The sequence below is a fragment of the Pseudomonas sp. RT6P73 genome (genome assembly GCF_054897715.1).
The window spans coordinates 4857501-5088186 of sequence record NZ_JBUBUV010000002.1 but is presented as its reverse complement, the minus strand read 5'-3'; the positions used below and the strand labels follow the sequence as shown (position 1 = coordinate 5088186).

At 59.6% G+C, this 230686-nt stretch carries 189 protein-coding genes, 2 tRNA genes and 2 pseudogenes (1 of these 193 running past the window's edge); 94 read left to right on the top strand and 99 right to left on the bottom strand.

The window, feature by feature from the left end:
• The 10 genes and pseudogenes from ACYZT6_RS23605 to ACYZT6_RS23560 form a co-directional block, all read left to right on the top strand.
• Positions 1-192 carry the final stretch of a DUF1249 domain-containing protein gene (locus tag ACYZT6_RS23605; protein ID WP_462028839.1) on the top strand. The gene continues 261 nt to the left of window position 1, outside the view, so only the last 192 of its 453 coding nucleotides appear in the window; the start codon falls outside the window, past its left edge; it ends in the stop codon at positions 190-192.
• Between the two features lie 258 nt (positions 193-450).
• On the top strand, positions 451-1266 hold the full coding sequence (cpdA, locus tag ACYZT6_RS23600) for a 3',5'-cyclic-AMP phosphodiesterase (protein ID WP_462028838.1): 816 nt from the start codon (positions 451-453) through the stop codon (positions 1264-1266).
• Between the two features lie 933 nt (positions 1267-2199).
• A pseudogene (locus tag ACYZT6_RS23595) lies at positions 2200-2418 on the top strand (DUF6124 family protein); the annotation flags it as partial.
• 147 nt (positions 2419-2565) lie between these two features.
• The gene (locus ACYZT6_RS23590) at positions 2566-3174 is read left to right on the top strand and encodes a YqiA/YcfP family alpha/beta fold hydrolase (protein WP_462028837.1); all 609 of its coding nucleotides are present in this window, start codon (positions 2566-2568) and stop codon (positions 3172-3174) included.
• A gap of 42 nt (positions 3175-3216) precedes the next feature.
• Positions 3217-5121 (top strand): DNA topoisomerase IV subunit B, encoded by a 1905-nt coding sequence (gene parE / locus ACYZT6_RS23585; RefSeq protein ID WP_462028836.1) that lies wholly within the window; start codon positions 3217-3219, stop codon positions 5119-5121.
• Positions 5121-6110, top strand: a complete 990-nt coding sequence (locus tag ACYZT6_RS23580) for an esterase-like activity of phytase family protein (RefSeq protein ID WP_462028835.1) — start codon at positions 5121-5123, stop codon at positions 6108-6110. Before parE ends, ACYZT6_RS23580 begins: the two co-directional genes overlap by 1 nt.
• On the top strand, positions 6107-6631 hold the full coding sequence (locus ACYZT6_RS23575) for a retropepsin-like aspartic protease family protein (protein WP_462028834.1): 525 nt from the start codon (positions 6107-6109) through the stop codon (positions 6629-6631). Before ACYZT6_RS23580 ends, ACYZT6_RS23575 begins: the two co-directional genes overlap by 4 nt.
• Positions 6632-6638: 7 nt before the next feature.
• Entirely contained in the window at positions 6639-8906 is a 2268-nt protein-coding gene (parC, locus tag ACYZT6_RS23570) for a DNA topoisomerase IV subunit A (RefSeq protein WP_462028833.1), read from the top strand.
• A 176-nt stretch (positions 8907-9082) separates the two neighbouring features.
• Positions 9083-9796: a PqiC family protein gene (locus ACYZT6_RS23565; protein ID WP_462028832.1), complete on the top strand. Its 714-nt coding sequence runs from the start codon at positions 9083-9085 to the stop codon at positions 9794-9796.
• A 117-nt stretch (positions 9797-9913) separates the two neighbouring features.
• A complete protein-coding gene (locus ACYZT6_RS23560) occupies positions 9914-11245 on the top strand; it encodes an IS4 family transposase (protein ID WP_462027655.1) in 1332 nt (443 codons plus the stop codon).
• A 254-nt stretch (positions 11246-11499) separates the two neighbouring features.
• Here the strand turns inward: ACYZT6_RS23560 and ACYZT6_RS23555 are convergent, their stop codons facing one another.
• The gene (locus ACYZT6_RS23555) at positions 11500-13032 is read right to left on the bottom strand and encodes an AhpA/YtjB family protein (protein WP_462028831.1); all 1533 of its coding nucleotides are present in this window, start codon (positions 13030-13032) and stop codon (positions 11500-11502) included.
• Between the two features lie 135 nt (positions 13033-13167).
• Between ACYZT6_RS23555 and serB the strand changes: the two genes are divergently transcribed.
• A complete protein-coding gene (gene serB, locus ACYZT6_RS23550) occupies positions 13168-14382 on the top strand; it encodes a phosphoserine phosphatase SerB (protein ID WP_461978890.1) in 1215 nt (404 codons plus the stop codon).
• A gap of 153 nt (positions 14383-14535) precedes the next feature.
• On the opposite strand, the gene ACYZT6_RS23545 is transcribed toward serB, so the two are convergent.
• Entirely contained in the window at positions 14536-16314 is a 1779-nt protein-coding gene (locus ACYZT6_RS23545; protein ID WP_462028830.1) for a molecular chaperone, read from the bottom strand.
• A gap of 196 nt (positions 16315-16510) precedes the next feature.
• Between ACYZT6_RS23545 and ACYZT6_RS23540 the strand changes: the two genes are divergently transcribed.
• Positions 16511-16912: a lectin OAA family protein gene (locus ACYZT6_RS23540; protein ID WP_462028829.1), complete on the top strand. Its 402-nt coding sequence runs from the start codon at positions 16511-16513 to the stop codon at positions 16910-16912.
• Positions 16913-16969: 57 nt separating this feature from the next.
• On the opposite strand, the gene asd is transcribed toward ACYZT6_RS23540, so the two are convergent.
• The 3 genes from asd to ACYZT6_RS23525 are packed head-to-tail and all read right to left on the bottom strand — an operon-like array spanning position 16970 to position 20246.
• Positions 16970-17830, bottom strand: coding sequence for an archaetidylserine decarboxylase (gene asd / locus ACYZT6_RS23535; RefSeq protein ID WP_462028828.1), 861 nt, complete (start codon positions 17828-17830; stop codon positions 16970-16972).
• Between the two features lie 18 nt (positions 17831-17848).
• The gene (locus ACYZT6_RS23530; RefSeq protein WP_462028827.1) at positions 17849-18664 is read right to left on the bottom strand and encodes a rhodanese-like domain-containing protein; all 816 of its coding nucleotides are present in this window, start codon (positions 18662-18664) and stop codon (positions 17849-17851) included.
• A 43-nt stretch (positions 18665-18707) separates the two neighbouring features.
• On the bottom strand, positions 18708-20246 hold the full coding sequence (locus ACYZT6_RS23525; RefSeq protein ID WP_462028826.1) for an HDOD domain-containing protein: 1539 nt from the start codon (positions 20244-20246) through the stop codon (positions 18708-18710).
• Positions 20247-20412: 166 nt separating this feature from the next.
• Between ACYZT6_RS23525 and motA the strand changes: the two genes are divergently transcribed.
• Positions 20413-21264: a flagellar motor stator protein MotA gene (gene motA, locus ACYZT6_RS23520; RefSeq protein WP_461978900.1), complete on the top strand. Its 852-nt coding sequence runs from the start codon at positions 20413-20415 to the stop codon at positions 21262-21264.
• A gap of 3 nt (positions 21265-21267) precedes the next feature.
• Entirely contained in the window at positions 21268-22296 is a 1029-nt protein-coding gene (gene motB / locus ACYZT6_RS23515; RefSeq protein ID WP_462028825.1) for a flagellar motor protein MotB, read from the top strand.
• Positions 22297-22338: 42 nt separating this feature from the next.
• Here motB and ACYZT6_RS23510 read toward each other — a convergent pair whose 3' ends face one another.
• The 4 genes from ACYZT6_RS23510 to rsgA all read right to left on the bottom strand — a co-directional run bounded on the left by ACYZT6_RS23510 (position 22339) and on the right by rsgA (position 25438).
• Positions 22339-22824 carry a toll/interleukin-1 receptor domain-containing protein gene (locus ACYZT6_RS23510; RefSeq protein ID WP_462028824.1) on the bottom strand — a complete coding sequence of 162 codons (486 nt, stop codon included), beginning with the start codon at positions 22822-22824 and terminating at the stop codon, positions 22339-22341.
• A complete protein-coding gene (locus ACYZT6_RS23505; RefSeq protein ID WP_462028823.1) occupies positions 22824-23783 on the bottom strand; it encodes a caspase family protein in 960 nt (319 codons plus the stop codon). Before ACYZT6_RS23505 ends, ACYZT6_RS23510 begins: the two co-directional genes overlap by 1 nt.
• 3 nt (positions 23784-23786) lie before the next feature.
• Complete coding sequence (locus tag ACYZT6_RS23500; protein ID WP_461956887.1) at positions 23787-24194, bottom strand: TIR domain-containing protein; 408 nt, start codon at positions 24192-24194, stop codon at positions 23787-23789.
• A gap of 212 nt (positions 24195-24406) precedes the next feature.
• Complete coding sequence (gene rsgA, locus ACYZT6_RS23495; protein WP_010464204.1) at positions 24407-25438, bottom strand: small ribosomal subunit biogenesis GTPase RsgA; 1032 nt, start codon at positions 25436-25438, stop codon at positions 24407-24409.
• A gap of 107 nt (positions 25439-25545) precedes the next feature.
• On the opposite strand from rsgA, the gene orn reads away from it, so the two are divergent.
• The 3 genes from orn to ACYZT6_RS23480 all read left to right on the top strand — a co-directional run bounded on the left by orn (position 25546) and on the right by ACYZT6_RS23480 (position 28128).
• Positions 25546-26088: an oligoribonuclease gene (orn, locus tag ACYZT6_RS23490; RefSeq protein ID WP_056746367.1), complete on the top strand. Its 543-nt coding sequence runs from the start codon at positions 25546-25548 to the stop codon at positions 26086-26088.
• A gap of 212 nt (positions 26089-26300) precedes the next feature.
• Complete coding sequence (locus ACYZT6_RS23485; protein WP_007945604.1) at positions 26301-26912, top strand: trimeric intracellular cation channel family protein; 612 nt, start codon at positions 26301-26303, stop codon at positions 26910-26912.
• A gap of 166 nt (positions 26913-27078) precedes the next feature.
• Positions 27079-28128: a Fic family protein gene (locus tag ACYZT6_RS23480; protein ID WP_461956890.1), complete on the top strand. Its 1050-nt coding sequence runs from the start codon at positions 27079-27081 to the stop codon at positions 28126-28128.
• A gap of 8 nt (positions 28129-28136) precedes the next feature.
• Here ACYZT6_RS23480 and queG read toward each other — a convergent pair whose 3' ends face one another.
• Positions 28137-29213 (bottom strand): tRNA epoxyqueuosine(34) reductase QueG, encoded by a 1077-nt coding sequence (gene queG, locus ACYZT6_RS23475; RefSeq protein WP_462028822.1) that lies wholly within the window; start codon positions 29211-29213, stop codon positions 28137-28139.
• Between the two features lie 63 nt (positions 29214-29276).
• Between queG and ACYZT6_RS23470 the strand changes: the two genes are divergently transcribed.
• The 12 genes from ACYZT6_RS23470 (at position 29277) to ACYZT6_RS23415 (ending at position 44282) form a co-directional block, all read left to right on the top strand.
• Positions 29277-30776: an NAD(P)H-hydrate dehydratase gene (locus ACYZT6_RS23470; RefSeq protein WP_462028821.1), complete on the top strand. Its 1500-nt coding sequence runs from the start codon at positions 29277-29279 to the stop codon at positions 30774-30776.
• Positions 30764-31234: a tRNA (adenosine(37)-N6)-threonylcarbamoyltransferase complex ATPase subunit type 1 TsaE gene (tsaE, locus tag ACYZT6_RS23465; RefSeq protein WP_304818512.1), complete on the top strand. Its 471-nt coding sequence runs from the start codon at positions 30764-30766 to the stop codon at positions 31232-31234. The genes ACYZT6_RS23470 and tsaE overlap by 13 nt, the downstream gene beginning before the upstream one ends.
• Complete coding sequence (locus tag ACYZT6_RS23460) at positions 31235-32662, top strand: N-acetylmuramoyl-L-alanine amidase (protein ID WP_462028820.1); 1428 nt, start codon at positions 31235-31237, stop codon at positions 32660-32662.
• Positions 32659-34569: a DNA mismatch repair endonuclease MutL gene (gene mutL / locus ACYZT6_RS23455; RefSeq protein ID WP_462028819.1), complete on the top strand. Its 1911-nt coding sequence runs from the start codon at positions 32659-32661 to the stop codon at positions 34567-34569. Before ACYZT6_RS23460 ends, mutL begins: the two co-directional genes overlap by 4 nt.
• On the top strand, positions 34569-35540 hold the full coding sequence (gene miaA / locus ACYZT6_RS23450) for a tRNA (adenosine(37)-N6)-dimethylallyltransferase MiaA (RefSeq protein ID WP_462028818.1): 972 nt from the start codon (positions 34569-34571) through the stop codon (positions 35538-35540). Before mutL ends, miaA begins: the two co-directional genes overlap by 1 nt.
• A gap of 94 nt (positions 35541-35634) precedes the next feature.
• Entirely contained in the window at positions 35635-35895 is a 261-nt protein-coding gene (gene hfq, locus ACYZT6_RS23445; protein WP_007902656.1) for an RNA chaperone Hfq, read from the top strand.
• A 12-nt stretch (positions 35896-35907) separates the two neighbouring features.
• On the top strand, positions 35908-37209 hold the full coding sequence (hflX, locus tag ACYZT6_RS23440) for a ribosome rescue GTPase HflX (RefSeq protein ID WP_461983867.1): 1302 nt from the start codon (positions 35908-35910) through the stop codon (positions 37207-37209).
• 96 nt (positions 37210-37305) lie between these two features.
• Positions 37306-38478 (top strand): FtsH protease activity modulator HflK, encoded by a 1173-nt coding sequence (hflK, locus tag ACYZT6_RS23435; protein ID WP_462028817.1) that lies wholly within the window; start codon positions 37306-37308, stop codon positions 38476-38478.
• On the top strand, positions 38478-39347 hold the full coding sequence (gene hflC, locus ACYZT6_RS23430; protein WP_131058813.1) for a protease modulator HflC: 870 nt from the start codon (positions 38478-38480) through the stop codon (positions 39345-39347). Before hflK ends, hflC begins: the two co-directional genes overlap by 1 nt.
• Positions 39348-39662: 315 nt before the next feature.
• Positions 39663-40850, top strand: coding sequence for an ATP phosphoribosyltransferase regulatory subunit (locus ACYZT6_RS23425; protein WP_462028816.1), 1188 nt, complete (start codon positions 39663-39665; stop codon positions 40848-40850).
• A gap of 54 nt (positions 40851-40904) precedes the next feature.
• A complete protein-coding gene (locus tag ACYZT6_RS23420) occupies positions 40905-42197 on the top strand; it encodes an adenylosuccinate synthase (protein ID WP_462028815.1) in 1293 nt (430 codons plus the stop codon).
• A gap of 150 nt (positions 42198-42347) precedes the next feature.
• Complete coding sequence (locus tag ACYZT6_RS23415; RefSeq protein ID WP_462028814.1) at positions 42348-44282, top strand: methyl-accepting chemotaxis protein; 1935 nt, start codon at positions 42348-42350, stop codon at positions 44280-44282.
• Between the two features lie 123 nt (positions 44283-44405).
• Here the strand turns inward: ACYZT6_RS23415 and ACYZT6_RS23410 are convergent, their stop codons facing one another.
• The 4 genes from ACYZT6_RS23410 to ACYZT6_RS23395 form a co-directional block, all read right to left on the bottom strand.
• The gene (locus ACYZT6_RS23410) at positions 44406-45971 is read right to left on the bottom strand and encodes an ABC transporter permease (RefSeq protein ID WP_462028813.1); all 1566 of its coding nucleotides are present in this window, start codon (positions 45969-45971) and stop codon (positions 44406-44408) included.
• A complete protein-coding gene (locus tag ACYZT6_RS23405; protein ID WP_462028812.1) occupies positions 45971-46981 on the bottom strand; it encodes an iron ABC transporter substrate-binding protein in 1011 nt (336 codons plus the stop codon). Before ACYZT6_RS23405 ends, ACYZT6_RS23410 begins: the two co-directional genes overlap by 1 nt.
• Before the next feature lie 358 nt (positions 46982-47339).
• Positions 47340-47426 (bottom strand) — tRNA-Leu (locus tag ACYZT6_RS23400).
• A gap of 166 nt (positions 47427-47592) precedes the next feature.
• Positions 47593-47679, bottom strand: a tRNA-Leu gene (locus ACYZT6_RS23395).
• A gap of 226 nt (positions 47680-47905) precedes the next feature.
• Between ACYZT6_RS23395 and rnr the strand changes: the two genes are divergently transcribed.
• The 7 genes from rnr (at position 47906) to dnaB (ending at position 55192) form a co-directional block, all read left to right on the top strand.
• On the top strand, positions 47906-50536 hold the full coding sequence (rnr, locus tag ACYZT6_RS23390; protein WP_462028811.1) for a ribonuclease R: 2631 nt from the start codon (positions 47906-47908) through the stop codon (positions 50534-50536).
• Entirely contained in the window at positions 50533-51300 is a 768-nt protein-coding gene (rlmB, locus tag ACYZT6_RS23385) for a 23S rRNA (guanosine(2251)-2'-O)-methyltransferase RlmB (protein ID WP_462028810.1), read from the top strand. The genes rnr and rlmB overlap by 4 nt, the downstream gene beginning before the upstream one ends.
• Before the next feature lie 298 nt (positions 51301-51598).
• Positions 51599-52021, top strand: coding sequence for a 30S ribosomal protein S6 (gene rpsF / locus ACYZT6_RS23380; RefSeq protein ID WP_003217491.1), 423 nt, complete (start codon positions 51599-51601; stop codon positions 52019-52021).
• 28 nt (positions 52022-52049) lie between these two features.
• Positions 52050-52280, top strand: a complete 231-nt coding sequence (gene rpsR / locus ACYZT6_RS23375; RefSeq protein ID WP_002551829.1) for a 30S ribosomal protein S18 — start codon at positions 52050-52052, stop codon at positions 52278-52280.
• A 36-nt stretch (positions 52281-52316) separates the two neighbouring features.
• On the top strand, positions 52317-53210 hold the full coding sequence (locus tag ACYZT6_RS23370; protein ID WP_131058821.1) for a YybS family protein: 894 nt from the start codon (positions 52317-52319) through the stop codon (positions 53208-53210).
• A 19-nt stretch (positions 53211-53229) separates the two neighbouring features.
• Positions 53230-53676, top strand: a complete 447-nt coding sequence (gene rplI, locus ACYZT6_RS23365) for a 50S ribosomal protein L9 (protein WP_003197251.1) — start codon at positions 53230-53232, stop codon at positions 53674-53676.
• Positions 53677-53797: 121 nt separating this feature from the next.
• Positions 53798-55192, top strand: coding sequence for a replicative DNA helicase (dnaB, locus tag ACYZT6_RS23360; RefSeq protein WP_462028809.1), 1395 nt, complete (start codon positions 53798-53800; stop codon positions 55190-55192).
• 61 nt (positions 55193-55253) lie between these two features.
• On the opposite strand, the gene ACYZT6_RS23355 is transcribed toward dnaB, so the two are convergent.
• Positions 55254-59015, bottom strand: coding sequence for an NEL-type E3 ubiquitin ligase domain-containing protein (locus ACYZT6_RS23355; protein ID WP_462028808.1), 3762 nt, complete (start codon positions 59013-59015; stop codon positions 55254-55256).
• Positions 59016-59243: 228 nt separating this feature from the next.
• Between ACYZT6_RS23355 and ACYZT6_RS23350 the strand changes: the two genes are divergently transcribed.
• From ACYZT6_RS23350 to ACYZT6_RS23335, 4 genes are all read left to right on the top strand, one after another.
• Positions 59244-61547, top strand: a complete 2304-nt coding sequence (locus ACYZT6_RS23350; RefSeq protein WP_462028807.1) for a YgiQ family radical SAM protein — start codon at positions 59244-59246, stop codon at positions 61545-61547.
• Between the two features lie 407 nt (positions 61548-61954).
• The gene (locus tag ACYZT6_RS23345) at positions 61955-65230 is read left to right on the top strand and encodes a transglutaminase family protein (RefSeq protein WP_462028806.1); all 3276 of its coding nucleotides are present in this window, start codon (positions 61955-61957) and stop codon (positions 65228-65230) included.
• An 88-nt stretch (positions 65231-65318) separates the two neighbouring features.
• Positions 65319-67805, top strand: coding sequence for a circularly permuted type 2 ATP-grasp protein (locus ACYZT6_RS23340; protein WP_462028805.1), 2487 nt, complete (start codon positions 65319-65321; stop codon positions 67803-67805).
• A complete protein-coding gene (locus ACYZT6_RS23335) occupies positions 67805-68695 on the top strand; it encodes a transglutaminase family protein (RefSeq protein WP_462028804.1) in 891 nt (296 codons plus the stop codon). The genes ACYZT6_RS23340 and ACYZT6_RS23335 overlap by 1 nt, the downstream gene beginning before the upstream one ends.
• Before the next feature lie 236 nt (positions 68696-68931).
• Here ACYZT6_RS23335 and ACYZT6_RS23330 read toward each other — a convergent pair whose 3' ends face one another.
• The gene (locus ACYZT6_RS23330; RefSeq protein ID WP_007947526.1) at positions 68932-69120 is read right to left on the bottom strand and encodes a hypothetical protein; all 189 of its coding nucleotides are present in this window, start codon (positions 69118-69120) and stop codon (positions 68932-68934) included.
• Positions 69121-69188: 68 nt separating this feature from the next.
• On the bottom strand, positions 69189-69776 hold the full coding sequence (locus tag ACYZT6_RS23325) for an LOG family protein (RefSeq protein ID WP_253435602.1): 588 nt from the start codon (positions 69774-69776) through the stop codon (positions 69189-69191).
• Between the two features lie 343 nt (positions 69777-70119).
• Between ACYZT6_RS23325 and azu the strand changes: the two genes are divergently transcribed.
• Both azu and ACYZT6_RS23315 read left to right on the top strand, forming a co-directional pair.
• Complete coding sequence (gene azu, locus ACYZT6_RS23320; RefSeq protein WP_461978961.1) at positions 70120-70566, top strand: azurin; 447 nt, start codon at positions 70120-70122, stop codon at positions 70564-70566.
• Positions 70567-70805: 239 nt separating this feature from the next.
• Positions 70806-71990: a hypothetical protein gene (locus tag ACYZT6_RS23315; protein WP_462028803.1), complete on the top strand. Its 1185-nt coding sequence runs from the start codon at positions 70806-70808 to the stop codon at positions 71988-71990.
• A gap of 82 nt (positions 71991-72072) precedes the next feature.
• Here ACYZT6_RS23315 and nadE read toward each other — a convergent pair whose 3' ends face one another.
• The 3 genes from nadE to ACYZT6_RS23300 all read right to left on the bottom strand — a co-directional run bounded on the left by nadE (position 72073) and on the right by ACYZT6_RS23300 (position 75281).
• The gene (gene nadE, locus ACYZT6_RS23310) at positions 72073-72900 is read right to left on the bottom strand and encodes an ammonia-dependent NAD(+) synthetase (protein WP_462028802.1); all 828 of its coding nucleotides are present in this window, start codon (positions 72898-72900) and stop codon (positions 72073-72075) included.
• A 4-nt stretch (positions 72901-72904) separates the two neighbouring features.
• Entirely contained in the window at positions 72905-74140 is a 1236-nt protein-coding gene (gene pncB, locus ACYZT6_RS23305; protein ID WP_462028801.1) for a nicotinate phosphoribosyltransferase, read from the bottom strand.
• 235 nt (positions 74141-74375) lie between these two features.
• Positions 74376-75281, bottom strand: a complete 906-nt coding sequence (locus ACYZT6_RS23300) for a LysR family transcriptional regulator (RefSeq protein WP_438660606.1) — start codon at positions 75279-75281, stop codon at positions 74376-74378.
• 175 nt (positions 75282-75456) lie between these two features.
• Here ACYZT6_RS23300 and amaB point away from each other — a divergent pair, with 175 nt between their 5' ends.
• From amaB to ACYZT6_RS23265, 7 genes are all read left to right on the top strand, one after another.
• A complete protein-coding gene (amaB, locus tag ACYZT6_RS23295) occupies positions 75457-76947 on the top strand; it encodes an L-piperidine-6-carboxylate dehydrogenase (protein ID WP_462028800.1) in 1491 nt (496 codons plus the stop codon).
• A gap of 161 nt (positions 76948-77108) precedes the next feature.
• On the top strand, positions 77109-78392 hold the full coding sequence (amaA, locus tag ACYZT6_RS23290) for an L-pipecolate oxidase (protein WP_462028799.1): 1284 nt from the start codon (positions 77109-77111) through the stop codon (positions 78390-78392).
• A gap of 365 nt (positions 78393-78757) precedes the next feature.
• The gene (locus tag ACYZT6_RS23285) at positions 78758-79891 is read left to right on the top strand and encodes an ABC transporter substrate-binding protein (protein WP_462028798.1); all 1134 of its coding nucleotides are present in this window, start codon (positions 78758-78760) and stop codon (positions 79889-79891) included.
• Between the two features lie 268 nt (positions 79892-80159).
• Positions 80160-81074 carry an ABC transporter permease subunit gene (locus ACYZT6_RS23280; RefSeq protein ID WP_010464150.1) on the top strand — a complete coding sequence of 305 codons (915 nt, stop codon included), beginning with the start codon at positions 80160-80162 and terminating at the stop codon, positions 81072-81074.
• A 3-nt stretch (positions 81075-81077) separates the two neighbouring features.
• Complete coding sequence (livM, locus tag ACYZT6_RS23275) at positions 81078-82361, top strand: high-affinity branched-chain amino acid ABC transporter permease LivM (protein WP_131058839.1); 1284 nt, start codon at positions 81078-81080, stop codon at positions 82359-82361.
• Positions 82358-83233, top strand: coding sequence for an ABC transporter ATP-binding protein (locus tag ACYZT6_RS23270; protein WP_462028797.1), 876 nt, complete (start codon positions 82358-82360; stop codon positions 83231-83233). The genes livM and ACYZT6_RS23270 overlap by 4 nt, the downstream gene beginning before the upstream one ends.
• Entirely contained in the window at positions 83230-83946 is a 717-nt protein-coding gene (locus ACYZT6_RS23265; protein ID WP_462028796.1) for an ABC transporter ATP-binding protein, read from the top strand. The genes ACYZT6_RS23270 and ACYZT6_RS23265 overlap by 4 nt, the downstream gene beginning before the upstream one ends.
• A gap of 68 nt (positions 83947-84014) precedes the next feature.
• Here the strand turns inward: ACYZT6_RS23265 and ACYZT6_RS23260 are convergent, their stop codons facing one another.
• From ACYZT6_RS23260 to ACYZT6_RS23245, 4 genes are read right to left on the bottom strand one after another with little or no spacing between them, the layout of a single operon-like run.
• Positions 84015-84344 carry a hypothetical protein gene (locus ACYZT6_RS23260; protein ID WP_462028795.1) on the bottom strand — a complete coding sequence of 110 codons (330 nt, stop codon included), beginning with the start codon at positions 84342-84344 and terminating at the stop codon, positions 84015-84017.
• Positions 84344-85300 (bottom strand): nucleotide kinase domain-containing protein, encoded by a 957-nt coding sequence (locus ACYZT6_RS23255; RefSeq protein WP_462028794.1) that lies wholly within the window; start codon positions 85298-85300, stop codon positions 84344-84346. The genes ACYZT6_RS23260 and ACYZT6_RS23255 overlap by 1 nt, the downstream gene beginning before the upstream one ends.
• 28 nt (positions 85301-85328) lie before the next feature.
• The gene (locus ACYZT6_RS23250; RefSeq protein WP_462028793.1) at positions 85329-86030 is read right to left on the bottom strand and encodes a dCTP deaminase domain-containing protein; all 702 of its coding nucleotides are present in this window, start codon (positions 86028-86030) and stop codon (positions 85329-85331) included.
• Position 86031: 1 nt separating this feature from the next.
• The gene (locus tag ACYZT6_RS23245; protein WP_462028792.1) at positions 86032-86634 is read right to left on the bottom strand and encodes a hypothetical protein; all 603 of its coding nucleotides are present in this window, start codon (positions 86632-86634) and stop codon (positions 86032-86034) included.
• A gap of 343 nt (positions 86635-86977) precedes the next feature.
• Between ACYZT6_RS23245 and ACYZT6_RS23240 the strand changes: the two genes are divergently transcribed.
• Positions 86978-87238, top strand: a complete 261-nt coding sequence (locus ACYZT6_RS23240; RefSeq protein WP_462028791.1) for a hypothetical protein — start codon at positions 86978-86980, stop codon at positions 87236-87238.
• A 284-nt stretch (positions 87239-87522) separates the two neighbouring features.
• On the top strand, positions 87523-88290 hold the full coding sequence (locus tag ACYZT6_RS23235) for an SDR family oxidoreductase (RefSeq protein ID WP_109627729.1): 768 nt from the start codon (positions 87523-87525) through the stop codon (positions 88288-88290).
• A 118-nt stretch (positions 88291-88408) separates the two neighbouring features.
• Here the strand turns inward: ACYZT6_RS23235 and ACYZT6_RS23230 are convergent, their stop codons facing one another.
• The 7 genes from ACYZT6_RS23230 to ACYZT6_RS23200 form a co-directional block, all read right to left on the bottom strand.
• Positions 88409-89536, bottom strand: coding sequence for an AGE family epimerase/isomerase (locus ACYZT6_RS23230; protein ID WP_462028790.1), 1128 nt, complete (start codon positions 89534-89536; stop codon positions 88409-88411).
• A 168-nt stretch (positions 89537-89704) separates the two neighbouring features.
• On the bottom strand, positions 89705-90277 hold the full coding sequence (locus ACYZT6_RS23225; RefSeq protein WP_461983898.1) for a HupE/UreJ family protein: 573 nt from the start codon (positions 90275-90277) through the stop codon (positions 89705-89707).
• A gap of 29 nt (positions 90278-90306) precedes the next feature.
• On the bottom strand, positions 90307-90921 hold the full coding sequence (ureG, locus tag ACYZT6_RS23220; protein WP_059405780.1) for an urease accessory protein UreG: 615 nt from the start codon (positions 90919-90921) through the stop codon (positions 90307-90309).
• A 23-nt stretch (positions 90922-90944) separates the two neighbouring features.
• Positions 90945-91619, bottom strand: coding sequence for an urease accessory protein UreF (locus ACYZT6_RS23215; protein WP_462028789.1), 675 nt, complete (start codon positions 91617-91619; stop codon positions 90945-90947).
• Positions 91616-92116 carry an urease accessory protein UreE gene (gene ureE / locus ACYZT6_RS23210; protein WP_462028788.1) on the bottom strand — a complete coding sequence of 167 codons (501 nt, stop codon included), beginning with the start codon at positions 92114-92116 and terminating at the stop codon, positions 91616-91618. Before ureE ends, ACYZT6_RS23215 begins: the two co-directional genes overlap by 4 nt.
• 270 nt (positions 92117-92386) lie before the next feature.
• A complete protein-coding gene (locus ACYZT6_RS23205) occupies positions 92387-93019 on the bottom strand; it encodes a TetR family transcriptional regulator (protein ID WP_010464134.1) in 633 nt (210 codons plus the stop codon).
• A gap of 173 nt (positions 93020-93192) precedes the next feature.
• A complete protein-coding gene (locus tag ACYZT6_RS23200; protein WP_462028787.1) occupies positions 93193-93618 on the bottom strand; it encodes a hypothetical protein in 426 nt (141 codons plus the stop codon).
• Positions 93619-94003: 385 nt separating this feature from the next.
• On the opposite strand from ACYZT6_RS23200, the gene ACYZT6_RS23195 reads away from it, so the two are divergent.
• Positions 94004-96079 carry an AsmA family protein gene (locus ACYZT6_RS23195; RefSeq protein ID WP_462028786.1) on the top strand — a complete coding sequence of 692 codons (2076 nt, stop codon included), beginning with the start codon at positions 94004-94006 and terminating at the stop codon, positions 96077-96079.
• A gap of 105 nt (positions 96080-96184) precedes the next feature.
• On the opposite strand, the gene ACYZT6_RS23190 is transcribed toward ACYZT6_RS23195, so the two are convergent.
• Both ACYZT6_RS23190 and ACYZT6_RS23185 read right to left on the bottom strand, forming a co-directional pair.
• Positions 96185-96715 (bottom strand): ferritin-like domain-containing protein, encoded by a 531-nt coding sequence (locus ACYZT6_RS23190; protein WP_462028785.1) that lies wholly within the window; start codon positions 96713-96715, stop codon positions 96185-96187.
• A 128-nt stretch (positions 96716-96843) separates the two neighbouring features.
• A complete protein-coding gene (locus ACYZT6_RS23185) occupies positions 96844-97746 on the bottom strand; it encodes a LysR substrate-binding domain-containing protein (protein WP_462028784.1) in 903 nt (300 codons plus the stop codon).
• A 123-nt stretch (positions 97747-97869) separates the two neighbouring features.
• On the opposite strand from ACYZT6_RS23185, the gene ACYZT6_RS23180 reads away from it, so the two are divergent.
• The 3 genes from ACYZT6_RS23180 to ACYZT6_RS23170 all read left to right on the top strand — a co-directional run bounded on the left by ACYZT6_RS23180 (position 97870) and on the right by ACYZT6_RS23170 (position 99813).
• The gene (locus ACYZT6_RS23180; protein ID WP_462028783.1) at positions 97870-98508 is read left to right on the top strand and encodes an FMN-dependent NADH-azoreductase; all 639 of its coding nucleotides are present in this window, start codon (positions 97870-97872) and stop codon (positions 98506-98508) included.
• Positions 98509-98814 carry a DMT family transporter gene (locus ACYZT6_RS23175; protein ID WP_462028782.1) on the top strand — a complete coding sequence of 102 codons (306 nt, stop codon included), beginning with the start codon at positions 98509-98511 and terminating at the stop codon, positions 98812-98814.
• 108 nt (positions 98815-98922) lie between these two features.
• Positions 98923-99813, top strand: coding sequence for an alpha/beta fold hydrolase (locus ACYZT6_RS23170; protein ID WP_462028781.1), 891 nt, complete (start codon positions 98923-98925; stop codon positions 99811-99813).
• Positions 99814-99939: 126 nt separating this feature from the next.
• Here ACYZT6_RS23170 and ACYZT6_RS23165 read toward each other — a convergent pair whose 3' ends face one another.
• Positions 99940-100827: a DMT family transporter gene (locus ACYZT6_RS23165; RefSeq protein ID WP_462028780.1), complete on the bottom strand. Its 888-nt coding sequence runs from the start codon at positions 100825-100827 to the stop codon at positions 99940-99942.
• A 98-nt stretch (positions 100828-100925) separates the two neighbouring features.
• On the opposite strand from ACYZT6_RS23165, the gene ACYZT6_RS23160 reads away from it, so the two are divergent.
• From ACYZT6_RS23160 to ACYZT6_RS23145, 4 genes are all read left to right on the top strand, one after another.
• Positions 100926-101708: an AraC family transcriptional regulator gene (locus ACYZT6_RS23160; RefSeq protein ID WP_462028779.1), complete on the top strand. Its 783-nt coding sequence runs from the start codon at positions 100926-100928 to the stop codon at positions 101706-101708.
• Positions 101709-101955: 247 nt separating this feature from the next.
• Positions 101956-105039: a hypothetical protein gene (locus ACYZT6_RS23155; RefSeq protein WP_462028778.1), complete on the top strand. Its 3084-nt coding sequence runs from the start codon at positions 101956-101958 to the stop codon at positions 105037-105039.
• 98 nt (positions 105040-105137) lie between these two features.
• A complete protein-coding gene (locus ACYZT6_RS23150; RefSeq protein ID WP_462028777.1) occupies positions 105138-105443 on the top strand; it encodes a PsiF family protein in 306 nt (101 codons plus the stop codon).
• A 247-nt stretch (positions 105444-105690) separates the two neighbouring features.
• Entirely contained in the window at positions 105691-106704 is a 1014-nt protein-coding gene (locus ACYZT6_RS23145) for an AI-2E family transporter (RefSeq protein WP_282376737.1), read from the top strand.
• A 123-nt stretch (positions 106705-106827) separates the two neighbouring features.
• Here ACYZT6_RS23145 and ACYZT6_RS23140 read toward each other — a convergent pair whose 3' ends face one another.
• On the bottom strand, positions 106828-108102 hold the full coding sequence (locus tag ACYZT6_RS23140) for an Hsp70 family protein (protein WP_462028776.1): 1275 nt from the start codon (positions 108100-108102) through the stop codon (positions 106828-106830).
• A gap of 297 nt (positions 108103-108399) precedes the next feature.
• On the opposite strand from ACYZT6_RS23140, the gene ACYZT6_RS23135 reads away from it, so the two are divergent.
• Together ACYZT6_RS23135 and ACYZT6_RS23130 are read left to right on the top strand one after the other, a co-directional pair.
• Entirely contained in the window at positions 108400-109350 is a 951-nt protein-coding gene (locus ACYZT6_RS23135) for a DnaJ C-terminal domain-containing protein (protein ID WP_462028775.1), read from the top strand.
• A gap of 23 nt (positions 109351-109373) precedes the next feature.
• The gene (locus ACYZT6_RS23130; protein WP_462028774.1) at positions 109374-109679 is read left to right on the top strand and encodes a chaperone modulator CbpM; all 306 of its coding nucleotides are present in this window, start codon (positions 109374-109376) and stop codon (positions 109677-109679) included.
• A gap of 157 nt (positions 109680-109836) precedes the next feature.
• Here ACYZT6_RS23130 and ACYZT6_RS23125 read toward each other — a convergent pair whose 3' ends face one another.
• Entirely contained in the window at positions 109837-110964 is a 1128-nt protein-coding gene (locus ACYZT6_RS23125) for a sensor histidine kinase (RefSeq protein WP_462028773.1), read from the bottom strand.
• 236 nt (positions 110965-111200) lie between these two features.
• On the opposite strand from ACYZT6_RS23125, the gene ACYZT6_RS23120 reads away from it, so the two are divergent.
• The gene (locus ACYZT6_RS23120; RefSeq protein ID WP_462028772.1) at positions 111201-116489 is read left to right on the top strand and encodes an NEL-type E3 ubiquitin ligase domain-containing protein; all 5289 of its coding nucleotides are present in this window, start codon (positions 111201-111203) and stop codon (positions 116487-116489) included.
• 77 nt (positions 116490-116566) lie between these two features.
• On the opposite strand, the gene ureC is transcribed toward ACYZT6_RS23120, so the two are convergent.
• From ureC to urtA, 11 genes are all read right to left on the bottom strand, one after another.
• Positions 116567-118267, bottom strand: coding sequence for an urease subunit alpha (gene ureC / locus ACYZT6_RS23115; protein WP_462028771.1), 1701 nt, complete (start codon positions 118265-118267; stop codon positions 116567-116569).
• Between the two features lie 141 nt (positions 118268-118408).
• The gene (locus ACYZT6_RS23110) at positions 118409-118714 is read right to left on the bottom strand and encodes an urease subunit beta (protein WP_008146494.1); all 306 of its coding nucleotides are present in this window, start codon (positions 118712-118714) and stop codon (positions 118409-118411) included.
• Positions 118714-119247: a GNAT family N-acetyltransferase gene (locus ACYZT6_RS23105; protein ID WP_462028770.1), complete on the bottom strand. Its 534-nt coding sequence runs from the start codon at positions 119245-119247 to the stop codon at positions 118714-118716. Before ACYZT6_RS23105 ends, ACYZT6_RS23110 begins: the two co-directional genes overlap by 1 nt.
• A 6-nt stretch (positions 119248-119253) precedes the next feature.
• Positions 119254-119787, bottom strand: a complete 534-nt coding sequence (locus ACYZT6_RS23100) for a GNAT family N-acetyltransferase (RefSeq protein ID WP_462028769.1) — start codon at positions 119785-119787, stop codon at positions 119254-119256.
• A 9-nt stretch (positions 119788-119796) separates the two neighbouring features.
• Positions 119797-120099 (bottom strand): urease subunit gamma, encoded by a 303-nt coding sequence (gene ureA, locus ACYZT6_RS23095; RefSeq protein ID WP_177062639.1) that lies wholly within the window; start codon positions 120097-120099, stop codon positions 119797-119799.
• Between the two features lie 138 nt (positions 120100-120237).
• Entirely contained in the window at positions 120238-121077 is an 840-nt protein-coding gene (locus ACYZT6_RS23090; protein WP_462028768.1) for an urease accessory protein UreD, read from the bottom strand.
• 30 nt (positions 121078-121107) lie between these two features.
• Positions 121108-121806 (bottom strand): urea ABC transporter ATP-binding subunit UrtE, encoded by a 699-nt coding sequence (gene urtE / locus ACYZT6_RS23085; protein WP_462028767.1) that lies wholly within the window; start codon positions 121804-121806, stop codon positions 121108-121110.
• A gap of 140 nt (positions 121807-121946) precedes the next feature.
• Positions 121947-122819 carry an urea ABC transporter ATP-binding protein UrtD gene (urtD, locus tag ACYZT6_RS23080; protein ID WP_462028766.1) on the bottom strand — a complete coding sequence of 291 codons (873 nt, stop codon included), beginning with the start codon at positions 122817-122819 and terminating at the stop codon, positions 121947-121949.
• A complete protein-coding gene (gene urtC / locus ACYZT6_RS23075; RefSeq protein ID WP_462028765.1) occupies positions 122816-123895 on the bottom strand; it encodes an urea ABC transporter permease subunit UrtC in 1080 nt (359 codons plus the stop codon). Before urtC ends, urtD begins: the two co-directional genes overlap by 4 nt.
• Entirely contained in the window at positions 123895-125397 is a 1503-nt protein-coding gene (gene urtB, locus ACYZT6_RS23070; RefSeq protein ID WP_462028764.1) for an urea ABC transporter permease subunit UrtB, read from the bottom strand. The genes urtC and urtB overlap by 1 nt, the downstream gene beginning before the upstream one ends.
• Positions 125398-125617: 220 nt before the next feature.
• Positions 125618-126883, bottom strand: a complete 1266-nt coding sequence (urtA, locus tag ACYZT6_RS23065) for an urea ABC transporter substrate-binding protein (RefSeq protein ID WP_461979036.1) — start codon at positions 126881-126883, stop codon at positions 125618-125620.
• A 266-nt stretch (positions 126884-127149) separates the two neighbouring features.
• On the opposite strand from urtA, the gene ACYZT6_RS23060 reads away from it, so the two are divergent.
• Together ACYZT6_RS23060 and ACYZT6_RS23055 are read left to right on the top strand one after the other, a co-directional pair.
• A complete protein-coding gene (locus ACYZT6_RS23060) occupies positions 127150-131739 on the top strand; it encodes a hypothetical protein (protein WP_462030004.1) in 4590 nt (1529 codons plus the stop codon).
• Between the two features lie 217 nt (positions 131740-131956).
• Positions 131957-135295: a hypothetical protein gene (locus ACYZT6_RS23055; protein ID WP_462028763.1), complete on the top strand. Its 3339-nt coding sequence runs from the start codon at positions 131957-131959 to the stop codon at positions 135293-135295.
• A 32-nt stretch (positions 135296-135327) separates the two neighbouring features.
• Here the strand turns inward: ACYZT6_RS23055 and ACYZT6_RS23050 are convergent, their stop codons facing one another.
• From ACYZT6_RS23050 to cbiE, 13 genes are all read right to left on the bottom strand, one after another.
• A complete protein-coding gene (locus ACYZT6_RS23050; RefSeq protein ID WP_462028762.1) occupies positions 135328-136338 on the bottom strand; it encodes a FecCD family ABC transporter permease in 1011 nt (336 codons plus the stop codon).
• Positions 136335-137282, bottom strand: a complete 948-nt coding sequence (locus ACYZT6_RS23045) for an ABC transporter substrate-binding protein (RefSeq protein ID WP_462028761.1) — start codon at positions 137280-137282, stop codon at positions 136335-136337. Before ACYZT6_RS23045 ends, ACYZT6_RS23050 begins: the two co-directional genes overlap by 4 nt.
• Complete coding sequence (locus tag ACYZT6_RS23040) at positions 137279-138067, bottom strand: ABC transporter ATP-binding protein (RefSeq protein ID WP_462028760.1); 789 nt, start codon at positions 138065-138067, stop codon at positions 137279-137281. The genes ACYZT6_RS23045 and ACYZT6_RS23040 overlap by 4 nt, the downstream gene beginning before the upstream one ends.
• A 139-nt stretch (positions 138068-138206) precedes the next feature.
• Positions 138207-140327 (bottom strand): TonB-dependent receptor, encoded by a 2121-nt coding sequence (locus ACYZT6_RS23035; RefSeq protein WP_462028759.1) that lies wholly within the window; start codon positions 140325-140327, stop codon positions 138207-138209.
• 149 nt (positions 140328-140476) lie between these two features.
• Positions 140477-141856 carry a PepSY-associated TM helix domain-containing protein gene (locus tag ACYZT6_RS23030; protein ID WP_462028758.1) on the bottom strand — a complete coding sequence of 460 codons (1380 nt, stop codon included), beginning with the start codon at positions 141854-141856 and terminating at the stop codon, positions 140477-140479.
• A gap of 154 nt (positions 141857-142010) precedes the next feature.
• The gene (locus ACYZT6_RS23025; protein WP_462028757.1) at positions 142011-144128 is read right to left on the bottom strand and encodes a TonB-dependent copper receptor; all 2118 of its coding nucleotides are present in this window, start codon (positions 144126-144128) and stop codon (positions 142011-142013) included.
• Between the two features lie 264 nt (positions 144129-144392).
• Positions 144393-144842 carry a DUF2946 domain-containing protein gene (locus tag ACYZT6_RS23020; RefSeq protein WP_462028756.1) on the bottom strand — a complete coding sequence of 150 codons (450 nt, stop codon included), beginning with the start codon at positions 144840-144842 and terminating at the stop codon, positions 144393-144395.
• Positions 144843-144862: 20 nt separating this feature from the next.
• Complete coding sequence (locus tag ACYZT6_RS23015) at positions 144863-145342, bottom strand: copper chaperone PCu(A)C (RefSeq protein ID WP_462028755.1); 480 nt, start codon at positions 145340-145342, stop codon at positions 144863-144865.
• A gap of 48 nt (positions 145343-145390) precedes the next feature.
• Positions 145391-145789 carry a DUF2946 domain-containing protein gene (locus tag ACYZT6_RS23010; RefSeq protein WP_462028754.1) on the bottom strand — a complete coding sequence of 133 codons (399 nt, stop codon included), beginning with the start codon at positions 145787-145789 and terminating at the stop codon, positions 145391-145393.
• A gap of 98 nt (positions 145790-145887) precedes the next feature.
• Positions 145888-146178, bottom strand: coding sequence for an addiction module antidote protein (locus ACYZT6_RS23005; protein WP_109627766.1), 291 nt, complete (start codon positions 146176-146178; stop codon positions 145888-145890).
• A 263-nt stretch (positions 146179-146441) separates the two neighbouring features.
• Positions 146442-147170, bottom strand: a complete 729-nt coding sequence (locus tag ACYZT6_RS23000; RefSeq protein WP_462028753.1) for a cobalt-precorrin-6A reductase — start codon at positions 147168-147170, stop codon at positions 146442-146444.
• Entirely contained in the window at positions 147167-148264 is a 1098-nt protein-coding gene (locus tag ACYZT6_RS22995; RefSeq protein WP_462028752.1) for a cobalt-precorrin-5B (C(1))-methyltransferase, read from the bottom strand. Before ACYZT6_RS22995 ends, ACYZT6_RS23000 begins: the two co-directional genes overlap by 4 nt.
• Entirely contained in the window at positions 148257-149468 is a 1212-nt protein-coding gene (gene cbiE, locus ACYZT6_RS22990; RefSeq protein WP_462028751.1) for a precorrin-6y C5,15-methyltransferase (decarboxylating) subunit CbiE, read from the bottom strand. Before cbiE ends, ACYZT6_RS22995 begins: the two co-directional genes overlap by 8 nt.
• Positions 149469-149718: 250 nt before the next feature.
• Between cbiE and ACYZT6_RS22985 the strand changes: the two genes are divergently transcribed.
• The 6 genes from ACYZT6_RS22985 (at position 149719) to ACYZT6_RS22960 (ending at position 162298) form a co-directional block, all read left to right on the top strand.
• Positions 149719-150372 carry a hypothetical protein gene (locus tag ACYZT6_RS22985; protein WP_462028750.1) on the top strand — a complete coding sequence of 218 codons (654 nt, stop codon included), beginning with the start codon at positions 149719-149721 and terminating at the stop codon, positions 150370-150372.
• Positions 150373-150525: 153 nt separating this feature from the next.
• Positions 150526-151833, top strand: a complete 1308-nt coding sequence (gene cobG / locus ACYZT6_RS22980) for a precorrin-3B synthase (protein ID WP_462028749.1) — start codon at positions 150526-150528, stop codon at positions 151831-151833.
• Positions 151826-152452 (top strand): precorrin-8X methylmutase, encoded by a 627-nt coding sequence (locus ACYZT6_RS22975; protein ID WP_131058887.1) that lies wholly within the window; start codon positions 151826-151828, stop codon positions 152450-152452. The genes cobG and ACYZT6_RS22975 overlap by 8 nt, the downstream gene beginning before the upstream one ends.
• Positions 152452-153183, top strand: a complete 732-nt coding sequence (locus tag ACYZT6_RS22970) for a precorrin-2 C(20)-methyltransferase (protein ID WP_462030003.1) — start codon at positions 152452-152454, stop codon at positions 153181-153183. The genes ACYZT6_RS22975 and ACYZT6_RS22970 overlap by 1 nt, the downstream gene beginning before the upstream one ends.
• A complete protein-coding gene (gene cobJ / locus ACYZT6_RS22965; RefSeq protein ID WP_462028748.1) occupies positions 153183-154883 on the top strand; it encodes a precorrin-3B C(17)-methyltransferase in 1701 nt (566 codons plus the stop codon). The genes ACYZT6_RS22970 and cobJ overlap by 1 nt, the downstream gene beginning before the upstream one ends.
• Positions 154884-155368: 485 nt before the next feature.
• Positions 155369-162298 (top strand): TcdA/TcdB pore-forming domain-containing protein, encoded by a 6930-nt coding sequence (locus ACYZT6_RS22960; RefSeq protein WP_462030002.1) that lies wholly within the window; start codon positions 155369-155371, stop codon positions 162296-162298.
• A 20-nt stretch (positions 162299-162318) separates the two neighbouring features.
• On the opposite strand, the gene ACYZT6_RS22955 is transcribed toward ACYZT6_RS22960, so the two are convergent.
• Positions 162319-162915: a MarC family protein gene (locus ACYZT6_RS22955; protein WP_007937197.1), complete on the bottom strand. Its 597-nt coding sequence runs from the start codon at positions 162913-162915 to the stop codon at positions 162319-162321.
• Positions 162916-163169: 254 nt separating this feature from the next.
• On the opposite strand from ACYZT6_RS22955, the gene ACYZT6_RS22950 reads away from it, so the two are divergent.
• On the top strand, positions 163170-163958 hold the full coding sequence (locus ACYZT6_RS22950; RefSeq protein ID WP_462028747.1) for a hypothetical protein: 789 nt from the start codon (positions 163170-163172) through the stop codon (positions 163956-163958).
• Positions 163959-164016: 58 nt separating this feature from the next.
• Positions 164017-164754: a hypothetical protein gene (locus ACYZT6_RS22945; RefSeq protein ID WP_462028746.1), complete on the top strand. Its 738-nt coding sequence runs from the start codon at positions 164017-164019 to the stop codon at positions 164752-164754.
• Here ACYZT6_RS22945 and ACYZT6_RS22940 read toward each other — a convergent pair.
• The 13 genes from ACYZT6_RS22940 to gcbA all read right to left on the bottom strand — a co-directional run bounded on the left by ACYZT6_RS22940 (position 164742) and on the right by gcbA (position 182720).
• Positions 164742-167519, bottom strand: coding sequence for a hybrid sensor histidine kinase/response regulator (locus ACYZT6_RS22940; protein WP_462028745.1), 2778 nt, complete (start codon positions 167517-167519; stop codon positions 164742-164744). The genes ACYZT6_RS22945 and ACYZT6_RS22940 overlap by 13 nt on opposite strands.
• 99 nt (positions 167520-167618) lie before the next feature.
• A complete protein-coding gene (gene purD, locus ACYZT6_RS22935) occupies positions 167619-168914 on the bottom strand; it encodes a phosphoribosylamine--glycine ligase (RefSeq protein WP_462028744.1) in 1296 nt (431 codons plus the stop codon).
• A gap of 172 nt (positions 168915-169086) precedes the next feature.
• Positions 169087-170694, bottom strand: a complete 1608-nt coding sequence (gene purH / locus ACYZT6_RS22930; RefSeq protein WP_462028743.1) for a bifunctional phosphoribosylaminoimidazolecarboxamide formyltransferase/IMP cyclohydrolase — start codon at positions 170692-170694, stop codon at positions 169087-169089.
• 81 nt (positions 170695-170775) lie between these two features.
• Positions 170776-171096, bottom strand: coding sequence for a DNA-binding transcriptional regulator Fis (gene fis / locus ACYZT6_RS22925; protein ID WP_007945216.1), 321 nt, complete (start codon positions 171094-171096; stop codon positions 170776-170778).
• The gene (dusB, locus tag ACYZT6_RS22920; protein WP_462028742.1) at positions 171093-172103 is read right to left on the bottom strand and encodes a tRNA dihydrouridine synthase DusB; all 1011 of its coding nucleotides are present in this window, start codon (positions 172101-172103) and stop codon (positions 171093-171095) included. Before dusB ends, fis begins: the two co-directional genes overlap by 4 nt.
• A 185-nt stretch (positions 172104-172288) precedes the next feature.
• Entirely contained in the window at positions 172289-173506 is a 1218-nt protein-coding gene (locus ACYZT6_RS22915; protein ID WP_462028741.1) for a DUF3426 domain-containing protein, read from the bottom strand.
• Between the two features lie 30 nt (positions 173507-173536).
• Positions 173537-174415 carry a 50S ribosomal protein L11 methyltransferase gene (prmA, locus tag ACYZT6_RS22910; RefSeq protein ID WP_462028740.1) on the bottom strand — a complete coding sequence of 293 codons (879 nt, stop codon included), beginning with the start codon at positions 174413-174415 and terminating at the stop codon, positions 173537-173539.
• A gap of 265 nt (positions 174416-174680) precedes the next feature.
• Complete coding sequence (gene accC, locus ACYZT6_RS22905) at positions 174681-176039, bottom strand: acetyl-CoA carboxylase biotin carboxylase subunit (RefSeq protein WP_131058899.1); 1359 nt, start codon at positions 176037-176039, stop codon at positions 174681-174683.
• A 17-nt stretch (positions 176040-176056) separates the two neighbouring features.
• Positions 176057-176518 carry an acetyl-CoA carboxylase biotin carboxyl carrier protein gene (gene accB / locus ACYZT6_RS22900; RefSeq protein ID WP_054044024.1) on the bottom strand — a complete coding sequence of 154 codons (462 nt, stop codon included), beginning with the start codon at positions 176516-176518 and terminating at the stop codon, positions 176057-176059.
• 24 nt (positions 176519-176542) lie between these two features.
• Positions 176543-176998, bottom strand: coding sequence for a type II 3-dehydroquinate dehydratase (aroQ, locus tag ACYZT6_RS22895; RefSeq protein ID WP_007947649.1), 456 nt, complete (start codon positions 176996-176998; stop codon positions 176543-176545).
• 131 nt (positions 176999-177129) lie between these two features.
• Positions 177130-178881 (bottom strand): protein-disulfide reductase DsbD, encoded by a 1752-nt coding sequence (locus ACYZT6_RS22890; RefSeq protein ID WP_462028739.1) that lies wholly within the window; start codon positions 178879-178881, stop codon positions 177130-177132.
• Positions 178882-179050: 169 nt separating this feature from the next.
• Positions 179051-179914, bottom strand: coding sequence for a methyl-accepting chemotaxis protein (locus ACYZT6_RS22885; protein WP_462030001.1), 864 nt, complete (start codon positions 179912-179914; stop codon positions 179051-179053).
• 1135 nt (positions 179915-181049) lie between these two features.
• Positions 181050-182720 carry a diguanylate cyclase GcbA gene (gene gcbA / locus ACYZT6_RS22880; protein WP_462028738.1) on the bottom strand — a complete coding sequence of 557 codons (1671 nt, stop codon included), beginning with the start codon at positions 182718-182720 and terminating at the stop codon, positions 181050-181052.
• A gap of 409 nt (positions 182721-183129) precedes the next feature.
• Between gcbA and ACYZT6_RS22875 the strand changes: the two genes are divergently transcribed.
• From ACYZT6_RS22875 to ACYZT6_RS22850, 6 genes are all read left to right on the top strand, one after another.
• Positions 183130-184197: a DUF2333 family protein gene (locus tag ACYZT6_RS22875; protein ID WP_462028737.1), complete on the top strand. Its 1068-nt coding sequence runs from the start codon at positions 183130-183132 to the stop codon at positions 184195-184197.
• Positions 184198-184200: 3 nt separating this feature from the next.
• Positions 184201-184758, top strand: coding sequence for an NUDIX hydrolase (locus ACYZT6_RS22870; protein WP_462028736.1), 558 nt, complete (start codon positions 184201-184203; stop codon positions 184756-184758).
• Positions 184759-185050: 292 nt separating this feature from the next.
• Positions 185051-185422: a translation initiation factor Sui1 gene (locus ACYZT6_RS22865; RefSeq protein WP_462028735.1), complete on the top strand. Its 372-nt coding sequence runs from the start codon at positions 185051-185053 to the stop codon at positions 185420-185422.
• Between the two features lie 223 nt (positions 185423-185645).
• Positions 185646-187559 carry an arginine decarboxylase gene (gene speA, locus ACYZT6_RS22860; RefSeq protein WP_462028734.1) on the top strand — a complete coding sequence of 638 codons (1914 nt, stop codon included), beginning with the start codon at positions 185646-185648 and terminating at the stop codon, positions 187557-187559.
• A 233-nt stretch (positions 187560-187792) separates the two neighbouring features.
• Positions 187793-189115 (top strand): type VI secretion system Vgr family protein, encoded by a 1323-nt coding sequence (locus tag ACYZT6_RS22855; RefSeq protein ID WP_462028733.1) that lies wholly within the window; start codon positions 187793-187795, stop codon positions 189113-189115.
• Entirely contained in the window at positions 189112-189909 is a 798-nt protein-coding gene (locus ACYZT6_RS22850) for a DUF4123 domain-containing protein (protein WP_462028732.1), read from the top strand. Before ACYZT6_RS22855 ends, ACYZT6_RS22850 begins: the two co-directional genes overlap by 4 nt.
• Before the next feature lie 47 nt (positions 189910-189956).
• Here the strand turns inward: ACYZT6_RS22850 and ACYZT6_RS22845 are convergent, their stop codons facing one another.
• Positions 189957-191306 (bottom strand): MATE family efflux transporter, encoded by a 1350-nt coding sequence (locus tag ACYZT6_RS22845; RefSeq protein ID WP_462028731.1) that lies wholly within the window; start codon positions 191304-191306, stop codon positions 189957-189959.
• Positions 191307-191542: 236 nt separating this feature from the next.
• The gene (locus tag ACYZT6_RS22840; RefSeq protein WP_462028730.1) at positions 191543-191836 is read right to left on the bottom strand and encodes a hypothetical protein; all 294 of its coding nucleotides are present in this window, start codon (positions 191834-191836) and stop codon (positions 191543-191545) included.
• Between the two features lie 304 nt (positions 191837-192140).
• On the opposite strand from ACYZT6_RS22840, the gene ACYZT6_RS22835 reads away from it, so the two are divergent.
• The 4 genes from ACYZT6_RS22835 to ACYZT6_RS22820 are packed head-to-tail and all read left to right on the top strand — an operon-like array spanning position 192141 to position 194434.
• Entirely contained in the window at positions 192141-192443 is a 303-nt protein-coding gene (locus tag ACYZT6_RS22835; RefSeq protein ID WP_462028729.1) for a MazG-like family protein, read from the top strand.
• On the top strand, positions 192443-193192 hold the full coding sequence (locus ACYZT6_RS22830; protein WP_461957064.1) for a methyltransferase domain-containing protein: 750 nt from the start codon (positions 192443-192445) through the stop codon (positions 193190-193192). The genes ACYZT6_RS22835 and ACYZT6_RS22830 overlap by 1 nt, the downstream gene beginning before the upstream one ends.
• A gap of 12 nt (positions 193193-193204) precedes the next feature.
• Positions 193205-193822 carry a DUF4136 domain-containing protein gene (locus ACYZT6_RS22825; RefSeq protein WP_462028728.1) on the top strand — a complete coding sequence of 206 codons (618 nt, stop codon included), beginning with the start codon at positions 193205-193207 and terminating at the stop codon, positions 193820-193822.
• A gap of 54 nt (positions 193823-193876) precedes the next feature.
• Positions 193877-194434: a DUF4136 domain-containing protein gene (locus ACYZT6_RS22820; RefSeq protein WP_462028727.1), complete on the top strand. Its 558-nt coding sequence runs from the start codon at positions 193877-193879 to the stop codon at positions 194432-194434.
• Positions 194435-194639: 205 nt separating this feature from the next.
• On the opposite strand, the gene ACYZT6_RS22815 is transcribed toward ACYZT6_RS22820, so the two are convergent.
• Positions 194640-195494 carry a MaoC family dehydratase gene (locus ACYZT6_RS22815; protein ID WP_462028726.1) on the bottom strand — a complete coding sequence of 285 codons (855 nt, stop codon included), beginning with the start codon at positions 195492-195494 and terminating at the stop codon, positions 194640-194642.
• A 2-nt stretch (positions 195495-195496) separates the two neighbouring features.
• The gene (locus ACYZT6_RS22810; RefSeq protein ID WP_462028725.1) at positions 195497-196849 is read right to left on the bottom strand and encodes a 3-oxoacyl-ACP reductase; all 1353 of its coding nucleotides are present in this window, start codon (positions 196847-196849) and stop codon (positions 195497-195499) included.
• A gap of 244 nt (positions 196850-197093) precedes the next feature.
• Here ACYZT6_RS22810 and ACYZT6_RS22805 point away from each other — a divergent pair, with 244 nt between their 5' ends.
• Complete coding sequence (locus ACYZT6_RS22805) at positions 197094-198371, top strand: acetyl-CoA C-acetyltransferase (protein ID WP_462028724.1); 1278 nt, start codon at positions 197094-197096, stop codon at positions 198369-198371.
• On the opposite strand, the gene ACYZT6_RS22800 is transcribed toward ACYZT6_RS22805, so the two are convergent.
• Positions 198358-199386: a bile acid:sodium symporter family protein gene (locus tag ACYZT6_RS22800; RefSeq protein ID WP_462028723.1), complete on the bottom strand. Its 1029-nt coding sequence runs from the start codon at positions 199384-199386 to the stop codon at positions 198358-198360. The two genes, ACYZT6_RS22805 and ACYZT6_RS22800, sit on opposite strands and share 14 nt — an antisense overlap.
• 84 nt (positions 199387-199470) lie before the next feature.
• Between ACYZT6_RS22800 and ACYZT6_RS22795 the strand changes: the two genes are divergently transcribed.
• A complete protein-coding gene (locus tag ACYZT6_RS22795) occupies positions 199471-200262 on the top strand; it encodes an AraC family transcriptional regulator (protein WP_462028722.1) in 792 nt (263 codons plus the stop codon).
• Positions 200263-200454: 192 nt separating this feature from the next.
• Here ACYZT6_RS22795 and ACYZT6_RS22790 read toward each other — a convergent pair whose 3' ends face one another.
• Both ACYZT6_RS22790 and ACYZT6_RS22785 read right to left on the bottom strand, forming a co-directional pair.
• On the bottom strand, positions 200455-201183 hold the full coding sequence (locus ACYZT6_RS22790; RefSeq protein ID WP_370654461.1) for a methyl-accepting chemotaxis protein: 729 nt from the start codon (positions 201181-201183) through the stop codon (positions 200455-200457).
• 129 nt (positions 201184-201312) lie between these two features.
• Positions 201313-202401 (bottom strand): annotated as a pseudogene (locus ACYZT6_RS22785) (cache domain-containing protein); the annotation flags it as partial.
• 447 nt (positions 202402-202848) lie between these two features.
• Here ACYZT6_RS22785 and ACYZT6_RS22780 point away from each other — a divergent pair.
• Entirely contained in the window at positions 202849-203742 is an 894-nt protein-coding gene (locus tag ACYZT6_RS22780; protein WP_462028721.1) for a PA4780 family RIO1-like protein kinase, read from the top strand.
• A gap of 211 nt (positions 203743-203953) precedes the next feature.
• Here ACYZT6_RS22780 and cueR read toward each other — a convergent pair whose 3' ends face one another.
• From cueR to ACYZT6_RS22765, 3 genes are all read right to left on the bottom strand, one after another.
• Positions 203954-204367 (bottom strand): Cu(I)-responsive transcriptional regulator, encoded by a 414-nt coding sequence (gene cueR / locus ACYZT6_RS22775; RefSeq protein ID WP_462028720.1) that lies wholly within the window; start codon positions 204365-204367, stop codon positions 203954-203956.
• Entirely contained in the window at positions 204339-206756 is a 2418-nt protein-coding gene (locus tag ACYZT6_RS22770) for a heavy metal translocating P-type ATPase (protein WP_462028719.1), read from the bottom strand. The genes cueR and ACYZT6_RS22770 overlap by 29 nt, the downstream gene beginning before the upstream one ends.
• A 196-nt stretch (positions 206757-206952) precedes the next feature.
• Complete coding sequence (locus ACYZT6_RS22765) at positions 206953-207336, bottom strand: hypothetical protein (protein WP_462028718.1); 384 nt, start codon at positions 207334-207336, stop codon at positions 206953-206955.
• A gap of 148 nt (positions 207337-207484) precedes the next feature.
• Between ACYZT6_RS22765 and ACYZT6_RS22760 the strand changes: the two genes are divergently transcribed.
• Together ACYZT6_RS22760 and ACYZT6_RS22755 are read left to right on the top strand one after the other, a co-directional pair.
• Positions 207485-207682 (top strand): cation transporter, encoded by a 198-nt coding sequence (locus tag ACYZT6_RS22760; protein WP_462028717.1) that lies wholly within the window; start codon positions 207485-207487, stop codon positions 207680-207682.
• A 220-nt stretch (positions 207683-207902) separates the two neighbouring features.
• Positions 207903-209099, top strand: a complete 1197-nt coding sequence (locus ACYZT6_RS22755; protein ID WP_462028716.1) for a multidrug effflux MFS transporter — start codon at positions 207903-207905, stop codon at positions 209097-209099.
• 8 nt (positions 209100-209107) lie between these two features.
• Here ACYZT6_RS22755 and ACYZT6_RS22750 read toward each other — a convergent pair whose 3' ends face one another.
• From ACYZT6_RS22750 to ACYZT6_RS22740, 3 genes are all read right to left on the bottom strand, one after another.
• Positions 209108-209278 (bottom strand): hypothetical protein, encoded by a 171-nt coding sequence (locus ACYZT6_RS22750; protein WP_462028715.1) that lies wholly within the window; start codon positions 209276-209278, stop codon positions 209108-209110.
• Positions 209279-209428: 150 nt separating this feature from the next.
• Positions 209429-210442, bottom strand: coding sequence for a zinc-binding alcohol dehydrogenase family protein (locus ACYZT6_RS22745; protein ID WP_462028714.1), 1014 nt, complete (start codon positions 210440-210442; stop codon positions 209429-209431).
• Between the two features lie 32 nt (positions 210443-210474).
• On the bottom strand, positions 210475-210768 hold the full coding sequence (locus ACYZT6_RS22740) for a putative quinol monooxygenase (RefSeq protein ID WP_438659709.1): 294 nt from the start codon (positions 210766-210768) through the stop codon (positions 210475-210477).
• A gap of 117 nt (positions 210769-210885) precedes the next feature.
• Here ACYZT6_RS22740 and ACYZT6_RS22735 point away from each other — a divergent pair, with 117 nt between their 5' ends.
• Together ACYZT6_RS22735 and ACYZT6_RS22730 are read left to right on the top strand one after the other, a co-directional pair.
• On the top strand, positions 210886-211815 hold the full coding sequence (locus tag ACYZT6_RS22735) for a LysR family transcriptional regulator (RefSeq protein WP_462028713.1): 930 nt from the start codon (positions 210886-210888) through the stop codon (positions 211813-211815).
• Between the two features lie 317 nt (positions 211816-212132).
• Entirely contained in the window at positions 212133-212867 is a 735-nt protein-coding gene (locus tag ACYZT6_RS22730) for an ArsR/SmtB family transcription factor (RefSeq protein WP_010463793.1), read from the top strand.
• 151 nt (positions 212868-213018) lie between these two features.
• Here the strand turns inward: ACYZT6_RS22730 and ACYZT6_RS22725 are convergent, their stop codons facing one another.
• From ACYZT6_RS22725 to ACYZT6_RS22715, 3 genes are all read right to left on the bottom strand, one after another.
• Complete coding sequence (locus ACYZT6_RS22725; RefSeq protein WP_462028712.1) at positions 213019-213972, bottom strand: adenosine deaminase; 954 nt, start codon at positions 213970-213972, stop codon at positions 213019-213021.
• 82 nt (positions 213973-214054) lie between these two features.
• Positions 214055-215020 carry a 2-oxoglutarate and iron-dependent oxygenase domain-containing protein gene (locus ACYZT6_RS22720; RefSeq protein WP_462028711.1) on the bottom strand — a complete coding sequence of 322 codons (966 nt, stop codon included), beginning with the start codon at positions 215018-215020 and terminating at the stop codon, positions 214055-214057.
• Between the two features lie 176 nt (positions 215021-215196).
• Complete coding sequence (locus tag ACYZT6_RS22715) at positions 215197-216279, bottom strand: BMP family ABC transporter substrate-binding protein (protein ID WP_462028710.1); 1083 nt, start codon at positions 216277-216279, stop codon at positions 215197-215199.
• Positions 216280-216577: 298 nt separating this feature from the next.
• Between ACYZT6_RS22715 and ACYZT6_RS22710 the strand changes: the two genes are divergently transcribed.
• Positions 216578-217666 (top strand): calcium:cation antiporter, encoded by a 1089-nt coding sequence (locus tag ACYZT6_RS22710; protein ID WP_462028709.1) that lies wholly within the window; start codon positions 216578-216580, stop codon positions 217664-217666.
• A gap of 98 nt (positions 217667-217764) precedes the next feature.
• Here the strand turns inward: ACYZT6_RS22710 and ACYZT6_RS22705 are convergent, their stop codons facing one another.
• The 3 genes from ACYZT6_RS22705 to ACYZT6_RS22695 all read right to left on the bottom strand — a co-directional run bounded on the left by ACYZT6_RS22705 (position 217765) and on the right by ACYZT6_RS22695 (position 220430).
• Positions 217765-219123: an 8-oxoguanine deaminase gene (locus ACYZT6_RS22705; RefSeq protein WP_462028708.1), complete on the bottom strand. Its 1359-nt coding sequence runs from the start codon at positions 219121-219123 to the stop codon at positions 217765-217767.
• A gap of 244 nt (positions 219124-219367) precedes the next feature.
• Complete coding sequence (locus tag ACYZT6_RS22700; RefSeq protein ID WP_462028707.1) at positions 219368-220054, bottom strand: SDR family oxidoreductase; 687 nt, start codon at positions 220052-220054, stop codon at positions 219368-219370.
• Between the two features lie 25 nt (positions 220055-220079).
• Positions 220080-220430, bottom strand: a complete 351-nt coding sequence (locus tag ACYZT6_RS22695) for a MerR family transcriptional regulator (RefSeq protein WP_462030000.1) — start codon at positions 220428-220430, stop codon at positions 220080-220082.
• 83 nt (positions 220431-220513) lie between these two features.
• Between ACYZT6_RS22695 and ACYZT6_RS22690 the strand changes: the two genes are divergently transcribed.
• On the top strand, positions 220514-220945 hold the full coding sequence (locus ACYZT6_RS22690; RefSeq protein WP_462028706.1) for a hypothetical protein: 432 nt from the start codon (positions 220514-220516) through the stop codon (positions 220943-220945).
• Between the two features lie 66 nt (positions 220946-221011).
• On the opposite strand, the gene ACYZT6_RS22685 is transcribed toward ACYZT6_RS22690, so the two are convergent.
• Genes ACYZT6_RS22685 through ACYZT6_RS22675 form a run of 3 tightly spaced genes read right to left on the bottom strand, consistent with a single transcriptional unit; the run spans position 221012 to position 224621 of the window.
• Positions 221012-221938, bottom strand: a complete 927-nt coding sequence (locus tag ACYZT6_RS22685; RefSeq protein WP_462028705.1) for an ABC transporter permease — start codon at positions 221936-221938, stop codon at positions 221012-221014.
• Entirely contained in the window at positions 221938-223044 is a 1107-nt protein-coding gene (locus tag ACYZT6_RS22680) for an ABC transporter permease (protein ID WP_462028704.1), read from the bottom strand. Before ACYZT6_RS22680 ends, ACYZT6_RS22685 begins: the two co-directional genes overlap by 1 nt.
• Positions 223045-223055: 11 nt before the next feature.
• Entirely contained in the window at positions 223056-224621 is a 1566-nt protein-coding gene (locus tag ACYZT6_RS22675; protein WP_462028703.1) for an ABC transporter ATP-binding protein, read from the bottom strand.
• 30 nt (positions 224622-224651) lie between these two features.
• Between ACYZT6_RS22675 and ACYZT6_RS22670 the strand changes: the two genes are divergently transcribed.
• Positions 224652-224927: a hypothetical protein gene (locus ACYZT6_RS22670; RefSeq protein WP_462028702.1), complete on the top strand. Its 276-nt coding sequence runs from the start codon at positions 224652-224654 to the stop codon at positions 224925-224927.
• Positions 224928-225153: 226 nt separating this feature from the next.
• Here ACYZT6_RS22670 and ACYZT6_RS22665 read toward each other — a convergent pair whose 3' ends face one another.
• The 3 genes from ACYZT6_RS22665 to ACYZT6_RS22655 all read right to left on the bottom strand — a co-directional run bounded on the left by ACYZT6_RS22665 (position 225154) and on the right by ACYZT6_RS22655 (position 227553).
• On the bottom strand, positions 225154-225735 hold the full coding sequence (locus tag ACYZT6_RS22665) for an IMPACT family protein (protein WP_462028701.1): 582 nt from the start codon (positions 225733-225735) through the stop codon (positions 225154-225156).
• A gap of 7 nt (positions 225736-225742) precedes the next feature.
• A complete protein-coding gene (locus ACYZT6_RS22660) occupies positions 225743-226393 on the bottom strand; it encodes a TetR/AcrR family transcriptional regulator (RefSeq protein ID WP_414909360.1) in 651 nt (216 codons plus the stop codon).
• A 239-nt stretch (positions 226394-226632) separates the two neighbouring features.
• The gene (locus tag ACYZT6_RS22655) at positions 226633-227553 is read right to left on the bottom strand and encodes a LysR family transcriptional regulator (protein ID WP_462028700.1); all 921 of its coding nucleotides are present in this window, start codon (positions 227551-227553) and stop codon (positions 226633-226635) included.
• Between the two features lie 124 nt (positions 227554-227677).
• Here ACYZT6_RS22655 and aptA point away from each other — a divergent pair, with 124 nt between their 5' ends.
• The gene (gene aptA, locus ACYZT6_RS22650; protein ID WP_208670133.1) at positions 227678-229027 is read left to right on the top strand and encodes an omega-aminotransferase AptA; all 1350 of its coding nucleotides are present in this window, start codon (positions 227678-227680) and stop codon (positions 229025-229027) included.
• Positions 229028-229104: 77 nt separating this feature from the next.
• The gene (locus tag ACYZT6_RS22645; RefSeq protein WP_461979247.1) at positions 229105-230598 is read left to right on the top strand and encodes a CoA-acylating methylmalonate-semialdehyde dehydrogenase; all 1494 of its coding nucleotides are present in this window, start codon (positions 229105-229107) and stop codon (positions 230596-230598) included.
• Positions 230599-230686 lie beyond the last annotated feature (88 nt).

Here is a 230686-nt window from a genome sequence, read left to right as displayed (position 1 = left end):
GTGCAGGTCTATCACGATGCGTGCATGGCCGAAGTGGTCAGCGCCGAACATGCGCGACGCTTTCGCGGCGTCTATCCTTACCCGAATGCCTCAATGCATCAGCCGGACGAAAAAGCCCAGTTGAATATGTTCCTGGGTGAGTGGCTGAGCCATTGTCTGGCCTGCGGACATGAGTACGCCGTCGTTCGCTGAGTGCCCTGACTTACAAATATGCTCATTTTTGGCGGTGTCTATTGCCGTCAGGCTGCGTTGCCGCTCCTCGCCATAGCCAGCTATGACTCGTCGCGGCGCCTTGCCTGACAACAATCGCCACTCGCCAAAAAAGGAGCATATTTGCAAGTCAGGGCACTAGATGTGAACTGCGTCAGGTTCGCAGGTTTCCCCTTTTGATCGTCCCCCAGCATAATTGCGGCACTCATCCAATCCCGTGATTCAGCCTGGGAGAACGCCTTGCCGAGCGTATCCACATTGACCACCGCCGATTCGGCGTTGCTGGTGCAACTGTCCGACAGTCATCTGTTTGCCGAAGCGGACGGGACGTTGCTGGGCATGAATACCCGGGACAGCCTGCAAAAGGTCATTGAGCTGGTGCGCCTTCAGCAGCCGCAGATTGATCTGATCGTTGCCAGCGGTGATTTGTCTCAGGACGGGACGCTGGAGTCTTATCAGCTGTTTCGCGATTTGACCCGACAGCTTGATGCGCCGGCGCGCTGGATTCCTGGCAATCATGATGAACCGCGAATCATGGCCGAGGCGGCTGTGCATAGCGCGTTGCTGGAGCCGGTGGTGGATGTTGGTAACTGGCGGGTCACTTTGCTGGATTCGGCGGTGCCGGGGTCGGTGCCGGGGTATTTGCAGGATGAGCAGTTGCAATTGTTGGCTCGTTCGCTGAGTGAGGCGCCGGAGCGGCATCATTTGGTGTGTTTTCACCATCATCCGGTGTCGATTGGTTGTGCGTGGATGGAGCCGATCGGGTTGCGTAATCCTGAGGCGTTGTTTGCGGTGCTGGATCGCTTTCCGCAGGTGCGTGCGGTGTTGTGGGGGCATGTGCATCAGGAGATTGATCAGGATCGCAATGGGGTGCGGTTGATTGCTTCGCCTTCGACTTGTATTCAGTTTGAGCCGGGGAGTGATGATTTCAAGGTGGGGGAGCAGGCGCCGGGGTATCGGTGGTTGCGGTTGTTGCCTGATGGTCAACTGGAAACCGGTGTGGGACGCGTCACTGGGTTCGACTTTCAGGTCGACTACGGCTCCAACGGTTATTGACGGTTGCGATCTTGGCGGCCTGCGGGCCGACCAGGCTCTTGCTGACTGAGTACATATCCATTTCTGCGGTAACGGCCGCCTATGGTTCCGCCCTTACGGCGTGTCACTTTGGCAAACGCCCCAAAGTAACCAAAGGTCTCGCCCCAAGCGTCCGGCCCCTCGCTTAGGCTCGGCGTTCCTTCGCTCCGGTATTCATCCGGGGACACTGCCCTCCGGTCTGCTTCGCGACGACCTACATGCAGCGTGTTCGACTGCGTCGAACGGCGCTGCGCGCCACTCCCCGGATGAACACCTCCACTCAGCCTCCCGAAAGGGGCGGGTGGATCAAGATCAAGAGCTGCAGGCGAGCTAACGCTCGGCCTATTGAGTGGTGAAAAGCATGTACGCCGGGCCCTTGTAGGAGCGAGGCTTGCCCGCGAAGGCGGCCTGACAGCCGACCAAGATCTTGCGGATGTACAAAATTCCACTGTGGGAGCTGGCCTGCCAGCGATGGCGGCCTGACAGCCGACCTGCATTTTGCGGATGTACCCCGTTTCCTGTAGGAGCGAGGCTTGCCCGCGAAGGCGGCCTCACCGGCGACGCTGTTTAATGGTCAGCAAAAATTTCAGAACCTTCCCACGAAGTTTTCAGGTTGCCCGTCAGACGCGGCTTCTCTAGCCTTTTGCGTGTCGCTGACACATTCAGCGATCGGGCTTCGCGGCCCTATGAACTGAGGCATAATCGCCGCGCTTTTCAGCAGCACTTTCGGGTGTCTGTCGTTTTGTGTCATGGCGGCTGTGCGTGGGATACCTTCGGGTATGCCGATGCTCAGTTCTCGGTCCGCGAACCCGCGTACAGCTGCCACCCTTACATTGCATCGCGGCAATTGGGGGTGGCTCCATATCAATGAACTGAGGTGTCACCATGTTCAAACCAACCCCCAATCCCCCCACCCGCAAACCCAGCACGATGTACATGATCGTCCCTGAAATGGACACGGAAAGCCTGTTAGCCCATTCCTGTGAGTCCCTGGCGTCGGCGAGTGTCATGGCCAGCGATTTTGCGGCACGCCTGCATGGGCCGGACCGGCATACAGCGATGGCGATTCAACAGATAGTCATGCTGGCCGAACTGGCGGTGAATCGGGCGCTGGATAATGTCGATCCAGCATAATTTTTTCAGATAGACCGCGCTATCGTTCATCGGGAGCAAGCTCGCTCCCGATGACGCCCGTTCGTGAAACCTGATTCCTGCCTATATCCCCGATCCCCCCGACTCCCTGTAAACTGCGCCTCTTTACCCGACGCACAGGGAGTTCAAATGTCCGGTTCGATCCTTTATATCCACGGTTTCAACAGCGCGCCTGCGTCGAAAAAGGCCACGCAGTTGGTGCAAGTGATGGAGCGGCTGGGTTTGAGCGATCAATTGCGCGTCCCGGCCCTGCATCACCATCCGCGCGAAGCCATCGGTCAGCTAAACAAGGCGATTGAAGAGCTGGGGCGGCCACTGCTGGTCGGCAGCTCACTCGGCGGCTACTATGCGAATCACCTGGCCGAGCGCCATGGCCTCAAGGCCCTGTTGATCAATCCTGCCGTCAGTCCGCACCGGATGTTCGACGGGTATCTGGGGACACAGAAAAACCTGTATACCGATGAGGCCTGGGAATTGACCCACGACCACGTGACGGCCCTGGCCGAGCTGGAAGTGCCGGCGCCCCGGGATCCGCAGCGGTATCAGGTGTGGTTGCAGACCGGCGACGAAACGCTGGACTATCGCCTCGCCCAGCAGTATTACCGCGCCTGTGCCTTGCGCATCCAGGCCGGCGGCGACCATAGTTTCCAGGGTTTTGCCGCGCAACTTCCGGCGTTGCTCAGTTTTGCCGGCATCGGCGCAGATTTGTATCAGGCGATCGATTTCACAGCACTGTGATCTTTCGCCTCTATTTAATAGAACATTTGACGACGAGACCCCATGGCCACTCCCAGCGCTAGCTCTTATAACGCAGACGCCATCGAAGTCCTCTCGGGCCTCGACCCGGTGCGCAAACGCCCCGGCATGTACACCGACACCAGTCGGCCGAACCACCTCGCCCAGGAAGTCATCGACAACAGCGTCGACGAAGCCTTGGCCGGGCACGCGACGTCGGTGCAGGTCATCCTGCACGCCGATCACTCCCTGGAAGTCAGCGATGACGGCCGTGGCATGCCGGTGGACATTCACCCGGAAGAGGGCGTTTCCGGGGTCGAGTTGATCCTCACCAAGCTTCATGCGGGTGGCAAGTTTTCCAACAAGAACTACCAGTTCTCCGGCGGTCTGCACGGGGTGGGTATTTCCGTGGTCAACGCCTTGTCGACCGAAGTCCGGGTGCGCGTGAAGCGTGACGGCAACGAATACCAGATGATTTTCGGTGACGGTTACAAGAAAACCGATCTGGAAGTGATCGGCACCGTCGGCAAGCGCAACACCGGCACCAGCGTGTTCTTCGCGCCGGATCCGAAATACTTCGATTCACCGAAATTCTCCATCAGCCGCCTCAAACACGTGCTCAAGGCCAAGGCCGTTCTGTGCCCGGGGCTGCTGGTCAGTTTTGAAGACAAGGCCACCGGCGAGAAAGTCGAATGGCATTACGAAGACGGCCTGCGCTCCTACCTGGTGGACGCGGTCAACGGCTTCGAGCGTCTGCCGGACGAGCCGTTCTGCGGCAGCCTGGCCGGTAACAAGGAAGCGGTCGACTGGGCGCTGCTGTGGTTGCCGGAAGGTGGCGACAGCGTTCAGGAAAGCTATGTCAACCTGATCCCGACGGCGCAGGGCGGTACGCACGTCAACGGTCTGCGTCAGGGCTTGCTCGATGCGATGCGCGAGTTCTGCGAATTCCGCAGCCTGCTGCCGCGCGGTGTGAAGCTGGCGCCGGAAGACGTCTGGGAGCGCATCGCTTTCGTGCTGTCGATGAAGATGCAGGAACCGCAATTTTCCGGCCAGACCAAAGAACGCCTGTCGTCCCGTGAAGCGGCGGCTTTCGTTTCCGGTGTGGTCAAGGATGCGTTCAGCCTGTGGCTCAACGCTCACCCGGAAACCGGCATGCTGCTGGCGGAACTGGCGATCAACAACGCCGGCCGTCGTCTCAAGGCCAGCAAGAAGGTCGAGCGCAAGCGCATCACGGCGGGGCCGGCACTGCCGGGCAAGCTTGCCGACTGCGCCGGGCAAGACCCGATGCGTTCCGAGCTGTTTCTGGTGGAAGGTGATTCCGCTGGCGGTTCGGCCAAACAAGCGCGGGACAAAGAGTTCCAGGCGATCTTGCCGTTGCGCGGCAAGATTCTGAACACCTGGGAAGTCGACGGCGGCGAAGTGCTGGCCAGCCAGGAAGTGCACAACATCGCCGTGGCCATCGGTGTCGATCCGGGCTCGGCGGACATCGCCCAGCTGCGCTACGGCAAGATCTGCATCCTCGCCGACGCCGACTCCGACGGTCTGCACATCGCCACCTTGCTCTGCGCCTTGTTCGTCCAGCATTTCCGCCCGTTGGTGGATGCCGGTCACGTCTACGTCGCGATGCCGCCGTTGTACCGCATTGACCTGGGCAAAGAGATTTACTACGCCCTCGATGACGCCGAGCGCGATGGCATTCTCGATCGTCTGGTGGCCGAGAAAAAACGCGGCAAGCCGCAGGTCACCCGATTCAAAGGCCTGGGTGAAATGAACCCGCCGCAGCTGCGCGAAACCACCATGGACCCGAACACTCGGCGTCTGGTGCAGCTGACGCTGGAAGATTACGACGCAACCGCAGAAATGATGGACATGCTGCTGGCGAAGAAACGCGCCGGCGATCGCAAGTCCTGGCTGGAATCCAAAGGCAACCTCGCCGAGGTTCTTGGCTGATGCGGGTCGGCTTTGCCCTGGCGTGTGCGTTACTTCTGACCTCCGTTTCGGCGTTTGCCGAACCGGCACCGGAGTTGCGTCTGTTGTCCGAACATCCCGTCGATGGCATGCGTGGCGGCAACCTGTCGGGGCTGGCCCAGTGTGGCAAGGACCTGTGGACGATCTCCGATCGCGACGATGATCAGATCTACCGCCTCGATACCCGCGACACGGTCTGGCAGGCCGAAACCGTGGGCATCGGCGTCCCTGCGGTGCCGGACAGCGATTTGCCATGGGGGCTGCGTTCGCGGGCCTGGGTCGCATCGTTTGTACGGGGCGGGGACCTGGATTTTGAAGGCATCACGTGCGATAGCGTCGGTAATCGCTACATCGTCAGCGAGTCCCATGCAGCGGTCCTGCAAGTGCCGCCCGTTGGGCCTTCGTCCTGGCTGAAGATCTCGCCGATGCTGGTGCGCGAAGCGCGGGCCAGCGGCATGTTGTTGCAATTCAATGCGCTGTTCGAGGGGCTGGCGATCAACCCGGCTGGCGATCAATTGTGGCTCGCCGCCGAGCGTCAAAGCCGTGGCTTGCTGCTGATCAAGCGTAAACAGACGGTCTGGGACTGCGACGGTGGTTGCGTGTTGCTGAGCGAGGCGGGTAAAGAAATGCAGCCGGCGCAGTTTCCACGGGCCAAAGCGGTGACTCGGGACTTTGCCGACCTATCGCTGTTCAACGGCAAGCTGTTTACCCTTGAACGCAACGCTTACAAGATCTGCCGCCGTGACCCGGTGACGGCCAAGGTCGAGCGCTGCTGGTCGTTTGCCGATGGAGCCTTGCAGGAACACCGACGCTATCAAAATCCGTTTGGTCTGACCGAAGCATTGATTGTCGACGCCGAGGGTGCCTGGGTCGGCACCGACAACAATAACGATGCCCGCGCCGATGGCGAGGTTCGCCCGGTGGTCTGGCGCTTCGCCGCGCCTGAAGGTGGCTGGAGTGCCACGCCTTGAGCCAGCAAACCCCGGGAAAGCGCGCCGGTCGGGTGTTTATGGTGTTGGCCTGGTGCGCGGCGCTGTTTCTGGCAACACGGTTTTTCGGCCAATGGGAGGAGCGTCAGCAAAATCCCAATGTGGTCGTCAGCTCGGAGCAGGGCGAAGGGTTTATTGAGGTGAAACTGGCCAGCAATACCCAGGGGCACTTCGTCGCCAGCGGCCAGATCAACGGCCAGCCGGTTGATTTCATGCTGGATACCGGGGCGACCGATGTGGCGATTCCGGCGGAAATGGCAGAACGGTTGAAACTGGAAAAAGGCTTCGGGGTGACCCTGAGCACGGCCAATGGTCGCACCGAGGGTTATCGAACCCGCGTCGACCGGCTGCAACTGGGCGACATTGTGCTGCGTGACGTGCGCGCCATCGTCGTGCCAGGCCTGGATGGCAAGCAAGTGCTGCTCGGTATGAGCGCGCTGAACAAACTTGAATTTACCCAGCGCGGTGGCACCATGCTGCTGCGCCAGACAACGAACCGATGAGGCCCGCATGAGCGACTCCCTTGATCTCAGCCTGGACGGTGTAGAACGCCGGTCACTGGCTGACTTCACCGAAAATGCCTACCTCAACTACTCCATGTACGTGATCATGGACCGTGCCTTGCCGCATATCGGCGACGGCCTGAAACCGGTACAGCGGCGCATCATCTATGCGATGAGCGAGTTGGGGCTGGACGCCGATTCCAAGCACAAGAAATCGGCGCGTACCGTCGGTGACGTGCTCGGTAAATTCCACCCGCACGGCGATTCGGCCTGCTACGAAGCCATGGTCCTGATGGCCCAGCCGTTCAGTTACCGCTACACACTGGTCGACGGCCAGGGTAACTGGGGTGCGCCGGATGATCCCAAGTCCTTCGCCGCCATGCGTTACACCGAGGCGCGGCTGTCGCGTTATTCCGAAGTGCTGCTCAGCGAACTGGGCCAGGGCACCGCGGACTGGGGCCCGAACTTCGACGGTACGCTCGACGAGCCGCTGGTGTTGCCGGCACGTTTGCCGAACATCCTGCTCAACGGCACCACCGGCATCGCCGTGGGCATGGCCACCGACGTGCCGCCGCACAACCTGCGCGAAGTCGCGACGGCGTGCGTGCGTTTGCTCGATGAGCCCAAAGCCAAGGTCGAACAGCTCTGCGAGCACATCCAGGGCCCGGATTACCCGACCGAAGCGGAAATCATCACGCCCCGCGCCGATCTGCTGAAAATGTACGAAACCGGGAAGGGTTCGGTGCGGATGCGCGCCGTGTACCACATCGAAGACGGCGACATCATCGTCACCGCGCTGCCGCATCAGGTGTCCGGTGCCAAGGTGCTGGAGCAGATCGCGGCGATGATGCAGGCCAAGCCGTCCAAGGCCCCGCAGATCGCTGACCTGCGCGACGAATCCGACCACGAAAACCCGTGCCGGATCGTGATCATTCCGGGCGCTCGGAAAAACTTTGACCACGACGCGCTGATGCAGCACCTGTTCGCCAGCACTGAGCTGGAGTCGAGCTACCGGGTCAACATCAACATCATCGGCCTGGACGGCAAGCCGCAGCTGAAAAACCTGCGAGCGTTGCTGGTCGAGTGGCTGGAGTTCCGCGTCAACACCGTGCGGCGGCGTCTGCAATTTCGCCTGGACAAGGTCGAGCGTCGCCTGCACCTGTTGGACGGTTTGTTGATCGCCTACCTCAACCTGGATGAAGTGATTCACATCATCCGTACCGAGGAACACCCGAAAGCCGCACTGATCGCGCGTTTTGCCCTGAGCGAAATCCAGGCCGACTACATCCTCGACACCCGTTTGCGTCAGTTGGCGCGACTGGAAGAAATGAAGCTGCGTGCCGAGCAGGATGAACTGCTCAAGGAACAGGCCAAGCTGCAAGCCCTGCTGGGCAGCGAAGCCAAGCTGAAAAAACTGGTGCGCACCGAGCTGATCAAGGACGCTGAAACCTACGGCGATGACCGTCGCTCGCCAATCGTCGAGCGCACCGAAGCCAAGGCCCTGACCGAGCATGATCTGCTGCCGAACGAGAAAGTGACCGTCGTGCTGTCGGAAAAAGGCTGGGTTCGTTCTGCCAAGGGGCATGAGATCGACGCCACCGGCCTTTCCTACAAGGCCGGGGATGGTTTCAAGGCGTTGGCTCCGGGTCGTTCAAACCAGTTTGCGGTGTTTATCGATTCCACCGGTCGCAGCTATTCGGTGCCTTCGCACACCTTGCCATCGGCCCGAGGCCAAGGCGAACCGCTGACCGGCCGTCTGACGCCGCCGCCAGGGGCGACCTTCGAATGCGTGCTGATGCCGGAAGACGATTCGCTGTACGTGATCGCCTCCGACGCCGGCTACGGCTTCGTGGTCAAGGGTGAAGACCTGCAAGCCAAGAACAAGGCCGGCAAGGCGTTGTTGAGCTTGCCGAACAACTCGAAGGTCATTCTTCCGCGCCCGGTGACGGATCGCGAGAACAATTGGCTGGCCTCGGTGACCACCGAAGGTCGCCTGCTGATCTTCAAGATCAGTGATCTGCCACAATTAGGTAAGGGCAAAGGCAACAAGATCATCGGGATCAACGGTGAGCGTGTTGCCAGCCGCGAAGAATATGTCACAGACATCGCCGTACTGCCGGATGGCGCCACGTTGGTGCTGCAGGCCGGAAAACGTACGTTGTCGCTGAAAGCGGACGACCTCGAACACTACAAAGGTGAGCGCGGGCGTCGTGGTAACAAACTGCCACGTGGCTTCCAGCGGGTTGATGCGCTGCTCGTCGAAAACCTCAATTAAGCGTCCTAGAGGCCTCGATCTACGATTTAACGCGTAGATCGACGCATTGGCGCTGGAGTCGGAACGCATATTCACGGATGATATGGCCTTTCAAGCGCCGGCGTGGCCGAGCGTTCTTCATATTTATTGAGTATTTTCACTGTGGTTAGCCTTGTGGCAACCACCTGGATGGGACGATGACTGCTCTGCGCCTTCCTTTTATTTTGATGCTCGCCGGCGTTCTTGGCCTGGCGGGTTGCAGCGTTCACCAACCGGTGTCGCTGTATCAGCTGGACAGCGGAAGTCCGGCCCAGCCTGCGCAAAGCGCGGGCATGGCGGTTTTGTTGGGCCCGGTAACGGTTGCGGATTACCTGCAACGCGAGACTTTGTTGCAACGACAACCCGATGGCAGCCTGCAGGCATCGCTTGACGGTCGTTGGGCGGGTAGCTTGTCATCCGACATCGATCAGCTATTGCTGCGTCAGGTAGCCGGTCATCTGGACAGCCAGCGCGTTGTGCTGGCGCCCGCGACCGCCGGCTTCACGCCGGATGTTCAGGTGCTGATGACGATTACTCGCCTGGACTCGGGCGAATCGCAGCCAGCGATCCTGGATGCGCAATGGCGTCTGATCGACCGTCGTGGCCAGGTTCGCGATAACCGCATCATTCACCTGCAGGAGCAGCACGCAGGCGGCACGGCGGCTCAGGTTCAGGCACAGGGTGTGTTGTTGCAACGTTTGGCCGAGCAGTTGTCGGTAGCGCTCAAGCCGCTGGCTAACCAGCCACCCATCGCTGAAGCCCCGAAGAAACCTGCACCGAAGCCTGTTGCACCCGCGGCAGAGCAAGAGAAGCAGCCGAAGATCCCGATGGCTTCGCCGATCCGCACCGATATGGAAGTGTTCAGGTTCTAGGCCTGGATTGATTCAACAAAAAGCCCGCAGAGAAGCTAATGCTGTTCACTTAAGTATTTGAGTCCAAGCCGGGCTTATCCGAAAATCCGATGCCAGACCTCTGGCATCGGATTTTTTATGTCTGTTCAACAAGATCTGCTCGACTTCGGCGACCTTTTCAACTTCTGCGACCTGAGCACCTTCACCCAAAACATTCCCATCGAGTGGGTAGCGTCTGCGCTGGATCTTTCCAGTCAGGCGACCATTCGCCGACGTCGCCTGCCCGCTGACCAAGTGCTCTGGTTGGTACTCGGCATGGCCTTGTTTCGTGACGAGCCGGTTCATGAGGTGGCCAGACGTTTGAACATCTGCGCTCAAGGCCTGGCCACCGACCACTTGTTGGTCCGCAGTGGTGTGACCGAGGCGCGCAAGCGACTCGGTGCCGATCCTGTTGAGTGGTTATTCCGCAAGACCGGGACCCAATGGGGCGCGGAGCGCTATGACGATGATACCTGGCATGATCTGCAGGTATTCGCGGTGGACGGTGCACTTTTGCGTACTCCGGATACGCCCGAGCTTCGAGATCACTTCGGGTCGGGAAACACTCCAAGCGACCGCCAGACGCCGTTTCCGATGCTGCGCTTGGTGGCCCTGATGAATGTGCGTTCGCACGTGATCATGGATGCTCAATTGAGCCCTTATCGACGCAGTGAAATGCGCTTGGCCGACGAATTTTTGCAGCAGATACCCGACCACTCGGTGACGCTGTTCGACAAAGGTTTTTGGGGTGCCGAGCTGCTGTCGAGCCTGAGCGGAGCAGGCATCAACCGTCATTGGTTGATCCCGGCAAAAAAAGGACTGGTCTGCGAGGAAGTGGCCCGTTACAGCCAGCACGACAGGTTAGTGCGTATGAAAGTCTCACCGCAGGCCAGAAAGCGAAACCCGGTTCTTCCAACGCACTGGGAAGTACGCGAAGTCAGTTATGAAATCAAAGGCAAGGTGAAGACCGTCATGACGTCGTTGCCGGCCAAGACCTACAACACTCAAGCCGTTGCCAAACTTTACCAAGAGCGTTGGGAAATCGAATTGGGCTTCAGGGACATCAAGAGTTCGATGCAACAGAACGCAATGACCTTGCGCAGCAAAAAAGTCGAGCTGATCTATCAGGAAGTGTGGGGGCTATTGCTGGCTTATAACGTGATTCGTCGAGAGGCCAGTCAGGCGGCGGTGGCGTTTGGCCGACCACCCTCGGACATCCGTTTCAAACCCGTTTGTCAGTACATCGCCGTGCAACTGATCGTGATGGCGGCGGCTAATCCGATTTCAGCCACAGGAAGACGCTTGGCTGAGTTGAGAGCAGGGATAGGAGGATTGTTTCTGGATCACCGCCCAAGGCCTTCGAGACCAAGGACGGTGAAAATTTCGAAAACCCGATTTCCAGTGGACCGTAAGGCTGCTCCGCTTAAGTGAACAGCATTACGCAGAGAAGCGGGCTTTGTTGTTTCTGCAGGGGCCTGTAGCAGCTGTCGAGCCTGCGAGGCTGCGTTCGAGGACGAAGTACTCGCAAGTCCTGTGAGTGCGGTCTATTCGAATGCACCCATTGCCCCTTACGACTGCTGCGCAGTCGAACGCAGCCTCGCAGGCTCGGCAGCTGCTACATGGAACCAACAGAAAGCCCGCAGGCGATCACTCATCTGCGGGCTCCTTTGCAGTAGGGCTAACGCTTACGCCCGGCGCTCATGCATCCGCGCCAGTTGCCGCTCCAGCATCGACGGATAAGGCTCCATCAACCGCTCCACACAGCAAGCACCCTCAGGGCTGGCAATCGGCCGGATCCGTGCACGCTGGCGGATCAGCGCGTCGTCACTGATCTTGCGCTCCACCAGCAGCAGATTGCGGCTGTGTTGCGACAAGGCCAGGGCATCCTGAGCGGCTTCGGTCAGCAGCAGGTCGATCTGGCTCAGACCGAACAACTCGTCGCCCAGGGTCAGGCCCAGCTGCAATTGCAGGGTGATGCCGCTGTCCGCGACTTCGATCTGCAATTGATGGCCCAGCGCTCGCAACAGCTCGCCGCAGCAGATCGCGTTGGTCAGGTAGTCGTCGCCGCTGTCTTCGGTGTGGAACACCATCAGTGTGCTGCCATCGTTCAGGCTATGAATTTCGCCTTCATAGAGCGAAGCGGCCTGGTCGAGGCAATCGCGATAGCGTTTAAGCAATTCTTCCAGACGTGTGCGAGGCAGACGACGCAGCTGATCCTGAGCGCCCAGTTGCACGGCCAGGACAGCGCTGTGCTGTGGCACGTTAGAGACCACCGGTTTTACTACCGGTCTAGGTGCAACGTCGGCCGATTCATCACGCAAGTCGGCAAATGCATCGTCGTCATCGTCGTCTTCAACGGTGCTGACACTGCGCCGTGGCGCAGGCTTGAGGCTGGCGACAGGCTTGCTTTCATCGAAACTCGGATCACGCAGGTTGCGCACTTCGAAGGTCGGCTCGTTATCGTCGGCGTCTTCGTATTCGCTGTCGTCGTATTCCGGCTCAGGCACGGCTTCCGGTTCGGCCGGCTCCGGCGCGAAATTGGCGTGCAGCTGACGGGCCAGGTCGCCGATTTCGTCCTGACGCTCGGTGGCCGGGGTGTATTCGTCGATATTGCGCAACCACACGCGCAGTTGCAGCAACGGCGTGGAGATGTGCCGACCCAGGCGCAGGCTCAAGGCCAGGGACAGGGCCAGCAGAATCGCACTCAAAATGCCCATGCTTTGCAGGCTGATGGTCATCGGCTGCTGGAATTGATCCATGTCCAGGCTGATGCGCAGTTGCCCGGCGGTCACGTCCTGGAACGTGATTTTGCTCTGGTACATGCCCTCGGCTTCGCCCAGCAGGCTGTGCTTGGGACGCTGACCGGCTTCGGCGAGGATGCGGTTATCCACGCTGTAGATGGCGGCGTGGGCCACCAACTTGTTTTTGGTCAGGTTGTTGAGCAGCACGTTGAGGCTGAGGATGTCGTTGGACACCAACAGCTCCGTGGCGGAGGTGGCGGTCTGCGTGGTCAGGCTTTCGCCCAGCGCATCGGCCTGCTCGTGCATGGCCTGCTTGAACTGCAAACCCATCACACAGGCATAGATCACCAGGGCCAGAGCGACCAGGATCACGTTATGGCTGGCAATGCGCAATGCAATCGGTACACGGCGGTGGCGCAGTGCACGGAAGATCAGCAGAAAGAAGTTATCGGTTTTTACTGGCGTGGGCCGGTTCACTTGAGCTCGGCTCTTTTGTCCGTGAAGTTGACGCGCAGTATAGCGACAGGCCCTAGACCGGCAAAGCGCTGACGGTGCCCGATGGTCACTGAAAGTGGGTAGAATGCGGTTTTTTTCCACTTGCGGGGGTGCGCCTTGCGCGAAATCGTCCTGATAAACATCACGGGAGTCGACCGTCCGGGTCTGACTGCGGCCATTACCGGCGTTCTGGCCCAGGGTGGTGTGAACATTCTCGACATCGGTCAGGCGGTGATCCACGACACCCTGTCGTTCGGCATCCTGGTCGAAATTCCAGGTACCGAGCAAGGCAAGTCGGTGCTCAAGGACATCCTGTTCAAGGGGTACGAGCTCGATCAGCAGGTGCGTTTTACGCCGGTGTCCGAAGAGGATTACCAGCAGTGGGTCGGCAACCAGGGCAAAAAGCGCCACATCGTCACGCTATTGACCCGCAAAGTGACCGCCGGGCAATTGCAGGCCGTGAGCTCCATCACCGCCAAATATGGCTTGAACATCGATCACATTGATCGCTTGTCCGGGCGTATGCCGCTGGACACCCCGGCCGACAAGGGCAAAGGCTGCATCGAGTTTTCCGTGCGTGGCGAAGCGGCTGACCCGCAAGCGCTGCGGGCCGAATTTCTCAGCGTCGCCCAGGAACTGAACGTTGACATCGCCTTCCAGGAAGATTCGCTGTTCCGCCGTAACCGCCGTCTTGCGGTGTTTGACATGGACTCGACGCTGATCGAGGCCGAAGTCATCGACGAACTGGCCAAGGCCGCGGGCGTGGGCGATCAGGTGTCGGAAATCACCGAGCGAGCGATGGCCGGTGAACTGGATTTCCGTGCGAGCTTCAAGGAGCGCCTGGCCTTGCTCAAGGGGCTGGACGTCAGCGTGCTGGACTCGATCGGTGCTTCGTTGCGTTTGACCGAAGGTGCCGAAACCCTGTTCGCCGAACTCAAGCGTCTGGGCTACAAGACGGCGATTCTGTCGGGCGGCTTCACCTACTTCGCCAAGCAATTGCAGGCCAAGTTGGGCATCGACTACGTATTTGCCAACGAACTGGAAGTGGTCGACGGCAAGGTTACCGGCGTGGCGGTTGAGCCGATTGTTGATGCACAGCGCAAGGCAGATCTGCTGAAGGAGCTGGCGCATAAGGAAGGTTTGCGTCTGGAACAGACCATCGCGGTCGGCGACGGTGCCAACGATTTGCCGATGCTGGCGATTGCCGGTCTGGGCGTGGCGTTCCGGGCCAAACCGCTGGTGAAGCAGTCGGCGAAGCAGGCGATTTCCACCCTTGGGCTGGATGGCGTGTTGTATCTGCTGGGCTTCCGGGATCGTGATGGGCAGCTCTGAAATCTGGCTGGGCCCTTGTGGCGAGGGGGCTTGCCCCCGTTCGGCTGCGCAGCAGTCGTAAAATCAGATAACTCGGTCTGTCTGAGGGACTCAGGGGGCCGCTTCGCAGCCCAACGGGGGCAAGCCCCCTCGCCACAGGGATCTGCTTTTCCCTCAAAGCGACTTCCATAACGAATCAAAATCCTCCTCAACGCCGCTCCCCGCGGCGTTGTCGTGTCTGCTCGCTTCCAGCGAGCGATAAGCAAACTGATTAAAACTGTTGGTGCTCGCCACCCGCCGATCCAGCCCGGCGCGCCGTTCCTGGCCGTTGGTGTTGATCAGCACTTTGCTGCCTTCCTGGAAGGGCAGTCGCGGGGCGAGCACAGTGGCGGGCAGATCGATGGCGCTGATTTCCGGCAGCAACAGGCCGCGTAAATATTGACTGTGGTCGTCCCGCGTTCGTACCAGTTGCAACCCGCATGGCTCGGCGTAAGGCGCGACCTGTTCGATCCCCATCTGCGTACCGCCGCCACGCACCTGACGAATCCAGCGCACCACCGCAATACTCCAGCCCTGATTGGCCGAGTCCTGAATCCCGACCATCTCGCCAGCCTGCAACTCGGCGGGCACCGCGTTGGGCCATGCCAGGCAATAACCGCCGGGGCTGTGATTGATGACCGGCAAGGCGTACGTCGGAAAATGCCGATTGCTATCAGCCGCCTCGTGGCCGTCGTCGTTCTGAAGGTGCGGGTATTCGATTTCTTCGTAGGGCAGCAAGGCATCGGCGCTGCCGTGGGGAGCTGCGTCGAACGCCTGGTTCCACTGGTCCTTTCCTTGGCTCGCCGGGGATGTTGCCGAAAACTGCGCAAGCCGGGTGCCGGGGTTTTTCAGAATATCGCTGAACGAACGTTGCCCGCCCAGGTAGAAGTGCAACGCGCTCATGCCCACGCACAGGGTCAACGTGCCTTGGCCAACGGTGCGCTGGAAGCTGCGCTCGGCCGCCTGGCCCCATGCGGCGTGCAGGTGTTGCAGCGTATCCAGGCTGAGCCCGGTCGGTACGGGCAGCGGCGGTGTGCCGATAGTGCCTTGCAAATGCGCTTCGATGGCGGCGACCAGTGGCTGCGGATCAATCCCCAGCAAACTGGCCTGCTGCTCAGCCCTGAACTTCGAGCGATAGCGCGGCCCGGTATCGAGATTCGGCGCGACGGCAAACAATCCATCTGCGGGTTGGCCGGGTTGCAACTTGATCCATTGGCTCCAGGGCTCCAGCACCTCGGCGAGCCGGGCGATCTGGTTCTGGCGCAGTTGATTGCAGCGTGCGGCGCCCAGCAACAGGGCAACGACATAGGTTTGCTCAATGCTCAGGGTTTTCGTCTGGCTGGCCAGTTCATCGCGCAGGTTCAGGTGCTGGAGCTTGTGCGCGCAGGCGATCCGATACAGCTGATGCAGCTCCAGCCACAGGCCTTCCGGTACCGGGCAATACAGTTGAGTAGAGCGAATCAGCGGGCCGTTCAAACAATGGATCGCCCGCTGCAACGCTTGGGTCAACAGTGATGCTCGATCCTTGCTGAAGCGCGGGGTGATGCGCACGACGATCTGTTTGTAGCCAATCGCCAAGTGACTTTGCAGTGCTTGGCAAAGGTTGGCGATCTTGCGCGAACGCTCGTCGAGCACAATCGCTTGATGCAGGAAATGCCGTTCCAGGTGTTTGCAGACGTAATACACCTCGGGTCGCAACAGTTCGAGCAGTTGCAGGCGATTGTCGCTGGGGGTGAGCAGCTGGTTGAGTTCGCTCAAGCCTTGATAGAGCAGGCGGGCGGTTTCGCCGATGTTGGCTTTGGGCAGGTTGGCGATCCAGCGCTTGAGGTCGCGTGGCGTCGGTTCACAGATCGACAGGCGCAACTGCGTCGGGATCGGTGCGCGTAGCATCAGGTGGGGACTGGTCTCATTCATGCCGTGGAAAACTCCAACCGGGAAATGGGCGTGAATGACCTGACTGTAGCACCTACGGATGTCTACCGTTTGTCTGTCAGCCGAGTGCCGCTCGGGTGTACTACTAATCTGACACACGTGCGACTGGATACGCACAGTCGTACGGCCTGCTGCCTACGCAGGGCAGGTCTCTTGTAACTTCAAGGAGATGAGGTTCATGTCTAAATACGTAGTGGCAAATCAATGGGGCGGTAGTTCGGCACCCTGGCATCCGGGCGGAGACTGGGTGTTAGGCGCGCGGGATAACCAGAACGTGGTCGCGATCGAGATCAAATCGGGCGATGGCGGGAAGAGCTTCACCGGCACCATGACTTACGCGGGTGAAGGTCCCATTGGCTTCAAGGCTCAACGCACGGGCCAGAACCAGTACAACGTGGAAAATCAGTGGGGCGGCAACGACGCTCCATGGCATCCGGGTGGCAAATGGGTCATCGGCGGCCGTGATAATCAGAACGTTGTCGCGTTGAGCGTCACCTCCAATGACGGAGGGAAAAACCTCAGTGGCACCAATACCTACGCCAACGAAGGGCCGATCGGCTTTCGTGGACAGATAGAGTAACGGCGCTACCGAAATGTCCGCCCCTTCGAAGACGTTCGACGGGGCGGATTAGCCAAATCAGGCGTTTGGCAGGCCCATACCCTGGCCCATCTGTACCGGTGAACCGGCCGCCAGTTCTTCAGCCCACTTCACTTGATCCGGCCCGAACAGCACGACTGCGGTCGAACCCAGCTTGAAGCGACCCAGTTCCGCACCTTTTTCCAGATGGATCGGCGCACGGGCGGCTTCGTCGTAGCGGAAGGTTTTCAGCTCGCGTTTCGGCGGCGTCACCAGCCCGGCCCAAACGGTTTCAATCGAGGCCACGATCATCGCGCCCACCAGCACCACGGCCATCGGCCCGCGCTCGGTGTCGAAAATGCACGCCACACGCTCGTTGCGGGCGAACAGTTCCGGCACGTTTTCGGCGGTGGTCTGGTTGACCGAGAAAATCCGGCCCGGGATGTAGACCATCTCACGCAGGGTGCCAGCCAGTGGCATGTGCACGCGGTGGTAGTCTTTCGGCGAGAGGTAAATCGTCGCGAAATCGCCACCCATGAACGGCGCAGCATTCGCGGCATCACCGCCCAGCAATTCCAGCACGCTGAAGCTGTGACCCTTGGCCTGGAACACGCGGCCGTGTTCGATCGGGCCGAGTTGGCTGACCGCGCCGTCGGCCGGGCTGAGAATCGCGCCAGGGGCTTCATCGAGCGGGCGAGCGCCGTCTTTCAGTGCGCGAGTGAAGAACGCGTTGAAGTGCTCGTAAGCGGTCAGGTCTTCGACCAGCGCCTGGGACATGTCCACCTGATAACGCTTGGCGAACCAGGCGGTAAAGGCGTTCTTGAACCAGCGCACGCGGCATTCGGCAATGCAGCCGGCCAGTCGCGAGAGCAAGTGGTGAGGCAGCAGGTATTGGCTGAGGATAAACAAACGCTTATTCATTAACTGTCCTTAAAAACCTTAAATCTCAACGGGCGTATCGGGGTGGTTGCCCCATTCGCCCCAGGAGCCGGCGTAGCCTTTGACCCGCGGATAACCGAGGGATTTGGCCACTAGATAGGTGAAGCCAGAGCGATGGTGAGTCTGGCAGTGGGTAATGACTTCTTTGTCTTTGGTGATGCCGAGTTGTTCGAGGATCTGCGGCATGTCCGTGCGGATGCGCAAGTTGCGCGACTTATCCATGCCGGCCGTCCATTCGAAATTTACCGCGCCGGGAATGTGCCCAGCCTTGGCTGCCAGCACTTTTTCACCGGAGTACTCCAGCGGACCGCGCGCATCCCAGACCGCAAGGTCGGCGGCGCCGAGACGGCTTTGCAGGTATTCGCGGGTGGCGGTCGGTTCGTCGTGCAGGGTCAACGCAACCGGGCCGCCAACGTGGGCCGGGATCTGAATCGACATGGGCATGCCTTCAGCCAGCCAGGCCGTCAGACCACCGTCTATATAGTGGTAGTTGCGGTGGCCGATGACATCAAGCAGCCAGATAAAACGCCCGGCCCAGCCGCCGCCTTCGTCGTCATACACCACGTAGACCGCATCGGGGTTGTGTCCCAACTCACCGAACAACGCTTCGAGCGCCGCTTGCGGCGGCATCAGTCCCGGCGCAGGCGCCTGACCGAGTTGCGTCCGTTTGGGGTCGACAAAGCGCGCGCCGGGAATATGCCCTTCGGCATAGCGGGCGCTGCTGGTCAGGTCCACCAGAATCAGTTCGCGGGACTCAAGGCGAGGGAGCAAGTCGCTCGGCTCGATGACCAGCGCCAAGCCAGAGAAGTCAGACATGTGAGGTCTCCAGAGCACAAAGGGGAGGATTGTAGCGCAGCATTCATTGACCGCGCTGGCTAAAGCTATGGAGTGCCTTTTCAATGCACTGCGCCGTTTTACCGAAAGCTTGCACGGTGATTTCCGAAAACGGCCCGCCGCCCTGATCCGCGACAACAACCATGATCACCCGACCATTATTGACCAGTGAGCGCAGCAGCAAGTGTTCGCCGCGAAACTGCGCGCGCAGGCTGGCAGGTAACAAGGCCGAGAACTGGGCGTTGTTGGCCGGGGTCAATCGCACTTGCGCCTGTTGCGAGAGCAGACGTTGCAGCACGGTGCTCTGGCTGACTGCCAGGTTCAAGCCCGCAGCATCCTTCGCCAGTCCGGCGGTTTGATGCGCCCGCAAATTGGCGTGCGTACGGTCGGCCATCAAAATCATCACCCGACGCATGCCGCACGCGACCAGCGCGTCTCGTGCAGAGGTGGTCAAGTGCATCGCATTGGTGAAGCGGCTAGGCTCGACCAGCAATTCGGCACATTGTTTACGCCAGGCCGTCAGGTCTTCGGTAGTCGGCGCGGGCGCCGGCAGCAAACCCGCGTGAATACGGTTAATGCCCGATGGCCAGATCAGCGCAACTGCAGGGTGCCAAAGGTCCGGCATGGCGTGCTGGTGCGCGCTGTTGACGGCCTGTTGATGCAATTGCTGCTGCACTTCGCTCATCGGCATTTGCAGGTAAAGGCTGGTCAGGTATTGCCAGCGTTCGCTGTGCGGACTGTCCCAGGCCTTTTGCGCCGACAGTGCCAGGCCATTGGCCAACAGCACGGTATTGGCCGGTTGGTTGAGCCAGCGGCGCAGGGTCGGGTCGTCATCAAGGCGGTTTTGCTGGCGCAAAGGGTGCTCGCTGTCGCGGGCAATGCGCAGGACTTTGACCAGTTCTCGCTGCTCGTTGAGCAGCAGCCGATAACCTTGCTGTACCCAGATCGGCAGACGCCAGATGTCCACCAGGGCCTGACAGATGTCCAGCAAGCGAACGCCGAACAATTGCTTTTCGACTTTGCGTGCTGACTCGCCTTTATGGATCACCCGCAGTTCCCACTCTTCGAGCAACTGCGGATGAGTCAACGCCATCGGCCACAGCGGCGAAAGAAACAGCAGGCTGCCCCAGTGGATGTCCTGCCAGAGCCGCGCCAGGCGTCCGGCGAAAAAGCCGTTGGCCTGTTGGGTCGCATGCTGGCTGATCAACTGCAGTTGACGCAACGCCACGGGAATCTGTAATTGGGGTTCGGCAGGCAACCGGGCGAGCAATTCTTCGGTGCGTTTCAGCCCGAGACGATTGATCGCCACCTCAAGGTTTTCAGCAGGCGTGGTCATGCTGCCGTGCGTGTGGCGATTGGCTTCGCGAATCACGCTCAAGGCCAGGGCCGGGCTGTCCTGCAACAGTTCGGCGATGTCGCGAAGCGAGCTGCGTTTATCGGCGAGGGCCTTGCAGACGCGGTCGTGACTGTCTTGCGGAACCGGCAGGCGCACGCCATCGAGAAGCTTGACCCAGCCTTCAAGCGTGGTTGGTTTTGGGGTTGGGATGTTCGTTTCGTTAGCCATGGTTGGACGTGATCATCGTCTGCATTACCTATGCCCACAGAGGGCTAAATTAGCTTTTCGCTTGAACGGGCTATAGTCTGGCGCAGTTTTGCCGATAAGTAGAAGAAGAGATTTTTTAACTTCCGAATATGACCTTGAACCCGACTCAGTAAGTGCTCTCCTACCTATGGCTAAATTAATCGGCATCATCGTCGTATTCGCGAGCGTGCTCGGCGGATACGTGCTCTCCCACGGCAAGATTGCCGCCCTGATCCAGCCTTTCGAGGTGTTGATTATCGGGGGCGCGGCCCTCGGTGCATTCCTGCAGGCCAACCCTGGTCATATGTTCAAACACGTTCTCAAGAAATCCTTGGGAATGTTCAGCTCGCGTTTCAACCACACGTTCTATCTGGAAGTGCTGGGGCTGATTTACGAGATCCTCAACAAGAGCCGCCGCGAAGGCATGATGGCCATCGAAGGCGACATCGAAGATGCCGCCGCGAGCCCGATTTTCGCCAAGTACCCGGCCGTTCTGAAAGATGACCGCATGACCGCGTACATCTGCGATTACCTGCGCATCATGTCCTCCGGCAACATGGCTCCACACGAGCTTGAAGGACTGTTCGACATGGAGCTGACCAGCCTCAAAGAAGACCTGGACCACCCGTCCCACGCAGTGAACGGCATCGCCGACGCCATGCCCGGTTTCGGTATCGTCGCGGCCGTGTTGGGTATCGTGGTGACCATGGCTTCCCTGGGTGAAAGCGATCAGAAAATGATCGGCGTACATGTGGGCGCGGCACTGGTGGGTACCTTCTTCGGTATTCTCGCCGCCTACGGTTTCTTTGGCCCGCTGGCCCATGCCCTGGCCCACGAAGCCAAGGAAGAACTGAACGTCTACGAGGCCATCAAGGCCTCGCTGGTGGCTTCGGCATCCGGTATGCCGCCATCGCTGGCGGTGGAATTCGGCCGCAAGGTTCTGTACCCGGCGCACCGTCCTAGCTTCGCTGAGCTGGAACAAGCGGTTCGCGGTCGCTAAGTCATGGAAAATAACCAGCCGATAATCATCAAGCGCGTAAAAAAATACGCGGGCGGGCATCACGGGGGCTCCTGGAAAATCGCCTTCGCTGACTTCGCGACGGCGATGATGGCGTTCTTCCTGGTGCTGTGGCTGCTGTCCACCGCCACACCGGAACAGAAGATTGCCATCGCCGGTTACTTCAAGGACCCGGTCGGTTTTTCCGAAAGCGGCACGCCGTACATCATCGATCTGGGCGGTTCCCCGACCCTGGCGCCGGAGAACACCCTCAACCCCGAGGTGAAGTCTCAGCCGCAGCCCGACCGCGTCACCGTCGACACCGAACAGGTCGAAGGCATGGCCGAGCAGGTCGAGAAGGAACGTCTGGAACTGTTGCTGCAAGAGTTGCAGAACAAGGTCGATGAAAATCCGCAGCTGCAAAAATTCAAGGACCAGATCCTGTTCGAGATCACTCAGGACGGCTTGCGCATCCAGATCATGGACGCGGAAAACCGGCCGATGTTCGACTCAGGCTCAGCGCGTCTGAAACCGTATTTCGAAGACATCCTGCTGGCCATGGCCGACACCATCAAAGCGGTGCCGAACAAGATCAGCATCAGCGGCCACACCGATGCCAAGCCGTATTCGGGCACCGGCGATTTCGGCAACTGGGAACTCTCGGCCAATCGTGCCAACGCCGCTCGCCGTGCGCTGGTCGCCGGCAGTTATCCGGATCAGCAAGTGGCGCGGGTGGTCGGTTACGCCTCGTCGGCGCTGTTCGACCGCGATAACCCGTTCAACCCGGTCAACCGCCGGATCGACATTGTGGTGCTGACTAAAAAAGCTCAGCGCGCCATTGAAGGTTCGCAAGGTGCTGAACCGGCTCCGGCTCCAGCGCAAGGGCAGGGTGGCCCGGGCGAAGTGCCGACCACGCCAGTCGATCCGAACGCATTGCCGGCGGATAAACAACCGCTGCCGGCCCATGAGCTACGCGAGCGTCTGAATATCTTCGAAGACCCTGCACCGAAACCGGCGGAACCGCCGAAGCAGTGACCCACAAAAAAGCCGACAGCGATGTCGGCTTTTTTGTGCCTGTCAGAAGCCGCGACGAATGCGGTTCTTAAGCTGGTCGTGAAATAGGTCGGCATCACTCTTGTAGGTGCCGCGAACGGATTCGCTGAAGGACTCCATTCCTATTGAACGTTTGGACATGGACTCTTTGCGGTAGGCATCGATGAAAAAGCTGAGGTCGACATCGTTGCTCAGTTTTGGCCATTTATCGAGGTACAGCGGCAGCTCGCTGGTTCCGATCTTGTAGGAGCAGATCCTTCGATCACTGATGGTCGCTTCGCCGATTTCGAACGGCACCCACCAGGACATGGCAGTCTCCTGCGAGACCACCGCCAGCAAGTGCGTGCATTCGGTAATGTTGCGGGTGATGACGGTGGTGATGTCGTCGGTTTGCTGGGATTCAGTGTCCAGCACATCGAGATAGGTTTTGATGTTCGCCTGTTTCAGGCGCGCATTGATGACCATTGCCTGGGCGCCATCGGTGTGGCGGTAGCTGATAAACACTGGCATCAGAAATGTCCCTTGATCGCGAGTTCGCGGTAATAGGCGCCGAGGGCGGTGAGGCGGCAACCGGTAGAGTTCAGGGCGGCGTAATACATGTGCTCGGCGTCCACCGGTTCGATCAGGCTGTGTCGGTTGCACTTTTGCAGCTGGGCGAAGACTTCGCCGTGGTCCGGGATGAACGATGTTTCGGTGGGTTCATAGCTAGGGTCAAGTGCGAACACCGATTCTGCCTCGGCGAACCAGTCGGGGAGCTTGCGCAGTATTTCCTTGGGGATCAGTGGCGAGACCTCACGCAATGAAATGAACTGCGACACATTGGTCTTGAATACCGGCCGCTGTTCCCAGGCATCGAGCGCGTTGTCGACGAAGGAATAAAGGCTGCCGGGGGTGATTTTCCCCAGAATATTGGCGGCGCCACCGTGCAATGCCTGAAGCAGCAGCCCGGTGAAGACGCCGTGACCTGAACCTTCCATTGCCGGTTGTTCTTTTTTACAGGCCGTGAGAATGGTCATGCCCTCGCCGATCACGCTGCTTTCGCTCCGCAAGGCCCGCATTTCCCCGGCTGCACCGCCCTGACAGCAATCGAGAATGATGACTTTGTTTTTGATTTTCGTCGCTTTGGTGGCCCAGTTCAGAATGTCACTGAGCCGGATCCCGTCCTTGGCCGACTTGTAGTCCTGGGGCAGCAGCATGCCTTCGTCGGTATCGGTGTCGAAATTGCCGTGGCCGGCGAAATACAACAGGGCCACATCACTGTCCCCGGAAAACAAATCCTGGATATGGCCTTCGAGTACCTCGCGGCCCAGGTAACCTTCGGCTGAGGTCAGCACGATATTCTTGAAATTCGGGTCCCCGTCGGCGTCGGTTTTCAGCACCGAGGCCATGGCCATCGCGTCGTTGTTGCAGCCACTCAATTGGGAAACATGGCTGTAGTTGTTGATCCCGATGAACAATCCCTTGCGCATGGTTCAACCCGCCGCGTGAGTGCGAATGGCACTGATGATGCTGTTGGTGTTCCAGGCGCACTCAGCATGTGCTGCCCGGCGCACAACGGTAGAAATCCGCTCCGCACCAAAGGGTTTGACCGCAATGATCACCTTGCCCATGCGCCGGGCGATCTCGATTTCCTTGTTGATCCACTTGCTGTACGTCGAATACATGCCCGCCATGATCAATACCGCCGAGCAGGGCCTGATCTTGTTTTCGATGGCTTCTTCCAGTTGTTTGTCGGTCTGGGCACCGATGATCGGGTTATGCGGAGGTACGGAGAAATTCTTGAAGGTGAACGTTGGATGCGCGGTCAGCAGTCTCACCAGATTGTCGTGGGCATCGGAGTAGTTCCACGAGTGGCTGATGAATAAATGATAGGTTTGCATGGATATCCCTCGGTATCGCCGGAATGCGAAGAGGGCTTGAATGTATGCACTTGGATGGCCGCAACAAGGCCTGTCCGGTTAAAGAGACGGGTCCTTCAAGCAGGCACGCAAATGCCCTACAGAGGTGTCTGACGTTTAATCGGTGGGGGGATTTGCAGGGCGCAACGAACAACCCGCCGCTCCGTCTGCATCGGAGCGGCTGGAGTGTCTGTTTAGTAGCTGGTTTCGGGCAGGCTGGCGATAATCGAGCGGTAGCTGTTCATCCGTTGCTGTTGCACGCGGCCTTCTTCCAGGGCCTTGAGCAGGGCGCAACCCGGCTCGCGGTCATGTTTGCAGTCGCGAAAACGGCAGGTGCCGATCAAGTCGTTGAACTCGATGAAGCCGGCTTCGACGTCGGCGCGGCTGACGTGGCCCAGGCCGAATTCGCGGATACCCGGGGAGTCGATCAACTCACCGCCACCGGGAAAGTGGAATAACCGCGCGGTCGTGGTGGTGTGGGTGCCCTGGCCGGACAACTCGGACAGCGGACCGACACGGGCTTCGACTTCCGGCAACAGGCTGTTGACCAGCGAGGACTTGCCGACGCCGGACTGGCCGACGAATACGCTGATGCGTCCGTCCAGCTGCTTCTGCAGTTGCTCCATGCCGTTGCCGTGGTGCGCCGACACTTCCAGCACCGGGTAACCCAGCGTGCGGTAAACCGCCAGCAAGGCATTCAATGCCGGAGCGTTTTGCTCGTCGATCAGGTCGAACTTGTTGAGCAGCAGCAGCGGACGAATACCTGCGTGCTCGGCTGCAACCAGGTAACGGTCGATCAGGTTCGCGTGAGGCTCGGGCAGCGGGGCGAAGACGATGACAATCATGTCGACGTTGGCGGCTACAGGCTTGAGCTGGCCACGGCTGTCCGGACGACAGAGTTCGGTTTTACGCGGCAGTTGCGCCACGATCACACCGATGCCCTGGTTGCCGGCACGCCAGACCACCTGATCGCCGGTCACCAGCGCAGGCAGGTTGGCGCGCAAGTGACAGCGGAACACTTCACCGGCCAGTTCGCCCTCAAGCGCTTCGACTTCGACCTGCACACCGAAGTGCGCGATCACCAGACCGGTCTGTTCCGGACCCAGGTCGCCACCCTCAAGTGCCTCGACAGCCGAGGACTCGCGTTTGGCGGCGCGGGCAGCGCGTTCGCCCTGAATCTTTTCGATGCGCCAGTTTTGACGACGATTGAGTTGGCGTTTGGCCATGGGTGTTCCGTATCAAGAATGCAGCGATTAGGTAAAACGGCCGCGAGTTTAGCACGCCCGGACGCCGCCCTAGGCTAAACTGCGCAGCATTGCCTAGGAGCCGACACATGCAAAACCCGCAGAATCTGATCTGGATCGACCTGGAAATGACTGGTCTGAACCCTGATACCGACGTCATCATCGAGATGGCCACCATCGTCACCGACAGTGACCTGAACACCTTGGCCGAAGGGCCGGTGATCGCCATCCATCACAGCGACGAGATCCTCGCCGGCATGGACGAGTGGAACACCCGTCAACATGGCGGCTCGGGCCTGACCCAGCGGGTTCGCGACAGCCGCATCAGCATGGCCGAAGCCGAAGCCGAGACCATCGCCTTCCTGGAACAATGGGTGCCGAAGGGCAAGTCGCCGATCTGTGGCAACAGCATCTGCCAGGACCGTCGCTTCCTTTATACCCACATGAAATCCCTGGAAAGCTTCTTCCACTACCGCAACCTCGACGTGTCGACGCTTAAAGAGCTGGCCGCACGCTGGGCGCCGGACGTGCGCGACAGCTTCAAGAAGGGCAGCACCCACCTGGCCCTGGACGACATCCGCGAATCCATCGCCGAGCTGCAGCACTACCGCAAGCATTTCATCAAGTTCTAAATCTGGAATACGGACTGTAGGAGCCGGCTTGCTGGCGATGGGGCCCTTGAGTACGCCATCGCCAGCAAGCCAGCTCCTACGGGATCTGCGTTGTGACCGTAGGAGCGAGGCTTGCCCGCGAAGCAGACGACTGGGTCTTCCTAAGTGATCGCCCTCTTTTGGTGCCGCACCGAAATGGCTAGACTGCGCGCCTTTCTGCAAGGACCGCCACCATGTTGCTGATGCTTTACCTGATCGCCATCACCGCCGAAGCCATGACCGGTGCCCTGTCCGCCGGCCGTCGCGGGATGGACTGGTTTGGTGTGGTGCTGATTGCGTGCATCACGGCCCTCGGCGGCGGGTCGGTGCGTGATGTGCTGCTCGGTCACTATCCGCTGACTTGGGTCAAACACCCGGAATACCTGGTGCTGACCTCGATCGCGGCCATGTTCACCGTCTTCGCTGCACGCTGGATGCGCCACCTGCGCTCGCTGTTTCTGGTGCTTGACGCCGTGGGGCTGGTGGCATTCACCCTGATCGGCTGCATGACCGCCCTGGAAATGGGCCACGGCATGCTGGTGGCGTCGGTCAGCGGCGTGATCACCGGGGTTTTCGGCGGCATTCTGCGCGACATCTTCTGCAACGACATCCCGCTGATCTTCCGCCGCGAGCTCTACGCCAGCGTCTCGTTCGCCGCGGCGTGGTGCTACATGCTGTGCATCTACCTGCAATTACCCGGTGAGCAGGCGATTCTGATCACGCTGTTTGGTGGCTTCCTGCTGCGGTTGCTGGCGATTCGTTTCCACTGGGAAATGCCGAAGTTTGTTTATAACGACGAAGCTTGATTTCAGTGGGTGCATGGACGGATAGGGGGATCTTCGAAATATCCTGTCGAGGAAGTCTCTTAGGTTGCTCGGAGAAAATAGGGTAAAAAGCTCCTAAATAGGGTAGTTAGCTATTTAGTTACCCTATTTAGCTTTGAATTACCCTATTTGGCAGGTAAAAACATAAATGCGATCCCTCACTCCCGAATTTCTCGCAACGCTTCGCTACGACGGACTGCAGGTCGCGACGTTGCGGGCTCTCGGGGAGTACCGGGGCAAGCAACAATTGTTCGTTTCCCAGTCCCCAGAAATTCTCCAGGACCTAAAGCAGCTTGCAGTCATCGAGTCTACAGAGTCATCGAACCGATTGGAGGGAGTGGTTGTTTCGCCAAGTCGTTTGAAGTCGTTGATTATCAAAAATGCCGACCCGAAAAGTCGCTCCGAGCAAGAAGTCGCGGGGTACCGCGATGCGCTTTCTCTTATCCATGAAGCGGCAGAGGGGATGCCATTCTCCGAGGGCGTCATTCGGCAGTTGCACGGCATGCTTTATCGCTATTTACCGCAGGATGGCGGGGAGTGGAAAGCAACGAACAATGACATCATCGAGCGCCATCCGGACGGTAGTTCACGCATCCGCTTTCAACCGGTTGCGGCACATCTGACACCCATTGTAATGGTCGATATGGTCATGCAGTACCGAAAAGCATTGGATCAAAATCTGGCAGACCCGCTCGTATTGGTCCCGCTGAGTATTCTCGACTTTCTCTGCATCCACCCCTTCTCAGATGGCAACGGGCGCGTGGCTCGACTGCTTACCTTATTGTTGCTTTACCAGTTTGATTATCGCGTGGGCCGTTTCATAAGCCTTGAGCGGATCTTCGAGGAGTCAAAGGAAAGCTATTACGAAACACTTGAGGTCAGCTCTCAAGGTTGGCATGAAGGCAGACACGATGTTCAGCCATGGCTCAACTATTTCTGGGGTGCGCTACTTCGCGCTTACAAGGAGTTTGAGGAGCGTGTCGGTAAGATCGATAAGCGCCATGGAGGCAAAAGCGATCGAGTTCGAGTTGAAGCGTTGAAGCGCTCCCTACCGTTTTCCATTACTGAGCTTGAAGAAGCTTGCCCGGGCGTGAGTCGTGACACTGTACGTATGGTTTTGCGTTCATTGAAAGCCGAAGGGTTAATTGAGTCGACAGGGAAGGGGCGCAGTGCCAAGTGGATAAACTTGCATCGCTAAAGGCGAGTTTAGTGGCTGCCAGCGCGCTGCTCATGTTGCTTCAACGCCCACTCGACGTGCTCACGCACCAACTCCGACGGATAGTCTCTCCGCGCCTTAAGCGCTTCCAGCACCGGAATACTCGACGGCGCGTTCCCCAGCCCTACCGCGAGGTTTCGCAGCCAGCGCTCGTAACCCGCGCGGCGCAGCGGTGAACCTTCAGTGCTGCTGAGGAACTTGTCCTCATCCCACATGAACAGTTCGGCCAGTTCGGCATTGTCCAGATTGTGCCGTGGCTTGAAGTCGCTTTCGCCGGACGGGCGGGCGAAGCGGTTCCATGGGCAGACGATCTGGCAGTCGTCGCAACCGAACACCCGATTGCCAATCAGTGGCCGCAAGTCTTCGGGGATCGCGCTTTTCAGTTCGATGGTCAGGTAGGAAATGCAACGCCGGGCGTCCAGCACATACGGACCGACGAAGGCGTTGGTCGGGCAAATGTCCAGGCACGCGGTGCAGCGGCCGCAATGTTCGGTGCTGTGAGGTGGGTCCACGGGCAGCGGCAGATCAACAAAGAGTTCGCTGAGGAAGAAATAGCTGCCGGCCTTGCGGTTCAACACCAGGGTGTTTTTGCCGATCCAGCCCAGGCCGGCCTTCTCTGCAATGGCCTTTTCCAGCACCGGCGCGCTGTCGACGAAGGCGCGGTAGCCGAACGGCCCGATGACTGCCTGAATTTTTTCTGCCAGTTGTTGCACGCGTTTACGGATCAATTTGTGGTAATCGCGGCCCAAGGCATAACGCGATACGTAGGCTTTTTCCGGTTGGGCCAGCAACTGCGCCATTTGGGTGTCGCCGGGCAGGTAGTCCATGCGCAGGGAAACCACGCGCAAAGTGCCGGGGACGAGTTCTTCCGGGTGTGAGCGTTTGCTGCCGTGGGCGCCCATGTATTCCATTTCGCCGTGGTAGCCGGCCGCCAGCCAGCGCTCTAGGTGCTGCTCATGCTCGGCCAGGTCCAGGCCGCTGATGCCGACTTGCTGAAAGCCCAGCTCGCGGCCCCAGTCCTTGATGGATTGGGCGAGGGCGGGCAGGTCTATGGTAATAGCGGGCATGAGGCGAGAGAAACCGGAGCTGAGGTGCGTATAATTCTGCCAGACATCGGAGCCCGAAGACGCATGCCGCACACTAAAGATGATTTACCCGACGCGCTGTACAGCGCCGCGCACGTGCGAGCCCTCGATGCCAACCTGATCGCGGCCGGTACGCCGGGCTTCGAATTGATGCAGCGCGCAGCGCGGGCGACTTGGCGTGCGCTGGTCCGCCAGTGGCCGTCGGCGAATGAATTGAGCGTGGTGGCCGGTCACGGCAATAACGCTGGCGACGGTTATCTGGTGGCAGTGCTGGCCCGGCGTGCCGGTTGGCATGTGCGGGTGTTGGCGGCCGGTGATCCTCAGTGTTTGCAGGGGGATGCGGCACTTGCCCATGCCGAGGCGGTGTCCGAAGGCGTCGCGGTTCAAACCTTCACGATGCAGACCGAGTTGCGCGGTATCGTGCTGGATGCCTTGCTCGGCACCGGTTTGACGGGGGAGGTACGAGAGCCCTACGCCAGCGTGATCGCAGCGATCAATGCCAGTGGCCTGCCGGTGGCGGCGGTGGATATCCCTTCGGGTTTGTGCGCCGATACAGGGCGCTTGCTCGGCACGGCTGTTCGTGCTGATCTGACAGTGACCTTCATTGGCTTGAAGTTGGGTTTGTTCACGGGCGACGCTGCGGATGTGGTCGGTGAGCTGGTTTTCAACGATCTGCAAGCTTGCGCCGAGTCGTTTAACGGCGTTGCCGTTAATGCACGTCGCCTGACGGCCGGCAACTTGCCGCGGCTGGCGGGCCGCGCGCCAACTGCCCATAAAGGCAAATTCGGCCATGTATTGCTGATTGGCGGTGATCGGGGTTTTGGCGGCGCCATTCTGCTGAGCGCACAAAGTGCCCTGCGCAGTGGTGCGGGCATGGTGTCCGTAGCCACGCGCAGCGAACATGTGCCGGCGGCGTTGGCGAGAATTCCTGAAGCGATGGTGTTGGGGACGTCGTCGGCCAATCAACTGATGGAACTGCTTCAAAAGGTTTCCGTGCTGGTGGTCGGCCCGGGCCTGGGTCAGGCTTCCTGGGGTCGCAGTCTGTTATCGGCGGCAGCCAATGCGCCATTGCCGCAAGTCTGGGACGCCGATGCGCTGAATTTGCTGGCTTCAAGGCACGTGAGCTTGCCCAGGGACTGCGTGATCACGCCGCATCCGGGTGAAGCAGCGCGGTTGCTGGGGATAAGCACTGCCGAGGTTCAGGCTGATCGCCCGGCCGCCGCTCACGCGCTGAGCAAAAAATATACAGCTATTGTGATTCTCAAGGGCGCCGGCAGTCTCATCGCCAGCCCCGATGGGCGCCTGTCGTTGTGTCATCAGGGCCATCCGGCCATGGCCACCGCGGGTTTGGGTGATGTGCTGGCCGGTCTGGTCGGCGCGTTGCTGGCCCAGGGCATGGACGCGTTCGACGCGGCCTGCCTGGCGGTCTGGCTGCACGCCAATGCCGGCGCGCAAGAAGGTAAATCGGGCCGCGGGCTGGCGGCCAGTGATCTGATCCCAGCCATTCGTCAGTTGTTGGAGGAGCAAGCACCGTGTCTGAAGTAACCCTGTACCTGGCCGATGAAGAGGCGATGACCGCATTTGGCGCACGTATCGCACAAACCACCCAAGGGCACGGTCTTATTTTTCTTGAAGGTGATCTGGGGGCGGGGAAAACCACGCTGTCGCGGGGCATCATCCGTGGTCTGGGGCATGTCGGGGCGGTAAAGAGTCCGACGTTTACCTTGGTCGAGCCCTATGAGATCGGTGATATTCGGGCCTTCCATTTCGACCTGTATCGACTGGTCGATCCGGAAGAACTGGAGTACCTGGGCATCCGCGATTACTTCGAAGACGACGCGTTGTGCCTGATCGAATGGCCCCAGAAGGGTGCAGGCTTTTTGCCAAAGCCCGACCTGACCATTACCATTAGCCCGCAAGACAGCGGGCGTTCGCTGAAAATTTTGTCCCAAGGCTCGCGCGGCGAGTCCTGGTGTGCCGCTTTGGCATTGGAAACCAATTAAATGATGGGGTCAGGTATGCGCTTTCGCGCGATGGTAGCTGCCGTAGGGACGTTGTTTTTGGCGGTGACCGTCGACGCTGTGGCCGAGACGAAGGTCAACAGCGTTCGCCTGTGGCGAGCACCGGACAACACTCGGCTGGTGTTCGACTTGTCCGGGCCGGTGCAACACAGCGTGTTTACCCTGACCGCACCGGATCGGCTGGTGATCGACATCAATGGCGCTACCCTTGGTGCGCCGTTGAACGTCAACAGCGCCAATAGCCCGATCACTGCCATGCGCTCGGCCCAACGCACGCCGACCGATCTGCGGGTGGTCATCGACCTGAAAAAAGCCGTCACGCCGAAAAGCTTCACCCTGGCGCCGAACGCCCAGTACGGCAACCGTCTGGTGGTCGATCTGTTCGATAACGCCGCCGATGCCGCGCCAATACCGGCGCCGACCAACGTCGCGACAGTGGCGCCGGTGCCGGTCACCCCGATCGATCCCCCGGTCAAACTGCCGCCCGCGCCGGCCGGCAAGCGTGACATCATCGTCGTGATCGACGCTGGTCACGGCGGCGAAGACCCGGGTGCCTCGGGCTCTCGCGGTCAGCGTGAAAAAGACGTGGTGCTGGCCATCGCCCGCGAGCTGCAACGCCAGGTCAACGGCATGAAAGGCTTCCGCGCCGAACTGACCCGTACCGGCGACTACTTCATTCCGTTGCGCGGCCGTACCGAAATCGCCCGCAAAAAAGGCGCCGACCTGTTCGTGTCGATCCACGCCGATGCCGCGCCTTCGGCTGCTGCGTTCGGTGCATCGGTGTTCGCCCTGTCTGATCGCGGCGCCACATCGGAGACCGCCCGTTGGCTGGCCGACAGCGAAAACCGTTCCGACTTGATCGGCGGTGCCGGCAACGTCAGCCTCGACGACAAGGACCGAATGCTTGCTGGCGTGCTCCTTGATTTGTCGATGACCGCGTCCTTGACGTCCAGCCTGAACGTTGGCCAAAAAGTCTTGAGTAACATCGGGCGCGTCACGCCACTGCACAAACAGCGTGTGGAACAGGCCGGGTTCATGGTGCTGAAGTCGCCGGACATTCCATCGATCCTGGTGGAAACCGGGTTCATCTCCAATGCCAACGAAGCGTCCAAGCTGGCCGCAGCGAACCACCAGCAGGCGCTCGCCCGCTCGATCAGCAGCGGCGTGCGCCAGTTCTTCCAGCAAAACCCGCCGCCAGGCACCTACATCGCCTGGCTGCGTGATTCCGGCAAAATCGCCCAAGGCCCACGTGACCACCGGGTGAATCCGGGCGAGACGCTGGCGATGATTGCCGTGCGTTATCAGGTGTCTCCGGCCACCTTGCGCAGTGCCAATAACCTGCAAAGCGACGAGCTGAAAATCGGTCAGACCCTGACCATTCCCGGCACTGAACTGGCGTCCAAAGAATGAACCAGGTGCTGACCAATACGGCTCGCATCGAGCTGCTCAGCCCGCGACTGGCGAACCAGATTGCCGCCGGTGAGGTGGTTGAACGCCCGGCCTCGGTGATCAAGGAGTTGTTGGAAAATAGCCTCGACTCCGGCGCCAGGCGCATTGATGTCGATGTGGAACAGGGCGGCGTCAAGCTGCTGCGGGTGCGCGACGACGGCAGCGGCATTTCCGCCGATGACCTGCCGCTGGCCCTGGCGCGACACGCCACCAGCAAGATCCGCAACCTGGAAGATCTTGAGCAGGTCATGAGCCTAGGATTTCGCGGTGAAGCCCTCGCCTCGATCAGCTCCGTGGCGCGCCTGACCCTGACATCCCGCACCAAGGAGGCCGATCAGGCCTGGCAGGTCGAGACCGAAGGCCGGGACATGGCGCCTCGGGTTCAACCTGCGGCCCATCCGGTGGGCACTTCGGTGGAAGTCCGCGACCTGTTCTTCAACACTCCGGCGCGGCGCAAATTCCTCAAGACCGAAAAAACCGAATTCGATCACCTGCAAGAAGTGATCAAGCGTCTGGCGTTGGCGCGTTTCGACGTGGCGTTCCACTTGCGTCACAACGGCAAAACCATCCTCAGCCTGCACGAAGCCCATGACGACGCGGCCCGCGCGCGGCGAGTGGCAGCCATTTGCGGCTCGGGTTTCCTCGAGCAGGCGATGCCGATCGAAATCGAACGCAATGGCCTGCATCTGTGGGGTTGGGTCGGGTTGCCGACGTTCAACCGTAGCCAGGCGGACTTGCAGTATTTCTTTGTGAACGGCCGTGCCGTGCGCGACAAACTGGTGGCACACGCGGTGCGCCAGGCGTATCGCGACGTGCTGTTCAACGGTCGGCACCCGACGTTCGTGCTGTTTTTCGAGGTCGATCCGGCCGGTGTCGACGTCAACGTGCACCCGACCAAGCACGAAGTGCGCTTCCGTGACGGGCGCATGGTTCACGATTTCCTCTACGGCACCTTGCACCGCGCCTTGGGCGATGTGCGACCGGATGATCATCTGGCGGCGCCGGTGGCGACGGCGATTGTTCGCCCGTCCGGTATCGATGCCGGCGAGTTCGGTCCACAGGGCGAAATGCGCCTGGCGGCCAATGCGTTGCTGGAACAGCCGCAGGCTCAACCGTCGTTCAACACGCCGGCAGGCTCGGGTGCAGGCGCCGGTTATCAGTATCAGTACACGCCGCGTCCTCAGTCCGGCGTGCCGGCGGCTGAGGCTCAGGCTGCGTACAAGGAGTTTTTTGCGCCGCTGCCAGAAGCTAACGCTGCTGCACTTCCGGCCGGGCAAGACGATATTCCACCGCTGGGTTACGCCTTGGCGCAACTCAAAGGCATCTACATTCTTTCGGAAAACGCTCAGGGCCTGGTGCTGGTCGACATGCATGCCGCCCACGAGCGGATCATGTACGAACGCTTGAAGATCGCCATGGCCAGCGAAGGCCTGAGTGGCCAGCCGCTGTTGGTTCCGGAATCTTTGGCGGTGAGCGAGCGCGAAGGCGATTGCGCCGAAGAGAACGTCGCATGGTTCCAGCGTCTGGGCTTTGAATTGCAGCGTCTGGGCCCGGAAACACTGGCGATCCGGCAAATTCCGGCCTTACTCAAGCAGGCGGAAGCCAACCGCTTGGTCAGTGATGTGCTGGCCGATCTGATGGAATACGGCACCAGCGACCGCATTCAGGCACACCTCAATGAACTGCTCGGCACAATGGCCTGTCACGGCGCGATTCGGGCGAATCGGCGTCTGGCGCTGCCAGAAATGAACGGTCTGCTGCGGGACATGGAAAACACCGAGCGCAGCGGTCAATGCAACCATGGCCGACCGACCTGGACCCAACTGGGCCTGGACGATCTGGACAAACTGTTCTTGCGCGGTCGCTGATGAGCCAGCTCCCTCCTGCGATTTTCCTGATGGGCCCGACCGCAGCGGGCAAGACTGACCTGGCCATCGAGCTGACCAAGGTCCTGCCTTGCGAGCTGATCAGTGTCGATTCGGCGCTGGTCTATCGCGGCATGGACATCGGCACCGCCAAGCCTTCGAAAGAGATTCTGGCCGAGTTTCCGCACCGGTTGATCGATATTCTGGACCCGGCCGAGAGCTATTCGGCCGCCGATTTCCGTCGTGATGCGCTTGAGGCGATGGCCGAGATCACTTCGCGAGGCAAAATTCCGCTGCTTGTAGGCGGCACGATGCTCTACTACAAGGCTTTGGTCGAAGGACTGGCAGAAATGCCGGCGGCCGATCCCGAGGTTCGTGCGCAGATTGAAGAAGAGGCTGCACGCCTTGGCTGGCAAGCCCTGCACGAACAGTTGGCGGTGATCGATCCGGTTTCTGCGGCGCGGATTCATCCGAACGATCCGCAGCGACTTAGTCGAGCGCTGGAAGTTTATCGCGTCAGCGGTCAGAGCATGACCGAGCTGCGACTGAGACAAAGTGCGCAAAGTACTGAAGCAGCCGCTTCGGGACTGCAACAATTGCCCTATACTGTCGCGAACTTGGCCATTGCTCCGGCAAATCGCCAGGTACTGCACGAGCGAATTAAACAAAGATTCACAGTTATGTTGGAACAGGGATTCATTGACGAGGTCGTAGCCCTGCGTAAGCGAAGTGACCTGCATTCAGGGTTGCCGTCTATACGTGCGGTAGGCTACCGACAAGTCTGGGACTACCTGGATGGCAAGCTGACACAAGCCGAGATGCAGGAGCGTGGAATCATTGCCACGCGCCAATTGGCAAAGCGTCAGTTCACCTGGCTGCGCAGTTGGGCTGATTTACACTGGCTGGACAGCCTGGATTGCGACAATCTGCCGCGCGCCTTGAAATACCTGGGGACCATCTCCATATTGAGCTGAGTCCTTGCAATTGCCGTCTATCCTTGGGGGTGTGACGGCCACAAGCCATCTGTTTACCTATTTTTTATATTGAATCCTTAAAGGAGTGCGGCACATGTCAAAAGGGCATTCGCTACAAGACCCTTACTTGAATACTTTACGTAAAGAGAAAGTTGGGGTGTCCATCTACCTGGTCAACGGGATCAAACTGCAAGGCACGATCGAGTCTTTCGACCAGTTCGTTATCCTGCTGAAGAACACCGTCAGCCAGATGGTTTATAAACACGCTATCTCTACAGTGGTGCCGGTTCGTCCAATTCGTCTGCCTAGCGCAACCGAATCCGAAGCAGGTGACGCTGAGCCAGGTAACGCCTGATAGGAGTCTCCTTTGTTCTTTGAGCGCCACGGTGGTGGTGAGCGAGTGATCCTCGTTCACTTGGATGGACAGGACCCTGAGGCGCGCGAAGATCCGCAGGAGTTTCAGGAGTTGGCTAATTCGGCCGGCGCCGAGACCGTTGCGTTTTTTAACGTGCCGCGTCATCGGCCAACCGCCAAATTCCTGATTGGCAGCGGCAAGGTCGAGGAACTACGCGACCTGGTCCATGCCGAAGAGGCCGATCTGGTGATCTTCAATCACATCCTCACGCCCAGTCAGGAACGTAACCTCGAACGTGTTTTCGAGTGTCGCGTGATCGACCGCACCGGTCTGATTCTCGATATTTTCGCCCAACGTGCCCGTACCCATGAAGGCAAGCTCCAGGTCGAACTGGCCCAGCTTGACCACATGAGCACCCGGCTGGTTCGTGGCTGGACTCACCTTGAGCGTCAAGGTGGCGGTATCGGCATGCGTGGCCCGGGTGAAACCCAGCTGGAAACCGACCGCCGTTTGCTGCGGGTTCGCCTGCGGCAGATCAAGGGCCGGCTGGAGAAAGTGCGCAGTCAGCGCGAACAGTCCCGACGCGGCCGCTCGCGTGCTGACATTCCTACCGTGTCCCTGGTGGGGTATACCAACGCCGGTAAATCCACGCTCTTCAATAACGTGACGAAATCCGACGTGTACGCGGCTGACCAGCTGTTTGCCACGCTGGACCCGACCCTGCGCCGTCTGGAACTGGACGACCTGGGGCCGATTGTCCTGGCCGACACCGTGGGTTTCATCCGCCACTTGCCCCACAAACTGGTCGAGGCATTTCGGTCTACCCTCGAAGAGTCGAGCAACTCCGACCTGCTGTTGCACGTGATTGATGCAGCCGAACCGGATCGCATGTTGCAGATCGAGCAGGTGATGGTGGTGCTGGGCGAGATCGGTGCCCAGGACTTGCCGATCCTCGAGGTCTATAACAAACTCGATTTGCTTGAAGGCGTTGAGCCACAAATCCAGCGCGACGAAAACGGCAAACCTCAGCGGGTCTGGTTGTCGGCGCGTGATGGCAGCGGTCTGGAATTGCTTGAGCAAGCCATTGCCGAGTTGCTGGGCGGTGATTTGTTTATCGGTACCTTGCGCTTGCCTCAGCGTTTTGCGCGACTGCGTGCACAGTTTTTCGAACTGGGCGTGGTACAGAAAGAAGAACACGACGAAGAAGGTGTCAGCTTGCTGGCCGTTAGATTGCCGCGCTCGGAGCTCAATCGACTGGTCAGCCGTGAAGGCGTTGTGCCGACGGAGTTTATCGAGCAACACACTTTGCAATAAAAGCCTGAGAAAGCGGTTGTGCCGCGGTGACAGGCATTCTGTAGCATTGGTCGGCGCGCCGTGGGTGCGTCTTTGCTTTATCAGATGGAGAGCGCTATGGCTTGGAATGAGCCGGGTGGCAACTCGAATAATCAGGATCCTTGGGGTGGCAAGCGCCGCAATAACGGCGACCGCAAGGGACCTCCGGATCTCGACGAGGCCTTCCGAAAGCTGCAGGAAAGCCTGAACGGGTTGTTCGGTGGTGGTAAGAAACGTGGTGATGACGGCGGTGGTTCGGGCAAGAGTGGCGGCTTCGGCGGCATTCTTGGCATCGGCCTTGTCGTGCTGGCAGCTGTTTGGCTGTACAGCGCGGTCTACGTAGTCGACGAGCAGGAGCAAGCCGTTGTGCTGCGCTTCGGCAAGTACTACGAAACCGTCGGCCCGGGCCTGAACATCTATTTTCCGCCGCTTGATCGCAAGTACCTGGAAAACGTCACGCGTGAGCGTGCCTATACCAAGCAGGGTCAAATGCTGACTGAAGACGAGAACATCGTCGAAGTGCCGCTGACCGTGCAGTACAAGATCAGCAACCTGCAGGACTTCGTCCTGAGCGTCGACCAGCCGGAAATCAGCCTGCAGCACGCGACCGAAAGTGCCTTGCGCCATGTGGTGGGTTCCACCGCGATGGACCAGGTGCTGACCGAAGGTCGTGAGTTGATGGCCAGCGAGATCAAGGAGCGTCTGCAACGCTTCATGGATACCTATCGCACCGGTATCACCGTGACTCAGGTCAACGTACAGAGCGCAGCGGCACCGCGTGAAGTGCAGGAAGCCTTCGATGACGTGATCCGTGCCCGAGAAGACGAGCAGCGTTCGCGCAACCAGGCTGAAACCTACGCCAACGGCGTTGTGCCGGAAGCCCGTGGTCAGGCCCAGCGCATCATCGAAGATGCCAACGGTTACCGCGACGAAACCGTCTCGCGCGCCAAGGGTGAGGCCGATCGCTTCACCAAGCTGGTGAGCGAGTACCGCAAGGCACCTGAAGTGACCCGTGAGCGTCTGTACCTGGACACCATGCAGGAAGTCTTCAGCAATACCAGCAAGGTTCTCGTGACCGGCAACAAGAATGGCCAGAGCAATCTGCTGTACTTGCCGCTGGACAAGATGGTCGAAAGTGGTCGCAACACCAGCGCTCCGGTGACCGGTGCGGCAGCCACCGGCAATGAAGCGAATGCGCGTGCAGCCGCTGATCTGCAGCAACAGCAAGCACGTACCAGGGAGAGTCGCTGATGAGCAATAAATCGCTGATCGCCCTTATTGTCGGCGTCGTCGTGGCCATCGCTGCCTGGAACTGCTTCTACATCGTGGCTCAGACCGAGCGTGCGGTGCTGCTGCAGTTCGGTCGCGTGGTCCAGGCTGATGTCCAGCCGGGCCTGCACGTGAAAGTGCCTTACGTTAACCAGGTGCGCAAATTCGACGCACGCCTGATGACGCTGGATGCACCGACGCAACGCTTCCTGACGCTGGAAAAGAAAGCCGTCATGGTCGATGCCTACGCCAAGTGGCGCGTGAAGGACGCTGAGCGTTATTACACCGCGACTTCCGGCCTCAAGCAGATTGCCGACGAGCGTCTTTCCCGTCGTCTGGAATCGGGCCTGCGTGACCAGTTCGGTAAGCGCACGCTGCACGAAGTGGTGTCCGGTGAGCGCGATGCGCTGATGACCGATATCACGGCTTCGCTGAACAAGATGGCGGAGAAAGAGCTGGGCATCGAAGTGGTCGATGTTCGGGTCAAGGCCATCGATCTGCCGAAAGAAGTGAACCGCAGTGTGTTCGAGCGTATGAGCTCCGAGCGTGAGCGTGAAGCTCGCGAGCACCGCGCCAAGGGTAACGAGCTGGCAGAAGGCATCCGTGCCGACGCCGATCGTCAACGCCGCGTGCTGCTGGCTGAAGCCTATCGTGAATCCGAAGAGGTTCGCGGTGACGGTGATGCCCAGGCCGCTGCGATCTACTCCAAGGCCTACGGCCAGGATCAGGAGTTCTACGGTTTCTACCGTAGCCTGCGTGCCTACCGTGAAAGCTTCGCGAACAAATCCGACGTCATGGTCCTGGACCCAAGCAGTGACTTCTTCCGTTACCTGGAAAAAGCCAAGCCTTGATACGGCGTTGACCTGAATCATCCCCCGCCTGGCGGCTAAAGCCTCGGGCGGGGTGATCCTTTGGGAAAACGTGTGTATGATGCGGCAGCCGGGAAATTCCCGGCTTTTTTGCGTCTGCACGTTTGATTGCGGTTTTTAAGCGGGCGCCCGAGTTGAATGACTCGACAGGTTTTTCGAGGAAAGTGGTTGGCGAAGCCGGTTTCAGGCTTTTCGCCACGTTGTTTATGCGCGTGGTTTGCACATGAACCGACCATTTTCTGCTTCACTCAAGGCTCGCCCAACGGCTGGCCGCCCGGATCATAGGGGAATGGCGTAATGGCAACGGTAGACCGCTGGCTGCTGCCAGATGGCATCGAAGAAGTACTGCCACCAGAGGCGGCGCGCATCGAAGTAGCGCGTCGTCAGGTGTTGGATCTGTTCCAGAGCTGGGGTTACGAGTTTGTCGTGACTCCCCATATCGAGTACCTGGAATCCCTGCTGACCGGCGCGGGCTCGGACCTCGATCTGCGTACCTTCAAGGTCATCGACCCGCAATCGGGCCGGCAGATGGGCTTTCGTGCCGACATCACGCCGCAAGTGGCGCGCATCGATGCGCACACCCTGCGTCGCGAAGGTCCGAGCCGTCTGTGCTATGCCGGCAGCGTGCTGCATGCCCAGCCACGTGCCTTGTCGTCCTCGCGCAGCCCGATCCAACTGGGCGCCGAGTTGTACGGCGATGCGAGCCCGAGCAGCGACGTGGAAGTCATCAGCCTGATGCTGGCCATGCTGCAACTGGCCGATGTACCGGATGTGCACATGGACCTCGGTCATGTCGGCATCTACCGCGGCCTGGCCCGTGCGGCCGGTTTGTCCGGTGAAGTTGAACAGCAGTTGTTCGATGCGTTGCAACGCAAGGCGATCGACGAGGTCATTACCTTGACCGAAGGCTTGCCTGCCGATCTGTCGGGCATGCTGCGAGCGTTGGTCGATTTGTGTGGCGGTCGTGAAGTATTGGGCGCTGCCCGCGAGCGCCTGGCGCAAGCACCGGCACCTGTTCTGGCGGCGCTGGACGATTTGCTGGCGATTGCCGAGCGTCTGTCCACGCGTTTTCCGGATTTACCGCTTTACTTCGATCTGGGCGAGTTGCGCGGCTACCACTACCACACCGGTGTAGTGTTCGCGGTGTTTGTACCGGGCGTTGGCCAGTCCATTGCTCAGGGCGGTCGTTACGACGACATCGGCGCCGACTTTGGTCGCGCGCGTCCGGCAACAGGCTTCTCTACCGATTTGAAAACCCTGGTGACCCTGGGGCGTGCTGAGATCGAGCTACCGTCTGGCGGTATCTGGATGCCTGACAGTACGGATGCGGCACTCTGGCAGCAGGTTTGTCAGTTGCGCAGTGAGGGTCAGCGTGTCGTTCAGGCGTTGCCTGGACAACCTTTGGCCGCCGCCCGTGAAGCGGACTGCGACCGGCAATTGATTCAGCAGAACGGGCTTTGGCAAGTATCGCCACTGGCTTCTTGAGTTTTCCCGCCGGCCGCGGCCGGCACCAAGTTTGCGCGAATGAGGACAAGTGTTATGGGTAAGAATGTCGTAGTCCTGGGCACCCAATGGGGTGATGAGGGCAAAGGCAAGATCGTTGATCTGCTGACCGAACATGCTGCCGCCGTAGTGCGCTACCAAGGTGGCCACAACGCTGGTCACACCTTGGTGATCGATGGCGAAAAAACCGTCTTGCACCTGATCCCGTCGGGCGTGCTGCGCGAAGGCGTGCAGTGCCTGATCGGCAACGGCGTGGTGGTTGCACCCGACGCTCTGCTGCGGGAAATCATCAAGCTGGAAGAGAAAGGCGTACCGGTGCGTGAGCGCCTGCGTATCAGCCCGTCCTGCCCGCTGATCCTGTCCTACCACGTAGCGCTGGACCAGGCCCGTGAAAAGGCCCGTGGCGAGCTGAAGATCGGTACTACCGGTCGCGGCATCGGCCCGGCTTACGAAGACAAGGTTGCACGTCGCGGTCTGCGCATCGGTGACCTGTTCCACCGTGAGCGTTTCGCCGCCAAGCTGGGCGAGTTGCTGGATTACCACAACTTCGTTCTGGTCAATTACTACAAAGAGCCGGCAATCGACTTCCAGAAGACTCTGGACGAGTGCATGGAATACGCCGAGCTGCTGAAGCCGATGATGCTCGACGTCACCGCCGAGCTGCACGAGCTGCGCCGCGCTGGCAAAGACATCATGTTCGAAGGCGCCCAAGGCTCCTTGCTGGACATCGACCACGGTACCTACCCGTACGTCACCAGCTCCAACACCACCGCGGGCGGCATTGCCACCGGTTCGGGGTTTGGCCCGATGTACCTGGATTACATCCTCGGCATCACCAAGGCTTACACCACTCGCGTCGGTTCGGGTCCGTTCCCGACTGAGCTGTTCGACGACGTTGGCGCCTTCCTGGCCAAGCGTGGCCACGAGTTCGGTGCTACCACCGGCCGTGCCCGTCGTTGCGGCTGGTTCGATGCCGTCATCCTGCGTCGCGCTATCGACGTCAACAGCATCTCGGGCCTGTGCCTGACCAAGCTGGACGTGCTGGACGGTCTGGAAACCATCAACATCTGTGTGGGCTACAAGAACAAGGATGGTGCAGTGATTGACGCACCGACTGACGCCGACAGCTATATCGGCCTGGAGCCGGTGTACGAAGAGATGCCAGGCTGGACCGAATCCACCGTCGGCGCCAAGACGCTGGAAGAGCTGCCGCAAGCTGCTCGCAACTACATCAAACGCGTTGAAGAGTTGGTCGGTGCGCCGATTGACATTATTTCGACGGGCCCGGACCGCAACGAAACCATCGTTTTGCGTCACCCGTTCGCTTAATAAGTCGTTGATGTAAAAAGCAAAGGGTCCTTAATTGGACCCTTTGTCGTTTCTGCCTGCCGGACGGCATGACCTTTGCTGTGATGTTGAATAAAAGCATCGCTTCCAGCGCGCCATCAATTTAATGGCGCCAAAGCAGAGGGATTCCAAGTGTCGGCCGTTCTCTCATTGTTACAAAGCCGTTTGTTGCGGCCTGTGTTCGTTACCCTTGGTATCGCCCTTTTGGTGCAGGTGCTGGTGGCTGTCGCCCTGACTCGGAGCACGGTGACTGCGCTTGAGGCTGATCTCGGCATGCGCCTGGGTGCCGACAGTCAAAAACTGTCTGCTGAACTTGAGCAGGCGGGGCGTGAAGTCACGTCGAGCCTGGACAATCTCTCCACCAGCACCCGTCAGCGACTCACCGCCGGCCTGTCTACGCGATTGAAAGACGAGCAGGTGCAACTGCGTGCAACGTTGGAGAAGGATCTGAAAGATTCGGCCAACGACATGGCGCAACTGCTGGCCTCCGTCGCGCCCCGCGCCATGTGGGACAGCGACGTTCCAACCCTGTCGGAATTCGCCCGCCGGGCCCAGCGCAATCCCAACGTGTTGTTCGTGGTGTATGACGACGCGACGGGTCAGCACCTGACGCGTTACCTCAACCGCGAAAACCCGATCAACAAGGCATTGCTGGAGAAAGGCCAGGGTGAGCGAGCGCTGGACAAGGTGCTGGATGCGGCGAAGAACGATCCGTCGGTCTACTACCTCGAAGCCTCGATCAACCCCAATGGCGTGGAAATCGGCAAGGTCTTGATGGGCGTTTCGACCGCTTCGGTGGAAACCGATCTGGCAGCCCTGGATAAACGTTTTGCGGCGCTGATCGCCAGTGGTGATCAGCTGGTCGGTGACAGTCTCAAGGGCGCAGCTGCAGACAGCGCCACGGCAATGCGTGCACGTCTGACGTCCGCGCAGGCCACGGCGTCGGAAATGAAAGCCAACACCACCAGCACCGTTCAGGAAGCGGCGGCGACGTTGCGCTGGCGCATCGGGATGTTCCTGGCGCTGGTCGGTTGCGGTGTGCTGCTGTTGCTCGCTGTTGTGTTGGGCCGTCGAGTGGTCAATCGCTTGAAAATGCTCATCGCCGCGATGGATGACCTGGCGGCGGGCGAGGGTGACCTGACCAAGCGTGTGCAAATCAACAGCAAAGACGAAATCGGCGACATGGCCGCGGCGGTCAACCGCTTTGTGGATAAGTTGCAGCCGATCGTGCGCGAGGCGGGCGATGTGGCTCAGCGCACCGGCGTGGAAATCGGCGCCATGACCCTGCGCAATGCTGGAGCCGATAAAGCGGCGGGCATGCAGCGCGATGAAGTGGCCGAGAGTCTGCGCGCGTTATCGCAGATGGCGGATGAAGCGCAGTCAGAAAGCCACGCCATGCAGGCAGCTTTGCAGCAGGTGGTGGACATTCGTTCGGCCACCGATGAGAACACCCGGACCTCGGCAAAAGTCGGCAGCCTGATCGAGGCGTTGGCCGGGCAGGTCGATACCGGGTCGAAAGTCATCGAGCGGCTGGCGCAGCAGAGTGAGCAGATTGAAGTGGTTCTGACGGTGATTCACGGGATCGCCGAACAAACCAACCTGCTGGCACTGAATGCCGCCATCGAAGCGGCGCGTGCCGGCGAGACCGGTCGTGGCTTTGCGGTGGTGGCGGACGAAGTCCGGGCATTGGCGAGCAAGACCCAGAGCTCCACCGGCGACATCCAGGCTCACATCGTGGCCTTGCAGCAAGGTGCGCGTGAGGCGGTGGCAGCGATTGGCCAGGCCGGGCGCCAGGCCAATGAAGGTTTGCTGGTGTTGCGTGATAGCGCAAGGTTGCAGCAATCGGTGCAGGCATCGGTCGAGCAGGTTCATGCGGCGATTGGTCTGGCGACGCAGGCAGCGGCCCACCAGGCGCAAGGCGCGCAAGCGGTGCGGGGTCGGGTTGAGACCATTCATGCACAAGCTGAGAAAGCGGCTCAGGCGGTGGTGGAAACCACGGCCAGCGGCAAGGTACTGGATGGGTTGGCGGCGCAGTTGAAGGCGAGCCTGGGGCAGTTCAGGGCTTAGGATTTGTATTGGCTGGTCTGACGCCATCGCGGGCAAGCCCGCTCCCACAGTGATTTCTGTCGAGCACACATTGTGTGTTCACTGGAGAACATTGTGGGAGCGGGCTTGCCCGCGATAGCGGCTTCAGCGACTCAGATACATCCGTGTCGTGAGTAGATAAACCGGCAACCCCGACACCAATATCAACAACGCCGCATAAGGCGCCGCCGCCGCAAACTCCACATTCGCGGTATGCGCCCAAACCTCAGTCGCCAACGTATTGAGCCCGGTCGGACTCAGCAGCAGCGTCGCCGTCAGTTCCTTCATCGCATCCAGAAACACCAGCGCGAACGCCGCACCCAGCGCCGGGAAGATGATCGGCAGCGTCACCCGACAAAACGCACTGAAAGACGATGCCCCCAGCGTGCGTGCCGCCTCTTCCAGTTGCGGTGCCGCCTTGTTCAGCGCCGTGCGAATCGGCGCCTGAGCCAGCGGCAGAAACAGCAACGCATAAGCGATCAGCAGCAACGCCGAAGTCTGGTACAGCGCCGGCACGTAGTGCAGGGCGAAATACACCAGCGTCAGCGCAATCACCAGGCCTGGCAGTGCATGCAGCAGATACGGCAAGCGCTCGGCCCAGATCGCCAGTCGGCCTTTATGACGCACCACCAGCAACCCCACCGGCACCGCCAGCACCAGGCACAGCGCAGCGCCACCCAGCGACAGCGCCAGTGATGACAGCAGCGCCTCGCTGATCGCCGCCACCGGGAATGCCGCTGACGAACCCACCGCCAGCCAGTACGCCAACATCCCCAACGGAATACCGCTGCCGATGATCGCCAGTGCCAGGCAGTAAACCTGTCCAGCGACCGTCCACGGTCCCAATCGAACCTGTTCCGCACGCCGAGCAGCGCCTTGGCCGGTGCGCACGTGCCGACCTTTGCCGCGTACTCGCAGCTCAAGCCACAACAGCACCAGGCATAGCGCCAGAAGCACCGCCGACAGCATCGCCGCGTTGGCGTTGCTGAATTCCAGTTCGAATTGCTGATAGATCGCCGTGGTGAAGGTTTGCAGGCCGATGATCGACAGGGCGCCGAATTCCACCAGCATATGCAGCGCGATCAGCAGCGAGCCGGCGAGCAATGACGGCCAGAGCAGCGGCAGGGTGATTTTGAAAAACACGCCCCAGCGGTTCTGCCCGAGTGTCCGTGCGGACTCTTCCAGGGACGGATCGAGATTGCGCAAGGTCGCCGCGACTGGCAGAAAAATCAGCGGGTATTTCGACAGGGTCATCACCAGGATCGCCCCGCCCAAGCCTTCGAAATGCGCGCTCAGGGACACCCAGGTAAAACTGCTGACAAACGCCGGCACGGCGAACGGCAAACACAAAATCACGCCCCATAACCGCCGTCCCGGCAGATTGCTGCGTTCCAGCAGCCACGCCAGCGACAAACCGATCACGCCGCAAGCAACCGTCACGCCGACCATCAGCGCCAACGTATTGCGCAGCAGCCCGAACACATATGGCCGCCACAGCAGATGCAGCGCCTCGGCCCAACCGGCCTGCCAGGTCTTGAGCCCGACATACACCAGCGGCAAAAGGCTGAGCACCACCAACAGCAAAACCGGCAGCAGCAGCCAGATTGACGGCCGCTTGCGCCGTGGTACGTAACCCCCGCGCGAGGCGGGGGCGGATAACGAAGCGCTCATCAGTTCAAGCCAACGTCACGTTCCAGGTCCAGGGCTTCTTCGGCGTTGCCGAGGTCGGCCGGGGTGACTTTCGGTGCCTCGAGTTCGCTGAATGGCTTGAGGCCGCGATCGGATTCCATGCCTTTGTGCAGCGGGTATTCGGCGGTGGTCTGGGTGATCACGCGCTGACCTTCTTCGCTGGCCATGTAGGCGAGGAACTGCTGCGCTTCTTTTGGATGTTTGCTGGATTTCAGCACGGCGGCGCTGGAAACGGTGATCAGCCCGCCGACGTCGCCGCCGGTGAAGTAATGCAGTTTCGAATCGAGTTGGCCTTTTTCGCGCTGCAAGGCGAACCAGTAGTAGTTGTTCACCAGCACGGTGGCGACTTCGCCGTTCTCCACGGCCTTCAGTGCAACCATGTTGTTGCTGTAAGTCTTGCCGAACGCGCGCAGGCCGGTCAGCCATTCTTCGGCCGCGTCCATGCCGTGTACTTTGATGATTGCCACGGCCTGTTCCTGGAACGCGCCGCTGGTAGGCACGAAGCCGACCTTGCCTTGCCATTTCGGATCGGAGAATTCCATGAGCGACTTGGGCAGGTCTTTTTCATCGATCAGTTTCGGGTTGTAGGCGACTACGCGGACTCGAGCGGTGATACCGATCCAGGTGCCATTGCCGGCGACGTAGTCTTTTGGCAAAACAGCAAGGGTGGCGGCATCGGTCTGGGCCAGCAGGCCTTGTTCGCCGAGCTTGTTCAGCGGTGGCGATTCTTCGGTGTAGATCACATCGGCAGGGGAGCGGTCGCCTTCTTCAACGACCTGGCTGGCGAGCTGGTTACTGCTGCCTTTGCGCACATTGACGTGAATGCCGGTCTTGGCTTCGAAGTCTTTGGCGATGGCATCGCCGACTTCCTTGTGTTGGCCGTTGTAGAGGGTCAGGGAAACTGGGTCAGCAGCCTGGGTGAGGGGAGTGGCGAGTGCCAGGCCGAGCAGGGTGAAGGTCAGGCCGCGGCGCAGGGTATTTCTGAACATCATTCGCAGGGTTCCTCACTGTCGCATTGCAAAAACTTGAAACAATGATAAACGATATTGTTTCTCATGTGCGCCTTGCGGGGCTGGGAAGTGTCCGCTAGAGCGGCTGGCGCAGGCACTTGTAGCAGCTGGCGAAGCCTGCGTTCGGCTGCGAAGCAGTCGTGAAATCATGCGATGCGGTTTATCAGAAAGACCCTGCGCTCAGGTTTTACGACTGCTGCGCAGCCGAACGCAGGCTTCGCCAGCTGCTACAAATCGCGTGATTCAGATGTAGGCAGATTGGTTTTTCAAACGCCAGAAACGCAAAAACCCGCTTTCGCGGGTTTCTGTGAAATTCAAGATCGTGACCTTGAATTTGAATTGGTGCCCAGAAGAAGACTCGAACTTCCACGACCTTGCGGTCACCAGCACCTGAAGCTGGCGTGTCTACCAATTTCACCATCTGGGCATAATCTTCAGCGTTGCCGCTGTTGATGTGGCGCACTATACGGAGAGCGTTTTAATCTGTAAACCCCTGATTTAGATTTAATAAATCAGATGTATAGAATGCAAAAAACCCGCTTTCGCGGGTTTTTGTGTGAGCCTTGAAATTGATCTAATCTCAAGCTCTGAATTGGTGCCCAGAAGAAGACTCGAACTTCCACGACCTTGCGGTCACCAGCACCTGAAGCTGGCGTGTCTACCAATTTCACCATCTGGGCAGTATCGGCAACGCTAGTGCGTCGTCGATGGCGCGCACTATACGGAGCGTCTTTTTAACTGTAAACCCCCGACATCAAAAAAACCTGGAAAATTTTACCAACGGCATTTAAATCAGCTTTGCGCTGTCGATATAAGGCTTTAGATGGGCTCTCACAGCCTGAAATTTCCCGTTTCATTACGCCTATGCCAAACTAACCCGCATATAGACAAGGTGAAAACTCTCTAATGGCCGATTGGCAGTCCCTCGATCCCGAGGCCGCTCGTGAAGCGGAAAAATATGATAACCCTATCCCTAGCCGCGAACTGATCCTTCAGCATCTTGCTGATCGGGGTTCGCCTGCTAACCGCGAGCAGCTGGTGGAAGAGTTTGGTCTGACCACAGAAGACCAGATCGAAGCCCTGCGCCGCCGTCTGCGCGCCATGGAGCGCGATGCTCAACTCATCTATACCCGTCGCGGCACGTATGCGCCGGTGGATAAGCTTGACCTGATCCTGGGCCGCATCAGCGGTCACCGTGACGGCTTCGGCTTCCTGGTCCCGGATGACGGCAGCGACGACCTGTTCATGAGCCCGGCGCAAATGCGTCTGGTGTTCGATGGCGACCGTGCCTTGGCCCGTGTTTCCGGCCTGGACCGTCGTGGTCGCCGCGAAGGCATGATCGTCGAAGTGGTCTCCCGTGCCCACGAGACTATCGTCGGCCGCTACTTCGAAGAGGGCGGTATCGGCTTCGTGGTCGCGGACAACCCGAAGATCCAGCAGGAAGTGCTGGTCACCCCGGGTCGCAACGCCAATGCCAAGGTCGGTCAGTTCGTCGAAGTGAAGATCACTCACTGGCCAACGCCACGCTTCCAGCCGCAAGGCGACGTGGTCGAAGTCGTGGGCAACTACATGGCGCCAGGCATGGAAATCGATGTCGCCCTCCGCGCGTACGATATCCCGCACGTCTGGCCTGAAGCGGTCTTGAAAGAAGCCGCCAAGCTCAAGCCTGAAGTCGAAGAGAAAGACAAAGAGAAGCGCATCGACCTGCGTCACCTGCCGTTCGTGACCATTGACGGTGAAGACGCGCGCGATTTCGATGACGCCGTTTACTGTGAAGCCAAACCGGGCAAGCTGCGCCTGTTCTCCGGCGGCTGGAAGTTGTACGTGGCGATCGCCGACGTCTCCAGCTACGTGAAAATCGGTTCGGCCCTGGACAACGAGTCCCAGGTTCGCGGCAACTCCGTTTACTTCCCGGAGCGCGTAGTGCCGATGCTGCCGGAGCAGCTGTCCAACGGGCTGTGCTCGCTGAACCCGCACGTCGATCGCCTGGCCATGGTCTGCGAGATGACTATCTCGAAAACCGGCGAGATGACTGATTACTGCTTCTACGAAGCGGTGATTCATTCCCATGCGCGCCTGACCTACAACAAGGTCAGCTCGATGCTGGAGACGCCGAAACTCACCGAGGCGCGTCAGCTTCGCGGCGAGTACAACGATGTTCTGCCGCACCTGAAGCAGCTCTACGCGCTGTACAAGGTTCTGCTGGGCGCTCGTCACGTACGTGGCGCGATCGATTTCGAAACGCAGGAAACCCGGATCATCTTCGGCACCGAGCGCAAGATTGCCGAGATCCGTCCGACCGTTCGCAACGATGCACACAAGCTGATCGAAGAATGCATGCTGGCGGCCAACGTGGCCACGGCTGAATTCCTGAAAAAGCACGAAATTCCTGCGCTGTATCGGGTTCACAACGGCCCGCCGCCGGAGCGTCTGGAAAAACTGCGCGCCTTCCTCGGCGAGCTCGGTCTGTCCCTGCACAAAGGCAAGGACGGCCCGTCGCCGAAGGATTACCAGGCCTTGCTGGCCAGCATCAAGGACCGTCCGGATTTCCATCTGATCCAGACCGTTATGCTGCGCTCGTTGAGCCAGGCGGTGTACAGCGCCGATAACCAGGGCCACTTCGGCCTGAATTACGAAGCCTATACCCACTTCACCTCGCCGATCCGCCGCTACCCGGACTTGCTCACGCACCGGGCGATCCGCAGCGTCATCCATTCCAAGCAGGACACGCCGCACGTTCGCCGTGCCGGCGCGATGACCATTCCGAAAGCGCGCATCTATCCGTACGACGAAGCGGCGCTGGAACAGCTCGGCGAGCAATGCTCGATGAGCGAGCGCCGTGCCGACGAAGCGACCCGCGACGTGGTGAACTGGCTCAAGTGCGAGTTCATGAAAGACCGCGTGGGCGAATCGTTCCCGGGTGTGATTACCGCCGTGACTGGTTTCGGCCTGTTTGTCGAGCTGACTGACATCTACGTCGAAGGCCTGGTGCACGTCACCGCGCTGCCGGGCGATTACTACCACTTCGATCCTGTGCACCACCGCCTCGCCGGTGAGCGTACCGGTCGCAGCTTCCGCCTTGGCGACACCGTTGAAGTGCGCGTGATGCGCGTTGACCTCGACGAACGCAAGATCGACTTCGAGATGGCGGAAAAAACCATCAGTGCGCCGATCGGACGCAAGAAGCGCGGGACTGAAAAGGCTGAACCAGCCGCCAAGACGGCTGCTAAAACCGCTGCAGAGCCGGCACCGGCGAAAACCGGTCGTCGTCCTGCCAAGGAAAAGGCTGTCGAAGCCTATCGCCCAAGCGATGCTGCGGCGAAAAATGCCGAACTGCGTAAAAGCCGTGAATTGAAGCAGGCGTTGCTGTCTGAAGCGAAAAGCGGCGGTAAAGCGGCGTCTGGGGGAAAGACCGGACGGTCGGCGCCTGACAAGGCCCCCGGCAGCAAGCCAAGCAAACACCGTAAAGGCCCGCCGAAAGCGGGTTCGGCTCCAGCCAAAAGCGGCGGGGCACGTAAACCTAAGGCCAAGTCATGAGTCAGTTGGAAAAGATCTACGGCGTGCACGCGGTAGAAGCGTTGCTGCGTCACCACCCGAAACGCGTCAAGCAGATCTGGCTGGCTGAAGGCCGCAGTGAGCCGCGTGTACAGGCGCTGATCGCGCTGGCGAATGAAAATCGCGTGCCCGTCGGCAACGCCGAGCGTCGTGAACTCGATGCCTGGGTGGACGGTGTGCACCAGGGCGTGGTCGCGGACGTGAGTCCGAGCCAGGTCTGGGGCGAGGCGATGCTCGACGAGTTGCTGGATCGCTCCGAAGGTGCACCGTTGCTGCTGGTGCTCGACGGCGTGACCGATCCGCACAACCTCGGCGCTTGCCTGCGTTCGGCCGATGCGGCCGGCGCGCTGGCGGTGATCGTGCCGAAGGACAAGTCTGCGACCTTGACCCCGACAGTGCGTAAAGTTGCCTGCGGTGCAGCGGAAGTGATTCCGTTGGTCGCCGTGACCAACCTGGCGCGCACCCTGGAAAAACTCAAGCAGCGCGGTTTGTGGGTTGTCGGTACGGCGGGCGAGGCCGAGCAGAGTCTGTATCAGCAAGACATGACCGGCCCGACCATCCTGATCATGGGCGCCGAAGGCAGCGGCATGCGTCGCCTGACCCGCGATCTTTGCGACTACCTGGTACACCTGCCGATGACCGGCAGCGTCAGCAGTCTCAACGTTTCCGTGGCGACTGGAGTGTGCCTGTTCGAGGCGCAGCGCCAGCGCAGCGTAAAAGCCGCCGGGGCCGCCAAGAAGTCCTGACTCATCGCGGCAGCCTTGCTTCTGTAGGAGCGAGGCTCGCCCGCGAAGAACGATAACGCGGTATTCCTGAAAGATCGCGCAGCTCCGATCGCGGGCAAGCCTCGCTCCTACAGGGATGATGCGGTGGTTGTTCAAATAATCACCAATTGCCTTGCACCTCTCCTGTCCCTTCTCTACAATTGCGCCCCTTGCTGTGACGGCAGGCACGCATGTGTCTATCGCAAGCAAGTCCATAAGTGTCATTCACTCCTTGTCTGACCGCTTTTTAGCGGCAGGCTACAACCCGTAAGGAGCATTCATGCGTCATTACGAAATCATCTTTTTGGTCCACCCGGATCAAAGCGAGCAAGTCGGCGGCATGGTAGAGCGTTACACCAAGCTGATCGAAGAAGACGGCGGCAAAATCCACCGTCTGGAAGATTGGGGCCGTCGTCAACTGGCCTACGCAATCAACAATGTTCACAAGGCTCACTACGTGATGCTGAACGTTGAGTGCACTGGCAAGGCCCTGGCCGAGCTGGAAGACAACTTCCGCTACAACGATGCAGTGATCCGTAACCTGGTCATCCGTCGCGAAGAAGCCGTTACCGGCCAATCCGAGATGCTCAAGGCTGAAGAAAACCGCAGTGAGCGCCGTGAGCGTCGCGACCGTCCTGAGCACGAAGGCGCTGAAAGCGCTGATAGTGATGACAGCGACAACAGCGATAACGCTGACGAGTAATCCACGGACCTTTTAAGGAGCCTATCAAATGGCACGTTTCTTCCGTCGTCGTAAATTCTGCCGCTTCACCGCTGAAGACGTGAAAGAGATCGATTACAAAGATCTCAACACTCTGAAAGCTTATGTATCCGAGACCGGCAAAATCGTTCCAAGCCGTATCACCGGTACCAAAGCACGTTATCAGCGTCAGCTGGCCACCGCTATCAAGCGCGCCCGCTTCCTGGCCCTGCTGGCCTACACCGACAGCCACGGCCGCTGAGACCGGGCAGTCGACGCGTAGCAAAGGATTGAATGCATGCGAGCCATAGCTGAGTTCATCATGCGCGGCCGTATGCAGGCCACTCTGGTAGTGGCTGGATGCGCTGCATTGCCGTTGTTGTATTGGTTGGGTGCTGCCGCTGGATGCTTTGTGCTCCTGCGGCGCGGATTGAAGGACGCCATTGGCGTACTTGCTCTGGGACTGCTGCCAGCGTTGATCTGGTGGTTTTACTCCGATGACCCACGCGCACTTCTGGTGCTGCTGGGGTCTTGGAGCCTTGCGTTGGTTTTGCGCGCAAGCGAGTCCTGGAACCGCGTGCTGCTGGTCAGCATAGCGATGGGAGTGGTGTTTGCAGTGGTGCTGGGGACAGTTTTTGCTCCCCAAATCGAGATGCTGGCGCAGGCTTTGATAAAAGTCATGCCGTCGCTACTCGGTGATGTCTACCAGAAGTTGTCGGTAGACGAGCAAGCGCATTTTGCGTCCCTGATTGCACCGGTCCTGACCGGCCTGATTGCGGCCTTGTTGCAAATCGTCAGTGTGCTGAGCCTGATTGTCGGGCGCTACTGGCAGGCGTTGTTGTACAACCCGGGTGGTTTTGGTCGCGAGTTTCGCGCCATCCGATTCCCGCTTTTACCAGCGATGTTGCTGCTGGCGTTCATGCTTCTGGGACCGAACATCGGTCCACAGATGGCCATGTTGACGCCGTTGTGCAGCGTACCGCTGGTGTTCGCCGGGCTGGCCCTGATTCACGGGCTGGTGGCGCAAAAGCGACTGGCCAGGTTCTGGCTGGTGGGGTTGTACGTCACGCTGTTGCTGTTCATGCAGCTGATCTATCCGTTGCTGGTGGTCTTGGCCATCGTCGACAGCCTGATTGATTTTCGCGGTCGTTCGGCGCCGAAAGACGCCGATAGCGCGAACGGTGAAGGTTAAAAGTTAAGAGGATTTTCACATGCAACTGATCCTTCTGGAAAAAGTCACCAACCTGGGCAACCTGGGTGACAAAGTAAACGTTAAGGCTGGTTACGGTCGTAACTACCTGCTGCCTTACGGCAAAGCTACCGCTGCGACCGCTGCCAACCTGGCTGCGTTCGAAGAGCGTCGCGCTGAGCTGGAAAAAGCCGCAGCAGACCGTAAGACTTCGGCTGAAAGCCGTGCCGCCCAACTGGCTGAGCTGGAAGTGACTATCACTGCCACCGCTGGTGACGAAGGCAAGCTGTTCGGTTCGATCGGTACTCACGACATCGCTGATGCACTGACCGCCTCTGGCGTTGAAGTTGCAAAAAGCGAAGTTCGTCTGCCGAACGGCACCATCCGCAACGTAGGCGAATTCGACGTAGCCGTGCACCTGCACGCCGAAGTTGAAGCCACCGTACGCGTTGTCGTGGTAGCAGCTTAAGCAGCACTTGATCGACTGGCGGCTTGTCCGTCAGACGGTTAACATCGGGCACGATCCTGTTTACAGGTCGTGCCCTTTGTCTTTCTGAACCCCCTGCTTTTCCTAATTAAACCAAGTGGCCATGAACGAAATCTCCGCTCCCGAGCAATACGATCTGCAAACCGCTTCCCTGAAGGTGCCTCCGCATTCCATCGAGGCCGAACAGGCCGTGCTCGGTGGTTTGATGCTGGACAACAACGCCTGGGAACGCGTACTGGATCAAGTGTCGGACGGCGATTTCTATCGACATGACCACCGCTTGATCTTCCGCGCGATCGCCAAGCTCGCCGACCAGAACTCCCCCATTGACGTCGTGACCCTTGCCGAGCAATTGGACAAGGAAGGTCAGACGTCGCAAGTCGGTGGCCTCGGTTACCTGGGTGAGTTGGCGAAAAACACGCCGTCCGTCGCCAACATCAAGGCGTATGCGCAGATCGTCCGCGCGCGGGCGACGTTGCGGCAGCTTATCGGCATCGCCACCGAGATTGCCGACAGCGCTTTCAACCCGGAAGGCCGCACGGCTGAAGAGATCCTCGACGAAGCCGAGCGGCAGATCTTTCAGATCGCCGAGGCCCGGCCCAAAACCGGCGGCCCGGTGAGCGTGAACGACCTGCTGACCAAGGCCATCGACCGCATCGACACCTTGTTCAACACCGACAACGCCATCACTGGCCTGTCCACCGGCTACACCGACCTCGACGGGATGACCAGCGGCCTGCAGCCGTCCGACCTGATCATCGTCGCCGGCCGTCCATCCATGGGTAAAACCACCTTTGCGATGAACCTGGTGGAAAACGCCGTGTTGCGCAGCGACAAGTGCGTACTGGTTTACTCGCTGGAGATGCCAGGCGAATCGCTGATCATGCGTATGTTGTCGTCCCTCGGTCGTATCGACCAGACCAAGGTCCGTGCCGGTCGCCTGGAAGACGACGATTGGCCGCGCCTGACCTCGGCGGTCAACCTGCTCAACGATCGCAAGCTGTTCATCGACGACACGGCGGGCATCAGCCCTTCGGAAATGCGCGCGCGGACCCGGCGTCTGGTGCGTGAGCACGGCGATGTCGGCCTGATCATGATCGACTACCTGCAGTTGATGCAGATCCCGGGTTCGGGCGGCGACAACCGGACCAACGAGATTTCCGAGATCTCCCGTTCCTTGAAAGCCCTGGCCAAGGAATTCAACTGCCCTGTGGTGGCGTTGTCTCAGCTCAACCGCTCCCTGGAGCAGAGACCGAACAAACGCCCGATCAACTCCGACCTCCGGGAGTCCGGAGCGATCGAGCAGGATGCTGACGTGATCATGTTCGTGTACCGGGACGAGGTGTACCACCCGGAAACCGAGCACAAAGGCATCGCCGAGATCATCATTGGCAAGCAGCGGAACGGCCCGATCGGTACGTCGCGACTGGCGTTCATCGGCAAGTACACTCGCTTCGAAAACCTCGCGCCAGGCAGCTACAACTTCGACGACGAGTAATGCTCGCCGGGGTTGTCAGTCAGCAGCCCCTGGTCCTTTCATGATCAATCAGCCCGGGCCGTTACTTATCGGTATCCGGGTTGCTGTCCGGGGCTTGCCCGGCCAGCGGATGTTCGGCCAGTTCCTGGCGGGTCAGCGACTGAATCAACGTGGCCTCTTCAATCCCAAGCTGTGCCTGCAAATCATTGGTTTGCGCCTGGTAAGCGGCCTTTGTTATCTCTTCGGCGACAAAACTGTCGTGCAAAGCGTCAAGCCGTTCCTGATAAGGCCTGCTCTGCGCTTCGAATTGCGGGCGGTACTTGTTGGTCACGTAGTCCTGCCAGAAATCCCTCGACACCAGCGCTTGAAACTCTTCCGGTGAATTATCCAGCGCCAGAACTTTTTCACAGGCTGTATCCAGCATTGCCTGGGTGACCTTGCCCATGTGGGTGAAAACGACCCGCTCAGGTTGCCCAGGCAACTGCAATCGATCCTTGAGACCGTGGCGATAGGCGAGTCTTATCTCCACTTCTTCCTTCAGACGATCGCGGTGAGCGTACTTCTCTATTTCCGGAACCTGGGGATCGTTGATCACGGCTTCGCTGCGCTGGATGTCAGCCGATGCAATCTTGTCCACTTCATGCAGTCGCATCAGTCCTCTGGACAGTTTCGATAACTGCAGGCCGTGTGTCTGATCAAGGGCCTGACTACGGGCCCTGAAAATCATCACCCTGACTTCAAGATTACCGAAGGAGAACGCTGCTCGATCGCAGCAGGCGGGCTCACCGGCACGATCAAAAAGCTCGTTGCGCAGGCTTTCGGATTCCGGGCTGTTTTCGGTGATGCTGTCGATCACCTCCCAAACCCTTCGCTGAAGGTCGGCCCGGCCGGCGCCAAGCGGTTCCAGGCGATCGAGACGCTCCAGCATCGAGAAGAGGCCATCCGCGCCATGTTGCTCGCGCAGCATATGCCATTGCGTTCTTCTGACTGCAAGCTGGTCCTGGGATAAACCTGCGGCCCAGGCCTGAAACGGCTCGTCGACCCGTGGTCTGGACGGAGCATTGAACAATTGACCGCTGATCGAAAGGACCAGGCCTTGCGGAACGCCGATTTCGGTCAGGCCGGCCTCAGCCAATCGAAAGCCATAAACTCTTACACGCTCAACGGTCTCGTCCGACAATGGATTGTTGTGCAGATTCGTTCCATCAGTCATGCGTGCAGTCCGCACCAGATGCTCGTCAGGAGGCGCGAGAATAGAATCCGGGATCGTTGTGATTTGATTGTTACCCAGTTGGACGTAGTCCAGCAACGGTTGTGCCCCTACCCCTGGCGGCCAGTTATCAATGCCTGTATTGGACATGTCGAGCGTACGCAAATCGGTTATCAGGCTGAAATCTGGTGATATGCCGATCTGATTATTGGCCAGTGACAAAAGCCGGAGTGTCACTCGCCCGGACAGCGTCCGGGCCGTTTCCGAACTCAGGAGAATCTGGTTCCTGGATAGATCGAGACGCGTCAGGCCGTGCATCTCTCCCAGAGCCGGGGGCAGCTCTCTGAGGCGATTGTTCGACATGGACAGCCAGCGCAGATGGCGGTATCGGGTAAGGAAGCCTTCTGGAGAGGTGCTCAGGTTCATGTTGTCCAGCTTGAGCGAGCCGACATGGCTGAAGTCTGCATCAAGATCCGGCAGGCTCGGCAAGGTCAAACCGCTGAGGTCAAGTTCCAGGCCGATCGGGCTCCCGTCAGCAGCTGAGTGCATCTGCGGTGTTTCCTGTCTCCAGCAGCGCAGGATGCGATTGCGGGCTGTGTATCGGTCGTCTCGAGTCGTCGCATTTATCTGTATTTGATCTGCCCGAACGTATTGCTGGCGGGCACCACCTCCCGAAAAAGACCAAGCGTCCAGTTGGTCATTGAGCGTCGCGAATTCCTGCTCCAGCCTGAGCAGTTCGGTCGGCGCCCCATCGCCTAGGCCACTGATGAATCCATTGGCGTCTTCAATGCTTTTCGTCGGATACAGGCGCAGGAACCGTTCCGCGCTCGGGATTTCCGGGGCCGGGGGCGGGACGTGCGAATCAGGGATGGAAGCGGGCATTTCCTGGCGCTGTAAGCGCAAGTCGACATCAAGCTGATCCAGATAGCCCGGTGGAAACTCGTTGCCGTCCAGCATTGTGACGCGATGGGGCCGCACGCTCGTTTCGGATTGATCCGCCGGTGAGGTCAGGAATTGCGCAGGCACTTCGCGTAATCGGTTGAAACGCAAATCGAGGGTTTGCAGAGGGGAGGTGCTTTGCAGGCCCGGCCACAGCTCGATCCCCGTCGTATGCAAAACCAGTGTTCTTAATTGAGGCATCGCACTGAAATCGGGTGTCCTGCCCAATGGGTTTTGCGCCAGATCGATATTCTGAAGTTGATTAAGCGCGCTCAGCCTGGCTGCGCCGTGTTCATCCAGGACGATTTGGTTGCCGCGCAGATTCAGTGACGTCAGGTGGTTCATTCCACCAACGGCATCGGGAAATTTCCCCAGTGTGGTACCAGTAATCTTCAAGCTTTCCAGGCCAGAGAAATTGGCAAGAAATGTATCGGCCGTCGCGGACCAGGTGATCGAGCTGATATCGAGGTTTCGCACATGACTGAAATCCGCTGACAGTGCCGGTAGCGTTCCGTTCCCGGACGGCAGCTTCAGCTTTTCACCCGTCTCCCTGCGCCAGCAACGCCTGATATCCAGAGCGACGCGCTCTGCCCAGCCCTGCGCAGATCCGGACGCGGAGGGATGATCGTTTGTCCGGGTCCAATCCTGCAGCCCTCTCTTGAGTGATGTGTACTCGGTTTCCCGACGCGACAAACCGCCTGCGACATCGTCTCCCAGCGACCGGATAAAGGCTGCAATCTGTTCATCACCGAAGGAAGGGAACAGTTTGCGTGCGCGATATTGCGGGTTGCTCAGCCGGTTGGCTGCCGCGGCAAGCAGGTCACCCATTCGCCGGTGGAAGGGCAGGTCTCGCTCGCCCTGGCGCATTCCGCCTGCGCCAGCCAGAAGGGTTCCGATCCAACCGTTCTGCGCGTTGAAAACAATAGGTTCCGACCTTCCCGGCCGCGTTGCGACATAAATATTGTTGTCGTCCAGGGCGACGGGATCCTCTGACCGGACGATGCGCATCACGCTGGTTTGTGGTGAGGATGCATCCAGATCATGCAGGACCTGAAAGGCGCAGTTGCGGATGACTGCATAGAGTTTGCCGTCGCGTCGAAACAGACCGTCGAGGCCGGGCTCGACGCCGGTGAAGTCCAGAGTCGTGCGGAAGGTCTCCAGGCGGGTGTCGCTCAACGAGTAGGTCGTCGGTGTGAAGTCATCCAGCGGATACCAGAGTTTGCTCTCAGGATCGTGCACAAGCACGGGTCCGGAAGGGGTCCTCTCGCTGGGCAGTCTGGCCCGGTACAGTCCGGTTTCCGGATCCTGCCCGATCAGCACGATGCCGCCGCCAGACACATCGGCATATCGGCGCCCCTTGAATGTCCTGAAACCCTGGGCGTCGGCATCTGGCAATCGGGCGGCAGCGGTGATCCGGTAATGCTCGAGCGAGTGTTGTACGGGCGTGGATGCGGGGGCTGCGGCGAGCGTCAGCTCGCTGACCGTGACTGAGAGTGCCGGTGTGATTGCGTCAAGGTCCGCTCCGGCCGGGGTTCTGCCAGCCGCCATGGGATTGCGCGCACGAATCGCGGTTGGCGAGGCAGAGTCGATTTGGCGCGGTGTGTCGGGCTGCGACGTGAGTTCTTTTGATGGCGGTGTGGGACGTAGGTGGATATCGACTGAGGCTGTACCTCTGGAGGGAGGTCTTGGTGACATAGTGTTTCATCCTTGAAGAGTTTTCTGGCCATCGCCTTCAAATGAAGGGCGGAATGGCATTGGGCGTCATTGCCGGTTTTGCGTCTGAATCCTGAAATGCGAAGTGGTGGGTTCGGTTTGTGCCATGGGCACCGGATCGGAGAGAAACCGACCACGGTCGTCGGAATTGGTCAAAATTTGTGCTATATTCCGCGCCCGCGATTTTCCATCTCAACACCGGTCGTCGACATGCAAGCAGCCAAGCCGTTATTTGACTATCCAAAATATTGGGCCGAATGTTTCGGGCCCGCGCCATTCCTGCCGATGAGCAGGGAGGAGATGGATCAGCTTGGCTGGGATTCCTGCGACATCATCATTGTCACCGGTGATGCGTACGTCGATCACCCGTCTTTCGGTATGGCAATCATCGGCCGGCTGCTGGAGTCGCAAGGCTTTCGCGTCGGGATCATTGCCCAGCCAAACTGGCAGTCCAAAGACGACTTCATGAAGCTCGGCGAGCCGAACCTGTTTTTCGGCGTCGCGGCCGGCAACATGGATTCGATGATCAACCGCTACACCGCCGACAAGAAAATCCGTTCCGACGACGCCTACACCCCCGGTGGCATGGCGGGCAAACGTCCGGACCGCGCGAGCCTGGTTTACAGCCAGCGCTGCAAGGAAGCCTACAAGGACGTGCCAATCGTGCTCGGTGGCATCGAAGCTTCCCTGCGCCGCATCGCCCACTACGATTACTGGCAGGACCGGGTGCGCAACTCGATCCTGATCGACGCCTGCGCCGACATCCTGCTCTACGGCAACGCCGAGCGTGCGATCGTCGAAGTTGCCCAGCGTCTGTCCTACGGTCACAAGATCGAAGACATCACCGATGTGCGCGGCACGGCGTTTATCCGTCGCGATACGCCGAAAGACTGGTACGAAGTCGATTCCACGCGTATCGACCGTCCGGGCAAGGTCGACAAGATCATCAACCCGTACGTCAACACCCAGGACACCCAGGCCTGCGCCATCGAGCAGGAAAAGGGGCCGGTTGAAGACCCGAGCGAAGCCAAGGTCGTGCAGATTCTGGCCAGCCCGAAAATGACCCGCGACAAGACCGTGATTCGCCTGCCGTCGGTTGAAAAGGTCCGTGGCGATGCGGTGCTTTACGCTCACGCCAACCGCGTGCTTCACCTGGAAACCAACCCGGGCAACGCACGTGCGCTGGTACAGAAGCACGGCGAAGTTGACGTCTGGTTCAACCCGCCGCCGATTCCGATGACCACCGAAGAAATGGACTACGTGTTCGGCATGCCTTACGCACGAGTCCCGCACCCGGCGTACGGCAAGGAAAAGATCCCGGCCTACGACATGATCCGTTTCTCGGTGAACATCATGCGGGGCTGCTTCGGCGGCTGCACGTTCTGCTCGATCACCGAGCACGAAGGCCGGATCATCCAGAACCGTTCCGAAGAGTCGATCATTCGCGAAATCGAAGAGATCCGCGACAAGGTGCCAGGCTTTACCGGCGTCATTTCCGACCTCGGCGGCCCGACCGCGAACATGTACCGCATTGCCTGCAAGACCCCGGAAATCGAATCCGCGTGCCGCAAGCCGTCGTGCGTGTTCCCCGGCATCTGCCCGAATCTGAACACCGATCACTCGTCGCTGATCCAGCTGTATCGCAGCGCCCGTGCGTTGCCGGGTGTGAAGAAGATCCTGATCGCGTCCGGCCTGCGTTACGACCTCGCGGTCGAGTCGCCGGAATACGTCAAGGAGCTGGTGACGCACCACGTCGGTGGTTACCTGAAGATCGCCCCGGAACACACCGAGGAAGGTCCGCTCAACCAGATGATGAAACCGGGCATCGGCAGCTATGACAAGTTCAAGCGCATGTTCGAGAAGTACACCAAGGAAGCCGGGAAAGAGCAGTACCTGATTCCGTACTTCATCGCCGCCCACCCGGGCACCACCGACGAAGACATGATGAACCTGGCCCTTTGGCTCAAGGGCAACGGCTTCCGTGCCGACCAGGTGCAGGCGTTCTACCCGTCGCCGATGGCCACGGCCACCGCGATGTACCACTCGGGCAAGAACCCGCTGCGCAAGGTCACTTACAAGAGCGACGGCGTGACTATCGTCAAGAGCGAAGAGCAGCGTCGTCTACACAAGGCATTCTTGCGTTATCACGACCCGAAAGGCTGGCCGATGCTGCGTGAAGCGCTGACCCGCATGGGCCGCGCCGACCTGATCGGGCCGGGCAAGAACCAGTTGATCCCGCTGCACCAGCCGGCGACCGACAGCTACCAGAGTGCCCGTCGCAAGAACTCGACGCCGGTCGGCAGCCATAAAGTGGCGGGTGAGAAGACCACCAAGATCCTGACCCAGCACACCGGTCTGCCACCGCGCGCCAGCGATGGCGGAAATCCGTGGGACAAGCGTGAACAGGCCAAGGCGGCGGCGTTTGCCCGCAACCAGCAGGCGGCCAAGGAGCGCAAGGATGCGGCCAAAGGTAAAGGGCCAAAGCCTGCGCGTAAGCCGGTTGTGCCGCGCTAAGCCTCGCTTGAACTGACAGAACGCCAACCTTCGGGTTGGCGTTTTGCGTTGTGGATGTCGGGAAATGATCGTTCCCACGCGGGAGTGGAACGAGAGGCTGTGTTGGGGCATCTGGCCTCTTCGCGGGCAAGCCTCGCTCCTACAGGTCATGTGTCGCTAACGGAATCGTGATTCGACACAAAACCTGTAGGAGCGAGGCTTGCCCGCGAAGAGGCCGGTACAGCTGCAGCAATCCTGGCTGACAGCCCCCTCCGCAACATTTGCGTGCAACTCCTCCCAACCAATTTCCCGCATCGCCCGATTTTGGTGCTGTACTGCCTCAAGCAACCGAAGAAAGCGCCAGCGCCGCTGGATGGCATAAGTCTTGCGCGCTTTCCAATACGCTTAAGGCTCGCAGGAGGCACGCCGTGTCGATTCATGTCGCATTGCACCACGTCACGCATTACCGCTACGACCGCGCCGTCGAGCTCGGTCCGCAGATCGTTCGCCTGCGCCCGGCCGCCCACAGTCGCACGCGGATTCTGTCCTATGCGCTGAAAGTTTCCCCCGAGCAGCATTTCATCAACTGGCAGCAAGACCCCCAGGGCAATTACCTGGCGCGGTTGGTGTTCCCGGATAAAACCGATGAGCTGCGGATCGAGGTCGATTTGCTGGCGGAGATGGCGGTCTTCAATCCGTTCGACTTTTTCCTCGAGCCCTACGCGGAAAAGATCCCGTTCGACTACGCCGCGGATGAACGCAAGGAACTGGCGCCGTATCTGGAAACCTTGCCCCTGACGCCGACGTTCAAGGCCTATCTGGACGGCATCGACCGCACACCCCTGCCGAGCGTGGATTTTCTGGTGGCGCTCAATCAGCGCCTGAGCGAAGACATCGGCTACCTGATCCGCATGGAGCCGGGGGTGCAAACGCCCGAGCACACCCTTGAACAGGCTTCCGGTTCCTGCCGCGACTCGGCGTGGTTGCTGGTGCAACTGCTGCGCAACCTCGGGCTGGCGGCGCGTTTCGTCTCCGGCTACCTGATTCAACTCACCGCCGACGTCAAAAGCCTCGACGGCCCCTCGGGCACGGAAGTGGACTTCACCGACCTGCACGCCTGGTGCGAGGTCTATTTGCCCGGTGCCGGCTGGATCGGCCTGGACGCGACCTCGGGGCTGTTTGCCGGCGAAGGACACATTCCGTTGGCGTGCAGTCCCGATCCGGGCTCTGCGGCACCGATCAGTGGCTTGGTGGAACCGTGCGAGTGCGAATTCACCCACGAAATGTCCGTGGAGCGGATCTGGGAAGCGCCGCGGGTCACCAAGCCCTACACCGAAGACCAGTGGCTGGCGATCCAGGCGCTGGGCCGGCAGATCGATGCCGACCTGCTGGAAGGCGACGTGCGCCTGACCATGGGCGGCGAGCCGACCTTCGTTTCCATCGATGACCCGGACGGCGCCGAGTGGAACACCGCCGCGCTCGGGCCGGACAAGCGTCGGTTATCCGCTGAGCTGTTCCAGCGCATGCGCAAACGCTACGCGCCCAAAGGCCTGGTGCATTTCGGTCAGGGCAAGTGGTACCCCGGCGAGCAACTGCCACGCTGGTCGCTCAATTGCTACTGGCGCCGCGATGGCGTACCGATCTGGCACAACAGCGCACTGATCGCCGATGAGCAAGAAGACTACGGCGCCGACGGCGAGCTGGCCGGGCGTTTTCTGTCGAGCGTCGCCGAACGCCTGAAAATTCCGACACGCTTTGTGTTCCCAGCCTACGAAGACAATTTCTATTACCTCTGGCGCGAAGGCACGTTGCCGCAGAACGTCAGCGCCGAAGACTCACGTCTCGAGGAGCCGTTGGAGCGGGAGCGCCTGCGTAAAGTCTTCAGCCAGGGGCTGGACAAGGTGATCGGCCAGGTCCTGCCGCTGGCGCGTACCGCCAAGGGTGATCAATGGCAAAGCGGTCGCTGGTATCTGCGTGACGAGCATTGTCGACTGGTGCCGGGGGATTCGCCGCTGGGTTATCGCTTGCCGCTGGCTTCGCAGCCCTGGGTGAAAGCGGCCGAGTACCCGTTTATCTACCCGAACGACCCGAATCAGGAATTCCCTGCGCTTCCAGACACTCAACAGCTGAACAGTCCGGGAACGCCGGCCGAAGCGGTCGAGCGGGATCTGGAGGTCGATGAATCCGCCGATTGGCTGACCCGCACTGCGTTCTGCGCCGAGGCTCGGGAAGGCCGGTTGTACTTGTTCATGCCGCCGCTGGAACGGGTCGAGGATTATCTGGAGTTGGTTGCCGCGATCGAGGCCACGGCCCAGGAACTGCATTGCCCGGTGTTGCTGGAAGGCTATGAGCCGCCGAGTGATCCGCGTCTTAGCAACTTCCGCATCACCCCGGATCCGGGCGTGATCGAGGTCAACGTGCAGCCGTCCGCCACGTGGGATGAGCTGGTCGAACGCACCGAGTTTCTGTACGAAGAAGCACGCCAGACCCGACTGACCACCGAGAAATTCATGATTGACGGCCGGCACACCGGCACGGGTGGCGGCAACCATTTCGTCCTGGGTGGCGCGACACCGGCTGACTCACCGTTTCTGCGCCGTCCCGATCTGCTGCGCAGCCTGATCAGTTACTGGCATAACCATCCGTCCTTGTCCTACCTGTTTTCCGGATTGTTCATCGGCCCGACATCCCAGGCGCCGCGTGTTGATGAGGCGCGCAACGATGCGTTGTACGAACTGGAAATCGCCTTCGCGCAAATGCCTTCACCCGGTGAAGAATGCGCGCCATGGCTGGTCGACCGGTTGCTGCGCAACTTGCTGATCGACGTGACTGGCAACACGCACCGCGCGGAATTCTGCATCGACAAGCTCTACTCGCCCGATGGCGCGACCGGGCGACTTGGATTGCTCGAGTTGCGCGCCTTTGAAATGCCGCCGCATGCACGCATGAGTCTGGCGCAGCAGTTGTTGCTGCGGGCGCTGGTGGCGCGGTTCTGGCGCGAGCCTTATGCGCCGCCGAAACTGGCGCGCTGGGGCACAGAGCTGCATGACCGATTCCTGCTGCCGCACTTTATCGAACAGGATTTCGCGGATGTGATCGTCGATCTCAATGCCGCCGGCTATCCCGTGCGGGCGGAGTGGTTTGCCGCGCACCTGGAATTTCGCTTTCCCAAGGTCGGCGATTACGCGGTCAGCGGTATCGAACTGGAGGTGCGTCAGGCGCTGGAGCCTTGGCATGTGCTGGGTGAAGAGGGCGCGGTCGGCGGCACGGTGCGCTACGTGGATTCGTCCCTGGAGCGCCTGCAGGTCAAGCTCACCGGCCTGGCGCCGCAGCGTTATTTGCTGACGTGTAATGGCGTTCCAGTGCCTTTGCAGCCCACCGGACGGGTCGGCGAGTTCGTCGCTGGCGTGCGCTTCCGTGCCTGGCAACCGGCCAACTGCCTGCAACCGACCATTGCGGTCCACGCACCACTGGTGTTCGACCTGCTCGACACCTGGATGCAACGATCGCTGGGTGGCTGTCAGTACCACGTTGCCCATCCGGGCGGGCGCAACTACGACAGTTTGCCGGTGAATGCCAATGAGGCCGAGAGCCGGCGGATGGCGCGTTTCTTCCGCATCGGACACAGCCCGGGGAAATTTTCTGTACCGATTCTGGAAATCAACGACGAGCTGCCGATGACGCTCGATTTGCGACGTTTCTAAACCGTACGCGACGCTCGGATTTTTCGTATATCCGAGTGTCATGAGCCTGCGATAGTCTGACCGTTCTTTGCTGTCTGCCGAGCTTTCCATGCCTGACCTGCTTGACCGCTACCCGCTGACGGCGGGCACTTATCACGAACTGCTCGACGACAGCGGCGCCGTGCGCCCGCACTGGCGCCGGTTGTTCGACCAATTGCAACGCAGCACGCCAGCGCAATTGGTGCAGCGTCAGGCACTGTTGACCCGGCAGATCCAGGAAAACGGCGTGACCTACAACGTCTACGCCGACCCCAAGGGGGCCGATCGGCCGTGGGAACTCGACCTGCTGCCGCATGTGATTGCCGCGGATGAGTGGCAGCAGTTATCGGCCGGGATCGCCCAGCGGGCCCGGCTGTTGAACGCCGTGCTGGCTGACCTTTACGGCCCGCAGCGCTTGATTTCCGAAGGGCTGTTGCCGGCTGAACTGGTGTTCGGTCACAACAATTTCCTCTGGCCCTGTCAGGGCATTTCGCCGCCGGACGGGGCCTTTCTGCATTTGTATGCCGTCGATCTGGCGCGTACGCCAGACGGTCGCTGGTGGGTGACGGCGGATCGGACTCAAGCGCCATCCGGTGCCGGTTATGCGCTGGAAAACCGCACCATCGTGTCCCGGGCCTTCCCCGAGTTGTACCGCGACCTGAAGGTGCAGCACCTGGCCGGATTCTTCCGCACGCTTCAGGAAACCCTCGCCCGTCAGGCGCCAAGTGATGAGGACGTACCGCTGATCGTGCTGCTGACGCCGGGGCGTTTCAACGAAAGCTATTTCGAACATTTGTACTTGGCGCGCCAGCTCGGTTATCCACTGGTGGAAGGCGGCGACCTCACGGTGCGCGATGCCACGGTGTACCTGAAAACCCTCAGTGGCCTGCGTCGGGTTCACGCGATCATGCGTCGGCTCGACGATGACTTTTGTGATCCGCTGGAGCTGCGGACCGATTCGGCCCTCGGCGTGCCGGGCTTGCTCGAAGCCGTGCGGCAGGGGCGGGTGCTGGTGGCCAACGCCCTCGGCAGCGGTGTGCTGGAATCGCCGGGGCTGCTGGGCTTTCTGCCGAAGATCAATCAATTCCTGTTCGGTGAAGAACTGATCCTTCCGTCCATAGCGACGTGGTGGTGTGGCGAAGCGCCGGTGCTGGCCCAGGCGCTGGAGAAACTGCCCGAGTTGCTGATCAAACCAGCCTTCCCGTCGCAAAGCTTCGCCCCCGTGTTTGGCCGCGATCTGAGTGAAAAACAGCGCCAGGTCCTGGCTGAACGCATGCAGGCACGGCCATACACCTATGTCGCGCAAGAATTGGCGCAATTGTCCCAGGCGCCGATCTGGCAGGCCGAGGACGGTCAGTTGCAACCGCGAGCCATCGGTATGCGTGTGTATGCGGTGGCCAGTCGCGACGGCTATCGAGTGCTGCCAGGCGGCTTGACCCGGGTTGCCGCCGAAGCGGATGCCGAAGTGGTGTCGATGCAGCGCGGCGGTGCGAGCAAGGACACTTGGGTATTGGGGGATCGTCCTCCCAGCGGCGAGCAATGGAAAACCCAGCGCACGATCGGTGTGCATGACCTGGTTCGACGAGATCCATACCTGCCGTCGCGAGTGGTGGAAAACCTGTTCTGGTTTGGCCGCTATTGCGAGCGGTGTGATGACAGCGCGCGACTGCTGCGGATCATGCTGGCGCGCTATGTCGATGGCGATGATCCGCAGGCCCTGGAAGCGGCGGTTGATCTGGGGGAACGCCTGAATCTGTTGCCAGACGAAGGCGAGTTGCCCGAGCGACTGTTGGCCGCGCTACTGGGCGATGATTGGCCCTTCAGTCTGCGCTCCAACCTGCAGCGTTTGCAGTGGGCTGCCTCGCAAGTACGCGGCAAGCTTTCGCGGGAAAACTGGCAGGCGCTGGTGGAATTGCAACGCGAAGCCATGGAGCTGGAGACCGAAGAGCCGGATTTCGGCGAGTTGATGGATTTCCTCAACCGGTTGGTGATGTCCCTGGCGGCGCTGTCCGGTTTTGCCTTGGACGACATGACCCGGGATGAAGGCTGGCGTTTTCTGATGATTGGCCGGCGGATCGAGCGACTGCAATTTCTCAGCGCCAGCCTGGCGGCGTTTCTGCGCGGTGCTGGTGCCTTCGATCAGGCCGGGCTGGAGTGGTTGCTGGAGTTGGGCAACAGCAGCATCACCTACCGTTCGCGGTATCTGGCGGTGGCGCAGTTGATTCCGGTACTCGATCTTTTGCTGCTCGACGAGCAAAACCCTCACGCAGTGCTGTTCCAGTTGAAACTGGTGACCCGCACACTGAAACGCTTGAACGACGATTTTGGTGCGCCTCGCGAAGCGGGTCTGCCGCAACTGGTGGAGCGCTTGGCGCGCTTCGATCTGGGGTGTCTGGAGAATTCGCTGTTTGGCGAAGTCAGCGTTCGTGCCGCCATCAACGGTCTGGCCGATTTGCTGCAAGAGATCGCCGATGCCAGCGGGCAAGTGTCGGATCGTCTGGCCTTGCGCCATTTCGCCCATGTCGATGATGTCAGCCAGCGCACGGTGTCCGTCTGATGAGCGCCCATTACCAGATTCTCCACGACACCCATTATCACTACGACAGCCCGGTGTCCCTGGCCCAGCAACTCGCGCACTTGTGGCCACGGGCCTGTGCCTGGCAGCGCTGCACTGAGCAGCAATTGCAGATCAGCCCCGAACCGACCTCGCGCCGCGATGAGCTGGATGTGTTTGGCAATCCGCTCACTAGGTTGGCGTTTGAGCGGCCGCACGATGAATTGCTGGTCAATGCGCGGCTCACTGTCGAGGTGCTGGCCCGGCCAACGCTGGATTTCAATCAATCCCCCGCGTGGGAAGAAACCCGCAACGCGCTGACCTACAGCAGCCAGCCGCTTTCCCCTGAGTTGCTGGAAGCGTGCCGTTACCGGTTCGAATCGCCCTACGTGCATTTGAAACGCAACTTTGTCGAGTTTTCTGAAAGCTGTTTTCCATCGGGGCGGCCGTTGTTGCTGGGCGTCCAGGCATTGATGGAGAAGATTTTCAGCGAGTTCACTTTCGATGCCGAGGCCACCCAGGTGGCGACGCCGCTGGTGGAGGTGCTGGAACGTCGGCGCGGGGTTTGTCAGGACTTCGCTCACCTGATGCTCGCTTGCGTGCGCTCCCGTGGACTGGCGGCGCGTTATATCAGCGGCTACCTGCTGACCCAGCCACCACCCGGCCAGCCGCGACTGATCGGCGCCGATGCCTCGCATGCCTGGGTTTCAGTGTTTTGCCCGGTGCTGGGGTGGGTCGATTTCGATCCGACCAACAATGTGCAACCGGCGCTGGAACACATCACCCTGGCCTGGGGCCGGGATTTCTCCGATGTTTCGCCGTTGCGTGGGGTGATTCTGGGGGGCGGTAGCCACGACCCTGAAGTCCGCGTCACCGTGATGCCACTGGACTAACAAACATCCACTGTAGGAGCGAGCCTGCTCGCGAAAGCGGTCTGTCAGTCGACATCAATGTTGAATGGCACACCGCAATCGTCGGAACGCCGCCCGGAGCAGGCTCGCTCCCACAGGGAAATGTGCAGTTCTTTCGGGATGGGTATTTCAGAGGGGACTGTGAGGGTCAGCAACGTCGCTGCTGACCCTGGACACAGATCCGGTGGGCCTGATCAGATCATCGGGCCCTGAGGGTCTCAGGCGTCGGGCGCCTGATCTTTCGGTGCTTCGGTTTCGTCTGTAGCCACTTCGCCTTCGGCATCCGGGTTCAGTGCTGCTGCTTCTTCTTCAGCTGTAGCTTTCTTGCGCTGAAGCTTTTCCTCTTTCTTCTGCTCCTTGGCCAAGTCTCTCTGACGTTTGGCGAAGGAATAATTAGGTTTAGCCATGGGCGATCCTCTGGGGTCGAAGGTGAGGTTGAGCGGCGCATATTCTGCCCTGTATCGGTGCCGAGCCGTTAGCTGGGTTTTTGCTCTGTCCATTTGGGCACCACTGTCGGCTGCCAAGCGTCCAGGGCATCGATCAGGGTTTGCGGCGATTCGCTCACTTGCAGCATGTCACGGTGCGCTTCGCGAACGAAGCCTTCGCCGACGATATGATCAAGAAAACCGGTCAATTTGCTGTAGAAACCGTTCACTTCCAGCAGACCGAGCGGTTTGCCGTGGTAGCCGAGCTGGCCCCAGGTCCAGACTTCGAACAGTTCTTCCAGGGTGCCCAGGCCGCCGGGCAGCGCGATGAATGCGTCGCTGAGCTCGGCCATCCGCGCCTTGCGCGCATGCATGCCGTCGACCACTTCCAGGCGTGTCAGGCCGCTGTGGCCGATTTCCTTGTCTTTGAGGCTTTGCGGGATGATCCCGATCACTTCGCCGCCGGCCGCCAGTGCCGCATCCGCGACGATGCCCATCAGCCCGACGGCGCCGCCGCCATAGACCAGGGTCAGCTTACGCTCGGCCAGCGCTCGCCCCAGGGCGACAGCCGCTTCACGATAAGCCGGGTTGGTGCCGGTACTGGCACCGCAAAATACACAAACGGACGCTAAAGACATGCCTTACTCCATGGTCAGGATGGCCACAGAGTAAAGGCAGGCGCGCGGCGCTCCAAGGTCTAAACTTCGCGTTCAGGTGTTTCAAAGGTGCCGCTGGCGCCACAGGCATAAGCGGCGAGCAAACTGCGTAACAGGCTATTAAAGGACATGACAGGCGCTCCAGATGAGGGATGACGCCCTGATGATAGGGCCGGGCCAGACGTGTGGCTGGTAGATTGTTTCGATAGGTGTCATAGCCCGAAAGTTGTATACAATTTTTGATTCAGGTCATAGGAACTTGCGAAGTTTTCAGGCAGTCTTCTGTCCATTCGCACTTTTGTTAACCCTGCCTTGGAGATTCACCATGTTTGCCAAACTTGTTGCGGTATCCCTGCTGACACTGGCCAGCAGCCAACTGATGGCTGCCGAATGCAAGGTCACTGTCGACTCCACCGATCAAATGTCCTTCAATACCAAGGCCATCGAAATCGACAAAAGCTGCAAGACGTTCACCGTTGAACTGACTCACTCCGGCAGCTTGCCGAAAAACGTCATGGGCCATAACTGGGTGCTGAGCAAAGAAGCTGACATGCAGCCGATCGCCACCGCGGGCCTGGCCGCTGGCATCGACAAGCAATACTTGCCGGAAGGTGATGCTCGCGTCATCGCCCACACCAAAATCATTGGTGCCAAGGAAACCGACTCGGTGACCTTCGACGTGTCGAAGCTCGATGCCAACGAGAAATACGGCTTCTTCTGCTCGTTCCCTGGCCACATCTCGATGATGAAAGGCACTGTGACGCTGAAGTAACGCTTTCGGCATCAACGAAAAACGCCGCTGCGAGGCTCCTCGCAGCGGCGTTTTTTGTCTGGGCAAAACCTTTCTTGTCATTCGTTCTTCCAACACCTTCTCTCCCAGGTGAGTGAACCGTTGGTCGGCTAACGCCCTCTACCTGTTATTTCTGACAGTAGACGGCAGTTGGGGCGGGATGTCTGATGGACTCGATGTCGCACATTGGCGTGCGATGCCTGAGGAAAAAAGGAGTTTTCATGAATGATTTAACCCTCAATTTCCAGAATAAAAAGGCAGATCTGCAGCTTCCCGGCCGACAGCGTCCACGCTTCGCCCCTGTTATCAGTTCCGTAAGAACCTCGTCAGGTGTAACCGTTCAAAATGGCGGCGGTACCACCGAGACTTCTTTGAGTCTCGTAGGCGTGGGGCCAATCAACACAAAGGTGCAAATTTTTGACGGCTCCGTTTTGTTGCAAGCCGTCAATGCTGACGGTACAGGTCACTGGAGCGCTCTGCTACAAGATCTGCAAGTTGGTACCCATGCATTCTCGGCAGTCAGTGTCGATAATCAACACTCGCCGCTGTGGATCGTTCACGTAGAAGCAGCAATCAGGCCCGAAATCGGTCACGTAACAGATTCAAAGCATCAAATGATCGAAGACGGAGGAATCACTACCGATAGGTCTTTGCGTCTTTACGGGAAGGCTGACCCTAAAAATAAAATTGTGGAGCTGTTTGACCTTGGCTGCATGAAAGCTTACGCAGTCTTGAACGAAAACGGTGATTGGGAAGTTCAACTTGATGATGTGGAGTATGGCCACCACGCGTATCAAATGGTGACGCCTGACGGTCAAGTGTCTGGTATATGGACAGTAATCGTAAATGCCACTGTCATTGAGTCCGTCAGCGATTCCAAGGGCAATATCCCGCACTTCGGCTCAACCACCGAGACATCACTGTCTTTCGTCGGAAGTGCCAAGGGAGATCAAAAGTTAAGCTTGTACGATAGCGGTGAACTGAAGGCGACCGTCAACGTGGTTAATAATCACTGGAGTGCACGGCTTGACGGATTGAGCGTCGGCCCCCACGAGTTCGAAGCAATTTCCGAAGATGAAAGTCGGTCGAAATCACGAGTCATTTTCGTGATAGCGGAGACCCCCAGCATTGTTTCTGTAAAAGATTCCGCGGGGAAGCCGTTGGGTAATGGCGATAGCACGAGCGAGTCCAGTGTGACGCTGGATGGGCATGCGGCTCCAAATGAAGAGGGGCGGCTTGTTGACTACAACGGAACGCTTCAGCACTTTGTGACTAATCAGTACGGCCATTGGAGTGTTCAAGTAGAAGGCCTAGCGGTGGCTGTTCATACATTCAGAGTGGTCATGACCGGTGGTTTAACGTCTACTCCATGGATTGTCCGGGTTATCGAACCGACAAAGAAATAGGCCTAACTATTTTTAAAGCTCGCTAAAGAAAAAGCGCGCTGAAGATAAACTCTTCAGCGCGCTTTCTTGTTTCATTCAGAGCTCAGGGCGCAAACGGCATCACCCGCTTGTGATGCGTCTTCTTATACGTATCACAAATAATCTTGAACGCTTCCTCCCGCACCGACTCACCATGCAGGAACGCGTCGATCTCGGCGTAGGTCACGCCGTGGGACGCTTCGTCCGGTTTGCCTGGCGACAGGTCTTCAAGGTCGGCCGTGGGGATTTTTTCCACTAGCGATTCCGGTGCGCCGAAACTGCGGGCGATGTCTCGAACCTGATTCTTCACCAGGCCGCTCAACGGGGCCAGGTCGCAGGCGCCATCACCGAACTTGGTGAAGAAGCCCATCACCGCTTCCGCCGCATGGTCGGTACCGATCACCAGGCCCTGTGCGGCGCCAGCGATGGTGTATTGGGCGACCATGCGCATCCGCGCCTTGGTGTTGCCGAGCACGAAATCCACCGAGACCGCGTGCTTGCCTTCGAAGGCCGCCACTTCATTGGCCAGGGATTTCACTGCCGGGCCGATGTTCACGGTATGACGTTCGTCCGGGGCGATGAAATCCACTGAGGCCTGAGCGTCGTGTTCATCGAACTGGGTTTCGTACGGCAGACGCACGGCGATGAACTTGTAGGATTTGTCACTGGTTTGCTCACGCAGTTCACGCATGGCGCGCTGTGCCAGCAGGCCGGCGGTCAGGGAATCGACGCCGCCGCTGATGCCGAGTACCAGGGTCTTGAGCCCGGAATTGACCAGGCAATCCTGAATGAAGCTGATGCGCCGGGCGACTTCGGCCTCGAGGGCGGCATGGTCGGCGAACGGCGGTTGAACGTTGAGCTGCTCAGCAATCTCACGCTGTACGGCTTGCATGAATTCACTCCTTGCTAGTGGTGCCAGATGTGCTGGAAAGGGCGGCAGGTACTTTGAAAACGTGTCGCAAATAGGCGACGAAATTCGGGTCTTTGCAGTGAGTCTTGCCAGGCTCATCGGAAATCTTTGCTACGGGCTGACCGTTGCAGGCCGCCATTTTAAGCACGATGCTCATCGGTTCGACACCCGGAATATCGCACGTCAGGTTAGTCCCGATACCGAAACTGACATTGATCCGACCGCGCAACGCCCGGAATATTTCCAGGGACTTGGGCAGTGTCAGGCTGTCGGAGAACACCAGCGTCTTGCTCATCGGGTCGATGCCGAGCTTGTGGTAGTGAGCAATGGCCTTTTCCGCCCAGATCACCGGGTCGCCGGAATCGTGGCGCAAACCGTCAAACAGCTTGGCGAAATACAGGTCGAAATCGTTGAGGAAGGCGTCGGTGGTGATGCAGTCGGTGAGGGCGATCCCCAGCAGGCCGCGGTACTCGCGGACCCAGCAATCGAGTGCGGCGATCTGGCTGTCGATCAGCCTCGGGCCGAGTTGCTGGTGCGCCATGATCCATTCGTGGGCCATGGTGCCCAAAGGCTTCATGTCCAGCTCCCGTGACAGATGCACGTTGCTGGTGCCGACGAAACGCCCGGGGAAATCATGCTTGAGCACGTTCACCACTTCTTCCTGTACACGGTACGAGAAGCGACGGCGCGTGCCGAAATCGGCTACCTGCAATTCGGATAATTCGTCCGCACTGGCGTTGGCGGTGAGCCAGTCGAACTTGCGGTAGAGCTGCTCGCGGGCCTGTTCCAGAACTATTTCGCGATAGCGATAGCGGTTGCGCACTTCGCTGACGATGGACAGCAGCGGCACTTCAAACAGGATCACATGCAGCCATGGCCCTCGCAGACGTATGAACAGCTCGCCGTTTTCAATGCCGGTGTGGACGTAGCGCAGGTTGAAGCGGAACAGTCCGAGAAAACGCAGGAAGTCCGGCTTCATGAAGCTGATGCGCTCCATGAAACTCAACTGGTCGGCGCTCAGGCTCAGCTCGGCCAGGCGCTCGATCTGGAAACGGATCTCCGCCAGGTATGGGCGCAAATCCTCACTGTCACGGCAACGAAACTCCCATTCGACGTCCACGTTCGGGTAGTTGTGCAGCACTGCCTGCATCATCGTCAGTTTGTAGAAGTCAGTGTCGAGCAGGTTCTGCACGATGCGATCGCCAAACACGCTCTCGCTCATATAGGGGGTCTCCAGGCTGGCCGCGGCCCGTGGCGGCGACGTTTCAGCTGATCAATGAATGGGGCTAGTGGCGCATATCAGAGGCAGTTATTGCCAGTGATTTTTTAGACGGTGCATATCCTTGTGGCGAGGGAGCTTGCTCCCGCTGGTGTGCGAAGCGCCCCCAATACAGGACTGCTGCGCAGCCCAACGGGAGCAAGCTCCCTCGCCACAAGGATTAGCCGGGGCTTCAAATCTACGGTGCATCCGGGCTATCAATCTGCTCCAGCATCCATTTCACAAAATCCCGCACCTTGGGCACTTCCGCCGAATGTTCGGGATACGCCAGGTAATAGGCATCGGTGCTGGGCATCGCGTGCTGCCAGGGTATGACCAGTTTGCCGTCGGCCAATTCCTCTTCCACCAGGAAGCGCGGCAACAATGCCACGCCGCAGCCGACCTGGGCTGCGCGGATGCACATGTAAAAGGTTTCGAAGCGCGGGCCGTGGTAGCTGTGTTCGGTGTGGTAACCCTGACTGTCGAACCAGTCGTGCCAGGCCTGGGGCCGTGAGGCGTTTTGCAGCAGGACGAGGTCGGTGAGTTGCGTAGGATCGGTGAATGGCGTGTCCGGCAGGCTGCCGGGGGCGCAAACCGGTACCAGCTCTTCGCCGAACAGCTTCAGGCATTCGGTGCCGGGCCGCGAGCCTTGGCCGAAGTAGAACGCCAGGTCGCTGCGACCTTGCAGCAAGTCATCGGCTTCCTGCTCGCTGCACAGGTCCAGATGGATCGAGGGATGGCGCAGGCGCCAACCTTTCAAGCGTGGCACCAGCCAGCGCGCGCCAAAGGTCGGCGGCGTTGAAACCCGCAAGACTTCGGTCTCGCCGCCGTAGGAACGCAGGTAGTGGGTCGACATCTCGACCTGCGTGAGGATTTTTCGTACCTCCACCAGGTACAAATCACCGGCCGGGGTCATTTGCAGGCGTCGGCGCACCCGGCGAAACAGCAGGTGCTGCAACAACTCTTCAAGTTGCGCGACCTGTTTGCTGACGGCGCTCTGGGTCAGGTTCAGCTCTTCGGCGGCCCGGGTGAAGCTCAAATGCCGGGTGACGGCCTCGAAACACTGCAGTGCAGTGATCGACGGCAGGTAGCGTTTATTCAGCATGGACGGTCCTTTTTCTTGTTTCTTTTACTGCCAGCAATTCAAAGCATGAATAAACGGAATGATATCTCTCTTAAAGGTCGTTTGTTGGGTAACCTCCGGGGAGCTAAAACTACAGGTCTGATCAGTCGTGAATATCCGGCTGCACGTTTTCTGTTTTTTGCTTGAGGAGTGACCCATGGTTGCCGCATTGCTTGATCGTCTTGGTGTGAACCCGGCCCTGTACCAGAACGGCAAAGTGCCGGTGCATTCGCCGATCGATGGCAGCCAGATTGCCACCGTGAACTGGGAAGGCGCCGCTGAAGTCGAGCAGCACATCAGTCGTGCAGATCATGCGTTCGAATTGTGGCGCAAGGTCCCGGCCCCGCGCCGTGGCGAACTGGTGCGCCAACTGGGCGACATCCTGCGCGAATACAAGGCTGATCTCGGCGAACTGGTTTCCTGGGAAGCCGGCAAGATCACTCAGGAAGGCCTGGGTGAAGTTCAGGAAATGATCGACATCTGCGATTTCGCCGTCGGCCTGTCCCGTCAGCTGTACGGTTTGACCATCGCTTCCGAGCGTCCTGGCCACCACATGCGTGAAACCTGGCACCCGCTGGGCGTCGTCGGTGTGATCAGTGCGTTCAACTTCCCGGTGGCGGTCTGGGCCTGGAATACCGCGCTGGCGCTGGTCTGTGGCAACCCGGTGATCTGGAAACCGTCCGAGAAAACCCCGCTGACCGCACTGGCCTGCCAGGCACTGTTTGACCGCGTTTTGAAGAACTTCAGCGACGCACCTCCACACCTGAGCCAAGTGATCATTGGCGGCCGCGATGCCGGTGAAGCTCTGGTCGATGACCCGCGTGTCGCGCTGATCAGTGCCACCGGCAGCACCCGCATGGGCCGTGAAGTGGCGCCGAAAATCGCCGCACGTTTTGCCCGCAGCATTCTGGAACTGGGCGGTAACAACGCCATGATCCTCGCCCCAAGCGCCGACCTTGACATGGCCGTTCGCGCCATCCTGTTCAGCGCCGTCGGCACCGCCGGCCAGCGTTGCACCACCCTGCGTCGTCTGATCGCCCATGAATCGGTGAAGGAAGAAGTCGTCACCCGCCTCAAGGCTGCCTACTCCAAGGTCCGCATTGGCAATCCGCTCGAGGGCAACCTGATTGGGCCGCTGATCGACAAACACAGCTTCGAAAACATGCAGGACGCACTGGAACAAGCCTTGAGCGAAGGCGGCCGGGTGTTCGGCGGCAAGCGTCAGCTGGAAGACAAATTCCCGAATGCCTACTACGTTTCGCCGGCCATCGTTGAAATGCCGGAGCAAAGCGATGTGGTCTGCAACGAAACTTTCGCGCCGATCCTCTACGTAGTCGGTTACAAGGACTTCGACGAAGCCCTGCGCTTGAACAACTCGGTGCCACAAGGCCTGTCCTCATGCATCTTCACCACCGACGTGCGTGAAGCCGAGCAGTTCATGTCGGCGGTGGGCAGCGACTGCGGCATCGCCAACGTCAACATCGGCCCGAGCGGCGCGGAAATCGGCGGCGCGTTTGGCGGTGAGAAAGAAACCGGCGGTGGTCGTGAATCGGGCTCCGATGCATGGCGCGGCTACATGCGTCGTCAGACCAACACCGTGAACTATTCGCTGGAGTTGCCGTTGGCTCAGGGCATCACCTTTGACTGAGTAAATCTTATGAACCCATGAAGATCACTGTGGGAGCGGGCTTGCCCGCGATAGCAATCTGTCAGTCAATTTAGATGTTGAATGTGCTGACGCTATCGCGGGCAAGCCCGCTCCCACAGGAATGGTGTGTGGATTGGTTAGGTTTCTGTTGGAGTCTGGCAATGCCGTTACGCGAAGAGTGTCTGTGGGAAAAACTGACGCCGCAAAGGCCTGACAATGCCGCGCTCAAGGGCGAAGTATCGGTCGACGTTTGCGTCATCGGCGCCGGCTTCACCGGTCTGTCGGCGGCGGTGCATTTGCTGGAAAAAGGTAAAACGGTCTGCGTGCTGGAAGCCCATCGCGCCGGTCACGGCGGTTCGGGGCGCAACGTCGGGCTGGTCAACGCCGGGATGTGGATTCCACCGGACGAGATCGAAGCCGGGTTCGGTCAAGCGGTCGGCAGTCAGCTAAATCGCATGCTGGGTGCAGCGCCATCCCTGGTGTTCAGCCTGGTCGACAAATACAACATCGATTGCCAGTTGCGCCGCGAAGGCACGCTGCACATGGCGCACAACGCCCGTGGCGAAGCCGATCTGCGCAGTCGTGAAGAACAATGGAAACGTCGTGGCGCGCCGGTCGAGCTGCTGACCGGACAAGCCTGCGAGCAAGCGACGGGCACCAAAAAGATCGCTGCCGCGTTGCTCGACAAGCGTGCTGGCACAATCAACCCGATGGCTTACACCACGGGGTTGGCCAACGCGGCCATCAGCCTCGGCGGTCAGCTGTTCGATCATTCTCCGGTCACCCGACTCGAACGTCAGGGCCAACGCTGGTCGGTACAAACCGCTCAGGGTTCGGTGCTCGCCGAGCAAGTGGTCATCGCCTCCAACGCGTACACCGAAGGTGACTGGACCGAGCTGCGGCGCAATTTCTTTCCCGGTTATTACTATCAGGTGGCTTCGGTCCCACTGACTGAAGACGCCGCTCAGCAAATTCTGCCCGGCGGCCAGGGTTCCTGGGACACTCGCCAGGTACTCAGCAGTATCCGTCGCGATAAAGACGGTCGCTTGTTACTTGGCAGTCTCGGCAATGGCAATCAGAAACCGGCCTGGTTCCTCAAGGCCTGGGCTGATCGGGTTCAGCAGCACTATTTCCCTTACCTCAAACCCGTGGAATGGGAATGCACCTGGACCGGTTGCATTGCGTTTACCCCCGACCACTTGATGCGATTATTCGAACCGGCGCCCGGTTTAGTGGCAGTCACCGGTTATAACGGCCGGGGCGTGACGACAGGGACGGTGGTCGGCAAAGCCTTCGCCGATTATCTGTGTAACGGAAATCCTCAGGCACTGCCGATCCCGTTCGCCCCCATGCAGCCACTGGCGGGGGTGGGTTTGCGCAGTTGTCTGTACGAGGCCGGGTTCTCGCTGTATCACGCAGGCCAGTGCTTGCGGATCGTTATTTGATTGTTGAAATTTGTTGCTGGAAGCGGCGCTTTTTCGCGCAGCGACTAGCCTGTAAAAGGTGCGGGTTGTAGCAGTACCGCACCAGCAGTGTGCACTTCGGTGACGCACGTTGTTACAGGCTGGTTGCACGTCGTTTGGCGCCGCGGTTGCAATGATGGCGCGTGCGGGTTGCGCCTTTAAAAATAAATGGTTTCACCTTCCGCGGTTTAGACGGTTGCACGCCCAATGAAAATGGGATCGAAACAGTCGAAATAACAATAAAGCAGCGACTTTTCTCAGAATAAAAAACCGATGGCACGGCACTTGCTCTGAGCATTCAGAGAAGTCGAAGTGCCAACTAAAAAAAAACCTTGGAGCACCACCTCATGTCCCAGACGTTTTACAAGAAAGGCTTTCTGGCCCTCGCAGTGGCAACTGCGTTGGGTGTTTCTGCGTTTGCACAGGCTGATGTGAAAATCGGTGTGGCGGGTCCGATGACAGGTGCCAACGCGGCATTTGGCGAGCAGTACATGAAGGGTGCACAGGCTGCAGCCGACGCGGTCAACGCGGCGGGCGGCGTCAACGGGGAAAAAATCGTACTGGTGAAGGGCGATGACGCCTGCGAACCGAAACAGGCTGTGACGGTCGCCAAGGACCTGACCAACCAGAAAGTCGCCGGCGTGGTCGGTCACTTCTGCTCCTCGTCGACCATCCCGGCCTCCGAGATCTACGACGAAGCGGGCATCATTGCAATCACCCCAGGTTCCACCAACCCGGCGGTTACCGAACGCGGCCTGAGTGCCATGTTCCGTATGTGCGGGCGTGACGATCAGCAAGGTATCGTGGCCGGCGACTACATCGTCGACGTGCTCAAGGGCAAAAAAGTTGTCGTCCTGCACGACAAGGACACCTACGGTCAGGGCCTGGCGGATGCAACCAAGGCCCAGCTGGAAAAACGCGGCGTGAAGCCGGTGCTGTATGAAGGCCTGACTCGTGGCGAGAAAGACTTCAGCACCATCGTCACCAAAATCCGCGGCGCTGGCGCCGACGTCGTCTACTTCGGCGGTCTGCACCCGGAAGCCGGTCCTCTGGTTCGTCAACTGCGTGAGCAAGGTCTCAAAGACGTCAAGTTCATGTCCGATGACGGCATCGTGACCGACGAACTGGTGACCACCGCTGGCGGCCCGCAATTCGTAGACGGCGTGCTGATGACCTTCGGCGCCGACCCGCGCATGCTGCCAGACAGCAAGACCGTGGTAGACGCGTTCCGCAAGGCCGGTACTGAGCCTGAGGGCTACACCCTGTACGCCTACGCTTCGGTTCAGACCCTGGCCGCAGCCTTCAACGGCGCCAAGTCTAACAAGGGCGAAGAAGCGGCTGCGTGGCTGAAGAAAAACCCGGTTAAAACCGTGATGGGCGAGAAAACCTGGGACTCCAAAGGCGACCTGAAAGTCTCCGACTACGTGGTTTACCAGTGGGACAAGGACGGCAAATACCACCAGCTGGAAAAACAGAAGTGATATGAACGTGTGAACGGCCTGTGGCGAGGGAGCTTGCTCCCGTTGGACTGCGTAGCAGTCCTGTTTTTGGGGTCGCTTCGCGGCCCAGCGGGAGCAAGCTCCCTCGCCACAAAGATTGTGTTCACCGTTAGTTAGCTGACTGGTATCCGCCAGAAGGCCCGTCTGTCTTTTCTCGTAGAGCTGCACACAACCGAGTTGCGCCGGCGGCTGAACCCCGGTCCGTCGCACCCGGCTTCTGTGCAGTCTCTCAAATGCGTGAGATTGCGTTATGGATGGTATTTTCCTGCAGCAACTGGTCAACGGCCTGACCCTCGGGTCGGTCTATGGCCTGATCGCCATCGGCTACACAATGGTCTATGGCATCATCGGCATGATCAACTTCGCCCACGGCGAGGTTTACATGATTTCCGCTTACCTCGCGGCAATCAGTCTGGCTCTGCTGGCATACTTCGGTATTGAATCCTTCCCGCTGCTGATGCTCGGCACCTTGATCTTCACCATCGTGGTCACGGCGGTGTATGGCTGGGTCATTGAGCGCGTCGCCTATAAACCCCTGCGCAACTCCACCCGACTGGCACCGCTGATCAGCGCCATCGGGATTTCGCTGATCCTGCAAAACTATGCCCAGATCGCCCAAGGCGCCAAGCAACAAGGTGTTCCGACCTTGCTGACAGGAGCCTGGCGCGTCGAAATCGGCACCGGCTTCGTGCAGTTGACCTACACCAAGGTGTTTATCCTGATTGCCGCCTTCGCCGGCATGGCCCTGCTGACCTACATCATCAAATACACCAAGCTCGGCCGCATGTGCCGCGCCACCCAGCAAGACCGCAAGATGGCCTCGATCCTGGGGATCAACACCGACCGCGTGATTTCCTACGTGTTCATCATCGGTGCAGCGATGGCGGCCCTGGCCGGCGTGCTGATCACCATGAACTACGGCACGTTCGACTTCTATGCCGGCTTCATCATCGGTATCAAGGCGTTCACCGCCGCGGTGCTTGGTGGTATTGGTTCGCTGCCTGGCGCGATGCTCGGCGGGATCATTCTCGGGATCTCCGAGTCGCTGTTCTCAGGTTTGGTCAACTCGGACTACAAAGACGTTTTCAGCTTCTCGCTGCTCGTTCTCGTTCTGGTCTTTCGGCCCCAAGGCCTGCTCGGCCGTCCTCTTGTGTCGAAGGTGTAAGCGATGTCTTCAACCACTAAAAAAACCATTGATCTCAAAAGAAGCCTGGTTGACGCGATTCTTGCCGGCCTTGTCGCCCTGATTGTGTTCGGCCCGATTGTCGGCGTGGTCCTCGACGGCTACGGCTTCAATCTGGAAACGACCCGGGTGGCATGGATTGTCGCCATCGTCATGGCGGGTCGATTTGCTCTGAGCCTGTTCCTGCAAACGCCCAAGGGCCTGAAAATTCTTGAAGGCTTTGAAAGCACCGGCTCCGGGGTTCATGTACTGCCACCTGATTACAAATCCCGGTTGCGCTGGATCATCCCGCTGGTGATCGTCGTTGCCGTGGTGTTCCCGTTTTTCTCCAACTCCTACCTGCTGGGCGTGGTTATCCTGGGGCTGATCTACGTATTGCTGGGCCTGGGCCTGAATATCGTGGTTGGCCTGGCCGGCCTGCTCGACCTGGGTTATGTGGCGTTCTACGCCATCGGTGCCTACGGCCTGGCGCTGGGGTATCAATACCTCGGACTGGGTTTCTGGACGGTGCTGCCGCTGGCGGCGATCACCGCGGGCCTTGCCGGTTGCATCCTCGGGTTCCCGGTTTTGCGTCTGCACGGTGACTACCTGGCGATCGTGACCCTGGGTTTCGGCGAAATCATTCGCTTGATCCTTAACAACTGGCTGTCCCTGACCGGCGGCCCGAATGGCATGGCGGCTCCGTTGCCGACTTTCTTCGGCCTCGAGTTCGGCAAGCGCGCGAAGGAGGGGGGTGTCCCGTTCCATGAGTTCTTCGGCATCGCCTATAACCCGGACGTGAAGTATTACTTCATCTACGCGGTGTTGTTCCTGGTGGTGCTGGCCGTGCTGTACATCAAGCATCGCCTGGTCAAGATGCCGGTCGGCCGCGCCTGGGAGGCCTTGCGTGAAGACGAGATCGCCTGCCGCTCCATGGGCCTGAACCACGTACTGGTCAAGCTCTCGGCGTTCACCATCGGTGCATCGACTGCCGGTTTGGCCGGGGTGTTCTTCGCCACCTATCAAGGCTTCGTCAACCCGACCTCGTTCACTTTTTTCGAATCGGCACTGATCCTCGCCATCGTGGTACTTGGCGGGATGGGCTCGACCATCGGTGTAGTGATTGCAGCGTTCGTGCTGACCGTGGCACCGGAACTGCTGCGTGGCTTCGCGGAATACCGTGTGCTGCTGTTCGGCATCCTGATGGTGTTGATGATGATCTGGCGACCGCGCGGCTTGATTCGGATCAGCCGTACCGGTGTGACCCCGCGTAAAGGAGTAGCGCCATGAGCGAAGTCGTACTCTCGGTCGAGAAGCTGATGATGCACTTCGGCGGCATCAAGGCGTTGAGCGATGTCAGCCTCAAGGTGCATCGCAACTCGATCTTCGCCCTGATCGGCCCCAACGGCGCCGGCAAGACAACCGTGTTCAACTGCCTGACCGGTTTCTACAAGGCCTCCGGCGGCAAGATCGAACTCAATACACGTGGCCAGCGCACCGATGTCATCCAGCTGCTGGGCGAATCGTTCAAAGCCACGGATTTCGTTTCGCCGAAAAGCTTCATCACCCGGCTCCGCTACAAGATGTTCGGCGGCACCCACCTGGTGAACCGTGCCGGACTGGCGCGGACATTCCAGAACATTCGCCTGTTCAAGGAAATGTCGGTGCTGGAAAACTTGCTGGTGGCCCAGCACATGTGGGTCAACCGCAACATGTTGGCTGGCATCCTCAACACCAAGGGTTACCGCAAGGCCGAAAGCGATGCGCTGGACCACGCCTTCTACTGGCTGGAAGTCGTGGACCTGGTGGACTGCGCCAACCGTCTGGCCGGTGAACTGTCCTACGGCCAACAGCGCCGTCTGGAAATCGCCCGGGCGATGTGCACCCGACCGCAGATCATCTGCCTCGACGAACCGGCTGCCGGCCTCAACCCTCAGGAAACCGAAGCGCTGAGCGCGATGATCCGTCTGCTGCGCGACGAGCACGATCTGACCGTGGTGCTGATCGAACACGACATGGGCATGGTAATGAGCATTTCCGACCACATCGTGGTGCTGGACCACGGCATCGTCATCGCCGAGGGCGGACCTGATGCGATTCGCAACGACCCGAAAGTGATTGCGGCCTACCTGGGCGCTGATGAAGAGGAAGTGGTGCTATGAGCCAACCCATCCTCGAACTCAAGGATCTGGATGTGTTTTACGGGCCGATCCAGGCCCTGAAAAAAGTCTCGCTGCATATCAATGAAGGCGAAACCGTCAGCCTGATCGGCTCCAACGGCGCCGGTAAATCGACCCTGCTGATGTCGATCTTCGGCCAGCCGCGAGCGGCGGACGGGCAGATCATCTATCAGGGCGTGGACATCACCCACAAGTCGTCGCACTACATTGCGTCCAACGGCATTGCTCAGTCGCCTGAAGGCCGACGGGTGTTCCCCGACATGACCGTCGAGGAAAACCTGCTGATGGGCACCATCCCTATCGGTGACAAGTACGCCAAGGAAGACATGCAGCGCATGTTCGCGCTATTTCCGCGACTCGAAGAACGACGTACTCAGCGGGCCATGACCATGTCTGGCGGCGAACAGCAAATGCTCGCCATCGCCCGTGCGTTGATGAGTCGGCCCAAGTTGTTGTTGCTCGATGAACCGAGCCTGGGGCTGGCGCCGATCGTGGTGAAACAGATCTTCGCGACCCTGCGGGAGCTGGCAAGTACCGGCATGACCATCTTCCTGGTCGAGCAAAACGCCAACCACGCCCTCAAGCTGTCGGACCGGGCGTACGTGATGGTCAACGGTGAGATCCGCCTCACCGGCACCGGCAAGGAGCTGCTGGTGAACGAGGAGGTGCGTAACGCTTATCTCGGCGGGCACTAAGCTAATGGCCGTCTAATTATTGACGGCCATCACCTATTGTTTAATAGGCATCTCCCCGTTTTAGGTACTCATGGCTGTTCGTTTATCCATTTTATGAAATAAATAGTCAGCCATGAAACTAAGAATAGGGGGGCAACAATAAGGCTTAGCTTGACGATATGCATGAACTGATCGAATAGAGTAATTGAGCTTATAATGTACTCGATGCACTCTTTTTTAATAGTGTAGCTATTTTCAGTTGCGTTTTGAAACTCTGGAATAATAAAACAATCTTTGGCCTTGTTTTTTTGAGGGAGCGTGCAATAAATTATTAAACTAGATAAAAAGAAGTAGAGGGCAGACCAACCAATTTTGCGTTTTTCTTTTTTTGTTAAATTTCTTTCAAAGTAAATGTTCATTAAAATTCTTCTCTAAATTCTGGGATTTTCCATTTGGGGGGGAAGGTATAGTTTATTGGGGCGTGATTAGGTTTATATTTTTGCTTAATTCTGGCGCCTGCCTTGCTTAGATCTGGGCGCTTCACTCGTAAATACTTATCCAGTTCGCAAAATAGATTCTGACAGTCAATAAGTTGAAGCTTTCTGTTAGGGAGATATTTGAAATCTAGTTCAAGGCGCTGAAACTCTTGCTCCTGAATTTCCATCGTATGCTTAATTATGCTTTCGTAATCTTTCTTGTTCGCTAGAGGGTAGCTTTTATTTATTCCTCTTTCTGCTCCCGGTCCAGCAACTACAAATTGGCTCTCGTCTGCTTCGCTATGATGACTGTATGCAATATCGATTGAGTACTGATAGGCAAGAAACTTTCCAATCGACGGGGTGTCAAGCAGCCTTTGGTATATTCCTGAGAGATGTTGTTCATCCCAAATAGACTTGTGAAGCTCTCGCTGAATCATGCTGCTAAGCATGACAAGGTTGTTCATGTGTTTAGACGTGTTGCCATACTCGGCCTTACCAGATGGCATTATGTACGCGGCAGAGTAGATTTTACTATTTTGAGACTTTAGTTCGTCGAGTAGTAACCCATATTTGACTGGTGAGAAGTTCTCAATGGAAACCTCTCCTAATCTTTTTAAGAAGTATTCCCATGTTTCAATTCTGTTGAATAGTTTGAAGAGAATAATACGAAAAAATGTATTTTCGGGGGTGTGATGCTCGTTGTAAATTACATTTTTTATCAGGTACTGTGAAGTGCGATCTAGAACTCTATAGCAGTTGGTGAATTTATATTCGGCAAGGATTTTATCCTCAGTCCTTTCTATTGCTAGCCTAGAAAGGAAAGCCGATTGCCTCGCGTGAGCAAAATACCAGTAATTGTCATAGGCATTACTTTTTGTGAGGCTTAGAACGTCCATGAACTGCGATCCATAATTGTTGGTCGTTTTAACCAAAAAAGCTGTTAAAGAATTTTATAACGTGATCTTTTATTGCGAAGCCAAGTATTGCTGTAAATACTGCAAAGATAACTGTCGAGTATCTCGCGATTATTTTACTTTCGAGAGTTAAAAGTTCTTTTTTTAAGTCGTCAATTTCTTGCTTCAACTTAAAGGGAGAAAAAACTTCTCCGGTCATATCTGAAATTTTGTCGCTGTTCAGTTTTTTTATTGGCTTTGACTTTGGCTTTGCGTAAGCAGAAGTTGCACTGTTGTCAAGATCGGCATACCAGATAAGAGCAAAAGGTTTTCCTCTTTCAAGAACTATGTCAGTGGGGCCGGCATTATATACGGAGAAGGTTAGTTGTCCCGCCCAGCCAGGGTCAACATGAAATCCAGATACATTGATTAAACCTTTGAATTTGTATTTCGCCTTAAATGATATTAATGCGAGCGCATTATCTGGAACATATATAGTTTCTGCAGTGAGTAAAAGAGCAAACTGACCTTTGGGGATGATAAATTGTGGTTTTTTTTCATCCAATATCTGTTTTACATTTGGATCTTTTTCACTGCTAGGAGTTATATAAACTTCATTGCCAACAGTTAGGGAAATGGCAGCGCAGTCGACATCAATTCCAACTGTATTGCCTTCAGCGTTTTCTACTAAGTCCTTAAGTCGCGCATGCAGCTTGTCTCCACTCCAAAACATTTCAATACCCTGTTTTATAATTGCCTAATCTATTGAAAAATATATTGTTTTTCTCTACTGCGTATAGTCTTTCGCTAATAGGGTGTTCAATGTTTTCGATCTTCAAGTGGCAAGCTAGCGCTAGCAAGGTTCTAAATGCAGTTGCAAGCGAGGATAAAAGAGATTCTTTGAAGGGGTAGGCTTCCAAATGATCAAGCGACTCAACGGCTTTACACATTTTACCAGTAAGGCTATTTATTTTTATTGCCATGGCGATGATTGGTTCGTAGCCATGAAACTCCTCGACTTGCAGTATGTAGGATGCAAGCGAGTCTATATTTTTAAGCTCTCTTTCACTTTCGCTAATTGATATTTCACTTAAAAGTTTGTTGAAGATATTTGTCGAGGATGTAACTATTATTAACGAGTCGATTGTGGATTTTTTTAAGTCGTCGATGTTGTTCTCTAGTGCAGACAATGTTAACTGTGCGCTGTATTTTGATAGGTGTAAAACCATGTGTGTAATTCGCTGTTGAACATTTAAGATCCATATCTCTTTATGATATTTTTCATCATGTTGTAGTTGTTTCCACTGAAGTTCTTCTAGCTGGCTGAGAAGTGACATGGTCATTTCCTATAAGTTAGTTCTAAGTCGAGATTCCTAAACCGATATCTCAATTCTAGTATCAATCAAATAAAAATGAAAAAATTATACCTAATAGGATCAAGGAGAGCTATCCATATGCTGGATAATGGCAGCACGTTTTCAGCTTGAGAAGGTTGAAAGTTTTGATATTCGGCAAATGGGCCGAATTGCGAATTTCACCGCAACGTGTTCAGAAGGAAAGAAGGGTGGCCGCCATCTGTGGAAAACAATATTCACAAGCTCTCAAAGCGCGACATAAAGCCGCTGCAAATAGTTGTTTTGTCACGGTTTTGACTTGTCCCCGTTTGCTGTGGAGCTGGCTGTGAATAACGTGGGAGTAGCTGTCTGCGAGCCTTTGAATCCGTGGCTTGCAGCGATGTGGTTGTTTTTTGATCAGGTGTTTTTGCTGGGCGCGGAACCGGCTTTGTCAACCTTTTTGTTGGCGACCAAACTGACTCGAAATGTGAAGGGCAAGCCTGTGGATAAGTCTGTGGTTAAACTCTGGAAAGAGTCGGCTGAGGGCCGTAGTTACTGGCTTGGCGCCATCGTCGGTTTGATCACCGGATCGTGCAAAATGCCTTGAGCTGCACAGCTGGCACCCGAGGGTCAAGCAAAAAACTTTGTAATCTGCCCGCAAAGCCTTGTGGATAGGGGCTTCCAGCTTTTCCACTTGCCCCCGGAAACTGTGGACCGGCCTGTGGATAAGGTGCGTGTACATGGCTGCAAGCCACGGTGACTATGGCGTTGGCGAGGTTGATCGTTTTTCGTACAGTTTTACGGCGGTTGCCGCTGTGAGCAAGGCCGGGCATGCTGCCTGCTGATTTTCTATTCCAATGGCTGCCGATCAGCCGAAGCAAGGAGAACACGATGTCCAACACCCTGTTTATTACCGGCGCGACCTCCGGTTTTGGTGAAGCCTGTGCCCGTCGTTTTGCCGATGCCGGTTGGAAACTGGTGCTGACAGGCCGTCGTGAAGAACGCCTCAACGCCCTGTGCGCCGAGTTGTCGAAGCAGACCGAGGTCCATGGCCTGGTGCTCGACGTGCGTGATCGCAAGGCCATGGAGGAGGCGATCGCCAACCTGCCGCCGTCCTTCGCCAAGCTGCGCGGGCTGATCAACAATGCTGGCCTGGCACTGGGTGCTGACCCGGCGCCGAAGTGCGATCTCGATGATTGGGACACCATGGTCGACACCAACATCAAAGGCCTGATGTACGCCACTCGCCTGTTGTTGCCACGCCTGATCGCCCACGGTCGCGGTGCCGGTATCGTCAACCTCGGCTCCGTCGCCGGCAACTATCCGTACCCGGGCAGCCATGTCTATGGTGGGACCAAGGCATTCGTTGGGCAGTTCTCGCTGAACCTGCGCTGCGACCTGCAAGGCACTGGTGTGCGCGTCAGCAATATTGAGCCGGGCCTGTGCGAGAGTGAGTTCTCGCTGGTGCGTTTTGCGGGTGATCAGGAGCGTTACAACGCGACCTACGCCGGTGCCGAGCCGATCCAGCCGCAGGACATCGCCGAGACCATTTTCTGGGTGCTCAATGCGCCGGCGCACATCAACATCAACAGCCTTGAGCTGATGCCGGTGAGCCAGACGTGGGCCGGGTTTGCGATTGAGCGCAATAACAAGGCTTAAGACCGCGTAACGGCCATCGCGGGCAAGCCACGCTCCCACAGGTTTTGTGTTGTTCGCAACATTGCGATTCACGTTAAACCTGTAGGAGCGTGGCTTGCCCGCGAAGGCAATCTGTCAGTCAGCGAAGATAATCGACCAGCCCGCTGTAGCAAGTAGCCAAGTGATAAGGCGTCGTCGATGGCATGTCCTTGCGACTGACTTCGCCCTGCTCATCGCGACATTCATACCATCCATCCACATGCAGAAAGCGTTGCTGCAACGCCTGCAATTGGCGTTGCACCGAGGCTTCGCTGTCCGGGCGCAACGTCAGGGCGCGCAGGTATTCAGCCTGGGCCCAGATACGCTGGGTGGCATCCTTGGGATGGCCGTCCAGATCGAGCGACGCCCGCACTGCAGCGGTTTGCGGGTCGACGCCCAGTTGCTCGGTGAGCGCAAATGCACGCTCAAGCGAAGCATGCAGTTTTGAACCGCGCAGCAACGACGAAGACTCCAGCAGGAAATACCACTCAAACTGATGCCCCGGTTCAAACCAGTTATCCACAGCCCCCAGCGGTTTCTCCATCAACACGTTGTGTTGCGGGTCGATAAAACGCTTCTGCATCGCTGTGCATAACTCGACCAGCGCACGCTGCACGGCGATGTCTTCGCGCACCGACAGGTTCGCGAGGAAGGCTTCGGCCAGGTGCATCAGGGGATTTTGCAGAGGGCCGGAGTTGAGTGAGGACCAGTCACGGTCGAGGCAGGCTTCATACAGGCCGTCGCCTGTGGTGAAGCGTCGCGCCAGCACTTCCAGCGTGGCGTTGAGCACCGATTCCACCAGCGGTTCGCGAACCTTGTCCCAGTAATGGGCGCACGCGAACAGGATGAAGGCATGGGTGTAGAGGTCTTTGCGCTGATCCAGCGGCGCACCTTGCGGGTCGATGCTGTAGAACCAGCCGCCGTGTTCGGCATCGTGGAAATGCTGTTGCAAGGAACGGAACAGCGCAGCGGCGCGCTCTTCGGCGGCCGGCACCTGGCCAATCAGGCTGGAAAACAGATACAGCTGCCGCGCGCAGGCCATCGCCCGATAGCGCTGGGGTGGCAGCGGCTGATGCCCGGCGTCCAGCGCTTCATAAGGCAACGCCATGTCGGCATTCCAGCCGGGTCCTTGCCAGAGCGGCACGATCACGTCCTGGAAATGCTGTTGCACCGAGGCGAACAGAGCGGTCAATTCAGGCTGGGAGGCGGAGCGGGAAACAGGCGGCATTGGCTGGCGTCGTCACGGCAGGGTTGATTGCGCGACATGGTAGCAGGCCTGAGAGATGCGGTGTCTCTCAGGCCGCTTTCGCGAGCAAGCCTCGCTCCTACAGAGGGACAGGTGAGCCTGTAGGAGCGAGGCTTGCCCGCGAAGAGGCCATCACAGGCAATCAAAAACTCAGCCCGCCAACAACCAGACCCCGGTCGCCGCCGAAGCCGCCCCAGCCAATCGAACCAACGGCGCCGCCGCTTGCGGCAGTACGCGCACCACGCCATAACCCGCTGCATGCAACGCCGCCGTCGCCGCGACAAACCCCGCCGCATAAGCCCAAGGACTCGACATATCCGGCAACTCCAGCCCATGCGCCACACCATGAAACAGCGCAAACAAAGCAGTCGCCCCCACCGCCACGCTCAACGGCGGACGCACTGCCAAAGCGACCGCCAGACCCAGCGCCAGCACCGACGCTGCGATCCCGCTTTCCAGCGCTGGCAGGTTCAGTCCTTCAAAACCCAGCAGCCCGCCAATCAGCATGGTGCCAACGAATGTGCACGGCAGTGCCCAGCGTGCGGCGCCTTTTTGCTGCGCGGCCCACAGACCGACTGCAATCATCGCCAGCAAGTGATCGAGGCCGCCAATCGGGTGGCTGATGCCAGCGAGCAAACCGTTGTCGCCATGGCCCGGGTGGGCGAAGGCGATGGCCGGAGTCAGCAGCAGGGCCATGGCGCCCAGAATGCGTTTAAGTGTCATGGATAAGCTTCCTTGTTGATAAGTCGTGATCAGGCTGCGGTCAGCAAGCCCTGGCGTTCGATGAAGGCGATGATTTCTTCCAGGCCCAAACCGGTTTTCTGGTTGCTGAAGACAAACGGCTTGCCGTTGCGCATGCGTTGGGTGTCGCTGTCCATCATCTCCAGCGAAGCGCCTACCAGCGGCGCAAGGTCGACCTTGTTGATCACCAGCAAGTCGGATTTGCAGATTCCCGGCCCGCCCTTGCGCGGCAGCTTGTCGCCGGCCGAGACGTCGATCACATAGATGGTCAGGTCGGACAGCTCCGGGCTGAAGGTCGCTGAGAGGTTATCGCCACCGGACTCCACCAGAATCAGATCCAGGCCCGGAAAGCGCCGGTTCAGTTGATCCACCGCTTCGAGGTTGATCGAGGCGTCTTCGCGGATCGCCGTGTGCGGGCAGCCGCCGGTTTCCACGCCGATGATTCGCTCCGGCGCCAGGGCCTCGTTGCGCACCAGGAAATCGGCGTCTTCGCGGGTGTAGATGTCGTTGGTGACGACGGCCAGGTTGTAGCGGTCGCGCAGGGCCAGGCAAAGCGCCAACGTCAGGGCGGTTTTGCCGGAGCCGACCGGGCCGCCAATGCCGACGCGCAGGGGTTGTGTGTTCATGTGATTCTCCAAATTTAAAGGCCCTAGGAACGGAACAGACGGCTGTACTGGCGTTCATGGGCCATGCTCGTCAGGGACAGGCCGAACGCGGCGCTGCCATAGTGTTCGGGGTGGATTCGTGTGGCGTTCTGCTGGGCTTGTTGCAGTAACGGCAGCAGTTCGCTGGTCAGGCGTTGTGCTGCTTGCTGGCCGAGCGGCAAGGTTTTCATCAGCACCGCCAATTGATTTTCCAGCCAGCTCCAGAGCCACGCCGCCAGCGCATCTTGGGGGCTGATCGTCCAGGCGCGGGCGGCCAGCGCCCAGCCCAAGGCCAGGTGCGGTTCCGGGCGCTGTTCGAGAAAGGCGCGGGCCGGCGCATCGAGTTCCGGCAAGCCGTTGAGCAGTTGCTGCAACGAGTAGCCCATCTGCCGGCTTTCCTGATGCAGCTCGCGGGTTTCCCGGCTGGCGCGGTGTTCTTCGCAGCGTTGCAGCAACTGTGCCCAGTTTTCTTCGCCGGCGGCCACGCAATGGGCGAGCAGTAGCGGCGCTTCGAAACGTGCGAGGTTCAGCAGCAGTTGATCGCTGATCCAGCGTCGCGCGCTGTCTGCATCCGTCACCCGGCCGTTATCCACAGCCATTTCCAGGCCTTGCGAATAGCTGTAGCCGCCAATTGGCAGTTGTGGGCTGGCCAGGCGCAGCAGCGCCCAGGCCGGGTTCATAAACGGACGCCGAACTGGTGCAGCTTCGGCGGGTAGTTGAAGTCTTCGTCGCCGTGGCGGGAATGGTGATGGCCGCCGCCATAGGCGCCGTGTTCCGGCTGGAACGGGGCTTCGATGTTTTCGACACGGGCATCCAGCTGTTCGAGCATGGCCTTGAGCACGTAATCGTCGAGCAGGCGCAACCAGCCATCACCGACTTGCAGGGCGACGTGGCGGTTGCCCAGGTGATACGCGGCGCGAGTCAGTTCGAAGGCGTTGGCGCACGTGACGTGCAGCAATTGTTCGGGGCGGGCGCAGACACGGACGATGCGCCCGTCTTCGGCTTGCAGGCATTCGCCGTCATGCAGCGGCGGCTGACCACGCTCCAAAAACAACCCGACGTCCTCGCCTTCGGCACTGAAACAGCGCAAACGGCTTTTGCTCCGAGCTTCGAAGGTCAGGTGCAACTCAGCGGCCCAGACGGGTTGAGGGTCGATTCTGCGATGAATCACCAGCATCGGAGGACTTCCAGCAATGGACAATGCTCAGGCTAGAGCAAGGTGCTTGCCAATCGGACGATACGTAGGAAATACCTGTCGGAGCGTAGTGGGTGTTTCAGGGTGCTGCAGAATTTTGAACTGGAATGGTGCGAGGGTTGTTTGGCGGCACCAATTTGATGCCTTGAGTACTTTTTGTGGGAGTGAGCCTGCTCGCAATGAGGGAGTGTCATCCAAAACATATGTTTTCTGACACACCCTCATCGCGAGCAGGCTCGCTCCCACACGGGTTTACTCGGTGCTGCCCAGACCTTGCCAGTGCTTCAGGCCGATGAAGATGAAGCGCAGCTGCTGAGTGATTTTTGCCTGGGGCGTCAGGTGCTCGGGCAGGGCCTCGGCCGGCGGATCGATGATGTCCGGCAAAGTCGCGAACACGCTTTTGACGATCAGATCAGCCATCACGCTCAAACCGGCGATATCCAGATGCTGCAGTTTCGGCATCAAGGACAAATCAGCTGCCAGGTCCGAGCTGATGTCTTCACGCAAACGTCCGATAGCCTGACGTACCGGCAGCGATCCACCGTACTGCTCTCGGGCCAGGAACAGGAACTGCGAGCGATTGGCCGAAACCACGTCGAGAAAGATCCGTACCGACGCGTCGATGATGCCGCCCATGACGAACTCGTTATGGCGCACCAGGCGAATGGTTTCGCGAAAGGTCTGGCCGACTTCGCTGACCAGCACCAGGCCCAGTTCATCCATATCGGCGAAATGCCGGTAGAAACCGGTGGGCACGATCCCGGCGGTTTTCGCGACTTCGCGCAGGCTCAGGCTGCCGAATCCTCGACCACATTCCATCAGGTGACGGGCAGCGTCCATCAGGGCGTTGCGGGTTTGTTGTTTCTGTTCGGCGCGGGGCAGCATCGCAAGGGTGTTTTTCTGGACAGGGACAGCGGCGCACTCTAGCAAATCGGCTTCGCTGGCGTCGAACGTCTATCGGGGGATCAAGCGGGGATGTGCTGCTTCTATAAGGCAAAACCCTATAAAGTCAAAAGCCCAATCCGGGGATTGGGCTTTTTTTCAGGGCCACCATGGGCTCAGCTCACAGTGCTGTTGCGTTCGATTACACGGTCACCACCACCTTCGGCAAGGGTTTGGCCTGGGGTGCGGTCGGAACCGTCAGCAGCCAGGGTTTGGCCTTGTGGAGTGCGGTCGGAACCGTCAGCAGCCAGGGTTTGACCTTGTGGGGTGCGATCGGAGCCGTCAGCGGCAACGGTTTGGCCTTGTGGCGTTTTGTCGTAGCCGTCCTCAGTGATCAAGCCTTTTTCTTTCAGGCGATCATTACCACCTTCGGCGAGGGTCTGGCCTTGTGGGGTGCGGTCGGAACCATCGGCAGCGACGGTTTGGCTGAACACCGAGTGGCTGTCTTTGACTTGCGGAGTGGCTTGGTCAGCAGCTGGCAGAGCGAAAGCGGTGCTGGCCAGCATTGAGAGGGTAAGGCTAAGCAGTAATTGGCGTTTCATGATGGGTTGCTCCTTGGGAGGGCGATAAAGTGGGTACGAGGGCAATGCTACTCTCGATAAGTCGATATAAAAGTTCATAAACGCAATGGTAATAATCAACGAAATTGATTGTTCTGCCGAAGCGCTCTAGAACGGGCGTTTCCGGCGAAGGTTTTTGCCCTGGAGTGGGTGTTTTCGACTCACTCGTGCCGCACAAAAGTGCGGGGGCGGTAACACCGGATTCGGGGGCAGTCTGTCCCCGGCCGATTATTTGAGGATTAATCGCGTTTCGGTTAAACCTGCGAGCCGTTTTTCAGTCGTAGATTTCATGGCAGGCCGGTTCTGGCCTAACGTTTCACACATGCGTCGCAGTCAGGGCGCTCAGTCGTATCAGGAGCCCTGTGCAATGACGCGCACTCGTAAAATTGTTACCTGGACCTTCGCCAGCCTGATTGTCTTGCTGGCGGTATTGGTTCTGATCATCGTGTTCTTCGATTGGAACCGGATCAAACCGCCCCTTAACGCCAAAGTCTCTGAAGAACTGCATCGTCCGTTTGCCATCAATGGCAACCTCGCGGTGGTCTGGCAGCGCGAGCCCGACGAGGGCGGTTGGCGGGCCTGGGTACCGTGGCCGCATGTGGTGGCCGAAGACCTGAGCCTGGGTAACCCTGACTGGTCTAAGAAGCCGCAGATGGTCACCCTCAAACGCGTCGAGCTGCGCATTTCTCCCCTGGCGCTGCTGGCGCAGCGGGTGGTCATCCCGCGCATTGACCTGACTGAGCCGAATGCAGACTTGCAGCGTCTTGCTGATGGGCGCGCCAACTGGACGTTCAAATTCGACCCCAAAGATCCGAACGCCGAGCCTTCGAGCTGGGTGGTGGACATCGGTGCCATCGGCTTCGACAAGGGCCATGTCACCCTCGACGACCAGAACCTCAAGACTCAGCTCGATGTGCTGATCGATCCGCTGGGCAAACCGATTCCGTTCAGCGATATCGTCGGCGACAAAGCCGCGAAAACCGCGCAGGAGAAAGGCGCAGCGCCGCAGGATTACGCGTTCGCGCTGAAGGTCAAAGGCCAGTACCACGACCAGAAACTCGCGGGCGAAGGCAAGATCGGCGGGTTGCTGGCGTTGCAGGACGCGGCCAGGCCGTTCCCGCTTCAGGCGCAAGTGAAAATCGCCGACACCAGCGTCGAGTTGGCCGGCACGCTGACCGATCCGCTGAACCTCGGCGCCCTGGACTTGCGCTTGAAACTGGCCGGCACCAGCCTGGGCAATCTCTATCCGCTGACCGGTGTGACGCTGCCGGATACACCGCCGTACGCGACCGACGGGCATTTGATCGCCAAGCTGCATGAACCGGGCGGCGCGGTGTTCCGCTATGAAGAATTCAACGGCAAGATCGGCGAGAGCGACATCCACGGCAGCCTGGCCTATGTTGCCAGCCAACCACGGCCGAAACTCAGTGGGTCGCTGGTTTCCAATCAACTGCTGTTCGCCGACCTGGCCCCGCTGATCGGCGCCGATTCCAACGCCAAGCAAAAGGCCCGGGGTGGCGAAAGCAAGCAGCCGACGGACAAGGTGTTGCCGGTCGAGGAGTTCAAGACCGAGCGCTGGCGCGACATGGACGCCGACGTCGAATTCACCGGCAAGCGCATCGTCCACAGCGAAAAACTGCCGTTCAAGGATCTCTACACTCACCTGGTGCTTACCGATGGCGTTCTAAGTCTTGAACCCCTGCGTTTCGGCGTGGCGGGCGGCACCCTGGATGCGCAGATTCGCCTCAATGGCCGGACCGAACCGTTGGAAGGCCGGGCCAGACTCACCGCGCGCAAGTTCAAGCTCAAGCAGCTGTTCCCGACCTTTGAACCGATGAAAACCAGTTTCGGCGAGCTCAATGGAGATGCCGACATCACTGGCCGTGGCAACTCGGTAGCCAAGCTGTTGGGCAGCGCCGATGGCAATCTGAAAATGCTGATCAACGACGGTGCCATCAGCCGAGAGTTGATGGAGCTGGCCGGGCTCAACGTCGGCAACTACGTGGTGGGCAAGATCTTTGGCGACAAGGAAGTGAAGATCAATTGCGCGGCAGCCGACTTCGACATCAAGACCGGTTTGGCCACCACTCGACTGTTTGTGTTCGATACCGAGAACGCGATCATCTATATCGATGGCACCGCGAACATGGCGACGGAGCAACTGGACCTGACGATTACCCCGGAGTCCAAAGGCTGGCGATTGATTTCGTTGCGGTCGCCGCTGTATGTGCGGGGCAAGTTCATCAAGCCGGATGCGGGTGTGAAGGCTGTGCCGCTGATTTTGCGTGGGGCGGGGATGGTTGCGTTGGGTCTGATTGCGGCGCCGGCGGCGGGGTTGCTGGCGTTGGTGGCACCGAGTGGGGGTGAGCCGAATCAGTGTGCACCGTTGCTGGAACAGATGAAGGCGGGCAAGGCGCCGGTGACCGTCAAGCCCACCAAGTGATTTGCAGCGTTTGTGAAGACGCCTTCGCGGGCAAGCCTCGCTCCTACAAGGATCACACTGAACCTGTAGGAGCGAGGCTTGCCCGCGAAGGCTTATTAACAGGCGCTACAGGTCTTTCAGAATGTCAGCCATGTCATCCGCATGCTCTTCTTCCTGAGCCAGGATGTCTTCAAAGATGCGCCGGGTCGTCGGGTCTTTTTCGCCAATGTACTGAATGATCTCGCGGTAGCTGTCGATGGCGATCCGCTCGGCGACCAGGTCTTCATAGACCATCTCTTTAAGTGAATTGCCCGCCACGTATTGCGCGTGGGAGTTTTTCGACAGCAGGTCAGGGTTGAACTCCGGTTCTCCGCCCAATTGCACGATACGTTCGGCCAGTCGGTCGGCGTGCTCGGCTTCTTGAGTGGCGTGTTCGAGGAATTCTTCGGCCGCGACGTTGGCTTTCAAGCCGCTGGCCATGAAGTAGTGACGCTTGTAGCGCAATACGCAGACCAGTTCGGTGGCCAGCGATTCGTTGAGCAGGCGCAGCACTTCTTCAATGTCGGCGCTGTAGCTTTCGGTCACCGCGCCGTTCTCGACGTTCTTGCGGGCACGTTCGCGAAGGGTGGTTACATCAGACAAATGCATGTCACTCATTTCGTTCTCCTGGAGGCTAATCCGGTTTGCGTCACCTTCTAGGGAAGTGATCGCTACCTAAGGTGTGAGTGATAGGCGTTGCGAAAAGTTTTATGTGATTTGGCATTCGCCGACCAGGGTCGAAGCAATTACGTCAAGGCGTGTCCAGACAGCAATGCCTCCTCGCGCAACCACGCAAAGAACGCCCGCACCGGCGGATGTCGTTCGCGCCCAGGCACGCAAAGCGCGCTGTAGCCGGCGCCATCCACCTGGATCTCGCCGCGATAAGCCACCAGCAAACCGCTGGCCACGCTTTCCGACACCAGAATGTTGCTCGCCAGTACCAGGCCTTGCCCGGCGATCGCGGCTTGCAGGGCGTAATGCTCTTCGTCGTATTCACGGACCGCCGGTTGTCCCGTCAGCCAGGCCTCGCCGGACTGCGCGCACCATGCCGCCCAGCCGTGGGCGTACAGTTTGGAGTTATGCCAGCGCACGCTGATCAGCGTGGGCGCCCGATCAGCCGCCAGGGCCACTTGCTCGGGCGAGCCGTAGACACCGAACGATTCGTCGAACAGGCACAGGCCATAAAGGTTCGGGTAGTCATCAAGGCTGTAGCGCACCACCAGATCGACGCTGGCGTCCTGATGCAAATCGATGACCTCGCAATGGGTATCCAGGCGCAGGCTGATGTTCGGATGACGGGCGTAGAACCGACCCAATCGTGGCACCAGCCACAGCGCCGCAAAGGCGGCCGTGGTGGAAATCGTCAGGCTCGCGCCGCTGCGTTGCGGGCGCAGGGTGTCGACGCTTTGCGCTACTTCCAGCAACGCGCCATGCAGGCTGCGGAACAGCCGTTCGCCGCAGTCGGTCAGGCGAACTTGCCGTGGCAGCCGCTCGAACAGCGGCACACCGAGCCAATTCTCCAGGGAGCGAATCTGATGGGACACCGCCGTTGGCGTCACTGAGAGTTCTTCGGCGGCAGCCTTGAAACTGAGCAGGCGTGAGGCAGATTCAAAGGCGCGCAGGGCGGTCAGCGGCAACGAGGCAAACATTCAAACACTCCATGGGTGAAATGGATTCATCCAGACTGATTTCTACTCAGTTGAAGATGGGCGGCTACGAGCTTCAAGCTGCAAGCCACAAGTAGTTTGAGTTTAGCCCTGAAGGAGATTCAGATGAGTCAGATTCTTGCAATTCACGCCAGCCCGCGCGGCGAGCGTTCGCACTCCCGGCGTTTGGCTGAAGTGTTTTTGTCTGCCTGGCAGGCGCGACATCCCGAGTCTCACCTGACTCGCCGTGAAGTCGGTCGGGCATTGATACCACCGGTCAACGAAGCCTTTGTGGCTGCAGCGTTTTATCCCGAGCCCAACGCACGACCCTTGTCGATGCAGGCCGACCTGGCGTTCAGCGATGAATTGGTCGACGAGTTGCTGGGCCACGATCTGCTGGTGATTTCCACACCGATGCACAACTTCAGCGTGCCCAGCGGCCTCAAGGCCTGGATCGATCAGATTGTGCGGCTCGGGCTGACGTTCAATCACACGCTTGACAATGGCGTGGCCCAGTACGAGCCGTTGGTGCGAGGCAAAAAAGCCCTGATCGTCACCAGTCGCGGCGGCTTCGGGTTCGGGCCGGGCGGTGAGCTGGAGGCGATGAACCATGCCGATCCGTTGCTGCGCACCGCGCTGGGATTCATCGGCATCACCGACATCACCGTGGTGGCCGCCGAAGGCGAAGAGTCCGCCGCGCGCACTTTCGAGATTTCGGCAGCTGAGGCCGAGCAGCGTTTGCTGACGCTGGCCAGGGAGTTTTAGGTGGCCTGGTGGTTTCTGCTGATCGCCGCCGGGTTTGAAGTCACCTTCGCCATGGGAATGAAGTACGCCGAAGGCTTCACCCGGCTTTGGCCATCGCTGATCACGGTGGTGGCAGCCGTCGGGGGGATTTACTTCCTGACCCTGGCCATGCGCGAGTTGCCGGTGAGCATCGCCTACCCGATCTGGACCGCCATCGGTTCCTTGGGCACGGTGTTTCTCGGCTTTGCCCTGCTGGGCGAAAGCCTGACCGCGATCAAACTGGTGTCGGTGGGGCTGATCGTGGCGGGCGTGGTGGGGCTGAAGTAGGGCGGATGTCATAGACTGGTCGTCGAGTTGTCATCTTGGGTGACGATGCTTGGCTGATGTCTTGCATCGCGCCTTGCTTCATCTCACCGATCACAAGGATGTTCGCCCATGTCGCAAGGTTCCGCTACGCGTTTCCCGTTGGTGCTGGTCCCCGGAATGCTCGGGTTTATCCGTCTGGTGTTGTATCCGTACTGGTACGGGATCATCTCAGCGTTGCGCCGGGGCGGGGCGACGGTGTTTGCGGTGCAGGTCTCGCCGCTCCATTCCAGTGAGGTGCGCGGTGAGCAGTTGCTGGCGCGGATCGAAGAGATTCTGCGGGAAACCGGAGCCGAGAAGGTCAACCTGATCGGCCACAGCCAGGGTTCGCTCACGGCCCGTTACGCGGCGGCCAAACGCCCGGATCGCGTGGCTTCTGTCACTTCGGTCGCAGGGCCGAACCATGGCTCGGAGCTGGCGGATTATCTGCAAAAGCATTACCCGTCTGACAGCGCAAAGGGCCGGCTGCTGGCGTTTTTACTGCGGGTGATCGGCGGGTTGATGAGCCTGCTGGAAACCGGCTATCGCGGGCCGAAATTCCCTGTGGATATCCATGCTTCCCATGAGTCCCTGACGACTGCCGGGGTGGCGCTGTTCAATCAGCGTTATCCACAAGGCCTGCCTGAAACCTGGGGCGGTCACGGGCCGGAAGAGGTCAACGGCGTGCGCTATTACTCCTGGTCCGGGACCTTGCAGCCGGGCAAGACGGACCGCGGGGGCAACCTGTTCGACGGGACGAATCGCAGTTGCCGGTTGTTTGCCAGAACCTTCGTGCGCGAAACCGGGCATTGCGACGGGATGGTCGGGCGCTACAGCTCGCACCTTGGGACGGTGATTGGCGATGAGTATCCGATGGATCACTTCGACATCGTCAATCAGTCGCTGGGGCTGGTGGGGAAAGGGGCTGATCCGGTGCGGTTGTTTGTTGAGCATGCGGCGCGGTTGAAAGCGGCAGGCGTGTAAAGGTCAGTTAGACCGAGTCATCGTTCTTCGCGGGCAAGCCACGCTCCCACAGGTCTGGCGTCGTGCCCGTAATTGGCGGCCGACACAAAACCCTGTGGGAGCGAGCTTGCTCGCGAAGGCGTCGGGTCAGGCAACGGCAATCTTGCGGCCCAATACGGTAGTCCAACGCTCCGAAAGCACCACCCCACCCAACGTCAACACCCCACCCACCAGGTGATACATCGCCAGCTGTTCATGCAGCACCACTGCCGCAATCAGCGCCGTAATCAAAGGCAGCAAATTGAAAAACAGCGTGGTCCGGCTCGGCCCCAGGCGAATCACGGCCTGCATCCACGCCAACGGCGCAAGCATTGAAGCCAGCAGACAGGCATAAAGCACCAGTGGAATATTCTGCAAGGTCGGGCCAACCTTTGGGGAAGCGACAAACAGTGGAAACAGCACCACCACCGCCACCAGCACCTGCAAATACAACAACACCAGCGGCGGCAAACGCAGCTGCCATTTCTTCAGCAGGGTGCTGTAGATCGCGTAGGCTAGCGTGGCGATCAGCATCATCGCGTCACCCAGGTTCACGCCATGCTCCAGCAACGCCGCCAGGCTGCCGGACGACACCACCACCAGAACCCCGGCAAACGACAGCACCGCGCCCGCCAACGCGCCCGCCGTCAAACGCTGGCCAAGGCTGACGATCGCCATGGCCAGCGACATCAATGGCATCAGCGACAAAATGATCCCCATGTTGGTGGCCGACGTCAGCGTCGCGGCGAAGTACGCCAGGCTCTGATAGACCGCCATGCCGAGCACGCCAAGAATGAAAATCTTGCCCAGGTTCGGGCGAATCAGCGGCCAATGGGCGATTACCGGTTTGAGCATGAACGGCGTGAACAGAATCCCGGCCAGCAGCCAACGGTAGAAGCCGATTTCCGCAGGGAAGATCGCGCCGACCGCCAGTTTGTTGATCACGGTGTTGCCGGCCCAAATGAAAATGGCCAGCAGGGGATAAGCGTATTGCATCAGAAAAAACCAGAAACGTAAGTGAGGGGCAATTATCCGCCTGTCTGGATGCAAGCCTATACTTCGATCCAGACAACCTGCCCCTGATGACGGACAGCATGAACAGTAAACACATCGACCTGCTCGACTTCCCGGAACTGCCGTCCCCGGTGTACTTCCGCTATGCCGACTTCGATACCCACGAATACGCTTCGACCCATCGTCACCCGTGGGGCACCCTCGAGTATTCGGCCAATGGCGTGTTGCACATGGAAATCGGCAGCAGCCGCTTCATGTCGCCGCCGCAGTACGCCGTGTGGGTACCGCCCGAGACCGAGCACAGTTTCTACAGCAATCAACCGATCAACTACCGTGCGGTATGCCTGGCGCCGACGTTGTGCCGCGCGTTGCCCCAGCAAGCCTGTACGCTGGCGATCAGCGACATTCTCAAGGCGATCCTGAAGGATTTCGCCGCTCGCGACGTGAAGATTCCCGAACAGGACGCCGACAAACGTCTTGCGCAAGTGCTGGTCGACCAACTGCAACAGGCGCCGGTGCACGAATGTTATCTGCCGTACGCCAGCAGTCCCGGTCTTCTGGCGATCCTCCAGGCGTTGAACGCCGACCCGGGCAATCATCAGCCACTGGCGCATTGGGCGGCGCAGGTCCATGTCAGTGAGCGGACCCTCGCCAGGCAATTCGTCCGCGAGTTGGGCATGAGTTTCGGTGAGTGGCGCCAGCGACTGCGCTTCCTTGCCGCAATCGAAGCGCTGGAAAGTCCGCGCAGCGTGCAGGCCATCGCTTTCGATCTGGGTTACAGCAGCGGTTCGGCATTTATCGCCATGTTTGCGCGTCAGGCCGGGTGCACGCCGGAGCATTATCGACGTCACAGCGTGTATTGATTGCTCCGGAGAACTTTCTTACGCAATAGTTCGAACTTTGCTTCTGGTAAATAGGCTGTTGATGAAGGACTCTGTGAATCAAATATAAATATGCGCGAGTGGGTCGGAAGTCATTAATTGATATAAAAGAGGCAGTAGGATTTTTATTCTTCTGCAAGTTATTATTGTGGGTAAGTAACATGTTTGCGTGTTTGAACTTATTCACAATCGGCAGTGACGCCACAGTAAATTACAAGGATGAAGATTCATGGCAGCCAGACGGCCTCCCAGAGGCAATACCAGCCCCGACACTCGCAGACCTGTCTCGACAGGGGGCGGACAGACTCCGCGCCCTGACACTTCGCGGCCCGATGCCCCTCGAGTCGATACCCCGCGAGTCGATGTCGACCCGGTGACGGGAGCGGGCCGGCTTGATTTGTCCGGGACGAGCAGAATCCCCGAGAGCATCGATACGCCCGCAGCCGGCACGTCGTCGATAGCAGCCAGCGATAGGGTTTCCAGCTCCAGCTCCGCTTCCAGCGCGACTTCCGCAATCGCATCGGCGCAGCATCCGCTGGCAGCCTATCGGATTCCTGCGACGGTCAAACTGACAGAAGCCAACGCCGACGGTTTGCGAACATTCCGAAACCGTCTGTATGCCGAGGTTTCAGAAGTAGGCATCGTACAAGTTGGCAAAGACCCTGAAACCGGGCTGTACCGCGCCAAGCTGCCTAATGAGCTGACCGCTAATGGCCCCGTACTCATACGCGATCCGGCCGGCAAGCTTTGGCGCCTGCAGACTGAGCCCGAGAGCGTGACCGACCCTCGACATGCTTACCAGCGGGTGATCGAAGGCGAACGGCCGTATGCATGGGATGAGCAGACCCTGATCAACCGTCTCGGTTTGCAGGCTCAAGGTCTGGAAGATGCCGGCGCCGATATACTTGCAGTGAGTCGCGCCGATATAAATGCAGTCCGACGCATGTACGCCAACCATGAGCGCATCATCCCCTTGCTTCAGGACACGGTTACCCGGTTCAGGATTGATCGCGAGATGGGTCGCTTCATCGACAACCTGCGCAGCGATCGTGCGCAAGATTATTTGCAGGCCGATTTGTTATTTCAGTTCAAGCTGCTCAATGAAATTTGGCCAGACAAGGCGATGTCATTGCTGGATGCCAATGGCAAGGTGCTGAGTACAATTGAACGTGAAGGCTCATCACCGGTGCCCCTATCACGCAATCAATTGGTCGACGGCGACCTGCTTAAAACCGTGCTGTCGCATCTGGATGAGGCTGAAACCAAATCCTTGCTGAACGTTGCGTCCGATGAACCGCCGGCCACGCTTGAAGCGAATGCCAGGCACCTGAGGAGCGAGCTTGCACAGCTGGCTGACCAATATAAAACCTACCTGTTTGATCAACGATATCGCGACGTCGATAAGGCCACGACTACCGAAGCGCTTTTCGTTCAGGAGCAGTTGGAGTTGCCGGGAGTTGTGGCGCGAGAGCTGGTAGACATCGCCACGCCGGCAGAGTTGGACAAAATCAGGCTTGGGATTCTCCCCGAAAGACTTCAAACCCTGGGTGACTGGGCGCTTCAGGACGTCCTTGTCAGTCGCGCGTACGAAGGTTTTTATCTGGATTCGGTCAATTCGCCTGATAACTTCACGCTGACTCTATATACGTCGGGAGCTTTGGGGCTCTGGGGGGAAGACATTCGCATCGAAATTCGTCAGGACAGTTTCGATGGGGAACTGTTGGGCGCATTCGGTCAAAGTAACGTGACGACTCACCTGACTTTCGTAGAGGACGGATACGGGACTTACCGGGCTCACGATGGCGAAGGCAATGCCCTGTATCCCGCTACAGATTTCTACAATTCGATCCTTGAAACGTTTTTGGTCGATAAGCGCGAGTCACTAAAAATCAGCGATGTAAAAAGTTTGAAAACTTATTTGCGCGGGAATGCGTTGATGCCGTACCGCTTACTGGAGCTCCTGCCCAATATGCCGCTACCGCACTGGTCCACGTTTGCCCCGGACTTCATGCGGCTTCGCGCAGGGTCGCCAAGTTCTCTTGGGGAAGTAGCGCAGTTGCAGGTCATAGCGGGTAAATATGAAGAGCTGGTCAATCTATCGTTTCATGAGTCGGTTCCGGTGATTGAGAGATACAACTTTCTGCGTGGTTTGAAGTTGTTGCATGAGCGATATCCAGATGAATGCGTTTTAGCGATGCATTACGCAGTGATCAAAGCTAACGGTGAGGGGAATAATCAACCAGTCATCGGCAGCATTGAAGTATTACCCGAATTGCAGTCCCTCATGCGGCCTGAGCAGTTCGACGCCTTAACCGGGCGTCTGTTTACCGAAGAGGGCCTGGTGCCGCTCACGGAGTCGGAACGAAATCTGGGCATGTATGCGCAGAATCTGCAACAGACCGGGCGCGCCAATGAATACCAGGCGCTGATACGTTCAGTCCGGGAGAGCGGTGTAACGCCAAGTCCGAAGCTGAGAGATCTAAGTGAATATGGAGAATTGCTGTTCGAAGACGTAGCCACGCCCGGGGAGCCGGTTCAGGTGTCGGCTCAAATCATGGCCAACTTGAAAATGGCACAGGAAGCGATCTATCGAGCCAAGGAGCTCTTGCCGTTGTCGAGTAATCAGTTGGCGAGCATGTGGGAGAAGGGCGGTTCGGCGATCGCGGGTATTAAACATCTCAGGGGGATGGACCTTGGGGCGGAGAGCGTGTTCACCTCGGACCTGACAATCGCGCAAGCGTCAGAAAAGGCCATCGCAATCAAGGGCGGCAATTGCTCGGAGAATTCGAAAGTCACGTTTTCGATCCTCGCCAGCCAGCCTCGGACGTCCGCTATTCACATCGTCAAAGTCACCGGGTTTGACCATCAGTATGTGGTGATTGGTGATGATTTGAGCAATCTCAATGGACTGGTCGTCGCTGACTCCTGGCCGGAATTTCCCGCCGCGCACCTGGCCAGCAAAGGGACATTCGAGTTTGTAACGCCGCCATTGGAGACACTGCCCCCAGGGCCGGCCGTGGGCGAATACAGGTTTATCAATGACACGCCACCAGGCCCGGCGACGTTGCCCGCGGTTTCCGAGGAAAACACGTATCGGCAGATAAAAATGAACAAGCTGTATCTGAAGACGGCGCGGACATACGTCCAATGGACGTCATTGGATAAGCTTGGCCAGACCTATGCTGTCGAGGGAGGTACACCTGTTTCCTTCGAGCGGATGCCTGCGTCGGTCATCGAAAGCCGGCTTGATGCACACACTCGATACCGGGAGGCATTCAAGGATCTCCTGGACGAGGAGACGGAAGCCGATTGAGGGTAATCTGATGCTTCGGTGGATGAAGGTGTAACAGCGCTTGTATACACTCCAGAATGAGGCCGCACCCCTCGGTGCGGTAACAAGGAGAAAACTCCATGAAGATGTTGCGTGTCCCTTTGTTGATGATCGGTTTGCTGTTTTGCGCCCAGGGCTTCGCTGCCACTGAGCAACAAAACAAGATGACTACCTGCAACGCTGACGCTACCGCAAAAAGCCTCAAGGGCGATGAGCGCAAAGCCTTCATGAGTACCTGCCTCAAAGCGGCGCCGGCCGCCAATGACGCGAAAGTCCTGACTCCTCAGCAAGAGAAGATGAAAACCTGCAACGCCACCGCGGCGACCCAGGCTTTGAAAGGCGATGCGCGCAAAGCCTTCATGAGTGATTGCCTGAAGAAAAAATAACTTCCGGTCCCGCGTGGGGCGGGAGATATGCGGTGGCTGTGCTGGCCCCATCGCGAGCAGGCTCGCTCCTACAATGGACCTGTGTATGCAAGACAACTGTGGGAGCGAGCCTGCTCGCGATGGGGCCGGCATGGACGCTGCAAAAGATCGCCAATGCCCCACTAAGGTCGACCTACACAATCCCTAGTGCTGGCTTCCGAACGCTGGCAGACTGCCAATCCTTTTACGTCGTTCGTTTTGAGGCTGTATGCCAACGTTTTCTCAACGCCAAGTCTTGTTGCTAATCAGTTGGGTCATCATCTTTGGTGGTTTGCTGCTGGTGATCCCGCTGCGGCTGCTGCCCAGCCTGCTGGCCGGGTTGCTGGTGTTCGAATTGGTCAACATGCTCACCCCGCAATTGCAGCGGCTGATCGAAGGTCGGCGGGCGCGCTGGCTGGCGGTGGCGTTATTGGGGACGCTAGTGGTCAGTGTGTTGACGCTGATCTTTGCCGGCGCCATCAGTTTTCTGCTGCACGAAGCGGAAAACCCCGGCGCATCTCTCGACAAATTCATGGTTGTGGTCGACCGTGCGCGCGGGCAATTGCCGCCGTTCATCGACGTCTATCTGCCGGCCAGTGCCGCCGAGTTCCGCGTGGCGATTGGCGAGTGGATGAGCAAGCACCTCAGCGACTTGCAACTGGTGGGCAAGGACGCGGCGCACATGTTTGTGACGCTGCTGATCGGCATGGTGCTGGGGGCGATCATTGCCTTGCAGCGCGTGCCGGACTTGACCAAGCGCAAGCCATTGGCCGCCGCGCTGTTCGACCGCTTGCACCTGCTGGTCCAGGCGTTTCGCAACATCGTGTTCGCCCAGATCAAGATTTCCCTGCTCAACACCTTCTTCACCGGGATTTTCCTGGCGGTGGTCCTGCCGATGTTCGGGATCAAGCTGCCGCTGACCAAAACCCTGATTGTGCTGACGTTTCTGCTAGGGCTGCTGCCGGTGATCGGCAACCTGATATCGAACACCCTGATCACCATCGTCGGCCTGTCGCTGTCGATCTGGGTGGCCGTGGCGGCGCTGGGTTACCTGATTGTTATCCACAAGCTCGAGTACTTCCTCAACGCGCGCATTGTCGGCGGGCAGATCAGTGCCAAGTCGTGGGAGTTGCTGCTGGCAATGCTGGTGTTCGAGGCCGCGTTCGGCCTGCCGGGGGTAGTGGCGGGGCCGATTTACTATGCGTACCTGAAGAGTGAGTTGAAGCAGGTGGGGATGGTTTGATCCAAGAGATGTATTGCCTGTTATGACGCCATCGCTAGCAGGCTAGCTTCCACTGGTTTTGCGAAGACCACAGATCCAATGTGGGAGCTAGCCTGCTAGCGATAAGGGCGCCGCGGTTTCGGATCAGTCCATCGGCCCGTAACGTTTCGCCGCCTCGATCGCCAACCCGCTGCCGATGCTGCCAAAGATGTTCCCTTCTACATGCCGCGCATTCGGCAACATCGCCGACACGCTGTTACGCAGCGCCGGAATCCCGCTCGAACCGCCGGTGAAGAACACCGTGTCGACCTGATCGACGCGCACGTTGGCGTCGTTCAGCAAATGCGTGACGCTGTTGCGCACGCGCTCCAGCAGGTTGTCGATGGCCGATTCGAACAGCGCACGGCTCAGCTCCACGCTCAAACCCGGCTCGATGCGGTCCAGCGGCACGTGGCGGCTGTCAGCGTGGGTCAGCTGGATCTTGGTTTCTTCCACTTCCATGGCCAGCCAGTGGCCGGCGCGCTGGTCGATCAGCTTGAACAGACGATCGATGCCGCCCGTGTCTTCGATGTCGTAACGCATGCTGCCCAGCGCCAAAGTCGACTTCTGCGAGTACACCGAGTTGATGGTGTGCCAGGTCGCCAGGTTCATGTGGTGGCTGGTCGGCATGTAGGCGCCGCTCTTCATGCGGCTGCCGTAGCCGAACAGCGGCATCAGGCCTTGCAGACTCAGCTGCTTGTCGAAATCGGTCCCGCCGATGTGCACGCCGCCGGTGGCGAGGATGTCATCGTGACGGTTGTCGTGGGTGCGACGCTCCGGGGACAGGCGCACCAACGAGAAGTCGGAGGTACCACCGCCGATGTCGACGATCAGTACCAGCTCTTCCTTTTCGATGGTCGACTCGTAGTCGAACGCCGCGGCAATCGGTTCGTACTGGAACGACACATCCTTGAAGCCAATGGCGCGCGCCACGTCCACCAAGGTGTTCTCGGCTTCCTGGTCGGCCATTTCATCGTCGTCGACGAAGAACACCGGACGACCCAGCACCACTTCATCGAACTCCCGACCGGCGGCGGTTTCGGCGCGCTTCTTCAGCTGACCGATAAACAGACCGAGCAGGTCCTTGAATGGCATCGCTGTGCCGAGGACGCTGGTGTCGTGCTTGATCAGCTTGGAACCCAGCAGGCTCTTGAGCGAGCGCATCAACCGGCCTTCGTAGCCTTCCAGGTACTCGTGCAGCGCCAGCCGGCCGTACACCGGGCGGCGTTCTTCCATGTTGAAGAAGACCACCGAGGGCAGGGTGATCTTGTCGTCCTCCAGCGCAATCAGCGTTTCCATGCCGGGGCGCAGCCAGCCGACGGTGGAGTTGGACGTGCCGAAGTCGATACCACAGGCACGGGCTGGAGATGCGTTTTTCATGTCTTTCGAGTTCCGGTTAAAAAACGGCCGCGCAGTGTATGTCAGTGCGGCGAATATTCGAAGGCCGACTATCCGCTAAATCTCAGCTATTAGCGCCTTGAAAGACTATCCTTTGCCCCAAACTTGTCTGCATTGGGCCTGGCAGCCACAGGACGGTCGCAAGAACCGCCCGCTGCTGCCGATAAACTTCTGATGCGCTGCCCGGTCAACAACTTGAGATCGGTCAACCCGACGTTTGCCAATGAGAGCAGACGGCCGGTGGCGGCGCGATATCGATAACGGATGGTGATTCCCTCGATGGACTTCAAAGACTATTACAAGATTCTCGGCGTGGAGCCGACGGCTGACGATAAGGCGATCAAGGCCGCCTATCGCAAGCTGGCGCGCAAATACCACCCGGACGTCAGCAAGGAAAAGGACGCCGAGTCCAAGTTCAAGGACGCCTCGGAAGCCTATGAGGCGCTGAAAAGCGCCGACAAACGCGCCGAATACGACGACTTGCGCAGATACGGCCAGCATGGCCAGCCGTTCCAGGGCCCGCCGGGCTGGCAGGGTCGTGGCGGCGGTGGTTTTGGTGGTGGCGGTCAGGACACGGGCGATTTTTCGGACTTCTTCAGTTCGATCTTCGGCAACCGTGGTCCGGGTTTTGGGGGTGGACAATCAGGCCGCAGCGCCGGGCGTCGAGGGCAAGACGTGGAAATGGAACTTGGGATTTTTCTGGAAGAAACCCTCTCGAACGAGTCGAAGAAGGTCACTTTCCAGGTGCCGCAGTACAACGCTGCCGGCCAGCACGTCAGCAACACCAGCAAAAGCCTGAACGTGAAAATCCCCGACGGCGTGACCGACGGCGAACGCATCCGCCTCAAAGGCCAGGGTGCACCGGGCACCGGTGGTGGCGCCAATGGCGACCTGTTCCTGATCATTCGCTTCGCGCCGCACCCCAAATTCGATGTCGAAGGCGAGAACCTGATCATCACCTTGCCGCTGGCGCCGTGGGAATTGGCGCTGGGGGCTGAAGTGGCAGTGCCTACACTCACAGGCAAGATCAACCTCAAGGTGCCGGCCGGCAGTCAGAATGGCCAGCGCATGCGCGCCAAGGGCCACGGTCTGCTGAACAAGGCGGGCGAACGCGGCTTCCTGTTCGTGCAATTGAAGGCGGTCATGCCCAAGACTTCGAGCGATGAGGTCAAGGCGCTGTGGCAGGAACTGGCAAAAAAAGCCGCTTTCGACCCGAGAGAAAATTTCTGATCCAAGAGACGGAGTAGCCCATCATGAGCGCCCCCCTGATCGTTCAACTGGACATGGCAGAATTCTGTGAGGCGACCGACCTGTCGGACGTCTACGTGATCGAAATCGTCGAGCACGGCATCCTCGAACCTCAGGGCACGCAGCCCAAGGATTGGCGTTTCAACGATTATGAATTGGCCCTGGCCAAGCGCGCCGCCAAGCTGCGGCGCGATCTGGAACTGGAGTGGGAAGGCGTCGCCCTCGCGCTGGACCTGCTTGAAGAGGTCCAGCAGCTGCGGGCCGAGAATCGCATGCTCAAGCAGCGGTTGGGGCGGTTGGTGGTTGAGTAGGTGTTCTGATGTTTTTGCGTTGCCTGTTCGGGCGCTATCGCGAGCAGGCTCGCTCCCACATGGGATCGGGTTCTTCCAGAAAGAATACGGTCAACTGTGGGAGCGGGCTTGCTCCGGGCGGCGTTCCGACGATAAACGATGACTCGGTCTCAAGCCGTCAGATTTTGCGCGGCAACACCACCGTAAACATCGTGCCATCAGCTTCACTGGAGCTGACCTCAATCGCCCCGCCGTGCGCGTCGACCACTTCCTTGACGATAAACAACCCCAGGCCAAGGCTGGTGGAGGGCTGGCCGAGCTCTTCGTCGGCGCTGCGCACCAGCGGATCGAAAATCGTGCCGATCGCGTCTTCGGAAATCGGAACGCCATAGTTATGCACTGTGAGGCGAACCGTGTCTGGCTCGCCTGTGAGGGTCACCGTTACGTCACGCTTGTTTAAACCATGCTGCAACGCGTTGCCGATCAGGTTCTGCAACAATTGACCCACACGGCCGGCATCCCAGGCACCTCGGGTATCTCCCACTACGTTGATCGTTGGATCGCACTCCGGATTACCGGCGCAGGCTTCGGCAATCGCCGCATGGGCGGCATCGGCCAGGTCCATGGGCGCCGGTTCGATCGGCAGGCTTTTACCCAGGCGACTGCGCACCAGCTCCAGCAAATCGCTGACCATCACCGCCATGTGCCGCGCGCCATGCTTGATATTGACAGCGCAGGCCAGTGCATCGCCTTCAAGCGTTACTTTGCGCATCAGCAATTCGGTGGACATGCTCACCGCTTGCAACGGTGCCCGCAGGTCATGCCCGAGGATCGCCAGAAAGATATCCCGCGAACGATTGACCTGCTCGGCGTACGCCGCAGTGGATTCGGCGAGTGCTTCGTCAATGGCTTCGTTGAAACGGATCATGTCCTGGAAATAGGCCAGGTCCGGTGACTCCAGGCTGGCGACCCACAAACGGATGACACACGCGCGCAAATGACGGAACTCCGACGTCATCTGCACCAGATCGAACCCCACGGTATGCCGCAGTTCGCCATGACTGGCGGCGGCCTCGTCCAGGCTCGGGGTTTTTTCCGGGCCCTCGCCCTTGGCCTTGGCCATCTGCTCACCGGAGGTTTGCGCCGTGGTCATGTCGCGTGCAGCGGCCAACAAAATGGCCTTGGCGTGATCGCGCAAGGCGACCCTGTCCATGTGCTCGGCCGCCGGGGTAATGGTGCTGGCGAACTGCTCCCATTCATCGACGATACGGTCCACGTGTTGCCTGATGAATTCGGGTAGGCGCATGGCCGGCTTCCTGATGGTAAGTCTGGCGCATCTTAGCCCCTTTGCAGACCGCTAAAAACTACCATTACGCGGGAGGCTCTTTTCGGCGGCATTCGGGTGGTAATTACTTGTTTTTTGGATTCTGAAATCAGATGCGATCTTGATGTATTGCTGATTTCGGAGCTGTTTTTTGAGCTTTTGTTTTTGCCGCCAATCAATAATCTGGTCGCTCCTTTCATCGCATAAGGATTTGCGAAATGAACGAGCTTTCGGGTACTCCGGCGTTAAAAATAATGATCGGGTATATAGGCGAGAAGGAAGAACGCGATGTTTATCGTGACTTTCTACTGAGCAAACTGCCCACGCCGATAAAAGACGCACCCGCTTCGCGCCTTGTTGCATTGGCCCATTCGCAACCGGAATTTCCTGAATGGTATTTGAATTCCAGGGCCATTGATCGCCAGTATCTCAAGGAGTTGATCGACGAGCATTGGCGCCTCCAGGGTCCATTGGACGATACGCTGGAGAATCTGCAGCAGGACATCCATGCCTTTGCCGAGCCCTTGCTGATTCTGGCATTGAAAGAGCAATTGAATCTGGAACTGGACGTCAACGCGACGCTGATTCGACTGTATATCCCTGCCAATCTGGCGATCGGTATCGATACCAATGCCAGTCGACTCAGACAGTCCACATTGCTGGAAGCCGCACTGCACAATTTCGAGGAGCCCGAAACGCAGGCGGGTGCGTTTCGCGATGGTTCCGGCATCTTTACCCTGGATGCCGAAAACGAACTTCAGCGGCATTCGCTGACGGTCGAACGATTTGCCGCCCTGTGTCGGTCGCTCGATATCGGTGCGCAATATCAGCAGCACATCAAGGCATTACTGACCCCCGAGGAGATCACGGCCAAAGCGACCGTTGTGCAGCAATGCACAGACAGTGAAAAAGCCGCTTTCAACGAATCAGCGCTGATCGCTTATCTGAAAAAAGACATCACGTCCTACGGTTACGGGAAACTTCGACAGATTCGTGACAATGAACCAGGCATTTTGATGGGGCGTCGTCCCTTGCACTGCCATCGGCTTTCGCTCATGGGTTTCAGGTTGTCCGGGATTGTGTTGTTCAGTGCGGTGGCGGACCCTTCAAAAATCAAAAGAACTTACGACGCACTGATTCCGCAGCATCAACGAACGATGCTGGATTGGTCGCGCCGTCTGACCCTGCTCCCGGGACAGGAGTTTGAACAGTTCAAGTTGCTCGAGGCGTTTTTTGCCAATGGCCCCAGCGGTCTCGTCGACGCCATGTTGCAAAGGAATGATGTTTATCAACAAAGCCGTCTCGACGGGACGTTGATTGCGTATGTACCGGATGATCCCGAGCACCCCTTCAAAGAGTACGAGTCCTTCACTGATTTCATGAAGGAACTGACGAGCCAGTTGCGCTCGCCGAGTTATCAAGCGTTTTTCAGCCGTTTCGTGGCGCAAAAAGACAAGGGCAAGTTTTTTGCCCGGGTTCGCGAGCGTCTCTCGACGTTCACCTGGCAACAGCGTGAACCCCTGAACATGGGGCCGTGGTGGCGAGAAACCGCGGTCGAGAATCCCGATCCAGAGCCTGTCACCAATATCATCCCCGGCGATCTCTGGCCGCAAATGGGTCTGTGGCGCAGGGAGAAAGCGATTGCAGATGCGCGGCAAATCGCCGTGCCCACTGGCGAAGAAGACGCAACCACCCGCTGGAATCGCCTGAGCAGTTATCTGAACATCGGCTGGAACGTGTTCAACTTTGGCGCCATGTTGGTTCCCTACCTCGGTGAAGCGATGCTGGCGGTCATGGTCGGGCAGATGCTCTTCGAAACCATGGAAGGCCTCGAAGACTGGAGCAAGGGAGACAAGGAAGAAGGGGCGGCCCACCTTACGGGCGTCATGATCAATTTCGCGCAGTTGGCCATCATGGCGGCCGGGCATGTCTTGCCCTCCGGTGCGGCGGCGTCTGTCAAACCATCGGCTTTTATCGCCCAGTTGAAAAAGGTTGAGCCGGCTGATGGCAAGACGCGCCTGTGGAACCCGGACCTTTCGCCCTACGCCCATGACCTGGCGTTGCCCGATGAGGCGAAGCCAAACGAGCTGGGTCTGTACCGGCACGGCGAAAAAGACATCCTCAGGCATGAAAGCAAACACTTCGAAGTGATCAACGATCCAGGCACCGGCCAGCCACGTTTGCGTCATCCGACCCGCCCCCAGGCTTATCAACCGAAGCTGGAGCACAACGGTGCCGGCGTGTGGAAGACAGAGCTCGACCACCCCCTCGAGTGGGATAAAACCACACTCATGCGGCGCATGGGGCCAACGGTCGAGGGTTTCTCTGAAAACACGCTGGAGCAGATTCGTCTCGTCAGTGGAATAGAAGAGGACGAATTGCGCAGGTTGCATGTCGTCAGCGATCCACCGCCAGCATTGCTGACCAACACCATCGAGCGCTTCAGGACCTGGGCTGATGTGAAAAAGCTGCCCGAGCAAATAAGGCTCAATGTGGTACCGGAAGCGTTCATTGAGCAGGTGCCCCGGTTGCTGGTTGAACTGCCGAGATGGCCTGAGCTAAAAAGCATCGAGCTTATTGACGGTGCCGGGCACGGAGGGCGCTCCATAAAGTTTGGCAACGTCGATGCATTGCCGGCCAACACGCTGAAGATCAGCCGTGTCGAGGTCCGTGCAGGGAAACTGCCGGAGCTTGCGGTGAAGTTTGTGAACGAGACCGACATCCACGCGATGCTCGGGCAGGGTGTTTCCACTGACGAGAAAATCCGTATCCATGCCTTGAAAAACCAGCTTGCCGAGCGGGCGGGCAATCGGAGCGGACCTCTGTTTGAGGCGCTTGATCGTCGTTTGCAACAGACCCGCAACCCGCAAGCGCTGGTACTTCAAGACGCGTTCAGCGGACTTCCCACTGCGATAGCCCGGGAGTTGCTGGCCGACATCAAACCGCAAGACCTGCTCAACATCACCGAGCCGTCGCGCATCCCCTTGCAGCTCAGGGAACGTGTGAGAGTCACCTTGCAGGCAATACGAACCGCGCGCGCTTATGAAGGGCTCTTCCTCGATTCGCCGTACGGTGTGGACACCGAGCGGCTGGCGTTGCGCTCGTTGCAAGCATTGCCCAACTGGCCCGAAAACGTTCGGATCGAAATCCGTGAAGACTCATTCGACGGACCGTTGCGCGACAGCATCGGCCCGGCAGATGCCAGTCATCGCAGAACCCTGGTCAGCGAGGACGGTCAGTACCAGGCATACGATAGCGATGAGCTTAATTTGCACGGCGCCGATAATCTTTACGCCTCGGTGTTGCATGCCCTGCCTGACGCCGAACGAAACGCGCTGGGGTATCACATCAATCAAGGCACTACGCTCAAGCACGCCATTCAGAAAGCGCCGTTACCACGAGACACGTTCAGAGTCCTGCTCGCGGATAACCCTGTGCGCAAACCGGCGTATGACCCCGCCACCATGCGCTTGCGTGGCGGCATGCGCGGAGTGGCTAAGGGGCTGCGTCGAGTCAACGGGCCGATGACGCCGCAAGAGCGGGTCCGTGTCGTCCGCCCCGGATGGACGGAGGCCGAAGCCCTGGCTTATCTGCAGGCGGGTGGCAGCGATGTCAGTCTGGAACAGAGAGCGAGCGCACTCGAAGCGGAATTCGATCGGCTCAACGCCAATTTTCAACGCTGGCTGAGCACGCCGACCGAGGCGTTTCGCTTCACGCCTGCCGGCATCGCCGAATGGCAGTCCAGAAATGCGTTATACAAAGCGGTCAGGGAGTGCTGGCAGCAAACCGGGTTGCGCGATGTGGATTCGTTCGGCAATCTGCACGGCGCCGTCCTCGACCTGGAAAACATGCCGCTGGGGCGTCATCTGGGAACCATGCCAGCGCTGGAAGGCAATTTCGATCACGTCACACGCCTCAATCTGACCTTGACCGAATTGACCGATGCGCACGTTTCCTTCCTCGATCATTTTCCCCGCTTGCGGTCGCTTAGCATCAACGGAAATTCGCTCAGCAGGCTTCCTCGTGTCATCGGCCGCATGCGCGCGCTGACGGAACTCAACCTGCGTGGAAACCGGATTGTCCTGGATACGCAAGGCGTTGCTGATCTGCGAAACCTGACGCGACTTGAGACCTTGGACATGCTCGGCAACCCATTGGGAAGAGTTCCGGATATTGGCAGCATGAAAATGTTACACACCCTGATCCTGGCTGACACCGGCGTTCATACCTGGCCTGAGGGATTGTTCGCACAACCGCGGTTCAGGCATTTTTACCTGGATATACAGGGTAACGAAATCACGCAAATCCCCACGGTGCCCCGTGGTTCTGGCCAGGCAGAACTGCTGGCGCGCACGGTGTTGAACCGGGAGCCGCAGTGGTTGGCGGAGGCCAATCTGCAGACGCTCAGGGACTACATCGAGTCTGTCGGCATGGACCCTGATCGACCTTATCCGCCGCGCGGTGTGCGCGACAGTCTCGACTGGGAGACAGGTATGACACGGCCGGAGTGGGTGACGAAACAAGAGGTCTGGAACAGCGTCGAGGATGAGGTTGGATCGGTCGGGTTTTTCAATGAAATTCGTAAACTCACCGAGTCTGGGCATTTCAGGCACGACCGTGCGTTTCGTGTCGACATGACCGCCAAGGTCTGGCGAATGCTCGACGCCATGGCCAAGAATACCAAGCTGCGCCAAAAGCTCTTCACCATGACCACCGTGCCCACGGCGTGCGTCGATGCCGGTGCGCAGCTGTTCAATGCCATGGGGCTGGAGGTGCTGATTCATGAAACCTATGAACTGGCCAACCCCGGACTGGTGGAGACCGAGCTGGTGACGTTGGCGCGGGGCAAGTCGCGGCTGGATGAACTGAGCAGGATTGCCCGCAAAACGATCTCCGAACGCGAGGCGACGGGCGAGGAATTCAGGCGCGTGAATGCCACAGGCGAGGTGACAGGCACGATTGATGAAGTGGAAGTTCACCTGGCCTTTATGACGGATCTTGCCAACCGGCTGGACCTGCCCTGGCAGTCTCGAAACATGCAGTTCAGAGGGATTGCCGGCGTAACGTCAGAGATGATCGAGTCTGCGTACCGACGTGTGCTGGACCTTGAGGAAGGTGAGCTGCTCGGTGATTTGCTCGTCGAGCAGCCGTTCTGGTCATCCTACGTCGAGGGCTCCAACCGAAGTGCCTTCAAAGGCTTCAGGCGCAGGATCGATGCCACGACAGAGTTCTATATGGCATTGGACGAGCGCGCGACCGACACGACGCTTTCCCTTGAGGAAAAGGCTCGGTTGAAGGAAGAACTCAGGGTGCTCGGCGCTGAACTGAACAAACCGGAAAGCGCGTTTGCGCCGGGACGCGTCATGACCGAAGCGGAATATGCCGCCGAGTTGAATGTAATCGATGAAGACAAAAAAGCGTTGGTCAAAACCCTCACACAGCAGGCGATCGACCGGGCAAAACTGCAAAGGGTAGAAATCCCCTTTGCCGTACAACCGGACGACTGATCACTATCGGTTTTCGCAGGGGCCTGGCAAGCCAGACTCCTGTGATTTCGATTCGGTTTGTCAGGCCCCTCGAACAGTCAAAACAGGAAATAACGCTGGGCCATCGGTAGCACATCCGCTGGCTCACACCACAACAAAACGCCGTCTGCTTTGACCTGGTAAGTCTGCGGATCGACATCGATAGTCGGCAGATAGTCGTTGTGGATCAAGTCGGTTTTCTGCACGTCGCGGCAACCTTTGACCACGGCGATTTTCTTCTTCAAACCCAAGGCTTCGGGCAACCCGGCCTCCTGCGCTGCCTGGCTGATGAAGGTCAGGCTGGTGGCATGCAACGAGCCGCCGTAGCTGGCAAACATCGGGCGGTAGTGTACCGGTTGCGGTGTCGGAATTGACGCATTGGCATCGCCCATCAGGCTGGCCGCAATGGCGCCGCCCTTGAGGATCAAGGTCGGTTTGACGCCGAAAAACGCCGGGCGCCAGAGCACCAGATCCGCCCATTTGCCCACTTCAACCGATCCCACTTCATGGCTGATGCCATGGGTGATCGCCGGGTTGATCGTGTACTTGGCGATGTAGCGTTTGGCGCGGAAATTGTCGTTGCCCTCGCCATCACCGGGCAGCGCACCGCGCTGCTTTTTCATCTTGTCGGCGGTCTGCCAGGTGCGCGTGATCACCTCACCGACGCGGCCCATGGCCTGGCTGTCGGAGCTGATCATCGAGAACGCGCCGAGGTCGTGCAGGATGTCTTCGGCGGCAATCGTTTCGCGGCGGATGCGGCTTTCGGCGAAGGCCACGTCCTCGGCAATGCTCGGGTCCAGGTGATGGCAGACCATCAGCATGTCGAGGTGTTCGTCGATGGTGTTGCGGGTGAACGGCCGGGTCGGGTTGGTCGAGCTCGGCAGCACGTTGGCAAAACCGCAGGCCTTGATAATGTCCGGGGCGTGGCCGCCACCCGCACCTTCGGTGTGATAGGTGTGGATGGTGCGACCCTTGAAGGCGGCGAGGGTGGTTTCGACGAAGCCCGACTCGTTGAGCGTGTCGGTGTGGATGGCGACCTGCACGTCGTATTGATCGGCAACAGTCAGGCAGTTGTCGATGCTAGCCGGTGTGGTGCCCCAGTCTTCGTGCAGTTTGAGGCCGATGGCGCCGGCCTTGACCTGTTCGATCAACGGCTCCGGCAGGCTGGCGTTGCCCTTGCCGGTGAAGCCGATGTTCATCGGGAACGCGTCGGCGGCCTGGAGCATGCGCGCCAAGTGCCACGGCCCGGACGTGCAGGTGGTTGCGTTGGTGCCAGTGGCCGGGCCGGTACCGCCGCCGATCATGGTGGTGACGCCGCTCATCAGCGCTTCTTCGATCTGTTGCGGGCAGATGAAGTGGATGTGCGTGTCGATGCCCCCGGCGGTGAGGATCATACCTTCACCGGCAATGACTTCGGTGCTGGCGCCGACCGCGATGGTCACATTCGGCTGGATGTCCGGGTTGCCGGCCTTGCCGATGCCGGCGATGCGACCGTCCTTGAGGCCGACGTCGGCTTTGACGATGCCCCAGTGGTCGATGATCAGCGCGTTGGTGATCAGGGTGTCGACGACTTCTGCGGCCAATAGTTGGCTCTGGCCCTGGCCGTCGCGGATGACTTTGCCGCCGCCGAATTTCACTTCTTCGCCGTAGGTGGTGAAGTCTTTTTCCACTTCGATCCACAGCTCGGTATCGGCCAGACGGACCTTGTCACCGACGGTGGGGCCGAACATGTCGGCGTAGGCTTGTCTAGAGATCTTCATGCGCTTGCCTTGAGATTCAATTGGATTTGAGACCGCTCGCATAGCTCGCTATCGCGGGCAAGCCTCGCTCCTACAGGGGTAGGCGATCAATTGTAGGAGCGAGGCTTGCCCGCGAAGGGGCCAGAACAGACACCGCATTTGTTAGAGGTCACCCATGATCCGTCCGGCAAACCCGAACACCCGGCGATGCCCGGCCAGGTCGACCAACTCAACCTCACGACTCTGCCCCGGCTCGAAGCGCACGGCGGTGCCAGCGGGGATGTTCAGGCGCATGCCGCGACTGGCTGCGCGGTCGAAGGTCAGGGCGTCGTTGGTTTCGAAGAAGTGGTAATGCGAGCCGACCTGGATCGGCCGGTCGCCGCTGTTGGCCACTTTCAGGCTGACAGTGCGGCGGCCCACATTGAGTTCGATGTCGCCGGGCTGGATCTGGTATTCACCGGGAATCATCAATGGGCTCCCTGGAGAATCTTGTAGTAGAGGGCAGTCGGTTTGTACTGGCCGCTCGGGTCGCAGGCGTAGTCAGGGATTTCACCTGATTTGGTGTAACCCAGGGCTTTGTAGAAATCTTCCGCGGGGGAGCCGGCTTCGGTGTCGAGGTAAAGCATGCCGCGCTTGTGCTGGAGCGCGGCCTGTTCCAGCGCGCTCATCAATTGTTGGCCCAAGCCACGGCGGCGCGCATGCTCGCGCACCAGCAGCTTCTGCACTTCGGCACGGTTCAGGCCATTGGCCTTCTGGCACAGGGTCAATTGCACACTGGCCTGCACTTGCTCGTCCTTGACCACCACCCACAGCAGCACGTTGCCCTTGTTCAGGTTGTCCTGAACGTCATCGAAATAGGCGCGGGCCGCGGCGGCGTCCAGATTGGCCATGAACCCGACACTGGCGCCATAGCCGACAGCGTCGAGAAGCAGGTCAATCAGACCCTGACGATAGTGTGCAAAGCTTTCAACATTGACGCGGCGCAGTTGGGCAGCGTTCATCGGCAATTACTCCTTGTTGGCGGGCGGCGGCTCCGCGCCAGGATTGAGGGTCAGTTGCATGAAGGTCAGGTCCAGCCAGCGACCGAATTTTGTGCCCACCTGGGGCATCTCACCGGTGATCAAGAAACCGGCCCGTTCATGCAAACGAATGGATGCTGCGTTGCCGCTTTCGATGGCCGCGACCATGACATGTTTGTCACAGCCTTTGGCGCGCTCGATCAGCGCCGTCATCAATTGCGGGCCGAGACCGTTGCCACGCTGGTCGCTGCGCACGTAGACCGAATGCTCGACGGTGTGGCGGAACCCGTCGAACGGCCGCCAGTCGCCAAATGAAGCGTAGCCCAGCACCGTGTTATCACCGTCGACAATCACCAGGATCGGATAACCCTGGACTTGCCGGGCGCTGAACCAGGCCTGACGGTTGCCCAGGTCCACGGCCTGTTCGTTCCAGATCGCCGTGGTGTTGAGCACGGCGTCGTTGTAGATGTCGCGGATCGCCGGCAGGTCGGCGTGCAGCGCATCGCGGATTTGATAGCTCATGGCGCGTCCTCAGGCGATGGGTTGGTGAACGGTGACCAGTTTGGTGCCGTCGGGAAAGGTCGCTTCAACCTGGATCTCCGGGATCATTTCCGGGATGCCTTCCATCACTTGTTCACGACTGAGCAGGGTGGTGCCGTAGTGCATCAGGTCGGCCACGGTCTGGCCGTCACGCGCGCCTTCGAGCAGCGCTGCGGAAATATAGGCCATGGCTTCCGGGTAATTGAGTTTCACGCCGCGCGCCAAACGCCGCTCGGCCACGAGGCCGGCGGTGAAGATCAGCAGCTTGTCTTTTTCGCGTGGGGTCAGGTCCATCGTTTGGAATCCATAATCGGCAGTTAAAAAAGCTTTCTGTAGGAGCGAGGCTTGCCCGCGAAGGGTGCGCCTCGGTTTAACAGGGGGACCGCGTTATCGTTCTTCGCGGGCAAGCCTCGCTCCTACAGGAATCGTATTTCAGGTGCTCCATATTCTTGGGGGCAAGGCTTCGCGGCCGAGCAATGCGGGCCTGAGCAAACGCCACAAATCAATCAACCAGCCCCGCGCCAACAGCGCTTCACTGGCCAGGCACCGCGCCACCAGAAGCCCCGGCAATTGCGTCAGATCTCCGCGCACTGCATTGGGCAGCGAGCGACAGGTTTCCAGCAGCTCGCTATCAATCTCCCCCGTCACCAGCAACGTCGCAAACACCGGTTGCCCATCCAGGCCAATCGGCGAGTCGAGCAAACCATCATCCCCGACAATGCGCTGGCGTTCGTGCCAGAGCAACTGGCCGTCGCGGCGGATATCCAGTTGCGCCTGAAAATGGCCGAGGTCGAAGCGTTCGCCACTGGCCGGGCGGCCCAGTGCTACAACGTCCCAGTAAAACAACCGTGCGTCGCCCTCCAGATCAATGGAGGTGCTGAGTTCGGCCTGAGCGTCGCTGAAGATAATCGTCTCTTGCGGCAGCCATTCCAGTGTCGCACCGGGTGCCACTTTCAATGCCAGCCGCTGATAGGCGGGCCCCGCCGCGCGATACCACTTGGCAGCACCCGGGCTGGTGATTTGCGCCCAGGCATTCGTGCCGACACTGGCCGAGATATCCAGTCGATCCCCGCCGGCAATTCCTCCGGGCGGATGAACGATGATGTGTTGGCACACCTCGGGCCCTTCGGCATACAGGTGCTTCTGCACCCGAAGCGGGCCTTTGTGTCGGCGCTGGACCGGGCGCGTGCTGTCGCCGAAACGGGCGTAGCCCAGTTCCAGCTCGGCATGCCAACTTGGGGTAAACAGGACAGTGGGGACAGGTAGATTCATATTTTCTAATTATCGTCAGGACGCTACAGACTAGATCGTAACAAGACCACGTACACCCTCGGCTTCCATGTTTTCGCCGCGACCTTGCTGCACGATCTCGCCCCGGGACATTACCAGGTACTGGTCGGCCAGTTCGGCGGCGAAATCGTAGAACTGCTCTACCAACAGAATCGCCATGTCTCCCCGGGCCGCGAGTTTTTTGATCACCACGCCGATCTCCTTGATCACCGACGGCTGGATGCCTTCGGTGGGCTCATCGAGAATCAACAGTCGTGGGCGGCTGGCCAGTGCGCGACCGATCGCCAATTGCTGCTGTTGGCCGCCGGACAAGTCACCGCCGCGTCGTTGCTTCATTTGCAGCAGCACCGGAAAAAGCTCGTAGATGAATGCCGGGACTTCCTTGGCTTCAGAACCAGGAAATCGCGACAGGCCCATCAGCAGGTTTTCTTCCACGGTCAACCGGCCGAAAATCTCGCGTCCCTGAGGCACATAAGCGATCCCGGCATGCACTCGCTGATGCGGCTTGAACGTGGTGATCGGTTTGCCTTCCCAGTTCACCGCGCCTTCTTTGGCCGGCAGCAAACCCATCAAGCACTTGAGCAGGGTGGTTTTACCCACGCCGTTGCGCCCCAGCAGGCAAGTGACTTCACCGACCTTCACGTCAAACGTCAGGCCCCGCAGGATGTGGCTACCGCCGTAGTACTGGTGCAGCTTTTCGACTTGCAGCATGTCCAGATTCCTTAAATTTCAAACAGAACCCCTGTGGGAGCTGGCCTGCCAGCGATGGGGACGGCACATCCAGCATTGATGTTGTCTGACCCATTGCTATCGCTGGCAGGCCAGCTCCCACAGTGACCGTGTTCGCAGGTTCAGCGACCGAGGTACACCTCGATCACCCGCTCGTTATCCTGTACCTGTTCCAGCGACCCTTCGGCCAGCACGCTGCCCTGGTGCAACACGGTGACGTGGTCGGCGATGGAGCCGACGAAGCCCATGTCGTGTTCCACCACCATCAGCGAATGCTTGCCGGCCAGGCTTTTGAACAGTTCGGCGGTGAACTCGGTCTCGGCATCGGTCATGCCCGCCACCGGCTCGTCGAGCAGCAGCAGTTGCGGGTCTTGCATGAGCAGCATGCCGATTTCCAGAAACTGCTTCTGGCCGTGGGACAACAACCCCGCCGGGCGATTGACCGAGGCTGTCAGGCGAATGGTTTCCAGCACTTCGCTGATGCGGTCTTTCTGTTCGCCACTGAGGCGAGCCCGCAGGCTGGCCCACACCGACTTATCGGTTTTCTGCGCCAGTTCCAGGTTCTCGAACACGCTCAAGGCTTCGAACACGGTCGGCTTCTGAAACTTGCGACCGATGCCGGCCTGGGCAATCTGTACTTCGCTCATCGACGTCAGGTCCAGGGTTTCGCCGAACCAGGCTTTGCCGTGACTGGGTCGAGTCTTGCCGGTGATCACGTCCATCAGCGTGGTCTTGCCGGCGCCGTTGGGGCCGATGATGCAGCGCAATTCGCCGACGCCGATGTACAGGTTCAAGTCGTTCAGCGCCTTGAAACCATCGAAGCTGACGCTGATGTCTTCCAGGGTCAGGATCGTGCCGTGGCGGGTGTCCAGGCCGGGGCCGACACGTTGCCCGAGGCCGATGGCGTCGCGGCTGCTGCCGGCGTCGCGGTTGGGTTCCAGAGGCGGAAAAAACGCCGGTTCGAGCATGAATTCAGCCGTCGCAGTGACTCTCATGATTCACCTCTCTTTTTCAGCAGACCGATCACGCCTTTGGGCAAATACAAGGTCACGACAATGAACAGCGCGCCAAGAAAGAACAGCCAGTATTCGGGGAACGCCACGGTGAACCAGCTCTTCATCCCGTTGACCACGCCGGCGCCGAGCAGCGGACCGATCAGCGTGCCGCGTCCACCGAGGGCCACCCAAACGGCGGCTTCAATGGAGTTGGTCGGCGACATTTCACTCGGGTTGATGATCCCGACCTGCGGCACGTACAACGCCCCGGCCAGACCACACAGCACCGCGCTCAACACCCAGACGAACAGCTTGAAACCGCGTGGATCGTAGCCGCAAAACATCAAGCGGTTTTCCGCATCCCTTAACGCCGTCAGCACGCGTCCGAACTTGCTTTGCGCCAGTCGCCAACCGATAAACAGACTCGCCACCAGCAATACCACCGTGGCGAAAAACAGCACCGCACGGGTGCCCGGCTCGGTGATGCCGAACCCGAGAATCGTGCGGAAATTGGTGAAGCCGTTGTTGCCGCCAAACCCGGTTTCGTTACGAAAGAACAGCAGCATCCCGGCGAAGGTCAGAGCCTGGGTCATGATCGAGAAATACACGCCCTTGATCCGCGAACGGAAGGCGAAGAATCCGAACACCAACGCCAGCAACCCCGGCGCCAAGACCACCAGGCACATCGACCAGAGGAAGCTGCTGGTACCGGTCCAGTACCACGGCAGTTCGGTCCACGACAGGAAGGTCATGAACGCCGGCAAGCCATCGCCCGACGCCTGGCGCATCAGGTACATGCCCATCGCATAACCACCGAGGGCGAAGAACAGGCCGTGGCCGAGGGACAGCAGGCCGGCGTAACCCCAGACCAGATCCAGCGCCAGGGCGACGATGGCGTAGCACAGAATCTTGCCCACCAATGTCAGCGTGTAGGCCGAGACGTGAAACACACTGTCCGGCGACAACAGCGAGAGCAGCGGCAACGCCAGCAACAGAACGAGGATCACCGCGCCAACCGCGATCGTGACTTTGGGGCCGGCCTTTTGCGTGGCCGTGAGCATTAGAGGCTGGTTCATCAGTCGATCACCCGTCCTTTCAGTGCGAAGAGGCCTTGCGGACGCTTCTGGATGAACAGAATGATCAGCGCGAGGATCAGGATTTTGCCGAGTACGGCGCCGATCTGCGGTTCGAGAATTTTGTTGGCAATGCCCAGGCCGAACGCGGCCAGGACGCTACCGGCCAACTGACCGACACCGCCGAGCACCACCACCAGGAACGAGTCGATGATGTAGCTCTGGCCGAGGTCCGGGCCGACGTTGCCGATCTGGCTGAGCGCCACGCCGCCGAGCCCGGCAATGCCTGAGCCGAGGCCGAACGCGAGCATGTCGACCCGCCCGGTGGGTACGCCGCAGCAGGCGGCCATGTTGCGGTTCTGGGTCACGGCGCGAACGTTCAAACCGAGGCGTGTCTTGTTCAGCAGCAACCAGGTCAGCACCACCACAAACAGCGCGAAAGCGATGATCACGATGCGGTTGTACGGCAGCACGAGGTTGGGCAGCACTTGAATCCCGCCCGAGAGCCACGCCGGGTTGGCCACTTCAACGTTTTGCGCGCCGAACAGCAACCGGACAAGCTGAATCAGCATGAGGCTGATGCCCCAGGTCGCCAGCAGGGTTTCCAGCGGGCGGCCGTAGAGGTGCCGAATCACCGTACGTTCCAGCGCCATGCCGATCGCGGCGGTGACAAAAAACGCCACCGGCAGCGCGATCAGCGGGTAGAACTCGATGGCTTGCGGGGCGAAGCGTTGGAACATCAACTGCACCACGTAGGTCGAGTACGCGCCGAGCATCAGCATCTCGCCATGAGCCATATTGATCACGCCGAGCAGGCCGAAGGTGATCGCCAGGCCTAATGCCGCGAGCAGCAAAATCGAACCCAGCGACATGCCGCTGAACGCCTGGCCGAGGATCTCGCCGATCAGCAGTTTGCGTTTGACTTGCGCCAGGCTGGTTTCAGCGGCGGTGCGCACGTTGGCGTCGGCTTCGACGCCCGGTTCCAGCAGGCTTTCGAGGCGGGTGCGCGCCAGTGGATCACCGGTTTCGCCGAGCAGACGCACTGCCGCCATGCGCACGGCCGGGTCGGTGTCGACCAGTTGCAAGTTGGCCAGGGCCAGGCTCAGGGCGGCGTGAACGGTTTCATTTTTTTCGCCAGCCAGTTGCCGGTCGAGGAATTTCAGCTGCGCGGGTTTGGCGCTTTTCTGCAATTGCTGCGCGGCGGCCAGACGGATTTTGGCGTCGGCGGCGAGCAATTGGTGGCTGGCCAGCGCGGTGTCGATCAGACCCCGCAGGCGGTTATTCAGGCGCAGGGTTTTCGGTTGGCCGTCTATGGTCAACTCGCCTTGTTGCAGGGCGTTGATCAATTCGACACGGGCCGGCTCGGGCTGCGCGGCCCAGGATTCCAGAAGCTTGGCTTGCTGCACGGGGTTGGCGGCGACGAAGTCTTCGGCATCGCCCGCATGGGTGGCCATCGGCAGTAGCAGCGCGAGGGCGAGGATGACGCGGTAAAGGGCGGTGGGCATAAGTGGTGTTCCTGTTAAATCGACCCCTCACCCCAGCCCTCTCCCCAATGGGGAGAGGGGGAAAGGGGGCCGATCTTCATGCTTTTCAAATCCTGAGTTCGACTTGATTGCGCAGGTCGAAGTAGCTCGACCAGACAACTCGGTCAGTCCCCTCGCCCCTCTGGGGAGAGGGTTAGGGTGAGGGGTGGATTTCAAGCCCACCCCAAACTCCAGATCCGCCTCAGTTGCTCTTCACCGCATAATCCGGCCGCTTGTCGTTACCCGAAATGAACGGGCTCCACGGCTGGGCACGGATCGGCCCTTCGGTCTGCCACACAACGTTGAACTGACCGTCGGCCTGGATCTCGCCGATCATCACGGGCTTGTGCAAGTGGTGGTTGGTCTTGTCCATGGTCAGCGTGTAGCCCGACGGCGCGGCAAAGGTCTGGCCGGCGAGGGCTTCGCGGACTTTGTCGACATCGGTGGACTTGGCTTTTTCAGCCGCTTGCGCCCACATGTGGATGCCCACGTACGTGGCTTCCATCGGGTCGTTGGTCACCGCTTTGTCGGCGCCCGGCAGGTTGTGTTTCTTGGCGTAGGCTTTCCAGTCGGCCACGAACTTCTTGTTCGCCGGGTTCTCGACCGACTCGAAGTAGTTCCATGCCGCGAGGTTGCCCACCAGCGGTTTGGTGTCGATGCCACGCAGTTCTTCTTCGCCGACCGAGAACGCCACGACCGGAACGTCGGTGGCTTTCAAGCCCTGGTTGGCCAGTTCTTTATAGAACGGCACGTTGGAGTCGCCGTTGACGGTGGAGATGACCGCGGTCTTGCCGCCGGCCGAGAATTTCTTGATGTTGGCCACGATGGTTTGGTAATCGCTGTGGCCGAACGGGGTGTAGACCTCTTCGATGTCCTTGTCTGCCACGCCTTTGGAATGCAGGAACGAGCGCAGAATCTTGTTGGTGGTGCGCGGGTAAACGTAGTCGGTGCCGAGCAGGAAGTAGCGCTTGGCGCTGCCGCCTTCTTCGCTCATCAGGTATTCCACCGCCGGGATCGCTTGCTGGTTCGGCGCCGCGCCGGTGTAGAACACGTTCGGCGACATCTCTTCGCCTTCGTATTGCACCGGGTAGAACAGCAAGCCATTGAGCTCTTCGAACACCGGCAACACCGATTTGCGCGACACCGATGTCCAGCAACCGAACACCACGGCGACCTTGTCCTGAGTCAGCAATTGACGACCCTTTTCCGCGAACAGCGGCCAGTTCGACGCGGGGTCGACGACCACCGGTTCCAGCATCTTGCCGTTCACACCGCCCTTGGCGTTGATCTCGTCGATGGTCATCAACGCCATGTCTTTGAGCGAGGTTTCGGAGATCGCCATGGTGCCGGACAACGAATGCAGAATACCGACCTTGATGGTCTCCGCGGCCTGGACAGTCCAGGTCATGCCCATCGCGGCAATGCTTGCCGTGAGTGTGAAAGCCTTGATCAAGCTGCGACGCTTCATTGTGCGATCTCCATGAACGTTAGTAATTTTTCTGGGTTGGCAGATGCGGACTACTGAAGGGTCTTTAGCAAGGGCTGTGCCTGATTGGCACAGGCAGGGAAACAGCGTGATAGAGCTCTCGGTGTTTCTGGCGACGCACCAGACTGGGGCTTGATCAAGGCGCGGGTGCATCGTCGTGCGCGGCATTGGTGCCGGCTGCGCCAAAAGCAGAAAACCTGTTGGCGATAAATATGTACCACCTGCGAGGCTCCGGGATCTTGATCATCGTGGCTTCTCAATCAAGTGAGCAGCGCATGGACAGCACCTCTATCAGCACACCTTCAAAACCCGGAGAAGCGGCCAGATTTCCTGCTTTGGGACCGTCATTCATCAGTGCGGATGATGCGGCGTATTGGGTACACCGGCAGATCGGCGCGCGCCGTGACAGGGCTTATGGCGGGGTGATCGTGCAGCGTGGCGACGGAAAGTTTCAGCCCACGTTGCCGGTCGCGGGAAGGATGGGGCATTTCGATTTCGACTCGATGCTGTCTACCGGCACTTCCGGAGAACTGTTCACCCCCATTGGCTACAGTGGCGCGGCGTATTACCTGTCCCATTCGGCCAGTCACGCCGAAGTCCTGCGTACTCATCCCCGCTGGACGGGCGAGCAGATCAAGTTGAGCCTCGGTTTTTTTTCCAGAGGACATATCCTGAGCCATATGCAGGACCCGGGTCCCTATGGCCAGCGTCACTATCTGTCGGGGCCGGATGGTTCGCTGATCAAGTACGAGTCCACTCAGCCGGCAGAAGAGAAAAAGCTCTTTGAGCAGGGGTTCAAGGCTTTCGGGCTGTTCTCCGACGTCGAACAGTTGATTCAGAAAGTGGCCCAGACCGGCACCCTGAGCATTCTGGTGGCCAATGAGCAGTGGGGCGGGGTGCGAGGGAACGTGTCCGCGAGCTGGACCCTTGGTACCGCAGCGGTGCGAAGTCCGACCCCGTTACAGCCGTTTTTCTGTGCGGTGTTCGATCAAGTTGAACAGGCCATCGAAGCGGCAGCCGCGATGGTCGCCCCGTCCACCGGCAGCGTTTACCTGGGCTTTGTCGTGACCTCTGCCGGCAGCTCCGAGTGCATGGCGACCTATCCGGTTCTTTCCAGCGAGCCGGCAGCCGAACTGTTCAAAGCCTTTCCGATGACAGCTGATCGCAAGCTGGAACGCCTGCTCGATTTCGACCTGAACGGCATTTACTTTCTACCGCAGGGCGACGCGGCTCAGAGCGCCAGCGAACCTTGGCTTTGTGAGCGTTTTTTTTCACCGGCCGAGTTGGCTGCGGGCATCAAGTTTTCGCTATGGGATGTGTATCGGCAGGAATACCCCGATTTACTGAAGGTCTATGCCCGGACCCGGGACGGTGCCGTGTTGCAGTACCGTCTCTCGGGGCACCTGCGTGAAGTTCCGCTGAAGGACAGCACGGATCTCAACGCTCGACTGAAGGATGGCACGCTCAAGCCTGCGGATTACATCAGACAGGTGGCCGCAGCCGGCGAGCTGATGGTGTTGAAGGACAGCGCATTGTGGGATGTTGTCGGGGTCGTTGGTGTCGACTGGCAACCCTACGCCAGGTCGCGGCGCTTGAGTCCCGCTTTCCTCATGGCGGACGATGCCGCACGTTTTGCGCACGAGTACATCGGCAGTCGACGTGAACAAGGCTACGTCGGGATGATTTTGCAGGACCAAAACAAACGCTTCGTCGCCACAGAACCGGTTTTTGCCGCACAACCACGGTTTGCGCTGGACAGGCTCTGCCCCCTCGATGCCACCGGCGCACCGATCATGCTGGTCGAGGGGTATTCCTTTCATGGGCTGTACGCCTCGCGTTGGCAAACCGACTCCGTGCCCATCGCACGTGCCGATGTGCAAGAGCAGCTGACGGCAGCGCAAATGTTCACCGCCGAAGACATTCGTTCGGTGTTCGACAAGAGCGCGCATGTTATCGATTTCTACCTGTCCGGCTCCGCCGACAGTCTGTTGGTCTTCAGCCCCGACGCCTCGACAGTGGCGGCTCGCAACAGGCTGCAAGGGCGGGTTGCCGAACTCGCTGATGGCAAGACACTGATTGACCGGGAGCTGGCGGCCGGCACACTTGAGCCCGGCGCAGTGGCCGATGAACTGGCCAGCACTGGCAGATTGTGCGTGGTGGTCGGCAACGACGTGTGGGGTCCGCGGGGGACGGTGCTGGGTGATCAGTCAAACAATGAGGCAACCCGCGCAGACGTTTCCGCTCCGATACTGCGGGCGATTTTTACCAGCGCCGAGGACGCGGTGCTGAACGCCCGTCATCGAGCCAGGCTCGACTACCGCACGGCTGCGGCGGGTTGGGGATTTATCCTCAAGCACAAGGAGCGCGAGGAGTATGTGGCCACCGAAACGGTGCCAACCAGGCGCCTGGGAGCACTGAATCAGGCGAGTGACTTCGGCGCCCCTGTATTGATCGACGAGTTCCGGACCCTCGGGCTTTATTACTCGGCAAGCTGGATGCCTAAAGGGTTATCGACAGCGGACGCCTGGTTTGCCCGGCATTTTGCTTCCCTCAGCGATCTGGCTGCGGCGATCTACGATGACAAGAAAACGCAACGCCTTACGCATTTTCAGGACCTGAGCATTTTTATCGCGACGCTGGATGGGGCATTGTTGCGGTATCAGTACCCGGCCACCTCAACACAATTCGACGAAGAGGGTATGCGGCAACTGACGTCGGCCTTGGCTAAGGACGCGCCGCCCTATGCCAACGTCATTCAATTGATCGCCAAGGGCGGAGAACTGAAGGTGCTGCGCACCAGTGAGCTGTGGGACGAGCCCGGCATCGTCGGCCCAGACTGGAAACCTTTCGTGCAGCTCCAGCGGCGAGCCCTCAGCCCGGTCTTTCTGTCGACGGATGATGCCGCGCGCTATGCGCTGGTGCAGTTGGGCTCGCGGCGTGAGCGGATCTACGGAGGCCTGGTACTGCGTCGCGCCGATGGTTTGTTTGTCGCGACGTTGCCGGTGGCGGTCGAGGTCGAAAACTTTCCTGCCGGCTGGATTCGTCTGGACGAACTGATTGAGGAGGGGGCGTTTCTGGCCGGGAGCACAGTCGTTGCCCGGTACCATTCCCGAATGCAGGTCGAACCGATTTTCGCGTTGTCGAACCGCGAGCGGGACGTGTATCTCAATATGTTTTCCACCGATTTTCTTTCGGACATCCTGGCCGGTTCCGGGCTATCTCCATCGCTGTCGCCCGGCAAGGAGTATCTGCTTGGGCTGGACGGCAGCCTGATCAGCTACACCCTCAGTGGAAGCGCTGCAGAAAAGCAACTCGCCCGGGCATTGGCGCCACCCAGCCAATTGCAGCGCAGGCATACTCCGATAGAACTGCAAATGCGCAACGGCACGTTAACTCCCAGTGAGTACGTCAATCAGGTTGCAAGAGCCGGCCGGTTGCAAGTGGTTCAGGGAAGTCGACTGTGGGGCGAGGTCCGGCAGTTGTCAGACTGGAGTGCTTATCCCGGTGTTATCTCTTTGGAGGTGCATCGATTTGCGATTGCCGATCCGGCGCTCGGCCCGGTCTTCACACAGATGGACGATGCGATACGGCATGTCCATCGCACGGCGGGGGCGCGGGCCGGCCTGATGTTCGGCTTTGTGCTCAAGTCGCTGAGCGGGGAACGGTACGTCACGACGCTGCCGATTGACGGGCGGCAGGGGCATCTCACGGTCGAGCGGGTGTTTCCCGAAGCGTTATTACCGTTGGGGTATCGAGTCGAGGGCATCTATTTATGTCCGTCGACCCGTCCGGGACGCTTGCCCCATGACGTAACTCACAACTTCATCTCACCTCGGGATTTGTCTCACGGGTTGGATGCCGTCGGTGTACGCACGGCTGAAGGCTCCACGTACCTCAACGTCTTCATTTCCTGTGCCGATGGCGCCTTGTTGCGCTACGCCCCCAGAACCAAGGCACCGCAATGGACCCTGTTTCATGCCACGGTGGCCTACGAGAAGGTCATGCAATCAGGGCAGGAGCCGCTGATCGAGTATCTGCGCAAAGTGATCGCAAACGGTGAATTGCAGGTCGTGGTGCGCAGTGCTTTCTGGTCGCCGTTCAGGGTTGATGCCCGGGGTGTCAAAACCGGTATCGGGCTGATCAGGTGGGCGCGGGATAACCGATTTGCGCTCGGGCCCGTCTATGCGCATGCCGATGATGCCGCTCGCTCGGCACAAAGACAGATTGGCGAGTACGTCGGCCAGCAGTATCTGGGTGGCGTGCTGATCCACCAGGCGTCTTCTTCGTTCGTCGCCGTCGAGCCGCTTGAGGATGGCCTCGACAGTGACGCTGCCAGCGCACTGTTTTACTCCGGGCCGGGCGGGCCCATTGCATCGGTCACCTTGCCGGGGGCGCAGCCCTTGCCATTGCCGGTTTTCCCCCGGGACTACAAATGGGTGGCTGTTCATCAGTTCTACAAACGCTTCAATCTGTTCGTGAAGGACCCCAGCGAGTCTGATCGATTGCTGCTGGATAACCTGGCCCTGGCGGACCTGTGGTTCAGCAGGGATGTGGTGAAAAATAGCGGGGTCTCCGGGGGCTGTTGCTATTTCACCGGGCGAGGCGGGGCTCTGTTCAAGTTCACTCCAAGCTTCTCACCGCAGGAAATCGCATTTTTCAACGAAGAGGCTAAGGACGGGGTCGCTGCATACCTCGCCCGACTCGCCAGCGTCGGTCGGCTTGAAGTAGTGGACACCGATGGTTACTGGCACCGCCGCGGACGTCTGAATTCAACCTGGATGCCGGCTGTACAACCGGACGTGAAGCCAGACGTGAAGCCAGACCGGGATGAACTGTAGAGCGCCACTTACTGTGAACTGAGTGCTCATGAGCCGTGCCCCTCAGGTGGGCATGGCTCAGCGGCGCTGCATGAGGCCGATGAAAAACAACCGGCCAATGGCGCCGTGGCCACGGGAACGCGATCAGTCAGGGAAGAGGACTATCTATGTACCGCCATGGGCGTATTTCACAGTGCGACAGTGGGGCTCAATGAAGACTCAATGGAGTACTCCCATCATGGATGAACAACCACAACAGCCCGATTCGACACCCACTGTATCAACACTAAATGTGTTGGCTCCGACCTTTCTTTCGGCGGACGACGCCGCCTGTTATGCCCACGAACGGGTAGGGCGGCGCCGTAATCGTGGCTACTACGGCTATATCCTTCAGCGAGATGATCAACGGTACGTGATTACTGAGCCCGCCGCACAACCGGCCAGTTCGGGTCCGCATCACCAGCTTGTCCCCGACAATCATGTCTTGCACAGTCGGTTTTATTCTCACCCTGCACTTTCGACACTCGACGCACACGAAGTAGCGGATCTGGAATGGTCCGTCGATGATGCGGCGACGAGCCTGCTGATGTTCAGTGTCAAGGAGTTGCGCAATATCCTGGGAACCACCTTTTCGGTTTATCTGTCGGGCGCCGAAGACAGTTTGATCGGTTTCACTGTTGATGACTCGCGCTCGCAGGCGCTGCTCAAACAGTTGGGAACCCCCCAATCGCCCGGCAAGCTCGCCCTCGACCTGGAAAAGGGCGTGGTCAAACCGGAACAACTTGTGACAGAGGCGGCGGCCGCCGGCGATTTGCAGGTCATTATCAGCAACGGTCGCTGGCGACCTCGGGGCAAAGTCACGGAGCACTTCGTTCCCGGCCCTTGGCAGCGGAACGTTCCGGAGAGGGTGTCGTTGGGTGCGGTTTTCCAGTCAGCCGACGAAGCGGCGCTCGATCGCTATGCCCGAAACACCGTACAACGTGATGAAGGACAGACCTGGTTCGGGTTCATTCTCAAGCACGAGGGCAAAGAAGAATATGTCGCTTCAGAACTGGTTCCCGTCAGTTTTCCAAGGGACAAGCTTTTCCTGGAGCGCAGTCTGTTTGGACGTTCCCCAACGTCCGGGGAATATGTCTATCCCGAGTCATTCATCTCTCACTCCTATTTCTATTCGCGCCAGCGGGTCAAGTATGAGCGGGATGCGCCCCGACGCTGGCTGGCCGAGCATTTCATTGTTCCGAAAGATTTGTGGGTCGCTGTCTACAACGCAAAAAAACGCCCTGCCTTCGGGGAAAGAGTTCCGGCTTTACTCTACGTGTCGACGCCGGACGGCGCGCTATTGAAATATGTGCCCCGCCCGGACACCCCGCTGTTCGACAACACCGACCCGAACATGGGCCTGGAGGCCATTCAAAACAATCTGGCCAAGGGCGTGTCGAGCGCGACCGATTTTGTCGCGACGGTCGCCCGCAACGATGCATTGCACGTGTTGCGCACCAGTGTGTGCTGGGACAGGAAAGGGCTGGTCGGCCCCCATTGGGCGCCGAGCCAGAATCTGCAGCGTCGTTCGCTCGGTCCGGTGTTCCTGACGGTTGATGACGCCGCCGTGCATGCGCGTTCGCAGGTGCCCTCCGGCACGCCAAGAGCATTCGGTGGCCTGATTTTCCTGCGCTCTGACGGAAGGTATGTGGCCACGGATCCTGTCGACATTCCCCAGGAAGACTTTGATGCCAAGTGGATCTTTGCGGATGCAGCGGTCGAGCTCGGCCTGTTTCCGCCCGACTGCACGGTCGTTGCGCGTTACCGCTCTCGGGTGCTGCGCGCGTTACCTGTCCTCTTGTCCGACGTCGACAAAGAGCTCTATCGCAACATGCTCTCTGTCGATTCCGTTTACACCGCTTTCATGAGGAGAACGCGGGCACTCGATGAGTACCTGTTTGCACCCGACGGAGCGATCATTCGTTACCGGATCGGCACTTGGGAGCGCATCCGCGCGGATCTGGGCATTACGATAAGCCTGTCGGGTAAACCGGGCCGCGATCTGGATGCCTCCTGGATCAAGGAACAGATCCATGCCGGTACTTTGACGCCGACCGCATGGGTTAAAAAACTGGTCAGTTCCGGGTATCTGAAGGTGGTTGCAGGAAGCCGTCTCTGGGGGGCCGCTCGTGACGTCACGGAGTTTGAACCGTATCAGACAACAGCCCATACGACAGGTTACCCAAGGGCTTTGGTGGAACCGGCTTACAGCGCAGTCTGCATCCAGGAGCAGGATGCCGCACGTCTGGCTCATGAACAGGCAGGCAGTCGCGAACTCCTCGGCTTTGGATTTATCCTGCGTCACGCCCGGGACGGTTCATTCCTCGCAACGCTGCCCGTGAGTGTGCGCAACTCACGGTTGGCATATGACCGTGTCTTCCCCGGTGTATTGCCTTACCGCTACGTGGACAGTGGGCTCATCCTGTGTGCAGCCGCTACGCCGCCGGGCCTGTCGGACGATGACTATCGGCACTTCTTTTCACCCATGGAGGTGAGCCTGGCGCGTGACAGCGTCCGTACGTCCAACGGGTACAGGCCGATTTATTTTTCCTGTGGCGACGGCGCATTGCTACGTCTTGAACTCGCCCCGTTCGATCCGGTTGTGTCTCGGGACAGATTTGGTCAGGTCCAGGTCAGGGACAATCCGTTTGCGACAACGGCGCAGGCTCAACGTGATCAGGACGCTATCAACCGTGGCGCATTCACGATGACCGATTACGTTCGGCGTATGGCGGCGGCGGGGAAACTGGAGGTGCTGTTGACCAGCGCTTACTGGTCCCGTCCGGGGGAGGTGGGTCAGGACTGGTTTGCTGGTATGCCGTCTGTGTCCGTCGAAGCAAGGTGGGCAAGCAAGGCCAGGCTGCCGTTTGGGCCGATGTTTCATCATCCGGACGATGCCGCTCGTTATGCTCAGCTTCGAGCGGCACGATTCAATCGAGGAATGGCGTGTACAGGCGCAATCCTGACTAAACCCGGTACCTATTCATACGTTGGCATGCAACCCCTCGCTGGCACGCATCATCCCGATGCAGCCATCGGGCTGATCTTCCGCACGGCGAGTGACGTTTCAGCTTCACCAGGCACTCGATTGCCGCGCTTGCCTGACGGCTACACATGGATGGCCAGCCATCAGATTGCTCAATCAGATGACGCGCGACCGGGATCAAATGTCGACGCTGCGTATTTCGCCTCTCCCGACTCGATTCATTCACACGCCCAGGTCGTGAAAAACAAAGGTTTTGGTATTACGTCTTTCTACTATTCGTCACGCGACGGAGCATTGTTGAAATACGTACCGACCTATTCGATCGCGGAGCAAGCACTGCTTAAAGTCAAACTGGTGCAACCCCCCAATGATCAATGGACCACTGTGTTGTCGTTCGATGCTTTCATTTCCAGGCTGGCTAACAACAGCCATTTAGAAGTGTTGAAGGCCGGCGGTTATTGGCGCCTGGCCGGGCGGATGGGCACCGACTGGAAAAACGTACGCCAACAGTTTCCCGACGTATCCGTCCAGCTTCCCCGGGATGAGTTGTAACCGTGTCTGGAGCCTGACCCCGTCGCACCCGGTCAACGCTTGCGCATGAGGCCGATGAAAAACAACCCGCCAATCGCCGCCGTGGCCACGCCGATCGGCAAGTCCTCGGGGGCGATCAGCGTGCGCGCGGCGACATCGACCCACACCAGAAACACACTGCCCAACAGCACGCACACCGGCAACAATCGCCGATGTTCGGCGCCGACCAATCGACGGGCAATGTGCGGCACCATCAGGCCGACAAACCCGATGGAGCCGCTGATCGACACCAGTACGCCGGTCATCAACGATGCAATCAAAAATACACGCAGGCGTACGGTGCGGGCGTTGAGCCCAAGGGTCACTGCCGTCTGTTCACCAGCCATCAAAGCGTTCAGCGGTCGGGCCATGCCCAGCAGCAAAACAAGCCCCAGCAGCACACTGCCGGCTGGCACCGCAAGCAACTCCCAACGCGCCAACCCGAGCCCGCCGAGCATCCAGAACATCACCGCAGAACTGGCTCGATGATCGCCGAGAAACAGTAGCAAATTGGCAATCGCCATCATCACGAACGACACCGCCACACCACACAACAACAGCCGATCACTGTCCAGGCGACCGTTGCGATTGGCGATCATCAATACGATCAACATGCTCAGCAGCGCGCCGATAAACGCCGCTATCGGCAAGGTCAGCAGGCCGACGATTTCACCGACATGCAACACCACGAGTACCGCGCCAAGGGTGGCGCCGGAAGTGACCCCGAGCAGGTGTGGGTCGGCTAATGGATTGCGCGTCACCGCTTGCAACACCGCGCCGATCAGCGCCAGACCGGCACCCACCAGCGCGCCCAACAGCATGCGCGGTACACGGATCAACCAGACGATATGTTCCTGCCCTGCGGCCCAGTCCGGAACGCCGAAACCAAACATCTTGTGCAGCAATATCCGCCACACCAAGTCCAACGGAACCCGCGCCGGACCGAAGCCCAGCGACACCACGCACGACACCAGCAACAGCGCACCGAGCGTCACCAGCAGCAAGGCATAGCGACGATCCATCATTCGCCGTGGAACCCTTTGGCCAGGGTCTCAACCGCCAGCACGTTGTCGATGCCCGGCGTGGCCTGCACATACGGAATCACGATGAAACGCTGGTTCTTGATCGCGTCCACCGATCGCAGCGCCTTGTTATTGAGCAGAAATTGCTCCTTCTGCTCGGCGGTAACTTCGCCGTAGTCGACGATCACGATCACCTGAGGATTGCGCTCGACCACATTCTCCCAATTGACGCGGGTCCAGCTCGCCTCGACGTCGTCCAGAATGTTGCGCCCGCCCGCTGCGTCGATCAGTGCCTGCGGCATGCCGAGGCGGCCGGAGGTCATGGCGCGGTCTTCGCCGTTGTCGTAGAGGAACACGCGCGGTTTATCGACGGGCAGATCCTTGTGCACCTCGGCGACTTGCGCCTGCATGTCGGCGATCAGGGCATTGGCGCGATCCTGCACGTCGAAGATTTTGCCGAGGTTGCGCAGGTCGTTGTAGGTGTCTTCCAGGCTGGCCGGTGGGCGCTTCATGACGAAGGCGCAGGACTCGGTCAGCTCGTAGACGTTGATGCCCAATGGCTGAAGTGTTTGCGGTGTGAGGTCGCCGCCCACGCGCATGCCGTAATCCCAGCCGGCGAAGAAGAAGTCGACGTTGGCATTGAGCAGGGTTTCCACAGACGGGTACTTGGCTGCCAGCTCCGGCAAGCCGTCGAGGATGGTCTGCATATCGGGCGTGACTGACTTCCAGCCTGTCACGCCGCTGTAGCCGGCCATGCTCGGTTTGAGGCCGAGGGCGAGCATCATCTGGGTCATGTTGATGTCGTGGCTGACCGCGTGTTTCGGTGCTTGCTTGAACGTCACTTCGCGGTTGCAGCTGTGGATCGTCAACGGGTATTTCGTGGCCTCGGCCAACGCTTGGGCACTGCCCAGCAACAGGGTGACGCAAAGCAGGGAACGCAAAGTCATAGTTGGGTTATCCAGGTGATTCGTGGGTAGCCGTGCAAGGGGTGTTCATCGATCAGCGCTTCCACTCCGAATACTTCGCGCAGCAGCGGGGCGGTCAGGACTTCTTTCGGTGTGCCGCTGGCGACGATGCGACCGTGATTGATCACGTACAAACGATCGCAGAAAGCGGCGGCCAGATTGAGGTCGTGGATGCTGGCCAGGGTGCCGATTTTCAGGCGTTTGACCAGCTGTAAAAGCTCAAGCTGAAAGCGCGGGTCGAGATGGTTGGTCGGCTCATCGAGAATCAGCAATTGCGGTTGCTGGGCCAGGGCGCGGGCGAGAATCACGCGTTGTTTTTCTCCGCCAGAGAGGGTAGCGAAGGCGTGGTTTTCGAAGCCTTTGAGGCCGACGGATTCGAGGGCCTGGGTCGCGAGATTCCGGTCTTCCAGGGTGTCGCCGTCGAACAGGCCTTTGTGCGGTGTACGACCCATGGCGACCACCTCATCGACGGTCAAGCCGAAGGCGTCGGGGAATTCCTGCAACACCACGGCGATGCGTCTGGCGCACCAGCGCGAGGATTGCTTCCAGACGTTTTGGTGGTCGAGCCGGACCTCGCCGCTCTCCGGTTTACTGAAGCGGTAAGCGCAACGCAGCAGGCTGGTCTTGCCGCTGCCGTTGGGGCCGATCAACCCGACGAACTCACCGGCGGCCACGTGCAGGGAGGCATCACGCAGCTGGAACTGGTGATGGCAGTGGCCGTGTCCCAGGGGAGTCCAGGCGAGGTTTTTGAGGTTCAGCGAGGTCATGCGTTAACTCTGAAATATGGGGTGTTGCTGATGGCCTCTTCGCGGGCAAGCCCGCTCCCACAGGTTTTGTGTCGTATGAGATTTTTGTGACCGACATAAACCCTGTGGGAGCGGGCTTGCCCGCGATGGGGGCCTTGAATCAAAAGGTGTAATCAGCGGTGACAAAGAACGACCGTGGTTCACCCAGGATCCACTGCTGCCCCTCATTGTATTGGCTTTGCGCATACTGCCGGTCAAACAGATTGTTCACTTGCAACCCCAGCGTCGTATTACGCAACGCCTTCCATGCCAGCGTGGCATCCACCACGGTGTAACTCGGCAGCTCGTTGCGGTTGGCCATGTCCGCATAACGGGTATCGACATAACGCACGCCGGCGCCAGCCGTCAGGTCATCGTTGATTGCCTTGCTCAGCCACAGATTCGCCGTGCGCCGTGGCACGTCGACCGGGCGATTGCCGTTGCGCGACACCGGTACACCAGCGACCACTTCTTCAAAATCGTCGTACTTCGCTTTGACGATGGCCGCGTTGGCCTGCAGTTGCCAGGCGTGTGGCAGTTGCAGATCGAGACTGGCTTCCAGGCCATTGGACGATTGCTGCCCGACCTGTTGCTTGAGCGTCGGGTTGCCCGGGTAGTCGGTCAGCAGTTTCTTTTTGACGATGCGATAGGCCGCCAGCGTCCACTCGCCGCGCTGATCCCAGAACATCTGCTTCACGCCGATCTCGGTTTGCTTCGCAGTCGCCAGGTCATATTGCTGCTGGCTCGGGCTCAGGGAAATCAACCCGCCGACACCGTCAGTGCTGGTGGCGTACTGACCGTAAAACGACGTGTCGGGCGTCACGGCAAACACCAGCCCGGCCTTCCAGTTGTTGCCGGTCAGGGTTTTGTCGCTTTGGCTGCCATCGACCAGGTTGTCGCGATCCACATGCACGTAATCGCGGCGCACACCGGTTACCAACGACCAGCGCTCGCTCAGTTGCGTGCGGTTTTCCGCGAAGGCCGACATCTGTTTGGTGGTGCTCTGAAACTGATCACGGTACGGATCGGCACTTTCGAATCGACCCGGTTGCGGGTGATACAGATCCACAGGTTGACCGTTCGGCAACACGTCGCTGAACGGCGAGTTGCTGTCGAGCTGAAAGCGGATACGGTTGTAATCGACACCGGTCACGGTCTGGCTGTCGAGGCCGAACAGCGTGTGTTTGAAGGTGAACGTCTGACGGTCGCCGACCTGTGCCTGCTTGTGACCGATGCCGAAATAGCCGCTGCGGCTGAGCTGTTGATTGTCGCGGTCGAAGTTGTAGTTCTCGGCGTTCTGCCAGCGGCGTTGGGCCTTGAGGTAATACAACTCGTTGCTCGAACTGACATTCTCGGAGATCTGCCAGTCACTGGTCAGCCGCGTCCATTGATCGTTGTAATGCTGCTTGTCGTTGCTGACGTTGTAGTTCTTGTCCCGCAGGCTTTCTTTGAAGCGGCCATTGATCAGCGGCGTGCCGAAATGATTCATCGGCTTCTGGTCGCCGTAGTCGTGGGCGAGGGTGAACGCCAGATCGTCCGTGGCCTGCCAGCGCAGGGCGGCGCTGATGAAGTCGCTGGACGAGTCGCCGCGATCGACCCAGCCATTGCTGCGCAGGCGATTGAGATTCAAGCGGTAACTCAAGGTATCACTTAAGGATCCGCCGCTATCAAACGCCTCTTGCTGACTGTCGTACGATCCGTAGCCGAGACGAACGTGGTTTTCGATCTCGCCTGCAAACGGCTTTTTCGGGATCACGTTGACCACTGCGCCGGTCGCACCTTCGCCGTACAGCACCGACGCCGGGCCGCGCAGCACATCGACGCGCTCCACGGACCAAGTGTCGACCGGAAAAGTCACGGTGCCCATGCCGGTGTACATCCGGTTGCCGTCATACAACTGCATCACCGAGCTCTGCCCGGTAAAACCCCGCGCCGATAACGACGTGCCGCCATCGCCCGGGGTGCCGGTGCGGCTGATGCCGGTGCTGCGCGACACCGCGTCCTGCACGCTGCGGTCACCGCGCGCGCGGATCTGTTCGCCGGTCAGGCTTTCGACGCTGGCGGGAGTTTCCAGTGCCGTGAGGTTCAGGCGCGAACCGGCGGTGGTCGAGGTGTTCAGGCTGACGGTTGCATCGTCATTGGCCTCGGCGGTGATGGTGCCGGTGGGCAGCGTCAACGGTTGCGCATGGGCGCTGTTGTTCATGGTGAACAGGCAGAGGCCGGACAAGAGGTACTTGTTCATCGGGACGGTGAATCACTTCTTCAAAAGAAAACCCGCAGCAGGGCTGCGGGTCAGGCGGTGCATTTAGAGTTATACAGTAACACTAAAGTTGACCGGGAGATAAGCGCGGAAAGTCTACAGATCGCTCTAAACCGCGCATCTCGCCTGTTTCATGATGAAGGTGAGGCCGATTCAGTTTGCCGGGTGAAGCGCGAAAACAGCACGCGATCCAGCACCCACACCACCACCAACGAAGCACCCACCAACGGAAACGCCACGGCCAGGGCGAACATGATCACCATCGCGGTTTTCCATTTCGGCAGGTCGTGGCGCAACGGCGGAACACCGAACTTGCCTTGCGGACGACGCTTCCACCAGATCACCACCCCACTGACCGCGCTGAGCAAAATCATCAGGCAGATCAGCAACACGATGATCTGGTTGAACACGCCGAACATCTTGCCTTCATGCAGCATTACGCCGATTTCCGTGGCGCGGGCGACGGTGCCGTATTGCTCGTAGCGCACGTCGGCGAGCACATCGCCGGTGTACTGATCGACATGCAGCGTGGCGTCGTTACGCGGGTCGTCGGCAAACACGGCGATGGTGAACACGCCCGTCTCGGTGGTTGGCAAGGTGATGCTGTAACCCGGCTCGACCTTGCGTTGCACGGCGATGTTCTGCACGTCTTGCAGGCTGATGGTCGGCGCGGCAGGGCCGGCTTGTGCGCCGTCGTGGGCCATGTGTTCGGCGTGGGCGCCGGACATCGGCATCGGAGTGTTTTCCATGGCCCAGGGCACGGTCTGGCGGGTGGCGGTGTTTAGGCTGCGGGCCTCGACGTCGGACTTGGGCACGTTGTCCCACATCGCCGCCGGGAACACGTTCCACACCTGCGCGTATTTCTGTCCCCAAAACCCCGTCCAGGTCATGCCGCTGAGCAGCATCACCAGCAGCAACGATGCGCCCCAGAATCCAGTAACGGCATGTAGATCACGCCACAGCACGCGACCGCGACTGGTCAGGCGCGGCCACAAAATACCCGCGGCCTGGCCACGCGGCCACCACAGGAACACGCCGGAAACCACCAGCACGACGCCCCAGCCGGCAGCCAGTTCGACCAATCGATCACCGACGGTGCCGATCATCAATTCACCGTGAATCGCTCGCGCCACCGCTTGCAGATTCTTCTTGGCGTCTTGCTCGCCGAGGATGTCGCCCTGATAGGGATCGACAAATACGTTGAGCTCGGAGCCGCCATTGATCACGACAAACTGAGCGCTGCGCTCGGCGTTGACCGGTGGCAGGTACTGTTTGATCGTGGCTTGTGGATACGCCTGTTTCACCCGCTTGAGCAGGTCGTCGGCCGGGACGCTGTGATGCCCGGCCGGGACGTTCATCAGGCTGCCGTACATCAACGGATCGAGTTGCGGCTTGAACAGGTAAATGACGCCGGTCAGGGCCAGCATCACCATGAAGGGCGCGACGAACAGACCGGCATAGAAATGCCAACGCCAGGCCAGGTTGTAGAAATTCACTTTGGGCTGTTTCATCGGTTGTGCTCCGCTTGGCTTGGTTCTTTTGTTGTTGTCTGGTGACTGCTGCGCAGTCATTCGCGGGCAAGCCTCGCTCCTACAGGAGTTGTGTCGTTCGCATCGTTTGTAATCGACGCGAATAATGTAGGAGCGAGGCTTGCCCGCGATGCTTTTAGAAGCTCATGTCCACCTTGGTCCAGAGCGTTCGCCCCGGTTCTTTAATGGCCTGTGGGTCATTGGCCGGATAGCCAAAACCGGCGTTGCCGGCCAGGTTCAAATGCTCGGCGTACGCTTTGCCGAACAGGTTGTCGACGCCACTGCTGACCTTCCAGTTCTTGTTGATACGGTAGGCGCCATTGAGCGAGAACACGCCAAAACCCGAGGTCTTGTCGAAGTCCTTGCCAACCACGTTGCCCTTGTTCCGGTCGATGCGGTTTTGCGCCGCGACCACGCGCCACAAGGCCCCGGCGCTCCAGTTGTCTTCGCTGTAGGTCAGGCCGAAACGCGCGTCCAGCGGCGGCATTTGCGGCAATGCGTTGCCGTCGCTGCTGTTCTTGCCCCAGGCGTAGGCCAGGGTCGCGTCGGTTTTCCAGTTGGAGGTCAGCTGGTAGGCCGCGCCGAGTTCGCCGCCCATGATTCGCGCGTCGATGTTTTGAGCCTGGGAGGTGGTGCCCATCAGGGTCGGGGTGTAGTTGAACAGGATGTAATCGCGCACTTGCCCGACGTAACCCGAAGCCCAGGCTTCGAGGTCTTCGGTCTTGTATTGCAGGCCGAAATCGAGCTGGGTGGTTTTTTCCGGCTTGATCGAATCGAAGGCATTCACCGATCCGGCGGGGCCGGACTTGGGTGAAAACAGTTCCCAGTAATCCGGGAAACGCTGGGTGTGACCGAGGCCGGCATACAGCGTGGTCGGACTGTCGGCGAGGTCGTGCTCGTAGCGGACGAAGCCGCTCGGCAAGGTGTCGGCGCGGGTGTCGTCGGCGGTCGGGTTGGGGCGGGTCATCATCCCGGAACCGGTGCTCTGCCGATAATCCTTTGCCGAGGCGCGGTCCAGGCGCGCGCCGGTAATCAGCCGGTCACGGTCGGCGGCGTACCAGGTCAGTTCGCTGAACACTCCGTAGTTATGGAAATCGGCATCCTTGGTGTACGGCAGGTCCTTGTAGGTATCGATACCCATGCTGCCGCGTTGACGATGCTCGTTGGTCTGCGCGTCGATGCCGCTGATCAGTTGCACATCGGCCCAGCGCCAAGTGGCTTTGATGCGCGCGCCGAGGGTCCGGCGGTCGACGTTGGAGGCCATCGGGCCGGCCATCATCCCGGTGCCCGACGGCGTGCGCAGGGTGTAGTTGTCCATCACGTGGTCGGCGTAGTTGTAGTAGATCTGCGCTTCGACCTTGTCCAGCACGTCGCCGATGTTGGACTTCTCGAACCGCAGGCCCAGGCTTTCACGCTTGAACTGCGAGCCGTCCATGCCGCGCCCGGCGTAACGCGCTTCGCCATCGCCCTTGCCGGCGGTCAGTTCCAGCAGGGTGTCGGCGTCCGGCGTCCAGCCGAGCGCCACGTCGCCGTTCCATTTGTCGTAGCGCGACGGCACGGTATCGTTGTTGCCGTCCTTGTAGTCATCGGCGTGCGCGGTGTTGCCGATCACGCGCACGTAACCCAACGGCCCGCCGGCTGCGGCGTCCACCACTTTGTCAAAACGGCCGTTGGAGCCGGCCAATACGCTGGCGTTCACGCGCGTACCGAGTTCACCGAAGCTTTCCGGTTCACGGTCGAAAAGGATGGTGCCCGCCGATGCGCCCGGTCCCCACAGCACGGTTTGCGGACCTTTGATGACGGTGAGTTTGTCGTAGGTTTCCGGCGAGATGTAGGAGGTGGGCGCGTCCATACGGCCGGGGCAGGCGCCGAGCAATTGGCCGCCGTTGGTGAGGATGTTCAGCCGCGAACCGAACATGCCGCGCAACACCGGATCGCCGTTGGTGCCGCCGTTGCGTACCAGGGCGAAGCCGGGGATGGTTTTCAGGTAGTCGCCACCGTCGCTGGCCGGAACCGGTTGGCGCGGGTCCTTGGGGTTGGTGACGATGGTCAGCGGCGAACTCGGCGCGATGGCGGTGATCACCGTCGGGCTCAGCTCTTCACTGTGGCCCGCGTGTTCGTTGGCCAACACCTGGGGTGTCAGCAATGCGCCGCAAAGGACGGCGGTGGCGTGCCTGAAACGAATACTCGATTCGTTCGGGGCAAAAGAAGCTTGGGCAGGGCTCAAGCGTGTGTCAGCAGCAAACCTGGACATGACAATTTCCATCGAACAGTCGTAAACGACACGGCGGACAACCGGAGCAATCCCTGAGGGCGCGAGCTTTTGTGGCGAGGGGGCTTGCCCCCGTTCGGCTGCGTAGCAGTCGTAAAACATTGCATGCGGTGTACCTGATACACGGCAATTGCAGGTTTTGGGGCCGCTTCGCGACCCAACGGGGGCAAGCCCCCTCGCCACACAAACTTGTTCCCACAGGTTGCTGTTGCTGTTTCTAAACCGTGTGAAATCGGAAGTGCGTGTTTACGCGACGATGGGTGGCGCGCGGGTTCTGGCGCCGGGGAAAAAGGTTTGCCGGGCGTGGCCCAGGCGTGGGGAGGGGGCGGTGAAGGTGGTGGCTGTCGGCGTGTCAAATGCGGCGAAGGACTGGCCGCCGGTCAGCGCCGGGCAATTGAACAACAGGCTGCAATAACCACATTTTTCCCAGAGCGCGTGGTGCGAGGCTTTGGGTGGGCAGTGTTCGGCGGCGGGTTGCGCGCCGTGGTCGGCGTGCTCCATGGCCGACATGTCCATGCTCATGTCCATCGACAGGCTCATCGACATCGACGAGGCGCGTTGATCCATCGGCATCGACTGAGAAATCAGCGGGCCGATAAAGATCATCAGCATGGCGAACAGGCTGATCCAGCTGCCGTGCGTCAGGCTCGACGACTGACGACGGTGTGCGGATGACCTGGCGCTAAGCGGGCGCATGGCGTTTTCGGCTCAGTCGATTACTGGGCGTGGGCGTGCATTTGCGAGTCTTCCGGCGGCTTCTTCTGCACCGAGACTTCGACCGTCACGTCACCGGCCTTTTCGAAGTGCATGGTCAGCGGGAAGCGCTTGCCGTCGCTCAGCAGGCTGCGATCTTTCAACTCCAGCAGCATCACGTGATAGGCCATCGGTGCAAACGTGACGTTGCCACCGGCAGGAATATCGACGTTCGGCACTTGCTGCATTTTCATCAGATCGTCTTTCATGACGTGCTCATGCAATTGCGCAATACCTGCAATTGGCGAGTCGACGCTGAGCAGGCGGTCAGCGGTTTTGCCTGGGTTCTGAATGACAAAATAAGCCGCTACAGTTGGCGCGTTGGACGGCAACTCCTGCGACCACGGGTGAGCGATTTCCAGTTCGCCCGCCTTGTATTCGTGGGCATTGGCAAAGCAGGCAGGCAGCAGCAACGCAGCCAGAACGATGAGTTTGTTCAACATGGCGGTTCTCCAGAGCGATTCAAGACGCAGGTCAATTGCGAGAAAGAATCACACCAGAGGGGAAGCGCGGGGGTTGAGGCTTGGCCATTGCTGGCGCGGGGTGGGTGTTTCGAGAGAGGTCGCAGGCACGCTTCGGTTGGCCTCGAAACGGGCGAAATACAGCTGCGGTACATGCCCGGGCAACGCCACCAACGGTGCGGAACCGGAGCAACACCAGCAATGCTGCATGTTGGAATGATCGTCGCTCTGCGGGGCTTTCTGCTCCAGCGAGCCCAGGGAAATCGCCACCATCTTCGTGCCGCTGGACGTACAGAAACTGCCCCACAACAATTGCTCGGCGGGTGATTTCGCCGACTGCGCCATGGCTCCGGTCATCGGCATGGCGAGCATGTTGAACAGCACTGCGAAGCAGGCGATCCAGGCAATTGCGAGCCGTTGTCGGGACATGGGACAAAATCCATTGGGTGGGCGATCAGGCGCGGCTATTTAGCCTGATCAGGGCCGAGAAGTAAAAAAGCGGCGTGCGGTGTGGTGTCGCAGCGCAATCAGAGCGCCGTGGCATGCAAACGCAGACCCAGAGCTTTCATAACCTTCATGATAGTCGCGAATTCTGGATTGCCAGTGCTTCCCAATGCTTTGTACAAACTTTCACGGCCCAGGCCTGCATCACGGGCAACCTGCGTCATACCCTGTGCTCGGGCAATGTCGTTGAGTGCGGCACGTATGAGAACTCCATCGCCTGCATCTTCGTCAAAGCACGCATCCAGATATGCTGCCATTTCTTCAGGTGTCTTGAGAAATTCGGCAGCGTCGAATCGGGTGAATTGTTCGGTCATCGCAGTCTCAGAGCAGCTTGTTCAAGGGGCTCAGAAACATAAGGGCGGGAATACGATCCGACTAGTCGGCCGTTTTGGATGATGCTGTGTGTGAGGTCCGATAGAGATGTAGGGCGTTGCGCATTTCCTGTAGCAGCTGGCGAAGCCTGCGTTCGGCTGCGAAGCAGTCGTAAATCCTGACACCACGGTTCACCTGCAGGATCGCGGTGCAAGATTTTACGACTGCTTCGCAGCCGAACGCAGGCTTCGCCAGCTGCTACAGGTTATGTACTGGATTCTGCTGATAGGGCTGCCAGCACATCTACCACCGACCCAAACTCCCGATCCACCCCCGGCAGCACCGGCCGCTGCAACACAATCACCGGCACCCCACGCTCCCGTGCCACTTCCAGCTTCGGCTCGGTCGCCGTGGTGCCGCTGTTCTTGCTGATCAACACATCAATCTGTCGACGCTCAAACAGCTCACGTTCATCCTCGATCAAAAACGGCCCGCGCGCGCCAATCACTTCGCAGCGTTCATTGCCGGGGTAAACGTCCAGTGCGCGCAAGGTCCAGAATTGCTCCGGCGGAATTTCGTGCAGGTGCTGCAAGGGTTCGCGGCCAAGGGTGAACAGCGGTCGGTGGAAGGGTTTCAGGGTTTCGATCAGTTCGGCCCAATCGCTGACGTCCCGCCAATCATCCCCGGCCTGTGGTTGCCAGGCAGGACGTCGTAACGCCCAGCAGGTAATGCCGCTCAGCTGCGCGGCGGTCGTGGCGTTTTGGCTGATTTGTGCAGCGTAGGGATGGGTTGCGTCCAGCAGCAGGTCGATCCCTTCATCGCGAATGAACTGCGCCAGGCCTTCGGCGCCGCCGTATCCGCCGACGCGCACCTGGCAGGTCAGATCTGTCGGCACTCGACCGACGCCGGCCAGGCTGTAGAGGTGTTCCGGCCCCAGCGTGCGGGCGATGGCCAAGGCTTCGGTCACGCCGCCGAGCAGCAAAATGCGCTTCATTGAAAAGCTCCTGCATGGCCGACAATCCCACCCTGGCGATCGATGGCAAATACTTCAACCTGAACCTGCGCCGGTATCACGCTGCGGGCGAAGTGCAACGCGTGCTGACACACCGCATCACCGAGGGCGATGCTCGCGGCGCTGGCCATCGCCAAGGCTTGCTGGCTGGTATTGGCCTCGCGAATGCCTTGCTGCAACGCCTCATCGGCGCCAATCGCAGCGGCCCATTCAGCCAGTTGCGGCAGGTCGATGCTGGAATGCCGACTGTGCAAATCCATGTGCCCGGCGGCCAGTTTGCTGATCTTGCCGAAGCCGCCGCACAGACTGAGTTTTTCCACCGGCACTTTGCGCAGGTGTTTGAGGACGGCGCCGACGAAGTCGCCCATTTCGATCAGGGCAATTTCCGGCAGGTCGTAGACGCGGCGCATGGTGTCTTCGCTGGCGTTGCCGGTACACGCGGCGATGTGCAGGTAACCGTTGGTTTTGGCGACGTCGATGCCCTGGTGGATCGAGGCGATGTAGGCCGCACAGGAAAACGGCCGGACGATGCCGCTGGTGCCGAGGATCGACAACCCACCAAGAATGCCCAGGCGCGGGTTCATGGTTTTCAGCGCAAGCGCTTCGCCGTCCTCGATGTTGACCGTGACCTCAAAGCCGCCGCTGTAGCCGAGTTCTTCGGCCAATAGCGTCAGGTGCTCAGTGATCATTTTGCGCGGCACCGGGTTGATCGCCGGCTCGCCGACACCCAGCACCAGCCCGGGCCGGGTGACCGTGCCGACGCCACGACCGGCACTAAAGCGGATGCCCGACTCGTCACTCAGGCGCACCTGGGAATACAACAGCGCACCATGGGTCACGTCCGGGTCATCCCCGGCATCCTTGATCGTCCCGGCTTCGGCGCCGTCGTCGATCAATCGGCAAAACTCCAGGCGCATCTGCACCTGCTTGCCCTTGGGCAGCACGATTTCCACGGCATCTGTGCTCATCCCGCTCAACAACAAACGGGCCGCCGCGAGGCTGGTCGCGGTGGCACAACTGCCGGTGGTGAGACCGCTGCGCAGCGGGGCGGGTTGCTCGGCGGTTTCGTCACGCATCGAAGGGCTTCGTCACGTCCAGCAAGGTAATCGGCAGTGCCTGACGCCAGGTGTCGAACTCTCCGAGGGGCATGGCCTGAGCAACATGAATACGGGTCAGCTCACCACCGTGACGTTCGCGCCAGGCCATCAGGGTCACTTCGCTTTGCAGCGTGACGGCGTTGGCGATCAGTCGTCCGCCGGGTTTGAGTTGCGCCCAGCAGGTGTCGAGCACACCGTCACGGGTGACCCCGCCACCGATAAAAATCGCATCCGGACGTTCGAGCCCGGCCAGGGCCTGTGGTGCACTGCCACGAATCAGCTGTAGACCGGGCACGCCGAGGGCATCGCGATTGTGCTCGATCAGTTGCTGCCGACCTTCATCGGCTTCGATCGCCAGCGCGCGGCAACCGGGGTGAGTGCGCATCCATTCGATGCCGATCGAGCCGCTGCCGGCGCCGACGTCCCACAGCAGTTCGCCGGGGACCGGGGCGAGGCGCGCAAGGGTGATCGCGCGGACGTCGCGTTTGGTCAGTTGACCGTCGTGCTTGAAAGCGCAGTCCGGCAGACCGGCCAGTCGCGAGAGGCGCGGCGTGTTCGGCTCGGCAATGCACTCGATGGCGATCAGGTTCAGGTCTGCGACCGATGGAGCGTTCCAGTCATTGGCCACACCATCGATGCGTCGTTCAGCAGCACCGCCTACATGTTCCAGCACGCTGAGACGACTCGGACCGAAACCGCGTTCACGCAGCAGCGCCGCAATGGCGGCCGGGCTTTGGCCATCGTTGCTCAGCACCAGCAAACGCACGCCGCTGAACAACTGCGCGTTCAGTGCGGCGATGGGCCGGGCGACCACCGAAAGCGTCACCACCTCCTGCAACGGCCAGCCCATTCGCGCCGCCGCGAGCGAGCAGGAGGAGGGCGCTGGCAGGATCAGCATTTCATCGTTGGGCACTTGCCGGGCAAGGCTGGCACCGACGCCAAAGAACATCGGATCACCGCTGGCCAGCACGCAGACCGGTTCGCCACGCAGCGCGAGCAATGGGTCGAGGGAAAACGGACTGGGCCACAGCTGCCGCTCGCCACGGATGCAGGCCGGCAGCAAATCCAGTTGTCGCTGACCGCCAACGATCCGCGAAGCACGCAACAGGGCGTGCCGGGCGTTTTTGCCCAGGCCCTTGAAGCCGTCTTCACCGATACCCACTACTGTCAGCCAGGAGGCCATGTTGTTCCTTGATCCAAAGTTCATATTCAAAGACGGCATGATAGCGCGGCTTCTGTCATCTGACGCGGGTCTATGGCCGGGACAGGAGGATTTCGAGTTGCAGACACTTAATGTTGAGGAAAAATTGCTGGTTGGAATGATAGTTTTGGTAGTTTTGTTTTTGCTCATGTTAAGCAATCTTTATATGAATTAACTCTCCGGCCAATAATTGATGTTGGTCGCGACAATATCAAGGATGAAAGAAACTTATATGGATAATGGGTTAGCTAAAGGTGTCATCGAACCTAATGCGCTGATGATGAACAATGTTCTGCTGATTGGCATGGCTGGCCAAACTGCCGCTGACAATGACTTTGTCAAAAATTGCATTTTTCTGGCCCAGCATGGCGCCGACAAAGTCGCAAAGAGCGAGACGCAGCCAGGGCCTTGGTTCGATCATTACACCGGTATGTTCTGGTCAATGGATTGGACGCTTGACGAGCCTGTCGAGTACATCAAGCCGCAGTTCTCGGGCAGTTTAAAAGAGGCCTGGTTGAAAGTGGCACGTCCCTACCTCGCGAGCGCTCAAATAGCACAGATTGAAGCAGTACTTGGAAAGTTAGAGAGTGACGCCAAGTTACTGGCGAAGTTTGCGGGCCTGAGTGGGAAAATAATCGGATTCAACATCGTACCGGTCAGTTATAAACCCAACGGAGATCTGGAAATGGTGGTCAGTCATGTCAGGTTCATCAAGTTGGGCATCGCTACACCCTACCTGTTCTGGACGATAGACCAGAGTATGTCTCAGTTGGATATCCGGATTCGGCGGTTGGAGATCAAGCGTCGAAACTTGGACGCCATTCGGCAACGCGTGGAAGAAGCCACTCAAGCCCTCGCGCTCGAGTTCAGCGAATACGAACTCTGACCCACGCAGGCTGAAGCATTCATTTGCTTGATTGACTTGAGCAGCGATTCCGACCGGCAGACTTATCATGCGCTTGGGCAAAGCAGGCATAATGGCAGCCCTTCGCCCTTCACGTGCATCCAGTCAGCCGGTCACCCATTGAACGAACGCCCGATGTCCACCGCTTTACGCCCCTCGGCCTGTCCGGGGTTGCTGCGTATCGTCCAGGCGCTGGACGGCGGCATCTGCCGAATCAAGTTGAATGGCGGTTCGATCAGCGCGGCTCAGGCCGAAGCAGTGGCCGATGCCGCCGAGCGATTCGCTGGCGGGGTGATCGAGGCAACCAACCGCGCCAACCTGCAGATTCGCGGGATAGGCAGTGAACACGGCGCCTTGATCGACAGCCTGATGGCGGCGGGTCTCGGCCCGACCAGCGCAGCCGGCGACGATGTGCGCAATCTGATGCTCAGCCCCGGCGCCGGCATTGATCAACAGATGCTGATCGATACGCGCCCACTGGCTGAACAGATCCTCGCAACGCTGCAAAGCGACGAACGCTTCCACGACCTCAGCGCCAAGTTCGCCGTGCAACTGGATGGCGGCGAAAGCCTGGTGATGCTCGAACACCCTCATGACCTTTGGTTGTCCGCTACTGAGCGAGACGGTGAGCGAGTGTTTGCATTCGGTCTGGCGGGTTGCCTCGTCGACCTGCCCGTCGGTGCGGTGTTGCTGGAGCAGGGCCACGCATTGGTGGTCGCGGTGCTGGAGTTGTTCCTGGAATTGGCGCGCCCCGAGCAGACCCGCATGCGGCATCTACTTGCCGAATGTTCGCTCGACACGTTTCTCGCGCGCCTCGCCGAGCGTGTGCCGTTGATGTCCATCAGGGCTTGGCAGCGCGAGGCAACTTCAAGTGCCCTGCACATCGGCGGCCATCCACAGCGTGACGCCGGGCGTGTCTACATCGGCGCAGTGCCGCCGCTGGGTCGCCTGAATCCGGCGATGCTCAGGGGCGCCGCACAACTGGCCCGCGAGCGGGGCGACGGCACTTTGCGTTTCACGCCTTGGCAAAGCCTGTTATTGCCCGGCGTCCTTGGCGACGATGCGCCTCACGTTATCCACAGCCTTGAACAACTCGGCCTGCGTTGCTCGGCCGACGATGCTCTGGCGCATCTCATCGCCTGCACCGGTTCGACCGGTTGCGGCAAAGGCCTCGCCGACACCAAGGGCGACGCCCGACAACTGGCGGCGCTGCTGCAACGCCACGGCCAGGTGCTGAACGTGCACCTGTCCGGCTGCCAGCGTTCCTGCGCGGCCGCGCACATCGCACAGGTCACTTTGCTGGCGGTTTCCCCCGGTCACTACGACCTCTATTTTCGCGATGCAGCGCAGCCGGGTTTCGGCGCGCTGCACGCACGCAACCTTACTATTGAAGCGGTCGCGGCCTTGCTCGACGCCCGCTCACGGAGCCCCTTTGATGCTTGATTACATCCGCGACGGTCAGGAGATCTATCGCAACTCCTTCGCGATCATTCGTGCCGAGGCCAACCTCGAGCGAATCCCGGCCGATCTGGAAAAACTCGCGGTGCGGGTGATCCACGCCTGCGGCATGGTCGATGCCATCGACGGGCTGCAATTTTCCGCTGGCGCGGGCAAGGCCGGGCGTGAGGCGCTGGCCGCCGGCGCGCCAATTCTGTGCGACGCGCGGATGGTCAGCGAGGGCGTGACCCGCACGCGTTTGCCGGCCAACAACCAGGTGATCTGCACCCTGCGCGATGAAAGCGTTCCGGAGCTGGCCCGTGAGTTGGGCAACACCCGTTCCGCCGCCGCGCTGGAACTGTGGCGCCCGCATCTGGAAGGCAGCGTGGTGGTGATCGGCAACGCGCCAACCGCGTTGTTCTATCTTTTGGAAATGCTCGATGCCGGCGCACCGAAACCGGCACTGATCCTCGGCTTCCCGGTCGGCTTCGTCGGTGCTGCCGAATCCAAGGCAGCGCTTGCGGCGGACAGCCGTGGCGTGCCGTTTGTCATCATGCAAGGCCGGCTGGGCGGTAGCGCCATGGCCGCCGCCGCCGTCAACGCCCTCGCCACGGAGATCGAATGATGCAGTCACCTGGACGTTTGATCGGCCTGGGCGTCGGCCCCGGTGATCCGGAACTGATTACCGTCAAAGCCCTGCGCCTGCTTCGCGAATCGCCGGTGGTGGCGTACTTCGTCGCCAAGGGTAAAAAGGGCAACGCCTTCGGCATCATCGAAACGCATTTGCAGGACGCGCAAACGCTGTTGCCGCTGGTGTATCCGGTGACCACCGAAGCGCTGCCGGCACCGCTGTCGTACGAGCAAGTGATCAGCGATTTCTACGATGCGGCGGGCGAAGAACTCGCCGCGCATCTGGATGCCGGTCGTGACGTGGCCGTGATTTGCGAAGGTGATCCGTTCTTCTACGGCTCCTACATGTACCTGCACGATCGCCTGGCCGAACGCTACGAAGCCGAAGTCGTGCCGGGTGTCTGTTCGATGCTCGGCGGTGCTTCGGTGCTGGGCGCGCCCTTGGTGTATCGCAATCAGAGCCTGTCGGTGCTGTCCGGCGTGTTGCCGCACGAGGACCTCAAGCGTCGGCTGGCCGATGCCGACGCGGCGGTGATCATGAAGCTGGGGCGCAACTTCCCCAAGGTCCGTCAGGTGCTCGAAGAACTCGGTCTGGCTGAGCGTGCGCTGTACGTCGAGCGCGCGACCATGGCCAATCAGAAGATCGTTGCGCTGGATCAGGTCGAGCCCATGTCCTCGCCGTACTTCTCGTTGATCATTGTTCCCGGCGAACGGTGGCAAGGCTGATGGCCCGTCCAGTTCCGGCGATTGTCATTCTTGGCAATGGCAGCCTCGCCACTGCACGCAAGATCCAGCAGGTCTACCCCGACGCGTTGATCCATGGCCTGGCCGAACGGGCTGAAGGTGCGGACCGTGTCTATCACGAGTTCGGCGCGACCTTGCGCGAGTTCTATCAGCAAGACACTCCAATCATTGCCTTGTGCGCGGCGGGCATCGTGATCCGTACACTGGCGCCGTTGCTGCTGGAGAAGGGCGCCGAGCCACCGGTGCTGGCCGTGGCCGAAGACGGTAGCGCCGTGGTGCCGCTGCTCGGCGGCCTTGGTGGCGTGAACGTCATGGCGCGGGAGATTGCTGCCGGTCTTGAGGTTGCTGCGGCGATCACCACCAGCGGTGAATTGCGCTTCGGCACCTGCCTGCTCAATCCACCCAGCGGATACGCCCTCGGCGATCTGGAGTTGGGCAAGCGCTTCGTCTCGGATTTGCTCGCCGGCCAAAGCGTGCGCATCGAAGGCGCCGCGCCGTGGCTAGCGCAAGCGCATCTGCCGGAAGACCCGCAGGCACAGTTGTCGATCCATGTCGGCAGTGCCGAGCGCATACCGTCAGCCAATGAATTGTTGATCTACCCGCGCAGCGTGTTGGTTGCGGTGAGCGCCGATGTGGCGGATTTGCCGCATGCGATTCGCGCGGCGCTGCATCAGGCGAACATCGCGGCGCAGTCGCTGGCCTGCCTGCTGGCCAGCGATCTGCACATGGCCAACCCAGCGTTGCGCGAAGCCGCGCTTGAGCTGGGCGTGCCGTTGCGGTTTGCCTCGGTCAGCGGCGTCAGTGAGCTGGTCCGCCACACAGTGCCGAACGCTACCGTCGTGTCGGCGGATACCAGCATCGCCATCGCGGTGGCCAGTCAGCCACTGGAAGTTGCACAGATCGGTCGTGCGCGCGGTCGTTTGGCCGTGATCGGCCTGGGCCCTGGCGCCGCCGAACTGATGGTGCCGGCGGTGAAGGCCGAACTGGCGCGGGCCAATGACGTGCTGGGTTATGAAACCTACGTACGCATGGCCGGGCCATTTCGCGAGGATCAGGTGCTGCATTGCACCGACAATCGCGAGGAAATGCAGCGTGCTCGCCACGCCTTTGAACTGGCGGCCCAAGGGCGGTCGGTGGTGGTGGTTTCGTCGGGGGATCCGGGCGTATTCGCCATGGCGGCGGCGGTGCTCGAAGCGTTGCACGAGTCGAGCGAGCCGAGCTGGCACAGCGTTGATCTGGAGATTCTTCCGGGCGTTTCTGCGTCCCTGGCCACGGCGGCTCAGGCCGGCGCGCCACTGGGCCATGACTTCTGTGTGATGTCGCTGTCGGACAACCTCAAGCCTTGGGCAATTATTGAGAAGCGGCTGGACCTGGCGTCTCAGGCCGACCTGGCGTTGGCGTTCTACAACCCGATCTCTCGCTCCCGTCCCTGGCAGTTGGGCCGCGCACTGGAGATTGTCGCGCAGCACCGCACCGCTGAAACGCCGGTCGTGTTGGGGCGCGATATTGGTCGTCCGGGCCAGACGTTGCGCGTCACCACACTCGGTGAACTGACCCCCGATCAGGTCGACATGCGCACCATGGTGCTGATCGGCTCTTCCACCACCTGCGTGTTCCCGCGTGCCAAGGGTGGCAAGTGGGTGTATACGCCTCGTTGGTACGGCGACAAGCCAACTTCGTAAATGTCGGCGGCCTCGTCCTGAGGCCGCTTTTATAACTGTCTGCCGTGAATGAACAGGAAGTCTTTGCGGCAGACGGTTTGATGCCTTGATGTAAGTTGATGTTTGCTTTGGCGTAAAGAGAACTCCCGCATTCGTGGGTGGTTGTCTTTTCGTTTGTTTTTTATTTGTGGTTTCTGATGGATTTAAAGTTTCTGGATGTTCGTTCGGTCATCAATTGTTTGTTTTCTTCTTTGAGGCTGGAAGTTTGTTCGGTTAGTGTTTTTTTGAGAAAGCCGCCTTGTTGGGTGGCCCGCTTTTATTTTTACAGGGAAGTAATCTTTATGGGTGTGCAAGCTGTTCGTCGTGTATACGGCTATGTCGATTTTATTGATCTATTTAAATTGTCCGATCTTGAACAGGCGTTACAGGAACATAAAGGGACAGACGAATACGACGCGGTATTTCGATATTACTTTGCCTGTATCACCCTGCTCGATTTTCCGAGGATGCTTGCACCGCTGGGTTTGCTGCGCGCGGCCCTCGGGTCTTTTGTCGAGCCCAGGCGCCGGCGGCGACGTGCAGCTGGAATGGGGCCGCAATCTGCGCCGCAGGGCGCTGCGGCTCCGGGTCTGACTGAAATCCGCGACAGGGTCGAGGGTTTTCAGGCACGCCTGTCTGACAGCATTGAACAACTGAGTGCCACGGCCACCGAAGTGCCGAAAAATCTGCACTTCGTCTGGCTTGGAGGTGGCCTCGGAACAATCCAGTGCGACTACATTAATGTCTGGAGCAAGGTGTTGGCCGGTCAGGGTTATGCCGTGAAGCTCTGGTACGACAGCGATGCGTTACTGGCCTATGAAACCAACCGGATCGTTGTCGAGGCCGCGAAGGCCGATGCGATGGTTAATGGCGGACATAGCACCGAATCGCATTTTGATCTTGGCGATAAGTATGAGGAACGGGCCATTGTTCTCAAACAACAGATGTTCGCCCATATCAACAAGGCGGTAGAGCGCGGTGTTCACGCGGATGACGCGCGAATTGATCTTTTGGTTCGTGGATATGGCCAGGATGAAGCACGCTTGAAAGCCTTGCGGAACAAGAATAGCCAAAGTATGTCGGCAATGGGCGAGGGCGGTGTGGAACTTCGCAATCTTGCGGAAAATGTAACACCGATGCACTTGCAGGACATTTACCAACGGGAAATCAGCCTGCGAGGCAACTTTGCCGCGGCCTCCGATGTGGTACGCATTGAGGCCTTGATGGCTGAAGGTGGAAGTTACGCGGATGTCGATAACCTGCCACCGCTTCTGAATAGGCTCGGCGATGTGGACATCGGTCAATTGCGCAGCGATGCACGGCTGGGCGTATTGCAGTTGTTGCTGGATCAGAACCCGGAATGGATGCCCGGTCGTGAGGCATCAAGAAGTCAGTACACAAGCTACTTTGAGCGCATCCCCGAAGAACATCGCCCGGCGCTGGAACGGTTCGCTAAAAGTCGCCCGCAGTTGACCCGTGTTTTTCGCGCCCCCGAAGAACGTCTCGTTCGTCCGAACGGACTGCGAGCGGTTGCCGAGGAGGGCAGCCTGAGTAATGCGTTTCTCATGGCTCATCCCGGATCGGCGATGGTGAGCGCCATGATCGATCGCTTCAAACTCAATTATGAGATCGTTGATGCCACGGCCCGTTTGGCCATGGAGCACCAGGTTTCCGCTATCGACGCTGAGGCCATGAGTGGGTTTGCGTTGGATGTGGTCGAAGAAAAGCTCGCCCATTTGCGTGCTATGCCGGGGCTTGTAGAACCTGGGGAGTATCTTCTGGCCCTGGCTGCAGCTTCTTACTACAGCGATGGCATTCGCCCCCAAAGCGAAGTGACCATCTATCTGACCGGGCCCGCTGCGATGCGCGATGCGCTCGCGGATTACGCAAAAGCACACTTCACCCCTCGTGCCGCGGGCGCCTGGCGAAAGGATGTGGCTATTGACCCCATCGCAACGGTGAACCGCAGTACCGAGGAGGAGCTGGACCACTCCTGGAAAGAAAACGAAAGTGACCTCGATGGCTGGCTCAAGAACGAACAACAACGTTGGGAAGCCGGGAAGTTCAAGGCGCGTTACCTAGGTAGAGTGGATCAGTTGCTGAGGAGCCAGGCGATCCATTTCGACCATGGCTGGCCTGTCATTGAAGGTCGACATGTGTTGTCGACCGAATTGCTGCAGTCCCTGGCGCAACACCTGGGTGAACCCTTCTGGCGAGCGATGAGTCAACGGACCACCGGTGAGGTGACTTTCGACAAGACATTGCAGCTGAGTTTTGACGAGCGTCAATCCATCCTCGCGCAGGAGATCGCGTTACCGCCGTCGTTGGTGGGTGAGCCGGCAGGCGGGGATTTACCTCTGGACGAATTGCTTCACCGAATTGGCCGGGGCACGTTGCAGGTTGAGCAGCTTGATCCACGGCAGCGGCTGTTGATTGGCTCGCTGCTGGGCGTGCGAGCCATGGATCAAGGCCACTTTGATCAGGTCAGCGCGCGGCTGGAGAACCTTGCCAACAACGTGTCTGAACTGGGTGTATCACACCGTTACGGGGCCATTGAGCGAGAGTTGTTCAAAGAAAATCACCCCGCGTTTGTTGATGGTCTGGCCAGTGCCTCGACACCCTCCGTCGCGTTGTCCGAGACCAGCATCGAGTTGAAGACCCAGGCGCTGGAGCAGTCACTGACCTTGTTGCAATGGGGGCGCCAGGTCGCCCGGATTCAGCAGGTGGCAAAACTCGAATTCCGTGACCGGATTGGCGAGCGCATGACCGATGTGCTGGAAAGCTTCGATCAAGGCACCTTCAAGCTGGTGCCTCAGGACTTGTTGCTTCATGGCGCCGGTGACCGGATCGCCGGGCGTTGCTACCCGTTGGCATTGGCCATGGCGGCTGCGATCAACAAGGGCGTCGAAGCGGGCAACCTACTTCGTGAGCGGTTTTACCTGGCGGTCATTGAACCGGGTACCCGCGAATCGACGGCATTCGTGAGCATTCTCGAAGAGCTTCGCGATGTCGACGTTCATGACCTGGGGGGGCCGGTGGAGCGCGCCGATCTGGCACAGGTGATTACAACGCTTGAAGAGAAAACCGGCAGCAGCACGTTGATGCTCAACTCGGATAACCACTCGATGCTGGTGGCCAAGAGTGTCGTGGGCGAGCGCAGTACCTATCATTTCTACGATCCGAATTTTGGTGTTTTCGAGTTCGATACTGCAAAAGCGTTCAGCGCAGCGCTGACTCATTTTTTTGTCGGGCAAGAGATGGCCAGGCCTTACGCCGCTTATGGCGAGCCCGCTCGTCCGGCCTTTGATCTGATTGAGCTCGACGCGGCTCGACTCAATGAAAAGGTACTGTCGTCGGGCGTCCGGGTGTCCAGTCTTTCCGATTCGGGCAGCCTGCCAGAACAGGCGCCGCGGGTCAGACAGCGGCTGGCCAGCGCGCGCGGACAGTCGCTGGTCAACAACGGGGTTCTGGGCAGTTCGTTACTGGAACTGGACGCTCACTGGTGGGGCAGGCAGATCGCGCAGGCGACACGGCAGTTGCAGGAGCAACACGGACTGGCGTCGGGCGCCGTCGCGTTGTTCGAGACCCTGGAGATCACCCCGGCAGGCGAGTACAAAATCAGTCTGATCGATACCGATCCAGCTCACACCCTTGTGCGCGTCACCACCGATGATCCGCGATTCCTTAGGATCAAGAACTACCTCTCGCAAACCTTCCATACGTTGGCAGCGCAACCGCATGAAGCGGCCAGCTTGTCTGACCCGACGGACGCCGGCAGTGTCCATACGCTCAATGCCGGTTTCACCGTGCAAGCCTTGATGAACGCACTGCGTCATCACGAAGGCGCGGACAGCGGTGGTGACAAGGCACTGACCACTGCCATTCGCTTGCATGCCTACGTCAACTACGCCCAATTGGTCCACGGCAACGTGGTGGATGTGATTGGCGTTGTGGCACTGGTGCGACAGGCGCTGGACGATGAAAAACTGATCGCTCGCACCAGTGCGCCGTTGGTGCAAAAGGCCTTGGGTCATGTGGCCAATGAAGGCGTCGGCACGGTACTGGGGATGGTGAATGTCGGGTTTGATATTTACCAGTTGAGCCATGCCACCAATGACATTGAAAAGGCGCAGTTCGGGACGCAGTTGGCGTTCGACTCCGCGAGCGCCGTGCTGGGCGCAGCCGGGCTTGGTGCAGCATTGGCGGGCGCGGGTACCGTGGCGGCGGTGCTGGGCGGTGCCGGGGTGATTCTGGGCGGGTTGGCGGTGGGCGTCGCTGCACTGGCCGAAGGATTTGCCACCATTGCCGAGGAAGCCAAAGAGGTCGCCGGGTTTTTTGAGGGAATGGAAAAGGCTTATCTACAGGGCGGCTATCGTCTGGACAAGATCTCGAATGCCTGGATTGCGCATCCCTTGCTGGTATTCGCCGAGCTTGATTTGCGCGCATCGACGGTCCGTTTTGACAGCCCGAAACTGTTCCCGCTTCGCGACCATTTCGGGGTCCCGGATTTCGATGTGGATTACGACCGCGCCACCGATATCCGCGTGGGCCTGGGATTGCCCGACTCGGCGTCTTTTTCGCCGCAGCTCGGGCAGACGATCGTATTGCCCGCCACCCCAAAAACCTGGTACGGCTATGAGTACAAGTTGCTGCCGTTTGTCTCGTTTCGTCATGCCGGCGGCTTTGATACGGCACGTCGCCTGGAGAAAAAGAACGAACAGGGGCAATGGCAGTTTCTGTTTTCGTTCTACTCGTTTCCCGGCGAGTACGTGATCAACCGGCTGAACCCTGTCTACAAAGCAACGGTGTTCAACGTTCGTCTCGACAACATTGAGCGCTCGCTGGTGGTGCCTGCTCTGCCGAAAGCGTGGCACGGCCTGGTTAGCTACCGGATCGAAGGCGCCGGTGCCCAATGCTCCGTGCTGCTCAATCCCGGGGTGAACCTTGAACTCGAAGCGCCCGGCCACACGGCCATGCGCTGGGTGCTGCAGGCTCCCTGGCTGGCCGAGGCAGACATCCGGATAGCCGCTGGTGGTCGCCTCGTTTCGAATACGTTGGGTGTGACGTTCACAGGCGGCGGCGTTCACGATGTGTTGCTCAAGCTTGCGGGTAACACAATCATGCGCGTTGATCTTGTTGCCCTCACGTTGGAGGTGGTCGAAGAAGAGGCCGATCCGACGCTCGGAGAGCAAGCGTTGCTGGATCACTTCAAGTCACTGGCTCGTGAACATCGACTGGCCATGCCTTACACCCCCGTTCACACCTATGTGGTGCCGTTTGAGAAACCGGACGAGCCGAGGACGGTGGTCGCCTATTACGACTCGGCTCAGGATCGTTTTCTGTATATCCGCGATCCAAATGTCTTGTTGTCCGATGAGGTTGCGTTGGGCGCGGTGGTCGAGGGCTCGGCCTATTTCTATCACCCCGAGAGTTTCGATGTCTGGCAGGTCGATGCGACCACCGGCACGCTGGTCCGACGCTATCGTTTGCTGGTCAGGGATGACGTGTCGATTACCCGCTTCGAGGCGGTGGCGAATGGCGGCATTCAGGTCGTGCAACAGTCCACGCCAAAGGATGGCCCGCACGATGAGCTGACCTTTATGATCCATGACGGCGCCGTGTTGCTTGGCTCAATCACCCGCGGTCACGATCCGGCATTGCAGGCTGTATTACAGGGCGACACGCTCACGGACTGGAAGCAGGTAATGGGCGACTATGTGCTGCCGGCAGAGTCCATCGACACCGTGAATTGGCGCCCCGGTGCGCTGGTTTCGATTTGTTGGCAATTTGAAGAGAAGTGGCGTGATCTGGTCTGGGTCCGCGATGTTGACGGAGTGATCATCCGTGCGGCTGCCCGGCGTCACCATGCACGGGGGTGGGAGGATTCGATCAAGGCCTTGAATACCCTTTTACTTATCGCTCCCGCCGGTGCCGATGGTGAGGTGTTCGTCACTTACGACAAGCGCTTTGGAAGCCTCATGCGACAGCAATGGTCGATGGTGGAGGGGCGTGCGCAATGGTCGTCCAGAGAAATTGCCCCACCCGGACTGAAAAATGTTGTCGCTGTCGAGCAGGGCCACCTCGCCCTGACCGACTCTGGTCTGTTCTTCAACATGACGCCGGACGGGTACCTGCGCTTGGGCGGATTGACCGAAACCTGGTTCAAGGATCGATTCCAGTGGTGGTCCGCATTGCAAGCGGTGTCGACGCGGTACCCGGTATCGAGTTTCGCCCTCCTTGGGTTGACCAACTTTACCGGGGACGCCGGTTTGTGCGCCTGGTACCTGGACGATCGGCTGTTGCTCGCGGATCTTGGCCATGGCAAAGAAGTGCGGTTGCTGGGTATCGCTCCAGACAATCAGGCCGCCTGGTTGTTTGATCTTTCAACGGGCAAGATTTTCAGTCAGCGCTTTATCGATCCGAAACGCTTGAGCGCTGCATTCGGGCAGGGAACCAGGCTTCTGCAAGCCGAGGCTTTGCCCGCCCCGATGCAGGAGTGGGCGGCCTGGATCTTTACTGACGTGAAGGTGGAGGGCGCTGGCTTGAGGGCAACGACGCTCGATGGCCTGGAGGTGGATTTACAGCGCAACGAACCGGTACGGATTACGGGTGTGGACAGCCGTTGGGTCATGGCACTGGGAGGCCCCTTGAGTGAGGGGCTGGCGGCGCTGGCCAACGAATATCGATGCGCCGATTTCCTGTCGGTCAAAGACCCTGATGACCTTCAATGGTATGTGGTCCGCACCGGACGATTGATCCGGATTCCGAAAGCCGCCATTACTGCGCAATACACGCTAGTGGGCACCCGGGATCAAACCAATGTGATGCTGCACGAAAGCGGGGATGGGCTGTTGCACACCTATCCGCAGAAAAGCTCTGTCGGGCCACTCGACTATGTCCAGCGAAACGCCGAAGTGCTGGTGGTCGAGGGGGCGAAGACGGTCAATGACCTTCTGCCGTTGATTGCCGATGATGTCAGCATCCTGGTGCTCAAAATGGGGCAGGGGGCAACGACTGGCCGGCTGACCCGAGCGGCCTGGTTGAAACTTCAATCGGTCATCATCGATTGTCGTTATCCGCTTGAGCGACCACCCTTGATTCCGGGGAAACTGATTCTGGACGCCTCAATCATGGATCAGTTATGGGTCAGCCTGGTCGATGAACACTTGGTGATGAACGGCCTGGATAGCGGGCATAGCCTGATTTTTCGTGGCGTTTACTCAGCGGATGTCGCGTTGCGCGGTGATGTGTTCCTTTCGCTCAATGGCTATCGATCACGTGCGGTGTCGGAAATCGTGACCGAGTTGCTAAGGCAAAAGGGCGTTTCCGGCAGCGCAACGTTGGCGGAACTGATGTCGAATTATCAGCTCAAGGTGATAGAGGAACCGGCTATTTAGAGCGTGCGTTCCCTCGCTGACTACGGCACCAGATAACCTTTCACGCCCGTGAAGATAATCTGTGCCGCCAGCGCGCACACGAATAGTCCCATCAACCGGCTGACAATCTGCAAGCCCTGGTCACCGAGAATTCGCTCGATACGGTTGGACAGGTAAAGCACCACGCCGACCGTAAAACTGGCCAGGGCAATACTGAGAATGGCCGTGAGTTTGTCGTCCCAATGCGGCTGGCTCACGCCCATGACTAGCAAGGCACCAATGGTGCCGGGGCCGACCGTCAATGGAATGGTCAGCGGGACGATGGTCACGTCCTGCTGCACGTTGTCAGTCTGCACCGCCGACTTGCCCTGGGCCATGCCCAGCGCCGAGATAAACAGCACGCTGCCGGCACCGATGCGGAACGCGTCCACGGTGATGCCAAAGACACTGAAAATTACCCGCCCGAACAAATACAGCAAGACGCTGGACACCAGTGTGGCGGTTGCCACTTTCCAGGCCAGTCGCCGTTGTTCCTTGCGTGAATAACCGCGGGTCAGGCTGATGAAGCACGACAACACGAAGAACGGGCTGTAGAGCACCAGCATCTTCAGGTAAACGCTGAATAACACGTGGAGCATGATTTCGGCTCGCAGCAAGAGGGTGGTGAGGCGAAGTCTATCAGTCGATCAATTGCGTGTGGGTATCGGCGTCAAATACTTTAGGATTTTAGTGTTTGCTAGGAGGCTGATCTAAGGTTGGTTGGCTTGATAGTTGGTTTAATAGTTGGCGGATACGGTGTTACATATTTGCGTTTGTTAGTGTTGGTTTGTTTGGTTATTGTTTGTTCGCCAGTTCATGAAGAGCCGGCCTAACTATTAAAAAGGAGTTTGTTGTGAATAACCAAGTCTTTAGCGAGCACTATATTTCTGACTGTATTAAATGTTTGCAGGGATATGAGATTGATGAGGTGTTGACTATTCGCCCTCGCAATAAGTTTTCGGTGGGTGACAACGTTGCAGAGCCATCGAAAGCCTCTATTGTGGGCGAAGGCGTGTTGTCCTTCAGCAGTGGCCTCAGTGGTGAAAACCGGTCGGATGCGCAGAATGCCTATCTGTATGCGACCCTGGTAGCGAACAAGAAATTTCCGGAGGACTACCAGGGCAAAGAATGGTATGAGCTGTTTAAGGAAGTCATGGGCAAAGCGGGTTGGTCGAGCATCAGCCTTTACTACAATGACTTGAATATTAGCGGAACCAGTGTTCGCATGGACAAACTGGTGTTGGAGATTCTTGGCTCCGTAGTCGCAGGTGTTGCGCTGCCGGGTCCGACGACTGCATTAATGCTGAAAGTGGCGGGAGATGCGATTACCGCCCTGCAGAAACGCGATACGGCACTGACCGTTTATGAGCGAAATCTGTTGCAGCACGGCGTAGGCGGAATATCGGCCGGTGCGTGCATTGAAAATAATGGCGTCGCCACGATGGCGCTCGGTGCGGTGCGGTTCTTACGCAGGAACGGTTCGCACAAAGTGTTGTTTGTGGATGTGGATACTCGTGAAGTGAAACTGTATCGCGGTGAGGCAGTATTTGAAAAAAATGATCTGGTCGCCAAAGCCACTCGTGATCTTATTGCGAACAAACTAATCGCTCATTCCGGCAAAATTGCTGACTATGACATCTAATTGAATGAGGAAGGGTGGTCGATTATAGACCATCCTTCTTTATTGAAGAGTGGACAATATGAGTGGCGATTACTCAGTGGTGATTGTTGGGAATGCTATCGTGATTGTACCTGCATCTGATGGGTTGGCAGCTCATGATGATTTGGTCAATTCACTATTCCTGGCGCAGTTGGTTGCCAATAAACAGGTTGAAAAAGAATCGGCGACTGATTGGTACAACGCCTATGTGGCCGTTTTGGATGATTTCTGGCTGCGGCATACAAAGGCGCGAGAGGAAAGGCTTATCACCCAACACTGCGGCGAATCCGCGATCGACCGGGTTGCCGCTGCGATGGCAAAGGGTGCTTCAGACGAAGGGCGAGTGGTGGCCGCAACATTGGCGCGGGTGGCGAATGTGCCGGGCACTGAGCCTGCAATGAGCTTGCTGCGCAGTCACGTGCAAAAAGCGTACGTAGATGAATCAACTGAATTGACTGCGCCAGCCAAGGTTGTGCGTCTGCTGGTGATTCTGGCGAGAACGCCGACCTCGATGACAAGCGTGTACGTGGAGTTCAATACTCCTCTAGTGATTAGCCCCAATCCTTTGGCGCAGTTGTATCGGGCCGAGGATGTGCAAGGCGTTGTCAGCATGCGTTACGCTCGGGCCAATCTCTCCGAAGTCCTCTACGGTCCTGCGCGTGAGGCTGTCGCCTCCAAAATCAGGGAAAAGCTTGCGGGTCAGGTTGCGATGCTGAGCCTGAGCGACGATGCCTCGGGTCTGATCGAATTGCACCACAAGGCTGCTCAGGAGATCTGAGCCGTCGCCCGATTCTGCTGATCCCGTTGCGCAACCCAATGCTCGATCAAATCGCGCAACTGCGACAGTTCGACCGGTTTGGCCATGTGACCGTCCATGCCGGCCTGGCGTGCACGCTCTTTATGCTCGGCCAGGATGTGTGCAGTCAGCGCCACTACTGGCGTGCGAATCCGCTGGTTGCCGACTTCCCAGGCACGCAGCTGCTGGGTGGCAGAGAAACCATCGAGAATCGGCATTTCACAGTCCATCAGGACCAGGTCATAACGCTGGGCTTTCATTGCCTGCAAGGCTTCTTCGCCATTGCTGGCGGTGTCCGGTTGCAGGTTGAGCTTGCCGAGCATGCCGCGAATAACCTTGGTCGAGATGTTGTTGTCTTCGGCCACCAGGATACGGAAATCACTCGGCACCTTGACCGGCAGCGTCGGGCCGGTGGGCAGATGCTGCGAGAAGGCCGGGCCCTTGTTGCGCTGGTTCAGCTCGTCCGCCAGGGTGGTCTTGAGGGTGTAGCCAGCCACCGGTTTGGCGAGGATGCGTTTGATCCCCGAGTTGCGCGCGATGATCTTGCTCGGCGCGTTGCTGATGCCGGTGAGCATGATCAACAGAATGTCGTGGTTCAGGCTCGGGTCTTCCTTGATCTTGGCCGCCAGTTGCATGCCGGTCATGCCGGGCATGTTCTGATCCAGCAGGACCACGTCGAAATAATCGCGCAGGTGTGCCTTGGTGCGCAGCAGCGCCAGCGCCTCTTTACCGGATGGCACGGCGCTGACGTTCAGGCCCCAGGCGCTGCATTGCTGCACCAGCACTTTGCGGCAGGTGTCGTTATCGTCCACCACCAGCACGCGCGCACCTTGCAGCGGCCCGTCGAGGTCGGAGGTCGGGTGCTCGAGACGATCAGGGTCCAGCGGCAAGGTCAGCCACAAGGTGCTGCCCTGGTTGGCACCGCTCTTGATACCGAATTCCCCTTGCATCAAACGGATCAGTTGACGGGCAATCACCAGCCCCAGATTGCCGCCCAGGCTGGTCGCGGAGAGGAAGTGTTTGCTGTGCAGTTCGGCGTGCATCAGTGCGTCGCGCTCTTCGGCCTCCATCGGCACACCGCTGTCCTGCACGGCGATGCGCAGGCGCGGTTTGGCGCTGCGTTCGTCGAGGGCGACGACGATCAGGATCTCGCCCTCATCGGTTTTCTTCAGGGCGTTTTCCAGCAGGCTCAGCAAGGTCTGGCGCAGACGTGTCGGGTCACCGCTGATCACGCGCGGCACTTGCGGCTGGATGAAACTGATCAACTCGACGTTCTGCTGTTCGGCCTTGGCGCGGAAGATGCTCAGGCAGTCTTCGATCAAGGCGTTGAGATCAAATTGCACGTCGTCCAGTTCGATCTGCCCGGACTCGAGCTTGGAGATGTCGAGAATCTCGTTGATCAGGGTCAGCAGTTCGTTGCCGGCGCTGTGGATGGTCTGCACATAGTCACGCTGCTTGACTGACAACGGTGTGCCCAACAGCAATTCGGTCATGCCCAGAACGCCGTTCATCGGGGTACGGATTTCGTGGCTGATCTTCGCCAGGAACTCGGCCTTGGCGTTGATCTCTGCATTGCTGGCCGCCAGGTCGCGGCTGACGCTGAAACGATCTTCAGTGATGCTGCGCTGACGTTCGCCCAGTGCAATGCTCATCAACAGGCCGCTGATGCAGATGAACACCAGCAGCGTGATGATCAGGCCTTGAGGCGCGACCAGGGTCAGCCCCAGCAGGGCGGGCAACATGATCAGCGTACCAATGTTGAACACCACCATCGCCGCCACGAACAGACGCGCCGGGCGATAACCCTTTTGCCAGTGATAGGCGCCGACGAACAACATGCTCAGGCCCGCCAGGGCGACCAGGGCGTAGGTAATGATGTTCAGCGGCAGCGTGTTGACGAACAGCAGCAGCAAGCCGCAGACCACGATGAACAGAATGTCCCCCAGCAACAGCTTGTTCAGCGGGTGCGACCCGAGCGGGGCGAAGAAGCGATAGGCGAACATCAGGCCGCAGGGCGCCGTCAGCAACAAGGCGAGATAAGCGCCGGGCGTCTGCACCGCGTGCCAGTTGGGTAGCCATGGCCCTGCCAGATTCAGCAACAGCAACAGACTGAGCATCAACAAGGCTTCGCATCCGGCCAGCCAGACGCTGCTGCGCGAGCGGGTATAGGCATAGCGGACGAGGTTGTGCAGGATCAGCATGCCGATACAACCGAACAGCAGGCCGTAAATCAGCATCTGGTTCTGATTGGCCGCAGTCATGACTGCCGATTGCAGGGTGATGTACGGCCGTAACTGGTGTTCGGACACCAGTCGCAGGTAGACGTCGAGGGGTTTGTCGCTCTGCGGCAGCGGCAACATGAAATCGCTGCTGGGCAGGGGGCGGTCAGTCTGGGGCTGGCCGGTGCCGGTGTTCAATTGATCGATCAGCGTGTCGCCGTCGAGCACATAAAGATTGAGGCGCGACAGGTCGGGGGCGAACACGCGCAGCAATTGTTCGTGCTTGCCGGGCGCGAGCCTGAAACGCAGCCACAACGCACCTTCGGGCTCGGCCGCGGTGAGGCGGTCGAGTTCGGTGGGGCTGAATTGATTGGTGTAGCGAGCGGAACGGATGTCGCTCAGCTGCAGGTCGCCCTGTTCGTCAAGCAATACCGCCCAGCCACTGCCTTGCGCGGCCTGGGCCGGGAGCATGCAGAGCAAGGTCAGCAACGTGACGGTTAAACCTATGGCAATCCTGAGCCAGCGCACGGCGAAATCCCTTCGTAGGTTGATGCCAGATTATAACTATGCGCGGCGCCGGAACAGTCCGGCAAGGGCCTGAAGCCCAAGCCCTGCCGAACGGATCGCTTATTCCTGATTTTCGCCACGCTCGCGGGCAATGGCACGGTAGCCAATGTCCTTGCGATAGAAACAGCCTTCCCAGTCAATCTTTGCCGCCAGTTTGTAAGCCTGCTGCTGGGCAGCATCAACGCTGGCGCCCATGGCGGTTGCGCAAAGCACACGACCACCGGCCGTCACCACTTGACCGTCCTTGAGTGCAGTACCGGCGTGGAAGACTTTACCTTCCAGCGCGGCGGCTGCATCCAGACCGTTGATGGCAACGCCTTTAGCGTAGTCGCCAGGATAGCCGCCCGCAGCCAGTACGATACCGACGCTCGGACGTGGATCCCATTGTGCTTCGACCTTGTCCAGAGCTTGCGCCAGGGCCGCTTCGACCAGCAATACCAGGCTCGACTGCAAACGCAGCATCACCGGTTGGGTCTCAGGATCACCGAAACGGCAGTTGAACTCGATAACTTTTGGGTTACCAGCCTTGTCGATCATCAGGCCGGCATACAGGAAACCGGTGTAGACGTTGCCTTCATCGGCCATGCCGCGCACGGTCGGCCAGATCACCAGGTCCATGACCCGCTGATGGACATCGGGGGTGACCACCGGGGCAGGGGAGTAAGCACCCATACCGCCAGTGTTCGGACCGGTGTCGCCGTCGCCGACGCGTTTGTGGTCCTGGCTGGTGGCCATCGGCAGCACGTTCTTGCCGTCGACCATGACGATGAAGCTGGCTTCTTCGCCGTCGAGGAATTCTTCGATCACGACACGGGAACCGGCGTCGCCGAACGCATTGCCCGCGAGCATGTCGCGCACCGCGTCTTCGGCTTCGGTCAGGGTCATCGCTACGATCACGCCTTTACCGGCGGCCAGGCCATCGGCCTTGATCACGATCGGCGCGCCTTTTTCACGCAGATAAGCCAGGGCCGGCTCGATCTCGGTGAAGTTCTGGTAATCGGCCGTCGGGATCTTGTGGCGCGCCAGGAAATCCTTGGTGAAGGCTTTCGAACCTTCCAGTTGGGCGGCGCCGGCCGTCGGGCCGAAGCAATCCAGGCCGCGGGAGCGGAACAGATCGACAACACCGGCAACCAGCGGCACTTCCGGGCCAACGATGGTCAGGGAAACGTTCTTCTCGGCAAAATCTGCCAGCTGCTCAAGGGCCAGTACGTCGATAGCGACGTTCTCGCACTTGGCTTCAATGGCGGTGCCGGCGTTGCCCGGGGCAACAAACACTTTCTGCACACGCGGATCCTGAGCCACTTTCCAGGCCAGTGCGTGTTCACGGCCACCGCTGCCAATGATCAAAATATTCAAAGAGAGACTCCTTCGGAGAAGCTGCAAGCTACAAGCTGCAAGTAAGAGCGGTAGGCGCGGCTCTTATTTACAGCTCATGGCTCTAAATTAATAAGGCCGCACCAGCAAGAAAGAACGGCACCTGTCTGCTCTTACTTGCCGCTTGCAGCTTAAAGCTTGTAGCTGCCGCAACTCAGTGACGGAAGTGGCGCATGCCGGTGAATACCATGGCGATGCCCGCTTCATCGGCAGCAGCAATCACTTCGTTATCACGCATCGAACCACCCGGCTGGATCACCGCAGTGATGCCGACCTTGGCCGCGTTGTCCAGGCCGTCGCGGAACGGGAAGAACGCGTCGGATGCCATGACCGAACCCGCCACCTGCAAACCGGCATGTTCAGCCTTGATCGCGGCGATACGCGCGGAGTTCACGCGGCTCATCTGGCCAGCGCCGACGCCGATGGTCTGACGGTTCTTGGCGTAGACAATGGCGTTGGATTTAACGTATTTGGCGACTTTCCAGGCGAAGATCAGGTCATTGATTTCCTGTTCGGTCGGAGCACGCTTGGTCACGACTTTCAGGTCTTCACTGCCGATCATGCCGATGTCGCGGCTCTGTACCAGCAAACCGCCGTTGACGCGTTTGTAGTCCCAGGCAGCGGCGCGGTCAGACGACCACTCGCCGCAGGCCAGCAGGCGCACGTTGGCTTTTGCCGCCACGATGGCGCGGGCTTCTTCGCTGACGCTTGGCGCGATGATCACTTCAACGAACTGGCGCTCGACGATCGCCTTGGCAGTTTCAGCATCCAGTTCGCGGTTGAACGCGATGATGCCGCCGAACGCCGACTCGGTGTCGGTGGCGTACGCCAGTTCGTAAGCCTGACGGATACCGCCTTCAGCGTCCGGGCTGACCGCAACGCCGCACGGGTTGGCGTGCTTGACGATCACGCAGGCCGGTTTGACGAAGCTCTTTACGCATTCCAGCGCGGCGTCGGTGTCGGCCACGTTGTTGTACGACAGTTCTTTGCCTTGCAGTTGGGTCGCGGTGGCGATGCCGACTTCTGCAGGCTTGGCTTCCACGTAGAACGCCGCGCTCTGGTGCGGGTTCTCGCCGTAGCGCATTTCCTGCGCCTTGACGAACTGGCTGTTGAAGGTGCGCGGGAATTCGCTGCGACCTTCAGTGCTGAGGGTGTCAGCCGCCTGGTTCACGGTGCCCATGTAGTTGGCGATCATGCCGTCATAGGCCGCGGTGTGTTCGAAGGCCTTGAGCATCAGGTCGAAACGCTGAGCGTAAGTCAGGCCGCCGGCCTTCAGGCTTTCCAGCACGTTGGCGTAGTCGCTGGCATTGACCACTATGGCCACGTCTTTATGGTTTTTTGCTGCCGAACGGACCATGGTCGGGCCGCCGATGTCGATGTTTTCGATGGCGGTCGGCAGGTCACAGCCTGGTTTGTTGATGGTGGCTTCGAACGGGTACAGATTGACCGCGACCAGGTCGATCGGCTTGATGCCGTGCTCGTTCATGATGGCGTCATCGATACCGCGACGACCGAGGATCCCGCCGTGGATTTTCGGGTGCAGGGTCTTGACCCGACCGTCCATCATCTCTGCGAAACCGGTGTAATCCGCGACTTCCACTGCGGCAACACCGTTGTCGCGCAGCAGCTTGAACGTTCCGCCGGTGGAGAGGATCTCGACGCCCAGGGCTTCAAGCTCTTTGGCGAATTCGAGGATCCCGGTCTTGTCGGAAACGCTGATCAAGGCGCGGCGGATCGGCAGGCGGGTAGTCTGGTCGGTCATTTCAATTTCCATCAAAAGCAAAGGAGTCAGCAAAAAAGGCGACCGGTTTTACGCGGGCGCCTTTCTGGTTTGATTGAATGCTTACAGCAAATCGTACTGCTTGAGTTTCTTGCGCAGCGTGCCTCGGTTCAGCCCGAGCAGCTCACTGGCCTTGGTCTGGTTGCCCTTGACGTAGTTCATCACGCACTCGAGCAGGGGCGCCTCGACTTCGGAGAGCACCAGGTTGTACACATCCGTGACGGCAGCGCCTTCAAGGTGGGCGAAATAATTGTGCAGCGCCTTCTCGACACTCCCGCGAAGGGTCTGACCTTCTTCGCTGGGCGTATTGAGGTGCTGTTTCAAATTCACGTTGTCGCTCACGGGTGCTGTTCCACTCACTAAAGTCTCGGTCATCATCGTCATGCGGCCACCCCTTCTCCGTCCCCTGTCAGGCTCTTATAACGTTCGGCGAAGAAGCCCTGAACGTTGGCGCATTGTGCTTCCGTATCTTCCAAACGATTGAAGTGGGCGCGAAACTCCCTGGCGCCCGGCAAGGTTGCGAGATACCAGCCCACATGCTTTCGAGCGATACGGACGCCCATGACGTCTCCATAGAAGACGTGCAGCGCAGCCAGATGCTCTAGCAGAATGCGTTCCACCTCGGTCAGTTCCAGCGCCGGGAGTTTTTCGCCGGTACGCAGGAAATGATCGATCTCGCGAAAAATCCATGGCCGCCCCTGGGCAGCCCGGCCTATCAACAGACCATCGGCACCGGTCGCGTCGAGCACGTACCGGGCCTTCTCGGGTGAATCGATATCGCCGTTGGCGAAGACCGGGATCGACACCGCCTGCTTGATCGCGGCGATGGTGTCGTACTCGGCTTCACCGGTGTACAGATCGGCACGGGTGCGGCCATGGACCGCCAACGCCGTAATGCCTGCCTGCTCGGCGATTTTCGCCACCGTCAGGCCGTTCTTGTTGTCCCGGTCCCAGCCGGTACGGATCTTCAAGGTGACCGGCACATCAACCGCAGCCACCACGGCTTGCAGGATCTCGGTCACCAATGCTTCATCCTTCAACAGCGCGGACCCGGCAGCCTTGTTGCAGACCTTCTTCGCCGGACAGCCCATGTTGATGTCAATAATCTGTGCGCCCAGTTCGACGTTGGCCCGGGCCGCATCCGCCAGCATCTGTGCATCACCCCCGGCGATCTGGACCGAGCGTGGCTCGGGATCACCTTCGTGGATCATGCGCATCCGCGATTTGCGGGTGTTCCACAAACTCATGTCGCTGGTGACCATTTCCGAGACTACAAGCCCTGCGCCCAGTCGCTTGCACAGCTGACGAAAGGGCTGGTCGGTGACGCCCGCCATGGGGGCGAGAATCAAGCCGTTGTGCAATGTATATGGACCGATGCGTACCGCCGACATAGGACTTCCCTGTTGTGGGGCCGGATCATGAGAGTTCGAAAAAGGGTTGGCATGATACCCGCTCTCGATGACTGGATAAAGGCTGAATTGAACAAAATCTGAACAGTAATTCTGTTATCGCCAGCGGTTTGGTATGAGCGGTCGAAGTCAGAAATATGCCGTCAAAGCCGTAACACTGAAGCGTTTCACTCGGGCGAATGGAAGCTCAGACTGTAATTCACCGCTTTGGAGCCTGGATCGAGGATATCCAGTGCGATGTGGATCGGCGTTTGCGGCGGCATCTCCGCCATGCCCTCGAGGTCGCCGTTGAGGTATTCGCCGGGCTTGAAGCGACGGCTGGCGATCAGGTGGCCGTTAAGGTCGGCGAAGCGCAGTTCCAGCAGCGGGAAGGGCTGGGAGAAGGGCGCACGGTTGTAGATGATCGCGTCGACCACCAACGCTCCATTGAACTCCGGGTGGCTGCGTACCACCAGGTTGCTGCTTTTGATCTTTGCGATGTCTACTTTCGATGGCACCGTGCAACCGAGTTGCGGGCACAGTTGCTGGAACCAGGGACGGTACTGGTCCTGACGTGCCAGTTCATCGAAGTGGTAAGCGATGTATTGGCCGCCGAGAGCGGCAGCACCGAGCAGCACCAGCAGCAACCAGAAAAGCCGTCGGCCCCAAGGGGAGCGACGTTTTTCCCAATCCAGTTGCAGCGGGTCGTCGGTCAGGTCCTGCAAGGCGTCGGCACGCTCGGTCGACTCGCTGCGTACGTGTCGCTTGCGCAGGGGGGCAATCGGGGGCAAGTCGTCGTCAGGTGCATCGGTTGCCGACAGACGATCATGGTGCAGCGGCATGTCGAGCGGATCATTCAGGCGCAGTTGCGGCGCCTGGGGCTCCTCGTCCAGATCAACCGGTTCCAGCGAGAACGAAGGTTCAGTGCGCGAGTTTTTGCCCGGTTCTGTCTGCGTTTCCGGTTGGTCGGCTTCGACCACCTGGGCGCGGTCAGCCGCCGATTCGCTGAAGAGGCTGTCGGACCAGGGCTCATCGTCGTGCTCGACAGAGTCGCGTCGAGCGCTGAGGCTGTCTTCGCGCTGCCGGCCGAACTCCGTGGTCGGCTGGATTTCCCGCTGTTCGAGCCGGGCGAGTTCTTCGTCCAGGTCCAGGCTGTCCAGATCCAGTTCGGTGGCGGACCACTGCTTTTGGCTGATGGCGCGCTGTGCCGGCGGTTCGACGATGTCCGGAGCGACCGGTTCGACAGCTTCCTTGCCGGCTCGTTGCTCAAGCAACTGCTTGGCGGCGTTGAACACCTGCAAACACGAGCCGCAACGAACCACTCCGCGGGCCACGCTCAATTGAGCATGGCTGACGCGGAAGCTGGTTTGGCAATGCGGGCACTGGGTGACGAAGCTGTCGGTCATGCGGCGATCCGGTTTATGCAGGCGTTCATTCTAGCGCCGACGGCCAGTGATACGCACCCAGCCATCGCGATTGGCGATCGGGTCCAGATCGAAGTCCTGGGCGTAGGCTTTGGCGACTTCTTCACCCTGCTCGGCGAGTATGCCCGACAGCGCCAGGCGACCACCGGGTTTGACCAGGCTGGACAATTGTGGCGCCAGGGAAACCAGCGGGCCGGCAAGAATGTTGGCCACCAGCACATCGGCCTGAACCTGCGGCAGATCTTCCGGCAGGTACAGCGGGAAGAGTGCTTCGGCAATGTTGTTGCGCCCGGCGTTGTCGCGGGACGCTTCCAGAGCCTGCACGTCGATGTCGGTGCCGACAGCTTGCTTGGCGCCCAGCAACAGGGCGGCAATCGCCAGAATCCCCGAGCCGCAACCGAAGTCGAGGACGTTGCAGTCTTTGAGATCCTGACCGTCGAGCCATTCCAGGCACAGCGCGGTGGTCGGGTGGGTGCCGGTGCCGAACGCCAGGCCCGGGTCCAGCAGAATGTTCACGGCGTCGGGTTCAGGGGCAGCGTGCCAGCTTGGAACGATCCACAGGCGCTGACCGAAGCGCATTGGCTGGAAATCGTCCATCCAACTGCGTTCCCAGTCCTGGTCTTCGATCACTTCGCTGTGATGCTCGGGCAGCGGGCTGCCGGTCAGCAGCTCGAGATGGGCCAGCACGCTGGCGGCTTCGGTGCCACCTTCGAACAGGGCAAGCAGGTGCGTATGCGACCACAGCGGCGTGGTATTGAGTTCTGGCTCGAAGATCGGCTGGTCTTCGGCGTCCATGAAGGTCACCGACACGGCGCCCACTTCAAGGAACGCGTCTTCGTAGGTTTCGGCTTGTTCTGGGCTGATGGCGAGACGGACTTGCAGCCAAGGCATGGCGGGCACCTTTGAAATATATTGATTGCAGCCTAGCGGGCTGCGAGAAGCGCGCAAGTTTACGCGAGCGCGCGACAGAAGACGACAAGACCGACACATGCGTGCTCTTCGTAGGAGCGAGGCTTGCCCGCGAAGAACGATGGCATGGTAGGTCTGAAACACCGCGGCGTTTGGTTCGCGGGCAAGCCTCGCTCCTACAGAGGGGATATGAAACCTCCAGAAACAACAAAGCCGCCCGAGGGCGGCTTTGTTGACCGGCTAAAGCTTAGTGCTTGTCGCCAGCCAGCTTGTGTTCCAGGTAGTGGATGTTGATCCCACCTTTGCAGAAGCCTTCATCGCGGACCAGGTCGCGGTGCAGCGGGATGTTGGTCTTGATCCCGTCGACAACGATTTCGTCCAGCGCATTACGCATGCGCGCCAACGCTTCATCACGGGTTGCGCCGTAGGTGATCAGCTTGCCGATCAACGAGTCGTAGTTCGGCGGAACGGCATAGCCACTGTACAGGTGCGAATCGACGCGAACGCCGTTGCCGCCTGGAGCGTGGAAATGCTTGACCGTGCCTGGGCTCGGCATGAAGGTTTTCGGGTCTTCGGCGTTGATCCGGCATTCCAGTGCATGACCGCGGATAACCACGTCTTCCTGGGTATACGACAACTTGTTGCCAGCGGCGATGCTGAGCATCTCCTTGACGATGTCGATGCCGGTGACCATTTCCGAAACCGGGTGCTCAACCTGAACGCGGGTGTTCATTTCAATGAAATAGAACGCGCCGTTCTCGTACAGGAACTCGAAAGTACCTGCACCACGGTAGTTGATGTCGATGCAAGCCTTGACACAGCGTGCGAGGACTTCAGCCCGTGCCTTCTCGTCGATACCCGGTGCCGGCGCTTCTTCGAGAACCTTCTGGTGACGACGTTGCAGCGAGCAATCGCGGTCGCCCAGATGGATAGCGTGGCCCTGGCCGTCGGAAAGCACCTGGACTTCCACGTGACGTGGGTTGGTCAGGAATTTTTCCAGATAGACCATCGGGTTGCCGAACGCCGCGCCAGCTTCGGTGCGGGTCAGTTTGGCGAAGGAGATCAGGTCTTCTTCTTTATGCACAACGCGCATGCCGCGACCACCACCGCCGCCAGCGGCTTTGATGATCACCGGGTAACCGACTTCGCGACCGATGCGCAGAGCGGTTTCTTCGTCTTCAGGCAGTGGGCCGTCGGAGCCCGGAACGGTTGGAACGCCCGCAGCGATCATGGCGTGCTTGGCCGAAACCTTGTCGCCCATCAGGCGAATGGTGTCGGCTTTCGGGCCAATGAACGCGAAGCCGGAGTTCTCGACCTGTTCAGCGAAATCAGCGTTTTCCGCAAGGAAACCGTAGCCTGGGTGAATGGCGGTAGCGCCGGTCACTTCAGCGGCCGCGATGATCGCCGGGATATGCAGGTAAGACTTTGCAGCCGAGGCCGGACCGATGCAGACGGATTCGTCTGCCAGGCCCAGGTGCATCAGCTCTTTGTCAGCCGTGGAGTACACGGCGACGGTCTTGATGCCCATCTCTTTGCAGGCGCGCAGGATTCGCAGGGCGATCTCACCGCGGTTGGCGATCAGAACTTTTTCCAACTTCGCAGTCATCAAAGTTTCTCCGCGGTTCAAACGATGGTGAACAGCGGTTGGTCGTACTCAACCGGCTGGCCGTCTTCGACGAGGATGGATTCGATCACACCGCTGGTTTCAGCTTCGATGTGGTTCATCATCTTCATGGCTTCGACGATGCACAGGGTGTCGCCTTTCTTCACGGTCTGGCCGACTTCAACGAAGGACGGCGAGCTTGGCGAAGATTTGCGATAGAAGGTGCCGACCATCGGCGAACGGGCAACGGTGCCGTTCAGAACTGGCGCAGCGGGAGCAGCAGGCGCTGCAGCGGCAACCGGGGCGGCAGCAACAGGCGCTGGAGCCGGAGCGTGCATTGGCGCAGGAGCGTAGTACTGCTGAGCCGGGGTCTTGCTGTGACGGCTGATGCGTACGGACTCTTCGCCTTCCTTGATCTCGAGCTCGTCGATGCCGGACTCTTCCAGCAGTTCGATCAGTTTCTTAACTTTACGGATATCCATGAATCATCAACTCCCAAGGGTCGGTCAGGGGCGTATAGCTTGTTGTTCAAGCTGCTCTAGTGCAGCCTCCAGGGCCAGTCGATAACCGCTGGCGCCAAGGCCGCAGATCACTCCCACCGCTACATCGGAGAAGTAAGAGTGATGGCGGAAAGGTTCGCGTTTGTGCACGTTAGACAAATGCACTTCGATGAATGGGATGCTCACCGCCAGCAGCGCGTCACGTAATGCGACACTTGTGTGCGTAAAAGCTGCTGGGTTGATCAGAATGAAGTCCACACCTTCGCCGCGAGCGGCGTGGATGCGGTCAATCAATTCGTACTCGGCGTTGCTTTGCAGGTGCAGCAAATGGTGGCCGGCTTCACGGGCACGGCGTTCCAAATCCTGGTTGATCTGCGCCAGTGTCGTAGCGCCATAGGTGCCCGGTTCGCGGGTGCCGAGCAAGTTCAGGTTGGGTCCGTGCAGAACCAATAGCGTCGCCATCTGCTGTTCCTTGTTATCTGTGTGCAGTTGTCAGAACCCGGCGACTATGCCGCAAAGCCTTTGTGACTGTCCAGTTCTATGCAATAGCCAGCACGATGGCCGATGTTTGCGCGAAATATGTGACCGGGTGATTAAATCCGGTCATTTGCTTTCGCAACACGTTCGGCGAAGTCTTTCGCGTTGATCTCACCGATCACTCGCACATCGACGCGTTCGACACCGTCCTTGCCGAAAAACATCAGGGCTGGAGGGCCGAACAGTTTGTAGCGATCGAGCAGTGCGCGCTGCTCGGTATTGCTGGCGGTGATGTCGAAGCGCACGAGGCGATAGCCTTTCAAACGTTCGACGACCGTGGCGTCGTTGAGCACTTCGCGCTCGATGACTTTGCAGCTGATGCACCAGTCGGCATACCAGTCGAGCAGCAGCGGGGTGCCGGCGGATCTGGCCTCGGCGAGGACCCGGTCCAGGTCGGCCGGGGTGCTGATGGTTTGCCAGGCGCTGGTGTTCTGCGGCTGATCGTTGCCGGCAGTAATGCGCGGTTGACCAATCGGGTTGAGCGGGTCGGTCTGCCCGCTGAGCGCCCCGAACCAACAGGCCAGTGCGTAAAACAGCAGGAACATCCCGAGCAGTTGGCCGAGGCGTTTTCGAGGAGGTTTGTAGACGAACTCCAGCGCGCCCATGAACAAGCCGACGCCACCGGCCAGCAAACCGATCAGCAGCAAGGTGATCTGGCCCGGCAACACGCGACTGACCAACCCGATCGCCAATCCCAGCAACAACACGCCAATCGCATTTTTCACATAGACCAACCACGGCCCGCTTTTCGGCAGCCAGGCCGCGCCACCGGTGGCCACGAGCAGCAGCGGTGCGCCCATGCCGAGGCCGAGCATGAACAGTTTCAACCCGCCCCCCAGCGCATCGCCGCTGGCGCTGATGTAAAGCAGCGCACCGGCCAGCGGTGCCGAAACGCAGGGCGAGACCAGCAGGCTGGAGACCACGCCCAGCACCGCGGCGCCCCATAGCGAACCGCCTTCGGTGCGACCGGCGATCCGGTCCAGGCGACTGCTGATGGCCTGTGGCAACTTGAGTTCGAACACGCCGAACATCGCGAGGGCAAACACCGCGAAAAACATCGCGAACGGCACCAGAACCCACGCCGATTGCAGACGCGCCTGAAGGTTGAGCTGAGCGCCGAACATCCCCATCAGCGCCCCTAGCAGGGCGAAGCAAGCGGCCATTGGCAGGACGTAAGCAAGCGACAGATTGAAGCCGCGCAACCCGCCGACCTGTCCGCGCAAAACTACGCCGGAGAGGATCGGCAGCATCGGCAGCACACAGGGGGTGAAGGTCAAGCCCAGACCTGCGAGAAAGAACAAGGCGAGTTCGCGCCAGCTCCAGCGCTGTGTCGTGACGGGGGGCGGTGCGCCAATGCCATCAATGATCAGGCGTTCGGTTTCAGGCGGATAACACAGGCCTTTGTCGGCGCAGCCCTGATAGGTCACGGCCAGCGTAAAGGCGCGGGGATCGGTGCGCGGCACTTCGATGTCGAGAATGCCGTGATAGACCTCGACATCGCCAAAGTACTCATCGTGCTTCTGTTCGCCCTTGGGCAATTGCGCCGCGCCAAGGCCAACCTCGGCGGGATCGGCGCGAAACTGAAAGCGATGACGATAGAGGTAGTAACCCTCTGTCGCGACAAAACGCAGCTTGATCGATTGTGGCGTGCTTTCTACCAGGCTCAGCTGAAACGCCTCGCGCACCGGCAGGAAGTCGGCGCTGTTGTTGATCGAACCCAGGGTAGAGCTGGGTCGGCTCTCCAGCAAACCTGCGGCGGTGGCCGGCAGGGCGAGCACTAAAAGCAGCAGGCAGAGCAAACGGCGCATGACAATCTCGCGTATCGGAATTGGAGGCATGATAGCGGACAGTCGCACGGATTGCCCCGCCCCTGTAGGAGCGAGGCTTGCCCGCGAAGAACGATTACGCGGTCTGCCTGAATGACCGCATCTTATGGTTCGCGGGCAAGCCTCGCTCCTACGGGGGCATGGCGGTCTGTCAGACGCGAAAGGCCTGAACGGCTGTATGCAATCTCCCACCCAGCACCAGCAAATTCTCCCCTTGCACGCGTCCTTCACCGATGCGCAGCAAGTTATCCCCACCCAATTGATGGATCCGCTCGCTGTGATCGCGGATCTCACTGACAGCACCACTCTGCTGCGCAGTGACATCGGCGATGCGTACGGCGGTGTCGGAAATGGTCTGGATCGCCCCGACGATCTTATCCAGTGCACCATCGGCCGCCTGCGCCTGATTGGCCGTGGCTTCGGCGTGCTCGACTTGGGCGCGCATGCCTTCCACCGAGTGCCGCGCGGCGGTTTGCAGACCGGCGATCAAGGTCTGGATTTCTGCCGTGGCCCCGGCCGTGCGTTGCGCCAGTGAGCGAACTTCTTCCGCCACCACCGCGAATCCGCGCCCCATTTCTCCGGCGCGGGCGGCTTCGATGGCGGCGTTCAGGGCCAGCAGGTTGGTCTGGTCGGCAATCGAGCGGATCACCGTCAACACGCCGCCGATGGTCGCCGATTCTTCAGCCAAGTGCTCGATCATCTGTGCATTGCCTTGCACTTCACCTACCAGCGCGTGCAGGCCGGTGAGGCTCAGACCGATGACTTTCTGGCCATGCTCAACCGCCAATCCGGCATGGCGACTGGCGTCGGCGGCCTGGCTGGCATCGCCGGCGACTTGTTGAATCGTTGCTTCCAGTTCGCCGAGAGAATCACGAATCAGCGCGGTGTCGCCGGCCTGGTGTTCGGCGCCGCTGTGCAAGTCGTTGCTCAGCTCGGCCAGGGTGCGGCTGCTGCCGGCGACCTGCTCGGCATTCAGGCGAATGGTCCCCACCAGGTCCACCAGGTACGCACGCATGCGATTGAGCGACGCTTCAATGTCGTGCAGTTCGCGATTGGTTTTACCCAATTGAATGTCCTGGCTGAAGTCGCCTTCGGCCCAGGTTGAAAGGGCGGGGGCGAGGTTGGTCAACGTCCGGGCGAGTCTGCGTTGCAAGGTATCGATCAACAAGGCGATCAGCAGAATCAGGCCGATCATCACGCCTTGCATCAAGCGCACTTCGCCCTGGATCTGCCCGTGCTGGGCACGGACCACCGGCTCCAGTGCGGCGATGGCCTGCTGCACGTCGGCGATTTTCAGGTGCGTCGCCGTGCTGAGGTCGGTGCGCTTCTGGATCTGCTCGCGAGTCCGCGCCAGTTCCGCGGGGTAGCGCGTCAGCAGGCTGTTGAGCTCCCGTTTGAGGCCGACGCCAGCATCTTCGGCGACAGCTTTTTCGGTGTTCTCCAGCCCCATCATCGCCGCGAAATCATCCGTGCCGGATTCGCTGCTGGCGGCCACGCCGAGCAGCGGCAAGGCGCCGATCAGCTCGGACTGCGCGCGGATGCTGGCGACTTCGCGCTCGACATCGGCGGCCAGTTCACTGCGACCGCTGCTGACCAGTTTGTCCCGGGCCAACGACAGTTTGCCCAGGTGCTGAGATGCGGCGAGCAAGGGCGCGAGATACGCTGCGTTGCCACTGGCGTATTGGCTGAGTTGGTCGAGACTGGCGCCCAGTTCGCGTTCGGCTTGCAGCAACAGCGCCTGAGGATCACCGGCGAGTTTGCCGGCGGCCAGCAGGTCGGTTTTGCTGAATTCATTCAGGTTCGACAGGCTCGGGCGCAACGTGTCGGCCAGGGCCGGCGGCAGTTCGCCGAGTTCCTTTTGCAGGTTTTCGATGGCCTGGCTGGCGCTGCTCAGGCGCAGGGCATCGCCGCTGGCGAGGTAGTCGTCGACGTTGCGCGCCACTTCATTTTGAAATTGCTGGGACAACCCCAGGTAACGCTCCATCAACAGATAAGGGCGTTCGAGGGCTTTTTGCGACCACCAGAGCGTCGCGCCAAGGGCCACGCACACGGCGACTAAAAGGAGGGTGTTGAGATTGGTCAGCAGCTTCAGGCGCATCGCGGGTCTACCAACGGCAGAATGGTAAGCGCCTGAAGTTATTGCGTTTCTGTTACAGGGTTATGACGGAATGGGTCCATTCCGATGAAAAAGTGGCACTTTGCTTTGACGTCCGCGCAGCCTGCACACGGTTACGTCCACCGTCCTTGGCGCGGTACAGCGCTTCGTCCGCCTGGCTGGCCATCATCAGGCTGTCGGAGTGTTCGCACAGCTCCACCACACCCGCGCTGAACGTACACCACAGATCCTGAGGCTGGGCCGGATAGTGGATTTCGGCAAATCGCTGACGGATTTCATCGAGCACTTTGTGGGCCGATTCGAGATCGGTGTCCGGCATGACGATGGCGAATTCTTCACCGCCGTATCGGCCGATAAAGTCGGTCTTGCGCAACCGCTGCTTGAGGAACAGCGCCAGACTCTTGATGACCCGGTCGCCCATGGGGTGGCCGTGGCTGTCGTTGACCCGTTTGAAGTGGTCGATGTCGAGCATCGCAAAACTCAACGGCTTGCTCTCGCGTCGGGCGCGGAAGCTACAGTCTTCGAGCAATTGCAGAATGTGGGTGTGGTTGTACAGGCCGGTCAGGCTGTCGCGGACCATCCGCGCTTTCAGATTGCGCGCCCGCGCCGCACGGTTGCGCACGGTGGTTATCAGGTGTCGCGGCTTGATCGGTTTAGTCAGGAAGTCGTCGCCACCTTCGCTCATGGCGTCGAGTTGCTTGTCCAGATCGTCTTCGGCCGACAGGTAAATGATCGGCACGCTGACGTAACGGTCGTTGTGCCGGATCACCTTGGCCAGTTCCGTGCCGGTGCAGGTCGGCATGTACATGTCGAGGATGATCAGGTCCGGCTGAAAGTCCGCCAGTTCGGCCATGGCCTGGATCGGATCGATCAAGGTGCGCGTGACAATCCCGGCGCTGTTCAGCAGGCGCTCGGTGTGCAAGGCCTGGGCACGGGAGTCGTCGATGATCAGCACTTTATAAGGTTCGTACTGGGCGACACAGGTCAGGACTTCGATCTTCTCCAGCAGGCTTGAGGCTTCGAGGGTGCCGGTGAGGAATTCCTGGCCACCGGCACGCACGGCGGCGAGACGGGTCGGGGTGTCGGTCTCGAGCAAGCTGAAGAACAGCAGCGGTAAAGGCTCGTCCAGTCCGACCTGGGCCTCGGCGGCCAGTTTCAGGCCGATGCCGGGACCGCTGAAGTCCACGTCCATGACGATCGCCGCGGGCAGGCGCTCGACCATCGAGGAGCGAAACGCAGCGACGCTGTCCAGGGACTGGGCGCTGAGCCCGAAAAATTCCAGCTGCTTGGCCAGGCGTTCGGCGCGGTCGTGATCCTGTAGCATCACATAGATGGGCTTGCGCAGCGGTGGCAGAAAGGTTTGTTCGAGTTGATCTCCGTGGCGCAGGCCGGTTCGCGACAGGCGCTGCATCAAGCGATTGAGGTCGGTGATCAGTCCGCTGCTCAGGCGTCCGCGATTGGCGTCGACAGCCTCCAGCGACTGGCCGATGTGGCGCGCCAATTGAGTGTGTTCCGGTTGTTCGAAACGCTCGGCAAACCGCAGCAGGCGCAGGTTGGCCTCGCTCAGTTCGGACAAATCGGTAGTGGACCACTCGCTGCGTTGCAGGCGTTGCCATATCTCAAGAATCTGACGTGCCTGATGAATTACCCGCTGGGCAAAATGGTGCTTGAGGCGCTCGCGGCTGGGGTCTTCTGGCTCGGTCATATCCTGACTACTAGTTAGGGTGCATGCTGAGATCGACTGGTGGCTCTATGCTAGCACCTCTTTTCAATCCCATGAGTGTCGTGTGTCAATAATCTGCAAAGCGGCAACATTCAGTTTCTGACTGGCTGGTCGCATAGGCTCGCCGCGGTACGCAATACTTGTAGCAGCTGGCGTAGCCTGCGTTCGGCTGCGCAGCAGTCGTAAAACCTGAGCGCGAGGTATTCCTGAAACACCGCATCGACTGATTTCACGACTGCTGCGCAGCCGAACGCAGGCTACGCCAGCTGCTACAAAGATGTGTGCTTCATTTATAGTGGGGCCTCGACCCGATTAATGCGCGGCAAACGAGGCACGATGGCGTAGGGTTGTGGTCGAACCGATGAACTCAAGTGATTGAAAGGATATCGCCATGCTGGACTGGAAGAATCGCGCGGGCAGCGCGCCTGAACGTGCCGCTGAACCGAAATCGGCCACCCGCAGTTATGTCGGCGGCCTGTTGTTCAGCCGGGCGCTGGCCACACTGATTGGCCTTTACCTGCTGGTGGCGATCGGGCTGGGTTGGTATTGGAGCCAGGAGCCTGCGCTGTTCCCGGTTCAACAAAATGCTCAAGCGGCTGCCGAGAAAGAAGGCAAGCAGATGGTCATCGGGTACACCACGGTGGAAACCCTCAAGACCGTCGCCGGTACGTTGCTGAGCAAGCCAGGTGGCTATATTTCCAACGACCGTTTCCCGCCGGGCTTGTGGATGGACAACACGCCGAGCTGGGAATATGGCGTGCTGGTCCAAGTCCGTGACCTGAGTCGTGCCATGCGTAAAGACTTCGCCCGCTCCCAGTCGCAGTCCACCGAAGACGCTGACCTGGCCAAGGCCGAGCCGCGCTTCAACTTCGACAACAAGAGCTGGGTGCTGCCGTCCAGTGAGTCCGAATACCAGGAAGGCATCAATTCCCTGAGCCGTTATCAGGCACGCCTGTCCGATCCGAGCCAGAAAAGCGCGCTGTTCTATGCCCGCGCCGATAACCTGAACAACTGGCTCGGCGATGTGGGCACCCGGTTGGGTTCGCTGTCGCAACGGCTGTCGGCCAGCGTCGGCCGGGTCAAACTCAACACTGCGCTGAAGACCGAAGTCCTCGCCCCGGGCCAGGTGCCACAGGTCGATGAAGAAATCGTCGAAACCCCGTGGATGCAGATCGACAACGTGTTCTACGAAGCCCGCGGCCAGGCCTGGGCCTTGTCCCATCTGCTGCGCGCCATCGAAGTCGACTTCGCCGATGTGCTGGCGAAGAAGAACGCCACGGTCAGCGTGCGTCAGATCATTCGCGAGCTGGAAGCGTCGCAAGAGCCGGTCTGGAGCCCGATGATCCTCAACGGCAGCGGCTTTGGCGTTCTGGCCAACCACTCGCTGGTCATGGCCAACTACATCTCCCGGGCCAATGCCGCAGTGATCGATCTGCGTCAATTGCTCAATCAAGGCTGAGTCATGGTCGATACCGCCAAAGAGGCTGCCCACCGGGCGGCCTCGGATGCCGAGCAGATCGCCTGGGTCGACGAGCAAGACAACCTGCTCGGCGCCCTGGTCCGTTCCGACCTGCGTGAGCGCGGGCTGATCGGGCGTGGCACCTACATCATGCTGTTCAATTCGGCTGGTGAACTGTGCGTTCACCGTCGAACCCTGAGCAAAGCCATTTACCCCGGTTACTGGGACGTGGCGGCGGGCGGCATGGTGCTTGCCACCGAGACGTATGCCGAATCGGCTGCACGTGAACTGGAAGAAGAACTGGGTGTGAGCGGCGTGGAATTGAGCGCCCATGATCATTTCTTCTTCGAAGACACCGGCAATCGCCTCTGGTGCTCGGCGTTTTCGGCGGTGTGGGACGGCGCCTTGATCCTGCAGCCGGAAGAGGTGCTGGAAGCGCGCTTCATCCCCATCGATCAGGTCCTCCTGGAAATTCAACAAAAGCCTTATTGCCCGGACTCTTTGGCCGCGTTGAAGCGCTATCTGCGCGCCCGTGGCGAGGACGTCGCAAAAGAGCTATAAATTGGCGCCGATTGGCTCTTAGCAAGTCGGCTTTTTGCCGTTACACTGCGCGACCTTTTCAAGCTGAACCGGTATTGCTTTCTGTAGGAGCGAAGCTTGCTCGCGATGGACGTTAACGATAACGCGAGCATCCAGATGGTACGCATCGTCCTTGCGTTCTTCGCGAGCAAGCTTCGCTCCTACAGGGTTGTACCGTTTCAGTAGCGCTGCCCCTGCCTGAGTGGGGCTTCGCGGTCGATGGCAGCTTCCCAAGTTGCCGCGACCAGTCTTTGTCCTCCCAAGAGGATTGCCGGTGGCCAAAAAAGCCGCATCCTTCGCCGCCCTTGGTGGCCTGGTATTTTCCACCGACGCAGGTCGTCATTGCCCCGATTGCAGTAAACCGGTGGACGCCTGCATCTGCAAACAGACCGTTATCCCGGCCGGCGACGGCATCGCTCGCGTGCGTCGCGAAAGCAAGGGCCGCGGCGGCAGGACGGTGACCACCATCACCGGCGTACCGTTGGCAGAAGAAGCGCTCAAGGACCTGGCCACCACGTTGAAGAAACGGTGCGGGACCGGTGGAGCGTTGAAGGACGGAATCATCGAAATCCAGGGCGATCATGTCGAGCTACTCTTGGCTGAATTGATCAAGCTGGGTTTCAAAGCGAAGAAATCCGGCGGCTAGCAGCCTCTGTGAAAACCACCCTCGGCTTGATCCAGTCCCGATTCAACTCTGGCCTGGCGTCGTCTACATGGTTTTCACAGAGCCTGTTCTGACCGGTTTCTAAACTCAGCGCTGAATGTGAGGTCTATGGCCCTTGCATGCAGGCTAATCGTCATTTTCATTCTTTAGACTGCGCCGGCCTGAACCCAGGCGACGCTCTATGACTTCTTTATAGGGGACTTCAATGTCCGTACGACGCACACGCAAAGACGATGGCAGCCAATGGACAGTTGCGGACAGCCGCAGTGTTTACGGGATTCGCCATTGGGGGGCCGGGTACTTCGCGATCAATGACGCCGGTCGCGTCGAAGTTCGTCCGAACGGTCCGACCAGTTCGCCTATCGACCTGTTCGAGCAAGTCGACCAGCTGCGCAAAAGCGGCCTGTCCTTGCCGTTGCTGGTGCGTTTCCCTGACATCCTCCAAGACCGCGTGCGTCAGTTGACCGGCGCGTTCGACGCCAACATCGAGCGTCTGGAATACCAGAGCAAGTACACCGCGCTGTACCCGATCAAGGTGAACCAGCAAGAAGCGGTGATCGAGAACATCATCGCCACCCAGGACGTTTCCATCGGCCTGGAAGCCGGCTCCAAGCCTGAGCTGCTGGCCGTGTTGGCCCTGGCGCCGAAGGGCGGCACCATCGTGTGCAACGGTTACAAGGACCGCGAGTTCATCCGTCTGGCGCTGATGGGCCAGAAGCTTGGCCACAACGTTTTCATCGTGATCGAGAAAGAATCCGAAGTCGCCCTGGTGATCGAAGAAGCTGCCTCACTGAAGGTCAAGCCTCAAGTCGGCCTGCGTGTGCGTCTGTCGTCCCTGGCCTCCAGCAAGTGGGCGGACACCGGCGGCGAGAAATCCAAGTTCGGTCTGTCGGCGGCGCAGCTGCTGTCGGTGGTCGAGCGTTTCCGCGCGGCCGGCCTGGATCAGGGCATCCGCCTGCTGCACTTCCACATGGGTTCGCAGATCGCCAACCTCGCGGACTACCAGCACGGCTTCAAGGAAGCGATTCGTTACTACGGCGAACTGCGCAACCTCGGCTTGCCGGTTGACCACATCGACGTCGGTGGCGGTCTGGGTGTCGACTACGACGGTACGCACTCGCGCAACGCCAGTTCGATCAACTACGACATGGACGATTACGCCGGTGTCGTGGTCGGGATGCTCAAGGAGTTCTGCGACGCGCAGAACCTGCCGCACCCGAACATCTTCTCCGAAAGCGGCCGCTCGCTGACCGCTCACCACGCCATGCTGGTGGTGCAGGTGACCGACGTCGAGAAACACAACGACGACGTGCCGCAGATCGAGAACAAGGAAGAACTGCCGGAAACCGTACAGTGGCTGGTTGACCTGCTGGGCCCGACCGACATCGAGATGGTCACCGAAACCTACTGGCGCGCGACGCACTACATGAGCGACGTGGCCACCCAGTACGCCGATGGCAAGATGACGCTGGCTGAAAAAGCCCTGGCCGAGCAATGCTACTTTGCCGTGTGCCGTCGCCTGCACAACTCGTTGAAGGCGCGCCAGCGTTCGCACCGTCAGGTGCTCGACGAACTCAACGACAAGCTCGCCGACAAATACATCTGCAACTTCTCGGTATTCCAGAGCCTGCCGGACACCTGGGCCATCGGTCAGGTGCTGCCGATCCTGCCGCTGCACCGCCTCGACGAAGAGCCGCTGCGCCGCGCCGTGCTGCAGGATCTGACCTGCGACTCCGATGGCAAGATCAAGCAATACGTCGACGAGCAGAGCATCGAAACCAGCCTGCCGGTACACGGTTTGAACGAAGGCGAAGACTACCTGCTGGGCATCTTCCTGGTCGGCGCCTATCAGGAAATCCTCGGCGACATGCACAACCTGTTCGGTGACACCGATTCGGTGAACATCTATCAGAACGCCGACGGCAGTGTGTACCACGCCGGTATCGAAACCCACGACACCATCGAAGACATGCTGCGTTACGTGCATTTGTCGCCGGAAGAGTTGATGACTCACTATCGCGACAAGTGCGCGAGTGCCCGCATCACGGCCGCCGAGCGCACCCAGTTCCTCGACGCTCTGCGCCTGGGCCTGACCCGTTCGTCTTACCTGTCTTCTTGAGGTAAGGCACCGCTCTCATCAGGTTGTCAGAAAATGTTCCGCACGCTGCGGAAATTTCAGATGACCTGGTGAGACGCTTCCCTGATTTCAAGCGAAATGACTCACATCCCCGGCTATCCAAGCGATGTGGTCCTCTTTTCGCGTAGGTCATTTCCTAAGTTGTACTTCGGCACTCTACTCGGCCAACTCTCTCAGAGAGAATCCCCGGCCGCCCCTCCTGTAGAGAATCGCCGATGTTCGATCCAGTCAACGAGCCGTCATTTCGTCTGGATGTAGAGGGTCTGCCCGACCCCGTTGAGGTCCTGGCCTTTACCGGCTGTGAAGCGATCAGCGAACCCTTTGTGTTCGACGTTGATCTGCTGATCGATGACCCGACATTGGACCTGGCAAGCCTGCTGTACCGCCCGGCCTTTTTGCATCTCGGGCCGCCGGGGACCGGTTTTCACGGACAGTTGCATGAGCTCGTCCAGGCTGGCCATGGCGCTGCCCCGAGGCTTTGCCGTGTGCGTCTGAGGCCGAAACTGGCCTGCCTTGCCCAGCGTTTCAGCCAGCGCATTTTCAGCAACCGTTCCGTACCCGAGATCCTCGCCCAGGTGCTCAAGGAGCATGGCATTGCCGGCAAGGATCGGCGCTTTGACTTGAGTGGCGATTACCCGCCGCGTGATTTCTGCACGCAATACCGGGAATCGGATCTGCAGTTTCTCCAGCGTTTGTGTGCTCAGGAACGGCTTCACTACTACTTTGAGCATCGCCGGCGCGGGCACTGTCTGGTGTTTGGTGATGGGCAGGGACAATTTCAGCAGGGAGCCGAGATGGTCTTTGAGCCCGACACCGAACAGCCCGGCGTGCAGCAGTTCAAGGTTCAAGGCAATACGCAGGCTGGCGAAGGTCAGACGAACCTGATGACGCTGCGCAGCGGCCAACGCGTTCTGCTGTCAGGCCATCCGTGCGCCGACTGGAATCGTCTCTGGTTGCTGATCCATGTCGAGCATCAGGGTGGGCAGACGCCCGGGTTTGCCTATGGCAACCAGATCCGCGCTGTTGCCGGGGCGTTATCTTTCGCGGCGCCTCATTCGGTCATGAGCCCTCGGATGCACAGCTTGCAGCGGGCCTGGGTGGTTGATGTCGATGAAGCGCAGCCCGATTCATCCAGACCTGTTGCCGTGCAATTTGACTGGGTCTATCAGGGCGAAGGCGCTGCGCCCAGCCATTGCTGGCTGCCGTTGGCACCGGAACTGGATGGCGCGCACGTCATGCCGTTGAGTGAAGGTGCGCAGGTCCTGGTGAGCTTTATCGAAGGTGATCCGGATCAACCCTTAATCACCGGATTCCTTCCCGGCCCACCCTTCACCCAAGCGTCAGGCTTGCCCGAGCTCACATCCGCCGCGGCGACAGATGAAAACGCGGCGGTTGACGGATTGTTGCGTTTGTTGCAATCCAGCGAACCGATTGTGCTGCTGTGTCTGTTACCCGGCGGGGGCAGTTTCAGCCATTGTGCTCAAGCCTTCTGCACCTGCCGGGCAGCGACGCAGCTTGGCCAGAGCGGTGCGGCATGATCGTCGCCCAGGCGCCCGACTCCATCGCACAATGGCTGTTGCTCGATGTGCCGGGGGAGCCCCGGGCCGGTGCTGTGCTGCGCCAGCAGTTTGCGCAGGTCCGGCGGTTCCGGCTGTTCGATGGCACCGAACTGCAGCCGTTAGGCGAGCACGGGCCGCTGTTGGTCGACCTCAAGGGCTGCCCGGCACTGGGCGAGTTGTGCCTGCGTGAACCGCACGTCTGGAGTGGTTTGTTGCTGGTCAGTGAGGCTTCATCGGATCGGTTGCTCGAGCATTTGCGTCGCATGCTCACGGTCACCTTTGGCCTGCATCACCGCGCGTTGCTGAGTTACTACAACCCACACACCGCCAGTTACTTTTTCGATGCCTGCGATGCGCTGGAACTGAGCCGCTGGCTGGGGCCGATCAGTCAATTGCGCTGGTTCGGCGGAACCTGGGCCGACCGCGCAATCGGCAGTCAGGGCTGGCAGCAGTTGTACAATCCGGGGCTTGCCGTCAGCCCGTTGGCCATCGAAGAGAATCTGACGCCTCGTCAGCGGGACACCTTGCAAACCTGCCTGCTTGAGCAACACGTCTGGCATTGGAGCCAGTCCACCGGGACCGATTACCACAGTCTTTGGGCCTACGTGCAGGAAGGGCTGGCGCTGGGGTTCAGCGAACGGCCGGTGCTCGATGGCTGGTTATGGCTGCGCTTGCAGTACCCTGGCGCTACGCCCGTGCAGCCATTGCCGGGCGTTACCCAGCAGGAACGTCTCGATAGCTTGCGCAACCTGTGGCAGAACGATCAACCCTGAACACACGGTTGGATATTGATGGCGGCGCCTATCCGGTGCATGCCGACTCAATCAATTCGGCCTGTGAACCAGCCGTCGTTCTTGCGCAGAATCCAGGCGAACGCGCCGAGGATCAGGCTGCGCAGAGCCATGAACAACAGGAACGTTATCCACAGTCCATGGTTGCCCAAGCCTTGCAGTGCCCAGGCGAACGGCAGCAGCGCAATGACCGTCAGCAGCATGCCGTTGCGCATTTCCCGGGCTCGCGTGGCGCCGATGAACAGCCCGTCGAGCAGGTAACTCCACACGGCAATCAACGGTAGCGCGGCAAGGTAGGGCAGGTAGATAAACGCGGTGTCGCGAACGCTCTGGATGTCGGTCTGCATCTCGATGAACAGGTGTCCGGCGAAGGCGAACAGCACGGCAAAGCCCAGACTCGCCAGCAACGACCAGCCGCAGGCAACCACCAATGAGCGACGCAACGCTTCTCGATCACGAGCGCCGATGGCATGCCCGCACAGGGCTTCCACGGCATGGGCCAGACCATCCAGCGCGTGGGCGGTCAGCAGCAAGCCATTGAGCAGCAAGGCGTTGGCGGCGACGGTGGCATCACCGAGCCGCGCGCCCTGTACGGTGATCAGGAAAAACACCGATTGCAGCGCCAGGCTGCGGATGAAAATGTCGCGGTTGACGGCCAGCAGTGGCCGCCAGCTCTGCCACAGCGCCAAGGCGGCCCAGGCGATGTGGCCGGGATAGGCGCGCAGGGCTTTGCGAGTCATCAGCAGGCCGATTACGGCGCCGGTCCATTCGGCAATCACCGACGCCCTGGCGGAGCCGACCACGCCCCAGTCCAGTCCGAGGACGAACCACAGGTTCAGCGCGATGTTCACCAGGTTGGTACTCAACAGAATCGCCAGCGGTGCCCGGGCGTTCTGGGTGCCAAGGAACCAGCCGACCAGCGCATAACTGGCCAGTGCCGCCGGCAGACCGAATAGCCGTGTGTGGAAAAACTCGCGGGTCAGTTGATCGAGCTCTGCCGAGGGTTGCATGAAGTGCAGCGCGATGCCGCTCAACGGGACGCCCAATGCGCCCAGGACAATCGCCAGCCCCATCGCCAGCAACAGGCCCTGCAACAAAATCTGCCGCAACGCCGCGCCATCCCCTCGGCCGGCCGCCTGGGCAGCGAAACCGGTCGTGCCCATGCGCAGAAAGCCCATGCCCCAGGCCAGAAAGGTATACAGGCTGGCCCCGACCGCGACGGCGCCCAACTGATGGGCGTGCGGCAGGTGACCGATGACGGTACTGTCGACCAGCGCCACCAGCGGAACGGAAATGTTCGAAAGAATCATCGGCGCGGCCAGCGCCCAGACCCGACGATGGGTAGGGCGGTCGCGCCAGTCGGCAATCAGGTTGGACATGCAGGCTCCTTGGGGGAGCGCGCATTGTAGCGGTTGATTGGGGATTTGCTGTGAATCAGAAATCGACCCCTCACCCCAACCCTCTCCCCATGGGGGAGAGGGGGAAAGGGAGCTGATCTCCATGCTTTTCAAAGCTTTAGTTCGACTCGATATTTCAGGTCGATGTAGTTTGAAAGAACACCTCGGTCAGTCCCCTCTCCCTCCGGGAGAGGGTTAGGGTGAGGGGAATTTACGGATCAATGGATTATCCAGCTCAACAACCACAGCCCCAACACCAACCAGATAATCCCCATGATGATCGACGCATTCATGAACGCCCGGATCGCCGACCACAACAGCATCAACCCCAGAATCAGCGCAATGATGCTGATGATCGAAGTGTCCATGCCCAGTGCACGGGACAAGCCTTCGACAAAATTGCTGCCGGCATGGCTCAACAGGTTGAACAAGCCGCTGAGGCCGTCAACGATAAACCGGATGATCGAACCGAGTGCCTGGCCGAGCCATTCGAAAAAACTTTCTACCTGCATGTCGTGAACGTCCTGATGTAAGTGGTGGCGTGCTTGCCGGACTTGAGCCTTGGGCCATGGATCACGGTGCCGAGTTCCCTGTTGCCAGGATCGTTTGAGTATGGCGCAAGAACCTTGTAGCAGCTGGCGCAGCCTGCGTTCGGCTGCGAAGCAGTCGTAGAACACCACAACTCGGTGTGTCAGGCGAATCTCGCACACAGAATTGACGACTGCTGCGCAGCCGGACGCAGGCTGCGCCAGCTGCTACATAGACCTTGCCTTGATTGAGGATCCCCCCGAAGCTATACGCCTTCAGGAGAGCCCGATGAACCTTGTTGAACTGACCGAACGCCTGCACGCCATCCGTGACCGCAATGACTGGCAGCAATTTCACAGCCCGAAAAACCTGGCCATGGCCGCGAGTGTGGAAATGTCCGAGCTGGTGGAGATCTTCCAGTGGCTGACTGAAGACCAGTCGCGCCAGTTGCCGGCGGACAAGCTTGCCCACGCCGGGCAGGAAATCGGCGACATCGTGCTCTATCTTCTGCTGCTGTGCGGTGAGTTGGGGTTGGACATGAATGAAGTGGTACGCAGCAAACTCGCGGACAGCGAAAAGAGGTTCAGCTGATGAGCGATCGTCATTTCGATCAACTGGCGACCCGGTTTGCCGAAAAAATCTACGGCGGCGCCAAAGGTGCGATCCGTCTGGCGGTGCTTCAGGCCGACCTGGCCGAAACCCTGCCGGACCGGCCGTTGCGCGTGCTGGATATCGGCGCGGGCCTGGGGCACATGTCGTTGTGGCTGGCCCAGCGCGGTCATGACGTCACGCTGGCCGAACCCGCCGAACCGATGCTCGAAGGCGCCCGCCAGCGCTTCGCTGACGCCGGGCAGACCGCTACTTTCATTCAGGCGCCGTGGCAGGAATTGCTCGGCCAGCTCACCGAACCTTACGACCTGGTGCTGTGCCACGCCGTGCTGGAATGGCTGGCCGAACCCCACGCGATCCTGCCGGTGCTGCATCAGTTGACCAAGCAGGATGGGTGGCTGTCACTGGCTTTCTACAACCGCGATGCGTTGATTTATCGCAACTTGCTCAAAGGTCATTTCCGCAAGATGCGCAAGAACGACATGGCCGGCGAGAAGCAGAGCCTGACCCCGCAGCAGCCCCTTGATCCGCGTGAACTGGCGGCGCAACTTGAGGGCCTGTGGCAGGTCGAAACCCAGAGCGGGGTGCGAGTTTTTCACGACTACATGCCGGTGGAATTCCAGGCCCGCGCCGAACTCGTGGACTTGCTCGAAATGGAGCTAGCCCACCGCCGTCACCCAAGCTTCGCCGGGCTTGGGCGCTATTTGCACTGGATCTGTCGGCCGGTCTGATCGGAGCGCGAAATGAAAAGTCGTTCAGGGTTACTGGTGATCTGTCTAGGGTTGGCGGCCTGCCAGGGCAGCAACCCTTATGTGGCGACATCCAACCCTTTGCCGCCGGCACCGCCTCAAGCGGCCAACACTTTCGACCGCAGCGCCTACCCGGCACCGCCGCGTGACTACGGTCGTTACCGCAGTTGGGCCTGGCTCAACGGTCAGCTGCCACCGGGCAGCGCCTGGGCGGACTCGGCCCAGGTCGCCGAAGCGGTCAGCAACGCCCTCGATCAGCGCGGCTTGCGCCCATTGCACGATAACGCCCGACCGGCCGACCTGTTTGTCAGCGCCAATCTGCATCTGGAAACCCGTTTGCGCCAGGTCCGGGACGACTACGGTTATTACGGCGGTGGTTATGGCGGCTACAACCGCTACGGCAATGGTTATGGCATGTACAACACGGTGCCGATCGTGCGCACGTATCAGGAACAGGTCGTGGTGGTGCGGGTCGATTTGTTCGACGCTCAAAGTGGTCAACCGGTGTGGAGTGCCAGCGCCGAAACCGGTAATCGGGGCAGCCAGAGTGAGCGTGCCGATGCAATACGGGAGGCTGTAGAAAAGGCCATGTCGGCGTATCCTCCCAGTTAGCTTCTCTAGTTGAGAAGCCTTCCACAGGTTCATGTCTTCAACCGGAGAATCATCATGATCCGCCGTTTCGCTTTACTGGTTGTGGCCGCGTTGCTCAGTGCCTGCGCCGCCAACCGTGTCAACAATGACTTCGATGCCAGCCGCGACTTCGCCGCCTATCGCAGCTGGACCTGGAAAGAACCCGCCCTGCAATATCGCCCCGATGACCCACGGATCAAGAGTGACCTGACCGAACAGCGCATCCGCCAATCGGTGGCCGATCAACTGGATCAGCGTGGTCTGCGTCCGGCCGCGGCCGGCAGCAAAGGGGAATTGAACGTTCAGACCTACCTGATCGTCGAAGAGCGCCAGCAACAGGTGACCACCAACTACGGCGGCGGATGGGGTAATCCATGGAACGGCTACTGGGGCGGGCCGATGTACAACGAAACCCGCAACGTGACCTATAAGGTGGCGACCATCCAGATCGACCTGCTCGATGGCAAGGACGGCAAACTGGTGTGGCGTGGCAGCGATGAGCAAATGCTCAGCCGTACAACCAATCCGTCGGATCGCAGCACGGCGATACGCGAAACCGTCGGGCGAATCCTCGCCAACTATCCACCGCACTAAACCCTCAAACACCACAAAACCCTGTGGGAGCGAGCCTGCTCGCGATGACGGTCCTTCAGTCGATACATCTGTCGCCTGTCAGATCGCCATCGCGAGCAAGCTCGCTCCCACAATGGATCACCTGCGTACACAAAATCTGTGAACGCTTGAGATCGAGTGGGGGCGAGCTGCTCGCGAAGGCGATCTGACAGACACCAGTGATCAATCAGGCAACCGGCCGCCAATGCCCCACCATGTGCTCCAGATCCCCCGAGCCCACCAGCTGAAAATCCCCACTGGACCCTGCCGCGCTGGCCAGCAACGTCACCTCACTCGGCAACCGCACCGGTTTCCTGAACTGCACCGCGATCTCGACATTCGCCGTGGGCAGATGCTCACTCAACGCCGCCAATGTCCGGGCCTTGTTCCACAGCCCATGGGCAATGGCTGTCGGGAACCCGAACAATTTGGCGCTGACGGCACTCAGGTGAATCGGGTTGTAGTCCCCGGACACCTTGGCGTATTGCCGGCCAATGTCCGCCGGGGCTTTCCAGCGAGCCACTTCCAGCATTTCCAGGGTGGAGGCCAGGACTTCCTCGACAGGTTCGCCCTCCAGCTTGACCCCGCGACACAGCATCTGACTTTCAGCCTCCCACAGCGGGCCCAACTGATCGTCGAGCGACGTCACCAGATCGAACGTCGCACCCTTGGCATGGGGTTGCAGGTTCTGTACTTGCACGCTGACCCGCACGCGGTTCACCCCGCCCATGGGGCGCAAGACGCGAATGCGATTGCTCAGGTGAATCAGGCCCAGCAGCGGAAACGGAAAGTCCTTGGCCGTGAGCAATTGCATCTGCAAGGCAAACGCCAGGATGTGTGGATAGGTCGGCGGCAGCAAACCGTTGTCGGCAAAACCGCAGACCTTGCGATACGCCGCCAGGCGTTTCGGATCGACCTCGACCCAGCAGCGCAAACCCGTGTCGGGCAATGTGGTGCCGGTGATTTTGCGCCGCGTTGCCGCCTGCATGTACAGACCCGTCAGGCTCGGTTCGCGGTTGAGTGTGTGCCAATCGGTGATCATCTTTATGCCCCCAAGACACTTTGTCCGCAGACTCGCAACGCTTGCCCGGTGAACGCGCCGGTCCCCGGTTGAGCGAGCCACGCGACCGCTTCGGCGACGTCTTGTGGCAGGCCGCCCTGGCCCAATGAACTCATGCGTCGCCCGGCCTCGCGGATGCCGAACGGCAGGTGTGCGGTCATCTGGGTTTCGATGAACCCCGGCGCCACCGCATTGATGCTGATACCGCGCTGGTCCAGCAGCGGCGCCCAGGCCTGGGCCAGACCGATCAGCCCGGCCTTGCTCGCGGCGTAATTGGTCTGCCCGCGATTGCCGGCGATGCCGCTGATGGACGCCAGCAAAATCACTCGGCCGTGGTCGTGCAGGGCGCCGCTATCGAGCAGGGCCTTGGTCAGCACTTGCGGCGCGTTGAGGTTGACCGCGAGCACCGCGTCCCAGAATTCCGGGGTCATGTTGGCCAGGGTTTTATCCCGCGTGATGCCGGCGTTGTGGACCACGATGTCGACGCCGTCGGGCAGCAGTTCGATCAACTGCGCGGCGGCGTCTTCGGCGCAAATGTCCAGGGTGATGCTGCGCCCGCCAAGGCGTGCGGCAAGTGCGTCAAGATCGGTCTTGGCCGGTGGCACGTCGAGCAGAATCACCTCGGCGCCGTCACGGGCCAGGGTTTCGGCAATAGAGGCGCCAATGCCGCGGGCGGCACCGGTCACCAGCGCCTTGCGCCCGGCCAGTGGGCGAGTCCAGTCCGACACCTGCGTAGCGCAGGCCTTCAAGCGAACCACCTGCCCGGACACGAACGCACTTTTGGGCGAGAGGAAAAACCGCAGCGGCCCTTCGAGTTGATCCTCGGCGCCTTCACCGACATAGATCAGCTGCAGGGTGCCGCCGCTGCGCAGTTCCTTGGCCAGCGAACGGCTGAAACCTTCCACCGCACGCTGAGCGCTGGCGGCGAACGGGTCGGTCAATGTCTCTGGCGCACGCCCCAGAATCACCAGGTGCGCGCTGTGATCGAGGTTTTTCATCAGCGGCTGGAGGAACTCGCGCAGCTGTTTGAGCTGGTCGGTCTGCACCAGGTCACTGGCGTCGAATACCACAGCCTTGAGCTTGGGACCGTGGCCGGGGATCCACGCGGTGGCGAGGGACGGCTCGGCGCCGTAGCTGTAGATTGCGTCGGTCAGGCGGTTGGCGAAGGCGCTGACTTTCTCCGCCAGCGGGCCGCCGCCAATCAACAGCGCCCCTTCGACAGGCCGCAGTCGGCCTGCTTGCCAACGCTCCAGGCGCACCGGAGACGGCAGTCCCATGGCCCCGACCAGACGATGGCCGATGGACGAATTGGCGAAGTCGATATAACGGTCAGACATGGAACGCACTCCGGCAGCTGGGGTTCAAAGTGTGGACCACGAATGGCAATCAGTCGTTCGATCCACGAGATTAGGCCTACGCTTGAACTCAGCAGTGTAGGAGCGAAGCTTGCTCGCGAAGGCGGTGTTTCGTTCAGAGTAGATGTTGAATGTGCTGGCGCCTTCGTCGGATCGCCGCCCGGAGCAAGCTTCGCTCCTACAGGGGGTGGTGTTTACATTTGATTTTTTTTGACAGGAGCTTTTCATGACCCAGCTGCGCCGCGTCGCGATTATTGGCGGTAACCGTATTCCGTTCGCCCGCTCCAACGGGCCGTACGCCACCGCCAGTAACCAGGCGATGCTCACCGCAGCGCTCGAAGGTTTGATCGAACGCTACAACCTCCACGGCCTGCGCATCGGCGAAGTGGTCGCGGGGGCGGTCCTCAAGCTGTCCCGAGACATGAACCTGACGCGCGAGTGTGTCCTCGGTTCACGGTTGTCCCCTTATACGCCGGCGTATGACATCCAACAGGCTTGCGGCACGGGTCTTGAAGCGGCGCTGCTGGTCGCGAACAAGATTGCCCTGGGACAGATCGATTGCGGCATTGCCGGTGGCGTCGATACCACCTCGGATGCGCCGATCAGCGTCAGTGAAGGTTTGCGCAGGGTGCTGTTGCAAGCCAATCGCGCCAAGACCACCGGCGACAAACTGAAAACGTTTCTGCAACTGCGTCCCCGGGACTTGATCCCGGAATTCCCGCGCAACGGCGAACCGCGCACAGGGTTGTCCATGGGGCAGCATTGCGAATTGATGGCCCAGACCTGGAACATCCCCCGCGAAGATCAGGATCAACTGGCGCTGGAGAGTCATCAAAAACTCACGGCCTCGTACACCGAAGGCTGGCACAACGATCTGATGACGCCGTTCCTTGGCCTGACCCGCGACAACAACCTGCGCCCCGACCTGACCCTGGAAAAACTCGCGTCGCTGAAACCGGCTTTCGAGAAAAGCGCCAAGGGCACGCTGACGGCCGGCAACTCCACGCCGCTCACCGATGGCGCGTCGCTGGTGCTGCTGGGCAGTGAAGAATGGGCAAAGGAACGTGGCTTGCCGATTCTCGCGTATTTGCGTGACGGCGAAGCCGCGGCGGTGGATTTCGTCAACGGTGCCGAAGGGCTGTTGATGGCACCGGTGTATGCGGTGCCGCGTTTGCTGGCGCGCAACGGACTGACCTTGCAGGACTTCGACTACTACGAAATCCACGAAGCCTTTGCCGCACAAGTACTCTGCACGTTAAAGGCCTGGGAGGATCCGGAGTATTGCAAAACCCGCCTCGGTCTCGACGCGCCACTGGGCTCCATCGACCGCAGTCGCCTCAACGTCAAAGGCAGTTCACTGGCGGCCGGGCATCCGTTTGCCGCGACCGGCGGGCGTATCGTCGCCAACCTGGCGAAACTGCTCGACGCGGCGGGCAAGGGCCGAGGCCTGATCTCGATTTGCGCCGCCGGTGGTCAGGGCGTGACGGCGATTATCGAGCGCTGATCAGTTCGGCGTTCTGCTGAGCAATACGTTCGCGGTTGCGGTTGGCGTAATTCTCGGCCATCACCGAACAGACGATCAGCTGCAATGGGTGGTAGATCATGATCGGCAGCAGAATCAAGCCGAGACCCGGGTTGGCACCGAAGATCAACGCGGCCATCGGCGCACCTGCCGCCAAGGATTTTTTGCTGGCGCAGAACACCGCCGCGATCTCATCGGCCGGGCTGAATTTCAAGGCGCGGGCGGTGCGTGTGGTCATCCACAGGATGATCGCCAGCAGGATCGCACTGCCGATCAGCGCGCTGAGAATCACGCTGTTGCCCTGTTGCTGCCACATGCCCGAGACCATCGAATTGCAGAACGCCGAGTAGACCAGCAACAGGATCACCAGCTTATCGACGATGTTGGTGTAACGCTTGTGGCGGGCGAAGAATTTGCCGAGCAGCGGCCGCAACAGTTGGCCGAGTACCAGCGGCAGCAGCAACATGGCGCAGAGGTCGAGCAGGGTTGAGCCCAGATCGATGCCGCCAGCACCGCTGCCGACCACCAGACTCACCAACAATGGCGTCAGAAAAATCCCCAATACGCTGGACAGGCTCGCGTTGAGAATCGCCGCCGGCACGTTGCCGCCTGCGCTGCCGGTCAGGGCCACGGAAGAAGAAATGGTCGACGGCAGGGCGCACAGGTAAAAGAAGCCGAGCATCAGCAGCGACGGAATGTGCGAACCCAACAGCTTGTCGCTCAGCAGCCAGATCAGCGGGAACACCGCGAAGGTGAAGCCCTGAACCATCACATGCAGTTTCCAGTTCTTCAGGCCATGGCTGATCTGCTCGCTGGACAGGTTGACCCCGTGCAGGAAGAACACCAGGAACACGCCGATGTTGATCACGTACTCGGCGTGCATTCCGCCGCCCGTGGCGCCGAAGACCGGGAAGAAATACGACAGCAGCGTGGCGATCAGCATGCCGCACAAGAACCAGTCGGTGACCACGCGTTTAAGGTGTTTGAAGGCATGCATAACCGGCACCGAATACATTTGTAAGAAATGATGACTTAGCCTAACGTCGGCCTTATCTGCCGTCTTGCGACATAAGGCCAATCAATGCCGACTAACGGACACCTTTCCCTCGAACGAACGATTCCGACGCTGAAGGCGTTGCCGCGTCCGCTGTTCGCGCGGGCGGAAAGTCTGAATGCCGGGTCGTGGACGCCACCTCATCGTCACGATTGGGTGCAGTTTTCCTACGCCATCAGCGGCGTTCTCGGTGTGCACACCGCTGAGGGCAGCTTCTTTGCGCCGCCGCAGTGGGGGATCTGGATTCCGGCGGATCTTGAGCACCAGGTGGTGACCTCGATGCGCGCCGAGATGCGCAGCCTCTATGTGCGCCGTGAGGATTGTGAATGGGCGGACGGGCGTTGCCGGGTGCTGGAAGTCACGCCGCTGGCCCGGGAGCTGATCAAGAGTTTTTGCTTGCTGCCGGTGGAGTATCCACAGGGGGAGAGCCAGGAAGCGCGGTTGGTGAATGTGCTGCTGGATCAGCTGGCGAATCTGCCGGAGGTGGGGTTTTCCCTGCCGTTGCCGCGGCATGAGCGGTTGCTCGGGTTGTGCAATGAGCTGATTGAAAGTCCGGAGCGCAATGTGACGTTGCAGGAATGGGCGCAGCGCTTGGGGACGTCGGAGAAGACGCTGATGCGCCTGTTTCAGCGCGAAACCGGGTTGAGTTTTCGATGCTGGCGGCAGCGGATGCGGTTGCTGTCGTCGTTGAGTTTGCTGGAGGAGGGCGACAGCGTGACCAATGCGGCGCTGTCTTGCGGGTATGACTCGACGTCGGCGTTTATTGCGGCGTTCAAGGGATTGTTCGGGTTTACGCCGGGGGAGTTGTTTCGGCAGTGAGATCCAGCCCCTCACCCCAGCCCTCTCCCCAAGGGGGAGAGGGGGAAAGGGAGCCGATCTTCATGTTTTTCGAAACCTGAGTTCGACTCGATTTCTCAGGTCGATAATTTTCTTGAGAAAATATCACTTAGTCCCCTCGCCCCTCTGGGGAGAGGGTTAGGGTGAGGGGTGGATCTAAAACCACCCCCATTCTCAAGTCCTGAACCGCCGAACCAACCCATCCAGTTCATTCGACAACCCGGCCAGGCTCTGGGAATCCAGTCGCGCCGAGTTCGCCAGTTCTGCCACCAACTGCGCATCGCCATGGATCTGGCTGATGTGCCGATTGATGTCTTCAGCCACCTGATGCTGTTCTTCCGCCGCCGTCGCGATCTGCGTGTTCATGTCGCGAATCACATCCACCGACTCACGAATCAGCCCGAAACTGCTGCGCGCTTCGCCGATGCGGGTCACCGATTGTTGCGACACTTCCAGGCTCGCATGCATCTGCTGAGTCACTTGGCTGGTGCGCTTGGCCAGGTTGCCCAGCAAGCCATCGATTTCCGCCGTGGAATCCGCCGTGCGTTTGGCCAGCGCCCGGACTTCATCTGCCACCACCGCAAAACCGCGACCTTGCTCACCGGCCCGCGCCGCTTCAATGGCGGCGTTCAGGGCCAGCAGGTTGGTCTGTTCGGCAATCGAGCGAATGGTCCCCAGGATCGACTGAATGTCGTTGCTGTCGCGTTCAAGCTGTTGCATCGATTGCGCCGACTGTTCGATTTCCTGGCTCAAGCGATCAACGCTGGTCACTGCCGCATCAATCTGTTGCTGGCCTTGACGCGCCTGGCGTTGCCCGCTGTCAGCGGATTCCGCCGCTTGGCTGCAAGAACGTGCAACTTCGTTGGCGGTGGCGACCATTTCGTGGAACGCGGTGGACACCATGTCGACCGCCTCACGCTGGCGCCCGGCGGCTTCAGCCATGTCGCTGGAGACCTGGGTCGAACTCTTGGAGGTGGCGAGGATTTTGGTCGCGGCGCCGCCAATGCTTTGGATCAAGTTGCGAATCGCCGTCAGGAACTGGTTGAACCAACTCGCCAACTGCGCGGTTTCGTCGCTGCCACGGATTTCCAGGTTCTTGGTCAGGTCGCCTTCACCTTGGGCGATGCCTTCCAGGCCGCTGGCCACGCTGCGGATCGGCCGAACGATGACACTGGCGAAACTGGCACCGAGAATGGCGAAGACCACCGCCAGAACGGCGGCGATGATTGCGATCAGCCAGGTCAGCTGGGTCGCGGAGCTCATCACGTCGTTTTGCTTGATCAGTCCGATAAAGGTCCAGCCCAGTTGCTCCGACGGCCAGACGTTAGCCATGTAGCGTTCGCCGTTCAACTCGACTTCCACCAAGCCTTTGCCGGCCTTGGCCAGTTGGGCGTAACCCTCGCCCAGGCTGCTCAAGGCCTTGAAGTTGTGTTCCGGTTGCTTTGGATCGACCAGCACGGTGCCGGTGTTTTCCAGCAACATCAGGTAGCCGGTTTCACCGAGCTTGATCTGTTTGACGATTTCGGTGAGCTGCTTGAGCGTCACGTCGATACTGACCACGCCGCCGTTGTTGCCCAATTTGTTATCGATGGTGCGCACGGTGCTGACGTAGGTCGCGTCATCCTGGGCCCAGTAATAGGCCTCGGTGCGAAACGGTTTACCCGGTTTGGCCTGGGCCGCCTTGTACCAGGGGCGCTGGCGCGGGTCGTAATTGGTCAGCTTGGCATCGTCCGGCCAGGACACATAACCGCCGGCCGCGGTGCCGAGGATGGCATAAGCGTAGGACGGATGGCTGTTACCCAGGTCCTGCAGGAGGCTGAAGACCTTTTTGTCCATCTCGCCCTGGGGAATGCTCTCGGCGTTGGCGCTCATGTAGGTCTTGAGGCTGTCGTCGGAGTCTTTGATCAGGGGTTGTTTGGCCAGGTAATCGACGTTCTGGCTGATGCCGTCGAAAAACAATTGCATGGCGTTGCTGACCTGACGAATTTCGCGACCACTGCCGTCGACGAAATTCTCCTTGGCGTCACTGCGCAAGTTCAGCACGACGAGGGTGGCGACCAGCACCACGGGCAAGCAGGCGATGATTGCAAACGCCCAGGTCAACTTCTGTTTGATGTTCATCCGCGCTCCAGATTGTTCTTGTAGGCCCACGCAGTGCAGATGACTCGCGGATTATTGGCAGCCGAAAACGGTGTTGATTCACCCGGTTCCCCGAGTGCGCCATCGTCATTTTTGTCGGAACGATTGTCGGACAAATCACTCTGTCACTGATGACTTCGGCTGAATGAAGGGGAAATTGAGGTCTGTTGAGAAAAATCCTACGAAGGGTATGAATTCGGGTGTCAGCTTCTGTCGCAAATGCCCTCACACCCCATCGTCACCAAGTGGCGCAGGCTCAGCTATGATCTCGGGCGGCCGATGACGGCCGGCGATGAATGACCGATTATTCCGGCACATTGTGTGCATCACGACGTTCATAGGTCGGCAACCCCTCCCCCGAACGAGTGGATTGCCGTATAACGAATGACTTTCGCGTGTTTGGTAATAAAGGACCCACAATAAAAGCTGATGAAGACTCCAAAACGCATTGAACCCCTGATCGAGGACGGTCTGGTCGACGAGGTGCTGCGCCCACTCATGAGTGGTAAAGAAGCAGCTGTTTATGTGGTGCGCTGCGGTAACGAGCTACGTTGCGCGAAGGTCTACAAGGAGGCGAATAAACGCAGTTTCCGTCAGGCGGCCGAGTATCAGGAAGGCCGCAAGGTGCGCAACAGCCGTCAGGCTCGAGCGATGGCCAAAGGCTCGAAATTCGGCAAGAAAGAAACCGAAGACGCCTGGCAGAACGCCGAAGTGGCGGCTTTGTTCCGCCTGGCCGGTGCTGGCGTTCGGGTTCCAAAGCCGTACGACTTCCTTGAGGGCGTGCTGCTGATGGAACTGGTGGCCGACGAGTACGGTGATGCCGCGCCGCGTCTGAACGACGTGGTGCTGGAGCCGGATCAGGCGCGCGAGTATCACGCGTTCCTGATTTCGCAGATCGTGCTGATGCTGTGTACCGGTCTGGTGCACGGTGACCTGTCCGAGTTCAACGTGCTGTTGACCCCGACCGGCCCGGTGATCATCGACTTGCCGCAAGCGGTCGACGCGGCGGGCAACAACCACGCGTTCAGCATGCTGGAACGGGACGTCGGCAACATGGCGTCCTACTTCGGCCGGTTTGCGCCGGAGTTGAAAAAGACCCGGTTCGCCAAGGAAATGTGGGCGTTGTACGAAGCCGGCACCTTGCACCCGGCCAGCATCTTGACCGGCGAGTTCGACGAACCGGAAGAGCTGGCTGACGTGGGCGGGATCATGCGCGAGATCGAGGCGGCACGCCTGGATGAAGAGCGCAAACAAGCGGTGCGCGCGGCAGATGATGCGCCACCGGGCAAAACCGAAGAACCGCCTCCACCGTGGATGCAGTGATCGGTTAACGAAAAACCCGGCTTCGGCCGGGTTTTTTGTAAGAGGGGATCAACCCGATATCGAGTCGCCTGCATCGCGGGCAAGCCACGCTCCCACAAGTTTTGTGTCGCCCCCGGATTCCATGATCGACACCGGACCTGTGGGAGCGTGGCTTGCCCGCGATGGGGCCATCACCTTCAAAATCAATCCGCCTGACACTCCGCTTTGGCGATCAGACGCGAACAGGTTGCGCGCAGCAGCCCGACTCCAGGTTCTTGAGGATCGGGCAGTCGGGGCGATGGTCGCCCTGACAATGCTCGACCAGGTCCTGCAGGGTGTCGCGCAACTGACCGAGTTCGCGGATTTTCTGGTTCAGTTCGTCGATGTGCTGGCGAGCCAGGGCTTTGACGTCGGCACTGGCGCGCTGGCGGTCCTGCCAGAGGGTCAGCAGTTTGCCGACCTCCTCGAGTGAAAATCCCAGGTCCCGGGAGCGTTTGATGAACGCCAGCGTGTGCAGGTCATCATCGCCATAAACGCGGTAACCGCTGTCGGTGCGATGGGCGGCCTTGAGCAAGCCGATGGACTCGTAATAACGAATCATCTTCGCGCTCAGGCCGCTATGGCGGGCTGCTTGACCGATGTTCATCGGTTGTCCTCCAGATCCTTGGTTTCCAGGTTTTCAACAGTAACGCATTGCTCACCACGCTGACGCTCGACAACGCCATCGCCGCGCCGGCCAGCACCGGGTTGAGGAAGCCGAACGCGGCCAGCGGAATGCCGATCAGGTTATAGACGAACGCCCAGAACAGGTTTTGCCGAATCTTTGCGTAGGTCTTGCGGCTGATCTCCAGCGCGGCGGGCACCAGCCGTGGGTCGCCGCGCATCAGGGTGATCCCGGCCGCGTGCATGGCCACGTCGGTGCCACCGCCCATGGCGATGCCGATGTCGGCGGCCGCCAGGGCCGGAGCGTCGTTGATGCCGTCACCAACCATCGCCACCACGCCGGTTTTCTTCAGTTCGGCGACGGTGGCGGCTTTGTCTGCCGGCAATACTTCGGCGTGGACATCGGTAATGCCCAGGGCTTGCGCAACCACTTTGGCGCTGCCGCGGTTGTCGCCGGTCAGCAGGTGGCTGCTGATGTTCCGTGCGCTGAGCTGTTGCACCGCGTGCAGCGCGCCGGGTTTGAGCGTGTCACCGAACGCGAACAGACCCAGTACGTTTGGCTTGGGGCTTTGTTCGATCAGCCAGGAGAGGGTGCGGCCTTCGGTTTCCCACGCGGTTGCGGAGTCAGCCAATGGGCCTGCGCTCAAACCGCTTTCTTCCAGCAGCCTGCGATTACCCAACGCCAAACGACGACCGTCGAGCGTGCCGGCGATGCCACGACCGGTCAGCGACTGGCTGTCGCTGACATCGGCCACGGTCAAACCGCGTTCGGCGCAAGCGTCCAGAACGGCCTTGGCCAGCGGGTGTTCGCTGCCGCGTTGCAGAGCGCCGGCCATTTGCAGCAGGGCGGCTTCGTCACCGTTGATGGCACTCAAATGAGCGATGCGCGGTGTGCCCGAGGTCAGCGTGCCGGTTTTGTCGAACACCACGGCGCTGACTTCATGCGCACGTTCCAGTGCTTCGGCGTCCTTGATCAGAATTCCGTAGCGGGCGGCGACACCGGTGCCGGCCATGATCGCGGTCGGCGTGGCCAGGCCCAATGCACAAGGGCAAGCGATGACCAGTACGGCGACGGCATTGATCAACGCGGTTTCCATCGGCGCGCCGTACAACCACCAGCCGATCAAAGTCGCCAGCGCGATCAACAGAACGGTCGGCACAAACACCTGACTGACTTTATCCACCAGCTTCTGGATCGGTGCCTTGGCAGCCTGGGCGTCTTCGACCAGACGGATGATCCGCGCCAGCACGGTTTCTGCGCCCAGGGCCTGGGTGCGAACCAGCAACCTGCCTTCGCCATTGATCGCGCCGCCAGTGACTTTGTCACCGGGCTGCTTGGGCACCGGCAGGCTTTCACCGCTGATCAGCGCTTCGTCGGCGTGGCTCTGGCCTTCGACCACTTCACCGTCCACCGGGAAACGTTCGCCAGGCTTGACCATGACCAGGTCATTAAGGCGCAAGGCACTGATGGCGACGTCCTGCTCGCAGCCGTCGATCACCTGAATCGCGCGTTCCGGGCGCAAGGCTTCGAGGGCGCGGATGGCGCTGGCGGTCTGGCGTTTGGCGCGGCTTTCCAGGTATTTGCCCAGCAACACCAAGGCAATCACCACCGCCGAGGCTTCGAAATACAAGTGCGGCATGCGCCCGGCCGCCGTGGCCCATTCATAAAGGCTCAAGCCATAGCCGGCGCTGGTGCCCAGGGCGACCAGCAAATCCATGTTGCCGGCCCCGGCGCGAACGGCTTTCCAGGCGGCGACATAAAAACGTGCGCCGAAAATGAACTGCACCGGCGTGGCCAGCGCGAATTGCGCCCAGGCCGGGAGCATCCAGTGCACGCCAAACGGTTGCAGCAGCATCGGCAACACCAGCGGCAAGGCGAGGGCGATCGCCATGATCAACGCCCAACGCTCACGGTGCAGACGCTGTTGTTGCTGGTCGGTTTGCGGGTGTTCGACTTCCCAGACGCTGGCGCTGTAGCCGGCCTTGGTCACAGCAGCGATCAAAGATTGCGGGTCGATTTGTCCGAGCAGTTCCAGATGTGCCCGTTCGTTAGCCAAGTTGACGCTGACGTTTTTCACCCCGGGCACCTTGGCCAGCGCCCGTTCGACGCGGCCGACGCAAGATGCGCAAGTCATGCCGTCGATGCTCAGTTCCAGGCTTTGTTGCGGCACTCTGTAACCGGCCTGCTGCACCGCGTCCATCAAGGCCGGCAGGCTGTCACTGGGTGCCTGGACCCGGGCCTGCTCGGTGGTGAGGTTGACGCTGACGGCAGAGGCGCCGATGACTTTGCTCAAGGCACGCTCGACACGCCCGGCGCAACTGGCGCAGGTCATGCCGGCAATTGGCAGATCGAAAGTGGTGGATTCGGACATCGGTCGCGCTCCCTGTAGAAGATGCCTACAGGATCAACCTTGCCATGCTGGCAAGGTCAAGCGCAAAGATCGAGGTGCTCAAACCCGCCCTGTAGGAGCGAGGCTTGCCCGCGAAGGGGCCGTAACATTCAACATTGATACTGAATGCAACGGCCCTTTCGCGGGCAAGCCTCGCTCCTACAGGGGTCGATGGTGGTCAGTAGTCCAGGACAGTGGGCTTGAGGTACATCCCTTCCTGTGTCATCGCAATCCGGAACTTCAACACATCTCCGGCCTTGAGCGTGATGTTCTGCGAGCCCGGCGCGAGCATGCCCGGGTTGCAACCCAGTGCCTGGCCCGGCAACAGTTTGAGGCGCAGGGATACATTGCCCGGCGGCAGGTTGAACGAAGTGCTTTGTTCCTGGAACAGCCGCGCCGACAGTTGATCCTGGATGTATACGCCGATCTCGCAGGAGGTCGCGACTTCCAGGCGCTCGCGGGAAATGATCAGTACGCCATAGTCCTCCCCGGCGGCTTGAACCGAAGGTGTCGCGGCAAACAGGCTGAGGAAGCCAAACAGGCTGAGAGCTGACCAGCGCATGGCTGAATCTCCTGAAGTCGAGTCATTAATGCTCGCAGCTTGGCCGAGCGCGCCGCCGATTGCCAGCCCGGCAGATCTCTTCAGAACTTGACCTTGCCATGGTGGCAAGCTCGAGACTGCCCGCAACCCTCATAAAAGGAGCCACACCATGCAAGTGTTCAACGTTCAAGGCATGTCATGCGGTCACTGCGTCAACGCCATTACCCAGGCGCTGCAAGCCAAGGATCCTGCGGCCAGCGTGCGGATCGATCTGGCGGCGAAAGAAGTCGGTGTTGAAAGTGCGCTGACAACCGAGCAAGTGATCGCCGCAATCACCGAAGAAGGCTACGACGCAAAGCTCGCCTGAGACCATACACAAATCCCTGTGGGAGCGAGCCTGCTCGCGATAGCGGTGTATCAGTCGACACCAATGCTGATTGACACACTGCTATCGCGAGCAGGCTCGCTCCCACATTGGTTTTGTGTTGATCCTGGGTTTTTAATAGTTAGCGAGCTATCGGAATGTTCAAGGCGTCCATGCGCGGCTAGACTGTCGGGCTGCCGACTTATGCCCAACTGGATGCCTGATGAACTTCCGTACCATTTTGATTCTTGGCGCCCTCAGCGCTTTCGGTCCGCTGGCGATCGATTTCTACCTGCCGGCGTTCCCGGCGATGGCGCTCGCGTTCGGTACCGATGAGAAACACGTTCAGCTGACACTGGCCGCGTATTTCCTGGGCCTGTCCCTCGGTCAGCTGGCGTACGGGCCGGTAGCGGACCGCTTCGGTCGACGGATTCCTTTGCTGACGGGCGTCGGTCTGTTCACCGCCGCCTCCCTGGCCTGCGCGTTTGCGCCGAATCTGGAATGGTTGATCGGTGCGCGGTTCATTCAGGCGCTCGGTGGTTGCGCGGGGATGGTGATTGCCCGAGCGGTGGTCAGTGACAAATGCGATGCGGTGGGTTCGGCGAAAGTTTTTTCGCAGCTGATGCTGGTGATGGGCCTGGCGCCGATCCTCGCGCCCATGCTCGGTGGACTGCTGGTCAACACCACGGGCTGGCAGTCAATCTTTCTGGTTCTGACCGGTTTCAGTGCACTGGCGGGATTGGCCGTGGCGATCGGGTTGCCGGAAAGTCTGCCGGCTCATGTGCCGCGCCAACCGTTGTCGGGGGCGTTGCGTCAGTACGGTCGGCTGTTGTCGGATCCGGTCTACCTCGGCCACGCCTTGACCGGCGGTATTGCCATTGCCGGGATGTTTGCCTACATCGCCGGTTCACCGTTCGTCTTCATCAAACTCTACGGTGTACCGGCCGAGCATTTCGGCTGGCTGTTCGGGACCAACGCGGCGGGTTTCATTCTGGTGGCGCAGGTCAATGCGCGATTGCTGGCCAAGCGTGGCCCGGCATTCCTGCTGGTGCGTACCGTGTGGATCTACCTGGGTGCGGGGCTGACTCTGCTCGCCGTCAGTGCGCTGCACTCCGAGCAGTTATGGCCGCTGCTGATTCCGCTGTTTATCTGCATCGCCAGCCTCGGTTGCATCCTCCCTAACGCCTCGGCCTGCGCCATGAACGGGCAGGGCGCCCGCGCCGGCAGTGCGTCGGCGATGCTCGGTTGCCTGCAATTCAGCGTCGCCGCCGGAGCGGCAGCCTTGGTCGGTGTTTTACACGATGGCAGCGCCGTGCCGATGGCTATGGTCATCAGCCTGTGCGGAATTCTGGTGGTGAGCGCGGCGATGCTCACCCGGCGTTTGCAAAATGCCCGGGCATTGGTGCAAGCCCAGGTCTGAGGACGGACTCAGCCAGCGGCGCGCTGCTGGCGGTCGGGAAATTGATGGGGCGCGAACAATCGCGCTTCAAGGGTTCTGGTGAAGGCGATTGCTTCAGCTTCGCTGCGGAACGTTACCGCGTGCTGGTCCAGACGGACCTGCCACTGGGATTTAGCCACTTCTTTTATCAGGATCTTCATTGCTGAACTCTCCTCTCTTAAAAGATGTTACGTAAAAGAATGCATCGCAGAGGTTTCGATTGTAGACCCGAATACGATCGCAATTGTGACAACGCTCAACTCTCGGACTGACGGTGTCGTCCAGAGGGACGACACCTGTTTCATTTTGTTTCAGAACCCTTCGAGCACAATCTTGCCCTTGGACTTGCCGCTTTCCAGCAGCTCATGGGCGCGACGCAGGTTGGCCGCGTTGATGGTCCCGAAGTGCTCGCCGACCGTGGTCTTCAGCGTACCAGCATCGATCAGCCCGGCCACGCGGTTGAGCAGTTTGTGCTGCTCGATCATGTCCGCCGTTTCGAACAGCGAGCGGGTGTACATGAATTCCCAGTGCAGCGACAGGCTCTTGCGCTTGAGCTTGGTCACGTCCAGCGCTTTCGGATCATCGATCAGTGCCAGTTTGCCTTGCGGCGCCAACGCCTCGACCAGTTGATCCAGGTGGTGATCGGTCTGGGTCAGGCTGGCGACGTGGGTCACATGGTCCACGCCTGCACGCTTGAGCTCTTCACTCAGCGGCTGTCTGTGATCGATCACCAGATCGGCGCCCAGCTCGCGCACCCAGCTCTGGGTTTGCGGGCGGGAAGCGGTGCCGATGACGTTCAGCCCGGTGAGCTGGCTGGCCAGTTGCGTGAGGATAGAGCCCACACCGCCAGCCGCGCCGACGATCAGCAGGCTCTGGCCCTCATCGGCGTTACCTTCGCGTACTTGCAGGCGCTCGAAAAGCAATTCCCAAGCCGTGATGGCGGTCAGCGGCAGCGCGGCGGCTTCGGCGAAACCGAGGGTTTTCGGCATATGGCCGACGATGCGTTCGTCCACCACGTGCAATTCGCTATTGCCCCCGGCACGGGCGATGGAGCCCGCGTAAAACACCTTGTCGCCCGCCTTGAACAGCGTGACATCACTGCCGACAGCCTTGACCACACCGGCCACGTCCCACCCCAGCACTTTCGCCGCGCCGCCCTCAGGCTGGACGTTCTGGCGGACCTTGGTGTCGACCGGGTTCACCGAGATGGCTTTGACTTCCACCAGCAGATCCCGCGGACCAGCAACCGGTTCTGGCAGTTCGATGTCTTGCAGGGACTTGGCGTCGCTGATCGGCAAAGAGGCGTAGTAGGCGATGGCTTTCATGTAGGGCTCCTGAACATTAATAGAAGAAGGGATCAAGCCACGGTGCGCAGGCGCTTGAGTTCGAAGTGCTCAAGAAAGTCGCCGGCCTTGGCCCGAAAGTTCTGGACATGGGCGCTGGCGTCATGGGCTTGCAGGGCCTCGTCGCTGCTCCAGTGTTCAATCATGTAGAAAGCCAGCGGATTGGCCAGGTCCTGGTGCAGGTCGTATTGGCCGCAACCGGCCTCGGCCCGGGTCGGTTCCACCAGCGCACGCAGGTGCTGTTCGAGGGCGTCTTGCTGGCCGGCTTTGGCAATCAGGGTGGCAATGGCGGTAAAAGGCTGGGACATGGTCGACTCCGGAAACGGGATGATTTCGATGGGGTGGATGATTGGCTATTTCTCTGCAAGATAAAACCCGCTAAAAGAGCAGTCTCTTTCAATATTTTTTTGATAATCGGGGCTGAAATGCTGCGTTTCGATGACTTGCAGTTGTTCGTCCGGGCAGCGGACCTGGGGAGTCTGTCGGCAGCGGCGCGGGTGATGGACATGTCGGCAGCGGTGGCCAGTGCGGCGTTGAAGCGCATTGAACAGCAACTCGGCGCGCGTTTGCTGGCGCGTTCCACCCGCAGTTTGCGTCTGACCGCCGAAGGTGAGGGCTTTCTGGAATACGCCCGGGCTGCCTTAAGCAATCTCGATGAAGGTCGTCGCTTGCTGGCCAGCGGTCAGGACCAGGTCAGCGGGATTTTGCAGTTGTCGGCACCGTCAGACTTTGGCCGCAACCTGTTGCTGCCATGGCTCGACGAATTCCAGCGTGAGCATCCCAAACTGACCGTGCGCCTGTTGCTGGGCGATCGCATCGCCGACCTGTTCCGCCAACCAGTGGACATTGCCCTGCGTTACGGCGAACCGGAAGACTCAAGCCTGGTGGCTCTGCCCATCGCTGCGCAAAACCGCCGTGTGCTCTGCGCTGCGCCGAGTTATCTGGCCCGGCATGGCGAGCCGCGGCATCTGGAGCAACTGGCGCAGCACAATTGTTTATTGTTCATGCTCGGTGGCCGGGTCCATGATCACTGGAGCTTCCACGACGGCAAGCGCGAAGTCGGCCTGACCGTCAGCGGCGATCGTTTCAGTGACGATGCCGATGTCGTGCGGCTGTGGGCAGTGGCGGGGGCGGGGATTGCTTATAAGTCCTGGCTGGATGTCGCCGCCGATGTGCTCGCCGGACGATTGAAAGTGCTGATGCCGGAGTTGCTCTGCGAGCGCGCACCGCTGAATCTGCTGTGCGCCCATCGCGCACAATTGAGTAAGCCGGTGAACCTTTTGCGGGAAATGCTTGCCAGCCGATGCGCTCATTTAGGCAGCCAATTTCCGACGATATCGGGCATCGATCATTAGTCGCAGGCAAATAGCGAAATTTCTGTCAGGAACTATCACCACCCACGCTTTCCCAGGGGCAGGAACCGGCGGTTAACCCGCTTATACTAGCGCCCGCCTCATGTACGCACCGTCGATCTCGCGATGGCGAGTCCGCGTTCCAGTCGGCACGGCCCCTCGGCCGGGCACCAGACCTTTGTGATACCTGCGAGGCAATGGCACAGGTGAGTGAGGGACTTTGCCCGGCTTATGGCGGTTTCCGCGTCTTGGCCGACGACACATTACTGGTCAAGATGTCTCTGAGCAGCAGACGAAACGATTCAACAGGGAGTGAATACATGGAACATGCACCTTGCATCAGCCAGATCGCCACGTTGCTGGCTGACCCCAAGCGCAGCGCAATGATGTGGGCCTTGATGGACGGCTCGGCGCGGCAGACCGAAGAGCTGGCGCTATTGGCCGGCCTGTCACCGTCTTCGGCCAGTGCACACCTGGGGCGTTTGTCCGCCGGAGGTCTGTTGAAAGTCGAAATCCGTGGGCGCAAACGCTTTTTCCGCCTGGCCGCGCCTGAAGTCGGCGCGGCAATCGAAGCGTTGGCCAGCGCGACGCTGGCCAGTACCCCGCAGCCAGTCCCGGACGTTTTCAAACGCACCAGCCCCATTGCCAAACCGCAGGCGGCGCCTTCGTCGTTGTTGCGGGCCCGACTGTGCGATGACCATCTGGGAGGCACTCTGGCCGCCGACCTTTACCAGCGGTTGCTGGATGCGGGCTGGATCGAGCAGTTCGAACAGCGCGTCATGATCACCCACAAGGGTTCCACGCAACTGGCCTCGCGCGGCGTGTTCATCCAGGCCTTGGCCCATCGCAACAGCAGAGTGGCCTGCGCGTGTCCCGACTGGAGCGAAAGACGCCCGCACATGGGCGGTTCGCTGGGTGCTGCGTTGTTGCAGCTGTTCATGCAATCCGGCTGGCTGAGCCTGCCCAACGATTCGCGAGCCTTGCAGATCACGGCCGCAGGGCAGCGGGAAATCCATCGTTTCGCCAAGGAAACCGAGCTGGAAATGGCGCTTTAGCGCCGTTTGAAGTGCTAAACCGGTAGCCGGCTGAACACAGAATCTGTAGGAGCGAGCCTGCTCGCGATGGCGATGTGTCAGTTAATATCTAAGTCAACTGACAGACTGCAATCGCGAGCAGGCTCGCTCCCACACGGTTATTTGGTGACCTTTAAGGTTTCACCAACCGCGCATCCAGGCTGTTCTGCGCCAGTCGCTTGGCCTGATCCTGGGTCATGCCCAGATCGGTGTACAGCGCATGGAAGTTCTCGGTCACATACCCGCCGAAGTACGCCGGGTCATCCGAGTTCACGGTGACTTTCACGCCACGCTCAAGCATGTCGAGGATGTTGTGCTGGGACATGTGGTCGAACACGCAGAGCTTGGTGTTGGACAACGGGCACACGGTCAGCGGGATCTGCTCGTCGATGATCCGCTGCATCAAGCGCTCGTCTTCGATGGCGCGCACGCCATGGTCGATGCGCTGGATTTTCAGCAGGTCGAGGGCTTCCCAGATGTACTCGGGCGGGCCTTCTTCACCGGCGTGGGCGACGGTCAGGAAACCTTCGTGGCGGGCACGATCGAACACGCGCTTGAACTTGCTCGGCGGGTGGCCCATTTCCGAACTGTCCAGGCCGACAGCCACAAACGCCTCGCGAAACGGCAGTGCCTGGTCGAGGGTTTTCTGGGCTTCTTCTTCGCTCAAGTGACGCAGGAAGCTCAGGATCAAACCGCTGGTGATGCCCAGTTGCTGCTCGCCATCCTTGAGCGCCGCCGCGATGCCGTTGAGCACCACTTCGAACGGCACACCACGGTCGGTGTGGGTCTGCGGGTCGAAGAACGGTTCGGTGTGAATCACGTTCTGCGCCTTGCAACGCAACAGGTAGGCCCAGGTCAGGTCGTAGAAGTCCTGCGAGGTGCGCAACACGTCGGCGCCCTGGTAGTACAGATCGAGGAATTCTTGCAGGTTGTTGAAGGCGTACGCCTTGCGCAGGGTGTCGACATCGCTCCACGGCAGGGCGATCTTGTTGCGTTCGGCCAAGGCGAACAGCAACTCAGGCTCCAGCGAACCCTCGAGGTGCAAGTGCAGTTCTGCCTTGGGCAGGGCGTTCAGCCAGTCGTACATAGTCTTTTCTCATCAGGTGCAGATGGCGAGCATTCTACAGATGCCCGTAGAAACAATTAGCAAAACCTGAGCAGCCGGTTCATCACACCGCTGGCTGTTCCCGTCGATAGGCGTAGGTCTCGGCGAAGCGCGAGAGCAGAAATTCGGCGCAGGTGGTGGCCGGGTACTTCGCCGGGTGCGATTCGTCCTGGCAACCGGGCAGGCATTCAATCGCCGTATCAGGGTGTGGTTCGGCGAAGAACGGCATCGAATAACGATCGACGCCCAGCGGGCTGATCACCCGATGCGGCGTCGACACGTAACGGTCGTTGCTCCAACGCGCCATCATGTCGCCGAGGTTGACCACGAACGTGCCTTCGATCGGCGGCGCGTCGATCCATTCGCCTTTGACGTTGCGCACTTGCAGGCCACCGGCGGCGTCCTGATACAGCAGGGTGATGCAGCCGTAATCGGTATGGGCGCCAGCGCCTTGCTGATCGATTGAACTGGCGGTGTGGCGCGGCGGGTAGTGAATCATCCGCAGTACGCTGACCGGCTCATGGAAGCGCGTGTCGAAGAAGTCGCGCTCAATATTCAGCGCCATCGTCATGGCTCGCAACAGGGTTTGAGCGAGCGCCTGCATGTCGACGTAGTGTTGCTCCATTAAGGCTTCCCAGCCGGGCATCGCTGGATGGCGGTTGGGGCCGCGCAACGGTTTTTCCGCCAGCACTTGCGGGTGATCGGCCGGCAGGTGCAGGCCCATGTCGAAGGTTTCTTTCAGGTCGCTGGGTTTGCTTGGGTCAAGTTGCTCGGTGGCGATGGCACCGTAACCGCGGTGGTGGCGGGTCTGGGTGATGTCGATCTTGAGCTTGTCGGCGGCGGGCAGGGCGAAGAAGCGTTGGGCGTGGTCGAGCACGGCGTCGATGCGGGAAGGGCTGATCGGGTGGCCCTTGATGTAGAAAAAGCCCCACTCGCGGCAGGCAAGGTCGATCTCTTCGGCAACGGATTGCCAGGCTTGCTGGTCTTCGCTGTAGAGCGGGGTGATGTCGATGATGGGAAGGCTGTTCATGCGGCTGTCCTGAAGTGTACGCAGACTGGAAAACACTGGCGGACCTTGTGGGAGCGGCGGTGCGACGATTCGACTTGCCCGCGATAGCGGACTGACAGTCAATGATGATGTTGACTGTGATGGCCTCTTCGCGGGCAAGCCCGCTCCCACAGGTACTGTGTTTCAACTGAAGGCATTTATTTCGGGATGTCGGCCTTCATGCCTTCGACGTAGTAGTTCATCGACGCCAGTTCCGCATTGCTGGCCGTCGCGCCCGCCGCGATTTTCTCGGTGCCGGCCTGATCCTTGATCGGCCCGGTGAACGGGTGGAAGGCGCCGCTCTTGATGTCAGCAATGATCTGCTCGGCTTCCGTTTTCACCGCCGCTGGCACCAGGTCACTGATTGGCAGCTCAACCGTGCCTTCTTTCAATCCGCCCCAGTAATCCTGCGACTTCCACGCGTGGTCGAGCACGCTTTGGGTCGCTTGAATGTAATGCGGGCCCCAGTCGTTGACGATCGATGTCAGCACGGCTTTCGGCCCGAAGTGCGCCATGTCCGAAGCGTAGCCGACGGCGTACACGCCGCGACGTTCAGCCGCCTGAATCGGCGCCGGGCTGTCGGTGTGCTGGAACACCACGTCCACGCCCTGGTCGATCAGCGCGTTGGCGGCGTCGGCTTCCTTGCCCGGATCGAACCAGGAATTAACCCACACCACCTTGATCTCGGTACCGGGGTTGTACTTGTTCAGGGCCAGTTGGATGGCGTTGATGTCGCGGATCACTTCCGGGATCGGGAAGGATGCGACATAGCCGATCTTTTTGGTCCTGGTCATCTTCGCCGCGAGGAAACCGCCGACGTAGCGACCTTCATAGGTGCGCGCCAGGTAGGTGCCGAGGTTCTTGTCCTGCTTGTAGCCGGTGGCGTGTTCGAAGGTCACCTTGGGAAATTGTTTGGCGACTTTCAGGGTCGGGTTCATGTAGCCGAAAGACGTGGTGAAGATCAGGTCGTAGTTGTCCTTGGCCATGTTGCGGATCACCCGCTCGGCATCCGCACCTTCGGCGACGTTCTCCACGTAATTGGTGGTGATCTGATTGCCGAATTTCTCGGCCAGCGCCTTGCGCCCCTGTTCATGCTGATACGTCCAGCCGTGGTCACCAATCGGACCGATATAGACGAAGCCGACTTTCAGCGGGTCGGCGGCACTGACGGTCAGGCTCGCGCTCAGACCGATGGCCGCGGCAACGGCGCAAAGCAGCTTCTTCAACGGACGTTTGTGCATGAATTCGAACTCCATGTTGTTGTGAGGTTGGCAGGGGCAATGCAAATTGCTGACCAACGAGACAACAAAGTCTCGGAAACCGCGTCACGCCCATCGCGGGCAAGCCCGCTCCCACAGGATTTGCGCAGATCATGTGGGAGCGGGCTTGCCCGCGATGGGGCCAGCAAGGCCGATAAAAGTGCACGCCCCGAACCGGCCGCCACCCACTGGTGCGCTAAGGTGTAACGAAACGTTAGCGCCGCCCCGCAGTCAGTAGCTCATCACTCTGTTTGCTCCACTCGGCAAAAAAAGGCCCGCAATGCTCACACTCCTCAAGCGAGAAAAGTTTCTGCTGCTGGCCCTGATTGCGGCATTCATTGCGTATCCGCTGGAACACTGGATGTTGCACAGCGGCCAACCCATCGCGCTGACCGCCGGCCTGGTACTGATCGCGTTCATCGTCGTCGCCTCCATGCGCGTCGCCCATCACGCCGAGTTGCTCGCGGAAAAAGTCGGCGACCCTTACGGAACGATGATCCTGACCCTGGCCGCGGTGCTGGTGGAAGTGGTGATCCTGGCGATCATGATGAGCAACGAAGCTTCGCCGACCCTGGTGCGCGACACGATTTATTCGGCGGTGATGCTCGACATCAACGGCATCCTCGGCCTGGCTGCGTTGATGGGCGGGATCAAGCATGGCGAACAGTCCTATAACGACGACTCGGCCCGCAGTTACAGCGTGATGATCCTCACTGCCATGGGCGTGTCCATGGTGGTGCCGGAGTTCATCCCCGAGGCCAACTGGAAGCTGTATTCGGCGTTCACGATTGGCGCGATGGTCGTGCTCTACGCCCTTTTCCTGCGTATGCAGGTCGGGCCGCACAGTTATTTCTTCAGTTACAGCTACCCGGAAAAACGTCGCAGGAAAGTCCCGGAGGAGGAACCTGAACCGGTCAATCTGGCCTTGAGTATCGGCACGCTGGTGTTCGGTGTGGTGGTCATTGGCGCTTTGGCCGAAGTGATGTCCAAGACTCTCGACCTGGGCCTGGAAGGCACGGGCGCACCGCCGGTGATCACGGCGATCCTGGTGGCGGCCATTTCCGCAGCGCCGGAGATTCTGACCGCGTTGCGCGCGGCCTTGGCCAATCGCATGCAGTCGGTGGTCAACATCGCGATGGGCGCGTCACTGTCGACGGTGATTCTGACGGTGCCGGTGATGGAAGCGATGGCGCTCTACACCGGCCAGCCGTTCCAGATGGCGATGACCCCGGTGCAGACGGTGATGATTTTCCTCACCCTGATCGTCAGCGCGATCAACCTCAATGATGGCGAAACCAACGCCATCGAAGGCATGACGCATTTCGTGTTGTTTGCGACGTTCATCATGTTGTCGCTGCTGGGCCTCTAAAAGCTTCGCGGGCAAGCCTCGCTCCTACAGGTTCAGTGTCGTTTTCGGGAACGATGCAAATCGCTGTAGGAGCGAGGCTTGCCCGCGAAGGCGTCCTGTCAGGTACCGGCAATCAACTGCCTGGCCGCCTGGCTGTGATCGGCGATCAAACCTTTGAGATCCAGCCCTTCAACCTGCCCATCAACCACTCGCCACTTGCCGCCAATCATCACCCGATCCGCCCGATCCGCGCCGCACAGCAGCAACGCCGACACCGGATCATGACTGCCCGAGAAACGCAGCTCATCCAGCTTGAACAGCGCCAGATCCGCCTGCTTGCCCACCGCCAGTTCGCCGATGTCAGTACGGCCCAGCAAACTCGCCGAGCCCTTGGTCGCCCAACCCAAAACCAATTCCGGCGTGATCTTTTCCGCGCCATAACGCAGCCGCTGAATGTAAAGCGCCTGACGGGTTTCGAGCATCATGTTCGACGCATCGTTGGACGCCGAGCCATCCACGCCCAGACCCAGCAACGCACCAGCAGCGGTCAGGTCCAGCGTCGGGCAAATGCCGGAGGCCAGACGCATGTTCGAGCTCGGGCAATGGCAAATCCCGGTGCCCGCGGCGCCGAGGCGGGCGATTTCGTCCGGGTTGAAGTGGATGCCGTGGGCCAGCCAGGTCCGCGGGCCCAGCCAGCCGACGCTGTCCAGATAATCCACGGTGCGCAACCCAAAGCGTTGCAGGCAGAAGTCTTCTTCGTCGAGGGTTTCGGCCAGGTGCGTGTGCAGGCGCACGTCGAGTTTGTTCGCCAGTTCGGCGCTGGCAGACATGATTTCCGGTGTCACCGAAAATGGTGAGCACGGTGCCAGGGCGATCTGGATTTGCGCACCATCGCCACGCTCGTGGTATTCGGCGATCAAACGCTGACTGTCGTCGAGGATCACTTCGCCTTCCTGGACGGTTTGCTGCGGTGGCAGGCCGCCGTCCTTTTCGCCAAGGCTCATGGAGCCGCGCGTCAGCATGGCGCGCATGCCCAGTTCGCGGACGCTCTCGACTTGCACGTCGATCGCGTTTTCCAGGCCTTCCGGAAACAGGTAATGGTGATCAGCAGCGGTGGTGCAGCCGGACAGCAGCAATTCGGCCAGCGCAACTTTGGTGGCGAGGGCAAGTTTTTCAGGGGTGAGGCGGGCCCAGACCGGGTACAGGGTTTTCAGCCAGGGGAACAACGGCTGATTGACCACTGGCGCCCAGGCGCGGGTCAGGGTTTGATAGAAGTGGTGATGGGTGTTGATCAATCCCGGCAGGATCACATGCTCGCGGGCATCGAAGACTTGTCCACAGGGCGCGGACGGTTGCTGGCCAGCGGCGAGCACTTCGACGATCACACCGTCTTGCACAACCAGACCGCCACGGGCGTCGAGGCCATTGGCAGTAAAGATGGCGAGGGGATTTTTTAACCAGGTACGGGTCGCAGGCATGTTGGCCGGCTCCTCTGAAAGTGGGGTTCAGGTTAGCCAGCTCAGTGATTACCCTGTCTGCTGATCCAGGGTCGCCGCAAGGACGAGGTGCGGAGTTTCAAACAAAACCGCGCAACGGGCAAGCCCAACCCGACAGGACGACGAAGGACCTGTAGGAGCCGGCTTGCTGGCGATGCAGACACCTCGGTCTGTCAGTGACACCAGGGAGATGCTATCGCCAGCAAGCCGGCTCCTACGAAGGGCATTACCAGGGAATGGTCTCGCCTTTGTAATTGACGAAGTGATGCCCACCCTTGCCGGTGTACGCGTTCACCTGATCAACCAACCCACGCGTACTGGTTTCCACATCAATGTCCGCGCCTTCACCGCCCATGTCGGTCTTCACCCACCCCGGATGCAGCGACAACACGGTGAGCTTCTGCTCGCCCAACTGAGTAACAAAGCTATTGGTCATGGAATTCAGCGCCGCTTTACTGGCCTTGTACAACGCCAGCTCCGGCGCGTCCGGCATGGTCACGCTACCGAGTACCGAACTCATGAACGCCAGCACGCCGGTGTCCGGGCGAATCTGCCCGGCAAAACGTTGTGCCAGGTTGATCGGCGCCACGGCGTTGGTGAAGAACAATTGACCGACCTCAGCCAGCGTCGCGCCGCCAGGCGTCTGTACCTCCGGCCCCTTGACCCCGGCATTCACGAACAGCAAATCAAACACTTCACCCTTGAGCTGTTGGCTCAAGGCGATGACGGCCTGCTGATCGTCCATGTCGAGCTTTTCGATCCGCACCTTGCCCAACGCTTGCAGCGCCTCGGCGTTCTGCGGATTGCGCACGGTGGCGGTGACTTGCCAGCCGTCGGCCAGCAGGGTTTTCACCAGGCCGAGGCCCAGGCCCCGTGAGGCACCGATGATGAGTGCGGTTTTTGCCTTGGACATGAGTGGCTTCCTTGATAAATGAGGATCATGGACTCAGTGGACAGCGTTGCCCGAGCCGTTGTTGCAACTCGTGGCGCAATGCTCCGAGTTCGTCCATACGGGTTTCAATCAGCTTGAGCTTGTCTTGCAGCAATTGCATGACGGCGCTGTCAGGATCTGGCGATTGCCAGATTGTGGCGACGCTGTTGCCGATCTCGCCCAGCGTAAAGCCCAATCGCTGAGCCGTCTTGATGTACAGCACCAGTTGCACCATGTCGGGCGGATAGTCGCGATAGCCGTTGGCACTGCGTTGCGCAGCGATTAGCCCGCGCTGCTCGTAGAAGCGCAGGGTGTCGCGGCTGACGGCGCTGGCTTGGGCTAATTCACCGATGCGCATCATGACGTCTCGAGAGGGGCTTGACCTTGGAGCATACTCCAGGCTTTAGCCTTGTTGCTCCCTGAATTTATGGAGCAAGGCCAATGTGGACTTCAACGCAATATCGCCGGTTGGTGCGGGGCAGCGCCTGGTATGACCTGATCGTGACGGCGGCGTTTATCACGCCGTGGAGTTTTGCCGCATTGCATGGGCTGTTGTTAAGTGTGAGTCAGGCGTTCAATTTGCCTGGAGAGCTACCGCCGTTCGAGCCGATGCACATGCTGATGGCGAATCTGTTGGGTTCGATTGTGTGTGTCTGGGCGGTGCTGCGGATTCGTGATCCGCAGTTGGTGTTTGGGCGGTATGACGCGGTCGGGAGATTCCTGTTCTCTACTTGGCAGCTCTACGCCTTGCTCCACGGGGCCAGTTCATTGTTGGTGGTTTTCCTGGTCTTTGAGCTGGCGTGGGGCGTGGTTCAGGTGTTGCCTGTTCGGACGCCTTCGCGGGCAAGCCTCGCTCCTACAGGTTTTGCGTAATTCGTGAAATCGGCAGTGGACCTGTAGGAGCGAGGCTTGCCCGCGAAGAGGCCGGCCGGATCAAACTTAATGCCCGCCCCGCCACGGCTGCCCCAACGACACCGGCGCATACAACCGTGTGCGCACCGCATCCCGCGACAATAGCACCAGCACCACAATCGTCGCGACGTACGGCAGCATCGCCAGCAGGCTCGACGGAATCGCCAGCCCCAACCCCTGCGCCACCAGGTGCAGGATGCTGGCGAGCCCGAACAGGTACGCCCCCAACAGCAAGCGCCACACGCGCCAACTGGCAAATACCACCAGGGCCAAGGCAATCCAGCCACGCCCGGCGCTCATGTTTTCCGCCCACATCGGCGTGTAGGCCAGGGACAAATAGGCCCCGGCCAACCCTGCCCTTGCGCCCCCGAACAGCACCGCCAACGTGCGCACGCCCAACACCGGCAAGCCCATGGCGCTGGCCGCATCCGGGCTTTCCCCGACGGCCTGAATGATCAGCCCGACACGGCTTTTCAGAATCACCCACGCCACCAGCGCAAACAGTGCGAACGACAGATACACCAGCAGATCCTGCGCAAACAGCATCCGCCCGATCAGCGGAATCTCACTCAGATACGGAATCGCCACCGGTTCAAAACCCGCCAGCGGTTTACCGACCCACGCCGCGCCTACGAAGGTCGACAGGCCCACACCGAAAATCGTCAGCGCCAACCCGGTGGCCACCTGATTGGCGTTGAACACCAGCGCCACCAGCGCAAACAGAGACGACAACAGCATCCCGGCGAGCATCGCCAGCAACACGCCGAGCCACAGGTTGCCGCTGTTCAGCGCGACAATAAAACCGATCACCGCGCCAAACAGCATCATGCCTTCCTGGCCCAGATTCAGGACGCCGCTTTTCTCGCAGATCAATTCGCCCAGCGCCACCAACAGCAACGGCGTGCCGCAACGGACCATGGCGTAGAAAATATTGCTCAGCAGATCGATATCCATCACAGCGCTCCTGCGTGTACAGCGGTGGCTTGCGCGCGGCGAGTCCAGCGCAGGTTCAAACGCGGCCGGTAGAGAATCAGCACGTCACTGGCCAGCAAGAAAAACAGCATCATTCCCTGGAACAATTGGGTGATCGCTTGCGGCAGATTCATGCTCATCTGCGCGCTCTCGCCGCCGATGTAAAGCAACGCCATCAGCAGGCTGGAAAACAGAATGCCGATGGGGTTGAGTCGCCCGAGAAACGCCACAGTGATGGCGGCATAGCCATAACCCGGCGAGACTTGCGGCACCAGTTGGCCAATCGGTCCGGTGACTTCACACACCCCGGCCAGCCCTGCCAATCCGCCGCTTATCAACAACGCCAGCCAGATCAGCCGCTTCTCGCGAAACCCGACGAAACCCGCCGCACGCTTGTCCAGTCCGAGCACCTTGATCTGGAACCCGACGAAGCTTTTCTGCAATAAAACCCAGACCGCCACCAACGCGAGCAGGGCGAAATACACCCCGGCGTGAACCCGGCCGTCCTCCATCAACAGCGGCAAGCGGCTGGCATCGCCGAACATCGCCGATTCCGGAAAGTTGAACCCGGCCGGGTCTTTCAGTGGCCCATGCACGCAGAACAGCAGCAAGTTCAGCGCGATGTAATTGAGCATGATGCTGGTGAGGATTTCGTTGGCATTGAAACGCGTGCGCAACCACGCCGTCAGTCCGGCCCACGCGGCACCGGCCAGGGTGCCAACGAGCAGGATCAGCACCAGCGCCCAGCGACTTTGCATATCGATGATGTTCACCGCCAGTGCACTGCCAGCCAGGGCACCGAGCAGCAATTGGCCTTCGGCGCCGATGTTCCAGATCCGCGCCTGATACGCCACCGCCAGCCCCAGCGCGCAAAGCAGAATCGGCAAGGCTTTGACCAACAGTTCGGAGACACCATACAAGTCGCTGACCGGCGCGATCAGCAGGGTGTGCAGCGTGAGCAGCGGATCATGGCCCAGCGCAATAAACAGCAGCGAGCCGCAACCCAATGTCAGGACGGCGGCCAGCAACGGCGAGCACCACAGCATCAGGCGCGATTGCTGGCCACGGGGTTCGAGAGAAAGCAGCATGGAAAACTCCGTTAAACCGTTGCGGATGCAAGTGATTGAGTGGCGTCGAACTGGCCGGCCATCCAGCCGCCGACATCGATCAGCCGCGTGTCGACCGTTGCCCTGAGCGGCGACAGACGTCCGCTGCACAAGGCGCCGAGCCGGTCGCTGATCTGGAACAATTCGTCGAGGTCTTCGCTGATCACCAGGATCGCCGCGCCGGCATCGCGCAGGGCAATTAGCGCACGGTGAATGGTGGCGGCGGCGCCGACGTCAACGCCCCAGGTCGGGTGCGCGGCCACCAGCAATTTCGGTTGCTGAAGGATTTCCCGGCCGAGGATGAATTTCTGCAGGTTGCCGCCGGACAAACTGCGGGCCGGCGCTTGGGTGTCGGGCGTCTTCACACCAAAGCGGTGGATGATTTCTTGCGCCAACGCTTCGACCTTGGCGCGCTGGATCAGCCCGTTGCTGACCAGCCCTTTTTGAAACGCGGTGAGCAGGGCATTGTCGGCGAGGCTCAATTCGGGCACCGCACCGTGGCCCAGCCGCTCGGCGGGAACGAACGCGAGGCCGAGTTTGCGTCGTGCATCGGGCCGCAAATCGGCGACCGGTTGCCCGCCGAAACGAATCGTCGCGTTATCGTTTCGGCTCAGCCGTTCTTCGCCGCTTAGCAGGGCCAGCAACTCATCCTGACCGTTGCCTGCAACGCCGGCGATACCGACGATTTCGCCGCTGCGCACTTCGAGGTCAATGTGCGTCAAGGAGCAGCCGAACGGGTCCGGGTTGTGCCACGACAAGCCGTTCACGTTCAAAAATGCATTGCCGCCAATCACCTTCGGATAATCCGTAATCAGCTCGGCCGCTTCCCCAACCATCAACCTCGCCAATTGCTGATCAGAACACTCGGCGGGTACGCAATGCCCGGCCACTCGACCGCCGCGCAGCACCGTGGCGCTGTGGCACAACACGCGCACTTCGCCGAGCTTGTGGCTGATAAACAGATTGCTGCAGCCTTCGGCCGCAAGTCGGCGCAGGGTGATGAAGAGTTCGTCGGCCTCCTGCGGTGTGAGCACCGAGGTCGGCTCATCGAGAATCAACAGACGAATGTCCTGCATCAGGCAGCGAATGATTTCCACCCGTTGCCGCTCGCCGATCGACAGGCTGTGGACAAGTCGCTCCGGTTCCAGCGCCATGCCGTAGCGCCGGGAGACTTCACGAATCTTTGGCTCAAGCTGTTTCGGCGTGCCGGCCGCCGCACCCATCGCCAGGGCAATGTTCTGCGCCACGCTGAGGGTTTCGAACAACGAGAAATGCTGGAACACCATGCCGATCCCCAGTGCGCGAGCCTGGGCCGGGTTGCGCATGTTTACGCGCAGGCCTTGCCAGATCATTTCTCCAGAGTCGGCGTGGGTGACGCCGTAGATGATTTTCATCAACGTACTTTTGCCCGCGCCGTTTTCGCCGAGCAGGGCGTGGATTTCACCGGGAGCAATGTTCAGGTCGATGGCGTCGTTGGCCAGGCAACCGGGATAACGTTTGCTGATTCTGCGCAATTGCAGGCGGGGCGTTTGATCGGGGATCGGCACGGGTTTGGGCATGACTGGCTCGGGTCGATAGGAGTTATGCCTGTGGATAAAGCAATTTCCTGGCCATTGGGTCAGGAAAACCGAAAATCCTTGGTGGCAGAGGCATTGAGGACAGGGCCCCGCCATTTTTCGAATCCCGATCAGGCACTACTTGGGGGCAAAGTCTTTGATCAGGCTCTGATTTTGCTCGCTGGCAATTGGTCAAAAAACGAGCAACACGCGGCGACCTATGCCGGGTATAGGGCTGCGCCAGCCATGAACGGGTTATCCACAGGTTGTTCCACAGTATTTGTGCGCAAGCCGAAAGCACGGGCATAAGCACTGTGCGGCTACCTTCTAAAGGTGATAACCGACGCTAACTGTTTGTTTTTTAGTGGAATTAGTCTTCGATGTGGAAGATTGGACGAAAAATGAGCAATGCCCGCAAAGCCGCATGACAGAAGGGTTACAGCAGGATATGCGCAGGTTATCCACAGCCGGGTACACAGCAGATGTGGGCAAGTAATCGGGCTCGACGAAAGGGCTGTGAACGTTGTTGGTGCGATCAGTGCTGCAACACAATGCGCCCGCGGCTCAAATCTGCGAGCTGCGTTTGCAAGGCAGTGATTTGCTCTTTGCCGACCGCCAATTGCAACTCCACGCCATTGGCGGTGAAGGTTTCTTCCACCACCAAACCACCCGATTCAGCGACGCGCAGTTTCACCAGCGCCAACTCCCCAAATGCACAGGCGCAGCTCACCGGCACCCGGCTGATCAGCTCGACTTTTGCCGCGCCTTGCAGGCACTTGTTGGCGCCGCCGCCATAGGCTCGGGCGAGGCCGCCGGTGCCCAGTTGAATGCCGCCGTACCAACGAATCACCAGCACCGCGACCTGATCGCAATCCTGCGCTTCGATGGCCGCCAGAATCGGCCGTCCTGCGGTGCCGCCCGGTTCACCATCGTCATTGCTGCGGTATTGATCGCCGAGCTTCCATGCCCAGCAATTGTGCGAGGCGTTCAAGTCGCTGTGCTGATCGATGAATGCCTGGGCTTCAGCGGGGCTGGAGATCGGCGCGGCGAAGGTGATGAAACGGCTTTTGCGAATCTCTTCGCGGTATTCGCAAAAACCGCTGAGGGTAAAAGGCATAAGTGTCTTAGATAGCTGGCGTGAGGCCGCAGCCCTTGAGGATGATGCGGATCAGGTTGTTGCCGGCGTCTTCCATGTCTTGCTTGGTCAGCTTGGTGCGACCGCTGACACGGCAGATCTGTGTGGCGAAGTCGGCGTAATGCTGGGTGCTGCCCCACAACAGGAAGATCAGGTTCACCGGGTCGACCGGGTCCATCTTGCCGGCATCGATCCAGGCCTGGAACACGGCCGCGCGGCCCTGGAACCAAGCGCGATAGTCCTGGTTGAAATACTCGGTCAGGCATTCGCCGCCACTGATCACTTCCATGGCGAAGATCCGCGAGGCTTGCGGCTGGCGACGGGAGAATTCCATTTTGGCGCGGATATAACGCGTCAGCGCTTCGGCCGGATCATCCTCGGCGGTCAGGGTGTTGAAGGTGCTGTCCCATAACTCGATGATGTTGCTCAGCACCGCCACGTACAAACCGAGTTTGTTGGTGAAGTAGTAATGCAGGTTCGCCTTGGGCAACCCGGCATTCAGGGCGATGGTGTTCATGCTGGTGCCTTTGAATCCGTGACGGGCGAACTCGTCTTCGGCGGCTTTGATGATGGTCTCTTCGTTCTTCTGACGAATGCGGCTGGCAGGTTTGCCGCCGTGAGCGGGGACTTCAAAGGTCATAGGCACTTCCGAACAGGATGGGTGGGTGCAACCAAATGCGTTGATAGCGCACCCAAAGGTTCCAGACAAGTCCCGACGCGATAAAACCTGAACACCACAGATCCCTGTAGGAGCGAAGCTTGCTCCGGGCGGCGTTCCGACGAAGGCGTCTTAACATTCAGCATTGATGTTGATTGAGCCGACGTCTTCGTCGGAACGCCGCCCGGAGCAAGCTTCGCTCCTACAGTGCATGTTGGTTCTTAGCGGGTTGCGGCAAGACTCTCCAGAAAACTTTCCAGCACCAAATGCGGACGACGGCCCTTGCGCGTGACGGAAGCGAGGCTCAGGTCATAGAACCGCGCCTTGGGTTTCAGCGCCCGCAATCGACCTTGCTGCACCCAGAGGCTGGCGTAGTGGTCCGGCAGGTAGCCGATGTAGCGCCCGGTGAGGATCAGGAACGCCATGCCTTCGCGGTCCGAGGCGCTGGCGGTGCAATTGAGTGCCTGGTAATGCGCCTGGATTTCGGCCGGCAAACGGAAGGTCGGCGCGATGGCGTCCTGACAGTTGAGGCGTTCGTCGTCCAGTTGTTTATCGTCGACATAGAACAAGGGATGACCAACCGCGCAATACAACAGCGAGCGTTCGCTGTAGAGCGGCTGATATTCCAGCCCCGACAACGCACTGGCCTGCGGCACCACGCCGACATGCAGGCGACCGTCGAGCACACCTTGTTCGACTTCATTGGGGGCGATCATGCGGATTTGAATCTGCACGTCCGGACCGCGTTCCTTCAATTGCGCCAAAGCGTGGGTGATGCGCATGTGGGGCAGGGTGACGAGGTTGTCGGTCAAGCCGATGGTCAATTCGCCGCGCAGATGCTGGTGCAGTCCGTTGACCTCGGTGCGGAAACTTTCCAGCGCACTTAATAGTTGCAACGCCGATTGGTAAACCTCGCGACCTTCTTCAGTCAGGGAAAACCCGGCGCGTCCGCGTTGGCATAACCGCAGGCCAAGGCGCTGTTCCAGATCGCTCATTTGCTGGCTGATGGCCGAGCGACCGATTCCCAGTACCGATTCCGCCGCGGAGAAGCCGCCGCATTCCACCACGCTGCGGAAAATCCGCAGCAGGCGGATATCAAAGTCGCTGACTTGCGCCAGTGGATCGGGGCGGCGGCTGCTCATAGTTTAGTGTGGGCCTGACTGAACGTTAGAAGAGTTGGATTTCACCGACTTTATCCCCGTGGCAATTTAGCTGCAAGAACGCTTTTGATCTCTATGCCGCTTATTGCTCTGCGAGGTTTTGCCCATGAACTTGCCCGAAAACGCCCCGACTTCCCTGGCCAGCCAGCTCAAGCTCGATGCTCACTGGATGCCCTACACCGCCAACCGCAATTTCCAGCGCGATCCGCGACTGATCGTTGCCGCGGAAGGCAGTTGGCTGACGGATGACAAGGGGCGCAAGGTCTACGATTCGCTGTCGGGTCTGTGGACCTGTGGCGCCGGGCACACTCGCAAGGAAATCCAGGAAGCCGTCGCCAAGCAACTCGGCACGCTCGATTACTCGCCAGGCTTCCAGTACGGCCACCCACTCTCGTTCCAGTTGGCCGAGAAAATCACTGACCTGACCCCGGGCAATCTGAACCACGTGTTCTTCACCGACTCGGGTTCTGAATGCGCCGACACGGCAGTGAAGATGGTGCGTGCTTACTGGCGCCTGAAAGGCCAGGCCACCAAGACCAAAATGATCGGCCGTGCCCGTGGCTACCACGGTGTGAACATCGCCGGCACCAGCCTCGGCGGTGTGAACGGCAACCGTAAAATGTTCGGTCAGGCGATGATGGACGTCGATCACCTGCCGCACACGTTGCTGGCGAGCAATGCATACTCCCGTGGCATGCCGACAGAAGGCGGAATCGCGCTGGCTGATGAACTGCTCAAGCTGATCGAGTTGCATGATGCTTCGAACATTGCTGCCGTTTTCGTCGAGCCAATGGCCGGTTCCGCTGGCGTACTGGTTCCGCCGCAGGGTTATCTGAAGCGTCTGCGCGAGATCTGCGATCAGCACAACATCCTGCTTGTGTTCGACGAAGTGATCACCGGTTTCGGCCGGACCGGTTCGATGTTCGGCGCCGACAGCTTCGGCGTGACCCCGGACCTGATGTGCATCGCCAAGCAAGTTACCAACGGCGCGATCCCGATGGGCGCGGTGATTGCCAGCTCCGAGATCTACCAGACCTTCATGAACCAGGCGACGCCTGAGTACGCGGTGGAATTCCCGCACGGTTACACCTACTCCGCACACCCTGTTGCTTGCGCGGCTGGCCTGGCCGCACTCGATCTGCTGCAAAAGGAAAACCTGGTGCAGAGCGTGGCCGAAGTCGCACCGCATTTCGAAAATGCCCTTCACGGCCTGAAGGGCTCGAAAAACATTATCGACATTCGTAACTACGGCCTGGCCGGCGCGATCCAGATCGCACCACGTGATGGCGATGCCATTGTGCGTCCGTTCGAAGCGGGCATGGCGTTGTGGAAAGCCGGGTTCTATGTGCGCTTTGGCGGCGACACCCTGCAGTTCGGCCCAACCTTCAACAGCAAGCCGCAAGACCTTGATCGTCTGTTCGACGCGGTCGGCGAAGTGCTGAACAAAATCGACTGATTTTTCCCTTCTATTCTCTCTATATAAAGACGGGCGCCCCTTGAAGGGCGCCTGTGGACAACTTTCAGGAGCCCCGCATGAGCCTTATCCCGCATTTGATCAATGGCGAACTGGTGACCGAAGACGGTCGCACGGCTGACGTGTTCAACCCGTCCACCGGCCAGGCTATCCACAAGCTGCCGTTGGCCAGCCGCGAAACCATTCAGAAAGCCATCGACTCGGCCAAGGCTGCGTTCCCGGCCTGGCGTAACACGCCGCCGGCCAAACGTGCGCAGGTGATGTTCCGCTTCAAGCAATTGCTGGAGCAGAACGAAGCGCGCATCGCTCAGTTGATCAGTGAAGAACATGGCAAGACCCTGGAAGATGCGGCGGGGGAGTTGAAGCGCGGTATCGAGAACGTCGAGTTCGCTTGCGCCGCGCCGGAAATTCTCAAGGGCGAGTACAGCCGTAACGTCGGCCCGAACATTGATGCCTGGTCGGACTTCCAGCCGCTGGGCGTAGTTGCCGGTATCACGCCGTTCAACTTCCCGGCGATGGTGCCGCTGTGGATGTATCCGCTGGCGATCGTCTGCGGCAATTGCTTCATCCTTAAACCATCGGAGCGGGATCCGAGCTCGACCTTGTTGATCGCTCAGCTGTTGATCGAAGCAGGTCTGCCTAAAGGCGTACTGAGCGTGGTGCACGGCGACAAGGCTGCGGTGGACGCGCTGATCGAAGCGCCAGAAGTCAAAGCGCTGAGCTTTGTCGGTTCGACGCCGATTGCCGAGTACATCTATGCCGAAGGCACCAAGCGCGGCAAGCGCGTTCAGGCACTCGGCGGCGCGAAGAACCATGCGGTGCTGATGCCGGATGCGGATCTGGATAATGCGGTCAGCGCACTGATGGGCGCGGCGTACGGTTCTTGCGGTGAGCGTTGCATGGCGATCTCGGTGGCCGTGTGTGTAGGCGACCAGGTGGCGGATGCATTGGTGGCCAAGTTGGTACCGCAAATCAAGGCGCTGAAAATCGGTGCCGGGACGACCTGTGGTCTGGACATGGGGCCACTGGTTTCCGGTCAGGCTCGCGACAAAGTCAGTGGCTATATAGAAGACGGCGTTTCTTCGGGTGCCTCCTTGGTTGTGGATGGTCGAGGTCTGAGCGTTGCCGGTCATGAAGAAGGCTTCTTCCTGGGTGGCTGCCTTTTCGATAACGTCACACCAGAGATGCGCATCTATAAAGAAGAGATCTTCGGGCCGGTGCTGTGTGTCGTTCGGGTCAACAGCCTGGAAGAGGCGATGCAGCTGATCAACGATCACGAGTATGGCAACGGCACCTGCATCTTCACCCGTGATGGGGAAGCGGCGCGGTTGTTCTGTGACGAGATCGAAGTCGGTATGGTCGGCGTCAACGTGCCGTTGCCGGTGCCGGTGGCTTATCACAGCTTCGGTGGCTGGAAGCGTTCGTTGTTCGGCGATCTGCATGCGTATGGCCCGGATGGCGTGCGTTTCTACACCCGTCGCAAAGCCATTACCCAGCGCTGGCCGCAGCGTGCGAGCCATGAAGCGTCGCAATTCGCGTTCCCTAGCTTGTAAGTAGACGGGAAGAAGGCCGAGCCCCTTGGGGCTCGGCCTTTGTGTTTTCGGGCTTTTTTGACCTATATGACAGAAATGTGAAAATAGC

Excerpts from the sequence above, each read along its gene's own strand:
- ACYZT6_RS23590 (WP_462028837.1), top strand. The coding sequence starts at position 2,566 with ATGTCCGGTTCGATCCTTTATATCCACGGTTTCAACAGCGCGCCTGCG.
- parE (WP_462028836.1), top strand. The coding sequence starts at position 3,217 with ATGGCCACTCCCAGCGCTAGCTCTTATAACGCAGACGCCATCGAAGTC.
- ACYZT6_RS23580 (WP_462028835.1), top strand. The coding sequence starts at position 5,121 with ATGCGGGTCGGCTTTGCCCTGGCGTGTGCGTTACTTCTGACCTCCGTT.
- parC (WP_462028833.1), top strand. The coding sequence starts at position 6,639 with ATGAGCGACTCCCTTGATCTCAGCCTGGACGGTGTAGAACGCCGGTCA.
- ACYZT6_RS23565 (WP_462028832.1), top strand. The coding sequence starts at position 9,083 with ATGACTGCTCTGCGCCTTCCTTTTATTTTGATGCTCGCCGGCGTTCTT.
- ACYZT6_RS23560 (WP_462027655.1), top strand. The coding sequence starts at position 9,914 with ATGTCTGTTCAACAAGATCTGCTCGACTTCGGCGACCTTTTCAACTTC.
- ACYZT6_RS23545 (WP_462028830.1), bottom strand. The coding sequence starts at position 16,314 with ATGAATGAGACCAGTCCCCACCTGATGCTACGCGCACCGATCCCGACG.
- ACYZT6_RS23540 (WP_462028829.1), top strand. The coding sequence starts at position 16,511 with ATGTCTAAATACGTAGTGGCAAATCAATGGGGCGGTAGTTCGGCACCC.
- asd (WP_462028828.1), bottom strand. The coding sequence starts at position 17,830 with ATGAATAAGCGTTTGTTTATCCTCAGCCAATACCTGCTGCCTCACCAC.
- ACYZT6_RS23530 (WP_462028827.1), bottom strand. The coding sequence starts at position 18,664 with ATGTCTGACTTCTCTGGCTTGGCGCTGGTCATCGAGCCGAGCGACTTG.
- ACYZT6_RS23525 (WP_462028826.1), bottom strand. The coding sequence starts at position 20,246 with ATGGCTAACGAAACGAACATCCCAACCCCAAAACCAACCACGCTTGAA.
- motA (WP_461978900.1), top strand. The coding sequence starts at position 20,413 with ATGGCTAAATTAATCGGCATCATCGTCGTATTCGCGAGCGTGCTCGGC.
- motB (WP_462028825.1), top strand. The coding sequence starts at position 21,268 with ATGGAAAATAACCAGCCGATAATCATCAAGCGCGTAAAAAAATACGCG.
- ACYZT6_RS23510 (WP_462028824.1), bottom strand. The coding sequence starts at position 22,824 with ATGCCAGTGTTTATCAGCTACCGCCACACCGATGGCGCCCAGGCAATG.
- ACYZT6_RS23505 (WP_462028823.1), bottom strand. The coding sequence starts at position 23,783 with ATGCGCAAGGGATTGTTCATCGGGATCAACAACTACAGCCATGTTTCC.
- ACYZT6_RS23500 (WP_461956887.1), bottom strand. The coding sequence starts at position 24,194 with ATGCAAACCTATCATTTATTCATCAGCCACTCGTGGAACTACTCCGAT.
- rsgA (WP_010464204.1), bottom strand. The coding sequence starts at position 25,438 with ATGGCCAAACGCCAACTCAATCGTCGTCAAAACTGGCGCATCGAAAAG.
- orn (WP_056746367.1), top strand. The coding sequence starts at position 25,546 with ATGCAAAACCCGCAGAATCTGATCTGGATCGACCTGGAAATGACTGGT.
- ACYZT6_RS23485 (WP_007945604.1), top strand. The coding sequence starts at position 26,301 with ATGTTGCTGATGCTTTACCTGATCGCCATCACCGCCGAAGCCATGACC.
- ACYZT6_RS23480 (WP_461956890.1), top strand. The coding sequence starts at position 27,079 with ATGCGATCCCTCACTCCCGAATTTCTCGCAACGCTTCGCTACGACGGA.
- queG (WP_462028822.1), bottom strand. The coding sequence starts at position 29,213 with ATGCCCGCTATTACCATAGACCTGCCCGCCCTCGCCCAATCCATCAAG.
- ACYZT6_RS23470 (WP_462028821.1), top strand. The coding sequence starts at position 29,277 with ATGCCGCACACTAAAGATGATTTACCCGACGCGCTGTACAGCGCCGCG.
- ACYZT6_RS23460 (WP_462028820.1), top strand. The coding sequence starts at position 31,235 with ATGATGGGGTCAGGTATGCGCTTTCGCGCGATGGTAGCTGCCGTAGGG.
- mutL (WP_462028819.1), top strand. The coding sequence starts at position 32,659 with ATGAACCAGGTGCTGACCAATACGGCTCGCATCGAGCTGCTCAGCCCG.
- miaA (WP_462028818.1), top strand. The coding sequence starts at position 34,569 with ATGAGCCAGCTCCCTCCTGCGATTTTCCTGATGGGCCCGACCGCAGCG.
- hfq (WP_007902656.1), top strand. The coding sequence starts at position 35,635 with ATGTCAAAAGGGCATTCGCTACAAGACCCTTACTTGAATACTTTACGT.
- hflK (WP_462028817.1), top strand. The coding sequence starts at position 37,306 with ATGGCTTGGAATGAGCCGGGTGGCAACTCGAATAATCAGGATCCTTGG.
- hflC (WP_131058813.1), top strand. The coding sequence starts at position 38,478 with ATGAGCAATAAATCGCTGATCGCCCTTATTGTCGGCGTCGTCGTGGCC.
- ACYZT6_RS23425 (WP_462028816.1), top strand. The coding sequence starts at position 39,663 with ATGGCAACGGTAGACCGCTGGCTGCTGCCAGATGGCATCGAAGAAGTA.
- ACYZT6_RS23420 (WP_462028815.1), top strand. The coding sequence starts at position 40,905 with ATGGGTAAGAATGTCGTAGTCCTGGGCACCCAATGGGGTGATGAGGGC.
- ACYZT6_RS23410 (WP_462028813.1), bottom strand. The coding sequence starts at position 45,971 with ATGAGCGCTTCGTTATCCGCCCCCGCCTCGCGCGGGGGTTACGTACCA.
- ACYZT6_RS23405 (WP_462028812.1), bottom strand. The coding sequence starts at position 46,981 with ATGATGTTCAGAAATACCCTGCGCCGCGGCCTGACCTTCACCCTGCTC.
- rnr (WP_462028811.1), top strand. The coding sequence starts at position 47,906 with ATGGCCGATTGGCAGTCCCTCGATCCCGAGGCCGCTCGTGAAGCGGAA.
- rlmB (WP_462028810.1), top strand. The coding sequence starts at position 50,533 with ATGAGTCAGTTGGAAAAGATCTACGGCGTGCACGCGGTAGAAGCGTTG.
- rpsF (WP_003217491.1), top strand. The coding sequence starts at position 51,599 with ATGCGTCATTACGAAATCATCTTTTTGGTCCACCCGGATCAAAGCGAG.
- rpsR (WP_002551829.1), top strand. The coding sequence starts at position 52,050 with ATGGCACGTTTCTTCCGTCGTCGTAAATTCTGCCGCTTCACCGCTGAA.
- ACYZT6_RS23370 (WP_131058821.1), top strand. The coding sequence starts at position 52,317 with ATGCGAGCCATAGCTGAGTTCATCATGCGCGGCCGTATGCAGGCCACT.
- rplI (WP_003197251.1), top strand. The coding sequence starts at position 53,230 with ATGCAACTGATCCTTCTGGAAAAAGTCACCAACCTGGGCAACCTGGGT.
- dnaB (WP_462028809.1), top strand. The coding sequence starts at position 53,798 with ATGAACGAAATCTCCGCTCCCGAGCAATACGATCTGCAAACCGCTTCC.
- ACYZT6_RS23355 (WP_462028808.1), bottom strand. The coding sequence starts at position 59,015 with ATGTCACCAAGACCTCCCTCCAGAGGTACAGCCTCAGTCGATATCCAC.
- ACYZT6_RS23350 (WP_462028807.1), top strand. The coding sequence starts at position 59,244 with ATGCAAGCAGCCAAGCCGTTATTTGACTATCCAAAATATTGGGCCGAA.
- ACYZT6_RS23340 (WP_462028805.1), top strand. The coding sequence starts at position 65,319 with ATGCCTGACCTGCTTGACCGCTACCCGCTGACGGCGGGCACTTATCAC.
- ACYZT6_RS23335 (WP_462028804.1), top strand. The coding sequence starts at position 67,805 with ATGAGCGCCCATTACCAGATTCTCCACGACACCCATTATCACTACGAC.
- ACYZT6_RS23330 (WP_007947526.1), bottom strand. The coding sequence starts at position 69,120 with ATGGCTAAACCTAATTATTCCTTCGCCAAACGTCAGAGAGACTTGGCC.
- ACYZT6_RS23325 (WP_253435602.1), bottom strand. The coding sequence starts at position 69,776 with ATGTCTTTAGCGTCCGTTTGTGTATTTTGCGGTGCCAGTACCGGCACC.
- azu (WP_461978961.1), top strand. The coding sequence starts at position 70,120 with ATGTTTGCCAAACTTGTTGCGGTATCCCTGCTGACACTGGCCAGCAGC.
- ACYZT6_RS23315 (WP_462028803.1), top strand. The coding sequence starts at position 70,806 with ATGAATGATTTAACCCTCAATTTCCAGAATAAAAAGGCAGATCTGCAG.
- nadE (WP_462028802.1), bottom strand. The coding sequence starts at position 72,900 with ATGCAAGCCGTACAGCGTGAGATTGCTGAGCAGCTCAACGTTCAACCG.
- pncB (WP_462028801.1), bottom strand. The coding sequence starts at position 74,140 with ATGAGCGAGAGCGTGTTTGGCGATCGCATCGTGCAGAACCTGCTCGAC.
- ACYZT6_RS23300 (WP_438660606.1), bottom strand. The coding sequence starts at position 75,281 with ATGCTGAATAAACGCTACCTGCCGTCGATCACTGCACTGCAGTGTTTC.
- amaB (WP_462028800.1), top strand. The coding sequence starts at position 75,457 with ATGGTTGCCGCATTGCTTGATCGTCTTGGTGTGAACCCGGCCCTGTAC.
- amaA (WP_462028799.1), top strand. The coding sequence starts at position 77,109 with ATGCCGTTACGCGAAGAGTGTCTGTGGGAAAAACTGACGCCGCAAAGG.
- ACYZT6_RS23285 (WP_462028798.1), top strand. The coding sequence starts at position 78,758 with ATGTCCCAGACGTTTTACAAGAAAGGCTTTCTGGCCCTCGCAGTGGCA.
- ACYZT6_RS23280 (WP_010464150.1), top strand. The coding sequence starts at position 80,160 with ATGGATGGTATTTTCCTGCAGCAACTGGTCAACGGCCTGACCCTCGGG.
- livM (WP_131058839.1), top strand. The coding sequence starts at position 81,078 with ATGTCTTCAACCACTAAAAAAACCATTGATCTCAAAAGAAGCCTGGTT.
- ACYZT6_RS23270 (WP_462028797.1), top strand. The coding sequence starts at position 82,358 with ATGAGCGAAGTCGTACTCTCGGTCGAGAAGCTGATGATGCACTTCGGC.
- ACYZT6_RS23265 (WP_462028796.1), top strand. The coding sequence starts at position 83,230 with ATGAGCCAACCCATCCTCGAACTCAAGGATCTGGATGTGTTTTACGGG.
- ACYZT6_RS23260 (WP_462028795.1), bottom strand. The coding sequence starts at position 84,344 with ATGAACATTTACTTTGAAAGAAATTTAACAAAAAAAGAAAAACGCAAA.
- ACYZT6_RS23255 (WP_462028794.1), bottom strand. The coding sequence starts at position 85,300 with ATGGACGTTCTAAGCCTCACAAAAAGTAATGCCTATGACAATTACTGG.
- ACYZT6_RS23250 (WP_462028793.1), bottom strand. The coding sequence starts at position 86,030 with ATGTTTTGGAGTGGAGACAAGCTGCATGCGCGACTTAAGGACTTAGTA.
- ACYZT6_RS23245 (WP_462028792.1), bottom strand. The coding sequence starts at position 86,634 with ATGTCACTTCTCAGCCAGCTAGAAGAACTTCAGTGGAAACAACTACAA.
- ACYZT6_RS23235 (WP_109627729.1), top strand. The coding sequence starts at position 87,523 with ATGTCCAACACCCTGTTTATTACCGGCGCGACCTCCGGTTTTGGTGAA.
- ACYZT6_RS23230 (WP_462028790.1), bottom strand. The coding sequence starts at position 89,536 with ATGCCGCCTGTTTCCCGCTCCGCCTCCCAGCCTGAATTGACCGCTCTG.
- ACYZT6_RS23225 (WP_461983898.1), bottom strand. The coding sequence starts at position 90,277 with ATGACACTTAAACGCATTCTGGGCGCCATGGCCCTGCTGCTGACTCCG.
- ureG (WP_059405780.1), bottom strand. The coding sequence starts at position 90,921 with ATGAACACACAACCCCTGCGCGTCGGCATTGGCGGCCCGGTCGGCTCC.
- ACYZT6_RS23215 (WP_462028789.1), bottom strand. The coding sequence starts at position 91,619 with ATGAACCCGGCCTGGGCGCTGCTGCGCCTGGCCAGCCCACAACTGCCA.
- ureE (WP_462028788.1), bottom strand. The coding sequence starts at position 92,116 with ATGCTGGTGATTCATCGCAGAATCGACCCTCAACCCGTCTGGGCCGCT.
- ACYZT6_RS23205 (WP_010464134.1), bottom strand. The coding sequence starts at position 93,019 with ATGCTGCCCCGCGCCGAACAGAAACAACAAACCCGCAACGCCCTGATG.
- ACYZT6_RS23200 (WP_462028787.1), bottom strand. The coding sequence starts at position 93,618 with ATGAAACGCCAATTACTGCTTAGCCTTACCCTCTCAATGCTGGCCAGC.
- ACYZT6_RS23195 (WP_462028786.1), top strand. The coding sequence starts at position 94,004 with ATGACGCGCACTCGTAAAATTGTTACCTGGACCTTCGCCAGCCTGATT.
- ACYZT6_RS23190 (WP_462028785.1), bottom strand. The coding sequence starts at position 96,715 with ATGAGTGACATGCATTTGTCTGATGTAACCACCCTTCGCGAACGTGCC.
- ACYZT6_RS23185 (WP_462028784.1), bottom strand. The coding sequence starts at position 97,746 with ATGTTTGCCTCGTTGCCGCTGACCGCCCTGCGCGCCTTTGAATCTGCC.
- ACYZT6_RS23180 (WP_462028783.1), top strand. The coding sequence starts at position 97,870 with ATGAGTCAGATTCTTGCAATTCACGCCAGCCCGCGCGGCGAGCGTTCG.
- ACYZT6_RS23170 (WP_462028781.1), top strand. The coding sequence starts at position 98,923 with ATGTCGCAAGGTTCCGCTACGCGTTTCCCGTTGGTGCTGGTCCCCGGA.
- ACYZT6_RS23165 (WP_462028780.1), bottom strand. The coding sequence starts at position 100,827 with ATGCAATACGCTTATCCCCTGCTGGCCATTTTCATTTGGGCCGGCAAC.
- ACYZT6_RS23160 (WP_462028779.1), top strand. The coding sequence starts at position 100,926 with ATGAACAGTAAACACATCGACCTGCTCGACTTCCCGGAACTGCCGTCC.
- ACYZT6_RS23155 (WP_462028778.1), top strand. The coding sequence starts at position 101,956 with ATGGCAGCCAGACGGCCTCCCAGAGGCAATACCAGCCCCGACACTCGC.
- ACYZT6_RS23150 (WP_462028777.1), top strand. The coding sequence starts at position 105,138 with ATGAAGATGTTGCGTGTCCCTTTGTTGATGATCGGTTTGCTGTTTTGC.
- ACYZT6_RS23145 (WP_282376737.1), top strand. The coding sequence starts at position 105,691 with ATGCCAACGTTTTCTCAACGCCAAGTCTTGTTGCTAATCAGTTGGGTC.
- ACYZT6_RS23140 (WP_462028776.1), bottom strand. The coding sequence starts at position 108,102 with ATGAAAAACGCATCTCCAGCCCGTGCCTGTGGTATCGACTTCGGCACG.
- ACYZT6_RS23135 (WP_462028775.1), top strand. The coding sequence starts at position 108,400 with ATGGACTTCAAAGACTATTACAAGATTCTCGGCGTGGAGCCGACGGCT.
- ACYZT6_RS23130 (WP_462028774.1), top strand. The coding sequence starts at position 109,374 with ATGAGCGCCCCCCTGATCGTTCAACTGGACATGGCAGAATTCTGTGAG.
- ACYZT6_RS23125 (WP_462028773.1), bottom strand. The coding sequence starts at position 110,964 with ATGCGCCTACCCGAATTCATCAGGCAACACGTGGACCGTATCGTCGAT.
- ACYZT6_RS23120 (WP_462028772.1), top strand. The coding sequence starts at position 111,201 with ATGAACGAGCTTTCGGGTACTCCGGCGTTAAAAATAATGATCGGGTAT.
- ureC (WP_462028771.1), bottom strand. The coding sequence starts at position 118,267 with ATGAAGATCTCTAGACAAGCCTACGCCGACATGTTCGGCCCCACCGTC.
- ACYZT6_RS23110 (WP_008146494.1), bottom strand. The coding sequence starts at position 118,714 with ATGATTCCCGGTGAATACCAGATCCAGCCCGGCGACATCGAACTCAAT.
- ACYZT6_RS23105 (WP_462028770.1), bottom strand. The coding sequence starts at position 119,247 with ATGAACGCTGCCCAACTGCGCCGCGTCAATGTTGAAAGCTTTGCACAC.
- ACYZT6_RS23100 (WP_462028769.1), bottom strand. The coding sequence starts at position 119,787 with ATGAGCTATCAAATCCGCGATGCGCTGCACGCCGACCTGCCGGCGATC.
- ureA (WP_177062639.1), bottom strand. The coding sequence starts at position 120,099 with ATGGACCTGACCCCACGCGAAAAAGACAAGCTGCTGATCTTCACCGCC.
- ACYZT6_RS23090 (WP_462028768.1), bottom strand. The coding sequence starts at position 121,077 with ATGAATCTACCTGTCCCCACTGTCCTGTTTACCCCAAGTTGGCATGCC.
- urtE (WP_462028767.1), bottom strand. The coding sequence starts at position 121,806 with ATGCTGCAAGTCGAAAAGCTGCACCAGTACTACGGCGGTAGCCACATC.
- urtD (WP_462028766.1), bottom strand. The coding sequence starts at position 122,819 with ATGAGAGTCACTGCGACGGCTGAATTCATGCTCGAACCGGCGTTTTTT.
- urtC (WP_462028765.1), bottom strand. The coding sequence starts at position 123,895 with ATGAACCAGCCTCTAATGCTCACGGCCACGCAAAAGGCCGGCCCCAAA.
- urtB (WP_462028764.1), bottom strand. The coding sequence starts at position 125,397 with ATGCCCACCGCCCTTTACCGCGTCATCCTCGCCCTCGCGCTGCTACTG.
- urtA (WP_461979036.1), bottom strand. The coding sequence starts at position 126,883 with ATGAAGCGTCGCAGCTTGATCAAGGCTTTCACACTCACGGCAAGCATT.
- ACYZT6_RS23055 (WP_462028763.1), top strand. The coding sequence starts at position 131,957 with ATGGATGAACAACCACAACAGCCCGATTCGACACCCACTGTATCAACA.
- ACYZT6_RS23050 (WP_462028762.1), bottom strand. The coding sequence starts at position 136,338 with ATGATGGATCGTCGCTATGCCTTGCTGCTGGTGACGCTCGGTGCGCTG.
- ACYZT6_RS23045 (WP_462028761.1), bottom strand. The coding sequence starts at position 137,282 with ATGACTTTGCGTTCCCTGCTTTGCGTCACCCTGTTGCTGGGCAGTGCC.
- ACYZT6_RS23040 (WP_462028760.1), bottom strand. The coding sequence starts at position 138,067 with ATGACCTCGCTGAACCTCAAAAACCTCGCCTGGACTCCCCTGGGACAC.
- ACYZT6_RS23035 (WP_462028759.1), bottom strand. The coding sequence starts at position 140,327 with ATGAACAAGTACCTCTTGTCCGGCCTCTGCCTGTTCACCATGAACAAC.
- ACYZT6_RS23030 (WP_462028758.1), bottom strand. The coding sequence starts at position 141,856 with ATGAAACAGCCCAAAGTGAATTTCTACAACCTGGCCTGGCGTTGGCAT.
- ACYZT6_RS23025 (WP_462028757.1), bottom strand. The coding sequence starts at position 144,128 with ATGTCCAGGTTTGCTGCTGACACACGCTTGAGCCCTGCCCAAGCTTCT.
- ACYZT6_RS23020 (WP_462028756.1), bottom strand. The coding sequence starts at position 144,842 with ATGCGCCCGCTTAGCGCCAGGTCATCCGCACACCGTCGTCAGTCGTCG.
- ACYZT6_RS23015 (WP_462028755.1), bottom strand. The coding sequence starts at position 145,342 with ATGTTGAACAAACTCATCGTTCTGGCTGCGTTGCTGCTGCCTGCCTGC.
- ACYZT6_RS23010 (WP_462028754.1), bottom strand. The coding sequence starts at position 145,789 with ATGTCCCGACAACGGCTCGCAATTGCCTGGATCGCCTGCTTCGCAGTG.
- ACYZT6_RS23005 (WP_109627766.1), bottom strand. The coding sequence starts at position 146,178 with ATGACCGAACAATTCACCCGATTCGACGCTGCCGAATTTCTCAAGACA.
- ACYZT6_RS23000 (WP_462028753.1), bottom strand. The coding sequence starts at position 147,170 with ATGAAGCGCATTTTGCTGCTCGGCGGCGTGACCGAAGCCTTGGCCATC.
- ACYZT6_RS22995 (WP_462028752.1), bottom strand. The coding sequence starts at position 148,264 with ATGCGTGACGAAACCGCCGAGCAACCCGCCCCGCTGCGCAGCGGTCTC.
- cbiE (WP_462028751.1), bottom strand. The coding sequence starts at position 149,468 with ATGGCCTCCTGGCTGACAGTAGTGGGTATCGGTGAAGACGGCTTCAAG.
- ACYZT6_RS22985 (WP_462028750.1), top strand. The coding sequence starts at position 149,719 with ATGGATAATGGGTTAGCTAAAGGTGTCATCGAACCTAATGCGCTGATG.
- cobG (WP_462028749.1), top strand. The coding sequence starts at position 150,526 with ATGTCCACCGCTTTACGCCCCTCGGCCTGTCCGGGGTTGCTGCGTATC.
- ACYZT6_RS22975 (WP_131058887.1), top strand. The coding sequence starts at position 151,826 with ATGCTTGATTACATCCGCGACGGTCAGGAGATCTATCGCAACTCCTTC.
- ACYZT6_RS22970 (WP_462030003.1), top strand. The coding sequence starts at position 152,452 with ATGCAGTCACCTGGACGTTTGATCGGCCTGGGCGTCGGCCCCGGTGAT.
- cobJ (WP_462028748.1), top strand. The coding sequence starts at position 153,183 with ATGGCCCGTCCAGTTCCGGCGATTGTCATTCTTGGCAATGGCAGCCTC.
- ACYZT6_RS22960 (WP_462030002.1), top strand. The coding sequence starts at position 155,369 with ATGCTTGCACCGCTGGGTTTGCTGCGCGCGGCCCTCGGGTCTTTTGTC.
- ACYZT6_RS22955 (WP_007937197.1), bottom strand. The coding sequence starts at position 162,915 with ATGCTCCACGTGTTATTCAGCGTTTACCTGAAGATGCTGGTGCTCTAC.
- ACYZT6_RS22945 (WP_462028746.1), top strand. The coding sequence starts at position 164,017 with ATGAGTGGCGATTACTCAGTGGTGATTGTTGGGAATGCTATCGTGATT.
- purH (WP_462028743.1), bottom strand. The coding sequence starts at position 170,694 with ATGACCGACCAGACTACCCGCCTGCCGATCCGCCGCGCCTTGATCAGC.
- fis (WP_007945216.1), bottom strand. The coding sequence starts at position 171,096 with ATGACGATGATGACCGAGACTTTAGTGAGTGGAACAGCACCCGTGAGC.
- dusB (WP_462028742.1), bottom strand. The coding sequence starts at position 172,103 with ATGTCGGCGGTACGCATCGGTCCATATACATTGCACAACGGCTTGATT.
- ACYZT6_RS22915 (WP_462028741.1), bottom strand. The coding sequence starts at position 173,506 with ATGACCGACAGCTTCGTCACCCAGTGCCCGCATTGCCAAACCAGCTTC.
- prmA (WP_462028740.1), bottom strand. The coding sequence starts at position 174,415 with ATGCCTTGGCTGCAAGTCCGTCTCGCCATCAGCCCAGAACAAGCCGAA.
- accC (WP_131058899.1), bottom strand. The coding sequence starts at position 176,039 with ATGACTGCGAAGTTGGAAAAAGTTCTGATCGCCAACCGCGGTGAGATC.
- accB (WP_054044024.1), bottom strand. The coding sequence starts at position 176,518 with ATGGATATCCGTAAAGTTAAGAAACTGATCGAACTGCTGGAAGAGTCC.
- aroQ (WP_007947649.1), bottom strand. The coding sequence starts at position 176,998 with ATGGCGACGCTATTGGTTCTGCACGGACCCAACCTGAACTTGCTCGGC.
- ACYZT6_RS22890 (WP_462028739.1), bottom strand. The coding sequence starts at position 178,881 with ATGCGCCGTTTGCTCTGCCTGCTGCTTTTAGTGCTCGCCCTGCCGGCC.
- ACYZT6_RS22885 (WP_462030001.1), bottom strand. The coding sequence starts at position 179,914 with ATGCGTGCGTACCTGGTGGACCTGGTGGGGACCATTCGCCTGAATGCC.
- gcbA (WP_462028738.1), bottom strand. The coding sequence starts at position 182,720 with ATGACCGAGCCAGAAGACCCCAGCCGCGAGCGCCTCAAGCACCATTTT.
- ACYZT6_RS22875 (WP_462028737.1), top strand. The coding sequence starts at position 183,130 with ATGCTGGACTGGAAGAATCGCGCGGGCAGCGCGCCTGAACGTGCCGCT.
- ACYZT6_RS22870 (WP_462028736.1), top strand. The coding sequence starts at position 184,201 with ATGGTCGATACCGCCAAAGAGGCTGCCCACCGGGCGGCCTCGGATGCC.
- speA (WP_462028734.1), top strand. The coding sequence starts at position 185,646 with ATGTCCGTACGACGCACACGCAAAGACGATGGCAGCCAATGGACAGTT.
- ACYZT6_RS22855 (WP_462028733.1), top strand. The coding sequence starts at position 187,793 with ATGTTCGATCCAGTCAACGAGCCGTCATTTCGTCTGGATGTAGAGGGT.
- ACYZT6_RS22850 (WP_462028732.1), top strand. The coding sequence starts at position 189,112 with ATGATCGTCGCCCAGGCGCCCGACTCCATCGCACAATGGCTGTTGCTC.
- ACYZT6_RS22845 (WP_462028731.1), bottom strand. The coding sequence starts at position 191,306 with ATGTCCAACCTGATTGCCGACTGGCGCGACCGCCCTACCCATCGTCGG.
- ACYZT6_RS22840 (WP_462028730.1), bottom strand. The coding sequence starts at position 191,836 with ATGCAGGTAGAAAGTTTTTTCGAATGGCTCGGCCAGGCACTCGGTTCG.
- ACYZT6_RS22835 (WP_462028729.1), top strand. The coding sequence starts at position 192,141 with ATGAACCTTGTTGAACTGACCGAACGCCTGCACGCCATCCGTGACCGC.
- ACYZT6_RS22830 (WP_461957064.1), top strand. The coding sequence starts at position 192,443 with ATGAGCGATCGTCATTTCGATCAACTGGCGACCCGGTTTGCCGAAAAA.
- ACYZT6_RS22825 (WP_462028728.1), top strand. The coding sequence starts at position 193,205 with ATGAAAAGTCGTTCAGGGTTACTGGTGATCTGTCTAGGGTTGGCGGCC.
- ACYZT6_RS22820 (WP_462028727.1), top strand. The coding sequence starts at position 193,877 with ATGATCCGCCGTTTCGCTTTACTGGTTGTGGCCGCGTTGCTCAGTGCC.
- ACYZT6_RS22815 (WP_462028726.1), bottom strand. The coding sequence starts at position 195,494 with ATGATCACCGATTGGCACACACTCAACCGCGAACCGAGCCTGACGGGT.
- ACYZT6_RS22810 (WP_462028725.1), bottom strand. The coding sequence starts at position 196,849 with ATGTCTGACCGTTATATCGACTTCGCCAATTCGTCCATCGGCCATCGT.
- ACYZT6_RS22805 (WP_462028724.1), top strand. The coding sequence starts at position 197,094 with ATGACCCAGCTGCGCCGCGTCGCGATTATTGGCGGTAACCGTATTCCG.
- ACYZT6_RS22800 (WP_462028723.1), bottom strand. The coding sequence starts at position 199,386 with ATGCATGCCTTCAAACACCTTAAACGCGTGGTCACCGACTGGTTCTTG.
- ACYZT6_RS22795 (WP_462028722.1), top strand. The coding sequence starts at position 199,471 with ATGCCGACTAACGGACACCTTTCCCTCGAACGAACGATTCCGACGCTG.
- ACYZT6_RS22790 (WP_370654461.1), bottom strand. The coding sequence starts at position 201,183 with ATGGTGTCCACCGCGTTCCACGAAATGGTCGCCACCGCCAACGAAGTT.
- ACYZT6_RS22780 (WP_462028721.1), top strand. The coding sequence starts at position 202,849 with ATGAAGACTCCAAAACGCATTGAACCCCTGATCGAGGACGGTCTGGTC.
- cueR (WP_462028720.1), bottom strand. The coding sequence starts at position 204,367 with ATGAACATCGGTCAAGCAGCCCGCCATAGCGGCCTGAGCGCGAAGATG.
- ACYZT6_RS22770 (WP_462028719.1), bottom strand. The coding sequence starts at position 206,756 with ATGTCCGAATCCACCACTTTCGATCTGCCAATTGCCGGCATGACCTGC.
- ACYZT6_RS22765 (WP_462028718.1), bottom strand. The coding sequence starts at position 207,336 with ATGCGCTGGTCAGCTCTCAGCCTGTTTGGCTTCCTCAGCCTGTTTGCC.
- ACYZT6_RS22760 (WP_462028717.1), top strand. The coding sequence starts at position 207,485 with ATGCAAGTGTTCAACGTTCAAGGCATGTCATGCGGTCACTGCGTCAAC.
- ACYZT6_RS22755 (WP_462028716.1), top strand. The coding sequence starts at position 207,903 with ATGAACTTCCGTACCATTTTGATTCTTGGCGCCCTCAGCGCTTTCGGT.
- ACYZT6_RS22750 (WP_462028715.1), bottom strand. The coding sequence starts at position 209,278 with ATGAAGATCCTGATAAAAGAAGTGGCTAAATCCCAGTGGCAGGTCCGT.
- ACYZT6_RS22745 (WP_462028714.1), bottom strand. The coding sequence starts at position 210,442 with ATGAAAGCCATCGCCTACTACGCCTCTTTGCCGATCAGCGACGCCAAG.
- ACYZT6_RS22740 (WP_438659709.1), bottom strand. The coding sequence starts at position 210,768 with ATGTCCCAGCCTTTTACCGCCATTGCCACCCTGATTGCCAAAGCCGGC.
- ACYZT6_RS22735 (WP_462028713.1), top strand. The coding sequence starts at position 210,886 with ATGCTGCGTTTCGATGACTTGCAGTTGTTCGTCCGGGCAGCGGACCTG.
- ACYZT6_RS22730 (WP_010463793.1), top strand. The coding sequence starts at position 212,133 with ATGGAACATGCACCTTGCATCAGCCAGATCGCCACGTTGCTGGCTGAC.
- ACYZT6_RS22725 (WP_462028712.1), bottom strand. The coding sequence starts at position 213,972 with ATGTACGACTGGCTGAACGCCCTGCCCAAGGCAGAACTGCACTTGCAC.
- ACYZT6_RS22720 (WP_462028711.1), bottom strand. The coding sequence starts at position 215,020 with ATGAACAGCCTTCCCATCATCGACATCACCCCGCTCTACAGCGAAGAC.
- ACYZT6_RS22715 (WP_462028710.1), bottom strand. The coding sequence starts at position 216,279 with ATGCACAAACGTCCGTTGAAGAAGCTGCTTTGCGCCGTTGCCGCGGCC.
- ACYZT6_RS22710 (WP_462028709.1), top strand. The coding sequence starts at position 216,578 with ATGCTCACACTCCTCAAGCGAGAAAAGTTTCTGCTGCTGGCCCTGATT.
- ACYZT6_RS22705 (WP_462028708.1), bottom strand. The coding sequence starts at position 219,123 with ATGCCTGCGACCCGTACCTGGTTAAAAAATCCCCTCGCCATCTTTACT.
- ACYZT6_RS22700 (WP_462028707.1), bottom strand. The coding sequence starts at position 220,054 with ATGTCCAAGGCAAAAACCGCACTCATCATCGGTGCCTCACGGGGCCTG.
- ACYZT6_RS22695 (WP_462030000.1), bottom strand. The coding sequence starts at position 220,430 with ATGCGCATCGGTGAATTAGCCCAAGCCAGCGCCGTCAGCCGCGACACC.
- ACYZT6_RS22690 (WP_462028706.1), top strand. The coding sequence starts at position 220,514 with ATGTGGACTTCAACGCAATATCGCCGGTTGGTGCGGGGCAGCGCCTGG.
- ACYZT6_RS22685 (WP_462028705.1), bottom strand. The coding sequence starts at position 221,938 with ATGGATATCGATCTGCTGAGCAATATTTTCTACGCCATGGTCCGTTGC.
- ACYZT6_RS22680 (WP_462028704.1), bottom strand. The coding sequence starts at position 223,044 with ATGCTGCTTTCTCTCGAACCCCGTGGCCAGCAATCGCGCCTGATGCTG.
- ACYZT6_RS22675 (WP_462028703.1), bottom strand. The coding sequence starts at position 224,621 with ATGCCCAAACCCGTGCCGATCCCCGATCAAACGCCCCGCCTGCAATTG.
- ACYZT6_RS22665 (WP_462028701.1), bottom strand. The coding sequence starts at position 225,735 with ATGCCTTTTACCCTCAGCGGTTTTTGCGAATACCGCGAAGAGATTCGC.
- ACYZT6_RS22660 (WP_414909360.1), bottom strand. The coding sequence starts at position 226,393 with ATGACCTTTGAAGTCCCCGCTCACGGCGGCAAACCTGCCAGCCGCATT.
- ACYZT6_RS22655 (WP_462028700.1), bottom strand. The coding sequence starts at position 227,553 with ATGAGCAGCCGCCGCCCCGATCCACTGGCGCAAGTCAGCGACTTTGAT.
- aptA (WP_208670133.1), top strand. The coding sequence starts at position 227,678 with ATGAACTTGCCCGAAAACGCCCCGACTTCCCTGGCCAGCCAGCTCAAG.
- ACYZT6_RS22645 (WP_461979247.1), top strand. The coding sequence starts at position 229,105 with ATGAGCCTTATCCCGCATTTGATCAATGGCGAACTGGTGACCGAAGAC.